Genomic DNA, 193,021 nt, shown 5'->3' on the forward strand with positions numbered 1-193,021 from the left:
GGTTGCTGCCCTCGATCGCCTTCGCGATGACGTCGCCGATCCCGGTATCGACAAGGACCTGCTTGAAACCACCACCCGCGCCGACGATCAGCAAGATGCCCGCGATGGGCGGCAGTGCGGTTTCGAGTGACTTCGCGATCGCCGAGCGGTCCATACGTCCGCCCCGGCCGAGCAGCAGAATTCCGAAGATCACTGCCAGACCCAGTGCGATTGCTGGGGTTCCGAGGAAGTCCAGCACCGACTTGGCGGGCGATTTCGAGTCGGCAGCGACGACATCCGCAATCGCCTTACCCAGCATCAAGATCACAGGAATCAGCACCGCGAGCAAGGCGGCGCCGAACGACGGCCGGTGCTCGCGAGATTTCGCCGAGTCGGTGATGAACAATTCCGGAACAGGCACGTCGACCCAACGAGCGGCAATCTTGCCGAACAGCGGGCCTGCGACGATCACAGTCGGAATGGCAACCAGCACGCCGAGACCCAACGTGAGTCCGAGGTTGGCGTTCAACGCGGTCACCGCAACCAGCGGACCGGGATGCGGCGGAACCAGCCCGTGCATCACGGACAGGCCTGCCAGCGTCGGAATCGCGACTCGAATCAAGGGCAGGCCCGATCGGCGGGCGACAAGGATGATCACCGGCATCAGCAACACCAGCCCGATCTCGAAGAACATCGGGAGCCCGATCACCGCACCCACCAGCGCCATGGTCCATGGCAGCACCGCCGGACTGGATCGGCCGACAAGCGTGTCGACGATGCGATCCGCACCACCGGAGTCGGCGAGCAACTTGCCGAACATCGCTCCGAAACCGACCAGGACGCCCACACCGGCCATCGTGGAGCCGAAGCCCTTGGTGAAGCTGTCGACGGACGGCTGCGCGCCGAGCCCTGCCGCGAGCCCCACTCCGATGGCACCGATCACCAGGGCCAGGAACGGGTGGATCTTGAGCCAGGTGATCAACGCGATGATGACGGCGACGCCGCCGAGGGCCGCGGCGATGAGCTGCGTGTCGTGTGGCGCGTTGTCTGCTGCGGCGAGGAACAGTGTTGGACTCATTGCGTTGCTTTCTTCCGTGTGGCGTCTATGACCTACGTCACTCTGACGGATAAACACTATGAATACAACCCATCAGGCATAATTAGTAGTACTTATTTCCACACTGCGTTCAGCTTGACGTACATATCCGCAGGTAGATGAGAGGATCAGTCCATGGATGCCGACAGCTACCAGCAGCTGCACGACTCGCTGGTGGACCGCGTCGGCGCCGACATCGTCGCGGGCCGCATTCCCGCGGATACCCGGATTGTCGCCGACGAGATGGTGCAGCAGTACGGCGTGTCGCGGACGGTGGTGCGCGAGGCCGTTCGGGTACTCGAATCGATGGGACTGGTCGCTGTTCGTCGGCGAGTCGGCATCACCGTGCAGCCGCGTGATTCTTGGAATCCGTTGGATCCCAAGATTATTCGGTGGCAATTGGCGGGACCGGGTCGATTCGAGCAGCTCCGTGCGCTCAGCGAACTCCGGTCGGGCATCGAGCCTGTTGCGGCACGGCTCGCGGCCGAACACGCCACCGCCGAGCAGTGCGGCCAACTGACGGCGGCGGTGATCGGTATGTCGTCGACTGCTCGCGCCGCCGACACCGACGCATACCTGACGCACGACTCCGATTTCCACGCGACCTTGCTCGCGGCGTCCGGCAATCCGCTGCTCCGTGGGATGTCGGAGATCGTCATCGAAGTGTTGGCCGGTCGGACTCGACATTCGCTGATGCCGCATGTCGCCGAGCCGGAAGCCATCCGACTGCACGGAGTGGTGGCGTCGGCAATCCAGTCCCGCGACGGCGTCGAGGCCGAGCGGGCGATGCGCGAGATCGTCACCGAATCCGCCACCGCCGTAGCGTCGATGCGTGAAGACTAGTTCGACAGATAGGCGCGCAGCACCCGCTCGACTTCGGTGATCTGCGCGACCGGCACGTGCTCGTCGCGCTTGTGCGCCAGGTTCGGATCGCCGGGCCCGTAATTGACGGCAGGAATTCCGAGCGCCGCGAAGCGCGACACGTCCGTCCAGCCGTACTTCGCACGCACCTCGCCTCCTGCCGCGGCGATCAGCTTTGCTGCTGCCGGCGCACTGAGCCCGGGCAACGCGCCGGGGGCGCTGTCGGTTACCTCGAGCCCGATGTCCAGGCCGTCGAACACGGATCGGACGTGCTCGGTGGCATCAGGTACAGATCGATCCGGCGCGAAGCGGAAGTTGACGTCAACCGACGCCGCGTCCGGAATGACGTTGCCCGCGACACCGCCATCGATCCGCACTGCCGAGAGGCCCTCGCGATAAACACAGCCGTCGATGTCGACCGATCGTGCCTCGTACTTCGACAGTCGATCCAGCACGGCCGCGAACTTGTGAATCGCATTGTCGCCCAACCACGATCGCGCGGAGTGCGCCCGCGTTCCCGCGGTGGTCAACCGAACACGCAGCGTCCCTTGACAACCCGCCTCGATGAACCCGCCGGAGGGTTCACCCAGGACCGCAACGTCGCCGACGAGCCACTCGGGTAGCTCGCGTTCGATGCGACCGAGGCCGTTGAACTCGGCGGCGATCTCTTCGCAGTCGTAGAAGATCAGCGTCAGATCGTGCACGGGGTCGGCAATGGTCGCTGCGAGATGCAAGAACACCGCGTCGCCGGACTTCATGTCGACAGTCCCGCAGCCGTGCAGGATGTTGCCCTCGCGTCTGCTCGGGACGTTGTCCGCTATCGGCACGGTGTCGAGATGCCCGGCAAGGATCACACGCCTGGGCAACCCGCGGTCCGTGCGCGCCAGGACGCAATTGCCGTTGCGCACTATCTCGAAGCCCGAGGTCTGGTGGCGCAGTGCACTTTCCACCGCGTCGGCGATCGCGGACTCGTCGTGCGACACACTGGGTACGTCGACCAGCGCGGCCGTCAAGTCGATCGGGTCGGCGTGCAGATCGAGGGAAGTCACGCCGTTCAGGTTACGGCGCTGCGGTGCGGGCCGCCGGGTCGAAGCCGCCGGGGATCTCGTAGATGTTGCCGTCGAAACCGGCGCGGAACAGTCGCCCAGCGGAGAAACCGCCGGTGCCGCGGCCGTAGGTGACCACGCTCGACACGAACAGGCCGCTCGCGAGCGTGCACACCTGACCGGGGCCGTCGACGCGAAGGATTTCGCCGCTCACGTCGGTGGGAACGATCGGGCGGTTACGCGAATCGAGGGTCAGACCGTCGGCAGCCTTCAGTACGTCGCCGCCGCCGAACGAGACGACGTTCTCCGGTGCGCCCGGATTCGCGATCGGGATCCGACTGATGCCCGGATTCGCGAACGTCTGCGCGACGTAGAGGTAGGCGCCATCCGACGTGAGGGCCGCACCGTTAGCGCTCGGGATAGAAGACCAATTCGGTTGCACCGCACCGTTCGGCGCGACGCGGCCTACCAAGTTGCCGAAATCGTTGGTGGCGTAGATGGATCCGTCCTTGGCAACGGCAACACCGTTGGCTGCGCTGAGCCCCGATGCGAACGGTGTTACCGCGCCGGTGTTCACGTCGACGCGCGCCAAGGTGCCCGGACGTGCGACGTCGCCGACCAGAACGGACGGTCCGCTGTACCCGACGATCAGAGAGCCGTCCGGCTGCCATGCCAGGGCGCCCGCCGAATTGCCTGTTGGCACGGACGCCACCTGAACCGGGCGCGCTCCTGGAGCGTCGATGCGGAAGATGCGGCCTGCGGCAGCGTCGGTCGTGTAGAGCCGACCTGCGGGATCGACCGTCACGCCCTCGAGAACAGCGCCGGGCACGCTGCCGACGAGCACGGGTGCCTGTCCTGCGCCTGGGCACACCGGTGCGGCCGCTGCCTGCGGTGCCGCAAGAACGGAGAACGTGGTGGCGGCGAGTACCGCGACCGCGCCTGCACCGATAGTGCGTCGAATTGCTGCGCCGAACATGGACATCACCCTCCCGAGAGCCCCAACTGCTTACGGCGGCTCATCATTCCACGCATGCACCCCCTGGAGAGGCGATTTCGCTGCCAGTACCCTTGTCTGCGTGAGCGCACAGGGAGCATCAGCAGTCGGAATTGCCAACGTGACCTCGGACGGGACGGTTCTCGATACCTGGTATCCCGCCCCGGAACTCGGCGACAACGCCGAGACGGGGACTACCCGGCTGGATGGCAACGACATTCCCGAGGATCTGCGCGCACTGGTCGGCCCCGACGAGGCCCGTGGCGTCGACGTGGTCGCCGTTCGCACCACCATCGCGGACCTGTCGCAGGCTCCCACCGACGCCCATGACGTCTACCTTCGTCTGCACCTGCTTTCGCACAGGCTCGTCCAGCCACACGGCTTGAGCCTGGACGGCCAGTTCGGACTGCTCAGCAACGTGGTGTGGACCAACCACGGTCCGGCCGCGGTGGAGGGCTTCGAATCGGTCCGTGCCAAGCTGCGCGCTCTTGGTCCGGTCACCGTCTACAGCATCGACAAGTTCCCGCGCATGGTCGACTACGTGGTGCCGTCCGGCGTTCGCATCGGTGATGCCGACCGCGTCCGTCTCGGTGCCCATCTCGCGAGCGGGACCACGGTCATGCACGAGGGCTTCGTCAACTTCAATGCGGGCACACTCGGCAATGCGATGGTCGAGGGCCGCATCTCCGGTGGTGTGGTCATCGGCAACGACAGTGACGTCGGCGGCGGCGCCTCGACCATGGGCACACTGTCCGGTGGCGGCAAGCAGATCATCTCGGTCGGCGAGCGGTGCCTGCTCGGCGCCAACTCCGGTCTCGGCATTCCGCTCGGCGACGACTGCGTGCTCGAGGCGGGTCTCTACCTGACGGCGGGAACGAAGGTGACCGGTCCCGATGGCACCGTCATCAAGGCACTCGAGTTGGCGGGTAATTCGAACCTGCTCTTCCGTCGCAACTCGGTTTCCGGCGCCGTCGAGGTTGTTCCGTGGAAGGGCACCGGCGTCGAGCTGAACTCGGTCTTGCACAAGAACGACTAACCGGCGACGAGGCTCTTACCGAACTCGTGTGGGAACGTCGCTTCCCGCTGTTGGAACGACAGGATCGCTGGATTGCGGATTTTGCCGTCCTGAATTTCGATGGCGCGGTCGATCGTCGGTTCGGTCTTCCACTTCGCCGGCCCCGACAGCACCGTGCGCAAGTGCGGCAGTAGTGCTCCGCTGATCTCCCACGTCGCCGAATTCCAGAGGTACGACGGGCTGTGATCAACGGCGTAGTACGTGATGTTGTCGCCGACGACGAAGCTCGGGTCGTCGAACGTGGTCGGTCGCGCCCAGCTGAAGCCCATGCCTTCGTCGCAGGACACATCGATGATCAGGCTGCCCGGCAAGAACCCGCCGAGGTCCTTCTCGTTCAGGAAGGTCCACGGCGATTCGGTGTCCTGCAGAACGCAGTTGACGACGATGTCGTTCTCCGCCAGATACGGAGCTAACGGGATGCGACCGTCGTTGGTCACCGCGCAGGTGAGCGTCGGATCGTCGTCGTCATGATCGAGATGCACGATCTCGACTGAGTGGATCGGCGATCCGACTGCAGCGACGTCTCGGTTGGTGAGAACGCGAACGTCATCGATACCGTGTGCGTTCAACGCGGTCACAGCACCTCGGGCCGTCGCGCCGAAGCCGATGACGGTGGCACGCAGTCGACGACCGTAATTGCCTGTGGATCCGATCAATTCGAGTGCGTGCAGCACCGAGCAGTAACCCGCAAGCTCGTTGTTCTTGTGGAACACGTGCAGCAGAAATCCGCCGTCGCGGGCCCAGTGATTCATCGCTTCGAACGCGATGAGGGTCTGCCTGCGGTCGATTGCCTGCTGAGTGAGCGCAGCGTCCTGCACGCAATGCGGCCAGCCCCATACGATTTGCCCGTCACGCAACTCGGCCAGATCGTCGGCGTGAACCTTCGGAAGCAAGACCACATCACAGTCGGCGATCAGCTCCGATTTCGCCCGGATACCGCCGACCTGGGTGGCCAATTTCTCGTCCGAAACGCCGAAAGGCAGGCCGTAGCCCTCCTCCAAGAAAATGCGGGCACGAATATCAGCATCGATTTTTTGGAAATGTGCTGGGTGAATCGGAAGTCTGTGCTCGTTCTCTTTGCGCGAATGAGCCATCACTCCCAGCGTGAGCAGTGGCTCAGAATCAGCGCTTTTTGACATTGACAGTCGTCTCGATTGCGGACGATTCGGTGCCCTTGGCTTTCTTGTCGGCACGCTTCTCTTTCAGCGACTTGCCAGACTTTTTGGAAAGGGAATTGCGCGGAGATTTGTCGGACATTATGTGTCTCTCGATTGGAAGACCTGAACGGTCCCGCTGTCATGACCGTACGCCATGCCGGGTCGCGACGGCGCCGCCGTCAGAGCGGCGCGAGCTCGTCCAGGTCGATGGAGAACTCGTCTGCGTCCGACTCCTCGCGCTCGGATTTCCGCCGTCCTCGGGATTTCGTGGTCGAACGGTTCACCGTGGTCGATATCCGTCAGTTGCGCTGGAACTGTGCATCCTGGGAAGCGACACGTGCCGTCCTGGGCCCGAATCCAGCGCTCCAACTCGGCCGTGAGTCGGTAGCTCATTGGGTTCTGGCCGAATTCGGTCCCGTACTTTTCCGCAGCGTCCGCGATCAGCTTCCAGCGGCCGTCCGTTGCCAACAGGCGGGCAAGATCGGCGTCGATCGCGCCGAATCCGTGGAGGAAGCCCGGGTGCTCACCGAGACCGAGCAGTGTGTCGAGCGATACGCCGACGTTGATAAGCGGCTTCCGTGGTGTTCCAGCGTTGGGAGTTGTCGTGCCGCAATTGTCGCGGCCACACGTGCAATTACAGGCAGCCAGTGCCGTCGGCGAGTGCGACGAGAACATCCGCCCGACGTTGAGCGTGGGTGCGGGGATCCTCGGCGCAGACCGAATTCGCCATCTCTTGCAGCCGCATCGACAACGTCTGCGCACCTGCAGCCGGTAGCAGTCCGTCGAGGAAAGCCGTCCGGATCATGGGCGGCGATCCAGCGGCGCGCGGTCTGCCGTAGGCGTGACGGGTTCTGCGTCTGCGCAGCGCCGACGAGCTTCTTCTCCAGCGCCGCAACAACATCCGGGTGGACGTTCACGATGGCGTCGACGATCACGCGCACCTGAGCCAGATCCATATCACCGATGGCGAATGCCGCCCTGGCCAGCGGGAGATCGTCGTCGAGCGCAAGGCCGATCTCGATCAGCCGGTTCACCGCACCTTCGGTCATGTGAAGTGCAGTCGCCGCCTGCGTTGCGGCGAACTCCCCCGCCGTCGGGTGCGAGATACCGACGCTGAGATCGCAGGCGACATGCGCTCGACACAGCGCAGTGAGGGCGAATACCTCTTCTGCCTGCGCTACTGCCGACGCGCGATGCTGGGCGCGCAGCTGATCGATCAGCTGCCTCGCTTCATCACTTGCCTCGGTATCGAACATAGTGTTGTACCGGATCGAGCCAGCTCACGCTAGGTTTCTTGAAGCCGAATTTGCGCTGCAGCATCAGCGATGTCGACCGGCGATGTGGTGTCGATTCGGAGAACCGGAGTCAATCCCAACGGCTCCGCCTGGTCGATCCAGCGATCCCAATCGTGCACCAGTTTGTCGCCGTGAATGGCTGGTCGATTCCTCCCAGTGAAACGCGCCAATGCGATCTCCGGCGAAACATCGCACCACACCTCGACCGCGCGATCCGCCGCAACCAATTCGATGCCGGCCTTCGCGTAGTGGAGATCTCTGGGTCTGAACCACCACGAATCGACGACGACGACACCCGACGTTGCCGCTGCCATTGCCCATGCTGTGTCCATCGCGATCGCACCGAGCGTCGGGCTATGCGGATGCCGTAGGCACGCCGCCAACGCTTCCTTGATGACGTCCTTCGAGAGAAGTTGAGCGTCCAATTCGTCGGCGAGAGCGGCTGCGAGCGTCGACTTGCCGGAACCAGGAAGGCCGTTGACCAAGACCAGCAGTTCAGGCACGACGTCAGCGTGTGAAGACGTACTTCATTGCCAACGGCTTCGTCAGCAACTTGCCGCCTGCCTTGACCCACTCGCCGACGACGCGCGGCGCATCGCGGGCGGGGTTGTAGGTGTCCTCTTGCGAGGAGAACAGGCCGCCGCCGGCGTAGATCACTCGCGAGTAGTTGGGGAAGCCGTATTCGACGCCGTCGAGTTCCAGAATGTTGTTCACCCCGAAGACCGCGGCATCGTTTGCCTCGTCGTACGCCACCCAGTCCTGCACGATGCGCATCTGCGGAAACGGTGCCATCGTTGCGACGATCCACTCGCGCACCGCTTCTCGCCCCTTCAGATCCCCGTACGCGTGCTCGAAATAGTCGACGTCTTCGGTGAACAGATCGGCGAACGGCGCCCAGTCGCGGGTTGCCGAGCAGTTGGCGACCACTGCGTCGTAGTGCTGCAGCGCATCTTCGATCTCGGCACGATCGAATCGGCCCACGGTCGACCCCCTCGTAGAATTGGAACGTGTTCTAGGTTGGCTGCGAGACTACACGGCGAAATAGGCATTGACCTCGAGCGCGGTAGAGGTTCTACGGTGGAGGCACTCGACCGAAGGAGCCTCATGTCCGACGCATTGAACGCCGATCAGATCGCATATCTCGCAACCCAGCATCTCGGCCGACTCGCGACTGTGGACAAGCGGGGAGCGCCGCAGAACAGCCCCGTCGGCTTCCGCTACAACGCTGACGGCGGGACCGTCGACATCGGCGGCTACCACCTCGGCGACACACGCAAGTTCCACAATGTCGAGACTCACGGTGAGGTGTCGCTGGTGGTCGACGACGTGGTGGCCACAGATCCGTGGACCGTTCGGATGGTCGAAATCCGCGGCACCGCGGAGGCATTGCGCGACGTCGAGCCGTTGCGCACCGGGATGTCTCGCGAGATCATTCGGATCCACCCGCGCCGAGTGATCGACTACGGACTTTCCTGACTCGACTCAGGAACGCTGAACGGCCCCGTAGAACCTGTCGACATGCACACGCAGGACCAAGCGCTGATCGGCAACCATCGCTGCGCGGTACTCGTCCCAATCAGGATGCTCCTTGCCGCCGATCGCACGGTAGAGCTCGACCAGGTCGTCGGCTGCGGCGTCGTCGGGAGCCACGGTTGTGGCACCCAACTCGGCACGCCCCTCGGCGACAGCGAAGTTCCAACCGGACGAACCGTTGACGTGCAGGCTGACCCGACCGTCACGACGCATGTTCTTGGTCTTCGCACGGGTCTCGGTGATGGACACGGAGAACACCTGCTTCGCCGGGTCGTAGAGGTAGCTGATGTTCGAAATCTGCGGTCGGCCATCGCGTTTCAGCGTGACTAGCGCCGCGATGCCGGTGGTGCCGAACAGGGACTCGAGTGCAGAATCTCCGTCTGCAGAATTACTGGCCACCACGCCGACGCTACTCGCCGAGCAGCTTCTTCTGAACCTTCCCCAACGCGTTGCGCGGCAAGGACTCGACGAAGGAGATCCGACGCGGCCGCTTGTGCGCGGACAGACCGGCAGCGACGTGGTCGATCAGGTCGGACTCCGACGCCCCGAGCCCCTCACGAAGCACAACGAACCCGACCACGACCTGCCCGAGGTCGCTGTCGGGCGCACCGATCACCGCGGCTTCGGCAACACTCGGATGGCCCAGCAGCGCTGTCTCGACCTCACCGGCACCGATGCGGTAGCCACCCGATTTGATCAGGTCTGTCGACTCCCTACCCACGATGCGATGGAAACCTTCCGGGTCGATAACGGCAACATCGCCGGTCTTGAACCAGCCGTCCTCGGTCCGCGCATCCGCGGTCGCGTCAGGTCGATCGAGGTAGCCGTCGAAGAGCATCGGTCCGCGCAATTGCAGCCCGCCGATACTCTCGCCGTCGTTGGGCACGTCGGCACCGTTCTCGTCTCGTAGGCGCGTCTCGACGCCGCGCACCGGCACACCCACCCAGCCGGGCCGTCGCTCACCAGCTGCCCTGGTGGACAACGTGATCAGCGTTTCGCTCATGCCGTATCGCTCGATGGGTGCATGGCCAGTGAGTTCGACCAACTGCTCGAAAACGGGGACCGGCAGTGGAGCGCTACCAGAAACAAGGAGTCGGGCGCCGCTGAGTGCACGCGCGGCATCGGGGTTCGCGGCAATTCGTGACCACACCGTCGGCACACCGAAGTACATCGTCCCGCCGGCGGCGGCGTAGGCATCCGGTGTCGGTTTCACCGTGTGTATCAACGGGTTTCCCACACGCAGGGGTCCGAGGACGCCGAGGATCAGCCCGTGCACATGAAACAGCGGAAGCCCGTGGACCAACACATCGCGTGCGGTCCACTGCCACGCTTCGATCAATGCGTCCAGGCCCGCCGCGATGGCACGACGACTCATCAGCACACCTTTCGGCGGGCCCGTCGTGCCGGAGGTGTACATGATGAATGCAATGTGGGACGGATCCGGCTCCGGGTAGCTGTGCCACGAACGCGCATGCAGACGGACGGGAACGACCGGTAGATCACCTCCCTGCACAACACCGCCCTCCGGAGCCTCGCCAAGCCAGGCTTGGGCGCCGGAATCACGCAGGATGTGCGCCAATTCGTCGGGTCCGGAGTCGGGCGGCACCGGCACGACGGTGACACCGGCGATCAGGCACCCGACGATCGCGAGGATCGTGGTGGCATTCGGTTTCGCCAGCACCGCAACCCGGTCCGCCCGCGCGACTCGTTCCGCCACCGATGTCGCAGCACCCAGGACATCACTGCGAGACAGGATGACGTCGCCGATCGTCACGGCGTCGGGGATATCGTCACCACGGGCGACGGTGTACGGGTTCAGGGAGTTCAGCAGCACTATCTCACCGTAGCGACACGCTCACGACTTGGTCGCCAGGGATCGCAAGAAGAATGTCAGGTTCGACGGCCGCTCTGCGAGCCTGCGCATGAAATACCCGTACCACGCGGTGCCGTACGGAACGTAGACACGCATCGTCGCACCGGTCTCGGCGAGACGCACCTGCTCCAGATCGCGAATGCCGTACAGCATTTGATACTCGACGGCGGTGGCATCGCGCGAATATGTGCCGGTAGCAGCAACTATGGCCGGATCGTGGGACGCGACCATCGGGTAGCCGTCGCCCGTCATCAGTATTTCGAGACAGCGCAGGTACGACGCGTCGACGTCGGAATTGCTCTGGAAGGCCACCGACTCCGGCTCGCGATATGCGCCCTTGCACAGCCGGATTCGGGAACCTTGTCCGCAAAGTTCTCGACAATCGTCCTCGGTGCGGTGCAGGTAGGCCTGTAGGACAGCTCCGACCCAAGGGAAGTCCTTGCGCACGGTCGCGAGGATCGCGAGCGTGGAGTCGGTGGTGGTGTGGTCCTCTGCATCGATGGTCACCCAGACGCCGGCGTCCTCCGCGGCGGCGCAGACAGTCGACGCGTTGTCCAGTGCGATTCGGTCGCCGTCGTGCGGCAGCGCTTGCCCGAGGGCCGACAGCTTCATCGAGACTTCCAGGGGCGCGGCGCCGTTGATCGGTGCGACGTCGAGTGCGCCCAGGTCTCCGATCAGCGAAAGATACTCCTGCACAGTCGCATCCGCCTGCGCGCGGTCGGTGGTGTCCTCGCCGAGGAAGTCGATGCTGATCGCGCGTCCACTCCCGACCAACCGTCGGGCGACGTCGAGGACGTCTTCGCGATTGTCGCCGGCGACGAACCGATCGACGATGCGACGCGTGACGGGCGCCTTGGTGATCGATCGCTCGAGCAGACCGGATTTCGCCGCCGCCAGGATTGCGGGCCGGAGTGGGTTCGCGAGCACGGCCGTCAGCCCTGGTGCGGGTAGCGGTAGTCGGTCGGCGGGACGAAGGTCTCCTTGATCGTCCGCGCCGATGCCCACCGCAGCAGGTTCATCGGCGAACCTGCCTTGTCGTTGGTACCCGATGCCCGGGCACCGCCGAACGGCTGTTGGCCGACGACAGCACCCGTCGGCTTGTCGTTTATGTAGAAGTTGCCTGCCGCGAACCGCAGTGCGGCCATTGCGGTTTCGACGGCGGCGCGGTCGTCGGCAATCACCGCGCCGGTCAACGCATAGGGGGACGCCGATTCCACCTCGGCCAGAATGTCTTCGAACGAACCGGGATCGTGGTCGTCGTAGACGTAGATGCTGAGGATCGGTCCGAAGTACTCGGTAGCGAACGATTCGTCCTTGGGACTCGACACCAGGAGCACGGTCGGCCGGATGAACCAGCCCTCCGCGTCGTCGTACGTTCCGCCGACGGGAATCTCTATTCCGTTTGCGCCGCGGGCACGTTCGATTGCGGCGACGTTCTTGTCATAGGCCCGTTTGTCGATGACCGCCCCACCGAAGTTGGACAGATCTGCCACATCGCCATACGTGAGTTCCGCTACCTGCGAGAGGAATTCGTCGCCCATCACCTTCCACACCGATTTCGGGACGTAGGCACGCGACGCGGCGGAACACTTCTGCCCCTGGTATTCGTAGGCGCCACGGATCAGCGCGGTCCGCAGCACAGCCGGATTCGCCGACGAGTGCGCGACGACGAAGTCCTTGCCGCCCGTCTCCCCCACCAGCCGCGGGTAGCCGTGATAGCGCTCGATGTTCGCGGCTACTTCGCGCCACAGCAACTGAAATGTCTTGGTGGAACCGGTGAAATGGATGCCTGCCAGCCGAGGATCTGCCAACACCACTTCGGACAGCTCGACACCGTCGCCGGTCACCAGGTTGATGACACCGGGTGGCAGTCCGGCCGCCTCGAGTAGTTGCAGCGTCTTGTACGCCGCCAATGTCTGCGTGGGCGAAGGCTTCCACACCACCGTGTTGCCCATCAGCGCAGGCGCGGTCGGCAGATTGCCGGCAATGGCGGTGAAGTTGAACGGCGTGATCGCGTAGACGAAACCTTCGAGCGAGCGGTACTCCAGGCGATTCCACACACCGGGCGTCGATACCGGTTGCTGGGAAAGGATGTCGCGCGCGAAGGCGACGTTGAAGCGCCAGAAGTCGATCAGCTCGCACGGTGCATCGATCTCGGCCTGCGTCGCACTCTTCGACTGCCCCAGCATCGTTGCGGCGGCGATGGTCTCGCGCCACGGGCCGGAAAGCAGATCGGCTGCACGCAGCAGCACCGCCGCACGATCGTCGAAGGAAAGAGCCCGCCATTCCGGTGCCGCCGCTGTCGCGGCCTCGATCGCGCTGTGCGCGTCGTCGTGGGTTGCGGTGGTCAGCGAACCGAGCACCAGCCCGTGCCGATGGGGCGCAACGATATTCGCTCGCTCACCGCTGCCGACTCGGTGTACTCCTCCGATCACCATCGGAACGTCGATCGGATTCTCAGCTGTCTCGGTGAGTTTCGCGCACAACCGTTCACGTTCCGGTGATCCCGGAGCATAGGTGTGGATCGGTTCGTTGATCGGCGTCGGTACCGAGGTGATGGCGTCCATGTGGCCTCCTGCCCCGCCCTTGTGGGGCGGCTCGCGGATACAGCCAGGTTAACGCCGGGGTGTGACCGAGGCCACCTATCGCAAGCGGTCGGCGGCGGCGGCGATCCGCTCGTCCGTCGCTGTCAGCGCGATGCGAACGTGCTTGCCGCCGTCGGGACCGTAGAAGTCGCCGGGAGCAACCAGAATGCCACGCTGAGCGAACCAGTCGACGGTGTCACGCGACCCTTTGCCGTTGGTTGCCCAAAGGTACAGACCGGCCTCGGAGTGATCGATGGTGAAGCCGGCACCGCGCACCGCGGCCGCGAGGGTGTCGCGCCGAACGCGGTACCGCTCGCGCTGCTGCGCTTCGTGCTCGTCGCTGTTCAGGGCGGCCGCCATCGCCGATTGCACTGGAAACGGCACCATCATGCCAGCGTGCTTGCGGACCTCGAGCAGGTCGGCGACCAGCGCAGGATCGCCGGTGACGAAGCCCGCGCGGTAGCTGGCGAGGTTGGACGTCTTGGACAACGAGTGGACGGCGAGCAGACCGGTGTGATCGCCACCGCTGACCCGCTCGTCCAGAATCGACACCGCGTCGGCATCCCAGGTGAGGCCCAGGTAGCACTCGTCGGACGCGACGACTGCACCGCGTTCACGAGCGAATTCGACCACTTTGCGCAGGTGATCGACGCCGAGGACCCGTCCGGTCGGGTTGGACGGCGAGTTCACGTAGATCAGCGACGGATCGGCAGGCCCGACCCGGGTGAGACCATCGGCGCGCAGCACCTGCGAACCGGTCAGCAGGGCACCAACCTCATAGGTGGGATAGGCCAGCTCCGGGATGACGACCAGGTCGTCTGCGCCGAGTCCGAGCAGGCGGGGCAGCCACGCGATCAGTTCCTTGGTGCCGATCACCGGCAACACAGCGCTCGGATCGATGCCTGCGATGCCGAAACGACGGGTCAGCGAGTCGACCACCGCTTGTCGCAGTTCCGGCGTTCCATGCGTGGCCGGGTAGCCCGGGACCTGCGAGGCGGCGGCGAGCGCATCCCTGATCAACGGATCGACCGGATCGACGGGTGTGCCGACCGACAGATTGACGATCCCGCCCTTGTGCGACTCGGCAAGCGCTTTCGCGGAAGCGATTGTGTCCCACGGGAAATCCGGGAGCAGGCTGGAAACCGGGCGACGACGGGCCAGGAAGGAGGCCAACCCTAGTCCTCGCTCATCGGCGGCAGCGCCTTGATGAACGGCGGGTCGAAATCGACCTTACCCAGCTTGGCTGCGCCGCCGGGCGACCCGAGATCGTCGAAGAAGTCGACGTTCGCACTGACGTATCCGCTCCACTGATCTGGGGTGTCGTCCTCGTAGAAGATCGCCTCGACCGGGCACACCGGCTCGCACGCGCCACAGTCGACACACTCGTCCGGGTGGATGTACAGCATGCGACCACCCTCATAGATGCAATCGACAGGGCATTCTTCGATGCACGCCTTGTCCAATACGTCTACGCACGGTTCAGCGATGATGTACGTCACTGCTGTTCTCTCCTCGCCTACTACAACCTGCCCGGGTACGTCAGACAGTCTGCCCTATTGCGCCTCGAGCCATTTACGGCCTGCCTCGGCTGCATGCGAGAGCGCGGTGAATTCACCGACGTACCCGGCTGCGACGCCGACAACCGGGATCATCCCCAGGTAGCGAAATATCTTGGTGGGCTTGGGTCTTCGCTCCAACTCTCCGCTCAGGCCGCGCATGGTGTGAGCGAGCCGCCACAGCGTTCGCGCCAGCGCGAGCGGTGCCCACGAGTTCTGCTCCTGATCACCCGAACCCTTCAGCGTGACTGGGGCCTCACCCTGCGGTGCTGCAGCGTTGGGGCCGGGGGTCACGTCGTCGGGGATGGTGCGCTGGCACAGCACCTGGGCGAGTAGTCGAACCTGGTCGTGGCGGTCCGTCACCCCACGCTCTCGGGCCGTCGCGATGAGGACGATCGCCTGGTTGCCGAACCCCAGCATCTTCTGCAGCGGCAGTCGCTGCGCCAGCGGTCCGAGCACGTTGGGAAAGGCCACCACCAGGTTGTTCAGCGCGCCGACGCGGCGCACCCACCATTCGCAGCGCTCATCGACGGACTTCTCGTCCCATGCCTTGGTGCCTGGAACGTCCGCCGCGTTGAACGCCCACGCGACGGCGTCCAAACCGCGATCGGCCAAGGAGCCTGCCGGGGCATCGTCCTTGGTTCGGCCCTTGATGCCCAGCGGATCGGTGCTCGACAGCACCTCCAGGACGGGATCGATGATCCCGACCACGCGAGTGAGTACGTCTACGACTTCCTGATCGCCTAGCGGTTCACTCATGCTGCTGGGTTCCCCTCTCGAAGAGCGTGCGTTGTCGTACGTTCCCGGGCGGGCCGCCCGATGCCTTCGGCGATTGCTCGCAATTCCTGGACGGTCTTTTCCGACCCGTGTTGCGAGCCGGCCATCCTGGAGATGGTTTCCTCCATCAAGGTGCCGCCCAGGTCGTTCGCACCGCCGTTGAGCATCGCCTGCGTTCCGGTGACCCCGAGCTTCACCCAGCTGGTCTGAATATTCGAGATTCGTCCGTGCAGCATGATTCGGGCGAGCGCATGGACGGCGCGGTTGTCCCTGTTCGTCGGTCCGGGGCGAGAGGCTCCGGCGAGGTAGAGCGGTGAGCTCTGATGGACGAAGGGCAAGGGCACGAATTCGGTGAATCCGCCTGTCTTGTCCTGGATTCCGCGCAGCACGCGCAAGTGACCCACCCAGTGCTTCGGATTGTCTACGTGCCCGTACATCATGGTGGAGCTGGACCGCAGTCCCACTTCGTGCGCTGTGGTGACGACGTCGATCCAGGTCGCGGTGGGCAGCTTGCCCTTGGTCAGCACCCAGCGCACCTCGTCGTCGAGGATCTCGGCGGCGGTACCCGGAATGGTGTCCAAGCCGGCTTCACGAAGCTCGATCAGCCAGTCCCGCACGCTTTGCCCACCCCGTGACGCACCGTTCACGATTTCCATCGGACTGAAGGCGTGGACGTGCATCGACGGCACCCGCTCCTTCACGGCTCGCACCAGGTCAGCGTAGCCGGTCACCGGCAGTTCGGGGTCGATTCCGCCCTGCATGCACACTTCCGTTGCACCGGCGACGTGAGCCTCCCAGGCGCGGTCGGCAACCTCTTTGGTAGACAACGTGAATGCGTCGGCGTCACCCTTCCGCTGCGCGAACGCGCAGAAGCGGCAGCCGGTGTAGCAGATGTTGGTGAAGTTGATATTTCTGTTCACCACGTAGGTGACGTTCTCCCCCACCGCGTCCTTGCGGAGCTGATCGGCCAGTGCCACTACAGCTTCCAAGCCAGGACCCTCCGCTGTCGCCAGCGCGAGATACTCGTCGTCGGTGCACCCTGCCGGGTCCTTCTCTGCAGAACGCAGGGCGGCAACAAGATCCGTGTCGACAGCGATGGGCGCAGAGAGGTTCAGCACCTGCTCGCGGACCGTGTCCCAGTCCCCGAAGGCGCTGCCGAGGTCGCTGCGCGTCTCGGTATTGCGTCCGGCGGTGTCGATTTCGGTGTTCAGGTCGGTGCGGCCCGTCGACTCCCACGACTCGTCCGGCTCCTGCCACGGCAGGCCGCTGGGCTTCGTATCGAGCTTGGCGAGCCCGGTCTCGGGGTCGGCGAGCGCGCGGACGTGAGTCGCGATGCGCGGGTCGATCCACGGCGAGCCTGCCAGCACGTATTGCGGCTGGGCAGCGGTGCGCTCGGTGAGCACATAGCCCGCGGCAGCGGTGATCTCGGCGAGCGTGTCCAGATTGGGCCACGGCCGTTCGGGATTGACGTGGTCGGGGGTCAGGGGCGAGACGCCACCCCAGTCGTCGACACCGGCTTCGACGAGCGCCTGGCATTCGTCGGCCGACACGAGATTCGGCGGCGCTTGAATACGCATGCCCGGTCCGAGAACCAACCTGGCAACGGCGATGGCGGCACGGAATTCCTCGAGACCGGCATCCGGCGTATCCCGCATCGCCGTATCGTCCTTGGCCAGGAAATTCTGCACGATCACTTCTTGGATATGACCGAACGCCTTGTGCGACTTACGAATCGCTTGGATCGACTCGGCTCGCTCGGTCAGGTTCTCCCCGATGCCCACGAGAATGCCGGTGGTGAACGGCACGTTGAGCCTGCCCGCGTCCGTCAGCGTGCGGAGGCGCACTGCCGGATCCTTGTCGGGACTCCCGTAGTGGCATTCACCCTTGTCGGTGTACAACCGGGTGGCGGTGGTCTCGAGCATCATGCCCATCGACGGCGCTACCGGCTTCAAACGCGACAGCTCTTCCCAACTGAGCACGCCCGGGTTCAGGTGTGGCAGCAGTCCGGTCTCTTCGAGTACTCGAATCGACATGGCGCGCAGGTAATCCAGCGTCGAGTCGTAGCCACGGGCATCCAGCCATTCCTTGGCCTCGGGCCACCGCGCCTCGGGGCGGTCACCGAGGGTGAACAGCGCTTCCTTGCAACCCAACTCGGCGCCCTGGCGAGCGATTTCGAGCACCTCGTCCGGTTCGAGGAACATCCCCTTACCCTCGGCCCGCAGCTTCCCCGGCACCGTGACGAACGTGCAGTAGTGGCACTTGTCGCGGCACAGGCGGGTCAGCGGAATGAACACCTTGCGGGAATACGTAATCGCTTTGGGTCGGCCTGCTGCCGCGAGTCCCGCATCACGCACGCGCGCCGCGGACGAACACAGGTCCGTCAAGTCGGCGCCGCGGGCGTGCAGCAGAACGGTCGATTCATCGACATTGAGAGTCACACCGTCCCGAGCGCGACGCAGAGCACGACGCATAGCGGAAGCGCTGGGTATCGGCGCGGGGACAGTGGGCGCAGTGGCAGGCACAGTGGGGTCCGGCAACATAGTCACCGTCCGATCATGCGCCACCATGCGTTGTGCCTGCCACCGGGTGCGACTTCGCCGCAGGTGAGCGGTTCCTTGGTGTAGAGACCAATTAACCACTCACCTGAGCCGAAGGCTCACCTACTGGCTGGCGGAGGGGAACCAATCGCCGATCGGCAGTGGTGGCAGCGCATGCACGGCCGCGACGGCGGCGTTGCAGGGGATGTCGTGGATGGCATACCCGATCACATTCGGGCGCGACGCGCACACGTAGTTGCCGAGTCTGTCGTAGTTGTAGGTGACGGTATCGGCGTAGTACTGCGACGTGACGGACAGTTTGTCCGGCGAGACCGTGCACGTTGCTTGCCCGTACGGAAGTGGATTCGGGCATGACGGCGTCGGGCTCACGCCCACAGGTGCGGCGACGGCCGTACCCGCGCCCAGCAGCGCGATCGAACTCGCGGCCGCAGCAATACCGAGAGTGCGGATCAGGGTGATCTTCATGAGCAAGCCTTTCGGTCGGTCGTGGAAGGTGAACGCGAGCGCCATTGTTGTCAGGCATGCGAATTGCCCCCATTTCCAGGGGCACAGCAACGTTCGCTTTGTCCGATCGCGGTTTTCGTGGAGCATGGCGTCATGTCACAGCAACCGAACGTGATGATGGTGGCGCCCGCGCTGCAGCCGAGCCCGAAAGCGAAGCACCTGTGGGCCATCAATGCGGCACTGTTCTGGATACTGCCGCTGATCGGCCAGATCGTGTGGGCGATCGTCGACGGCAACGCCTTCACCTGGCCACACGTGCTGGTGTTCGTCGCCTTCGTCGTGCTTGCCGGAGCACACATTCTGATCGTTCCGAGGTGGCGTTTCGCTGTGCATCGTTGGGAGATCAGCGCCGACGCGGTCTACACGCAGACCGGTTGGTTCAACCAGGAACGCCGGATCGCGCCGATCTCCCGCGTGCAGACCGTCGACACTGAGCGGGGACCGATCGATCGCATGCTCGGATTGTCGACCGTGACCGTGACGACGGCATCGTCTGCGGGGGCCGTGAAGATCACTGCACTGGATCAGGACGTGGCGGATCGGACCGTGACGTCGTTGACCGAGATCGCAGGTCGCCATCTGGGTGACGCGACATGACCCAGCTGGTACCGCCCGAGGAGTCGGGCGCCGACGCGCTGAGCGTCGAGCAGGAACTGCCCTGGCAGCGGCTCGACAAACGCATGCTGCTGGTGCACCCGGTCAACGAGTTGGTGAAGTTGCTGCCTGTGGTGCTGGTGTCGCTGATCGTCGGCACGCAGAGCGGCAATCACTTCTGGGGTCTTATTCCGCTGGCGATCATCGTCGGGTTCGCGTTGCTGCGCTGGTTCACCACCGCGTACCGGATCGGACCCGTCCACATCGAGTTGCGGACCGGGCTGCTCCAGAAGAAGTTGTTGTCGGTACCCCGGAGCAGAATTCGATCAGTCGACGTCGAAGCAAATCTGCTGCACCGCATGCTCGGGCTGTCGGTGGTGCGGATCGGTACCAGCCACCAGACAGGGCGAGGCGACGAGAAGTTCGAGCTCAACGCGCTCGACGCAAGCCTGGTGCCTGGTCTGCGAGAAGCGTTGATGACGAAACATGCGACGCCAGAGATCGAGGACATACCCGCAGATCGTTCCGTCGCGGTGGAGATCAGCCACTTCAACCCGGCTTGGGTGCGGTACGCGCCGTTCTCGTCCACGGGCGTCGTCGCCATCGCGGCCCTGGTCGGCGTCGGCTTTCAATACGGCCTCGGCGAGAAAGTGGCCGATTCCTCGGCAGTCTCGTCGGCACTCGATTCGGCGACGAAGGTCGGGATCATCGTCGCGGTACTGGTCGGGCTGGTGGTGCTGCTGATCGCCGCGAGCCTGCTCGCCTGCGTTCGGTATCTGCTCAACTACGGCAACCTGCGGGTCACCGACGACGGCAAGGTGCTCCACGTCAGTCACGGCGTGCTCAAGACCCGCCAGACCTCGTTGGACCGCGGCAGGCTGCGCGGCACCGCATTGAAGGAGCCACTGCTGCTGCGCCTGGTCGGCGGGGCGAAGGTGGACGCGATCATGACCGGCGTCAGCTCGGCGGCGCGCGAATCGTCGCTGGTGTTGCCGCAAGCTCCCGTCGCGGAGGCACATCGGATGATGAATACGGTGACGGGCGATCCGGCTCCCGTGGCGGTACCGCTGATCGGGCATGGCCCTGCGGCGACGCGACGCAGGTTCACGCGGGCGTTGCTTCCCGTGTTGCTGCTGGCGGTGATCGTCGTGGTGCTGCAGTTGGTCGGAGTGCCGATGCCGGTCCTGGTGTGGGTGGCGCTGGCGGTGCTGATCGTGGCGGCGGTCTTGCTCGGCTGGGATCGGTCTCGCGGCCTCGGCCACGCGGTGCTCCCCGGTTGGCTGATCACGCGGAGCGGTTCACTCGACCGCGATCGCGAATGCCTGCAGGCGGGCGGCATCATCGGGTGGACGGTGAAGCAGAGCTACTTTCAACGCCGAGCCGGCGTGTCGACGGTAGTCGCCGCAACGCCCGCCGGACGGCAGGGCTACTGGGTGCTGGACCTGCCGATCGAGCAGGCGTGGGAACTGGTCGAGTCGGTGACGCCAGGGGCGGGAAGTATCTGGGTGCGCAAGGTCGAGACCGATCGGGCGCTGCCGGGCTAACCTTGCGCCATGCACGACGACCGTCGGATTGTCGAAGCTCGTATCGCCCGATTCGCCGATAAGCGCCTGCCATCCGCGGTGTATCAGGCCTATTCGCCTGCGACCATCACGGCATGGACCGCGCCGGACGAACCGGTTCCGTTTACCGAGGCGGTGACAAAGAAGTTCAGCCCCATCGATATCGGCACTGCGTGGGGAAAGCCGTGGGGCACCATGTGGATTCACGCCACCGGCTCGGTGCCACCCGAATGGCTCGACAAGCAGGGCCGCCCTCCGCGCGGGACCGTCGCAGAGTTGCTCGTGGACCCCGGCTTCACCGGCGGACCCGGATTCAACGCCGAAGCCTTGGCATTTCGCCCGGACGGTTCGACGGTCAAGGCGATCTCGCCGTTCAACGCATATGTCCCGGTCGATCCCGGCGAGCCACTGGACCTCTACATCGAGGCCGCCGCCAACCCGGACATCATGAAGTCCGCATTCTCGCCGACGAACTTGGGCGACAAGACAACTGCGGGATCGGGTCCGCTGTATCGGCTGAGCCGGGTCGAGTTCGCATTGCGGAACACGATGGTCTGGGCACTGCAGCAGGACATCGCGGTTTTGACCGGCTTGATGCACGCGCTGCCCGAGGACCTCCCCCGCCGCCACGAAATTCTGCGCGCGTTGGAGCGCATGCTGGACGCGGTCGACCCGGAAGACATTCGTGGCACCGCCTCCGCAGGGCGCGCCGAGCTCCGTGAAGTTCTGGAGCGACCCGCATATGCCAGCGCGCACAACCTGATTGCCGTCGGGCACGCCCACATCGACTCCGCCTGGCTGTGGCCGATCCGCGAGACCGTTCGCAAATGCGCGCGGACCTTCTCCAACATGATCGAGCTGATGGACCGCCGTCCCGACTTCCGGTTCGCCTGCTCGTCGGCGCAGCAGTTCGCGTGGATCAAGGAGTTCTACCCCGAGCTGTTCGAGCGGATCAAAGCCAAAGTTGCTGCAGGACAGTTTGTTCCGGTCGGCGGTATGTGGGTGGAATCGGACACCAACATGCCAGGCGGCGAAGCGATGGCTAGACAGTTCGTCGCGGGGAAGCGCTTCTTTTGGGATGAGTTCGGCATCGATACGCCCGAGGCGTGGCTGCCCGACTCGTTCGGGTACTCGGCCGCGCTGCCGCAGATAGTCCGGTCGTCGGGGTCGGATTACTTTCTGACGCAGAAGATCTCCTGGAACCAGACCAACAAGATGCCGCACCACACCTTCTTGTGGGAGGGCATCGACGGAACCCGCGTATTCACGCATTTTCCGCCTGTCGACAAGTACAACTCGGATCTCAGTGGCTCCGATCTCGCTCACGCCCAAAGCAATTACCGCGAGAAGGGCGCCGGAACCGTATCCCTCGTTCCCTTCGGCTGGGGCGACGGCGGCGGCGGCCCGACACGCGAGATGCTCGCCGTCGCCGATCGGACCAAGTCTCTGGAAGGCTCCCCCACCGTCTCGCTCGGATCGCCCGTCGAGTTCTTCCATCGCGCGCAAGCCGAATATCCCAATCCGCCGGTGTGGTCCGGTGAGTTGTACCTCGAAATTCACCGCGGCACCTACACATCGCAGGCGAACACCAAGCAGGGCAATCGTCGTAGCGAGCATCTGCTGCGTGAGGCCGAACTGTGGGCGGCCACAGCAGCGGTGCGCGGCGATGTGGAGTACCCGTACGACGACCTGGAACACGTCTGGCGTCTGGTGCTGCTGCAGCAGTTCCACGACATCCTGCCCGGCAGCTCCATCGCCTGGGTGCACCAAGACGCCGAACGCAACTATGCCGCCGTGTCGAAGCGTCTCGAGGCGGTGATCGGCTCGGCGCTTACCTCCTTGGCAGGAAAGGGCCGGAAAGCGTTGACGTTCAACGCAGGTCCGTATTTCCGATCGGGTGTTGCAGCGCTCGGGGCCGGCACCGTTACCACCCCCGACAGTTCGGCTCCCAAACCCTATCGTCGCGGCTTCGTGCTCGACAACGGACTGCTGCGCGTGCAGATTTCCGCCAAGGGGCTGGTGACATCGATGGTCGATGCGGCCTCGGGTCGAGAGGCGATCGCACCCGGATCGGTCGGCAATCTGCTGCAGCTGCACCGGGATACGCCCAACGAATGGGATGCCTGGGACATCGACGAGTTCTACCGTCGTACCGTCACCGATCTCGTCGATCTGGATTCGATACTGCCGGAGGGCAACGACGTTGTCGTCACGCGCAGCTTCGGTGAATCCACGATCGTGCAACGACTTTCGCTGCCCGCCGACTCGCATGCGTTGCAGATCACCAACGAGATCGACTGGCACGAAACCGAGAAACTGCTCAAGCTGTCCTTTCCGTTGGACGTGCACGCAGATCGCAGCGCATCGGAAACCCAGTTCGGCCATGTATTTCGGCCGACGCATTCCAACACGTCATGGGATTTCGCGAAGTTCGAGATCTGCGCGCATCGCTGGGTACACGTCGCCGAAACCGGTTACGGCGTAGCGGTGACCAATGATTCGACATACGGCCACGACATCGGGAGGCAAGCACGCGATGCCGGTGGCACCACAACCACCGTGCGGCTTTCGCTGCTCCGCGCACCGCGCTTCCCCGATCCGCACACCGACCAGGGCCGCCATGTGTTGCGGGTTGCTGTTCGGCCCAACGCCACCATCGGCGATGCAGTCGAAGAGGGCTACCGGATCAACCTGACGCCGCGCACCGTCAAGGGTGCCGTCGACGCGGTGGAACCGCTGCTGCAGGTGTCCAATCCGGCAGTGGTCGTCGAAGCGGTTAAGCTCGCGGAGGATCGCAGCGGTGACGTGATCGTGCGGCTGTACGAGTCCCGCGGCGGTCGGGCTCGAACCACCATCACACCCGACTTCGACTATGCGGCAGTCGAATTCACCGACCTGCTGGAACGACCTGTCGACGGGCCGGCTGATGCCCTGGATTTCGAGCTGCGCGCCTTCCAGTTGGTGACACTGCGCTTCCGGCGTTAGTTGGTCGGTAGCCGCTCGATCGAGTTGGCAGCCAACGCCTGCTCCACGTTGACCAGTCCGTCGCGGACCACGGCGCCGTAGGCGTCGTCTCCCAACACGTCGACAACGGCGTGCGCGGACGCGAGATGCGCACGTGCGGAATCGAAGTCGCCGACGCGGCGGTAGCAGTCCGCGAGGTTCAAATGCAGCGACGGAAGAAAGCCGCGCACCGTCAGCGACGGGTGGTACGCCTGCGCGCGTGCGTCGGTGAGTTCGCCGGCGGCAGTCAGCGCCCTCTTGTCCCAGTCGAGCGCATCCTCAGGCGAGTCCTGCAGGTCGGCCAGATAGTGCGCGAGGGTGACGCGATGCAGCGGATCGCCGTCGTCGCCGATGTGCTCCCACAACGCAGCGAGCCGATCGCGGCCGCCCTCCTTGTCGGACACCGCTGCGGTGATATCGGCCATCATCGGATCAGACATGTTCCCTTCCTTTCGGCTCTGCCGAACTGCGCCGTGGCATCACCAGTGTTGTGAAATCGCCGTCTGTCGCGGATCGGACGACGACAGGTCGATCGGGTGCGCTGATGTCCAGCATCACGTCGGGGCCGATTCCGGCTGTCAGGGCTCGGCCGAGGGTTTCGGTATCGAAGTGGATCCGGGTGGAACCGTCGGCGGTGAGATCCAACGTGAGAGTTGCCCGACCTTGCATCGACGCCAGCAGTTCCGCGACAGGGCGCACGATTCGGTAGACGGGTTCGGCCAGCCCGGCGAACACCACTCGGTAGTCCGGGAATTCGCCCTCGATGACGCGACACGGTTGCCCGTCGACGTGCACGTCGGTGCCGATGGCGATGGTGACGACCTCTCGCTCACCGATCGCGGCGACCAGGTCGGCGGTACCGACAACTGCGGCCGCAGAGCCGCTGCTGTTCCGGGAGGGCAACGTGCGCGTCGACAGCCGGTATCGATCCGTCGCGGTGAGAATCAGTGCACCATCGCATATTTCGACGAAGACTCCGGCCAGAATCGGAAACGCCGGATCGGTGCCGATGGCGGCCGCCACCTGCACCACCGCCCGCGCCAACTCGACGCCGGAGACCGATACCGCCGCATCGACGGCCAGCAACCCGATCGCTCGCTCCGCGAGGTCCTTGGTACGCGCCAACCGGCTCTCCTCGTCGCTGACATGGGCAACGACCAGTTGCTGAGCCTCGCCGGTATCGGCGTTCAGCACTCTCTTCACGTCGGCAAGTGGCAGCCCCATGTCGCGGAGGTGGCGAATCAGGATCGCCGCACGGACCTGAGCTGCGCTGTAGTACCGATAGCCGCTCGTCGAATCCGTCTCGACAGGAGTCAGCACCCCGCTGTCGCCGTAGAACCGCAACGCACTCGGCGTCATCCCGCTCAGCTGGGCGAACACCCCCACTGTCATCAACTCGTCTGCCACGCTCCCCATCATCGGGGTTCAGGTAACTGGAAGGTCAACCCGCGCCGAGCATAGGGTCGAGAGATGCGCGATCTGGCCGCCCTCGATACCGCGGTATCGCAATGCCACGCATGCCCGCGATTGGTTGCGTGGCGTGAGCAGGTGGCACGGGAGAAGCGGGCATCGTTTCGAGGCGAGACCTATTGGGGTCGAGCGGTTCCCGGGTTCGGTCCTGCTGACGCCCGCATGCTCATCGTCGGCCTGGCCCCCGCCGCGCACGGCGCCAATCGAACCGGTCGAATGTTCACCGGCGATCGCAGCGGCGACTTCCTCTACGCCGCACTGCATGCCGTCGGATTGGCGAACCAGCCGACCGCAACGCACATCGGCGACGGCCTGCAATTACGTGGAACCCGCATCACCGCACCGGTGCACTGCGCCCCGCCGGACAACAAACCCACACCCGCAGAACGCGATCGCTGCCGCACCTGGCTGGACGCCGAACTCGACTTGCTGAAACCCACGCTGCGTTCGATCGTGGTGCTCGGCGGATTCGGGTGGCAGGCGTTGTTGCCGACACTCGCCGAGTCAGGCTGGGCGATTCCCAAGCCGCGACCGAAGTTCGGTCACGGGGCGCACGTCGAACTGCCTGGGCCGCAACCGATTCACCTGTTCGGCAGCTATCACGTGAGCCAGCAGAACACGTTCACCGGACGGCTCACCCCCGCCATGCTCGAGGACGTTCTACGAACAGCTGCTACCGAAGCAGGGCTCAGCTGACTCCGGAAAGTTACGCTGCCCCAATCCTGTTCAACGCTCCGGTGAACAACACCCAGCCTGCGGGTGCAACGCCAAGGACCAGCAGCAATATTGTCGGCCACGACGCAAGCAGCATCACGTCACCACCCGGACCGCCGAAGAGGGCAACCATGAAACCCAGCCCCCAGGCCACCAACGGCAGGCTCGCTTCGCCCGTCCGATCGGTGACCGTTCGCGCCCCGACGACGAGCAGGACGTTGACCAGTGCGGCGACCACGGCGCTCAGCGGGAACGGCCAGCTACCGATGTAGGTGGGGAGAAAGAGTACTTCCAGGGCAACGGTCAGCAGGCCGTCGAAGATCAGCAGAGCAAGGACGACCCATTTGATACTCGAGGTCACGGCACCGGCGGGTATCCGAGCATTGTCAACAGATTGCTCTGCAGGTCGGCGAACCCGTGGAGCACGCTGATGTACAGGTCGTGCTGTGCCTGACCAGATCCTCGCATCGAATCGACGAATGCCGCGATCAGGTTTTGCAGATCCCAGTTGTACATCGTTTTCCTTCCAGATCATTGCCATCTGGAGTGTATTACCCGAGACCCGCGAACAGGTCGTGTTCGCGCCCGTCCGGTCCGACAGGTCCCGACTCGCCCCGAACCAACACGAAATGTTCCTCCGTCAGGATCGGCTGGGCGATGTTGTTCGACAGCGCGTACACGGTGCCACCGGGCGCGACCGTGACCTGGGTGGCGTGGGCGGCCAAGGCAGCCCTCTTCGCATCTATCACCGGCGCAATGTCCACCACTGTGGTCACCGATTCGTCTGCCACGCTGGGCAATTCGCCGGGCTCGGGCAACCGCCAGCCGGCCGGAACGGTGCCGATGCGTGCAAGACCCGCGAGCAAGGCGGCCTGTTCCGTCACCGTCCAGTAGAACTTGGCCGGATCCCATGGTTCTCCCGCTTCCGGGAACTGCGCAGATCCCGCGGCGTCGACGGCCGCGGTGATGAAGCGATGTACCTGAATGTGATCCGGATGCCCATAGCCGCCGACAGGGTCGTAACCGACAACGACCTGTGGACGCAGTTCTCGGATCAGTGCGACCAGCGCACCGACCGCCTCGTCGGGTTCGGCGTTGACGAAGGCCCGCGGGTTCGAGGCGGACGGCGTGCCCACCATGCCGGAATCCCGCCACCGACCTGCCCCAACCAAGAATCGCGGTGCTGCGACGCCGAGCGCGGTCAACGCGCGCGTCAGCTCCAGAATTCGGTAGCCGCCGAGTTGATCGGCTCGATCGGCGACCAGATGAGCCCATTCGTCGCCGATCACCTCGCCCTCTTCACCGAGGGAGCAGGTCAGCACCACCACGTCGACGCCCTCGCGGACGTAGCGGGCGATGGTCCCGCCGGTGGTGATGGTCTCGTCGTCGGGATGCGCGTGGACCAGAAGTAGCCGTCGAGCGCTCACGGCGTGCGTGACCAGCCCGCCGCATCACCGAAGATGCCGGCCTGGATGGCGCCGGTCAGCGAGACGCCGCCCACCTCAGGTCCGGCAGCGACGACGGTGCTGTCCTGCAGGATCGGCAGAACGGTGGCCAACTGCCAGAGCTTGGGCTCCGCGGTGCTCAGCACGGTCGCGAAATCCGCCGTGCCGCGCAACAGCGCGTCGATGTCGGGCTGGAGCGACGGATCGCAGATGCCGGACAGGTTGCTCGGGGCGCGCATCGACGGTGACGCATTCGCCTCGGGCGTCGGCGATGTCGCCGCTGTCGTCGACGCAGCGCCGGTGGTGCCACGCCGGGAATCCGCTGCCGCGGGCGGCGGGCAGCCGAAACGCGAGGCCATGGCGGTCGCAGGATCGGATCCCGCGCGCGACCAGCCGACTATCGCGTCGACGTTGCCGTCGACCAGGTCGGCGCCGTAGAGGTCGTCGGCCTTGCGCTCCAACACCGACGACGCGACACCCGCGCTGCGCAGTTGATCGGAGATGGTGTTGGCGACGGCGATCGCGGTGTCGTCGTTCTCCGGTGCCCCGATCCGCACAGCCAACCGCTTGCCGTTCTTGGTAATCGGATTCACCGGGTTCGGTGCCGTCGGCGGAGCGGCATTCGGATCCGGATCGGCGGGTCGCTGATACCCGGCCTCGGCGAGCAGCGCATAGACCCGATCGCTCGTCAGCCGGGGCGGCGCCGTCGGCGCGTAGCCGGGATCCGATGGCGACAACACCTGCGCGCGAGCAGGATCCACGTTCGATCCGGTTTCGGCACCGACCATGGCGAGCAGGTCGGGATCGAGCATGTTGAGGATGCCGGTGCGCACGCGCGCATCGCCGAAATCGCCGACCCTCCCGTTGAGCGCGAACTGCAGCACTCGCGGTTGCGGGGCAACCCCGGTGCGTACGTTGGGAATTGCGGCGAGTTGACCCTTCAGGGCGGTGCCACCGTGTACTTCGGTAACCTGCGCGTCGTTGGAACGCATCGAATCCGCAAGCTGCGCAGCGGTTCCGCCGCGTCGCATCAAGATCTGGTCGGGCTTGGCGGGCTGATCCCAGAACCTGTCGTTGCGCTCCAGCAAAATCTCGTCACGGCCGCGGTCTATCGACTTGATGTGAAAACGCGCGCCGGACACCGGGATGTTCTCGGCGAGACCACGTGCGAACCCACCCGGCGAATCCTTCACCAGATGCGACGGCAGCAAGTCGGTGAACAGCTCCCGCCAAGCCGGATACGGCGCGTTCATGGTCACGGTGACGGTCTTGCCGCCGCCGGACGAGCCCACGTCCTGAATCAGGTTGTAGCCGGCCGGATCCACAACGCCGGGCTCGCTGATCATCTGCTGCCAGAGGTACCGGAAATCTTCGGCAGCGATAGGAGCGCCGTCGGACCACTGAGCCTCGTTGCGCAGCTGATAGGTGATGGTGAACGGATCCTGGTTGGTGATGTCCGCGGACACCACCATCGAGTTGTCCGGAATCCAGTCCGTGCCGCCGGGGCGCACCGGAGACGGCACCGGACGGAACGGGCTGGGCAACACCATCGAGCTCACCGCCGAGTTGGCGGGCGACTGATCGGCGAGCAGATGCGGGTTGAACCCCACTCCGATGTCGTCGATCGCGACCACCACCGCGTTGCGCGTCGGCTCGGCGGGCGTGGGTTTGGGGCTGTCCGTGCTTTCGATCGGCGGCGGCGGGTCGGCGGTGCACCCGCCGACGGCCAGTGCCAGCACCGACGCCGCAACCAAGGATTTCACCAATCCCGCGTGACGGCCCCGACCAGCTAGCACCACACCTCCCTCAAAGCCCGAGTCCGCCGAACTTTACAGCGCAGCCTTGTCCCGAGCCTTGCGACGCGACAGCTCACGGGCACGATCGTTCGCGCTGAGCGTCACCTTGCGCACGCGGACGACCTCGGGCGTGACCTCCACGCACTCGTCGCCGGCACAGAACTCCATCGCGCTCTCCAGATCGAGCTGCAGCGGCTTCGCCAGCGTCTCCATCACGTCGGCCGTCGCGCTACGCATGTTGGTGAGCTTCTTCTCGCGAGTCACGTTGATGTCGAGATCCTCTGCGCGAGGGTTGATTCCGACGACCATGCCCTCGTAGGTGTCGGCACCAGGCTCGACGAAGAACTGACCACGATCGGCGAGCTGGATCATCGCGAACGGCGTCACGCTGCCCGCGCGGTCCGAGACCAGCGAACCGGTGTGGCGCGCCCGAATCTCGCCGGCCCACGGTGCGTAACCGTGGAAAACGGCATTGGCGATGCCGGTGCCGCGCGTGTCGGTGAGGAAGTCCGTGCGGAAGCCGATCAGGCCACGCGAGGGAACGATGAACTCCATGCGCACCCAGCCCGCGGCGTGGTTGCTCATCTGGACCATCTTGCCCTTGCGGGCGGCGAGGAGCTGAGTGATGGCACCGAGGTATTCGTCGGGGGCGTCGATGGTCAGCTCTTCGTACGGCTCGTGGACCTTGCCGTCGACCTGGCGGGTGACCACCTGCGGCTTGCCGACGGTGAGCTCGAAGCCCTCACGACGCATCTGCTCGACGAGGATCGCGAGCGCGAGCTCACCACGACCCTGCACCTCCCATGCGTCCGGACGGCCGATGTCGACGACCTTGAGCGACACGTTGCCGACCAGTTCGGTATCGAGGCGCGTCTTCACCATGCGAGCAGTGAGCTTGTGGCCGGATACTCGACCGACGAGCGGCGAGCTGTTGGTGCCGATCGTGACCGAGATGGCCGGCTGGTCGACGGTGATCACCGGCAGTGCGACCGGGTTCTCGGGATCGGCGAGCGTGTCACCGATCATGATCTCCGGGATACCGGCGACGGCGACGATGTCGCCGGCAACCGCGGACTCGCCGGGCTGACGCTCGACACCGACGGTCTGCAGCAGCTCGGTGATCTTGACCTGCTTGACGCCGTCCCCGTGCATCCACGCCACGGTCTGACCCTTGCGGAGCTCACCGTTGTGGATGCGGACCAGCGCGAGGCGGCCGAGGAACGCGGATGCGTCGAGGTTGGTGACGTGGGCCTGCAGGGGCGCGTCGACGCTGCCCTTCGGCGCCGGAACGTTGTTGAGCAGCACGTCGAACAACGCGTCGAGGTTCTCGGCGTCGGGTGCATGGCCGTTTTCCGGCTGCTCCTTCGATGCCTTGCCCTCACGGCCCGACGCGTAAAGCACAGGAAGATCGAGTGCCAGCTCGGCGGCTTCGGCGGCCTCGTCGTCGAGGTCGGATGCCAAGTCGAGCAGCAGGTCGTGGCTTTCGGACACGACTTCTTCGATCCGCGCGTCGGGACGGTCGGTCTTGTTGACCACCAAGATCACCGGCAGCGACGCGGACAGCGCCTTGCGGAGGACGAAGCGGGTCTGCGGCAGGGGTCCCTCGGATGCGTCCACGAGCAGGACGACACCGTCGACCATGGACAGTCCGCGCTCCACCTCGCCACCGAAGTCGGCGTGGCCCGGAGTATCGATCACGTTGATGACCGTGACGTCACCGTTCTCGTGATGACGATGGACCGCCGTGTTCTTGGCGAGAATGGTGATGCCCTTTTCCTTCTCCAGGTCACCTGAGTCCATCACGCGGTCGACGAGCTCGGCCCGCTCGGCGAACGCGCCGGACTGGCGAAGCATTGCGTCGACAAGGGTGGTCTTGCCATGGTCGACGTGCGCGACAATGGCGACGTTGCGAAATGTGGTGCGCGACACGCTGTGGTCTCCTGGGCTGATTCGGCCGCGCGGAAAAGATCACGCGACTATCGGGCTGCCGCCATACGCATCGTTAATCGACATATGCGCTGCATGCACTGGGTTCGGGCATTGCGGCCACGATCAGACTACCGCCCCGAAGGCCTCGGGCCTTCCCACAGGCGGAATTGAGGGTACGCTAACCTGTGTTCCGCCGGACGATTCTTCGTGCCCGGAAGAACCCGTCGGACTAGTGCAAGGAGGCCGTGCCGCGCATGGGCAAGGTGAAGGCAAAGAAGGTTTCGAGCCTCAAACCGAAGAAGAAGTGTTGTCGTAGCAAGACCCGGTGCATGAAGTGCCCGGTCGTCATCATGCGGATGAAGAAGGCCGAAACCGACGGCGTCACGGGCAAGGATCTACAGAAGGCACTGAAGAAGGCACGCGCAGCGTAGCCACCAGATCCGCAAGCCACACCCGATCGTTCGGTACCAGATCGACACTCGGCAATTCGTCTGCCGTTACCCAGCGCAATGCCGAATGTTCCAGTGGGCGCGGCGTTCCCGACACCAGTGTCGCGGCGTAGGCGCGCAGCACCAGGCCGCCTGCCAGCGGTACATCGTCGCCTATTCGCCCGCCTGCGGTGACCGTCACATCGAGCTCTTCGAGCAATTCGCGTCGCAGTGCTTCGGCCGGCGTCTCCCCCGGGTCGACCTTCCCGCCCGGCAGCTCCCACAGACCCGCGAGCTCGACCGGTTTGGTGCGCTGCGCCAGCAGGAGAGTGCCGTCCACGACGATCGCCGCAGCGACCACTTCTCGGGCCGGTTCCATGGCACCATCATGAGGTATGGCACTGCTCACAGATTCCGAACTTTCCGACGGCCTCGCCGACTTGCCCGACTGGACGCGCTCCGGTGACAGCATCAGCCGCGCGATAGAGGCGCCCACGTTTCCCGACGCCATCGAGCTGGTTCGCAAGGTGGCCGACGAGGCAGAGACGGCTCAGCACCACCCTGACATCGATATTCGTTGGCGCACGGTGACATTCGTGCTGTCGACCCACTCCGACGGCGGTCTCACCGCAAAGGATCTGGCGCTGGCTGCGACGATCGATCGGCTCGCCGCGGGTTGACCCCGCGACCGACGTAGATCACCCAGAGATAGAAACCGAGTACGCCGACCACGTACACGGTGCCGAGCCACGCCAACAGGCCTGGACGCGAGATCAACCAGATGGAGTCCTGGAAGAAACTCAGGATCCACGGCACCCCGACCAGCGTGGTGAGCAACCAATAGCCGGCCAGAATCTTGGTACCGAGCCGATCGCGATGCGGACCGTGCAGCAACCAGATCGCCATCGGGACCACCCACACCCAGTGGTGCGACCACGAGATCGGCGAAATCAGCAGCCCCAACAGCTGCACGATGACCAGCGTGCCCAACCTGTCGTCGTGATCGAGCGTCCGCCAGGCCAGCACCGCGAGCGCGGCGAAGATCAGCACGGCGGCGATCAGCAACGGCCCGTTTTCGACGTCATGGCCGACGATTCGACTCAGCGCCCCGCGCAGCGACTGATTCCACACCGATCCGACCGGCCCGATGCGGCTCGCGTCGCCGAGCAGATGCTCGAAATATTCGCGCGCCTGCGAACCGATGATCAGATAACTGATGCCGACGGTGCCTGCGAAGACCACGGCGGACGCGAGTGCGGCCGCGAACCGTCGTCGCGCAAGGAAGTAGAGCCCGGTGATCGCAGGCGTGAGCTTGATCCCCGCGATGAAGCCGACCAGAAATCCTGACAGCCACCAACGCGCACTACGGACCGCCACCATCGCGCCCAGGACCAGGAAGACGTTGACCTGGCCGTAGTCGAGCGTGGTTCGCACCGGCTCCGTCCACGTGCCGAACGCGGTCCACACCATGGCGATCGACCGCCAGCGCGTCGGGTCCTGCTTCACAACGGGTCCGAGCAGCAACTCGAGGCTGATTTTCACGACCGCATACAGGGCCGCAACGGTGAGCAACTGCCACACGATCCCGACCAGCGTGAACGGCAGGTAGTGCAGCGGCAGGAACACCAACGCCGCAAACGGCGGGTAGGTGAAGGGAAGCGGGAAGTCGGGCGTTTCCTTCGAGTACGTGTAGCTGTAGAGATCGCCGCGCAGCAACGATGCCGATCCGTCGACGTAGACGTGCAGGTCCACCAGATTCATGCCGTTGGCGGTCGACAACGACCACACCATTCGAGCACCGACCGCCACCAGGAGCAGCAGAGGCGCGAGTCGTGTGAGCCGACTCACTACCGATGACTGCTGCTTCACTGTCTCGCGCTCTCCCGTTGCTTGGTGTACGCGGGGCGGACCCGGACGTCGCGAAGAGCCTAACCGTCTCTGACATGCCGCTGGTCATACCCTCGCCGCTGGGGTAACAGTTGTATCAATTTTCACATTGATCACTTCTGTAACACGCTATGGTCAGCACACCTGCCCTACTGGGCCGCCGTTTCCACGGATGCGGCACGATAGCTCTCGATTTGGACATCGGCTGGCTGTACAACGCCGAGGCGCTGTACATAGAGTGACGTCTCGAGTCGGTAACGGCCGGACCTGCTTGACGAACGAAAGATGGGGACACTGTGCTTCGCACCCGAGGAACGCGCAAAGTTGTAACGGCACTTGCGATCGCAGCCGCTGCCGCAATCGTTGCGCCGACTACGGCCGCCGCCGACCAGGCCCCCACTCCGCCACCGGCTGTCCCGCAGGGCATTCCGGTCGACGCACTCGCTTCGCTGGCGCCCGCGATCATCGGCGCCGTTGCCGGTCCGGCGGACATCGCCGACGGCCCGCAGGCATCCCTGCTCGATCAGGCCAAGCAGATCCTGGCGACTGCCGACCTGCCGCCGCAGATCAAGACCACACTCGAAAGCGTCATCACGTTCCTGGACGGCAGCGGCGGCGGTGGCCCCGCATTGCCGAAGAACGGCCCCACGATCGCGCAGTTCCTGTACCCGACGATCGGTAAGGGCTGCATCTCCGACACCGCCGACTCGGTCGGTACCGCGCTGGCAGTTCCCGGCCCCGGCAAGTTGCCGCCCCCCGGACCGGGCGCAGGCCAGGCCGGCTTCGTCTTCACCGCGCTCGGCACCAAGCCCGCGACGCCCGATCAGGCCAACCCGATGACGGTGACCTGGTTGAACCTCGACAATCGTCGTTCGGCGACTCAGAACCTCACCGATGCAGCGAAGATCAACCCGGACGGCCCGGCCACACTGTCGGCCATCGCAGACACCGGCCCCGGCCGCGTGGTTGCCGTGGTGTCCGGTTCGCTGACCACCGCCGCAGCGGATGCCGCACCGCGCACCTGCACATTCCTGCCGACGGTCGGGATGTTCGCAGTCGCATGACGGCGACCGTCTCATTCGGCGGTCGGTACCTCGAAACGTTGCAATCCTGTCGTCAGGAATGACACGAACGCGTCTTCGAGTTCAGGCAGCTCGGCGGTGCGACCGTCGGCGACATAGCGGTAGAACAGTTCCAGACACCCGCCGACGAGCGCCAGATAGGTGTTGTCGGTTGCGGGTGGGCTACCACTCATCCGATGCCAGCTGCGCATGGTGGCCGCGAGAGTATCCAAGTACTCGTTCCGCAATCGAACTGCGGCCGGCCCTGCTCCGGGCAACTCCAGCGTCCACGCCCTGGTGAATTCGGGCTCGCTCGCCGCAACCCGCAGATACTCGCGCATCGCCGCCCTGACCACAGCCGACCAGTCGTGCGACGCCGCGCCATCGGCGGCGGTGACGACCTGCCGAAGCACACTGTCGCGGCCCGCGCCGACGGCAGCGAGGAAACACGCTTCCTTGGTAGGAAACTGCTCGTAGAACGCCGCGCGCGCCACCCGCGCGCGGGTGACTATGTCGGCGACCGTCGTCGCGGAGTAGCCGACTTCGGCGATCGCTGAGATCGCAGCCCGCAACAGTCGTGGACGTTGCGCCTCTCGGACCTGTTCTCGATCGAGCCTGCCGCGCCCGCGCGGTAAACCCGGCGCATCCGCCGGAAACGTCCCCGCCAGATCGTTGCCCATGCCAACTCACCTTCCGCCGCGCTCTCGCACCCATCTTGGACGATCCGGACGACCTTCTTGCCGCCGGGTCCTTGACAGCGAGAGGGCGCGCTGACACAGTTCTAACAAAGAAACGTATACGTTCTTTTATAAATTTCTTCCGAGCGAGGGAGCTCTGATGGCCGTGGAAAGTACCGCCGACAAGACCAAGCCGCGCCAGGCGACAATCCAGTTGCGGGATCTGCCGCGACCACCGATTCATTCCGCTGTCGGATTCGCGGCTTTCTGGGCTGATCCGGAGTTCGCGCGCAAGCAGTTCGACGTTCGCGGGGATCGGATGGTGGTCGATCTGCCGTTATTGCCGACAATGCTCTTCACCGCGGTTCCCGAGGACGCGAAAGCGGTCTTCACCCAGGTCGACAGCGGGTTGCGCCTCGGTGAGGCGCTGCGTCGGCTCGCACCGCACGAGATGCTCTTCGGCCGCGAAATGATCGACTGGTGGAACGGGGCCAATCACGCCAAGCTGCGCAAGAAAGTGGCGCCGGCTTTCAACGGAGCCGCCCTGCGCGGTTACGAGGAAGCGATGGTCGACGCCGCGAAGCGACGCGTGGACGAGTGGCCTGTCGGGGAGCCGGTCCGCTTCACGCGACAGATGAAAACGCTCGCGCGCGACGTGATCATGTCGGTCGTGTTCGGTGTGACCGAGGGCGATCGGCGGGACCGACTGGAACAGGCATTGATCGACCTCGACCGGGCGATCGCCTCCAACGGAATGCGCACCCGGTACGTAGCCGCGATTCTCAGCGGCGGCCGGTGGCCCCGCTACACCGCGATGCGAGAGATCAGCGCCCGCATCGACGCGGTGACTTTGGAAGAAATCGCCTTCCGGCGGGCGAACCCCAGCCCGGTCCAGCGAAAGGACTGCCTGGCGATCTTCCTCGAACTGGCGGAAGACGACCCGGAGAACCTGCTCTCCGATCAGATGATCGCGGTGTTTCAGCGAATGTTGCTCATCGCCGGCTACGAAACGACAGCGGTCACTCTCGCCTGGGTCGCGGAGCGGCTTGTTCGCCACCCCGAGGTGATGGCCACCCTCGACCAGAGCTTGGCAGCCGGTGCTGACGACTACCTCGACGCCGTCATCACCGAGACCATGCGGATACGGCCTGCCCTCCCTGTGACGATGCGCTACGCCGAGAAAGACGTCGACATCAACGGCTTACGCGTGCCGAAGGGCACCATCGTGATGCTTTACATCAACGCGATCCAGAAACGCGAGGAGTTCTACCCGAATCCGGACGAGTTCGATCCCGACCGGTTCCTCGGGGTCCGACCCGACCCCCACCGATGGTTGCCCTTCGGCGGCGGTGCCCATCGCTGCCTCGCCGCGAACTTCGCGATGTTCGAATCACGAGTCCTGCTGCGCACGATCCTCACGCACCGCCGACTGCTACCCGACGCCGGCGCCGGTGAACGCCAAGATCAACATCGCAACATCCTGCTCACCCCGCATCGAGGAGCAACCGTCACCTTGGCGCATCGCTGAGAGAGGGCGGTCGCGTCCATCGGTGACGACGAGTCGCGATTTCCGGCCATCGACTCGGTTGGGCTGTGGTAGACCGAGGAATGGCCGTCAACAGCCGATCGAAAAAGTCCGCGCATTCGCACAGGTCGATATTGTCGATTCGCTCCGAAGGTTCGATCCTGTCCATCGGATCCGCCTATTCGGTGCTCTCCATCGGCAGTGTCGGATCGGTGCTGTCCATCGGCTCGGTGGGATCCTTCGGGTCAGCCCTGTCGTCCGCGTCGTTCGCCAGTCTGGGATCCGCGTTCTCCGGAAGGTCGCGCTGGTCGCTGCTGTCGTGGCAGGGCGAAAAGACCGCGCCGCAGCCCCGTCCGGCGCTGTACGTCGTGCCGGACGAGGCCGAGCCCGACGAAGCCGGGATGTATCACGTCCAGACGTGACGGTGCGCTAGAGCGAGCCGTTGCCCGATGAGCCGGACGAGACGGCGCTGTACACCCAGCCGGTCGCGGCGTAGAAGAGATTGATCAGCAGGTCCATGTCGGTTCTCCTTCACCACTGCCCGTAGTCGGGCTTCAAGATCACGTTCAGATCGACACCGACGCCGTCGACGCTGTGCTGATCGATCTGGTGCTGATGCAGGTTCGCGTCCGGGTGGACGTAGCCCTCCGGCGTGCCCCAATCGTGTTGCCAGAAGAACGAACCCAGGCCCGCGAGCCGAGCCAGGTTGATCGTTCCTGAGTTCGCGTAGACACCCAGATTGGTATCGCCGACCACGCCCTGCCAGCCGAGGAGGTAGGGGGCGATCATGGTGGCGAACTCGATCGTGGTCGGATTGTCGTCGATGGATGCGTAGATCGGCTTGTTGTCCGGCCCGCCCGCAGCGCGGTGCAGTTCCAGCCCGCGAGCGGCGTGCTTCTTGCCCGCCTCCAGCCCACCGCGCCAGTCGGCGGTCGGCCCCTTGCCGTACTGGTAGCAGGAGACCACGGACAGACCGGCGGCCTGCAGTGCTTCCGCCTCACCCGCGAGCATCGGTTTTCCGGTCATCCATTCCGCGCCCTTGCGGCGGTCCGAAACGTACCGAATGGCGCCGGCGTATCCGGCGTCCTTGATCGCAGCTGCCGATGGAACGCCACCCGCGTAGTCGATCAGCGTCCCGAGATCCGAATCTGCTTGCGCAACAACCGACCTGGAGCCGATCGCACTCAAGCCCAACGCGCACGAGCCTGCCGCCGCGTACCTGAACAAGCTTCGCCGGGATACCTGCACGTGCAACCTCGCATCGCTGTCGGTTGGTCGACACACCGGCGCGCCTTCCCCAAGGCAGTGCCACTCGCCGGTATCGTCGTTTGTTTACATATTTCATCACATTCACTCTGGTGTCGCTAGCCGCTTGCGTAACACCAGTCACTTCAGTGTGATTTCGACGGCCCAATACGGAGGGACGTAACAAACCAGGCATACCTCGCGGTATCCACTCCGATCACAGTCGTGACGAGTCCTGGGGGCCCACATGCCGTATGCCGTATTTGCACTGCTCACTCTGGTGCTCTGGATCTACTGTCTGGTCGACGTGATCACGTGCCCCGAATCCGAAGTGCGCAATCTGCCCAAGATCATGTGGCTGCTGATCGTCCTGTTCGTCCCGACCATCGGCTCGATCATCTGGCTGGTCGCGGGTCGGCCGGAAGGTGCTCGACGCGCCTTCTCCGGACCCGCCGCAGCAGCGGGCTACACCGAATACGACCGCCCCGGACGTCACATCGCACAACGCCCCGAGGACGACGAAGAGTTTCTGCGGCGCTGCCGTGAACGGGCCGAGCAACAGCGTCGTGAGGCGAAGCGTCAGCGCGAGGCCGACGAAAGTTGACCGCTAGGCGCTGGCGATGCGCGCAGCGACATCCACCGTTCGCGAAGAGCGGTCTCTGGTCTGATTGTTGACCTCCGCGGCGACCTGCTCGCGAATCTGCTTCTTCACGCCGCCGATCAACCCCAGCACCGACGCGCTCAGCCCCTTGGACTTCAGCTCCACGTCGACGTCGTCCGGATCCACCTGGGCAACGTCGACCACGATCTGCAGCGGCTCGGCGGCGCGAGCGGTCAGCACCAACGGAATCGCAATATCGGCCTTGTAGTTGTTGTCGCGGGCAATCGAGATGACCAGATCGAGGTCGAGGGGAACGGTCAGGTCGAACTCGACCGGGTTGTCCGACCGAGGGTCGGTACGCGGCGCGCGAACGGCGCCGTCGGCGCTCACCGACGCCATGTCTCCCGGCCCGGTTTTGAGTGGACCGATCTCGATTTTGCGACCTGCGAGATCCTTCGCACCTTCGGAAATGCGAGCTTGCGTCACCGCATGCTGGAAGAACCGAGTGCCGAACTCCTCGTAGGTGATCCAGTCGAAGGTGGTGTTGGTGGAGCGCTGTTCACCGTTGTCGTCGATTCTCGCTCCGATATCGAACACTCGGCCGCGTACGGACGCGGGATCGGACAGCATCGCGTTCAACCGGTTGGCAACCTCGAAGCGCACGATCCGCCCGATCGGTTCGAGCAACCATTCCCACGCCGCGCCCAACGCTTCGGCACGGACCACCAACTTCACGTCGTCGTGCGTCACCTTCGGAATGTCGATGACGATCAGCAACGGCGCCGCGGCCCGCGCGGACAGCTCGAGGTTTATCTCCACGCTGGCTTCGATGCGGACCTGCTGACCGAAGCGCAGCGACAACACCAGCGACGCCGGAACCATCAGATCGAACCGGACGTCGTCACCGTCACGCCGCGAGATCGTCGGCTTCCCGATAGTGCCCTCGGCGACGATCCCCGCGATGCCACCGGGCCCGATCTTGGACGGCCCGATCTTCATGCCCTTACCGGCCATACCGGCGACCGCTGCCGCGATGCGGTCGGTAGTCACCGCTTCGACGAAGAACCGTCGACCGAAATCCTCGTAGCTGATCCAGGTCAGCTCACTCGGTTGATCCTCGACGACGTTCGATTCGGTCATGGTCGGCCACGGCCCCTTTACCCTGCGACGATGCAAGCGGCTCTACCATACGCGGCGCCCACCGCCAGCCCGCCGAAAGCGCACTTGCTGTCGCAAACATCGAGTGGAATCGCAACAAGTGCGCACTCGACGAATGACGGAGGACCTCGGAAGCAGTTGAGCCCGGATCAGCCCTTCAACAGTGCCCGCGACATGACGACCCGCTGAATCTGATTGGTGCCCTCGTAGATCTGCGTGATCTTGGCGTCGCGCATCATGCGCTCGACCGGGAAGTCGGTGGTGTAGCCGGCGCCACCGAAGAGCTGAACGGCGTCGGTGGTGACCTCCATGGCCACGTCGGAGGCGAAGCACTTGGCCGCCGCCGAGATGAAGCCCAAGTTCTTCTCGCCACGCTCTGCGCGTGCGGCCGACGTGTAGACCATCAGGCGCGCTGCCTCGATCTTCATCGCCATATCGGCGAGCATGAACTGCACCGCCTGGTTGTCGGCGATCGCTTTGCCGAACTGCTTGCGGTCCTTCGTGTATGCCAGGGCGGCATCGAATGCACCCTGGGCAAGGCCGACTGCCTGCGCGCCGATGGTCGGGCGCGTGTGGTCGAGGGTTTCCAGCGCGGTCTTGAAGCCGGTGCCGGGATCGCCGATGATGCGGTCGCCCGGGATCTTGCAGTTCTCGAAGGCGAGCTCGGCGGTCGGCGAACCCTTGATGCCGAGCTTGTGCTCGTAGCCGGTGACCGAGAAGCCGGGATCGTCCTTGTGGACGATGAACGAGCTGATGCCGTTGGCACCCTTGTCGGGATCGGTCACGGCCATCACCGTGTACCAGGTGGACTTACCGCCGTTGGTGATCCAACACTTGGAGCCGTTGAGGATCCAGTCGTCGCCGTCCTGCTTCGCACGGGTCCGCATGGCGGCCGCGTCGGAGCCCGCCTCCCGCTCGGACAGCGCGTACGACGCCATCAGACCGTCGTTGGCGAGCGTCGGAAGGACCTGCTTCTTGAGCTCTTCGGAGCCCTTGAGGATCAGGCCCATGGTGCCGAGCTTGTTGACCGCCGGAATCAGCGAGGACGAGCCGCACACGCGGGCGACTTCCTCGATCACGATGCAGGTGGCAACCGAGTCCGCACCCTGGCCGTCGTAGGCCTCGGGGACGTGGACCGCGTTGAAGCCGGATGCGTTGAGAGCGGTGAGTGCCTCTTCCGGAAAACGTGACTCGCCGTCGACGTCCTTTGCGTACGGCGCGATCTCCTTCTCCGACAGCGCGCGGATCGCGGACCTCAGCTCGTCGTGCTCCTCTGCCAGCTTGAACAGATCGAAATCCGGGTTTCCAGCCATCAACAGCTCCCTCGAATGTAGGAAAGATTGCGCGGCACTGAGTGCCATCCAATCGGACTATACCGCACGAAACTTCGTCGTTCAGTGCCAATGTTGGACACTGAGTGCCAGTTCACTCGATGTCCATGTCACTGCGCGTCCAGTTTCCGCTGTACCAACTCGGCAACGCGCCGCGACGACATGTCTCTCGGAAAGACCGCTACCACCATGTTGTCGTCGGAGGCGGTACGCCAACCATGACCGATACTGCCCAACACGTCTCGCAACTCGCGTGTCGTCGTCCGGCTGCCATCGCGCGCCATCCGGCGCAGCAGGTAGTTGTGGGTGGCCGTCACCGTCGCCGCGAACTGAACGAGAACAAGATCGGGCTCATCGGGAAGAGATCGACGCAGATAGTCGGTGAACAGGCGCTCGTAGCGAAAGATCGTCACGATCTCGCGGTCGCGCAACGCGGGAACCTCGTGCACGACGCCGTAGCGGCGCTGTGTGATGTCCCGCCAGTTCGAGAAGCCATCGAAGATCAGCACCGCGGCTTCGCGAACGGCATCCCACGGATCGTCGTGCTCGCCCGCGAGAAAATCGGCCGCTTGCGACAAGAGAATTTCGTGATCGGCGAAAACGACGTCTTCCTTCGCGCGGAACTGTCGAAAGAAGGTGCGTCTCGAGATTCCCGCCGCCTCGGCGATCTCGTCGACGGATGTCGCCTCGTACCCCTTCTCCGCGAACAGCCGGAGCGCCTCCGCAACGACGACGAGCCGAAAGCGGGCGGACGCGTCGGTGGGCACGGTCAGCCCAGCAGCTTGTTGCGCAGCGCCGCGTCCTTCTCCAGCACCATGGTTTCCAGGCCCGCCTGGAACTGCTCCATTCGCGCGCGAAGGGCGTCGTCGGACGAGCCGAGAATTCGTGCGGCGAGCAGCCCTGCGTTGCGAGCCCCGCCGATCGATACCGTCGCGACCGGAACACCCGCGGGCATCTGCACGATCGACAGCAGCGAATCCATGCCGTCCAGGTACTCGAGCGGAACCGGAACCCCGATCACCGGCAGTGGTGTTGCCGACGCGACCATGCCGGGCAGGTGGGCAGCACCACCGGCACCGGCGATGATGACCCGCAGGCCGCGCCCGGCGGCGTCGCGGGCGTAGTCGAGCATCCGCTGCGGCGTGCGGTGCGCCGAGACGACGCCGACCTCGAACCGAATTTCGAACTCCGCCAACGCTTCCGCAGCGGCTTCCATCGTCGGCCAGTCGGAGTCGCTGCCCATGATCAGGCCTACCTGCACTGCGGTCCCAGAAACGTCGGTCCCAGAAACGTCGGTCCCAGAAACGTCGGTCATGAATGTATGTCCCATCCGTCGGTCCATTCGGCGTGTGACAACCAATGGGCCGCACGCTCGGCTTTTTCGCGCACCACTGCGACGTCGTCGCCGAGCACGTTGACATGCCCGATCTTGCGCGCGGGGCGTTCGCCCTTGCCGTACAGGTGCACCTTGGCATCGGGCATTCGGGCAAACAGGTGATGGACTCGCTCGTCCATGCTCATCGTCGGCGCATGTGGAGCGCCGAGCACGTTCGCCATCACCGTGACCGGGGCAAGGGGCGACGTGTCGCCGAGCGGGTAGTCGAGCACGGCCCGCAGATGCTGCTCGAACTGCGACGTTCGCGCGCCGTCCATTCCCCAGTGACCGGAGTTGTGCGGGCGCATCGCAAGCTCGTTGATCAAGATCTCGCCCGTGGTCGTCTCGAACAGCTCGACCGCCATCGCCCCGACCACACCCAGTTCGCCTGCCAGCCGCAGCGCCAGATTCTCGGCCTCTGCCGATACGTCTTCGGACAGATCCGGCGCGGGAGCAATCACGACAGCGCACTGGCCGTCGCGTTGGACCGTCTCGACGACCGGCCACGCCGCACCCTGCCCGAACGGTGACCGCGCCACCATCGCAGACAACTCGCGTCGCAGCGCAACCTTGACTTCGACGACCAGCGGCACGTCCTTGGCCAGCTGCTCCTCGACGATCTTCTCGGCTTCCCACTGGTCGGCAGGCATCCAGACACCACGACCGTCGTAGCCACCGCGAATCGCCTTCACCACCACCGGCCAGCCGTGATCGTCTGCGAAACGGGTGACGTCACCCAGCTCGGTGACCTCGGCATAGGGCGGGATGGGCAGGCCGAGTTGCTCCAACTTGCGCCGCATCGCCAATTTGTCCTGCGCGAAGATCAACGCTTCCGGTGGCGGAGCTACGTTCACGCCTTCGGCGACCAAGATGTCGAGGTGCTCGGTGGGCACGTGCTCGTGATCGAAGGTGAACGCATTGGACCCGACTGCCGCTCGACGCAGCGCATCCAGATCCGTATGCGATCCGATCACCACATCGCGGCACACCTGAGCAGCCGGCTCGTCGGCACCGGCGGACAGCACTCGCAGACTTTGGCCGAGCGCGATCGCGGCCTGATGCGTCATCCGTGCGAGCTGCCCGCCGCCGACCATCGTGACCACCGGCATCGATGCATCCAACTCGCGTGGTGTGCTGGGGCGGGGCGCCGACCCGTCGAGTTTTTCGAGATCCGCAGCTGAAGTTCCATCCACGGCTGACAATGTTGTCATGTTCGGTCGACCACGACGGTTGCACGTGTGAAGTTCCGTATGGATTGACCCCAATATGCGCGTCGAGTCGGCAACAGTTCGTTGCCTTTCGTACACTTCTTCGTTGTGTCCCTAGTCGATAACGCGGTAGGTCGCGTTCCCCAGCCCTACCGGGACATGCTGCTTCGGCACAGCGAGTTGATCAAATTTGCAATCGTCGGCGGAACCACCATGGTTTTCGATTTGGCGATCTTCTACTCCCTGAGCCTGACGGTTCTCGAAGAGAAGCCGGTGGTCGCCAAGATCATCTCGGGCGTGCTCGCAACGATCCTCAGCTACATCCTCAATCGCGAGTGGGCATTCCGGAATCGTGGCGGTCGGGAACGCCACCACGAGGCGCTGCTGTTCTTCGCGATCAGCGGAATCGGTGTGCTGCTTGCCGCCGCACCGTTGTGGATCGCGAACAACATCTTCGACATCCGCGAGACGACGGAGAGCCTGACGACGCGGCTGATCGTCGATTTCGTCCTGAACTACATCATCGGCAACCTGCTGCAGATGGTCTTCCGGTTCTGGGCGCTGCGCCGATTCGCGTTCCCGGACGAAGACGTGAACGCGGTCGATTACGACGAGGCCGAGGAAGAGTTCGGCCACTCGTAGCTAGCGCGGTTCACCCACGGTCGGCAGCGCCGGAACGGTTGCTCGTGCCGATGCCAGGAACAGTGCGAACAATGCGGGACGCCGGCGCTGCAACTCCAGCCGTCCGCCATCGGCCTCGACCAGTGCACGCGCGAGCGCAAGGCCGACGCCGGTAGATCCGGCACCGGAGAAGCCGCGGTCGAAGATGTGCGGAGCGAGGTCGTTGCTCACGCCTGCGCCCTCGTCGGCCACTTCCACACAGACACTCGGTTGATCGCCGAGACCGTGCGCCATGCGCACCGTCACCGTGCAGGCGCCGTCGCCGTGCACGAGCGCGTTGTCGACGAGTACCGATACCGCCTCACGCAGACGTGAACCGGTGATCGGGGCGCGCAGCGACGCATCACCACCCAGCACCAGGCTGCGACCCGCATCCACGAACGGACGTTGCCAATCGGCGACCACGCCCGACAACTCCGCGACGACCGGCACCGGTCGCCCACCGGCCGCACCGTCGATGCGCGACGACCGAACCAGGTCGTCGATCGCGACGGTCAGCCGATCCACCTGGGCCATTGCTTCTTCGGCTTCGTCGACCACCGCGGGATCGTCGTGGACGGAGAGCTCGTCCAGTCGTAGGCGGACGGCGGTGAGCCTGCTGCGGAGCTGATGGGACACATCTGCGACCAACGTCCGCTCGCGCTGCAGTCGACCGGAGATTTCGACGGTCGCCGAGTCCAGAACATCGGACACCCGGTCCAGTTCGGCGATGCCGTGCCTGCGCGGATCGGGCCGGAAGTCGCCCTCGGCAAGCCGAGCCGCACGGGCTGCGACATCCCGCAGCGGGTCGGCGAGGCGTCGCGCGGTCACGACGGCGACTCCGGTACCCGCAGCCATCGAAGCCAGCACGACCAGCGCGACCGTCGCGACGGCCTGTCGCTGCAACACTCGCATCTCGTCGGACGGCACTTCCAGTCGCAACGACCCCGATGTGCCCATCGACAGCGATTCGACCAGCGGGTTCCGGACGGATTCGCTGCCGATGTCGATACGGGACGCGCTGTCCACGGGGGTCGGATAGACCACGACAAGCTTGCCGCCGTTGGGGATCAGCAGACGTACGGCGCTTGCGTCGAGCGGTCCGTCGACCAGCCCCTCGTCACCCTCCTGCGAGATGATCTCCGCTGCCATCCGATCGAGACGGGTCTGCAGGTCGTTGCGGGTGATGTCTTCGACCCACAACCAGGCCGTGTACATCAAGGGCAGGCCGAGGACCAGTGTGGTCAACAGAACCACCGCGAGGACCGACAGCAGAATTCGGCGGCGCATGCGTTGGCGAAGCTAGTCGGTGTTCAGCCGGAATCCGACACCGCGCACCGTCGCGATGCGCCGTTCCGCCACCGACCCCTCGTCGCCGATCTTTCGGCGCAACCAGGACATGTGCATGTCGAGGGTCTTCGATCCGCGCAGCTCGGCATCGCCCCACACCTCGCGCAGGATGGTGTCTCGCGAGACCACCTGCCCAGCACGGTCGATGAGTACCTTGAGCAGCTCGTACTCCTTGTTCGCGAGACCGATCTCGCTGCCGTTGACAAGAACGCGTCTCGCCGCGGGCTCGAGCCGAATGCCGCCGACCTCCACCACTGCGTCCTCGGAGCCGGTGCTGCGACGCAGCAGCGCACGCACGCGGGCCATCAGCTCGGCGAGACGGAACGGCTTGCCGACGTAATCGTCGGCGCCTGCGTCGAGCCCGACCACGAAATCGACCTCGTCGGTCCGTGCCGTCAGCATGAGGACAGCCAGGTCGGAGCGGTGCGCGCGCACCTGGCGGCACACCTCCAGGCCGTCCATCCCGGGCAGACCGAGATCGAGAATCAGCAGGTCGTGGCTGCCTTCGAGAGCTGATTTGAGGGCAGCTGGGCCGGAATGCTCGATCGTTACGGAGTATCCCTCCCTGCCGAGAGCACGGGAAAGCGGAGCGGCGATGGCCTCGTCATCTTCGGCCAGGAGTACGGCAGTCACGAATTCAGCGTACGGACCTGCCGCGATGCCCGTCGGGATCGTCGGGATCTTGCCCGAATTCGTCGCCTCGATCGCGGTCACGGTCGAGATCCATCGCATCGAACACCTGGTGATAGAGCAGCGAGTGGACCCGCTCCACCTGCGGCACCTCGTCGAACTCCAGCGGATCCTCCGATGCCGACCCGATGATCAGGGTGCCGGTACCCAGCATGCGGTCGAACAGTCCGTGCCGAAACTGAACGTTGGAGATCCGCCCCATCGGAATGTCGATGCCGGTGTGGGTGAGCACACCTTTGCGAATAAGGACTCGCCGATCCGTCACGATGAAATGTGTTGCCTTCCAACGGATCAGCGGAACCAGGCAGCGCCACGCGACCACGATCGCCCACAGCACCGCCACCGCGATCAGCAGAATCGATCGACTGTTCCCGTCGATCCGTGCCTGCACGACGCCGAGTAGAAAGCCTGCAATCGCAGTCGCGACGATGAAGACGAGTGCGGGGACGAACAGCATCTTCCAGTGCGGATGCCGATGCAGCAGCAGCTCTTCGTCGTCCGCGAGAGCATCTTCCGGATATCCCATTTCTTGTCGAACCCTGTCTATGCCGGTCGCAGGTGGGTCACGTCGCCGGCCGAAACCGAACGGACGCCGGCACCGGTGTCGATCGAAAGCCTGCCTTGGGCATCGACATCGGTCGCGGTGCCGGTGACCGCCTCGCCGCCGGGCAGGTCCGCGCGAACCGACGCGCCGATCGTCGAGCAGCGTTCGCGGTAGACCGCGGCCAAGTCGGCGGTGGACCACCCCACCCTCTCCCATGCGGTCAGCCGCGCTGCCAGTTCTCGAAGCAGGGCGCGAACCAAGGTGGTGCGGTCGGTGATGTCGGCCCCCGCGAGCAGCAAGGACGTCGCCTCCGGCGCGGGCAGCTCGTCTTCGCGCAGACTCACGTTGAGGCCGATCCCGATCACCACGACGGGCTCCGGTGCGGTCTCCCCCACCTCGGCGAGGATGCCTGCCACCTTCTTGCCGTCGATCTGAACATCGTTGGGCCACTTCAGCTTTGCGTCGACCTTTGCTGCCGCACGCAAAGCGTCTACGGCGGCGATGCCGGTCAGCAACGGCAACCACCCCAAATCGGCGGGCGGTATTCCGGGTAGCCGCAGCAGCACCGACATCGAGATCTGCGCCTGTGGCGGACTGATCCAGGTGCGGGAATGCCTGCCGCGGCCGGTCTCCTGGAACTCCGCGATCAACACGCTCCGATCGGCGTCGCGGTCGCCTGCGCGCGCCAACAAGTCGGCGTTGGTGGAACCCGTGCTGTCGACGACGTCGAGAGCGGAAAAATACTCGAGCCCTCGCCGCAACTCGGCGGCGTTGAGCGGAGGTCGGCTGAGATCGCTGAACATACGAGTAGCGTACGGCCGCTTCGGCTTTCTACTGACGAGTAGCTCCCCTCGCCATTTGTCACGGAGTTTCCGCTCGTTAGGCTGTCTCTTCATGACCAGTGTTGCGTCGTCGACTCCGACCGAGAAGACATCTGCCCCAGACATCCACACCACCGCAGGAAAGCTCGCGGACCTGCGGAATCGTCTGGACGAAGCCAAGCTGCCCACCGGCGAAGCCGCCGTGGAGAAGGTGCACGCGAAGGGCAAACTGACCGCCCGCGAGCGCATCACCGCACTGCTCGACGAAGGTTCGTTCGTCGAACTCGATGCACTCGCGCGCCACCGCAGTGTGAACTTCGGCTTGGCCGAGAACCGGCCGCTCGGCGACGGTGTGGTCACCGGCTACGGCACCATCGACGGTCGCGACGTCTGCGTCTTCAGCCAGGACGTCACGGTCTTCGGCGGCAGCCTCGGCGAGGTGTACGGCGAGAAGATCGTGAAGGTCATGGACCTCGCACTCCGCACCGGTCGACCGCTGATCGGGATCAACGAGGGTGCCGGTGCACGCATCCAGGAAGGCGTGGTCTCGCTCGGCCTCTACGGCGAGATCTTCCACCGCAACGTGCAGGCATCCGGTGTCATCCCGCAGATCTCGCTGATCATGGGCGCCGCCGCGGGTGGGCACGTCTACTCCCCCGCACTCACCGACTTCACCGTGATGGTCGACCAGACGTCGCAGATGTTCGTCACGGGACCCGACGTGATCAAGTCGGTGACCGGCGAAGAGGTCACGATGGAGGATCTCGGCGGAGCACACACGCACATGGTGAAGTCCGGTGTCGCGCACTACGTTGCGTCCGGCGAGCAGGATGCCCTCGACTACGTCAAGGATCTGCTGAGCTACCTGCCGAGCAACAACCGCGGCGAAGCACCCCGCATGATCCCGACCGATCCGATCGACGGCTCGTTCGAGGACTCGCTGACGGCCGAGGACATCGAACTCGACACGCTGATCCCGGACTCCTCGAATCAGCCGTACGACATGCACGAAGTCATTCGACGCATCCTCGACGACGACGAATTCCTCGAGGTGCAGGCCGAACGCGCGATGAACATCGTCGTCGGCTTCGGTCGTGTCGACGGCCGCAGCGTCGGCATCGTCGCAAACCAGCCGATGCAGTTCGCGGGCTGTCTCGACATCGACGCCTCCGAGAAGGCCGCGCGTTTCGTCCGTACCTGCGATGCGTTCAACGTCCCGATCATCACCCTCGTCGACGTGCCGGGGTTCCTGCCCGGTACCGATCAGGAATACAACGGCATCATCCGCCGCGGAGCCAAGCTGCTCTACGCCTACGGAGAGGCGACGGTCGGCAAGATCACCGTCATCACGCGCAAGGCATACGGCGGCGCGTACGACGTGATGGGCTCCAAGCACATGGGCGCCGACGTGAACCTGGCCTGGCCGACCGCGCAGATCGCCGTGATGGGCGCTTCCGGCGCTGTCGGATTCGTCTACCGCAAGCAGTTGCTCGACGCCGCAAAGAACGGTGAAGACGTCGATGCCTTGCGCTTGAAGCTCCAGACCGAGTACGAAGACACGCTGGTGAACCCGTACGTCGCCGCTGAGCGCGGCTATGTCGACGCGGTCATCCCGCCGTCGCACACACGTGGTCAGATCGTCGCCGCACTGCGTTTGTTGGAACGCAAGATGGTGACGTTGCCGCCGAAGAAGCACGGAAACATCCCGCTGTGAGCGGCGGAGCGAGCCATGACACTGTGAGCCATGAAGCTGTGAATACCGAAGAGACCAAGCCTGCCGAGCCGGCTTTCTCGGTCGTGAAGGGATCGCCCACCGACGACGAGGTGGCAGCGCTGGTCGCCGTGCTGAGCGCGGCGGCCGCCGACGCAGCGCAGACGCCCGAGTCGACGCGTCCACCCGAGCTGTGGGGAGCGCCGGTGTCGATGCATCGAGGCGACTCGCCGTTCTCGCCGTACTCGTTCGTCCACCTGTCGGTTCCGCGCGCTTGACCCGACTGGTTCTCGCCTCGGCATCGCCCGCCCGACTGTCCGTGCTGCGGTCGGCAGGAGTGGAACCCGTCGTTCGGGTGTCGAACGTCGACGAGGACGCTGTCGCCGCGACGCTGCCCGCCGACACCTCCCCCGCAGATGTCGTGATCGCGCTCGCCCAGGCGAAGGCGCAATCGGTGGCGTCGGAACTGACCGCGGGATTGGACGGCGTGTGCTGGCTCGACGGCGCCGACGCGTTGGACTGCGTGATCGTCGGCTGCGATTCGATGCTGCACATCGACGGCGAATTGCAGGGCAAGCCACACTCCGTCGACGTAGCGCGCGAGCGCTGGTCGCAAATGGCGGGTCGTAGTGGTGACCTGCTGACGGGGCACAGCGTGCTGCGATTGATCGACGGCAAGATCACCGCACGCTCGGGCGCCACCAGCACGACCACTGTGCATTTCGGAACGCCTGCCGCCGCCGATCTGGAGGCCTATCTGGCAACCGGCGAACCGTTGCAGGTTGCGGGCGCGTTCACCCTCGACGGACTCGGCGGCTGGTTCGTGGAGAAGATCGACGGTGATCCGTCGAGCGTCATCGGGATCGGACTGCCGCTGGTCCGCAAGCTGCTCAACGATGTCGGTGTCGGTGTGGCCCAGCTGTGGTCGGCCTGATCAGGCGCGAGCCAACCGGGCGAGGCAGACGTCGGGTTCGACGAATGGATGCAGACTCGCGTTGATCTCGCCGCGGGCGCCCGCCCTGTCCAGCATCTCCCGGAGCAGGCCGAGGTGTACACCGCACACCACGTCCGGATTGGTACGGGCCAGAGCGCGCAACGGGCACGCGGTGAGTCGGATCGACACCGGCGTGCCGTCGTTTTCCGCATCGGCATTCGTCCGCTCGGGCACCGGCGCGAACCCCAACTGCGACTGCGCCGTCGTGACTGCCCGCTTCGCGTCGTCGAGTGTGTCGACCGACTGCACGGAATCGTCGATCTTGGCGGCCCACGCTCGCCCTGCGGTGACGGCCGCATCGAGACGGTGAGTCCTGTCGACGCCGAGCTGATCCGCGAGCACCCTGGCCAACTCCTGATAGCCGGCCGAACGCTGCACCACGGAGTACCCGGTCGACGGCCGTCCCCGGCCCTGCGGTGCCAGCTGTACCGGCCGGACAGCCGAGTTCTTGGTCAGCACCTCGAGATGAAAACGGACAGTCGTCACGTGCTGCCCGGTCCGTTCGGACAGCGTGCGTGCGTCGAGCGGACGATCGGCGTCGCGCAGTATCTTCAGTAGCCGACGGCGCGGCCATGACTCCAACATGTGAAATCCCCCTGTTTCCCCGTACTCGACCTTAACCGACCGAGTGTTCCGTTATCGAAGAACTACCATCGGGTAGACCGTGCCGTGACGCACTGGTTGCCGACTGCCGAGAAGCCGCTTGTTCGAGAAGGAGCCCCCGCCGTGCCCGTTGCGTCCGATCCGAATCCCGCTTTCGCGAAGTACGCCCACCCCGATCGGCTGGTATCGACGGAATGGTTGTCGTCGAAGATCGGTGACCGCGGCGTGAAGATCGTCGAGTCCGACGAAGACGTGCTGCTCTACGACGTCGGCCACATCCCTGGCGCCGTCAAGGTCGACTGGCATGTCGATCTGAACGATCCGGTGACTCGCGACTACATCGACGGCAAGCAGTTCGCACAGCTGATGAGCCGCAAGGGAATTGGGCGCGAGGACACCGTCGTCATCTACGGCGACAAGAGCAATTGGTGGGCCGCGTACGCGTTGTGGGTGTTCACGTTGTTCGGACACAAGGACGTGCGACTCCTCGACGGCGGTCGTGACGCGTGGCTGTCCGAGGCGCGTGAGACGACCCTGGACGTGCCGAACGACGCACCGACCGATTACCCGGTCGTCGAGCGTGACGACGCCGCCATTCGCGCGTTCAAGGACGATGTGCTCGGTCATCTGGGCAAGGGCCCGCTGATCGACGTTCGGTCGCCGCAGGAGTACACGGGCGAGCGCACCCACATGCCCGACTACCCGGAGGAGGGTGCGCTGCGCGGCGGCCACATCCCCACTGCGGCAAGCATTCCCTGGGCAAAAGCCGCGGCACCCGACGGTCGGTTCAAGTCGTTGGCGGAGTTGCAGGAGGTCTACGGCGACTTCAATGCCGGCGACGATGTCATCGCGTACTGCCGCATCGGCGAACGCTCCAGCCACACCTGGTTCGTCCTGACCCACCTGCTGGGCTTCGACAAGGTCCGCAACTACGACGGGTCGTGGACGGAATGGGGGAACACCGTTCGGGTCCCGATCGCCAAGGGCGACGAACCAGGCGAGGTTGCCGCACAGTGACAGGTCTGCCTGCTGCACTGGCGGAGATAGTCGACGACTTCGCCGCCGTCGACGGTCAGGACAAGCTGCAATTGCTGCTCGAGTTCAGCCGCGAACTCCCTCCGCTGCCCGCGGAATTGGCCGAGGACGCCATGGAACCGGTCCCGGAATGCCAGTCGCCGCTGTTCCTGTCGGTCGATGCCGCCGATCCAGCCAAGGTTCGGCTGTACTTCAGTGCGCCGCCGGAGGCGCCGACCACCCGCGGTTTCGCGTCGATCCTGGCTCAGGGACTCGATGGGTTGAGTGCGCAGGAGATATTGGACGTGCCCGACGACTTCTACGTGAACCTGGGGTTGGCCGATGCGGTCAGTCCACTTCGGCTGCGCGGGATCTCGGCGATGCTGGCCAGAATCAAACGGCACCTGCGATAACCGGAACGCTACTGATCAGTAGCGATTCGGATGGGTGCCGCGCATACTCCGGTCCATGTCGATCCGGTTACAGTGTCAGACGGATTGTTGCTTAGGCTCCGATAGAGCGACAGTAAGACGATCGGCTGACCTCGGCCGATGAGATGCGAACACAGGAGGCTCAGTGCCCAGTCATGCCAGCGCGCAGATCACCAAGGTCCTCGTAGCGAACCGTGGAGAGATCGCGGTTCGTGTGATCAGGGCGGCGGCGGATGCCGGGCTCGCCAGCGTGGCGGTGTACGCGGAGCCGGACGCCGATGCCCCGCACGTACACCTTGCCGACGAGGCGTTCGCGTTGGGTGGCCAGACGTCGGCGGAGTCGTATCTGGTGTTCGACAAGATCCTCGACGCGGCGAAGAAGTCCGGCGCCGACGCGATCCACCCCGGCTACGGGTTCCTCTCGGAGAACGCCGACTTCGCGCAAGCCGTGATCGATGCCGGCCTGATCTGGATCGGACCGTCGCCGCAGTCGATCCGCGATCTGGGTGACAAGGTCACCGCCCGCCACATCGCCGAAAAGGCGAAGGCTCCGATGGCGGCAGGCACCAGGGATCCGGTGAAGAACGCCGACGAGGTCGTCGCGTTCGCCAAGGAATACGGCGTTCCGGTCGCGATCAAGGCAGCGTTCGGCGGCGGTGGTCGCGGTATGAAGGTCGCGCAGACCATCGAAGAGATCCCCGAGTTGTTCGAATCCGCCACCCGCGAGGCCGTCGCCGCGTTCGGTCGTGGCGAGTGTTTCGTCGAGCAGTACCTGGACAAGGCCCGCCACGTCGAGGCCCAGGTCATCGCCGATCAGCACGGCAACGTCATTGTCGCCGGTACCCGCGACTGCTCGCTGCAACGCCGGTTCCAGAAGTTGGTCGAGGAGGCCCCGGCCCCCTTCCTGACCGACGAGCAGCGCGCGAAGATTCACGCCTCGGCGAAGGCGATCTGCAAGGAAGCGCACTACTACGGTGCGGGCACCGTCGAATACCTGGTCCAGGGCGACACGGTGTCGTTCCTCGAGGTCAACACCCGCCTGCAGGTCGAGCACCCCGTCACCGAGGAAACCTCCGGTATCGATCTGGTGCGTCAGCAGTTCGCGATCGCGAACGGCGAAAAGCTGGCGATCACCGAGGACCCGACCCCGCGCGGGCACTCCTTCGAGTTCCGCATCAACGGTGAAGACGCCGGCCGTGGCTTCCTGCCTGCACCCGGACCGGTCATCAAGTTCGACGCGCCGTCCGGCCCCGGCGTCCGCGTCGATTCCGGTGTGGTCTCCGGATCCGTGATCGGTGGCCAGTTCGATTCGATGCTCGCGAAGCTGATCGTCACCGGCGCCACCCGACAGGAAGCGTTGGAGCGGTCGCGTCGGGCGTTGGCAGAATTCACCATCGAAGGTCTCGCAACGGTCATCCCGTTCCACCGTGCGGTCATCGAGGATCCGGCGTTCGTCGGTGACGAGAACGGGTTCGACATCTACACCAAGTGGATCGAAACCGATTGGGTCAACACGGTGGAGCCGTTCACCGCCGGTGAACCTGCCGAGGACGACGGTCTGCCGCGGCAGAAGGTGGTCGTCGAGGTCGGCGGTCGTCGCGTCGAGGTGTCACTGCCCGGCCAGTTCAGCCTCGGCACCGGTGGTGGCGGCAACGGTGTGGTGCGCAAGAAGCCGACCCCTCGCAAGCGTGGCGGTGCAGGTGGCGGCGCAGCCTCCGGTGATGCCGTGACCGCCCCGATGCAGGGCACCGTCGTCAAGGTCGCTGTCGAAGAAGGCCAGGAAGTCGCAGCCGGTGATCTGATCGTCGTACTCGAAGCCATGAAGATGGAAAACCCGGTCAACGCCCACAAGGCCGGTGTGGTCACCGGCCTGACGGTGCAGGCCGGCGCTGCCATCACTCAGGGAACGGTCCTCGCCGAGCTCAAGTAGCGGCTCACGGTTCGCCGACTACCGCGCCGATGATGCGCGCGGCGTCGGCGAACCGATCCGGACTCTCGCCCGCGTAGTTCAGACGCACGTAGGGTCCTGACGCCTCGGCCGGAAACCACTCGGTGCCCGGCGCGATGATCAGGCCTCGCAATTCGCATGCCGCGACGACGCGATCGACGACGCTGCCGTCGGGCAGCCTCGCCCAGAGGTTCAGTCCCCCAGCAGGAACGGTATTCACTGTCACCGCAGGTGCGTGTTCGCGTACGGCAGCGAGCAGGATGTCGCGTCGGGACCGCAATTGTGCGCGAACGCTGCGTAGGTGTGCGCTCCATCCCGGCTGGGTCACGACGTCCAAGGCGGCGGCCTGCAATAGTCCGCTGACGTACATGGATTCGGCAGCGCGGTCCGCGAGGATTCGTTCGCGTGCCGGACCGCGGACGATGACGGCGGCAACCCGCACCGCGGGCGAGACGCTCTTGGTCAGCGACCGCAGGTAGATCACGTGCCCGTCGTCGTCGAGTGCCGCAATGGGTCGCGGATCGGCGTCGATCGCAAGGTCGTGCGCCCAGTCGTCCTCGATCAGGAACGCACCGTGCTTGCGAACGATGTCGAGGATCGCCTGACCCGTGGCAGGCGGCCATTGAGTGCCGGTCGGATTCGCGAAGGTGGGTTGTGCGTAGAACGCACGAGCCCCCGTGCGCGCGAAAGCGCGTTCCACCTCGTCGGGGTCGGGGCCGTCCGGTCCGACGGGAATCGGAACGAGTACCACACCGGTTTGCGCCGCCGCGAGTATCGCTCCCCAGTAGGTCGGCGACTCGATCAACACCGGCCGTCCCGCCCCGACGACAGCACGGAAGATCGAACTCAGCCCACTTTGACTGCCCGCGATGATCAAGGCGTCGCGGGCTGCCGCTGGAGTCACACCTGCCGGTGCGACGGCGGCCAACTCACTTGCAAACCATTCCTGCAGGCCGGGCATGCCCGCCGCAGGTGAGCGGGTCGTCGCGGCATCCGACTTCGCGACCCGCGCCAGCGATTGCCGAACGAGGCGCTCCGGCAACAGGTCTCGCGCCGGATAACCGGAATGCAGACCGATCGCATCCGGTGCGACGATTCGCTGAGTCGACGACATGGCACCCATCCGCGACAGCGGGGCACCGAGCGGCGCGGTCTGCCAGCCGTAGTCCACCGGCTTAGCCGTGCGCACAGCGCGGACGAACGTGCCGACGCCGGGACGTGACTCCACCAACCCTGATGTCGAGAGCTGTCGCATCGCCTTCTGCACCGTCACCGGACTCGCACCGTACTGCGCAACCAGAGCTCGGTTCGAGGGCACCCGCGCCCCTGGCGCAGCCGTAGCGATCCATTGGCGCAGTCCGGCGACGATCCGTTCGGTGCTATCGTCGTACATGAGAGAACAGAGTAGCGTTATCGCCTCGCAAGCAACACCGTTATCCATACGCGCCGGACTCGGTTGGGGTTTGTTGGGCACCCTCGCGTTCTCGTTCACCGTTCCGTTCACCCGCGTGGCCGTCGACGGACTCTCGCCGCTGTTCATCGGCTCGGGCCGGGCAGTGGTCGCCGCTGCGTTGGCGGCCGTGGCGCTTGCCGTGACACACCAACTCCGACCGACGACGAATCAGTGGCTGCGGTTGGGTGTGGTCGCAGGTGGTGTGGTGATCGGGTTCCCGTTTCTGACGTCGTTCGCCTTGGCCACTGCGCCGGCAAGTCACGGTGCCGTCGTCATCGGCCTGCTGCCTGCAGCGACCGCAGTGACCGCGGTAGTTCGCGGGAAGGAAATCCCCGCGCGGTCGTTCTGGGTGTTCGCCGGTCTCGGCGCACTCGCCGCCGTCGCCTTCGCCTCGTTGCAGAACGGCGGCTTGGGCGAGCTGCACTGGTCGGATCTACTGCTGTTCGGCGCGGTCGTCGCGGCGGCGATCGGTTACGCCGAAGGCGGTTTGCTCGCAAGAGAGCTCGGCGCATGGCAGACCGTGTCGTGGGCGCTGGTCCTTGCCGCACCGTTGATGATCGCGTTGGCTGGCTTCTCTGTGATCACTCGACCGCCCTCCGCCAGCGGCACCGAGTGGTTGGCATTCGCCTACCTCGCGGTGGTGAGCATGTACCTCGGCTTCTTCGCCTGGTACCGCGGTCTCGCGATCGGCCCGATGGCTCAGGTGAGTCAGGTCCAGCTCGCCCAACCGGTGCTCACGATTGCGTGGGCATGGCTGATCCTGCGCGAACAGATCGGCTGGACAACGGTTTTCGGCGGAGTCGCCGTCATCGCCTGCGCCGCCCTCGCCGTCCGCACCCGCCTTCGGGAGGCTGCTACTTCAGAAGTCCAATCACCGGAGCAAAAGATTCCATCGCGTCTTCGAGCACCGTGACGTAGCTGAATCCGAAGCGGTCGCGTCGTTCCCGCAGCCGCTCGGCCATGACTGTCGGCGACCCGACCAGGACCGTCGGAATATCGTCGACCGCGGCTGCCGCCTCCGCAGTGACGAACGGCGTGATCTCGTCGACCAGGGCAGCGCGATCTGCTTCGCCAGCAACCTTCTGAATCAGGACGTTCAGCTCGACAGAATCCGTGCGCCCCGCCAGCAGCGTACGGACGTACCGAACCCGCTCGTCGACGTCGTTGCCGCTGCCCAGCGTCGGCGATCCGCCGTCCTTGCCCGCGGCGGCACCGGTGAAGCCGATGACGTCGGCGTGCCGGGCGGCCAACGCCAGCACCCGATCGCCACGGCCGGCCAGCAGCAGCGGTGGCCCCGGTTGCTGCAGCGGCGAGGGCTGGAAATCGGGGTCGGCGAAGGCTTTCGTCAGCACTTCGACTGTGTGTTCCAAATGGTCGACGCGGGCGCGCGCCGCGGGAAACGGCATCTCGGCGGCGTCGAATTCGGCTTTGACGTAGCCGGCACCGAGCCCGATCTCGAGCCTGCCGTCTGTGAAGCGGTCCGTGGTCGTGAGATCGCGAGCCAGGAGCAGCGGGTTGTAGAACGCGGTGTTGAGCACGAAGGTGTTCAGTCGCACTCGCTCGGTTGCCTCGGCAGCGAGCACCAGCGACGGAAACGGCGCGGGCAGGCCGAGATGATCGGCTACACCGATCACGTCGTATCCGAGCTCTTCGGCCCGTCGAGCCCGCCCGACCCATTCGTCGCGCGATGACGGGGCAAGCATGTTGACGCCGAAGCGAAATGGACGTTGCGAAGGAATAGTCACGCCACCACGCTAGCCAGCAGCACCGACAAGTGGGCGAACGGCACTTTCGTTGCGTTGGGCCGAACGAGCGTGCCGTTCACTCCACGGGAAAGGGGGCGGATTCGGCGGATATCATTACCCGAGTGAACTTGTTGCGGAAGGCTCGGCTCGACAGCTTTGTGGTCGGCATCGTTGCCGTCGCCGCGTTGGCGAGTCTCTTCCCTGCGACCGGCGTCGGCGAGACCATCCTGAACTGGGCCACCAAGATCGCGATCGCGCTGCTGTTCCTGATCTACGGTGCCCGACTCGCGCCGCGTGAGGCCTGGGAAGGCGTCAAGCACTGGCGCCTGCATTCGGTGGTGCTTGCCTCGACGTATTTGTTGTTCCCGCTGATCGGGCTGGCATTGCGATTCCTCGCGCCGAGCGTCCTCAGCGACGACCTCTATACCGGCGTGCTCTACCTGTGCCTGGTCCCGTCGACCGTGCAGTCGTCGATCGCGTTCACATCCATCGCCAAGGGCAACGTTGCGGGTGCCGTGGTGAGCGCGTCGTTCTCCAACATCGTCGGCGTTTTCGTGACGCCGATCCTGGTGATACTGCTCGTGCATACGACCGGCGACACCAGGGTCGACGCGTCCTCGATCCTGAACATCGTCGCCCAACTCCTCGTGCCGTTCCTGATCGGGCAGTTGATCAGGCCCCTCGTCATCGGGTGGCTGACCCGAAATGCCAAGCCCACCAAGATCGTCGACCGCGGATCGATCCTGCTGGTCGTCTATTCGGCATTCAGCGAGAGCATGAATCAGCATGTGTGGTCGTCGATCTCGTTGTGGCGCATAGTCGCCGTCGCCGTGGTGTGTGCCGCCATCCTTGCGGTTGTGCTGGTGGCGACCACGATGGTCGGCAAGGCGTTGAAGTTCCCGATTGCCGACCGCATCGTGATCGTCTTCTGCGGCTCCAAGAAGAGTCTAGCGAGCGGCCTGCCGATGGCGTCGGTGTTGTTCGCCGGTCACCCGATCGGGCTGATCGTGCTGCCGCTGTTGCTCTTTCACCAGATTCAGCTGATCGTGTGCGCAATCCTCGCACCCCGATATGCCCGACGACGCGACGAGTTAGTCGCTACCTGACACGATCGCGTTCGCATACCGCTGACCGATCAGCCGCAGGTGCTCGATCAGCTTGGGCGGACCGGTGACGCGAAAGTCCAAACCGAGCATGCCGATGTAGACGGCGACCACCTCGAGACTGTCCGCTCCCGTGACGAGAACGCAGGTGGACTCGTCGATCGACTCGACGATGCCGACGGCGGCATGAATGCGCGAGAGGACTTCTTCGGCGGAGGCGAGCACTGTGATCCGGGCATGCACCTTCCATCCCGTGGACGCGACGGTACGCAGGACGAAGGTGGTGTAGTCCTCGCCGGGCAGCGGCTGCGGCCGGTAGCGGCGGCCGGTCGGCATACGCAAGTCGATCCAATCGACGCGGTAGGTGCGCCATTGCCCCTGCTCGTCACGCCCGACGAGATACCAGTACCGAACCCAACTCACCAGTCGATACGGCTCGACCAGAATCGGCAACGGATCGGCCTCACCGTCGGGCACCAGGTAGCCGAATCGCAGGTAGTGCTCGTCGCGAATCGCGGCGGCGATGGCGGACAGCACCTCGGGTGCGATCTCGGGATCCTCGACGTTGCTGTCGGTGTTGTCCGGCCCCTTCGACATGGTCGATCCGATCGCGTTGACCTGCCTGCGAAGTCGGTGCGGGAGCACCTGTTCCAGCTTGGCGAGTGCGCGGGCGCTGCTCTCCGCCATGCCGCTCACGCCTGCGCCGGTTTTCAATCCGACAGCGACGGCGACCGCCTCTTCGTCGTCGAGCAGCAACGGTGGCAGCTTCGCACCGACGCCGAGCCGGTAGTGGCCTGCCGCACCACGGGTGGCATCGACGGGATAACCGAGCTCGCGCAGACGATCGATGTCGTTGCGAATCGTCCGTGTACTCACGCCGAGTCGCTCCGCCAATTCGGAGCCGGGCCACTCCGGTCGTGACTGCATCAAGGCAAGCAACGAGAGCAATCGAGACGACGTTTCGCGCACGTGGAAAATCATCCCACACATTAGGAATCTATCGTTCCTATATGCGTTCTACCGTTCTTTTATGACCACAAACAAGAACGACTCGACCATTCGCCCCTTCACCGTCTCCGTCGCCCAGGCCGACCTCGACGACCTGCGTGCCCGGCTCGCCAACACTCGCCTCCCCAAAGCCGCACCCGGCGACGACTGGGAACTCGGCACCCCCAACAGCTACCTCGCCGACATGGTCGACACCTGGCAACACGAATTCGACTGGCGCGCACAGGAAGCCCGGATGAACGAGTTCCCGCACCACCTCACCGACATCGACGGCCAGACGATTCACTTCATCCACGTACCGTCCGCCGAGGCGAACGCCACACCGCTCCTGCTGATTCACACCTACCCAGGTTCGTTCGTCGACTTCCTCGACATGATCGGCCCGTTGACCGACCCGGTCGCTCACGGCGGCAAGGCGGAAGACGCTTTCTCCGTGGTGGTTCCGTCGATTCCGGGCTTCGGTTTCAGCACGCTCGACGAGCGTGGTTGGACCATGGCTCGCGTGGCACGCGCGTTCGACACACTGATGCGCAGGCTCGGGTACTCGTCGTACGGCTCGCACGGCAGTGACGGCGGCGCGATGATCTCCCGCGAGCTGGGCCTGTTGAACCCGGAAGGATTTCTCGGTCTGCATGTGCTGCAGCTGTTCTCGTTCCCGTCCGGCGATCCGACGGAGTTCGAGAAGTTCACTCCGAAGGACTACGCCGCGCTGGAGCACATGCAGTGGTTCCAGTCGGTCGGCGGATACAACGCCATCAACTCGACGCGCCCGCAGACAGTATCCGTCGGCATCTCCGATTCGCCGGTCGGCCAGCTGGCGTGGAACGAACTGTTCAACAACTTCGGCAACGGCACCAGCCTGGTCAGCAAGGAACAGATCCTGACCGAGGTGTCGCTGTACTGGTTCACCAATTCGTCTGCAGCAGCGGGGCGCTACCACTACGAGGAAGCCCATGCAGTCACCGAACCCGCGATCAACTCGGCCCGCACCGGTGTGGCCGTCTTCGCCGACGACTTCAAGTCGATCCGGTCCCTGGCCGATCGAGACAACGACAACATCGTGGCATGGAGCGAATTCGACAAGGGCGGCCACTTCGCTTCGCTCGAACGCCCCGACGACGTGACCGCCGACCTGCGAAAGTTCTTCGCGTAGCGCCCGTTACGGCTTGACCAGGATCTTCACGTTCTCCTCTTTGTTGTTCACCAGTTCGTCGAAGCCCTTCTTCACGATGTCGTCGAGGTCGATCCGTCCAGTGATGAACTGGTACGGATCGACCTTGCCGTCTGCGATCATCGCGATGGTGGCCGGATGGTCGTCGGCATAGGCCAGGCTGCCGAGCACGTTGACCTCACGGAAAACCAAGTCGTTCATCGCAACTGCCGCCTCGTGGCCCCAGATGGCGACGTTGACACAGGTGCCGCCCGCTCTGGTCGACTGAATCGCCGACTTCAACACCGCGTCGATTCCCGCGCACTCGAACGACACATCGGCACCGCGGCCGCCGGTCGCCTCCAGCACCTGTTCGACGACGTTGCCCTCCGTCGGGTCGATCACATGATCGGCTCCGGCGATGGGCGCCTTGGCCTTTCGGACATCGGCAGGCTCGACGACGATGATCTGCTCGACGCCCGCGGCCCGCAGCGCCGCCGTCGTCACCAGCCCGATCGGACCCGCCCCGAACACCAGCGCCGAATGACTCGGCTGCGCCTTCGACAACCGCACGGCGTGGTAGGCGACAGCCAGCGGCTCCACCAGCGCACCGACGTCGGTACCCAGCTCACCGAGCTTGTGGATCCATTTTCGCTCGGCGACGACGTACTGCGAGAACCCGCCGCCGTAACCGGACAGACCGACGAAACCCAAGGTCTGACAGACGTTGTACCTACCCTGCGTGCACGCGTCGCATCTGCCGCAGATGATGTACGGCTCGACCACCACACGCTCACCGACCCGGACGTCGTCGACTCCCGCCCCCACCTCGGCAACCACTCCGGCGAACTCGTGGCCGAGGGTGATCGGCACCGTCTCGCCGGTGATCGGATGGGGCGCGTCGGCAGGCGGCGCGAAGATCGGGCCGTCGAGATACTCGTGCAGATCGGTGCCGCAGATGCCGCACCACTCCACCTCCACCTTGACGGTGCCGGGCCGCGTTGCCGGCTCGGGGATGTCGTCGATCCGGATGTCGTGCGGACCGTAGAAACGTGCTGCCTTCATGCTCAACTCCTGCCTTCATGCACAACTGCTGGCTGGATGCTCGGCTACGACAGGTGATGGACTTCCTGAAGTCCGTAGACCGGCGTGGGAATCCCCTCGTACCTGGCCTTCAGCTGCAGCGCGAGGTAGAGCGAATAGTGCCGCGACTGATGGAGATTGCCGCCGTGGAACCACAACGCCTCCTGCTGCGTCGGCTTCCACATGTTTCGCTGCTCGCCCTCCCACGGGCCGGGATCCTTGGTGGTATCGGACCCCAGGCCCCAACATTTTCCGACCTTGTCCGCGATCTCTTGCCCCATCAGATCGGCGGCCCAACCGTTCATCGAGCCGTATCCGGTGGCGTAGACGACCACGTCGGCGGGCAACTCGGTGCCGTCGTCGAGGATCACACTGTTCTCGGTGAGTTCTCGAATTCCGCCGTGCGCCAATTTGATATCGCCGTTCGCGACCAGATCCGCCGCACCGACGTCGATGTAGTAGCCCGACCCGCGGCGCAGGTACTTCATGAACAACCCCGACCCGTCGTCACCCCAGTCGTGCTGGAAGCCTGCCTTCTCGAGACGGTCGTAGAACTCGGCGTCGCGTTCGCGGATCGCGTCGTACACCGGGATCTGGAACTCGTGCATGATCCGGTACGGCAGCGACGCGAACGTGAGATCCGCTTTCTGCGTTGTCATTCCGGCCGCGAGGGCGCGTTCGGAATAGAGGTCACCGAGACCGAGATCCATCAACGACGCCGATTTCACGATGTGCGTGGACGAGCGCTGCACCATCGTCACATCCGCGCCGACCTCCCACAGCGCGCCGCAGATGTCGTGCGACGAGTTGTTGGCGCCGATCACCACCACCTTCTTGTCTGCGTAGGCATCCGGCCCCGGATGTTGGCTGGAGTGGTGCTGTTCGCCGCGAAAGATGTCCTGGCCCTTGAATGTCGGCACGTTCGCCTTGCCCGACATGCCGGTCGCGAGAACCAACTGCTTCGGCCGCAGCGTCACTTCCTCGCCGTCGCGATCGACGACGACCGTCCACTCCTTCGTCGCCTCGTCGAACGCCGCGGACTTACAGGTGGTGGAGCTCCAGTAGGGCACCTCCATGACGCGCGTGTACATCTCGAGCCAGTCGGCGATCTTGTCCTTGGGCGCGAACACCGGCCAGTTCTCCGGAAACGGCATGTAGGGCAGGTGGTCGTACCAGACGGGATCGTGCAGGCACAGCGACTTGTAGCGGCTACGCCACTGATCGCCGGGCCGGGCGTACCGATCGACGACGATCGCGGGCACACCGAGTTGCCGCATCCGCGCACCGAGGGCGATACCGCCCTGCCCCCCGCCCACGATCACCACATAGGGCTGGCGGGTGTAGCCGAGCTCTTTCTCGTCGGCCTGACGCTGCTCGGACCAGGTGACGCGGTTGGGGTCGGCGCCGTGCTTGACGCCCATCGGACGATGCTCGCCCTTCCCTTCCTCGTAGCCCTTAAGCTCTCGCAACGTGGTCAGCAGCGTCCACGCCACAGTGCGATCTTCCCCCGGTCGCTCCGCTCCTGCCCGCCGATCCTCCTTCAGGCGCAGATGGCCCATCCCCCGGCCCACCGCGGTGTCGAACTCGATCCACGCCGAGGTCACGCCATCTGCTTCGTCGGGCGTCTCGGTGGTACGGAAGCCGGACGGGTCGACGTCGTCGAGCCGGGCACCCAACATGTCGGCAACGCCGTCGCGACCCTCGACCGTCTTGATGTTCCAGGTGAACGCGACCAGATCGCGCCAAAAGCTGTCGGTGGCGAACATTGCGGCCGCCGCCTCGACATCGCGTGCGGCGAGCGCTGCCTCGAATGCCGCAAGCCAACTGTCGACCCGTTCCTGCGGCAGCGTCCGCTGCAGTGTCTGTGTCATCGAAACTCCCTTATGGTGGTGTGACACAGAGCACACGCCCTTCTGGGGACCGCAACAAGGGTTGCAACGGATTGCACGAAAGAGAACACGACGGTGAGTAGCTTCAGCGCGATCAGCCCGGGCACCGACCTGCCCCGACACGCGCGTGACCTGCTACGTATGCACGACGCGGTGATCGGTGGCGGCACGCCGCCGATGCGTCCCCGCGATGTGGTTGCCCGGTCCTGGACCCGAGTGCTCGACGCCGGCCTGACTCCGGACGGCACCAATACCCGCGCACCGCTCGGCATCGACGAAGTGGAGCGACGCCGTCGCGCATCGCCGCTGTCGACAGTGATCGGCGAACTGGATCAGGTGATCGCGGCCGTCGCCGACGCGTCGCAGATGTTGCTGGTGGTCACCGACGCCGACGGCATCATTCTGTGGCGCGCCGGATCCTCGGCCGTGCGCCACGTCGCGGACAAGCTCGGCTTCGGCGAGGGCGCCGAGTGGACCGAATCCATGGTGGGCACCAACGCGATCGGCACCGCTCTCGCGGAAGCCGCACCGGTGCAACTGTTTTCGGCCGAGCATTTCGAGCAGACCCAGCATCCCTGGTACTGCACTGCCGCCCCGATCCACGATCCGCGAACGGGTGAGCTGCTGGGCATCGTCGATGTCAGCGGACCCGCGCTCACCTTGCATCCCACCATCACGGCGCTGGTGGAAACCGCTGTGCGCCTTGCCGAATCGCAGCTGTGGCGTCACCACGAGAGCAGGCTGGAACGGCTGCGCGCCGCATCCGCACCGCTGCTCGCCTCGATCAAGGGACCACTGCTGATCGTCGACGAACACGGCTGGGTCGCCCATACGTCCGGCGTGGCTGTTCGCGACCGGATCGCGGCTCCACGCAGCGACCGCGCACTGACGATTCCCGGGCTCGGCCTGTGCCTCCCGGAGCAGATCACCGACGGTTGGTTGGTGCGGCCCTCCGGTCACGAGACGCGGTTTCGCATCGTCCTCGACCTCACGGCAGCGCCTGCGGTGGAGGTGACCGGCTCCGAGAGCTCGTGGCGCAGCAGCCTCACCTCGCGCCACGCCGAGATCTTGCAACTGCTGGATCACAGCGGCAGGACCGGGTTGACCGCTGCCGCGTTGAGCCAGGCGATCTACGGCGATCCCGACCACGTCGTCACCGTGCGCGCCGAAGTGTCGCGGCTGCGTCGAGCGCTCGGATCGGTGGTCGAGACCAAGCCGTACCGGCTGGCGTCGTCGGTCGAGCTGACGATTCACCGAACAGAGCACTGACGCTAGGCTCGAATGATGGCGGAACCACCCGAGATTCGAATCGGCACGCTCGATCGAGAGCAAGCGCTGCATCTACTCGGCGAGCATTTCAGCGCAGGCAGGCTGAGTGTCGCCGAGTTCGACGAGCGCAGCGGCCAGATCACCACGGCAGCGACTCGTGGCGAGCTGGATCGCGTGTTCGACGACTTGCCTGCGAGCACCGCCCAGAACTTCGGCCGCGCACCGGCCGAACCGAAACCGACGCCGGTCGAGCGACACGGATTCCACCCCGACTGGACCGGTCGCATCATCGCCGTCATCCCAATTCTCGCCGTCATACTGTTCTTCGTCACCGGTAGCTGGCTGTGGTTCCTCGCCATCCCGGCTGCAGGAGTCCTGTTGTTCGGCACCAATCACGAACGGCACGGGCGCCGGGACCGGCGCGACCGGCGTCGCGGTCGCAACTAGTGGAGCCCGTCGAGGTGAACGCGGGCGCCTGGTACCTCCGGGCACTGCGCAGCGACGACCGCGTCGACGACACGCCCGCACTCGCCGAAGGTGGCATCACCGATCCGTACTACGTTGCGACCCGCACCGTGCAGTGGACCACCGATCGGCACTATTCCTGGGCGGTCTGTCAGCCCAACACCGGTGAACTGCTCGCCGAAGTAGGCATCACTCCCGGGAACGACGGCACCGCCGCACTCACCGGATGGGCGCGCAGCGATCACGACGACGCACTGGCAACCGCATCCGATGCCGTCCGCAGATTCGCGGAAGGTGCACTGGGAGTTACGGTTACACCACCGAGCTGAGGACCCGATCGAGCGCGTCGACCGCAGCATCCAACTCGTCCGTCGTGACCGTCAGTGCCGCCCGGAAGCGAATACCCCGTGCGCCCGTTCCCAGGATCAGCACATGCTCACGCTCGCGCAACGCGGTCACGACTTCGTCGCGAAGGGTGGCCGATTCCAGCGTCACGGCACACATCAACCCGCGGCCGCGAGGTTCCGTGACGGACGGATGCCGCGATGCCAACCACTCGAGCCTGTGTAGTAGGTACTCCCCCAGATCGTGTGCTCGCTCGATCAACCCGTCGCTCTCGATCACCTCGAGGATGCGACGCGACCGGACCATGTCGGTCAAGTTGCCGCCCCACGTCGAGTTGATCCGTGAACTCACGGCGAACACGTTCTCGGGCACCTCGTCGACCCGACCGCCTGCCATCACGCCACACACCTGGGTCTTCTTACCGAACGCGACGACGTCGGGTTCCAGACCGAGTTGCTGGAATGCCCACGCGGTGCCCGTCAGGCCGACCCCGGTCTGCACCTCGTCGAGGACGAACAGTGCGTCGTTGTCGTGACACAGACGCTGCATTGCCTGCAGGAACTGCGGACGGAAGTGGTGATCGCCACCCTCGCCTTGGATCGGCTCGGCGATGAAGCACGCGATGTCGTCCGGGTTGTCCGCGAAAGCTCGTCGCGCCTGCTCCAGCGCGTGCGCTTCCGCGGCGTCGACGTCGCGGCCGTCGGCAAGGTACGGGGAGTCGATGCGAGGCCAGTCGAACTTCGGAAACCGAGCCACCTTGTTGGGATCGGTGTTGGTCAACGACATCGTATAGCCACTGCGCCCATGGAACGCCTCGGTCAGATGCAACACCTTCGTGCCCAGTTCGGGATCGTGTCCGTGCGCCTCGTTGAACCGTGACTTCCAGTCGAACGCCACCTTCAGCGCGTTCTCCACCGCGAGCGCGCCGCCATCGACGAAAAACAAGTGCGGCAGTCGACGGTCGCCGAGCACTCGCGCGAACGTGTCGACGAACCGCGCCATCGGCACCGTGTAGATGTCGGAGTTGCTCGGCTTGTTGGCTGCTACCTGCGCGAGTTCCCGCGCGAACGCCGGATCGTCGGCGACGGCGGGGTGGTTCATTCCCAGCGCCGACGACGCGAAGAAACCGAACATGTCCAGGTAGCCGGTGCCGTCACGCTGATCCACCAAGGTGAGACCGCGCGATCGTTCCAGATCCAGGACCAGATCGAAACCGTCCGCCAGCATGTGCGCGCGAAGGACGTCGCGAACGGTGTCGGCGGTGATGTCGGGCCTGATTCGAGGTGGAAGTACTGTGGTCATGTCAACAGGCTACGACACAAATTAACGGTTTGCCACGTTCTTTCCAGGAAGAATTACACTCAAGCCGACTATCTGTCGTAAAATGTTTGCAAGATGATGGTGCTACGGGTGTTCACGTTGGCTGTCGACCTGATCTCGTGGAGCAGCTGTTCCAGGTGGCGCGGCGACGCGACGCGCACGAGGAGGACATAGCTCTCCTCACCCGCCACCGAATGACAGGACTCGATGGCGGTGATGTGTTGCAACCGTGCGGGTGCGTCGTCGGGCTGCGAAGGATCGAGAGGAGTGATGGCAACGAATGCCGAGAGCAACTGACCCAGCGCTTCCGGATCTACGTTCGCGGTATAGCTGCGAATCACACCGCGAGCCTCCAGCCGCCGAACACGTGACTGCACAGCGGAGACGGACAAACTCGCCTTCTCGGCGAGATTCGACAACGTTGCTCGACCGTCGGCCACCAGTTCCCGAATCAGCAGTCGATCGATATCGTCGAGGGCGAGCTTGGCAGCCTCCGCTCGCCCCGTCGACCCCGCTGTTTGCTTCGAAATTTCCACCACCAGCGAAGGCTAGCTCAGAGGTGGGACTCCAATGACTGAAATATGGGAGCTACGCTCCCGCTTCGCTTCGGCGCTCTCGCTGATGTACGGCCGCGAAGTACCCGAATACACCACATTGGTGTCGGTCGCCGAGCAAGTCAACGCCGATGTGGCGGCCCGCGATCCGCATGCCGATCGGCTCGGCAGCCTTGCCCGCGTGACCGCGGAGCGCCACGGCGCCATCCGGGTGGGCACACCTGCCGAGCTGCGAGATGTCGCCACCGTCTTCGCAGCCTTCGGCATGTATCCGGTGGGTTTCTACGACCTGCGCGACGCACCGGTGCCGGTTCCCGTGGTCTCGACGGCGTTTCGTCCGATCGACGCCGATCAACTGGCGCGTAACCCGTTCCGGGTGTTCACCTCGATGCTCGCGGTCCACGATCGGCGGTTCTTCGACGCCGAGCTGGCGCAGCGACTGCACCGGTTCCTCGATCGACGCACACTGTTTGCACCGGAGTTGCTCGACCTCGCCAGGCAGGCCGCGGCAGACTGCGGTCTGGACGAGCCGGAGGCGACACGCCTGATCAGCTTGGCGACGGCCGTCTTCGCACTCTCGGACGATCCGATCGACGCGGCCTGGTACGAGGAGCTGAGCCAGGTCTCCGCTGTCGCCGCGGATATCGGCGGCGTCTCCAGCACCCACATCAATCATCTGACGCCGCGCGTGCTCGACATCGACGAGCTCTACCGCCGCATGTCCGAACGCGGCATCACCATGATCGACGAGATTCAAGGGCCACCCGCGTGGTCGGGACCCGACGTCCTGCTGCGGCAGACATCGTTTCGGGCGCTTGCCGAGCCGCGCAGGTTCCTCGCCGCGGACGGGACCAGCTACGACGGTGCCTTGCGCGTGCGCTTCGGCGAGGTGGAGGCACGCGGAATCGCGCTCACGCCGGCAGGCCGGGAACACTACGACGCGCTGATGGATCGCAATGCGCCCGCCGCCGACTGGGATCGCGAGTTCCCGAACACGGAGGCGCAGCTCGAGTCGGACGGACTCGCCTACTTCGAATACCGGGTGGACGAGGGCGCGATGGTGGGCGATCCGATCGTCTACGAAGATTTTCTGCCCCGGTCGGCGGCAGGCATATTCGCCTCGAATCTGGCGGACGTCAATCTCGCGAACGACACAGCGCTGGGCATTTCCGCAGCGGATTCGGGGTACCAGAACTACGACATCGCGTGGCTGTCCAATGCCATCGGTGTCGATGTGCACGATCCATACGACCTGTATCGGACGCAGCAGGAAAGGTCGCGAGCACACGCGCTCGCGCAATTGGGAAGGAGCGGAAATGTCGACACTCGAGGGGCGCGCTGACGAAGCCCTACGCAGGATCGGCGTCCACTTGGACGATCCGGCGGACGGCACGCTGGTCGCTCGAACGCCGATCACCGGCGAGGAGATCGGCCGGTTGCGCCCCAGCACCGCCGACGAGGTCGACGCTGCACTGACATCGGCGCACAAGGCGTTCCAGAGCTGGCGCTCGGTTCCAGCACCCGTTCGCGGCGGCGTGGTTCGGCAACTGGGAATTCTGTTGACCCAGCACAAGGACGATCTCGCGGAGTTGGTCACGCTGGAAGCGGGCAAGATCCCCAGCGAGGCACTCGGCGAAGTGCAGGAAATGATCGACATCTGCGAGTTCGCTGTCGGGCTGTCCCGCCAGCTCTACGGCAAGACGATGGCATCGGAGCGGCCCGGCCACCGGCTGATGGAGACGTGGCACCCCCTCGGCGTGGTCGGCGTCATCTCGGCCTTCAACTTCCCGGTCGCCGTGTGGTCGTGGAACACGGCAATCGCCCTGGTGTGCGGCGACACGGTGGTGTGGAAGCCCTCCGAAGCGACACCGCTTACCGCAATCGCGTGCGATGCCCTGCTGAAGCGTGCGTGCATCGATGTCGGCGCGGATCCAGAGATTCATCAGCTGATCCAGGGACCGGCCGCAGTCGGCGAACAACTGGTGTCCGATTCGCGGGTCGCCCTGCTCAGCGCGACCGGTTCGGTGCGGATGGGACGAACGGTCGCACCCGTCGTCGCCGCCCGATTCGGACGCGTTCTCCTGGAACTCGGTGGCAACAACGGTGCGATCGTCGCGCCGTCGGCGGATCTGGATCTCGCGGTGCGCGGCATCGTCTTCTCCGCGGCGGGCACCGCGGGCCAGCGCTGTACCAGCCTGCGCCGGGTGATCGTCCACGAGTCGATTGCGGACGAGTTGGTCCGCCGCATCGCGGACGCCTACGGCCAACTCGAGGTGGGCGATCCGTTCGACGACGGCGTGCTGGTGGGACCGTTGATCAACGAAGCATCCTTCACCGCGATGGCCACGGCCATCGACAAGGCTCGCGCCGACGGCGGTGAAGTGGTGTGCGGCGGCGACAGGGTTGGCGATGGCGAATCGTATTACGCCTCCCCCGCGATCGTCCGGATGCCGGAGCAGACGTCGGTGGTGCGCGACGAGACCTTTGCGCCGATTCTCTACGTGCTGACCTATTCCACCTTCGACGAGGCGATCGAACTGCACAACGCTGTGCCGCAGGGGCTTTCGTCGGCGATCTTCACCACAGACCAGCGCGAGGCCGAGAGCTTCCTCGGACCGGAGGGCTCCGACTGCGGTATCGCCAACGTCAACATCGGCACGTCGGGCGCCGAGATCGGCGGCGCGTTCGGTGGCGAGAAAGAGACCGGCGGCGGGCGTGAATCCGGTTCGGACGCATGGCAGACCTACATGCGACGCGCCACCAACACGGTCAACTACTCCGACCAGCTTCCGCTGGCGCAAGGAGTCGACTTCGGTTAGTGCGGCTCCGGCCCGAAACTGGTCGATCGCAGGGTCCACGCGCCGCGGTGGTGCAGCCGGGTGATGCACAACGGCGCTATGTCCATGCGCCAGAACGCATCCGGCGGGGCGTCCAAGGTGACGATCACCGCGGCGCGGACCACCGCGGGGTGGGTTACGGCGATGGTCTCGGTCTCCGTATCGGCAACTCGATCGAGCCAGGTCCGCACTCGTTCGATCACGTCGACGATCGACTCGCCGCCGTGCCCGGCGAAGGTCGGATCGGACAGCCACGTGGCGACGTCGTCCGGTGGCAGATCTTGCATCGACAGCCCGCGCCACGAGCCGTGGTCCACGTCGGCCAGCGCCGAATCCGTTGTGGCACCCAGTAACCCGAGCGCTTCAGCTGTCTGGATGGTCCGCAATTCCGGCGCGGTGACGATCCGAGCCGCCGCCATTCGTGCGGCTTTGCGACATTCGCGTCTACCGACCTCGTTGAGCGATTCGTCGATCGGAAATCGAACGAGGCGTAGGGCATCGGTGGCCGCGTGACTCACCAGCGACAGGCGGACGACGGAACTCATCCGTCAGACCCTACTGCTCGATCGAGACTTCCTTGACGCGCTGTGCGTACTCCGCCCGGGCACCACGATCGACGCCCACGAGCGCGCGATCTCCGCCGGCGGCACGCCGCACCAGGTTCAGCACCCGTTCCGGAGTCACGGCAAGGCCGAGGTCGAGCGCCGAAAGATAGCCCGGGACCGGCACTTCGGCCCGACGCGACTTGCAGGTTTCCAGAATGGCCGCGGCGATGTCTTCCGGGTCGACCGTCGGCATGCCGTGCCCGAGCTGCAGTCCCGACGTGAGCCCGGTACGCACTGCCGACGGCAGCACGCCCGAGACACTCACCCCGTGCGGCGCGAACTCCAGGCGCGTTGCCTGGGTGAGCCCGACCGCGCCGAACTTGCTGGCGTTGTAGATCGCAAGCCCCGGTATCGGCAGCTTTCCCGCAAGCGAGCACACGTTCACCACATGGCCGAAACCACGATCGATCATGGCGGGCACCACGGCTCGCATCCCGTGCACAAGGCCGAGCACGTTGATGCCCATCGTCGCGTCGATGACATCGTCGGATTCCTCCAGGAACGACGCGATGGGCATGATCCCCGCGTTGTTGACGAGTACATCGACTCGCCCCAGATCGGCGACCACTTTGTCCCACGACACCCGAGAGCGGACGTCCAAGGTGTATGCGGTTGCAGCAGAACCGATCTCGGTTGCGGCCTGGTCGACAGCAGTTCGATCCACATCGGCGAGAGCGACGCGGGCGCCCGTGGCAGCGAACGCCGCCGCGGTTGCCTTGCCGATGCCGCGACCGGCGCCGGTGATCAAGACAGTCGCGGACGCGAGGTCGATCCGGGGATAGTTGTTGCCGAGAACGTTCATCAGTGCACCGTTTCCATCGTCTCGTAGGCTGCGGCGTCGAATACGCCGAGCCGGTCCCGCATCCGGTCCGTGGACCACGGCCAGTTGAAACTGTTACGCCCGTTCACATCCAGGAAATAGCTCTGGCAGCCGCCCGCGTTGTACACGGTGCCCTGCAGGGCTTCTTGGACCTCTGCGTTGAACGCTTCCTGCACTTCGCGCCGGGGCGACATCGGGGACCAGTCGTTGGCACGCGCGTAGTCGACGGCTTTCGCGAGATAGTCGAGTTGGGCCTCGAGGATCATGAACGCAGAAGTGTGACCGGTTCCCAACGCGGGCCCGAGCAGCACGAAGGCATTGGGAAAGCCTGCGATCGCAGTGCCGAGATACGCCTTGGGGCTGCCTTTCCAATGGTCGTCGAGGCTTCGACCCTGCCCGTCGAAGACGGTAGCGCCGATGGGCATGTCCAGAACGTGGAATCCGGTGCCGAAGATGATGGCATCGACTTCGCGACGTTGGCCGTCGGCCCCGATCACGGTATTGCCGTCGACCCGTGCAACCGCATTCGGGTGCACCTCGACATTCGGCTTCGTCAACGCCGGGTAGTAGGTATTCGACATCAGGAGGCGCTTGCAACCGAGCGTGTAGTCGGGTGTCAACGCCTTGCGCAGCTTGGGATCTCGGACCGTGGCGAGCAGATGCGCGCGCCCGATCTGCTGAACCGTTCGCAGCAGCCACGGATTCCGGAACCCGAATCCGAGCCCTTCCATGATCGAGTATTCGATCGCTCGCAGAGCCTTGTGCGCGCCGGGGATGCTTCGCATCACCCACTTCTCGGCCCCCGGTACCGGATGATCCGGTTTCGGCAGCACCCATTGCGCGGTTCGCTGATACAGGTGGAGCCGGCCGACCTTCGGTTGGATCGCAGGAACGAACTGCACGGCGGACGCACCGGTTCCGACAACGGCGACGCGCTTGCCGCGCAGGTCGAAATCGTGGTTCCACTGCGAAGAATGAAAGACCTCGCCCGGGAAGGTGTTCAGCCCGGGGATATCAGGAGTCAGGGGCTCGTTCCACGGACCGGCGGCCGCGATCACGGCGTTGGCAGTGAAGGTTCCCTTCGTTGTGTCGATGGTCCATCGCGAGGCCGTCGGGTTCCACTGCGACCGCAGCACCTCGGTGCCGAAACTCACGCGCTCCGGAACCCTGTGCGCAGCAGCGGTTTTCTCGATGTAAGCCCGAATCTCGGCCTGTCCGGCGAATAGGCGGGACCAGTCGGGGTTGGGTGCGAACGAGAACGAATAGAGGCCGGACGGTACGTCGCACGCGCATCCCGGATAAGTGTTGTCCCGCCAGGTTCCGCCGAGTTCGGTGCCTCTGTCCAGAATCGCGACATCGGTCACGCCGATCCGATCCAGCGCGATCGCGGCGCCGATCCCGGAGATTCCCGCACCGACGACGACGATCTCGTAGTGCCCGGGCGCGATCATGCGAGGGCTCCTGCCACGCGTCGAACAGCGACGCGGGTGCTGCGCAGCGAATGTTCGAGGGTCGCGAGTCGGCGACGGTCGTCCATGAAGTTGGGCCCCATGACGGCCAGGTCGGCATCGGTGGCGTCGATTCGCACGACGCGGGTGCCCGACTTCTCGAGTGCCGCCACCTCGCCGTCGAGTCCGGTACTCATGTGGCCACGGAGCAATCGTTCGATCCTGGCCGGACCGCTGGCGGGAATTCTCGACGCAGAAGCCATGGGAGCCAACACGATCACCTCGTCCAGGTGCAGCGGCAACGCGAGGTCGACCGACGCGGTGGAGGCAACTCCGCCGTCCACGTAGCGGCGGCCCGCAATGTCGACCGGCGGGAACCAACCGGGAATCCCCCACGACGCGCGTAATGCTTGCGAGATGGTCGCCTGCGGGGCACCGGGCGAGCCGAACGCAACTCGCCGACCGCTGTCGTAGTCCATCGCCACCAGCCAGGTCGCAGGATGCGATACCCATTCACTGCCCGGGTTCAGCTGTGTTGCAAGACGATCCAACCACGCGGCGTCACCGGACCCGATGGGGAGGAGCCCGGCAGCCGATCGCACACCGGCCAGCTTGGCGGCCAGTCGCGGTGATCCCGGCCAAGGCTTCGGCAGGGGCGGAAAGCGTCCGGGCGCATCCGCAAGGTGGCCGACGAGAGCGGGTTCCGTTGCGGTGCCGAGTTGCATGGCCAGAATCTCTTCGACTCGGATGCCACTACCCAACATGGTTACCAATTCGGCTCCTGCCGAGGTTCCGATCAGCAGATCGGCCTCACGGGGATCCCATCCGAGCTCGTCCTCGAGATTGCTCAGCGCTGCCACTGTCCAGGCCGCACCCAGGGTGCCACCGCATCCGATCACGAGTCCGCGCCGCGGTTGTCTGTTACTCGAATCCATAGACAGATGCTAACAGTATTCAGATACTATTGGTATCCCGAATACGCAGAGAGCAGCAACGGTGGTTCGCCTGACCCGACCGGAAAGCCAAGCCCGCACCCATGCCGACCTCGTTGCGACCGCACGGGACCTGTTCTTGACGGACGGGTTCGCCAATACCTCGTTGGAGCGAGTCGCGGAGACTGCGGGCTACTCCAAGGGCGCGGTGTACTCGAACTTCGCCAACAAGAATCAGCTGTGCCTCGAGGCTCTGGAGCTGATTCGGACCACGAAGATCGGCGAAGTCGCAGGGCTGCTCGGAACGTCGGAAACGCTTGATGGCCGACTGTCGGCATTTCAGGAGTGGGCGGAGAAGACCCTGGGCGATGTCGGCTGGACCATGCTCGAATTCGAGTTCATGGTCGCGTCGCGCGACGATCCCGACATGCGTGCATCGCTTGTCGCCAGCCTGTCCACCGTCCGCGGCGTCGTCGCGACCATGCTCACGTCCCTTGCCGATTCACTCGATCTCACGCTCCCGCTACCCGCTGACGACGCTGCGAGCAGCCTGCTCAGTCTCGGCATCGGCCTCGGCATCCAGCGCGCGGTGGATCCCACGATCTCCGCACAGCTGGTCACCGACGGTCTGCGCATGTTTCTGACGCTGGCGGGAGCCCCGACATCCGTTGTCTGAGTATGCGGTCGCGGTGGTGAGATAGGCGGGTGACGTACGGGTACCTGCTCGCCGGTGTGATCGTGCTTCTCGGCCTCACCACGGCGACCATGACGTGGGGCGGCGTCGACGCGCGATTCATGCCGTGGTGGGCGATCGTCCGGGCCGCAGGGCAGTTGACGCTGATCAGTCTCGCGTTGCGAGGCGTCCTGGTGCATCCTGCTCTGGTCGCCGTCGCTCTTTCGGTCATGTTCGCGGCGGCGGTCTGGACAGCAGGGCGCAGGCTCCACGATCTGCCCGGTGCGGCGACAGGGGTCGTCGTAGCGTGCGGGCTTGGCGCGGGCATTACCCTCACGATCGCATTTCTGCTGTCGATGTTGCAGTTCGACAGCCGCTACGTAGTGGCCCTCGGTGGCATCGTCATCGGATCCACCATGACGGCCGGCACGCTGGCCGGACGAAATTTTCGCCGAGCTGCGATCGCCCAACGTCCGGAGATCGAGGGCTGGCTGGCGATCGGTGCATCGCCGAGCCAGTCAGTGGCCGATGTCGGACGGGAGGCCGCCCACGACGCATTGGTGCCGGTCATCGATCAAACGCGCACCACCGGACTGGTCACATTGCCCGGCGCGTTCGTCGGCGCGTTGATGGGTGGGGCGTCCCCGGTGGATGCGGGCCGATTCCAGTTGGTGGTGCTGGTGACGCTGATAACGGCGCAGACCATCACATCGGTGGTGTTGGTGCGCATCCTGGGACGCTCGCCGGTCCTGCCCGTGTCGGTGGCGCGGGGCAGTATGAACGGATGAAGTTCTCCGCCCCGACGCAGCAGTGGTTCGACGGCGCATTCGCTGCGCCGACGTCCGCGCAGCTCGGGGCATGGGATGCGATCTCCGCAGGCAAGCACACGCTGGTGGTGGCACCTACCGGTTCGGGCAAAACCCTGTCTGCGTTCCTGTGGGCGATCGACCAGCTCGCGGTCCGCACCGAAGCCAGCGCGGGCACCAAGGTCCTCTACATTTCACCGCTCAAGGCGCTGGCGGTCGACGTGGAGCGCAACCTGCGTTCACCTCTGGTCGGCATCACGCAGACCGCGAAACGGCTCGGGCTGGAGCCACCGGAGATCTCCGTCGGAGTTCGCTCCGGCGATACCAGTCCAGCGGACCGTCGTTTGCTTGTTCGTAAGCCACCGGACATCCTGATCACCACTCCGGAGTCGCTCTTCCTGATGCTGACGTCGTCGGCACGAGAGTCGCTCGTCGACGTCGACACGGTGATCATCGACGAAGTGCACGCCGTAGCAGGCACGAAGCGCGGCAGCCACCTGGCACTGTCCCTGGAACGACTCGACAACCAGCTGACCAAGCCGGCCCAGCGAATCGGATTGTCCGCGACAGTCCGTCCGCACGAGGAAGTCGGCAGATTCCTCACCGGCACCGCACCGATCACCATCGTCGCCCCACCCGCGCCCAAGACGTTCGACCTGTCGGTCCGCGTTCCCGTCGAGGACATGACGAACCTGGGCGACGAGGAATCGGCGGGATCCATCTGGCCGCACGTGGACGCACAGATCGTCGATCTTGTTCTCGAGCACAAGTCGTCCATCGTGTTCGCGAACTCGCGGCGGCTGGCTGAACGGCTGACCGCGCGGCTCAACGAGGTCTACACCGAACGCCTGGGCGAGGGTGTCGCGACGGAGCACCAGATGCCATCGCAACTCGGTACGCCCCGCGAGGTCAATCACGGAGCCGAGCCGCTGTTGGCCCGTGCGCATCACGGTTCGGTGAGCAAGGATCAGCGCGCGATCATCGAGGACGATCTCAAGAGTGGCCGTTTGCGGTGCGTCGTCGCGACCAGCAGCCTGGAACTCGGAATCGACATGGGCGCAGTAGATCTGGTGGTCCAGGTCGAGGCGCCACCGTCGGTGGCGAGCGGGCTGCAACGTGTCGGGCGCGCCGGTCACCAGGTCGGCGAGATATCTCGTGGCGTGCTGTTCCCCAAGCATCGCACCGATGTGATCCATTGTGCCGTCACATCGATGCGGATGACGGCGGGCGAGATCGAAGCGCTGCAGGTGCTCACCAATCCGCTCGACATCCTGGCCCAGCAGACGGTCGCCGCTTCCGCGCTGGAACCGATCGATGCCGACGAGTGGTTCGATACCGTCCGTCGCACAGGCAGTTTCGCGACGCTGCCCCGGTCGGCATACGAGTCCACCCTCGATCTACTGGCCGGCCGTTACCCATCCGACGAGTTCGCCGAGCTGCGGCCACGGCTCGTATGGGATCGCGACGCAGGCACGCTGACCGGTCGGCCTGGATCGCAGCGTCTCGCCGTCACCTCTGGCGGTGCGATCCCCGATCGCGGCCTGTTCGCCGTCTTCATGGTGGGCGGCCGTGACACTGGTCGCTCCGCAGGCTCCGCTCCTGGGTCCCGGGTCGGCGAACTAGACGAAGAAATGGTCTACGAATCTCGCGTCGGCGACGTGTTCGCCCTCGGCGCCACCAGCTGGCGAATCGAGGAGATCACTCACGACCGCGTTCTGGTCAGCCCGGCGTATGGGATACCTGGCAGGCTGCCGTTCTGGCACGGTGACGGGCTCGGCCGCCCAGCCGAACTGGGCGAGGCACTCGGCGCGTTTCTGCGCACGGAGCGCAACGCCATGGAAGCGCGTTGTGTCGACGCCGGACTCGACGTCAATGCCACCACCAACCTGCTGGCGTTGGTCGACGAACAGAAACAGTCGACCGGACAGGTCCCCAACGACAAAACCCTTGTGGTGGAACGGTTCCGCGACGAGTTGGGCGATTGGCGGCTGGTGCTGCATTCGCCTTACGGGCAACCCGTGCATGCACCGTGGGCGCTGGCCATCGGCGCGCGGCTCCAGCAGCGGTTCGGTATCGATTCCTCCCCCACCGCCTCCGACGACGGCATCATCGTCCGACTTCCCGACACCGAAGACCAGCCGCCGGGTGCCGAACTGTTCGTCTTCACCCACGACGAGATCGACGACATCGTCACCGAGCAGGTCGGCAATTCGGCGCTGTTCGCCTCCCGATTTCGCGAGTGCGCGGCGCGCGCACTGCTGTTGCCGCGGCGCAACCCCGGTAAGCGGGCACCCCTGTGGCAACAGCGGCAGCGTTCGGCACAGTTGCTCGACGTCGCTCGCAAATACCCCACGTTTCCGATCCTGTTGGAGACCGTGCGCGAGTGTCTGCAGGACGTCTACGACCTGCCCGCGCTTCGAGATCTGTTCGGCCGCATAGGGCGTCGGCAGATTCGGCTGATCGAGGTGGAGACCGCGACGCCGTCGCCGTTCGCGAATGCACTGCTCTTCGACTACGTCGGCGCGTTCATGTACGAGGGCGACAGCCCACTCGCGGAACGCCGTGCGGCCGCGTTGTCACTGGATTCGACGCTGCTCGCCGAGCTGCTCGGGCGAGTGGAGTTGCGCGAACTGCTCGACGCCACGGTCATCGCCGACACCGAGGCGGAGCTGCAGCGTCTGGCCCCGGACCGGCAAGCGCGTGACGTCGAAGGCGTTGCCGACCTCTTGCGGCTGCTCGGGCCGATGACCGCCGCCGAGGTGGCCGCACGATCCACCGGTCCGGCCGCCGACTGGTTGGCTGAGCTCGCCGACGCGCGTCGCGCGCTGGAGGTGTCGTTCGCCGGTAGCGACTGGTGGATTGCCATCGAAGACGCCAGCCGCATGCGCGATGCGCTCGGCGTCCCGCTGCCGATCGGAACGCCGACCGCATTCGTCGAACCTGTCGCCGATCCACTGGGTGATCTGATCGCTCGGTACGCGCGCACACATGGCCCGTTCACCACCGCCGATGCGGCAGGCCGCTTCTCGATCGGTACGGCCGTTGCGGGAACGGTTCTCCGCAAGCTCGCACTGGAGAAGCGCGTCGTCGAAGGCGAATTCCGGCCCGGTGCAACAGGTTCCGAATGGTGCGATACCGAGGTGCTACGACGCCTGCGTAGGCGGTCGCTCGCGGCGGCACGCCAGGATGTGGAGCCCGTCAGCACGGCAGCACTCGGCCGATTCCTGCCCAGCTGGCAGCATGTCGGCGGCACGCTCCGCGGGATCGACGGCGTCGCCGTCGTGATCGAACAGCTTGCCGGAGTGCCGATTCCGGCGTCGGCATGGGAATCGCTCGTCCTGTCGTCGCGGGTGTCGGACTACTCACCCGCGATGCTCGACGAACTGATGTCCACCGGTGAGGTGGTGTGGGCGGGCCACGGCCAGATCACCGCGAAGGACGGCTGGGTGTGTCTGTCGCCCGCCGATCAGGCGCCGTACACGCTGCCGCCGGCCATCGACATCGATCTCACCGAATTGCAGACGCACATCCTCGCCACCCTGAGCGGCGGCGGAGCGTATTTCTTCCGGCAACTCTCCGACGCGATCGGCGCCGCCAACGGCACCGTCGACGACACTGCCCTGTCGACCGCACTGTGGGAATTGGTATGGGCGGGGCTGATCGGGAACGACACGTTCGCGCCGTTACGGGCATTGATGTCCGGAACCAGTCGCACGAGCACCAGCCACCGCGCGCCCCGACGGATGCCGCGATCGCGAACCTATCGAGTCGCGCGTCCGACGCTGCCGACCCGAACCGGGCCGCCGACGGCTGCTGGGCGATGGTCGTTGCTACCGGAACCGGAGCCGGATCCCACGGTTCGAGCGCACGCCACCGCCGACCAACTGCTCGAACGCTACGGCGTGGTTACCAGGGGATCGGTGGTGAGCGAGGGCGTTCCGGGCGGCTTCGCGTTGATGTACAAGGTCTTGACGACGTTCGAGGACACCGGTCGTGCGCGGCGCGGGTACTTCGTCAACACCCTCGGCGGCGCACAGTTCTCCAACTCCGACGTCGTCGATCGGCTGCGCGCCGAGTACGACCGGCAGACATCGCGTGCTGCCGTCGCGCTCGCCGCTGCCGACCCGGCCAACCCGTACGGTGCCGCGCTGCCCTGGCCACCCGGTGTCGACGGCACCGGGCATCGTCCGGGCCGTAAAGCCGGTGCTCTCGTCGTGCTGGTCGACGGCGAGCTGGTGCTCTACATCGAGCGGGGCGGTAAAACCGTGCTCACGTTCACCAGCGACGACGAGCAGCTGTCGGCCGCCGCCGGAGCGCTGGCCGCTCTGGTGAAGCAACGAAAGGTCGACCGCGTGGTGATCGAAGTGGTCAACGGCGAATCGATTCACGGCCATGCCCTCTCACCCACCCTCGTCGACGCCGGCTTCGCGGCCACGCCGCGGGGCTTGCGCCTGCGAAGTACGTGAGCTTCACCGATGCCCGAGGGTGACACCGTCTTTCATGCGGCCGAACGGCTGCGCACCGCATTGGTCGGTAAACCGTTGACCCGGTGCGATATTCGCGTTCCGCGCTTCGCAACAGTCGACCTCAGCGGGCGTGCGGTGGACCAGGTGGTGCCGCGCGGCAAGCATCTGTTCATCCGGGTCGGCGATGCCTCGATCCACACCCATCTCAAGATGGAAGGCATCTGGCAAGTGCTCCCACGAGGCGGGCGCTGGCGTCGACCGGCATTCAAGGCGCGAATCGTCCTCGCCAACGACACGTCCGAGGCAGTCGGGTTCGAGATGGGCGTCGTCGAGGTGTTGTCGGCACAGGAGGCCGAGCGTGCGGTGGCGCACCTTGGCCCTGACCTGCTCGGTCCGGATTGGGATGCGAACGAGGCCGTCGAGCGTCTGGCTCGGCACGCCGACATCCCGATCAGCGTCGCCCTGCTCGACCAACGCAATCTCGCGGGTGTCGGAAACGTCTTCGCGAGTGAGACGTGCTTTCAGGCGCGTGTCGACCCACGCACCCACGTGTCCGAGGTTGCGAATCTGGCCGAAGTGGTCGACGTGGCGCACAAACTGCTAACCCTGGCCGCCGCGAAGCCGCCTAGGCAGGAGTTGGTCTACGGCAAGGCCGGGCGGCCGTGTCCACGCTGCGCAACACCGATCATCAGAATCCAGCACGGAGTGGGCGTGTCCGCGGAACGCAACGTCTACCTGTGCCCGCGCTGCCAGTCCGGTCAGCCGACGACTACGACGTAGTCTCAGCGGTACCGCCTACGACGTAGTCGTCAGCGGTACCGGCTCCAGGATGTGGCTCCTCGATTCTGGTGCCGCAACGCGCAATTCGTCTGCCGACTGGTCGTCGGGCTGAGTCTGGGACCGAACCTCGGCGTCCACTCGTGCGTTGTACGTGGAGATCTCGCGCTCGATGTCCGCTTCGTCCCAACCGAGAATCGGTGCGACCAACCGCGCCACCTGCTCCGCGCATCGAGTACCTCGGTGGGCGTACTCGATGGATATTCGGGTTCGCCGAGCCAGTATGTCCTCGAGATGGAGCGCACCCTCTGCAGTCGCCGCGTAGACCACTTCCATCTGCAGGTAGGACGGTGCGTCGGTGAGCGGTTGCAGTAGCTCCGGCTGAGTCTTCGCCAACTCCACCACTTCGTCGATAAGCGAACCGTAGCGATCCAGCAGGTGCTTCACACGGTACGGATGCAGGCCGTAGATCTCGCCGAGATGCAGGGTTTGGTTGACCAGCGCGAAGTAGCCCTCCGCGCCGATCAGCGGCACCTTCCCGGTGATCGACGGCGACACGCGTGCCGGAATGTCTTCGGCCGCAAGGTCTACGGCGTCTTCAGCCATCACGCGGTAGGTGGTGTACTTGCCGCCTGCGATCGCAACCAGACCGGGCGCAACGCGCGCGACGGCGTGCTCGCGCGAGAGCTTCGACGTTTCGTCGCTCTCCCCCGCCAGCAGCGGCCGCAACCCGGCGTACACGCCGTCGATGTCGTCGTGGGTCAGCGGTGTGACAAGGACGTCGTTGACCGTGTCGAGGATGTAGTCGATGTCCGCCTTGGTGGCGGCGGGGTGAGCGAGGTCGAGATTCCAGTCGGTATCGGTGGTGCCGATGATCCAGTGCGTACCCCAGGGAATGACGAAGAGAACCGAGCTTGCGGTGCGCAGGATGATGGCGGCCTCGCTGACGATCCGATCGCGCGGCACCACGATATGCACGCCTTTCGACGCCCGAACCCGGAAGCGACCGCGCTGGTGCGACAGCGCCTGAATTTCGTCGGTCCACACCCCGGTCGCGTTGATCACGACGTTGCTGCGGATCTCGGTGGTGTTGCCGGTCTCCGAATCCTGCACTCGGACACCGGAAACCCGGTCGGCTTCGCGGAGAAACCCGACCACCTGTGTCGAAGTCCGCACCACGGCGCCGTAGAAGGCCGCCGTCCGCGCAACGGACATGGTGTGCCGGGCGTCGTCGACCACGGTGTCGTAGTAGCGAATTCCACCGATCAAGGAGTTGCGCTTCATGCCCGGTGCAAGGCGTAATGCACCCGCTCGTGTCAGATGTTTCTGCGCCGGAACCGATTTCGCGCCGCCGAGCTGGTCGTAGAGCAGCATGCCCGCCGCAATGTACGGGCGCTCCCAGCCGCGATGGGTCAACGGGCACAAGAATTGTTGCGGGCGCACCAGGTGTGGGGCGAGCGTGGTCAGCGACAGCTCGCGCTCGCGCAAGGCTTCTCTGACCAGTCCGAACTCGAGCTGCTCGAGATAGCGCAGGCCGCCGTGGAACATCTTCGACGATCGGCTGGACGTGCCCGACGCGAAATCGCGTGCTTCGACGAGGGCCACCTTGAGCCCGCGGGTCGCGGCGTCGAGCGCAACTCCTGCACCGACGACCCCGCCACCGATCACCACGACGTCGAACTGCTCGGACTTCAGCTGATCCCAGGCCCGGTCACGCTGCTCCGGCCCCAAAAACTGTGACCCTGGCTGTTTCGTCAAAGCGCCAGCTCCTGTCAGTTGTCTACGGGTGCGGTTCCAGGCTAGTAGGTTCATGTCGGAGGCGAGCGAGGCGACGGGAGATCTGCACGGTGACCAGCCAGTACATTGCCGCGATCGATCAGGGCACCACGTCGAGCCGGTGCATGATCTTCGATCACGACGGCCGCGTCGTCGGCACCGGCCAACGGGAGCACGAGCAGATTCTCCCCAGGGCAGGCTGGGTGGAACACGATGCCGAAACCCTGTGGCGCAACACCAGTGCCGTGATCGGCGAGGCGCTGGAGGCGACCGGGCTGGGAGCTGCCGACATCGCTGCTGTCGGCATCACCAATCAGCGCGAAACCACTGTCGTCTGGGATCGAAAAACCGGAAAGCCCGTGTACAACGCGATCGTCTGGCAGGACACCCGGACCGACCGAATCTGCGAAGAATTGGCGGGCGAACACGGCGCGTCGCGCTACCAGAAAACCACCGGGTTGCCACTGTCCACCTACTTCGCAGGTCCCAAGGCCCGATGGATCCTCGACAACGTCGAGGGTGCTCGGCAGCGGGCCGAAGCCGGCGAGCTCTGCTTCGGCACCGTCGACAGCTGGGTGCTGTGGAACCTGACAGGTGGAAAGGCACACGTCACCGACGTCACCAACGCATCACGAACCATGTTGATGGATCTCCGGACGCTGCAGTGGGACAAGCAGATCTGCGCCGACTTCGGCATTCCGACGTCCATGCTTCCGGAGATCCGGAGTAGCTCGGAGGTCTACGGCGAGATCGTGGACGGCCCGCTTGCCGGCGTCTCCGTCGCAGGCATCCTCGGCGACCAGCAGGCCGCAACCTTCGGCCAGGCGTGCCTCTCCCCCGGTGAGGCCAAAAACACCTACGGCACAGGTAATTTCCTGTTGCTCAACACCGGGACGACGCCGGTGGCGAGCGAGCACGGGCTGCTCACCACCGTCTGCTATCGCATCGGCGAGGCCGACGCCGTGTACGCGCTGGAGGGGTCTGTTGCCGTCACCGGATCGCTGGTGCAGTGGCTACGCGACAATCTGGGCCTCATCTCCGATGCGGACGAGGTCGAGCCGCTCGCGTTGACAGTCGAGGACAACGGCGGCGCCTACTTCGTCCCCGCCTTCTCCGGGCTGTTCGCACCGCGGTGGCGCCCGGACGCGCGCGGAGCGATCGTGGGCCTGACGCGCTTCGTCAACAAAGGCCACCTCGCCCGAGCCGCCTTGGAGGCCACAGCTTTTCAGACGCGCGAGGTGATCGAGGCGATGAACGCCGACTCCGACGTCGACCTCACCACGCTCAAGGTGGACGGCGGCATGGTCGTCAACGAGACGCTGATGCAATTCCAGTCCGACATCCTCGATGTCCCCGTCGTGCGGCCTGTGGTCAACGAGACGACTGCGCTGGGAGCGGCTTACGCAGCCGGACTTGCGGTGGGCTATTGGGCGAGCGAAGACGACATCCGCAACAACTGGGCCGAAGACAAGCGTTGGCAACCACAGATGGCGGCGCAGGAACGAGCCCGACGTTTCGGCGAGTGGAACAAGGCCGTCGAACGCACCTACGACTGGGCGTCGACGGATTCTGGTTCGACGTAGCGTTTCAGCGCTGCGAGTCGCTCGATCCAGAACTCGGCGTCCATCGAGTGCGAGACAGCGACGCGTGTCGATCCGTCGACGTCGCTGAGACGGATTGTCACGTCACCTTTGCGATCGCTCCACGACGCCCGGAGCAGCTCAGCGGGAACGACCGCAACCACCTCGCCGCCGTCGCGACTCCATTCGTGGCACAGGTAGCCACCTTCATAGACATCCATCGTGAGCGCCGGCCACCAATCCGAGCGCGCTCGAAAGTTCGTCAGCGCGCGCCACACCGCCGGCCTGTCAGCGGCGATCTCGATCGCGTGCTCCGCCGAAGGCGCCTCGGTTGTGCTGAGTGCGCGCAACTTCTCCAGATCGGCGATCGACACCAGCGCTGCCCCTGGCCTGCCGTTGCGAGTCAGGATGATTCGCTCGCTGCCGTAGGACACACGCGAACACAGTTGGGCCAGCTCGGCCCTCGCTTTGACGAAGGGAACGGTTGTCGAGACGATCGGTGTGCTGGTCATGGACGGACGCTAGCGGCGCCCCCCGACATGTCCTCGGCCGTTGCCTGCGCACCTCTCTCCAGGGTCTCTCCACTCGTCACCTCGAAATCGGTACCGATTGTGCAATCGGTACCGATTTTCGGCACGCGACCGGCTACTTCCAGACCGAACAGCGACCAAAACTACTTGCAATAAGTAACGTTGTCACAATTGCGTCCGAAGTCCCATGCAGCAACGACGACGCACAACAAGGGGGAAGTAAACATGTCCGCACGCACGAAGTTCGCCGCCCGGACCATGGTCATCGGCGCGGTGGCTGCTGCATCAGCAATTGCGGCGAGCGCGACCGCAGCAGCCGCGACGCCCGTTCCGCTGTCACCGATCTACACGATCGGGCACGGCGCTCCGAGCGGTCCCGGCATCTGCGCCGGATCGATAGACGCGACCGCGTATGCGGACACGCCGTCCGAGTACGGCACCAACTCCGTCTCGCTGATAACGCACTTCTTCAGCCTCACACCGATCTGCCTGATCGAGGGAACGCTGACGTGGCACAACCTCGATACCGGCGCCACCGGAACCAAAGGCTGGGCGCTTTCCGGCCATGACGGCCCCGGCGCACCGACCGCGGTTTATTTCACGCCTGGCGCAGGCAAGGTCGATATCCAGATCACCACGACCACACCGAATATCCCGAGTCGCGGTCAGTTCACCGCGACCTGACCGGGGCCGGGCAGCAGGTCGATGTCGCCTGCGTGCATCGCTTCACCGCACTGCGCGCACCGCAGATCGACCTTGCTGATCTCGCCGCAGGCGTTGTGGCGATAGAGCACCGGTGGCCCCGCGTCGCCTGCCGTCCATTTGTCGCCCCAACCCGCCATCACCATCAGCAGGTCGACCAACTCGGTGCCCTTCTGCGTGAGGTGATAGTCGTAGCGCGGCCTCGCGTCGTAGGGACGGCGTTCCAGCACACCTTCGTCGACCAGGTGGTTCAGCCGCTCGGTGAGAACCTTGCGGGAGATGCCGAGATCAGCTTGCAGTTGGTCGAATCGGTTGAGCCCCACCCATACGTCACGCAGAACCAGTGGCGACCACTGTTCACCGATCACGTCGAGCGTGCGCGCTATCGAGCAGACCATGTCGCCGAAGTTCGTCCGTTGCATGAGGTCGAGTCTAGCAATTGGGGTTCCTTTACGGAACTTCGCATGTTAGGTTCAGCGTCTCTTGAAGGAACCCATTGGAGGACCCATGAACGTCGACTCGACAATCCGCACAGTTCTCGACGGCACACCGATCGCCCATCTCGCTAGCCTGCTGCCGGACGGTGCGCCGCATTCGGTACCGATGTGGATAGGTACGCACGGTGACCGGATCGCAGTACTCACCGGCCCGGACAGCCGAAAGGCCCGCAATCTGCGCAACGATCCTCGCGTCGCGATCTCGCTGACGCCACCGGACAATCCGTTCGAACCGATCGTCGTACGCGGTCGAGTCGTCGAGTGGATCGATGGTGAGCCGGGCTGGGAAATCATCGACCGGATCGCAACCAAATACATCGGAAATGCTTACCCCCGCGACAACGAGCGAGTCGTAGCACTCATCGAACCCGACCACCAATCCGCCGGTTCATGAACGCAAGCGAGCGCCGTGGGCGCAGGCTAGACGTGCTACCGCCTCTTCCAGAACCGAGCCTTCAGAAGTCGTGAAGCACAGCCGCATCGCGTTCTTGTAATCGTTGCCGACTGCGAAAGCCGAACCGGGAACGAAGGCGACGCCCTCGTCCAGTGCTGCAGCGAGCAACGTCTCCGTGTCGGTGCCGTCGCGGAAGTCGAGCCAGCAGAACATTCCGCCGTCGACGTCGGTCGATGCGACGGCGTCACCGAACTCTTTCTGCACTGCACGAGAAAGGGTTTCGGATCGCTCGCGGTAGGCGCTGCGCACATCGCCGAGGTGTGATTCGAGCCAGTCGTCGTCGGCAAGCAGGGTCGCCGCGATGCGCTGGGTCAACGCGGAACCGCACAGGTCGACGCCCTGTTTGATCAATTCGACTGCCCGACAGACATGTTCGGGCGCCTGCAACCAACCGGTGCGCAAGGCGGGGGCAAGAATCTTGGACGCGCTGGACAGCCTGATCACCCGATCGGAGTGTGCAGCGACAGGCAGCGGCGGCGCGTTGTGGAACCAGATCTCGCCGTACGGATCGTCCTCGATCACCCAGAAGCCGTAGCGGTCAGCCAGTTCCGCGAGGCGGACCCGCCGTTGCGTCGACAGCGAGACGCTTCCCGGATTGTGGAAGTTGCTGACGGTATGGACCACTGTCGGACGGACGCCCGATTCCAGGAGCGCGGAGAGCGCATCGACCGACATGCCGTCGTCGTCGAGCGGCACAGCCTCGATCTGCGCTTCGGCGGTGCGAAACACCTGCAGCGCACCGGTATACGCCGGATCCTCCACGATCACCAACGCCCCGGGGTCGAGGAGCACCTGCGCCAGCAAGCTCAGCGCCTGCTGCGAGCCATGCGTGACAACGATTTCCGACGCGGCGATGGCCCGGCCGAGTCGCTTCGACTCGCGGACGGCGAGAACATCCCGCAGCCCAGCCCATCCTGATGTCTCGGTGTACTGCACCGAACTGGGATCGACGAGTGCGGCGTCGGCGGCGGCCCGAATCCGATCGCGCGGAATCAAGTCCGGGTCGGGCAACCCACCCGCGAGGCTGATGATGTCGGCGCGGGCGGTGATGGTCAGCAGATCGCGAATTGCCGAGCTCTGCAGCCCGTTCAATCGACGGGCCAATGGCGGTGCGTGCATGGCCAACTATCGCACGGCCGTAACCAAAGAATGAAACGTGTTTCTCACATGATGAGAAGGCTGCTAGTCGAGATCGTCGTGTCGCATCAGCTGACGTGCGGCCTCGGTCACCGAACCCGTCAACGACGGGTAGACCGAGAACGTCTGCGCCAGATCGTTGACCGTCAGGTTGTTCTGTACTGCGATCGCGATGGGCAGGATCAGCTCGGATGCGATCGGCGCGACCACGACGCCGCCGATCACCACGCCCGTCGCAGGCCGACAGAAGATCTTGACGAAACCTCGTCGCAGACTCGACATCTTGGCGCGCGGGTTCGTGTTCAAGGGCAGCATCACTGTGCGAGCAGGCACCTCGCCGTCATCGATCGACGCCTGGCTCACACCCACCGTCGCGATCTCCGGGCGGGTGAACACCGCCGACGCGACGGTCTTGAGCTTGATCGGGCTGACCCCCTCGCCCAGTGCGTGATACATCGCGATGCGCCCTTGCATCGCGGCAACCGACGCCAGCGGCAGCAAGCCCGTGCAGTCACCCGCCGCATAGATGCCGGAAACTGTGGTCCGGGAAACCCTGTCCACCTGCAAGAATCCGCTGCGGTCGAGTTCGATGCCCACCTTGTCCAGTCCGAGGCCTGCGGTGTTGGGCGTGGAACCGACAGTCATCAACGCGTGCGATCCCTCGACCGTCTGGCCGTCCGACAACGTGACGACGATGCCGTCACCAGACCGCTTGACCGAGTCGGCTCGGGCGTGTTTCACCAGCTGTACGCCGCGCTCGGCGAACGCGTCCTCCAGGACCAGCGCCGCGTCGGCATCCTCGTGCGGCAGCACCCGGTCTCGACTGGACACCAGCACCACCTCGACACCCATCTCGGTGTATGCCGAGACGAACTCCGCACCGGTGACACCGGAGCCGACCACCACCAGCTTGGTCGGCAATTCGTCGAGGTCGTAGAGCTGGCGCCAGTTCAGGATCCGGTCGCCGTCGGGCTCGGCACCGGGGAGGACGCGGGGGCTGGCGCCGGTGGCGATGAGCACCACGTCGGCGTCGAGGATCCGCTCTTCGCCGTCGGCCAACGTCGCGCGCAGTTGATGCGCGGCCATGCCGAGCACGGGGTCGGCAAGCTCCGCCTTGCCGGACAACAACTGCACGCCCACCGTCTGCAGGCGGGCACGGATATCCGACGACTGCGCCTGCGCCAGGCTCTTGACGCGCGAATGGATCTGCGGCAGCGAGATGAGTGCCTGCTCGGGATCGAGGTTGATGCCGAGATCGTTCGCGCGACGCAGGTCGGTACGCACACCGGTGGACGCGATGAACGTCTTCGACGGCACGCAGTCGAACAGCACGCACGCACCACCGATGCCGTCCGAGTCGACGAGAGTCACCGTGCCCCCGTGCTGCGCTGCCACCAGCGCCGCCTCGTAGCCCGCTGGTCCACCACCAACGATCACGATCCGGGTCATCGGTCCTCCTCTTCGCTCATTCTTTCGGATGTACCAGTCTGGGATCCCAATTCGGGTCCTACGCTATTCGAGGAGGCCGGGCCGTGCACCGCAAGGTTCCCCTTCGCGTTAGGCTGGCCGCCGTGCCGATTTATGCCGCTTACGGGTCGAACATGGATCCCGAGCAGATGCTCGAGCGATGCCCACACTCGCCGATGTCGGGAACCGGCTGGCTGGACGGTTGGCGGCTGACCTTCAGCGGCGGGGACATCGGCTGGGAGGGTGCGCTGGCGACTGTCGTCGAAGAACCCGGATCCAAGGTGTTCGTCGTTCTCTACGACGTCTCGGTCGAAGACGAGCAGCGCCTCGATCGGTGGGAGGGCTCCGAACTGGGCATCCACCGCAAGATCCGGTTGCGTGTCCGAACCGACGGTGCCCCGGTTCTCGCGTGGCTGTACACGCTCGACGCCTACGAGGGCGGTCTACCGTCGGCTCGCTACCTCGGCGTCATGGCCGATGCGGCCGAAGTTGCCGGTGCGCCTGCCGAATACGTACGCGACCTACGAACCCGGAACAGCCGAAACGTCGGCCCCGGCACCTTCGGCTGACGCCAGCACCAGGTTCGCCATCACCCGAACGCCGACCGCAAGCGCGCGTTCGTCCAGATCGAACATCGGCTGATGAATGTCGCGTTGTGCGCCGTCGCCGGACCACACACCGAGTCGTGCCATCGCTCCGGGCACTTCTTCGAGGTACCACGAAAAGTCCTCGCCACCACCGGATTGCTGCGTGTCCGCCAGCGCATCAGGACCCAACGTGCGGATGGCGTCTTCGAAGATCCGCGTCGAATGCTCGTCGTTGACCACAGGTGGGACGCCCCGGCGATAGTTGAGCTCGTATCGCACGCCGGTGGGGGCCAACAAGCCGTGCACGATCTCGCGAACCAGCGGCTCCAGCAGACCCCAGGTGTCGTGGTCGCCGGTCCGCACCGTTCCGGTCAGCATCCCCGTCTGCGGGATGGCGTTCGCCGCCTTACCCGCGCTGACCGCGCCCCACACCATGACGGTGCTGGTCCGTGGATCGATTCGACGGCTCAGCATGCCGGGCAGACCGGTGATCACCGTTCCGATGGCGTAGACCAGGTCGGTGGTCAGGTGCGGTCGCGACGTGTGCCCACCCGGTGAGTCGAGCACCAATTCGACGGTGTCGGCCGCCGAGGTGATCGCGCCGACTCTGATGCCGATGCGCCCCACCTCGAGTCGAGGGTCGCAATGCAGGGCGAAAATTCGCGAGACGCCGTCCATGGCACCGGTTGCGACGACATCGATCGCACCACCCGGCATGACTTCCTCGGCAGGTTGGAAGACGAACCGAACGCCGACCGGCAACGACGGCTGTTCCGCGAGGGCCAGCGCGGTCGCAAGAAGAATCGTGGTGTGCGCGTCGTGGCCGCAGGCGTGCGAGACGCCGGGCACCGTGGACGTGTAGGTGGCTCCGGTGAACTCTTGCAGCGGCAATGCATCCATGTCTGCGCGCAGGCCGACCCGTGGGCCTTCGGGGCCGATGTCGCAGGTCAATCCGGTTCCATTGGGCAGAACCTTCGGCGACAGACCGGCCGCCGTCAGCTTCGCAGCGACGAACTCGGTAGTGGCGTACTCGTTGCGCGCGAGCTCAGGGTTGGCGTGAATATGCCTACGCCACTTGACGATATCGTCGGCGTGCGCGGCGAGCCACGGCTCGACGAAGTCGTTCATCGCCGACGCTCCACACCGTCGAGCAGGCGATCGCGCTGCGCGGCGTCGGTTGCAGCACGCGCTGCGGTTCGAGCGAGCGCGATAGCTCCGTCGACGACGGCCCGATCGGCGGAGGCGTTCACGCTCGCGGCGGCAAACGCCGGTTGATGCGTGACAGAGCCTTCCGAATCGATACCGATGACGGGGTGAATTCCGGGGAGCACGTTGGTGACGTTACCCATGTCCGTACTGCCCAGCGGACGTGATCCTTCCAATTCGCGTGCAACCGGTTCCCGGCCCATCGCGATCACCTCTGCCCGATAGGACTCGGTCAGCCAGGAATCCGGTGTCAGCTCGGTGTACGTGGGCGACACGGTTCGGATTTCGTGGGTGCAACCGGTCGCCAACGCACCCGCCGCGAAACAGGCGGACGCGCGCTCGGTGAGATCGGCCAGCGAGGCCGCCGTGGTCGCGCGCAGGTAGTACAGCATTTCGGCGCTGGCAGGGACGATGTTCGGTGCCGTTCCGCCGTCGCTGACGAATCCGTGCATCTGCTGGCCGGGTGCCAGATGCTGGCGCAGCAATCCGAGGCCTACCTGCGCGACGGTTGCCGCATCGGCGGCGTTGCGCCCGTATTCCGGTGCCGCCGACGCGTGCGCGGCCCGTCCGGTGAAGGTGATGCCGATGTCGGCCAACGCCAGCGAGCTGGCGCCGACGATGTCGAACGGCCCTGGATGCACCATCAGCGCAGCTGCGACACCGTCGAAAGCACCACGTTCGAGCATCAGCACCTTGCCGCCGCCACTCTCCTCGGCAGGTGTGCCGATCACCCGCACGGTGATGCCGAGCTCATCGGCGAACTCGGCGAGAGCCAGCCCCGTGCCGACGGCGGACGCGGCAATGATGTTGTGCCCGCAGGCATGCCCGATGCCGGGCAGCGCGTCGTACTCGGCGCAGACGGCGAGCACCAACTCGCCGCTGCCGTAGGTCGCATCGAACGCCGTCGGCAGGTCGGCGATACCGACCTCGACGCCGAATCCCTTCTGCGCCAACCGTTCGACGATCTTCGCGACGCTGGCGGTCTCCTCGAAGGCAAGCTCCGGCTCGGCGTGGAGGGAATGCGACAGAGCGATCAAATCGGGCGTGGCCGCCCTGACCACCGAGTCCACATCCGGAATGTCCACGCCGGTCATGGGTCAGCCCTGCGCGAAGGCGAGATTCGACTCGTCGGTCTTCACGGCCAGACCGGCGAGGGCGTCGGCGTGGATGGCGCGCTTGATGCCTGCAAGGTTCTGCCCCTGGGTGCCCACCAACTCCGCTGCCCGCGCGACCGCGGTGGACAACACGGCGTCCTCGTCGGCGACGGCGTCGACGATCCCCGCGGCCAGCGCGTCGGCCGCACCCCATCGACGACCCGTCGTCATGGACGCGACGGCGTTCTGGTTGCCGAGCCGGTTGGTGATCAGCGCCGACATACCGACGGTGAACGGCATGTTGAGGTTGATCTCGGGGAGGCAGTAGAAACCACGGTCGGCGCGCATCACCCGGAAATCGTGCGAGGTCGCCAACATGGCGCCCGCACCGAACGCGTGGCCGTTCACCGCGGCAACGGTGGCCGCCGGGAAGGTGAGCAATCGCGTGAAAAGGGTGTGCACCCGGTCGAGATAGCCGTGCATCTGGTCGAAATTGCCGAACAGCCAGTCGGTATCGAGACCGTTGCTGAAGAACTTGCCCGTCGACGTCGTCACCAGCGCCTTGGGGCCACTGTGGGCCTCTACTTCGTCCAACTTGGCGTGGACCTCGTCGATGAAGTCGGGATGAAAGCGGTTTTCACTGTCGGTCTCACCTTGCGTACCGAGGTAGAGAACGAAGACGTCGCCGTTGCGATCGAGGAATGGCATACGGGAAGAGTAACTAGTGTCCTTGTCATGCAAGCGACCCAGGCAGCCGCCGACATTGCCGATCACACCGGAGTTTCCGAGCACCGAGTCGCAGTGATTCTCGGATCGGGGTGGCAGGAGGCCGCGACCCAGTTCGGGCAGCCGCGGGCAAAGATCCCGATGGCCGAATTACCCGGGTTCGCGACGCCGACCGCCGAGGGCCACGGTGGGACGATTCTGTCGGTCGAAGTCGCAGGTACCCATGCGTTGTTGATGATGGGCCGCAATCATCTCTACGAGGGCTACGAGCCCAGCCAGGTCGTCCATCCTGTGCGCACCGCTGTCGCCGCCGGGGCCGAGGTGGTGATCCTCACCAACGCCGCCGGTGGCATCGGCGCCGGCCTGCAGGTCGGCGATGCTGTGCTGATCAGCGATCACATCAACCTGACGGCACGCACGCCGCTGATCGGGGCACGATTCGTGAACATGGTGGACGCCTACGACCCCGAATTGCGCGACATCGCGCGCATCGTCGATCCGTCCCTGACCGACGGCGTCTATGCCGGACTCATCGGACCGCAGTACGAGACGCCCGCCGAGATCGCCATGCTGCGTGCGATGGGTGCGGATCTGGTCGGGATGTCCACGGTGCTCGAGACCATCGCCGCCCGCTCGCTCGGTGTTCGCGTGCTCGGACTGTCGTTGGTCACCAACCTGGCTGCAGGCGTCACAGGAGAGGCGCTGAGCCACGAGGAGGTTCTGGCAGAGGGCAAGGCGGCTGGACCACGGATCGGCGCCCTGCTGCGCGATGTGGTGGCGCGGCTGTGAGCCCGTTGCGGTTCGGCACCGCGGGCATTCGGGGGCCGATCGGCGATGGCCCCGACGACATGAACGTCGACGTCGTCGTTCGGACCACTGCCGGGCTCGCCGCCTGGCTGCGCGAGCGTTGCCTGGGCGGCGGCGTGGTCGTCGTCGGGCACGACGCGCGCCACGGTTCCGCCGAATTCGCGAAGGCTGCCACGGAAGTACTTGCCGGCGCGGGCTTCTCGGTCACCGCACTGCCGAGACCGCTGCCGACGCCGGTGACCGCATTCGCAGTACGTGCGTTGGATGCCGTTGCGGGCGTGCAGATCACGGCGTCGCACAACCCGGCGACCGACAACGGCTACAAGGTCTACCTCTCCGGTGGCGCACAACTGATAGCGCCCGCGGACCGCGAAATCGAGCAATTCATCGATCGCGTTCCTGCGCTCGAGATGCTGCCGCGTGCCGTCGTCGAACCGGTGGGTGACGACCTGACGCAGCGCTACATCGACCGCGTCGCCTCGCTCCCCCACGGATCGCTACGAGGCCTGCGTATCGCCTTGACCGCGTTGCACGGAGTCGGCGGGGATACCGCTGTCGCTGCCCTGCGCGCAGCGGGCTTCACCGACATCCACACGGTTGCTTCACAATTCGATCCCGACCCCGACTTTCCGACCGTCCCGTTCCCCAACCCCGAGGAACCCGGAGCCACGGACGCAGTGCTGTCACTCGCAGCCGACGTGAAGGCCGACCTCGCCATCGCGTTGGATCCCGATGCCGATCGGTGCGCACTCGGCGTGCCGACCGACGACGGCTGGCGCATGCTGCGAGGCGACGAAACCGGGCCGCTGCTCGGCGATCACGTGCTGTCCCGTGCGAAGCCGGACTCGCTGGTCGCCAGCTCGGTCGTGTCGTCGCGGCTGCTCGCCAAGGTTGCCGCAGCACGCGGTGCCCGGCATGCGGAGACCCTCACCGGCTTCAAATGGCTTGTCCGCGCGGGCGACGGGCTGGTCTACGCCTACGAGGAGGCGATCGGACACTGCGTCGATCCGAACGTGGTGCGCGACAAGGACGGCATCTCCGCCGCGGTGCTCGCCGCCGATCTGACGGCAGGCCTGAAAGCCCAGGGCCGCAGCCTGCTCGACGTGCTCGACGACTACGCGGTGGCATTCGGCCTGCACGCGGGCGATCAGGTGTCGCGGCGCGTCCACGATCTGACCGAGATCGAGGCCACCATGACGCAGTTGCGCTCGTGGCCCCCGGAATCGCTTGCGGGCGAGGCGGTCACGATGACGGATCTACTCGATCGACGCGGGCAGTCCCGCACCGATGCGGTGATCTTCGAGACCGAGCACAGCCGAATCGTCATCCGTCCGTCCGGCACCGAGCCGAAGCTCAAGTGCTACCTGGAAGTGGTCGAACCTGTTTCCGATCACACCGACCTCCCGCGCGCTCGCGCTGCGGCCGAGCAGCGACTCGTCGAGCTCCGCGAGTTCTGCAGCGAGCTGTAGCGAGCTACCGCGGCCCGAACTGCCGATCACCCGCGTCGCCGAGCCCGGGCACGATGAAGGCGTCGTCGTTGAGGCCGTCGTCGACGGTTGCGGCGACGAGTCGCACCGGGAGGCCCGAATCGGCAAGGGCACGAATGCCTTCCGGCACCGCGACCACGCAGACGGCGGTGACGTCGGTAGCACCGCGGGCGACCAGCAATTCGATGGTGTGCTTCATCGAACCACCGGTGGCCAGCATCGGATCGAGGACGTAGACAGGTACGCCCGCCAGGTCGTCGGGGAGGGATTCCATGTACGGCACCGGCTGATGGGTCTGCTCGTCGCGGGCCATCCCTACGAAGCCGACGCGCGATTGCGGGATCAGCGCACTGGCCTGCTCCACCATGCCGAGGCCGGCGCGCAGCACCGGAACCAACAGCGGCGGCGTCGCGATGCGGACGCCTCTGGCCACCGCAACCGGCGTCTGGACGTCGAACTCTTCGATCGGCGCGTCGCGAATGGCCTCGTAGATCAACATGCGGGTGAGTTCGCGAAGGGCGTTGCGGAACGTGGCGTTGTCCGACCGTTCGTCGCGCATCGTGGTGAGCAGCGCGGCGGCGAGTGGATGTTCGACAACGTGGGTGTCCATGGGGGAAAGAATAAATGGCAGGGCCCGGATGGAACCGTTTCACCCCGATGAGCGTCGAACAATCTGACGGCACAAATCGACTTGGGGGCGATCGCATGAGTGGGTTCTCCGCGGAGATCGCCGCCATCCATGCCTATGGGGGAACGGCAGCGACGATGGCGAGCGAGCTGGCAGCGGCAGGTGCCGGCACCGCTGCGGCGGGCCCGGTGCTGCTCGGGCCGGTATTCGGGCTGATCGGCGGCGATTTCGTCGCCGCGTTCGGCACCGCACATGCCGCTCATGTGAATTCGATGGGCGCGTTGTCCGGTGTGCTCGGCAGCATGAGCGAGGCGGCGGTGGCGTCGGCGCTGTCCTACGACTCGACCGACGGCGCCAACGCCGCGAGTCTGGGCGCGGCGGGAATCGGGGTGTCGGCGTGATCGCTGTCGAGGCCCTGGCACAGCCCATCATCGAACTGTTGAAGAGCTTCGGCAGCGGGACGATGCCCGCGGACGGCCCCGCCGATGCCCTGCGCATGTCGTCGGCCGCAATCGACTCGGTGCATTCGCTCGGACGCGCCGGGATCAGCGATCTGGGTGGCGCATGGGCGGGTGACGCCGCTGATGCCGCGGTGGCGAAGGCACAGCAGGCGCAAGGGTCCGCCGTGGCGATCGCCGACCGCGGCACCGCCATCGCGGACGTGGTCCACCAGGCGTCGGAAGACGTCAAGGCCGGAATGGTCGAGTTGGAGGGCATTCTGCAGTCGTTCATCTCGATTGCGGTTGCCGCCGGGCCTGCGCTGGCAACGCCGCCAGGCCAGTTGATGATCATCGCAGCGGCACTCGACCACTTGAGTCGCGCGCTGGCCGTCGTTGCGAAAGTACGCGGCCAGCTCAGCGCGCACACGGCGGCGATGACCGGGCTGGTTGCACCGTCCGACACGCCTGACCAGGCACGACCGGCCGCGACACATGCGGCGGGCGTCGGCCCATCGGTCGATCCCGTTGGGGCCCTGCATGATGTGGGATCGAAGTTCGGCAGCGCATTCGGCCAATCGGCGGGACAACCCTCCTTCGCCGGCCTGATGCCGAGCGGCGGGGGTGGCGGGTCGCCCGGCCGATCCGCGCCGCCGACATCGGGCTCCAGCACGGGATCGGGTTCCAGCTCAGGATCGGGAAAGTTCGACGGGAAGGGAGTGGAGATCACATTGCCTGACGGCAGTACAGCAACAGCACCCAACGAAGAGGCGGCCACCGCGGTGCGCGCCGCGTTGAGTCAGCAGGGTGTCCCCTACGTCTGGGGTGGTACGTCGCCCGGGCAGGGGCTCGACTGCAGCGGTCTCACCCAGTACGCGTATCACGAAGCAGGCCTGGACATCCCACGTCTGGCACAGGATCAGAGCGTCGGAACGCCGGTGGCCGCGGGCAACGTGATGCCCGGCGATCTGGCGGTGTGGGACGGGCACGTCGCCATGGTGATCGGCAACGGCCAACTGGTGGAGGCCGGTGATCCGGTGGAGGTCGGGCCGATCCGCACCAGCAACAGCGGCATGGCGTTCCACGGCTTCTTCAGGCCTTCGGTATGACCGGGCCAGGCATGACCGGGCCAGGCATGACCGGGCCGGACATGACGGGGCCGCGCATGACCGGGCCAGAGCAGCCCGCCAACGTGACCATGGTGACCAGCACCAATCGTGCGGGCACCATTTCGGTCCGCGCGACCGATCAAGGCCTGCCCGTCGACGTGCGCATCGACAAGCGGGAGTTGCGCTTCGGCGCCCAAGCCTTGGCGGACGAGGTATTGCGCCTGTGCCAGCGGGCGGCGGTCGAAGCTCGCGCTCGCAGACGCGACGAGCTCGCCGCCGCGGGCGTCCCACCCGACGTGCTCGATCGTCTCGGCCTGCCGACGCGCGACGTCGCCGACGCGCGGTACGACGCCGACGAAGAACAAGACACTGCCCCTACCAGCTGGATGCGACCGATATGAGCGGAGACGACATGGACGCACTCGTCGAGGCGGCCAACGCAAAGCTCGAGCACCTGGAGACGTCGCTCGGTGCCCTACAACAGATCCGTGCGCGATTCGCCACCAAGGACGGCGCGGTGACCGCCGAGGTCGACGGCAACGGCGCGCTGACCGGGCTCTGGCTCGACGAGTCGATCTCCGAGATGTCGGCCAAAGACGTGAGCAAGCTGATCACCTGGGCCAGCCATCAGGCTGCCCAGTTGACGGGTGTGGAACGGGGAAAGATTCTCGAAAGCCTCAATTCGACCTTCCGAGCGCCGTGAACGCGGGCCGAATAGTGCCGGCGGAACTCTGTCGATAGGCTTCCGGCCATGGCAGCTGGTGACATCGTTCCGATCGAGCTCGGACTGACCGACGGCGATCTGGTGACCCTGTGGGCACCTCGCTGGCGTGAAGGCGACGACGAATGGGAGGCGTTCCTCGGACACGAGGACGACCTGTACGGCTTCGAATCGATCGCCGAGCTCGCGGCTTTCATTCGCACCGACGATGACAACGACCTGGTGGAGCACCCATCGTGGAACGTCGTGTCGGCACTGTCGGCAGCCGAATTGGAGCCGGACGAGAACTTCTGCTTCGACCTGGTCGGCGTGCCGGAGCTGGCGGCGAGCGATCCCGATGCGGACACCGTCACCGAGCTCGAGGACACCCTCAATATGGTTCGCAACATCGGCGAGGTGTGCGAGCTGGACAAGGTGATCCGCTTCTTCAGCAACAATCCGATTCTCGGTGCCCTGCCCGGCGGCGTGAACGCCTTCGGCGGCCGCGAGGGCGAGGCACTGTGGGATCAGATCGGTTCGGCCATTTCGAAGGACTGGGATCAGGTGCTGGACGCGATCGACACGATCGTGAAGACGCCGGACGTCGACAAGTCGGCGATCGCCGTTGCCGAGGCCGAGCTGCTCGCGGCCGGTGAGAACACCGTCGATGCCGACGACGTCGCCGACGAGTCCGATGACGACGAAGACCACGATGCGGACGAGACCGCCGTCGGTGCCGCGGGCGCTGCCGCGGTCGGCGCGGATGCCGACGACGAGGACGATCTCGATGACGAGGAGGACGATTCCTTCTGGCACGCAGTGGGAATCGACCCGATCAAGATCATCACCAGTGCGCAGACGTACTACACGCTGCGCTGCTACCTCGACGACGATCCGATCTTCCTCGGGACCAAGGGTGCGATCACGGTCTTCACCTCGGAGCGGGCGTTGGCGCGCTACCTAGCCGACAACCACGACCACGACCTGTCGAAGGTCAGCACGTACTCCGATGTGCAGACGGCCGCGGTCGACGGTTCGCTCGAGGTCGAGGTGACGGACGAGAACGTCTACGTGCTCACCGGATTGGCCGACGATCTGGCCTCCGGCCCGGACGCCATCGATGCCGAACAGCTCGACCTCGCCGTCGAATTGTTCACCGACGCAGCCGATTACGCCGACGACGATTCGGTGGAGCAGGCGTTGGCCCCCTCCGCCCCGCTGGGCTGGTACGTGTCCTTCGCCTTGAACCCCGATCCGACGCGCATGGCCCCTAGCCCGCCCTTCGACACCGAGGCCGACGCATGGCGTGCCCTGGACCGCGAATTCGAGGCGCGCCTCCAGCCGCGCTGACGCGCCGTGCGTGAAATTGGGTGCCCCAGCACTGAATTTCACTCACAGCGGCGTCAGCCGAGCAGGACCGCGAAACCCGGCTTGATGACGTCGTCGATGATCTGCAGCCGCTCGGGGAACGAGATGAACGACGACTTCATCGCGTTGATCGTGAATCGCTCGAGATCGCTCCAGCCGTAGCCGAATGCCTCGACCAGCGCCAGCATTTCGGCGCTCATCGAGGTGTCGCCCATCAGCCGATTGTCGGTGTTCACGGTGACGCGGAACCGGAGCCGGGCAAGCAGATCGAACGGGTGCTCGGCGACGCTCGGCACCGCACCGGTCTGGACGTTCGAACTCGGGCACAGCTCCAGCGGAATCCGCTTGTCGCGAACGTAATTCGCGAGCAGTCCCAGCGTCGGCGTCCCGTCCGGCCCGACCACGATGTCGTCGGCGATACGCACGCCGTGACCCAACCTATCGGTTCCGCAGAACGCGATGGCCTCGTGGATCGACGGCAGTCCGAACGCCTCACCGGCGTGAATGGTGAAGTGCGCGTTCTGCGTTCGCATGTATTCGAAGGCATCCAGATGCCTGCTGGGTGGGTAGCCCGCCTCGGCTCCTGCGATGTCGAAGCCCACTACTCCCCGATCGCGAAACCGCACTGTCAGCTCGGCGATCTCGCGAGAGCGGGCCGCATGTCGCATAGCCGTGAGCAGGCACACGATTCTGATCGGCTTGCCCGCCGCCGTGGCGTTGTCGGCACCTTCTTCGAACCCCGCCAGCGTGTGCTCGACCACCTCGTCGAGCGTGAGTCCCGCATCCAGATGTTGTTCCGGCGCGAAGCGCACCTCGGCGTAGACCACACCGTCGGCCGCCAGATCTTCGGCGCATTCCCTCGCGACTCGACTCAGCCCGTCCGGCGTCTGCATGACCGCAACGGTGTGCGCGAACGTCTCCAGGTAGCGCTCCAGCGAGCCGCTGTCCGCCGCTTCGTGAAACCAGGTGCCGAGTGCGACCGGGTTGTCGGCGGGCAGCTCGTCGTAGCCGCAGTCAGCGGCCAATTCCAGCACCGTAGACGGGCGGAGGCCGCCGTCCAGGTGATCGTGCAGCAAGGCTTTCGGTGCCTGCCTGATGTTTTCTTCAGTCAACGCTGACGGCCCCGGATACGACATACCTCGACGGTAGCGCGTGCGGTCCAGAAAATGGGCTCAGCAGATCCGATCCAGGATCAGCGAACCGTGTTGCGACGCCACCACATCGGGACCGATCGCCCAACCCCCGTCCAGCGCGGCGGTGGCGTCCGCGAATGCGGCGGGCGTATCGGTGTGCAGCGTCAGCACCGGCTGTCCGACAGTCAGCCGGTCGCCGGGCTTGGCATGCATTTCGACGCCGGCCCCTGCCTGCACCGGATCGCCCTGCCGCGCCCGACCTGCTCCCAACCGCCACGCCGCGAGGCCGACAGCCATCGCATCCAACCTGGTCAGCACGCCGCTCGACCTCGCGGTCAGTGTCTCGCAATGCTGCGCGGTGGGCAAGGATGCGGTGGGATCGCCGCCTTGAGCCGCGATCATCGCCCGCCATCGGTCCATGGCAGAACCGTCGGCCAACCGATCGGCTGGGTCGATGTCGTGGATTCCGGCCGCTGCCAACATCTCCCGAGCCAACGCGAGCGTGAGGTCCACGACATCGGTAGGGCCGCCGCCCGCAAGCACCTCGACCGATTCGGCCACCTCCAGCGCATTGCCCGCTGTCCTACCGAGCGGGGTGTCCATCGCCGTGAGCAGCGCGACCGTCGGCAGGCCTGCGTCGTGGCCGAGTTCCACCATGGCAGTGGCCAGTTCTCGTGCGTCGTCGATGGACTTCATGAACGCACCGGCGCCGACCTTGACGTCGAGGACCAGCGCCCCGGTGCCCTCGGCGATCTTCTTGCTCATGATCGAACTGGCGATCAGCGCAACGGATTCGACGGTGCCCGTGACGTCGCGCAGCGCGTAGAGCCGCTTGTCCGCTGGCGCCAGATCGGCACCCGCCGCACACACGACCGCGCCGATCGCGGGGTCCGCCAGGATTCGCCGCATGCTGTCGCCGTCGAGATCGGCCTGCCAGCCCGGGATCGATTCCAGCTTGTCCAAAGTGCCGCCGGTGTGCCCGAGACCACGGCCGGACAGCTGCGGAACCACGGCACCGCAGGCCGCGACCAGCGGTGCCAACGGGAGCGTGATCTTGTCCCCCACACCACCGGTCGAATGCTTGTCGACGCTGGGTCGCGGCAGATCGGTGAAGTTCATCCGCGTGCCCGAGGCGATCATCGCCGTGGTCCACCGGCTGGTCTCGGCACGATTCAGGCCGCGAAACACGATCGCCATGGCAAGGGCCGACATCTGTTCGTCGGCGACGGTCCCCTTGGTGAAGCCGTCGATCACCCAGTCGATCTGCTGATCCGAGAGCACGTGTCCGTCGCGCTTGGCCGCGATGATCGACGCTGCGTCGGGCATCAGCGCGCCTCGGCGATCCGCGCGAGGTCGTCGGGGCCGAAGGCATCGGGAAGCAACTCGGCGAGCGAGCGGGGACCGGACGCGGTGTCGACAGTCAATTCGGGACCGCCGTGCTCGAACAACAGTTGCCTGCATCGGCCGCACGGCATCAAGATTGCGCCGCGAGCATCGCAGCACGTGAATGCGACCAATCGTCCACCGCCGCCGGAATGGAGGTTACCCACCAGTACGCATTCGGCACACAGCCCTAAACCGTATGAGACATTCTCCACATTGCATCCGACGACAATTCGGCCGTCATCGACTAGCGCCGCCGCACCGACAGGGAACCGAGAATAGGGCGCGTAAGCACGCTGCGAAGTCTCGTATGCACTGTCCCGCAATAATTTCCAGTCTGTTTCCACCATGTGACACACCCCTGTCCGGCGTCCGCATTCGTTGCTACTACCTGATCGGCACCGCTCGACAACAATTGGAAAGGCAAACCTAAGAACGCTTTTCCGGCGCCAACGAACGGTAAGTCGAACTAGTTCCCCCTCACAGGGAGGTTTACAGTTCAACACGAGTCGGTCCGTGTACTCGGCGGGCCGGAGATTCGACGAGTTCACCAGTCACGTTGGAGGCGTAGCACTCGATGAGTAGCACGACGGAAACCGCTCCGGCAAAGGAGCCAACGCGGTCCCTGTATCGGGGTGACCCGGGCATGTGGTCCTGGGTATTGCATCGGATCACCGGGGTCACCGTTTTCTTCTTCCTCTTCGTCCATGTGCTGGATACCGCACTGGTACGGGTGAGTCCCGATGCGTACGACCACGTCGTCGCCACCTACAAGAATCCGCTCGTCGGGCTGATGGAACTCGGCCTCACCGCGGCCGTCCTCTACCACGGTCTCAACGGTATTCGCGTGATGCTGGTGGACTTCTGGTCAAAGGGACCCAAGTACCAGCGGCAGATGCTGTGGGTGATCCTCGCGATCTGGTTCGTCGTGATGATCCCCGGCGCAGGCCGAATCTTCTACCACATGTTTGTGAGCTGACGGCGATGACTACCGAAGCACAGAATCATTCGGGGCGCTCCGCGGGCTCCGCGCCCGTCCTGGGAACGTCCTACGACCGCCCCGCCAGCCTGGACAACCCGCGCTCGCCGCGGCGTGCGTCGCGCGGCAACTTCGAGCTCTACGCATGGCTGTTCATGCGTTTCTCCGGCCTGGCGCTGATCGTCCTCGTCCTGGGCCACCTGTTCATCATGCTGATGCTCGACGACGGCGTGCACCGCATCAACTTCGCCTTCGTGGCAGGCCGCTGGTCCAGCCCGTTCTGGCAGTTCTGGGATCTGACCATGCTGTGGCTAGCTCAGCTGCATGGCGGCAACGGCCTGCGCACCATCATCTCGGACTACGCACGCAAGGACTCGACGCGGTTCTGGCTGAACACCGTCCTGGTGCTGTCGATGATCCTGATCATGGGCCTCGGCACCTACGTCATCTTCACCTTCGATCCCAATATCGGCAACGCGGTCGCTGGGGGGAATTGAGCACATGTCAGACCCGAGAGTCAACGAGCACAGGTACGACGTCGTCATCATCGGAGCGGGCGGCGCAGGCATGCGCGCTGCCATCGAGGCCGGGCCTCGAGTACGCACCGCTGTCTTGACCAAGCTGTACCCCACGCGTAGTCACACTGGCGCAGCACAGGGCGGCATGTGTGCCGCCCTGGCGAACGTCGAGGAAGACAACTGGGAGTGGCACACCTTCGACACTGTGAAGGGCGGCGACTGCCTGGTGGACCAGGACGCCGCCGAGATCATGGCGAAGGAAGCCATCGACGCGGTGCTCGATCTGGAGAAGATGGGCCTGCCGTTCAACCGCACGCCCGAGGGCAAGATCGACCAGCGTCGGTTCGGTGGCCACACCCGCGATCACGGCAAGGCGCCCGTTCGTCGTGCGTGTTACGCCGCCGACCGCACCGGCCACATGATTCTGCAGACGCTCTACCAGAACTGCGTCAAGCACGACGTGCAGTTCTTCAACGAGTTCTACGTACTCGACATCTCCATCACCGACACCGACAGGGGCCCAACGGCGACCGGTGTTGTTGCTTACGAGCTCGCGACAGGCGAACTGCACGTCTTCCACGCGAAGTCGATCATCTTTGCCACCGGCGGCTCGGGTCGCATGTACAAGACCACCTCCAATGCGCACACCCTCACCGGTGACGGCATGGCGATCGTGTTCCGTAAGGGCTTCCCGCTCGAGGACATGGAGTTCCACCAGTTCCATCCGACAGGTCTTGCGGGACTGGGCATTCTGATCTCCGAAGCCGTCCGCGGCGAGGGCGGAATCCTGCGCAACGCCGACGGTGAACGCTTCATGGAGCGCTACGCCCCCACGATCAAGGACCTCGCGCCCCGCGACATCGTCGCTCGATCGATGGTGCTCGAGGTGCTCGAAGGCCGTGGCGCAGGCCCGAACAAGGACTACGTCTACATCGACGTGACCCACCTCGGTGCCGACGTCCTCGAGGAGAAGCTCCCCGACATCACCGAGTTCGCGCGCACCTACCTTGGCGTCGACCCGGTCACCGAGCTGGTCCCGGTGTTCCCGACCTGCCACTACGTCATGGGCGGCATCCCCACCCGCATTCGCGGAGAAGTGCTGCGCGACAACGACAACGTGGTCTTCGGCCTCTACGCCGCAGGCGAGTGCGCCTGCGTGTCGGTGCACGGCGCGAACCGCCTCGGCACCAACTCGCTGCTCGACATCAACGTGTTCGGTCGTCGGGCCGGCATCGCCGCCGCCGACTACGCCGAGCGCCACGACCATGTCGAGCTGCCGGAAGCGCCGGAAGCCATGGTGCAGAGCTGGTTGGCACGGATCCTGTCCGGTGAGGGCCACGAGCGCGTCGCCGACATCCGCACCGAGCTGCAGAAGACGATGGACAACAACGCATCCGTCTTCCGCACCGAGGACACGCTGAAGCAGGCGCTGACCGACGTGCAGGCGCTCAAGGAGCGCTACGACCGGATCACGGTGCACGACAAGGGCAAGCGCTACAACAGCGACCTGCTCGAAGCGCTGGAGCTGGGCTTCCTGCTGGAGCTGGCCGAGGTGACCGTCGTCGGTGCGCTCAACCGCAAGGAATCGCGCGGTGGCCACGCTCGCGAGGACTACCCCAACCGCGACGACACGAACTACATGCGCCACACCATGGCCTACAAGGAGATTGCAGCGGGCGGGTCGTCCGAGCTCATTTCCGACATCCGCCTGGACTACAAGCCGGTGGTGCAGACCCGCTACGAGCCGATGGAGCGTAAGTACTGATGTCTACTCCCGTTGTGGAACGCACCACGGATGCCGAGGCACCGGTGCCCGAGGGCTCGGTGATGATCACGCTGAAGATCGCGCGATTCAATCCCGAGGACGACAAGGGTGCGCACTGGGATTCGTTCCAGGTGCCCTGTCTGCCGACGGACCGCATGCTCAACCTGTTGCTCTACGTGAAGTCCTACCTCGACGGCACGCTCACCTTCCGGCGTTCCTGCGCACACGGTGTGTGCGGTTCGGATGCCATGCGGATCAACGGTGTGAACCGGTTGGCCTGCAAGGTGCTGATGCGCGACATGCTGCCGAAGGACTCGTCGAAGGCGCTCGAAGTCACCATCGAGCCAATTCGCGGGTTACCGGTGGAGAAGGACCTGATCGTCGACATGGAGCCGTTCTTCGACGCGTTCCGTGCGGTCAAGCCGTACCTCATGACGACGGGCAACGCGCCGACTCGTGAGCGCATCCAGTCGGCTGCGGATCGGCACCGTTTCGACGACACCACCAAGTGCATCCTGTGCGCCTGCTGCACCACGTCGTGCCCGGTCTACTGGAACGACGGCAGCTACTTCGGTCCGGCCGCGATCGTGAACGCGCACCGCTTCATCTTCGACAGCCGTGACGAGGGCGCGTCCGAGCGGCTCGACATCCTCAACGACGTCGAAGGCGTGTGGCGCTGCCGCACCACCTTCAACTGCACCGACGCCTGCCCCCGTGGCATCGAGGTCACCAAGGCGATTCAGGAAGTCAAGCGCGCACTGCTTTTCGCCCGCTGAGCGGGGTTTTCGTCCGAAAGGGCGCTGCGATGTCACACATCGCGGCGCCCTTTCGTCATCTCTGTGTACGCGAAAACGAACGCACAGAAGGACACTCACCATGGACGCACGACTCGATCTCTTCGGCAATCCGGTACTCGCGAAGGCCTTCAAAGGCTTCAACACGGCAGGCGCGGTCGTCAACGGCTCCAGTCTGCCCACCACGATCCAGGAGTTGGTCAAGCTGCGTGCCAGCCAGATCAACGGCTGCGGCTTCTGCACCGACATGCACACGAAAGATGCGACGGCACAAGGCGAAACGGCTCAGCGGCTGCATTTGGTCGCGGCCTGGCGCGAAGCGACGGTGTTCACCGAGCCCGAGCGAGCAGCGCTGGAACTCGCCGAGGAAGGCACCCGCATCGCCGATGCCGCAGGCGGTGTCAGCGACGACGTGTGGGACAGGGCGCGCAAGCATTTCGACGACGAGCAGCTTGGCGCTTTGATCGCCACTATCGCGCTCATCAACACCTACAACCGGTTCAACGTCATCGTGCAGACGCCGGCAGGCAGCTACCAACCCGGCCAGTTCCACTAGCTCCCACTGTCGGTGGCGCCTGGCAGACTTCGGGTCATGCCCCGCCATGTCGATGTCGCCGAGCGCCGGTCTCGTCTTGCTCGACGCCACCGGCTGCTGCCAGGCGATGCGACCGACGACGTCGCGGCAATCGCCGACAGCCTGATCGGGTTGCATTCCAGCGACCCGGTCACGGTCTATCTGTCGGCGATGGCCCGCATGCGCACTCCGTCGACCGCGACGGTGGAGCAGGCGCTCTACGACGACCGCACAGTGGTCCGGCATCACGCGATGCGCCGGACCCTGTGGGTCGCCACCCCAGACGTCGTCCGGCTCATGCACGCGGCGGCGACGCGAAAGCTGATCGGTCCGGAGCATCGGCGGACCGCAAAGCTGCTTGCCGAGAACGGAATTGCCGATCCCGATGCCTGGCTGGAGAAGGCTCGCGTCGAGACGCTCACGGCACTGCACGAGCACGGCCCACTGACCGCGCGCAGTCTGGGGATCAAAGCGCCGACGTTGATGCACAAGATCGTGATGGCGCCGGGCAAGAAATACAGCGCCTCCGTCTCGGCGCACACCCGCGTGCTGCTGAGCCTCGGATTCGAGGGCCGGATCGTCCGTACGCGACCGACGGGAACGTGGATCAACGGCGCGTACACCTATGCAGCGGCGGACACCTGGTTGGAGAACGGCTTCGGCGAACTCGGTGAACGCGAGTCCGCCCGCGAGCTTGCGCTGCGCTGGTTGCACGCCTTCGGACCGGCCACCGCCGTCGATCTGCAATGGTGGATGGGCTGGACGGTCGCGCTCACCAAGAACGCGCTGACCGATTGCGGCGCAGTCGAAGTCGCACTGGATGGCGGGGTCGGTTACGTCGCACCCGGCGACGAGGATCCGGTGCAGCCCGCCGAGCCGTGGGTGGCGCTGCTGCCCGGTCTCGATCCGACGACGATGGGTTGGAAGCAACGCGACTGGTACCTCCCCGAGGACTGCGCCTCCACCTTCGACCACATGGGCAACGCCGGCCCGACGATCTGGGCGAACGGGCGGGTGGTCGGTGCGTGGGTACAGACGCCGGACGGCGAGATCCGGACTCGCTTGCTGGTCGATGTGCCGCGCAAACAGAAAGGCGAAATTGCCCGTCGCGCAAACGATCTGAAGGATCTGCTCGACGACACCCGGTTCACTGTTCGGTTCCCCAGCCCGGCGTCGGCAGCGCTACTTGTGTGACGGTTTCAGCTGGCCCGCGGGTCGGTAGTACAGCGCGTCGCTGGTGTCGTCGACGATCACGTCGATGTGATCGCCGACCGCGATGTAGTCGCTGACGTTGATTCGCCGGTTGGAACCGACCTTGTCACGCACCGATCGCGCGGGGATCAGGCCACGCCGGCCGTCCGGACCGACGGCGAGCGCATAGCGCGGCCCGGTTCTGGTGACCCGGGCGGTGATGCGCAGCGGATCGGCACCGACCTCGACGGGCTCGGACGGCTCGGTCAGGTTGTCCAACTCCACGGCAAGACGATCGGCCATGCCGTCGACTCGTGCCAGCAACTCGGCCATCTCGCTGGCGTAGTCACGGTGAAAGTCCGTCGGCTTCAAGGCTTCACCGGGTTTGTACATATCCTCGTGCGTCAATTCGCCCCAGGCGTCCTGTAGCCGGGTTTTCACCTGCACCTCGACCTTGATGGTCAGATCGCCCTGATGCGAGGCCACCGGAACCAGGAGCACGGCGTGATAGGCCCGGTAGCCGCTGGGCTTGGGCTCCTTCACATAATCGGCGGGCGGTTTCGCGAACCTGATCGAGCAATCCGGCAGATGACAGGCGGTGTCGAGCGCGTCGGTGAACGCGGCCAGATCGCGCGGGCTCTTGCAGAGCACCTTGATGCCGACGTAGTCGTTGAGGGCCTGTTCCACGTCGTCCACCGTGGTCGGCGGCTCGCACTCGCCGGCAGCGATCTTGCGTTTGATCTTGCCCGCGGCCCGCCCGCGATCCTTGATCCGCGTCGTATCCGCGTTCAGCCGGTCACGGTCGAGGTTGTCGAGGATCTCGTCGGAGATGGTGTCGAGGAAACTCTGGGCAGACACCAGCGCCGCATCCCACGCGCGCTTGCGTTCGGCGTACAGCGCATCGATCAGTTCGTCGATGTTGTCCGATTCGGGATCCTCCATGGCGTGAGCGTACCGATCACCCACCCCCGCGCCGCTATTCTCCGATCGGCGGCAAGGTGACGACCTGACCCGCGTACGCAAGTCCGGCGCCGAACCCCATGATCAACGCGACGTCGCCCGGCTTGGCCTGGCCCGACCGAATGACCTCCTCGATCGCGAGGGGAATCGACGCGGCTGACGTGTTACCGGTTTCGATGATGTCCTTCGCGACGACGATCCGCTCCGGCATCTTCAGCACCTTGGTGAGCGCATCGGTGATACGGATGTTCGCCTGGTGCGGGATGAAGACGTCCAGGTCTTCCATCGTCAGACCGGCATTCGCGACGGCTTCGCGGCACGCCTTCTCCAAGAAGGTCGCGGCCCAGCGGAACACTGCCGTTCCCCGCATACGAATGTAGGGCCGAACCGAGGTGCCTCCGCTCGCCTCTGCCGCAGCGACCTCGTCGAAGTAGGTGCCGAAGTCCTTGTCTTGCCAGATGGCTTCCCACTGGCTGCCGTCGGAGCCCCACGCGACAGGACCGATGCCCTCGGTGTCCGACGGTCCGATCACAGCAGCGCCCGCACCGTCGGCGAAGATGAACGCGGTGGTGCGGTCCTTCGGGTCCAGCAGATCGCTGAGGCGCTCCACGCCGACCACCAGCATGTACTCGGCCGTGCCCGCCCGAATCATGTCCGAGCCGAGGGCCAGGATGTGGCAGAAGCCGGAGCAGCCCGCCGAAACGTCGAACCCGGGCACGTCCAGGATGCCGAGCTGGGTCGCGACCTGCGCGCCCGCGGCGGGCCCGAGGACCAACCGCGAAGACGTGGAGACGATCACTCCGCCGATCTGATCGGGACGGACACCGCTGGCCTCGATGGCCTTACGACTTGCCTCGACGCTCATCCCGATGATGGTCTCGTCGTCGCCCGCGAACCGACGCGACTTGATACCGGATCGCGTCTGGATCCACTCGTCGCTGGATTCGATCGCGTCGATGATCTCGGAGTTCGGCACCACACGCTTCGGCCGGTAGGCGCCGAGACCGAAGATCTTGGTGTGCTGAGCACCCTGCAACGTCCCAATTGGACCGGGCATCGAATTCTCCTCGAGTTGAATCAGTTGCCCGTAACTTACGCTGCCGTATGAACGGTCGGTACAGCCCCTACGGCCGAATTGTCCCGTCAGCCGCGAGACGTGCTTTCCTTGGTCGCTTGACCTAGAGGCAGACCCGCCTCCAGGTACTCGAGGGCCGTGACCGCGCGGGGTATATCACCGGGAACTTTGTCGATCACGGCGAGGACGGCACCGATGATCGCGCCGGCAAGGGTGCGGATTTCGATGTCGTCCTCGGCGCGCCCAACACGCTTCGCCATGACCTCCGAGACCATGTCGATGGTGCGCACCAACTCCTGCATCATGGCCAACCGCAGTTCCGGGACCGTGTACATGAGCTCCTGCCGATCTCGCTCGACCTCGAAGTCCTCCTTCGACATCTGCGCGAACACGGTCTCGGACGCGATCTTGAACGCCCTGATCAGCGGCACGTCCGGCGGCTGCGCCTCGATTGCCGCCATCATCACCGGGTCCAGGTCATCGACGATGACCAGCTGCTCCTTGGTGGGGAAATACCGGAAGAAGGTGCTCGGCGAGACGTCGGCTGCGGCGGCGATCTGGTCGATCGTCGTCTCGGGATAGCCCTGTTCGCGAAACAGCCGGAACGCCTCGGAGCGGATCAGCGCTCTGGTGCGCACCTTCTTCCGTTCCCGCAGTCCTGCGGATGGCTCAACCGACATACACCGATTGTTGCGCATCGTCGTCGGCATCCTGGGGACCTCCCGCCCGACCTGGAGCGCCCAGGTTCTTCAAGACCGCCGCCAGCACCATCGCAACGGCACAGATCGCCGCGCACACCACCAACATCAGGCCCATGCCGGACGTGAACGCACTCTGCACGTGCTCGAGCGTGCCGGGATCATGACGGGTCACGGCCGCTCCCGCGTTGACGCCGTCGCGGATCGGATCGACATCCAGCGATCCCAGCTGCGACCGATACCGCGTCGCGAGCACCGTTCCCAGCACGGCAACACCGATGGTGCCGCCCGCCTGCCGCAGCGCCTGAATCAGACCGGAGCCGGATCCGGAGCGCTCCTGCGACAACGCGTTGAGCGCCACGCCCATCGCGGCGGGCATCACCAGTCCCATGCCTGCGCCGACCAGAGCGATCCACGTGGCGGTGAACCAGTACGCGGTGCCGACGGCCGTGAATGCACCGGCACCCAGACCGGCTGCCAGCAGTGCGAATCCGAACACCAGCACCGGCCGTGGACCGGCCTTGCGCAGGATCGGATCGCCGAGTCGCGTTCCGACAAGCAGCCCACCGATCAGCGGCAGCAGCCGGAGCCCGCTACCCAATGCGTCGACACCCAGCACCGCCTGAAAGTACTGCGGAACCGTGAAGAACAGGCCGAACATGCCGAAGTTCACCAATGTCGAAAATATTGTGCCCCAACGGAAACCAGTGTCGGCGAAGAGCGACACGTCGATCAGTGGGTGCGCGACGCGCCGCTCCCACAGTGCGAACAACACGAAAGCGACGAGCGCGATTGCCACGGCAATCCAGGCGGTCGAGTCGCCCCAGCCGACGCGGCCCGTCTCGATGAAGCCATAGGTGATGCCGACCAGCCCGACGGACGAGAGGGCCGCACCGAGGTAGTCGATCGGGTTGGTCGCCGAACTCCGCGACTCCGGTACCAGCGTGGCAACCGCGACGGCACCGACGATCACCAGCGGCACGTTGATCAGGAACACCGAACCCCACCAGAAGTGGTTGAGCAGCCAGCCGCCAAGGATCGGACCGAGCGGCAGCCCGATCGCGGTGGACGTGACCCAGATGGTGAGCGCTCGCCCCCGTTCGGCAGCGTCCGGGAACAGCACGGGCAAGACGGCCATGGACAGCGGCATCATCACCGCCGCCCCCAGACCGAGCACAGCGCGAGCCGCGATCAGCTGGCCCGATGTCGCCGCGTAGCTGCATGCGAGCGATGCAAGCCCGAACACCAGCAGAGCGACGATCAGCAATTTCTTGCGTCCGTACCGATCGCCCAGCACACCGGCAGGCAGCAACGCCGCCGCAAGCACCAGCGTGTACGCCGAGCTGAACCACTGCAGATGGGCGTTGTCCGCACCCAAGTCGGTGGCGAGTGTCGGCAGCGCCACGGTCAGCACCGTGGTGTCCAGGCCGATCGTCAACATCGCGACGGCCAGCGCTCCCAGCGCCAACCACCGCCGCACTCCGGAATCGTTCATGACATCTCCAACCTTTTGGGTGTTTATGTATTTTGATAGTAACTACCTTTTGGCGTTCGATGTCAATACCTGATTCGGGTGCTGCGGCGCGGCTCTTGGCCGTTGCCCTGCCCGTCGCTTACGCTGCCTTTCCGATGAGCTCCCGTCTTCTCGCTGTCGCTGCTGCAGTCCTGATCGGACTGATGAGCGCTCCCATTGCCACCGCACAACCGACATCGGGGACAAGCGGGACATCGAGCCCCGCAACGTCGACGCCGTTCATGACCCCGGACACCGACAACTGCCCAAGCAAAACGACGCCGCCCAAGGCGATCGACAGCTCCGAGGTCCCCGCTCCGGGCGAATCGGCACCGGCACCGCTGCCGGTCCCCGACCCCGCGGTCGGCGGCGGCAAGCTCGGTGAGTGCGGAGTGATCACGTCCGACGGAGCTCCTGCCCTACCGAAGGAAATTTCGGCCACATCGTGGGTGTTGTCGGACCTCGATACCGGTCAGGTGCTCGCAGCGAAGGACCCGCACGGCCGCTACCGCCCGGCGAGCACGATCAAGATCCTGTTGTCGATCGTCGCGTTGCGTGAGCTGGATATGAACAAGGTCGTCATCGGCACCCAGGAAGACGCCGATGCCGACGGAACGCGCGTCGGACTCGGACCGGGCGGGCAATATTCGAACATTCAGCTGATGCACGCACTGGTGATGGCATCCGGAAACGATGCGGCACACGCGATTTCCACCCAGCTGGGCGGTGAGGCAGCCACGGTCCAGAAGATGAACGACGAGGCGAAGTCGTTGGGTGCCGACGACACGCGCGCGGCAACCCCCGCCGGGCTCGACGGCCCCGGCATGTCGACATCCGCCTACGACCTGTCGCTGTTCTTTCGCGAGGCGTTGAAGAACCCGACGTTCGCGGATCTGATCCACACCGAGCAATACGAGTTGCCCGGGTATCCGGGGCAGCCGCCCAAGGACGACGCCCCCACCACGACCAGCAGTCCTGGCAACTCTGCAGCGTCGACCACCAGCAATGCGACACCGACCACGCTGCCAGGCCTGGAGATCGCGAACGACAACCAGCTGCTCTACGACTACGACGGCGCGCTCGGCGGCAAGACCGGATACACCGACGATGCCCGACAGACGTTCGTCGCGGGCGCGTCGCGCAACGGTCGCCGACTCGCGATCACGCTGATGAAGGGCGACGTACTGCCGATCCGTCCGTGGGAACAAGCTGCGCGCCTGCTGGATTGGGGCTTCGCACTCCCCCGCGACGAGTCGGTCGGCACCCTGGTGGATCCGGGTGCGGCAACCGCGACGGCGGTCCCGACGGTGGCGGCTCCGCCGAACGCCGGTGCAGCGACGTTGGCCGCGCCTGCCGGCGACGTGAAGGCGGAATCGCCGTTCGATCGATTCCTGGCAGATCACGGTCGTGCGATCGTGTTGATCGTCGGGTCACTGCTGGTGCTCGGTTTGATCGCGTGGGCGATCAAGATCAGCGGTAACAACCGCGGACGGCACAATCACCGCTAGCGACGGCGTCGTTGCGCCTTCTTGCGCGGTTGCTCTTTCTTGGCCTGCTCCTTGTTGGACTGGGCTTTCTTGGCAGGCCTTTTCGGCTTCTTTTCGGGCTGTGTGGCCTGCGATCGCGAACTGTGCGCGGAGCGGCCGCGCACGATTCCGATGAACTCCTCGACCTGCTCCGACAATGCGTCCGTGCGCCACGCCAACGCAATTCGCGTCGGATCGGCATCGGTGACGGTGCGGAAGACCAGATCCTTGCGAGCATGCAAGCGGGCAATCGAATGCGGAACGATCACCACGCCCACGCCTGCGGCCACCAATTCGATTGCACCGGTGACGTTATCGAGGTCGGAGGCGTCGTGGATCTGCTCGTCCGCGAGATCGGCCATGGCGACCTGGTCGAACGCGGACACCGGATGTTCCTTGGGCACAACGACAACGGGGACTTCTTCGTAGAGCGGAATTGCGCTGAGCCCGTCCGCGTCGATGGGAAATCGCACGAAGGCGATGTCCGCGTCGGCGCTCAGTACCGCGGTCTGATCGATGGCGGCAATGGGATCGACGTCCAACGCGATCGCCGGAAACCGCTCGTCCCAGATGCGCGTCCACTTGGAGACGGTGACGCCGGAGACGAAGGCGATTCGCAGTCGTTTCGGTGCAGCGGCCGCCTCGGCGAGGAAGCGTGTGCGCTCGTCGTCCTCGGCGATGATCGCGCTGGCCCTCGCCCGCAGCTCACGTCCGTCGTCGGTGAGTTCGGTCGGTTGCGATCCGGGGACGAACAACTTGACGCCCAGCTGCGTTTCGAGATCGATCACAGCGTTGCTCAGCTTCTGCCGAGCGATGTTCAGCGACTTGGCCGCCCTGGCGAAGTGCAGCTCGTCGGCGACCGCGACGAACCACCGCAACTGCGCAACGTCGAGTCGGGCCAGGGAAGGGTCGTCCATCAGTGCAGGGTATTGCACCCGATAGTCTTGGTCGGTGAGCCCGGACAAGAAGCAGCAGACGATGAAGCCGCTGACGGCGGCCAACAAACTCGGCATCTATCTCCCCGCGGCGCCAGAGGAGTTCCGAAATTCCTCCATCACCCGAGCCGAGCTCGACGAACTGCGCGCAACCCCGCCCGAATGGCTGGAGGAATTGCGCCGCACCGGCCCGTTCCCGCGTGACGTTGTCGCGCACAAGCTCGGCATCTCCAACACCGGTCTCGCACGCAACGACATCTCGGACTCGTTGACCTCGGCGCAGATCGATGCGTTCATCGCCGATCCGCCGGAGTGGTTGATCCGCGAACGCAGGAGCTACGACGCCGTGCAGGCGGACAACGAGCGCATCAAGATCAAGCGGGAAGAGCATCGCGCCAAGACGAACAGGCCGCAGAAGGATCGCCGGTAGCGCTATCGCGCAGACAGATCGATTCCTCGATCGGCGGCTAACTGCTGGAGCTTTTCCGCCTCGTCGACCGGGATGCAGACGTATGCGTGGAGTCCGTCCTCGTCGCGTCGCAGTACATAGTTGTCGGTGCCATCGGTGAGCAGATTGCCCTCGCTGTCGTAGAACAGCCAACGCACGCGCACCAGAAATATCGTGGCGGCCAATTGGCTGTGGCTCAGGCACTCATGCCCGACCGAAGCCAAGCCGAGCCGCTGGTACAGCGGGTACGACTGTGCGAGTCCTGTAGCCATATCGTCACGGGAGTCGAGGGTGCCGAGCCTGTTGTCGGAGCAGCGATACGGTGGGTAGATGGCTGAGAAGGTCTCGATCAGCAAGGTGATTGCGTTTCGCCTCGCCGCCAACGGGCTGACCGAACGAGCCGATGCGGACGGTCTGATCTCGGCGGCAGGTCGGTGCGGAGTTCAGAACAGCCCACCCGGATCGGCGCTGCTCGCACTGCACGCGCGGGTACGCGACGTCACCTCGGATCGCGTGACCGCGGCGGTTGCCGACGACAAGACACTGCTGCAGACGTGGTCGGTTCGCGGTGCACCCTTCTACTTTCCGACGGCCGATGCGGCGGTGTTCACGACTGGCGTGCTGCCGACGACCGAGGCGGCGATGCGTCGCTTCGTGCGCGGCGCGGAACAGTCCATCGACAGGCTCGACATGCCGCTGACGGACGTGGTCGAACTGTGCGCGACCGACATCGTCGACGTCCTCGCTGGTCAGCGGCTCGCGATCGATCGACTCGGCGAACAACTCGCCGACCGGGTGTCGCGCCGATTGACCGCAAAGCAGCGCCGGATCTGGAACGAAGAAGGTCCGCATGCCGCGGGGCAACCGATCGGCCAGGCCGTGGTGCATTTCTGTCTACGCATCCTCACCCTGCAACAGGTGGTGTGTTTTGCGCCGCGCGACGGAAACACCGCACCGTTCGTCCTGGTCGACGAATGGCTCGATCAGCCCATCCCTGACACCGAACCGCAGGACGCTCGCGCGGAACTCGTGCGTCGGTACCTGCATTGCTACGGCCCATCGACCAAGGCCGACTTCGCCGCGTGGCTGGGGGTGCGCGCAGGCGACGCCACACCGTGGTGGGACTCGGTGACCTCCGAATTGACCGAGGTCGAATTCGACGGCACCGCATGGATTCTCACCACCGACGTCGACGAACTACGATCGTCGCCGCAAGCGAAAGGGGTACGGCTGCTCCCGCCGCGTGACCCCTACACCCAGTTGCGCGACCGCGAGACGATCGTCGACAAGCGCTTCCGCCGCGACGTCTGGAAAACGGTGGGTGAACCCGGCGCAGTCCTCGCCGACGGCACCATCGTCGGAGTGTGGCGGCCGCGCAAAAAAGGAACCACGTTGACGCTGACCGTCTCGACCTTCACCTCGCTGTCGAGCCGCCACCGCACAGCGCTGCGCGCGGAAGCCGAAGGCATTGCACCGCTGCGAAGCGCATCCTCCGTGGCAGTCGAATTCGAAACCTTCTGAGCATGAGTGCTATTCACGCGATCATCGGCGGATTCAGCCTCGCGAAACCCTCCTGCCGGTAGTACGGAAAATGCGGATACGGCGCAGGCCTGCTGCTCACCTGGTCCAGTCGGGCAATCTGCTCGGGGGTGAGTTGCCAACCGACCGCACCCAGATTCTGTTGCAGCTGTTTGGCATTGCGCGCGCCGACGATCACAGACGATACGGTCGGACGGCTCAGCAGCCAGTTCAGCGCAATCTGTGGGACGGTCCGCTCCGTTTCGATCGCTATCTGGTCCAGCACGTCGACCACGTCGTAGAGCAGGTCGTCGTCCACCGGTGGCCCGAACTCGGCGGTGCGGTGCAACCGACTGCCCGCGGGTAGCTCGGCGCCGCGGCGGATCTTGCCGGTCAAGCGGCCCCAGCCCAGCGGACTCCATACCAAGGCACCGATGCCTTCGCTAGCACCGAGCGGCATCAGATCCCATTCGTAATCGCGGCCGATCAGCGAGTAGTACACCTGGTGGGCGACGTATCGCGGCCAGCCGTTGCGGTCCGCGCTCGCAAGCGATTTCATCAATTGCCAGCCTGCGAAGTTCGACACTCCGACATAGCGAATCTTGCCGTCTGCCACCAGTCGGTCGAGGGTCGACAGCACCTCGTCGATCGGAGCGCCCGCGTCGTAAGCGTGCAGCTGGAAGAGGTCGATGTGATCGGTGTCGAGTCGACGCAGCGCCGATTCGACCGAGGTGATCAGCCTCGATCGTGACGTGCCTGCATCGTTGGGTCCGTCGCCCATGGGCAGCGCAGCCTTCGTGGAGATGAGCAGGCGGTCGCGCCTACCGCGCACCGCGGCGCCGAGAACCTGTTCGGATGCTCCGCCCGAATAGACGTCCGCTGTATCGAACAAGGTGACGCCGGCGTCGAGACAGATGTCCACCATCCTTCTCGCCTCGTCGACGTCGACGCTCCCCCATGCACCGAACAGTTCGCCACTGCCGCCGAAGGTTCCGGCGCCGAAGCTCAATTGCGGGACCAGCAGCCCCGAGTCACCCAGTCGCTTGTATTCCATGTCGCGCTCCTAAACGGTTCAATGTTCCCGTTAGCGACGGTAGCACCGAATCAGCTCTAATGGAATTTTAGTTCCGTTAGAGTGTCACCATGAGCGAACCGATCGGTCGACCCGGTGGCCGAACCGCGCGCGTCCGCACTGCCGTGCTCGAAGCGACGGGCGACGCGCTGGCGCGAAACGGCTTGCACGGCTTGGATCTCGCTGACATCGCCGCGCAAGCGGGCGTCGGCAAGACCACCGTCTATCGGCGCTGGGGATCCGGCCCGGCGTTGGTCGCCGACCTGTTGGTCGACATGGCCGAGCAATCCTCGCCCCGCGTCGAGACCGGATCATTGCTCGGCGATCTCGAGGCCAACGCCCGACTGGTTCGCAAGACCCTCGACGATCCTCGACAGGGCCCGCTGTTCGCCGCCATCATCGCTGCCGCCACCTGCGATCAGCGCACTGCCGAAGCGCTGCAACACTTCTACGACGTCCGCATCGACGAATGGACACCGTGCGTGGAGCAGGCGATCGAGCGCGGCGAAGTCCCCGCGGGGACGGATTCGGTCGCTGTGATTCGGGCGGTCTCGGCTCCGCTCTATTACCACCTACTGACGCGAACCGACCAGATCAGCGAACACGTCGCCGACACGGCTGCTGCCGCAGCCGAAACCGCTGCGAAGGCAGGAGTGTTCGCGATCGACTGAACCGTCACCGAGGCCCATGTTTCAATGGCGTGTGTCGACAACTCGGATCGCAGCTGTCGCCGCGTTGCTGATCGGCGGATTCGCAGCGACCAGCGTCGCGATATCGAATCGCGATCCACTCGCCGAGCTGTTCGGCGGCTCGGAGTTCGGCTACGCGGCCTCGGCGGCCGCCGGGGCGTGTGCGGCGATGCTGGTTGCATTGTTCGTCCGACGCCGGCGAGTGGTAACTGCCTTTGCCGTGCTGGGGATTGGATCGATCGGACTGATCTCTGCATTACCGGGCATCGATGATGCAGTGTCTTACATCCGAGGTATCGGATCAGGATTGTTACTCGGGGCGTTGGCCGCACTGTGCGGGAGCGCCCACCGTGTTCGGCAGGCGGCCTTGGCGACTGGCACCATCGCCGGCCTGCTGCTGGCAGATCCCATCCGGAACTACTTGCGAAATGGTTCGGGCCCGAGGCGATACGCCGATTACCTTCCAGATGCAGCGGACCCGACCGATTGGTTCATGCTCGTGCTGTGCGGTGCAACCCTGCTCGCGCTGGTAATCGCTTTGTGGTGCAGTGCATTCGAGACGAATGCGCGCGAAGTGCCGATCGTCGACCCCGTCCGCGTGATAGTTGTGGGCATCGCGCTCCCCGCCTGCTGCTTGGCGCTGCATGTGCTCTTCAGCCATTCCGTCGGAAGCATCGAGACGACGGGTCTGCACCATTGGTCGCTCGGCCTCGCAATCGTTCCCGTGGTGGCGATCGGCGCACTATGGCTGCCGAAGCGTCACGGCATGGTTCTGCTTGCTGTGCTCGCTGTCGTTGCCGCATCCGCGAATTCAGGTTCGGCGTGGTCGGACGGGTGGCCCACCCTGCTGATGTCGGGTGCGCTCGTGGCGGCGGGGACGATCGTCGGCCACCGCTGGCCGCACCCGGTGATCGGCACCGCCGGACTCGCAGTGGTAGCCGCATCAGGATTGCTCGACCGAACCCCCTTGGACGGCGTGCATTCCGCTGCGCAGCTGTTCGCACTACCTTTCGCGGCCGCGTTCACCGTGGTGGCATGCCTTCCGTCTAGCGCTCCGGTCACTGCGATTGCGTTGGCAACACCGGGCGCGTTCACGGTACCGTTGATCACCGAGTTCGGCTGGACGGCCTACTCACCGCTGACCTCGTCCGGATGGACTGCCTATTCATGGTCGGACGCCTGGCAGTGGTACTCGACCGGCGCCTACGTCGCAGCGGTCGTCATCGCAGGTGTCACCCTCGCATGGTTGCAGCGTCGACCGCCCGTGACTACTTCCGCCGCCTGAACCCTGAAATCCCCAGCGCAGCAACAGCACCTGCGGCGACCAAACCGATACCACCTGCGACGGACGGTCCGCTGTGCACCTGCACCCGGGGCGTGATGATCGCCGAATCCGGTGCCGGGACATGCGCCATCGCCTCGTTCTCTTTCGACGTCGCAGCCCATGCGGTTGCGAACAAGATGATGCGAGAAGTGAAGAAGCTGAACACCATCAGGCCGATGATCGGGCCGAACGCCACACCCGCTGGGCTGGACAGCACCGACTTCAGATAGAACGTCGCGATCTGTTTGAACACCTCGAAGATCACCGCAGCCAGCAAGGCTGCACGAGCTGCACTGCGTAGCGTGACCGGCTCGCGTGGGAGACGGGCGATGACCCAGACGAACACCGCCCACGATGCAAGTATCGCCAGCAGGATCGAGACCACGCGAAGCAGAATCCCCACACCGGGCGCATTGTCGAGATGCACCAAACCCAGCAACTTCTTCCCGACCGGACCCGCGCTCACCGCGGACAAGCCGAGCGATACCACCAACGCCAAACCCAGCCCGATCAGTGCGCCGAGGTCCGCGATCTTCGTCTTGATGAAGTTGCTCTTCTCGTGCTGCTGATCCCACTGCTCGGTCAGCGCCGCCCGAAGGTTCGCCATCCAGCCAAGCCCCGCGTACAGCCCGCCGACCAGCCCGATCACGCCGACGCTGGTTCGCGAGGTGATCGCCTGGTTCATCAGGTCGTTGAGCTGACCGCCCATCGAACCCGGCACGTTCTCGGTGATGTGATCGCGCGCCTGACTCAGCAGGTCCGGGTTGCGCGACAACACGAAACCCGCGATCGAAAAAGCGACCATCAACAGCGGAAACAGTGCCAGCACAGTGAAGTACGTGATGCCCGCAGCGAGGTAGTCGCCCTTTTGACCCTGATATCGACTGCCTGCGCGGACCAGATGGTCCAACCACGGTCGAGCGTCACGCTGCTGCTGCAGCATTGCCTTGAAATCCGGGATGGCCGATCACCCTTTCGGTGTAATTGCCGCCTGCGTCCCCTCGGCGGGTGTAATTGCCGCCTGCGTCCCCTCGGCGGGTGGCAGAAACCCCACTCGGTCGTATACCTGCGCCACGGTTCGCGACGCTATCTCACGTGCACGGTCCGCACCCGCCGAAAGGATTCGATCCAGTTCGGTCGGATCCGCGAGGTAATCATCCACGGCGGCGCGCAACGGGGTGACGAATTCGACGAGCGCGTCGGCAACATCGCCTTTCAGGTCGCCATATCCCTTGCCCTGATATCGCTCTTCCAACGACACGATCGGATCGCCGGTCAACGAACTCAGGATCACCAGCAGGTTGCTGATACCGGGCTTGGCCGCCTGATCGAACCGGATCTCGCGTTCGGTGTCGGTCACCGCCGAGCGGATCTTCTTCGCCGACACCTTCGGATCGTCGAGCAGGTTGATCAGACCGGCATCGCTGGAAGCCGACTTGCTCATCTTCGACGTGGGATCCTGCAGGTCGAAGATCTTGGCGGTCCCCTTGATGATGTGCGGCTCGGGCACCACAAAGACATTCCCCCTCGCTTCGCTCGACCCCACCGGCTTCTTGAACCGAGTATTGAAGCGCTGCGCCAGATTTCGCGTCAGCTCCAGGTGCTGGCGCTGATCCTCGCCGACCGGAACCAGCTGTGGGCGGTAGAGCAGAATGTCCGCCGCCATCAGTACCGGGTAGGTGAACAGACCCACCGTCGTGGAGTCGGTGCCCTGCTTGAGCGACTTGTCCTTGAACTGCGTCATCCGGCTTGCTTCACCGAAACCGGTGATGCACTGCAGAACCCACGTCAGCTGCGCGTGCTCCGGCACTTGGCTTTGCACGAACAACGTTGAACGCTCGGGGTCGATACCCAGTGCGAGTAGCTGCGCGACAGCGACCATCGTGCGGCGCCGCAGTTGCTTCGGATCCTGCGCAACGGTGATCGCGTGCATGTCCGGGATGAAGTACAGCGCATCGAAGTCGTCCTGCAGCATCACCCAATCGCGCACCGCGCCCAGGTAATTGCCCAGGTGGAAGGAATCGGCGGTCGGTTGGATTCCGGACAGCACTCGCTGTTTGCGATCGGCTGCCGGGGTGTCGGAGCTGGACATGGAAACGATCTTTCCATGTCCAGCAATTGCTTATCGCGGACCGTCAGCCTGCAACGCCGGGCATGCTGCTCAATCCACGACGCAGGTTGCGACGCTCTCCGGCCGCGAGCACGTTGTAGCTCGGCGTGCTGGCCCCACGCAGCATCGGCCGCAGCAGCGGCGGTGTGAACGGGAGCGGGCGCCGATGCAGGGCGCGACTGCCCTCCACCGTTGCCCGGAACGCGGCGGCGTCGGCGAAGGTCCACCGCAATCCGTACAGATCGCGGATCCGGCGCGGGAGGCTGCCCTGCACCAACAGCCCCAGCGTGCGCGCCGTCAGATCGGACGGCAGCGGATAGCGCGGAGCTTCGGCACCGGCGAGGTAGGTGCCTACCAGCTGCGCCTCGTCGGTGAGATGCAACTCGTCCGAGGCAAGGTAGGCGTCGAAGTACGACCGGAACTCGTGGTAGGTCGACGGCGCCGCATCGCGTGGCATACCGAAAAGCGTTGCCCAGGTGACAAAGTCGAGCCACAGATCAGCGCGTTCCGCGTCCGTCATTCGGCGGACCAGCAGGTCGTACATGGTTTCGGCGGAATCGAATGCGAATGCCATCGTCATGAACATCAAATGCGGGTCGTGTGCGCTGTAGGGCGATCCGGCCGGGTGGGTGCCTGCGTCCTCCGGCAATGCACCGACGACTGTGGCATGGCGCTTCCGAGTGAAGTCGAGAGCCTTGTCTGCCTCGTCCCTACTGCCGAGAAACACTGCCTCGAACATGCGCCCGGTCAGCGACAGGCGGGTGTACGGCGAGGTGCGGTGAGCGGTGTGTTCGGCGGTGCCGACGTAGAGCAGCGGATTGCACGCACCGATCACCAGCGCGCGTTCGCCGTAGGTGATCCCGACTATCCGCGTGCTCATGACGCGAACCGCCATCGAATTCTCGGCGAAGTATCCGGACATGGAGAGCCTCCTCGATCATCTGGCAAGATCGTCCCCCAGAATTTTGAATCTGGCAAGGGATCTCCCCTGAATTGCCGTATGCCAGAATCGGTGCATGGGTTCCACGCGCGCGTACGGCGGTGTTTCTGCTGAACAGCGCCGTGATCGGCGGCGCGCTGCGCTGCTGGACGCCGCCCTCCAGATAGTCGGAGAAGGTGGTTTCGCACGACTGACGGTCGCAGGCCTGTGTGCTGCCGCCGGACTCAACGAGCGTTACTTCTACGAAAATTTCACCGGCCTCGACGACGTTGCGGTCCAGGTATTCGAACGCGTCGTCGCCGAACTCGGAGCGCACATCCTCGATGCCGTGACGGCTGCACCCGACGACAGCCGGGCAAAATCACGCGCCGCGGTCGCAGCGGCAGTCGACATCCTGCTCGACGATCCGCGCAAGAGTCGGGTGGTGTTCGTGGAGACCCTCACGCACCCGACCCTCGGCACACGCCGCACCGAGTTCATGCGAACCTTTGTCGCGCTGATGCTGGGCGAGGCCCACCGCTTCTACGGGCCGGAGACCTCGCGGCGGGTAGGCACGCAGGCCGAGTTCGCGGCGTGGCACCTGGTCGGCGGGCTGTTCGAGACCATGAATGGTTGGATCTCCGGCGAACTGCGCATCACCCGCGCGGAACTGATCGATCGCTCGGCCGAGATGTTCGTACTCGTAGGCGACCACTTGGCCGAGAGTTAAAGATTCAGCGTTAAAGATTCAGCGCGACGGCGCCCGACGGCGTGTGTTTCGCGAACGCCGCGTCCGCCGTGTGCAGGACGACGCGAAAGGTAGCCGGGTCGGTGCGATCGGCCCAGTTTTCGGCGTAGAAAGACATGGCGTCGGCGAACCACGACAGCTGATCCGGGTCGTCCGCCAACAACTGATCGGCATCGCGAACGACCACCACGTAACCCGGTGCCGCACCGACGAATTCGTCGAGATCGCGCATCACCTCGTCGAAGGCATCCTTGTTTGCGCCGAAGTAGTACGGAAATTGGAAGGCTGCGGCGAATTCGTCGAAGAGCGCATCGACCGTGCGCATCTTGCTGCCGCGCACCTCGCGAACCACGTATCCAGCCTCGGGCAACGAATAGCGCAATCCGCTGGCAGCACCGTGATCGGCCTCGAGTACACCGATCACGGCGTTGCCGGCCATGAACTGTTCGACCGTCATCAGCGCATCCTCGTGAAGGTTTTGTAGTGATCGCCGGTGTACCAGGCCGATCCGTCGCTGCCGGTGATTATCCGTTGGGCGTCACGCGACTGACCGCGTTTCTTCGGATTGACGTCCCACTCTTGGTATTTGACGGCTTTGCCCGCCGAGTCCTTCGCGGGCAGGTTGTGCTCCCTGTTCTGCCAGGTGGTGCCGCCGTTGGTGCCGGGAGCGTTCGCCGACTCGGGCCAGCTACCGTCGTCGATCTTCGACAGGGTTGCCGTCGCAGCCGCGGGAACGGATCCCGATTTGGCGATCGACGTGCTGCCGCCACTGCCCGACGAACCGCCGTGCAACGACAGGAAACCCGCGACGGCCAGCACCACGACCAGCAGCGCGAGTGCCGCATAGGCACCGAGAGACTTACGGCCCCTCATCGATACTGCACCGTGACGGGCGCGTGGTCGGACCAGCGCTGGTCGTAGGCGTCGGCCCGCTCGACGCGCGCGTGCTTGGCACGAGCCGCCAAATCCGCTGTGGCCATGTGATAGTCGATGCGCCAACCCGCGTCGTTGTCGAACGCCCGCCCACGATAGGACCACCACGCGTACGGGCCCGGCACGTCCGGATGCAGCTGGCGCACCACGTCGGTGAACGGTCCGTCAGCCCCGATCAGACCGTCCAACCATTCGCGTTCTTCCGGGAGGAAACCCGACGACTTACGGTTGGTCTTCCAGTTCTTCAAGTCCAGCTCGGTGTGGGCGATGTTCCAGTCGCCGCAGACCAGCAGATCACGCCCAGGCCTGTTCGCCGCATCGGCCAGATACGGGCCGAACGACGCCATGAAGCGGTCCTTCTCGTCCTGCTTCGGCGTGCCGACGTCACCCGACGGCACGTACACGCTGGCGAGGGTCAGTTCGTCGAAATCGGCTTCGAGGTAGCGCCCGGAGTCGGCGAACTCGTCGTCACCGAACCCGATCCGTACCGCATGTGCCGGCCTGCGCGACAGGATCGCGACGCCGCTGCGCCCCTTCGCGATCGGCTGTGCGGACGCGAGATGCCACCCGGCATCGAGCGCGGGCGCGAGGACAGCTGCGGTTTCGGCGTCCGTTGCTCGCGTTTCCTGCAATGCGACGGCGTCGGCTTCGGTGGCCGTGAGCCAGTCGAGCAGACCCTTCCGCGCGGCGGCACGGATTCCGTTGACGTTGACGGTGGAGATGATGTGCGGCACCCGAGAACCGTATCGGAGATTCCACGACGCTGATTCGGGGTACATTCCCCGAAGGAGTAACTGTCGAAGAGAGGCAAACTCATGACAACCGGTCGGCGTCGCCCGGTCGAACCGACCGTGGGTCTGCACATGGGTTCCGGGGAGCCGGTGTTGCTCATTCAGCCGTTTCTGCTGTCGCCGCACGTGTGGGAGCGCACCGCCGAAAAGCTCGCCGAATCGTTCGAAGTGTTCGCGCCCGCACTCGCGGGTCATTGGGGTGGAGCGCCGATCGACGGCTGGAACGTCACTGCCTCCACTCTCGCCGACGACATCGAACGACAGCTCGACGAACTCGGCTGGAACACCTGCCACATCGTCGGCAATTCGCTCGGCGGGTGGGTCGGCTTCGAGCTGGAACGACGCGGTCGTGCACGGACGCTGACCGCGGTTGCGCCGGCCGGGGGGTGGCGCGAATTGACCGTTGCCCATCTGTCCGTCGGCCTGAAATTCTTGTCGTTCGGGCCGCTGATCGGCCTCGGTCGGGTGCTGGGCGACGTCGCCGTTCGCAATCGTGCGATGCATCGGCTGCTGCTGCCGCTGGTTGCCAAGAATCCGTCGGCGATCAGTCGGCACGACGCCGAAGCAACGTTGACCGCAGCGATCAACTGTCCGGCCTACCTGCCCACGCTCTGGAGCGGGCTCCGTGGCGGCGGCGTGACCGGCCTCGGTGACGTCACCGTGCCGGTACGACTACTGCTGTGCGACCACGACTGGATCATCCCGATGCGCCGCTACGGCAGCATTTTCCTCGACGAGCTACCCGCGGACGCCGACAGAATCACCGTTCACGGTGTCGGCCATGTTCCGATGCTCGAGGATCCTGATCGCATCGCGATGCTGATCGCCGAGCACGTTCGCGCCCACCGGACTCAGCTGCGCGCTGTCTGACCTGATTCGTTGCGATTCCTCCCGGAATCCGCGAGTAAATCCACACTTTCGGCCTTCAAACGCTCGCGCCAGACGGCGAACGTCAGCACGAACAATCCTGCGACCGCCAGGATCGCGCCCGCTGCTGCCGGTGCTGTGTAGCCCAGTCCGGCTGCGATCACCAGGCCACCGATCCACGCGCCCGCCGCGTTCGCGATGTTCAAGGCAGCGTGGTTGAGCGCGGCCGCCAGGGTCTGGGCGTCGGCGGCTACGTCCATCAGCCGTGTCTGCAAGCCGGGGACCAGCGCAGATCCGGCTGCACCGATCAGGAACACACCGAGCGCGGCGGTGTACGGGTTGTGCGCGGCGACTACGAACAGTGCGAGAACGCCCGCCATCGCGGCAAGCAACACGAACAGCCCGGGGACCAATGCCTTGTCGGCGACGACGCCGCCGACCAGGTTGCCGACCACCATGCCGATGCCGTAGATCATCAGCACCAAGGGCACCCACGCCACCGACAGGCCCGCGACATCCGTCAGAGTCGTCGATACGTAGGTGTAGACCGCGAACATGCCGCCGAAGCCCACGGTGCCGACGGCGAGCGTCAACCACACCTGTGACCGTTTCAGCGCGCCGAGCTCGGTCATCGGATTGGTCATCTTGACACCGTGTAGCTCGGGCACCCACCGCAGCAGGCCGACGATGGTCACGAGGCCGATCACCGTCACGATGCCGAATGCCGTCCGCCAACCGAAGTTCTGTCCCACCCACGCGGCAACGGGAACACCGATCACGTTCGCGACGCTCAGCCCCATCATCACCATCGAGACGGCCTTCGCACGCTGTCCGGCAGGCACCAGAGATGCGGCGGCAAGTGATGCGACGCCGAAATACGCGCCGTGCGGCAGACCTGCGACGAACCGCGAGGCCATCAGCCAGCCATAGGACGGCGCAAAGATGGTCGCCGCGTTGCCGACGGTGAACGCGACCATCAAACCGATCAGCAGCGCCTTACGCGGCACCCGTGCGGTCAAGGCAGCGATCACCGGCCCACCGACCACGACGCCCAACGCATACATCGAAATAACATGGCCCGCAACGGGTTCCGAAACGCCGATTCCCGTTGCGATGTCGGGCAGCAATCCCATGGACACGAATTCGGTGGTACCGATTCCAAACCCGCCGATGGCCAGCGCGAACAGCGCGGCTTTGTTCCACCGTGGCGGCAACGGCACCGGTGCAGCCGATGAGGACGGCGTAGGTACGGCTGTCGACAGGGTTGAGGTCACGCTTCACGGCAACAAGGCACGGCCCGGACGTGTTCCTTGTCCGGCTCGTGAAATGTGTCACCGATCGACTACTTCAATTCCTTGGCGAGGTTCTCGTCGAGTGCGCCGAGGAACTCCTCGGTGGTCAGGTAGCCCTGATCGCCGCCCACCAACAGCGCGAGATCCTTCGTCATCTGCCCGCCTTCGACGGTCCTGATGACCACGTCTTCGAGCGCGTGCCCGAACGCGATGACATCGGGGGTGTTGTCCAACTTGCCGCGATGTTCGAGGCCGCGCGTCCAGGCGAAGATCGAGGCGATGGGGTTGGTGGACGTCGGCTTGCCCTGCTGATGCTGGCGGTAGTGCCGGGTTACGGTGCCGTGCGCCGCCTCGGCTTCGGCGATCTTGCCGTCCGGCGTCAGCAGCACCGACGTCATCAGGCCGAGGGAGCCGAAGCCCTGCGCCACCGTGTCCGACTGCACATCGCCGTCGTAGTTCTTGCACGCCCAGACGTAGCCGCCCTCCCATTTCATCGACGACGCCACCATGTCGTCGATCAAACGGTGCTCGTAGGTGAGTCCGGCGGCGTCGAATTCGGCTTTGAACTCGGTCTCGAAGATCTCCTGGAAGGTGTCTTTGAACATGCCGTCGTAGGCCTTGAGGATGGTGTTCTTGGTCGACATGTAGACCGGATAGTTCTGCTGCAGACCGTAATTGAACGACGCCCGAGCGAAATCGATGATCGACTGCTTGAAGTTGTACATCCCGAGCACCACGCCGCCGTCGTCGGGCATCTTCACCACCTCGTGCACGATCGGCTCGCTGCCGTCCTGCGGAGTGAACGTCAGGGTGACGGTGCCTGCCTCGAAGACCTTGAAGTCGGTTGCGCGGTACTGGTCGCCGAACGCGTGCCTGCCGATGATGATCGGCTTGGTCCAGCCCGGAACCAGCCGGGGAACATTGGAGATGATGATCGGTGCACGGAAGATGGTGCCGCCGAGGATGTTTCGGATGGTGCCGTTGGGAGAACGCCACATCTTCTTCAGACCGAACTCTTCGACGCGAGCCTCGTCGGGGGTGATGGTGGCGCATTTGACGCCGACGCCGTACTTCTTGATCGCGTTGGCTGCGTCGACGGTCACCTGATCGTCGGTCTGGTCGCGATGTTCGATGCCGAGGTCGTAGTACTCGAGGTTCACGTCCAGGTAGGGGTGGATCAGCTTGTCCTTGATGAACTGCCAGATGATGCGCGTCATCTCGTCGCCATCGAGTTCGACGACGGTGCCTTCTACCTTGATTTTGGACATGGCTGCTACGCGTCCTCCTGAGAAGGTCTACGACTACCTCACAACGTATACGGCGCCGGGCGGCGGCGACACGACACTCACGAACGGTTAATATTCTCGCCAGGTCATGAGTACCAGCGCGAAGCCCCGGCTCGCTGGTCGGCAACCCTCCAACCGCGGTGGGGTGCCCCGGGTGATGACCAGGTTGTTCGTGGCAAGTGCGAACGGCAAGCGCGCGTACGAGGAGGCCCACATGTGTTGTTGTCGGCGATAGGTCCCAACACCCTTCCTTACCCACCCCGCCGGTCCTCGGTACGAGCACGCTCCCGACCGGACCGACGGGTACACCTCTTTCCTGGAGAATCCGATGACTGAAGCAACCGCACCCGAAGACGTCACTGCCAACTGGGCCTTCGAGACCAAGCAGGTCCATGTCGGCCAAACGCCGGACGCAACCACCAACGCCCGTGCGTTGCCGATCTACCAGACCACGTCGTTCACCTTCGACAACACCGATCACGCCGCGGCGCTGTTCGGGCTGGCCGAGCCGGGCAACATCTACACCCGGATCATGAACCCGACACAGGACGCCGTCGAGCAGCGGATCGCATCGCTGGAAGGCGGTGTTGCCGCACTGCTGCTGGCATCCGGACAGGCTGCGACGACGTTCGCGCTGCTGAACATCGCTGGTGCGGGCGATCACATCGTGTCCAGCCCGCGGCTCTACGGCGGCACGTACAACCTGTTCCACTACTCGCTGCCCAAGCTCGGCATCGAGGTCTCCTTCGTCGAGGATCCCGACGATCTGGAGCAGTGGAAGGCCGCCGTCCGCCCGAACACCAAGGCGTTCTTCGGCGAAACCATCTCCAACCCGAAGAACGACGTGTTCGATCTGCCCGGTGTCTCGGAGGTCGCGCACGCTGCGGGTATTCCGCTGATCGTCGACAACACGGTTGCGACGCCGTACCTGATCCAGCCGCTGAGCCACGGCGCCGACATCGTCATCCACTCGGCCACCAAGTACCTCGGCGGCCACGGGTCGGCGATCGCAGGCGTGATCGTCGACGGCGGCACGTTCGACTGGACGCAGGGCCGGTTCCCCGGCTTCACGACCCCGGACCCCAGCTACCACGGCGTCGTGTTCGCCGACCTCGGCGCGCCTGCCTACGCGCTGAAGGCTCGCGTGCAGTTGCTGCGCGACCTCGGCTCGGCGATCTCGCCGTTCAACGCGTTCCTGATCAGCCAAGGTCTGGAAACGCTGAGCCTGCGTGTCGAGCGGCATGTCGCAAACGCCAAGAGGGTAGCCGAATTCGTCCAGGGCAACGAGGCTGTCACGTCCGTCGCCTACGCCGGTCTGCCCTCGTCGGCGTGGTACGAACGCGGGCAGCAGTTGGCGCCGAAGGGAGCGGGCGCGATCGTGGCTTTCGAGCTTGCCGGTGGCGTCGATGCGGGCAAGAAGTTCGTCGACGCGCTGACCCTCCACAGCCATGTGGCTAACATCGGAGACGTGCGTTCACTCGTGATTCACCCCGCATCGACCACACATTCGCAGCTCACGCCCGAGGAGCAGTTGGCCTCCGGAGTCACTCCGGGCCTGGTCAGGTTGGCAGTTGGCATCGAGGGAATCGACGATATTCTCGCTGATCTCACTGTCGGATTCGCAGCGGCGACGTCTTGAGTTCTAGTTCTGCGCCGTCCGGCTCAGCCACCACAGCCGCTCGTCCGGAGTTGGGATTCCCACCTCCGGACGGGCGGTTGGGCAGTGTCTCCATCGGAGACCTGACGCTCGAAAACGGGGCGGTGATCCCCGACGTTCGGCTCGCCGTCCAGCGCTGGGGTGAGCTCTCCCCCACCAAGAACAACGTCATTCTGGTCGAGCATGCGTTGACCGGCGATTCGCACGTGAGCGGCCCCGCCAACGACCAGCACCCGTCACCCGGGTGGTGGGACGGGATGATCGGCCCCGGCGCACCCGTCGACACCGACGAATGGTGCGTCGTCGCGACCAACGTGCTAGGCGGGTGCCGCGGCACCACCGGACCCGGATCGCTGGCGGCCGACGGCACGCCGTGGGGTTCACGGTTCCCGAACATCTCCATTCGCGATCAGGTTGCCGCCGAGATCGCGTTCGCCGACGTCATGGGTATCCAACGACTCGCGGCCGTGGTCGGTGGATCGATGGGCGGCATGCGGGTGCTCGAGTGGATGGTCACCGAGCCCGATCGGCTTGCGGCAGCACTCGTCCTGGCTGTCGGTGCGCGGGCAACCGCAGACCAGATCGGCACGCAGACAACGCAGATCGAAGCGATCCGGTCGGACCCCGACTGGCAGGGCGGCAACTATCACGGCACCGGACGCTCGCCGCGGGCCGGATTGCGCATCGCACGCCGTATCGCACACCTCACGTACCGGACCGAGTTCGAACTCGACCATCGTTTCGAGAACTTCGCCCAGGGCGACGAGGACCCGCGCGACGGCGGCCGCTACGCCGTGCAGAGCTACCTGGAGCATCAGGCGGACAAGCTGGTGGCCCGCTTCGATCCGGCCACCTACGTCTTGCTGACCGAGGCGATGAATCGACACGACGTCGGTCGCGGTCGCGGAGGCATCGAGGCCGCGCTGAAGGCTACGCCCGTGCCCTGCGTGGTCGGCGGTGTGGATTCCGATCGGCTCTACCCGCTGCGAACGCAGCAGGAGATTGCCGACCTGCTACCCGGCTGTCGAGGATTAGAGATCGTCGAATCGAAGGACGGTCACGACGGATTCCTCACGGAGGCAACGGCTGTCGCCGAGTTGCTGGCCGAGACGATGGAATTGGCGAGGCTGGGGATCGAGCTCTAGCCTGCGCTAGCCGGTGCCGAGCGGGTCGATGGAGAAGGCCAGCCACACGATCGCGGTCCCCACGACGAACAACGCTCCGGCATCGAGCCGCTTGCTTCGCACATGGAGCAGGCCCACCTGATCGTCGGGCAGCACGAACCGGAACGCACCGGCGAGCAGCGTCGCCACACCGAAGACGATGGCGCCGCGACGCCACCGATCCGACAGCACCAGCACCACGGCCGCAACGATCACGGCGACCACAACCACCATCGGCAGATGGCACCGCACGAAGCGGGTCAGCCGTTGGGTCTGGGTGAGGTCGGCGGTCATGCGGCTAACCTTGCCGGCTGTTCTGCAACGACTCCGCGCGCTCGACAACGTTCGACAGCAGGAACGCGCGGGTCAGAGGTCCGACTCCGCCCGGGTTGGGCGAAAGGAATCCGGCAACGTCCTTGACGTCGGCTGCCAGGTCGCCCACGCGACCGTCTGGCCCCTTGCTGGCGCCGACGTCGACAACGGCCGCACCGGGACGAATCATGTCGGCTGTGATCAGACCAGGCGAACCCGCGGCGGCGACGACGATGTCCGCGCGGCGCACCTCTGCTGCCAGATCCTTGGTTCCGGTGTGGCACAGCGTCACCGTCGAGTTCTCGCTGCGGCGAGTGAGGATGAGACCGAGAGGGCGGCCGACGGTGACGCCACGGCCGACGATCACGACGTGTGCGCCGGCGAGCGGAACGTCGTACTTGCGGAGCAGGTGGACGACGCCGCGCGGCGTGCACGGCAGGGTCGACTCCTGACCGAGGACGAGCCGGCCCAGGTTCACCGGGTGCAGGCCGTCGGCGTCTTTGGCGGGGTCGATGCGCTCGAGGATCGCGTTCTCGTCGAGATGTTTCGGCAACGGCAATTGCACGATGTAGCCGGTGCATGCGGGGTCGGCGTTCAGCTCGTCGATGACGGCGTTCAGCTCGTCCTGCGTGACGTCCTCAGGCAAATCTCGACGGATCGAGTTGATGCCGACTTTCGCGCAATCGCTGTGCTTGAGCCGCACGTAAGTTTCGGAACCCGGATCGGAACCGACCAACACGGTCGCGAGACCAGGGACTATGCCCTTCGCCGTCAGTGCCGCCACGCGTTCGGTGAGGTCGGCGAAAATCTCGTCACGGGTGGCCTTGCCGTCCAGGAGCGTCGCAGTCGCAGGATGGGTCGTCGCAGGTTGTGTCACGGCGCCATTCTCGCAGACTCGCCTACTCCACGGTCAGACCGTTGGCGCGCGCGTACGCAACGGCTTGGGTCAGCTCGACGCGGGCCGTGCCGAGCGTGGCATTGGTCCACAGGGCCGGATCGATGTGCGCGCCGCGAAGGTCGGCGCCGTCGAGCTTGAGGCTCTGGGTGCGCGCACCGAGCAGGTCCGCGGAGCACAAGGTCGCCTTGCGAAGATCGGCACCGACGAGGTTGGTCTCGCGAAAGCGGCAGTCGGACAAATCGACGCCACGAAGGTCGATCCCGCCGAGAGCGGTCAGCGAGAAATCGACGTCGTCGAACGTGATCGGCCGCATCCGGCATTCCTCGAACACCGAGCCGAGCAGCGTCGAGTTACGAAACACGCTGTGCCACAACGTGGTTCTACGGAACGTGCACGAGCGAAACGCAGAATTGGAGTGCTGCGACTCGCCCAGATCGGCGCCGGTGAAGTCGCAATCGGTGAACAGCACGCGCTCGGTATGCAGGCCGTTCATATCGGCATCGCGGAACGAGCAGCCCGTGTAGTGCTGATCGTGCCACCGTTCGCCACCGAATCGGCCGTCGGAAAAATCTTCGCCGGTGAGTTCCTGGAAGTCGATGGTGGACATGGTTCCATTGTCCTCGCGAGCACTGACACCTGCCACCGCTCTCCCATCTACAAACGGTCGGGTGATTGCTCACGCACCCCTGTTCCCGCTGGGTCTCACGACCATCCTGGCAACGAACGGATTCCGGGTGTGCGGGTCGAAGAGCAAGTGCGCGAGATGGAAAGCTGGTCCGGTGTTCCGACTGATGTTCCACGAGCCCAAGATCCCGCCCAATACCGGCAATGCGATCAGGCTGTCCGCGATTACCGGCTCCGAGCTGCACCTGGTCGGCCCGCTGGGCTTCGACATGTCCGAGCCGAAACTCAAGCGCGCCGGCCTCGACTACCACGATTTGGCGTCGGTCACCGTGCACGACGACCTCGACGCCGCATGGACAGCGCTGCAACCCGAGCGGGTCTACGCGTTCACCGCACACGCGACCACATCGTTCGCCGACATCGCCTATCAACCCGGCGACGTGCTGCTGTTCGGCCCCGAGCCGACCGGCCTCTCCGACGAGGTGCTCGCCGACTCGCACATCACCGAACAGCTCAGAATCCCGATGCTTGCCGGACGCCGCTCACTGAACCTGGCAAACGCTGCATCCATCGCGCTCTACGAGGCGTGGCGCCAGCACGGCTATGCAGGTAGCAACTAGCGGTCGAGTTCATCAGTGAAGGATTTTGGTCGGATATCGATCAAAATCCTTCACAACCAGGACAGCTAGCTCCGACGCCTGCGAATCACCCGCAGGCTCAGCCACACCACGCCACCGATGATCGCGAGGAATGCGATCCACGGCAGGGCAGAGCCGATCCAGACGATTGCACCGCCGATCCACGAGATCAGCGAATGCCAGCCGGAGACAATGCCGTCCCAGAAATTGTCGGGACTCGAGCTCGGCGTCGCGTCTTCGGTGGTGAACTGAATTGTCAACGTGGACAAGTCGATCTGGTCATCGAGGCGTCGCTGCTGCGAGGTGAGACTGTCCAGCTCGCCCTGCCGATCCGAGACGGCTTTCTCCGCCTCGATCAGGTCAGCGGTGTTGGTCGCCGACGCGATCAATGCGCGGAGGCGATCTACCGACGTTTGCAGTGCCTTGATGCGCGCATCCAGGTCGTCGACTTGCATGGTGACGTCGTTCTTGCTGAGGCTGACGCTGGTCACCTTGCCGATGTCGCGGAGGTCGTCGATGAATTGATCGGTCTTGTCGGCGGGCACCCGGACGGTGAGCGAGCTGCTGGGCGTCGTGTTGTCGGTGCCAGGCTGCTCGTTGCGATCGTCGACGCGACCCTGCAGCGATTCCACCTTCGTCGTCGCCTTGTGCGCGGCATCGATCGGGTCCGACGCGGTCACGTTGACGCTGCCGGTGACCACCTCTTTGCGATCGGCCTGATCCGGGGCCTGCGTACGACTGTCGGACTGAAAGCTCTTCGGCGCCGGCGATGCGGCCTCCGACATCGGGCTGCCCGGCGCGACGGCAACAGCGGGCGCTGAACCACCTGCGGACGGTCCGGAGTCGGAATCGCAGCCGATCAACGTGACCGCGAAGACCGCAACGATCGTCGCCAACATCGCGCCGCGTCTGCGGTATTTCGAGACCGAATGCTCCGTCATGTTCGAAGGGTAACCGGACAATCCGCTCGCTCGTCATCGAAAATCTCTCGATTTGGACGCGATACGCAGATCCATCCGTTGCAGCCGATCCGCTACGACCGTGACCGCGCCCTCCGCGTTCTGCACTTTTCCACGGATCAGCAGGGCGGGCGCCGACTGTGCGAGCTTGCGGTACTTAGCCCACAACCCGACGGAGCACACCACGTTCACCATCCCCGTCTCGTCCTCGAGGTTGATGAAGGTGACACCCGCAGCCGTCGCAGGCCGTTGCCGATGCGTCACCGCTCCCCCGACCAACACCCGATCACCGTCCGGCATCGTCAGCAGGCGATCCGCAGGCACCACTCCCAACGCATCGAGTTGCGGCCGAAGGAACTGCGTCGGATAGGTGCCGGGCGACACACCCGTTGCCCACACATCGGCTGCCGCCATTTCCAGGTCGCTCATCCCGGGCAAGGCAGGCGCCTGCGTCGACGCCCCGATGCCGGGCAACCGATCCGGGCGCTCCCCCGCCGCCGCCCCGGCAGCCCACAATGCTTCTCGACGTGAGGTACCCAGGCATCCCAAAGCACCGGCGGTGGCGAGTGATTCGGACTGCGCGACGCTGAGCGCCACCCGACCGGTCAGATCGAGGAACGACGCGAACGCACCACCCGATTCCCGTGCTGCCACTATCTTTTCGGCCAACTCCGTGCCGATGTGCCGAACCGCAGCGAGCCCAAGCCGAATCTGCAGACCGGCATCTTCGAGCGTCGCCTCGGCAAGGCTCGCGTTGATGTCCGGGCCGTGCACGATCACGTCGTGTCGGCGCGCATCCGCCACCAGCGATTGCGGCGAATAGAACCCCATCGGCTGCGCTCGGAGCAATCCTGCACAGAAGGCCGCGGGATGGTGCAGCTTGAACCAGGACGAGTAGAACACCAGCGCCGCGAAACTCTGCGAATGACTCTCCGGGAAGCCGAAATTGGCGAAGGCATAGAGCTTCTCGTAGATCCGATCGGCAACGCTGTCGGGTATGCCGTGCTTCGTGCGCATACCCTCGTAGAGCCGCCCCTTGAGTCGATCCATTCGCTCCGGCGATCGCTTCGATCCCATCGCTCGTCGTAGTTGATCTGCCTCTGCTGCCGAAAATCCTGCGACGTCGATCGCCATCTGCATCAACTGCTCCTGAAACAGCGGCACGCCCTTGGTGCGTTTCAGCGAGTTCTCCAGCGACGGGTGGTCGTAGGTGATCGGCTCCAACCCGTTGTGGCGCCGGATGTACGGGTGCACCGAGCCGCCTTGGATCGGACCCGGCCTGATCAGCGCCACCTCCACAACCAGGTCGTAGAACGTGCGCGGCTTGAGCCTGGGCAGCGTCGCCATCTGCGCGCGCGACTCCACCTGGAACACCCCCACCGAATCGGCGCGCTGCAACATTTCGTACACAGCGGTTTCGGTGAGATCGAGTTGAGCGAGATCCACCTCGATGCCTTTGTGCTCGGCAACCAGATCGATCATGTAGTGCAGGGCGGAGAGCATGCCGAGACCGAGCATGTCGAACTTCACCAATCCCACTGCGGCACAGTCGTCTTTGTCCCACTGCAGCACGCTGCGGTTCTCCATCCGCGCCCACTCCACCGGGCATACGTCGGCGATGGGGCGGTCGCAGATCACCATGCCGCCGGAGTGAATTCCCAGATGTCGCGGAAACCCCTCGATCTCTTCGGCCAACTCCAGCACCTCGGCCGGAATGTCCGTCCCCACCTCTTTGCCGATGCCCGTCCAGCGGCTGACCTGCTTGCTCCACGCATCCTGCTGACCTTGCGAAAACCCCAGCGCCCGAGAGACATCGCGCACCGACGACTTGCCTCGGTAGGTGATGACGTTGGCCACCTGAGCCGCATACGCACGCCCGTACTTCTGATAGACGTGCTGGATCGCTTCTTCGCGGCGATCGGACTCGATGTCGACATCGATGTCCGGCGGGCCGTCGCGTTCTGTGGAGAGAAATCGCTCGAACAGCAACTGGTTGGTGACCGGGTCGACATTCGTGATGCCGATGGCGTAGCAGACAGCGGAGTTGGCAGCCGATCCTCTACCCTGACACAGGATGTCGTTGTTCTTGCAGAAGGACACGATGTCGTGCACGACCAGGAAATAGCCGGGAAACCCCAGCTCGGCAATGACTTTCAGCTCGTGCTCGATCTGCCGGTACGCATCCGGACGCTGCTCGGGAGTGCCGTAGCGGCGCGCGGCGCCCGCCGTTGCGAGTTCGCGCAGCCAGCTGTTCTCGGTGTGCCCGGCAGGAACGTCGAACGGCGGCAGCTGCGGCGCGATCAGCCGAAGATCGAAGGCGCATTCGAGCCCCAGATCCGCGGCGGCTTGCACCACACCTGGATGATCGGCGAACAGCGTTGCCATCTCCTCGCCGGAGCGAAGATGCGCACCGCCCCTCGGTGCCAGCCAACCCGATGCCTCGTCCAGACTCTGCCGCGCCCTGATCGCCGCCATCGCCATCGCCAGCCGACGACCCGCCGGTGCCGCGAAATGCGCACCGGTCGTGGCGATTGCCGAAACTCCCTGCTGTGCAGCAAGGCTCGCGAGTATTGCATTGCGCTCGTCGTCTTCCGGAATCCCGTGGTGGGTGAGTTCGACGGTCACCCGATCCGTGCCGAATCGGTCGACCAGCGCACCCAGCGCCGACCCGGCAGCGGCCTCTCCTGCGCGGTCGAGAGCGCGTCGAACATGCCCCTTCCGGCACCCCGTCAGAATCTGCCAATGCCCGCCGGCGGCCTCGGTGAGCCGATCGAGGTCGTAGCTGAGCTTGCCCTTCTCACCACCGACCAGATGTGCTGTCGCAATCTCACGGGACAGCCTGCGATAACCCTCCTGCCCTCGTGCCAGTACCAGCAGATGCGTGCCCTCCGGATCGGGCGAACCGGTACGGGAATCCGTTGTGTCGAGCGACAACTCGGATCCGAACACCGTCTTCATCCCCAGTTCCTTGGCGGCTTCGGCGAACCGAACGACGCCGTAGAAGCCGTCGTGATCGGTGATCGCGATTGCCTCCAGCCCCAACCGGACCGCCTCTTCCACCAGCGTCTCCGGGTGACTCGCGCCGTCGAGGAAGCTGTACGCGGAGTGCGCATGCAGTTCGGCGTAAGGGACGGTATGCCCGGCCGAGTCGATCCGCCCGCCCTCGTACTTCCCGCGCTTTCGCGACCACGCAGGACTGTCACCGCCGTCTCCGGGATACATCGCCTCCGGCGGATTGCGCCCTGGTCTGCCCGAGAGCACACGTTCCAGCTCGGACCAGGTGGGTGGGCCGTTGTGCCAGCCCATTACGCCACCTCCGGGCGCGGGGTGAATGTCACTACCATGAATCGAACATACATTCGGGTACCGACACCACTTCGAATCATGCTGTCGATAACCCGTGCTCGAACGGTGTCCGCTGGTATCTGATGTGTCGACCGAACTACTACAGGACTCAATTATGTTCGCCCTGCGACACACCTTCAGGTTGGGCATCGCTGCGGCGATGGCCTCAGCCGGCCTCTTTCTACCCGCAACAGCGCATGCCGACGACGCGGTTCCGTTGAACGGACTGTTTGCGGTGGCGCCCGGCACCTGCTCGGGTGGCGCCGTGACCGGCAGTTTCTTCCGGATGATCCTTCCGGCGGGCGACTCGAACGGACCGTTTCTCTCCAACAGCGACTCCGGTTGCAGTGACCAGACGGTGACGCCGCTTGCCCCAGGCACCGACGGCGGGCTGGTCAGCGGCAGCTACCAACCGCAGCCTGCACAGGCCTTCGACGCGACGGGTAACGCGATTTCGGGCAGCGTCACCCAACCCGTTCGCTTCTACGGCGTCGGATTCGCGACGGCGACCAACCAGGTCGATCCGCAGACCGGATCGAGCGCTGCCGCCCCGCAGCTGTACGCGACGGGCAACTCGTTGAGCGGGGACCTCAGCAGTCTCGGCGTCACCTGGAACAACCAGGTCTTCAACCAGGGTGCTCCGAAGCCTGGCGGCGACCTTCCCGGCAAGACCCGTGCACTGAGTGGCTCGATCGACCCGGCGACCGGAAGTTTCGTCGTCGAGTGGACCAGTCAGATCGTCGGCGGACCGTTCAACAACTTCACCGGACTGTGGCATCTGGCGGGCCAGTATCGCGGAGGAACATCGCTGCAGGCACCTGCTCCAGTAGCGCCCGCGGTGCAGGCACCGCCCGCACTGGCCGCCCCCGCCGTCGCACCTGGGGCGCCCGCTCCCGCCGCACCTGTGGCGCCGGGTGCACCACAACCCTCCCCAGCGGCAACTGCTGTCGCTACGCCTGTGGCCACCCCGGCACAAACCAACGCAGATCCGACCAACGCAGATCCGGCACTGACTGCACGGACGCTGGAACTGCCGCGGACCGATCATCCGCCAAGGTGGGCCGTACCTGTGCTGGTACTGCTCGGACTGTTCGGCGTCGCACTGTTCTTCAATGCCGAACGCATTGCGGGCAAGAAGAAGTCGTGAGCGGCGCATCTCTCCCGGCGTACTCGGACTACGTCTCCGAACACAATCTCGCGAGTGAGCGGGGGCCTGCGCCGCGCCGTCGCTGGCCCTACCTGCTCGCGGCGGCGACAGGTCTCGTTCTGATCGTCGCTCCGATCGCGCTCGGCATGTTCACCCGTGCGGCGCAAGGGCAGTTGATGCTCTCGTCGTTCGCGCCGTACATGTCGCAAGAGCAGATCACCAGCTTCCGCAACGACCTGACGGTGATCTCGGCTGCCCGCGCAAACGTGACGTCGTTGCAGAGCACCGGCCAAGCGCCTGCCGGTAGATACCAGTACGTCGACGGGTTCGTGCGCGACTACCCCGCGATCGACGCCGACCTGAACACCACGCTCGACGCTGTGCAAGCCAATCTTGGCAATTACCAACGGCTCACGGCACTGCCACCGTTCGGATCGATCCCGTGGCTGTTCGTCCTACCGGGCGCGGTACTTCTGGGTGCCGGCGTGCTCGGGGCACGTAAAGCGCTGCACGGCACACCATCACCGATCGCACGAGGTGTCATCGGACTAACAGGTATCGCGCTGATCGCTGCACCACTCGCTCTGGGCCTGTTCGCCGATGCACCCGCAGGATCACAACTGGTCGACGGATTTACCCCCGTACTCACTCGCGACCACGTTCGACAATTGCAGGGCTACTTCGTGACACTCGTCGGCGGTCAGGGCGAGCTCGACAGCCGCTACACCAAAGCCGTACGAGTCGAACATCCAGAAGCAGACCTGTCGGCGATCGATGCCCTCGCGTCTCGATGGCAGCCGATGACGTCGGAGTTCGCGGGCTTCGTCGGAGCCATGAGCGACAACGTCGAGAACTTCGACGGCGTTGTTGCACTTCGTGATTCGACGCGGCCGCTCGGATTCGACGCATTCCACGGCATCGGCTGGTTCTTCGTCGTATCAGGCGTTTTGGCGCTCGCCGCCGCCTACCCAGGAGGTAAGAAATGAAGTTCACGCGCATCATCGGTGCTGCCGTCGTGGCGACTGCGCTGCTCGCAGGCGCAGGATGTTCTGCGGACTCCGATGCGGCTACCACCCCAGCAGGCCCGCAACCGCTCGTCGGTCTGTTCCGCATTACCGCGGGCACCGTTGACGGACAGAATGTTTCGGGCAGTTGGTTCCGGATGGTCCAACCCGGCGGCACACCCGCTGCCGGGCCGTACATGCCAAACGGCGATTCACCGGTACCGGGCGGTGGTGCCACGCTGTTGGAGCCCGGCACCGAAGGCGGACTACGGGTCGGCGGCTACCAGTCGGAGCCGCAACCCGGATTCGCAGACGGCAATTCGTTGGCGGCCTCGATCATGAAGCCCACCAAGTTCTTCGGCGTGGAGTTCGCTACCTCCACCAATGCGATAGACCCGCAAACACAGAACCCCGCGGCCGCACCGTCCGTAACCGACGAGGGCGGCAAACTCACAGCCGACCTATCTGCGTGGGCGGCGTCGTGGAACAACCAGGAATTCAATCAGGGTGCCCCCAAGCCGCCGCAGCGGACCGGCGCACAGGTGGCCGGTGCCGCACAGGTGAAGCAGGCCTGGGATTGGGTCAGCAAGACCTGGCTGAAGTTGCCGGAGAAGACCGAGAGTGAAGGTCCGCCCGCCACAGGCACTTACGACGCCGATGCCAAGAAGTACACGCTCGAGTGGACCAGCTTGATCGTCGGTGGCCCGTTCAACGGATTCACCGGCGTCTGGCACCTCGAAGGCACCTTCGAACCTGGCGACGCCGCACCCGCATCCGTTCGCTGACAACACATCTGGAGACCATTGCTATGACGTACTCGACATCCATCCCCCGAGCGGGACTTGCCACGGCGATCCGTGTGCTGGCCGCGTTCGCGGTGATCGGCAGCTCGGTTGCAGTGACCGCGTTGACCGTTCGTGAAGGAGACAGCGTGGCGGTCGTGGTGCCGCAGGCAGCGGTAGCGCCCCGCCCGGCCGCTCCTGCCGTTGCACCGTCGGCAGCTGCGCCGTCGGCAGCGGTGCCAGCACCAGTAGCACCTGCGCGCGGTGGCGCAGCACCTGCCGCATCTGTCCCGTTGGCACCGGCTGCACCGGCGAAATCAGCGGCACCAGGTACCGCCATCGCAATAACCCCCGGCGGTAGCGCGGCGCCGGCCGCACCCGCGCTGGCCTTGACGCCCGGCACGGGACCGAGCGCATCGCAGCCGATCGCGCCCGGCGGCACCGCGAATGCGAGTCCCTTTGCCTCCCAACCGACAAAGCCTCAACCAACCTGCCCGCTCGGCTGGCCCGCTCCCGCCAAACAAGGCGGGCTGGCATCGCTGATCGGTCTCGCGCCGCTGGCCGGTGCCTTCTCGTCGGAGGCCTTCGCGCTCGGCCCGGTGTATCAGCCGCTACTACAGCTGGTGGGCCCGGTGCTTGCCGAGATCGAGCCGGTGATCACGCAGAATGCACCGTTGATCGCGCCGATCATCCAGCAGGCGCAGGGCATCACAGCCGTTGTACTGGAGGCGATCCTGCCGTATTACGGGCCATACCGGCAGCAGTTGCTCGACGCCGAAGGTGAGCTAGCCAAGCAGCTCACACCGATTCTGGATCGCGTGTACAACAGCGAGGCAGCATCGTGCTTGGTCGCATGGGAGGGACAGATCATCGATCAGGCACACGGCGGCAGGATCACGGTCGCGTCGCTGGCGCATCCCGGCACAGTCGTCGAACTGGGGCCGAAGTAGGGCACTGTTGCGCGCGGGCATGATCGGCGACCTCGGCTCATGCCAAGCCGATTCTCGTCATATGGCATCGTGACCATGTGCGACGGTGCGGGGGCGAGTGGTGCAGCCGGTTCGCCGGTTGTGGCCGCGTCAGGGGTAACCCCTGGCTTGTCAGTATCAGCCGGACGCACCGTCCGACGCACGACCGCACGCTTCGCGTGCCTGAGTGCGCCGCAGACGACAGTTATCGGTCGCCCCTCGCCGTCGCACGCATGACCGACCAACGCGCGCTGCCGCCCGTCATGGCTCGCCACCTCGCGGAGGTCGCGGACGCGGGGCCTTGGACGAAATACGCACTCACGCAGCGCTTCGAGGAAGCCGGCGCGCGCGACGCAGTGTCGATCGCGCATAGGCTGTTCGACCTCATGCCCAGCCCGCCTATCGAGGGCGCCGAGAGCGTGTACCGGTTGTTGGTCGAGCTTCCGCGCATCGATCGACCTGCTCCAATCGCACCGCGCGTTCTGTGGAAATTCGGTGTGCCGCAGTGGTCGCAGACCGCGGCCGTTGCCGAGGCCGTCGGACTCACTCCCACCGAGCTCGACTGGTTTGCCGATCGCGGTGGCTGGTTGCGCACCAAAGCGCCTCCACTGCAGCACTATCGGTACCGCACCCGAGGTGATCGGCTACTCGAAGCGCCCAAGGAGCGGTTGCGCGAAGTGCAGCGCAAGATCTTGCGGGCGGTACTCGACAGCGTTCCCACCCACCCGGCGGCGCACGGATTCGTCGTCGGCCGCAGCGTGCACACCTTCGCAGCCCCACATGCGGGACGCGAGGCGGTTGTCCGAATCGACCTGCGCGCATTCTTTTCCACGATCACGCAGGCACGGGTGCGCGCGGTGTTCGGTGCGCTGGGCTATCCCGATCACGTGGCGCGGGTGCTCGCGGGACTCTGCACAACGGCCACGCCGGCGAAAGTTCTTGCACCACTGCCCTTCGAATCCGCAACCCGACTCCGCACTCCGCATCTGCCGCAAGGCGCACCGACGTCACCTGCGCTCGCCAACCTGGTGTGCCATCGCCTCGATCGCAGGTTGACCGGGTTGGCTCGCTCGCATCGAGCCGCCTACTCCCGTTACGCCGACGACCTTGCATTCTCCGGCTCGGAACTGGCAGTCGATCGTCTGGTGCATGCCGTCGGACTGATCGTGGCGGATGAAGGCTTTACCGTGCACCCTCGTAAGACACGAATCATGCGGGCACATCGCCAACAGCATCTAGCAGGCCTCGTCGTCAACGATCGTCCGCAAGCAGCACGTTCCGACTACGACGACCTGCGCGCACTGCTCTTCAATTGCGTTCGCTACGGATCACATTCGCAGAACAGGGACGACTTGCCACACTTTCGCGAGCATGTCTACGGCCGAATTGGGTGGATCGGCGAATCGAATGAAACCCGGAAACGCACCCTGCTTTCCTTGGCTGATCGGGTGGACTGGGCTTGAACGCACAACGGCTCCGCACCGGTGCTGCCGGTGCGGAGCCGTTCTGTGTGATTGCGCGTCCGGCTAAGCCATGATCGGCGAGCCGCGGTTGTTGGCGGGTAAGGGTTCTCGGAATCGGTCGCGTTTGACGGGTGGGATGAACCAGGGGTGTCGATCTTCACCGATGAACACGTCCCAGCCGCTGTGGTGGATCATTCGGTGATGAAACCGGCAGAGCAGCACCAAATTGTCGAGGTCGGTAGGTCCGCCATCTGCCCAGTGCTTGACATGATGTCCGTCGCACCAGGACGGTGGCCGTCCGCAGCCGGGAAAGGCGCAGCCGTGATCCCGAGCTACCAACGCGCGCCGCAGCTTTCGGGAAATGACTTTGGTTGTTCTGCCGAGGTCGATCGGGGTGCCGTTCTCGTCCAACAAGATCGGTGAGAGGGTGCAGTCGCAGGCCAGGCGGCGAACCGTGTCGACAGACAAGGGTCCCATCCACGGCGTCCACCCGACATCCGTCGCGGCGAACATCTCTTGGTAGGCACCCCGATCCGGTTCGGGCTTCTCGACCAAATCGTGGGCGTTGATGTGAACGTGCAGGTGCGGGCGTTCGCCACCTTCATCAGGCCCGCAGGCGGAGTCGTGGTAGCGGCGCAGCACCTCGGTCAAGGCATCGGCGCGGCGTTGGGCCGGGGTGCGTCGGTCGGGTTCGGCATCAGTATCGGGTCGTGGTTTCGACAACGGGGACAGGGCGGAGAGCAGCATCTCCCCGGTTTCGGCATCGACATCACCTTTGAGAATCACCCGACCATTGATCGTGGTGGAGGCGAAGAACTCGTTGCGATCGACATCCTCTGCAGGTGGCGGGTCATCGGCTTCGAAGACTCGCTTCAGACGGGCGATCGCACCTCGTAAAACCTTGGTATCTCGGTCTTTCGCGGCGTCGAGCAGAAAGTCCAGAGCAGCGGGCGCGGCCTCGGCGGGCATGCCCGCGGGTGGGCGTTCCATGAAGGAGATGATCATCGCAGCATGATCTGCGGAGATCTCCTGGGCTTCGTATGCGGCGCGGACGTCGGGGTTGCGGCGCAAGGCAGCTGCAACGCGTTCGATCTTGATGCCTCGCGATTGTTCAGCGCAGTAGTGCTTGCCAACCACGCTGCGGGACCTGTGTAGCCGAAGGGAACGGCGCCACGATCTTCTATGTCGCTGACCATCCGGAAGCGCAGAGCTTCGAGATCGTGGATCACCGAGCAGACGTCGAGGAGCGACGACGCCAATGCGTCGTTGGTCAGCTGCCACGTCTCATGGCCAACCGACTTCAGCTCTTTGAGAATCTCCCCTAACCCCATACCCGAAAGTGTATCGAGACCCACCGACATGAAACTCCTGAAACCTATGGGGCTCAAGGGAAGTGCGCTCCACACTGTGAGTGAAGTTCGGTGCCCTGACACCCAACTTCACGCACGGGCGGCGAAGCCGCCTACAGTTCTCGCACCGATTCGACGACAACGGCTTCACCCGGTTTCAGAACCGCACCACAACTGGCAGGGCGCGGCGCCAACGGCTCGGTGGTGACCTTCACCGCCCACCGACGGCCATCGCGATGCACCACCACCGGATCGGCTGACGATTCGATCACGGTCAAGTCATCCGCGCCTGCCAAAACCGTCTGGCGAACAGCGACTTCGGCGGCTTGACCTACCGCGCTGTAGCAACTGCGACCACGAAGCCCGTCGATCGACACCTCACCACCGTGCGCTGCCTTCACGACATCTCCGGAGCGCTCGATATCGAGTCTTCCGTAGGTGTAACCACTGGGCAGCAAGATCATCGACGGTGCGAACCGATGCCCACCGGTGTGCGAGCACTCCCACACCGCAGCCGGAAAGCGTTGTGCCAGCGCCGCTGCGATCGGTCTACCCAATCGCGCACAGCACTGATCACGCTTTCCGTGCACGCAAACCAGGACAGGCGGCGCCTCGACAGCCGCGCCGATGCCGGGCGCGGGACCGCCCAATCTGCCGAGGTCGATCTCCAACAACTGATCCAGACTCGTGATCGTCATGCGCTCACACCACGACTGGCTGGGCCGCGAATTGGCAAGCAGCACAGTTCGATGCGTGATCGGCACGGTCCGCCCCACCCTGCGAATCAGCATCAGCCGAACATCCGCGGCCGCGGTTCGACGAGCGAGTTCGATCGACAGATTTCGACCCAACACAGCGTCATCGAGTACGTCTCGGCCCCACGCACCTGGATGCTCGACGCACAGCCACCCCTTCACGTGCGCAGCGGTTCCGGGTAGCGGTTCGTCGACAGCCGACAGCGCAGAACAGGTCAGGTTCTCGATTGTCATCTATTGGAACTTCTTGCCGTCTGCGAACATCTGCACGAACTTCGCGATGCGCCGTGCTCGCGTCTCCGGCTTGATCGCATCGTTGAGCTGGTAGTAGACCTGGAAGCGATTCTGACTGTCCAGGGTCTCGAAGAACTCGGCGGCAGCGGGATTCTTCGCCAGTTCGTCGAGGAAGTCCTGCGGCGTCTTGGCATCCTTCGGACCGTCGTACGCCCGATCCCAGCGGCCGTCGGCCTTGGCTCTGTCGACCTGCGCCTGCCCGGCTGGATGCAACAAACCCTGCGCAGCCAACTCGGCGATCTTGCCGACGTTGCGTTTGGACCAGGGGCTACGCGCCCGACGCGGCGTGAATCCCTGCAGGTAGAAGTTCGCGTCGAGTCCCTTGGTCTGTCCGTCGATCCAACCGAAACAGAGCGCTTGGTCCAGCGCCTGGGCGTAATCGATGGACGTCTCGCCCGATGCCTTCTTGGCGAATTTCAGCCAAACCCCTTGTTCCAAGCCATGATTGACTTCTAGCCACTCACGGAATGCCGCGCCGTCGGGGAAGTACTCGATGGATCGGTCCGCAGCAGCCATGTACTCACTCTAGAATCCGAGGTCGTGACTGGCGAGCGTGAGGATCCCCGGGGTGAGCCCGGTGCAATCATTCGGCCGGACCTCGCAGCTCCACTGATCGACGTCAGCAGGCATCATCCGCGGGAATCGCTGCAGCCCTACGTCGAGTATCTCTGGGTAGTGCGCTGGACCGTGACGTCACAACATCGACAGCAGGTGCTACCTCAGCCCAAGATCCACTTGGCAGCCGAAGATGGACGGCTGCTGGTCAACGGAATCAACCGCGACCCGTTCTTCCGCACGTTCGACACCTCTGCGCAGGCAATCGGAGTCGCTTTTCGGCCTGCTGGTTTTCGCCCGTTTCTCCGATCCAGCGTCGGCGCGTTGGAAGGCAAAGTGGTGCCCGCGGGTGTGCTGTGGCCGGAGGACGACGCACCCGTCGCTGCTCGAATCCTTGCCGAAGCCGACGCCTCGGTGATGGTGCGCGGCATCGAGGACTACCTGGACCGATTGACTCCCGAACCCGACCCGCTTGTCGACGAGATCGCCGGCATCGTCGAGCGGATCGAACACGATACCGCTGTTCATCGCGTGGATCAGGTGGCATCGATCGCCGGTGTGAGCGCTCGGACGCTGCAGCGGATGTTCACCGAATACGTTGGCATAGGCCCGAAATGGGTGATCCAGCGCCGACGGCTACTCGACGCGGCCGAACGCGCACACGACGGTGCACCGGTGAACTGGGCCGAACTGGCCGACCGATTGGGCTTCAGTGATCAAGCACATCTGATCCGCGCTTTCACGGCAACAGTGGGTATGCCACCTGCGGCCTACTCGCGCGCGACGGCCGGGTGGCGACCGCGCGGATAGCTCGGGCCTACGGCGCCGACAGGAACGGCAGCACGATGTCGGCGAAATCGGCGTACTTGTCACGGTGGATGCTGTGACCGGATTTGAACTTCACCGTTCGGCAGTTCGGGATGGCGGCGACCACGGCCTCGAGCTTGATCGGATCGACCATGCCTCCCGGACCGCCGACAAGGATCAGCGTCTCTGCGGTGATGTCGCCGAGCCGATCCCACCACTGCGGATTTGCCTGCCGGAACTGTGTGAGGGCGGACGACGTCATCGACCGGTCGTAGGCGATGACCGCACGGGGGTGGCGAATCAAGCTGGTCGTGGCATGCCAGAGCTCCGGAACGCTCGGGAATCGGCTGGTCAACGGGGTCACCGGATCGCTCGGCCGACGGGGCAGCGGGCATTCTTCGATGACCAACCGACGGACCAGCTCGGGTCGAGTCTGCGCGACGACGGACGTCGCATAGCCACCCAACGAATGTCCGACCAGATCCACCCGGTCCAGCTCCAGGTGGTCGCAGAGGTGGCGTAAGTCGTCGGCGAACTCGTCGAACAGGTAAGAGCCGGTATGCCCACTGCGCCCATGCCCACGCAGATCCAAGGTGATCACGCCACGACCGCGCTGGACCAGATCGTTCGCGAATCTGTCCCAGGTGTGGCTGTCGCCGCCCATGCCGTGCACCAGCACGACGGGAATCCGATCCTGGGGCTCCGAGTACCGGTAGGCGATGTCTGTTCCTTCGAGCAAAACCCGTTCCGCAGTCATCTCCACAAGAGGTCAGCCTAGTCATTCGTAGACCCCCTCCACGCTCCAGCTCTGGTCGTGGCACAGCAGCAACAGCGCCTTCGACTGCTGACGATCCGGCTCCGACCAATTCGCCAGCAGCACCTGTGCGCGCGCAGCGACGTGCGCCGACGCCGGATCCCACCACCGCTCGTCCACCAGCCACGGCCCTGCCCACCCACGCAACTGCCACGATCTGGTCCCCCACCGCAAGGCAGCAGGCTCGGAACTGAATACACCTCGTTCGGTGACCGACACTGGGTCGCCCGCACCGTTTTCCAGCGCAACCTCAGGCCTGTCGTCCAACACCGACGACGGTGCTGGTTCCGGTAGCCGGCCCGGCCAGGGTGCCGCCGGATCGAATTCCGGCACCAACTCGTCGCCGAGCGGAACGAAGGTGATGCGCTCGGCAGGCCCGCGCCCGCCACTGAGCACCCCGATCTGCACAGCTTCGCCGCCGAGCAAACCCTGCACCCGGATCAATGCACGCCGAGCTCGCTCGTCTTCGTCACCGACTCCGCCCCATAGCCCCAACTGCAACGCACCGGCTGCCACCACCTCCACCGGCTCGAGCCGGAGCACGACAACGCCTGCCGTCGGCCGTGCCTCGCTGCGACCGGTCAACCAGCCGTCCAGCTGCCAGCGCACCCGGTCTGCGGTGCCCTCGGGTGTCAACGGTTCGGCACATCGCCAGGTCCGCGACAGGTGTTCGCCGTTGCCGGTGCTGGCCTGCACCAGCAGCCTGGTGCAGGCGACCGATGCCGCAGCCAGCTTCACGTGCAACTGCTCGGCCAACGCCCGGCCGGCGAAGGCGGCAGCATCCACCCTGTCGATCGGCGGATCGCACTGTTGCTCCACGTCCAGATCCGGAGGCAACGCCCGGGCCGACGGCGGCCGCTCCGGCTCACCGCGTGCACTGCGATGCGCCAGCACCGCATCCGTACCGAACCGCGATGCCACGTCGACAGGCGAGAGGGTCGCAAAATCTCCGATGGTACGTAAACCCAAGCGGTGCAACAGATCCACCAGATCGGCACGATCGGGTGCGGCAAGGCTCGGCTCGGCGGCGAGCTCGGCCACCGGCAGCGGCGCAAGGAACTGCGCACCACCGCCACGGGTAACCACGGTTGCCCGCCGAGCAGCGATGACAGCCGTCGACAGCTCGTCGGCGATGCCGATCTGACATTCCACGCCCGCTGCCGATGACTCGTCGATCAGCCGTTCCGCCGCTGCGTGTTCGGACCCGAAGTACCTGCTGACCCCACGTGCCGAGAGCACCAACAGCCCTGGCCGCAGCACCTCGACGCCAGGAGCTATCGCATCGATCGCCGCGGCAACCGGCTCGAACAGCCGGGCATCACGATCCTGATCCGCCACAGTGACGTGCAGGTGCGGACAGCGAGCCTGCGCCTCGCGCCGTTTCAGACCACGCCGAACACCCTCTCCGCGCGCCGTCGCCGAGCACGCGATGACGCGGTTGGCCGAGGTGACGGCAACAGGATGCGTCGCGGGCAGATCGGCGCTCGCCGCTGCAGCGACAGCGGGCCAATCGGGACACCACAGGGCCAACACACGCGCACTCACAGCGACACCGCCCTCATGGCGACACATCTCATAACGACACCGCCGCGGGCAGAGCAGGGATCGCTGCGGTGTTTCCGGGTCGCTCCGCAGGCTCCGCTCCCACCTCCGGCACCCATTCGATTCGACCGTCCACCGACTGCAGATCCAATCGAGCCGTCGCAGGACCGAACGCTCTGCCCTGCGCTTGCACGACCAGCCGCATCGACCGGACCCGCCCCGTGCCACGGCCGAGCCCGTCGTAGCCGATCACCCTGGCGTCGAGGCGCAACTCGGCGCCTGACCAATGCCCGTCGGCGACGATCAGAATCGATCCTTTGCTCCGAGCTCGCGCAATCACCGCCCGCGCACGCGATGGGTTCACCGAGTTGCCGCCGAGGCTGAGCACCACCACATCCATGCCGTCCAGCAACACAGCAGCCACCTCGACCGGATCCGGACCAGGATCAGGGATCACGGCGATGCGTCCGAGCTGCGCACCCATCTCCGCTGCCGCAAGCAGACCGAGCCGCGGCCTGCCGATCACCACTGCATGCGCGCCCGCCCCGGTCGTCGACGCGAGCAGTCCGAGCAACAGTGAATCGGCACCCGACAGCGTCACCACGCTCCCCCTGCTCAGGCCACGCCTGGGCAGTAGATCAGCGAGTGCGGGCGGAACGTCGAGCACCCCTCGCGAGTCGTGTTCCTCGCCGAGAGGGACGTGTTCCGTCACCGATTCGCCGCGGGCAGGAACTGCCGCCATCCGGCGTCGAAGCTGCTCCAACCGCTCCTGTCGGGACAACCCGGCAAGCTCGGTGAAAGCCACTGGAACAGGCACCGCGAACCCCCATATCGGACTGAACACACCACGGGGAAGTCGCGGTTATCGAACAGATATTCGAACCGTTTCCAGTAAAGCCCCTCCCACCGACAAACGTCAAGCCCGCAGGTAGAGCCACGGAAAGGAGGGTTGCCAGCCCAACGCAGACCGGTTGTCCACTAACCTCGTGGACGTGACCGAACACTCAGGACCGGGCGTCGGACCGGACTTTCTGGTCGCCGGCCGCTATCGACTGCAATCCAAGCTGGGCGGCGGCGGAATGGGCGCCGTCTGGTTGGCTCGCGACACGCTGCTCGACCGTGACGTCGCGATCAAACAGATCGTGTCCACCACCGGCCTCACCACAGCGGAGGCGGAGGAGTTACGCCGGCGCGCCATTCGTGAGGGTCGCATCGCGGCGAAACTCTCCCACAACCACGCCATCGGTATGTACGACGTGACCGTCGAAGGTGGCGAGCCCTGGTTGGTGATGGAATACCTACCGTCGCGCAGTCTTGCCCAGGTACTCAACCTCACCGACGCCTTGCCCCCGCTCGAAGTTGCGCAGATCGGCGCACAGGTTGCCGACGCACTTTCCACCGCGCACGCGGCAGGAATCGTGCATCGTGACATCAAGCCAGGCAACATTCTGGTGGCCGATCGCGGACGCAACGTTGGCATGGTCAAGATCAGCGATTTCGGCATCTCCCGCGCCAAAGGCGAACACGAGAGCGATCGCGCAGGCGTCATCACCGGCACCCCCGCCTACTTCGCACCCGAAGTCGCCCGCGGCAACGATCCCACCGAGAAAAGCGACGTATTCTCCCTCGGCGCAACGCTGTACACGATCACCGAAGGCCAACCTCCGTTCGGGATCAACGAAGACTCACTGGAACTGCTGCATCGCGTCGCGAAGGCCGAAATCATTGCGCCACAACGCAGTGGGCCGATCACCGACGCACTGCTGCACATGCTGGAGCCCGACCCCGCGAAGCGTCCGACGATGACGGAGGCGCGCGACGCGCTCGCGGTTGTCGCAGCAGGTCAGGGCGGCAGTATCGAGTACCTGCTCGGCGCCCCCGTGCAAGCGGTCAACGGCGGTATTCCGCCGTGGGCACAGCGCTCCGCGAGTTATCTTCCACCGCATGCCAATCGGCTCTCCGGGCGCACCCAGAGCGGGCTTCCGGCAATGCCGCAGAACACCCCGTTGCGCGCCGTTCGAAGTCCACGAATCCCTAAGCGCACCGAGACGCGCAGGCCTGAATTCGGGCGGCCGGAACCGCAGCATGCCCCTCTCACGACGAAAACCCCCGGCAAGAACTTGCTTCCGCTCGCCATCGCGTTGGGCATGCTACTGGTGCTGATCTTGGTGATCGCTCTGGTCATCGGCCTGGCGTAGCCAGCACCACACCTGCACACAACGCCGGGTCGTCCGAGAACGGTAGGTGGCCGCAACCGCGCAGCGCGATGTGCCGTGCGAACGGATACTGTTCGCGCGCAACGACACTTTGCTTACGCGGCGGCAGAATCGCATCGCGAGTTCCCCACGCGATGGTTACCGGGATGTCCTTCAACGCACCCGGATCGCGAGACTCGCCGCGCAGATCGTAATGGTCGAAACCCTCACGTGCCTGCGTGAACATGGTTGCCCCGACCAGACCGTCGACCGCCAGCTGGGCAGAGTCAGGGTCGAGCTTCCACGGCTTTCCGAAGAACAACGGGAACAACGCCGTACGTCCTGCGGCGGAACGAGTACCGAAAGCGGCAACAGCAGGCAGCCGTCCGGCAACGACCCGCATCGACGAGATCGCGGACCTGGCCCAATTCCGCTCGGCGGGTGTCCAGAAGCCCACCGGCGAAAACGCGGTGACCTGACTCGCGACACCACGCCTACCCAGTTCCAGAGCGATGCCGCCACCCATCGAATTGCCGACCACGTGCGGATGTTCGATCCCCAAGCCTGCGAATACGTCGGTCAGCCATGTCGCGAAACCGTCGACCGTCGATGTCACCGTCGGATCGCTCGGCGAATCACCGAAACCGGGAAGATCGATCGCAACGGTCTCGTGAGTTCGCGCCAGCTCGTCGAGGATCGGTTCGAAAACCTGCCAACGGCTACCGATTCCGTGCAAGAGAACGATCGGCGAGCCCGAACCGCGGCGATCGTAAGAGATCCCCGCATCGGGTCGTCTGGATGAAGTCATCTGCTGCCTACTCTTTCGTCCGTCGATTTCCGTCTTCTCAACGACGTGCGAAGCGGGCGGGCTCGGTGCCCGGCACCTGCGCAACTCTGCCGCGAGCCACCAGGTGCCGCAGGTGCGCGGCCGCCTCCGACAGCGCCATGCTCCGCGCGAGTGGCGCGAAGGCGGACCACGGTCGGTACCACTTCATCCGTTCGGCTACCTGCCACACCGTGATCTCGTCGTCGCCGAACGCATCGTAGAGATGGTCCAAGCGCTCCTCGTGGTGCTCGATCAATTCCTTTGCGCGACCAGGCAAGTCGGGCATCGGCAACCCGTGCGCCCCCAGTCCGCGAGTGATCCCCATCGACTGGACGCGATCGAGCGAGGCCAGGAACTCGGCGAGCGCGTCGCGTTCCTCCAACGGATAGGTGAAGTTGCCGACGTGCGGGGTGGTCTTCTGCAGTACGTGGTCGCCGGTGAACATCACATCGGCATCCTCGAGGTAGAAGCACGCGTGCCCGGGCGTATGGCCAGGCGTGAACGCCACCCGCAGCGCGCGACCGGCCAACTCGATCGTTTCACCCTCTGCGAGCGTCCGGTCTGGCGCCGATTCGGGGCCGACAGGGGCGTCGAGTTCGAGTGCCGCGAACGCGTCCAGAGCATCCTGGGGCGCACCCGCGTTGCCGAGATTCTCCACCTGCTCGGCGATCCACGCAGCATCGCGCGGCATCACCATGTGCCGGAACCATTCGTGGTCGTCTTCATGCATCGCGATCCAGGCTCCCGATGCGTCACGCACCCGGCCGCAGAGCCCGGTGTGGTCGGGATGGAAATGCGAGAGGACCACGCCCTCGACCTCCGAGATGGAGTGACCAACCGACGCCAACCCGCTGGTCAGGCCCTCCCAGCCCTCGTCGGCGTCCCACCCGGCATCGACCAGCACGATTCCGCCGGGCGACTCCATCGCGTACACGAGGGTGCTGCCGAGCGGATTGTGCGACATCGGGACCGTGATCTGAAAAATGCCATCACCGATTGCCAACGCGTCGGACATGTCACCACCACCTCGTAAATCAAGACAAAGGTTTGTTCTTCATCTCTACCCGACAGTTGCCGTCACCCGGAGACCAGGTCTATTTCAACGTTGAAACAAGTTGTCGGCAGCCCACTTCGTGAGCTCGCGTAGAGCAGGTAGCAACGCCTGACCAGCCGGTGTCAACGAATACGTGACGGCGAGCGGCGGGCCTGGGTCGACGGTGCGCACGACCAATCCCGCCTTCGACAGTTCGGCCAGACGCTCGGCCAGCACGGAATCACTGATGCCACCGACGGCGCGGCGAAGTTCCGCGAAGCCGGAAGGGCCGGCAAATAGCGTCCCCAGAATCAGGCCGTTCCAACGCTTTCCGAGAAAGTCGAAGGCGCGAGCGAGGGCGGCTCCGCACACGAAGTCGTCGTGCTCGGTGGACATGGTCTACATGCTACTCTCACGCTAGTAGCTTTGTTTTTGAAAGCCGCAAACGAAATGGGAGCAATCATGTTTCTGGTTACCGCGATCGTGTCTGTCGTGCTCGCCGCCGCACTGGCGATGTCCGCAGGGGCAAAGCTGACACGCAAGGCCGATGTCATTGCATCGATGCACACGGTCGAAGTTCCCGACGACAAAATTCCGCTGCTCGCCTACGTGGAAATCGCCGGTGCGGTCGGTTTGATCGTCGGCCTGTTCTGGTGGCCGATCGGTGTACTCGCCGCCTTGGGCGTCATTGCGTACTTCGTCGGCGCTGTCGGAGCACACCTGCGGGTCAGCGATCGTCAGATCGCGCCCGCTGCAGTCTTGCTGATCGTCGCGTTCGTGACGCTGGTCGTTCGGATCGCGTCCGCGTAACGGATCTAATCGATCCGGCGCCGGTGTGCCCAGCGGGTCAACGCATTTCGATTCGACTGCTGCGTTTTGCGGAGCACGTTGGAGGCATGGGTTTCCACCGTCTTCACTGAAATCACCAAATCCTCGGCGATTTCGCGATAGGTGTAACCGCGAGCCAGCAGCCGGAGCACTTCCAACTCGCGCGGCGTCAGTGAATCCAACTCCGGGTCCAATGGCGGCTCCGGCGCAGCCGACTTGCCGGTGAACGAGTCCAACACGAAGCCGGCAAGTCGTGGACTGAACACGGCATCTCCACCGGCAACGCGTCGAACACCATCTGCCAGTTCGGATCCCGAGATCGTCTTGGTGACGTACCCGCGCGCACCCGCTCTGATCACGGCGATCACGTCTTCGGCGGCATCGGAGACACTCAACGCCAAACACACAGGGCCCGAGTCGATTCGCGTCAACACGGCCACGCCGCCGCCGTCGGGCATGTGTACGTCGAGCAGCACCACATCAGGTTTGGTCGTATCGATTCCGGCAACGGCGTCGGCGACACCGCCCGCCTCCCCCACCACGTCGATGTCCGGCTCACGCCCGAGTTCCGCACGCACGCCGGAACGAAACACGGCATGGTCGTCGACAAGGAACACTCGGTAGCGCGCTGCGCCGACAGCTTCAGAGGCGTCGGTCACCTGGGTTGCTCCTCCGGGGTCTGAGTTCGTCGGGTGGTAGCGGCATTTGCGCCCCACTCTAGATCAGGAGCATCGGCTTTCGGAACGGCCGCACCGGTCTGTGCATGCACCGATGCACCGCTGCGCGGCATCCGAATTCGAATCTCGGTCCCCTTGCCAACCGTCGACCGAACATCGACGTCACCGCCGCGTCGTTCGATCCGACCACGGATCGAACGGGCAAGACCCTGACGATCGGGCGAGACGGTGGTCAGGTCGAAGCCCTTGCCTCGGTCGCGGACGAACACGCTGACCTGATCGGCTTCCGCTTCGGCGAACAGATCGATCTCGGCGACGCCGGAATGCTTGGCAGCGTTGACCATCGCCTCCCGTGATGCGCCGAGCACAGCGGTGAAATGCTCCTTCGGCAAATCGCCGTCGTCGTCACCCATCGAGGCATCACCGACCGTCACCGGCGTGACCTTCACCCCGTGCTGATCCTCCACCTCGCCCGCGATCGTCCGTAGCGCCGCCGCGAGACTCGAATGCGCTGCCTCACCCCCGCTGAACAACCACTTACGCAGCTCGCGCTCTTGACCGCGCGCCAAACGCAGTACCTCGGTGGGACTTTCGGATTGCTTCTGGATGAGGGCGAGCGTCTGCAACACCGAATCGTGCAGGTGCGAGGCGATTTCTTCGCGTTCGTCGTTACGGATGCGTGCCGCTCGTTCTTCGTTCAGCGCGCGAAGTGTGCGCAGCCACAACGGAACTGTGAGCAGACCTGCACCGATCAGCGTCACGAAGACGGCGAGAAGTGCGGGACCGAGCGAGTTCAGGTCCACGCGCGCGAGGATGACCACCGCGAGCCCGACCACGATCAGCGTTGCGCCACCGACAATTCGGGACCAGGTGAGTACCGACGGACGCTGCGGCAATCCGATGACCGAACGCGGACCGTCGGAGTCGAATTCGCGCCACACCAACGCCGCACCGACGGCCACGATGATGATCGGCCCGATGATCTGGCCGATGGTGCCGGAGACCACCCACGACAACGCGGCTGCCAAACCGAGTCCCATGACCGCGAGGCCGTACGCACGCCGGCGCTCTTCCCGACTCGGCCGCTCGGTGTCCGTGCCGCTCGGCGTGAACACCCACAGCATTCCGTAGGCGACGATGCCCGCCCCCAAGGCGGCAAGCAGCACGAACGCGATGCGAACCTTGAAGACATCGACGCCAAGGTGGTCGGCGAGCCCGCCTGCTACTCCGCCCACGATCCGGCCACCCGAGCGGCGAACGAGCCGGTCGGGTGCAGGTTCTGGTCCTGTGATCAGGCGGGTGGCAGGATGCACTCTTCCGATAGTGCCCGATTCTGCGCGCGAGGACATCGGGGATCGCCCTGATATGTACGGTCGATCGGGGTTCGAGATACCGGAAAGATCAGGGTTACCCCCGATGCGCAGGAACTTGGCCGACGCCACGATGGGTGCATGAGCAAAACGACCTTTCCCGAACAGCTTCAGGACATGTGGCGCACCAGACCTGTTCGGCTACCCGACAAAGGGCCGCTGGCGGGTGTGGCAGCAGGCATCGGATACCGGTACGGCGTGGACCCGGTACTGATTCGGGTTGCGCTGGTCGTGTCGACCATCTTCGGCGGTGCAGGCATCGTCCTCTACCTCGCAGGCTGGCTGCTGCTGAACCAGTCCGGCGACAAGGCGTCGGCGGTGGAATCGCTGTTCGGTCGCGGGCAGAGCTCCGAGTCGCAGACCAAGACGATCGTGCTGCTGGTCGCATTCGCGATAGCGATATCGACGGTCGGGCCGATCGGACTGGGTCTCGGTGGCGCAGGCATTGTCAGCATGGTGCTGATGCTCGGTGGCCTGTGGCTGCTGCATCAACGGCAGCCGCTGGCGCCACCCCTGCCGATCGGAAGCTACGGCTCGGCATCGGGCTACCCGGGAACCGGTTATCCCGCAACGCCGTTCACCGCACCGACGCAGGTCGACGTGGCCGAGCCCCGGTACACTTCCCCGTATTCGCCGTACACCCGACTCCCGGAAAGCTACGTTCCCGATCCGCCGAAGGAGACGAAGTCGGCCGCTCCTGCGGCGGCCCCCGAAAGCGCGGCTGCCACTCCGAAGACTGAGACCGTTTCGCCTGCGCCGCCTGCCTGGGATCCGCTCGGCGTAGCGCCGTTCGCCTGGGATCTGCCCGAGCCCGCCGCGGCCTTCACATCACCGGTGCGAATTCCTCAGCATCGACCGCGGTCCCGATTGACCACGGTGACAATAGGATTCGCCATCATCGCCGCAGCAGGGGCGGCCGCGCTCGCCGTCACCGGAGTCGACTGGTTCACCCCGGGCAGGATCGGCGCCATCGGATTGGGCGTGGTCGGACTCGGTCTGCTGATCGGTGCGTTCCTCCGCCGCGGCTACGGGCTCTTGGTGGTGACCGGACCGCTGGTCGGATTCGTGGTGATCGCTTCGCTGATCGGTCCGATCGACTTCGACGGCTCCGCGCTCGGTGAAAAGTCTTGGCAGCCAAAGGGTGTTGCCGACCTGCAGTCGTCGTACTCGGTGCTGCTCGGTTCCGGCACGCTCGATCTGACCACGTTGAACCTGACCGAGGACAAGACCGTGAAACTCGATTCGCAACTCGGCAGCATCGAAGTGAAACTGCCGAACAATCTGGATGTTCGCAAGGAAAGTTCGGTGATCGCCGGCGAAACCACCGGCCTACCCGACGGTCTGGACACCGGTGCCGACGGCGCCAAAGGACCGGTACTGACGCTCGATATCACCAGCCGACTCGGAAGTGTGGATGTGCACCGTGGCAAGTAACTTCGATACAGACGAGACCGATACCCGCAACGGAAAGCGTCAGCCCTCCGCCGTCCTCCTGCTCACGGGCCTACTCACCCTGGCAGTGAGCGGCTGGGCCCTCATCGGCCCATCGGCACTGAGCGGATTCGACACGAACATGGGTTGGGTGCTGGTCCTGATCGCCGTAGTGGCCGGAGCAGTGCTCGTGTTCAGCCCGAGCAAGAAGAGGCGCTGACGCCGCTACTCCCATTCGATGGTGCCCGGCGGCTTGCTGGTGACATCGAGCACGACCCGGTTCACCTCCGCTACCTCGTTGGTGATCCGGGTCGAAATGCGTTCCAGCACTTCGTAAGGCAGGCGAGTCCAGTCGGCGGTCATCGCGTCTTCACTGGATACCGGACGCAGCACGATCGGGTGGCCGTACGTGCGACCGTCACCCTGGACACCCACGCTGCGAACGTCGGCGAGCAACACCACCGGGCACTGCCAGATCTGCTTGTCGAGGCCGGCAGCGGTCAGCTCTTCGCGGGCAATCGCGTCGGCCTGGCGCAGCGTCGTGAGCCGATCGGGCGTCACCTCGCCGACGATACGAATGGCCAGACCCGGACCGGGGAACGGCTGACGACCCACGATCTCCTCGGGGAGCCCAAGCTCACGACCGACCGCACGCACCTCGTCCTTGAACAGCAGCCGCAGGGGCTCTACCAGCGAGAACTTCAGGTCGTCGGGCAGGCCGCCGACGTTGTGGTGGCTCTTGATGTTCGCGGTGCCGGCGCCGCCACCGGATTCGACGACATCGGGGTACAGGGTGCCCTGGACCAGGAAATCGACAGGAGTGGAGCCCGCTGAACGAGCGTTGGCACCGTCCGCCGTCGCGACTTGGGCAACGGCACCTTCGAAGCTGCGGATGAACTCGCGACCGATGATCTTGCGCTTCTTCTCCGGATCGGTGACGCCCGACAGCTCGCGCATGAACGTGTCGATGGCGTCGACGGTCACCAGCTTGGCGCCGGTCGCGGCAACGAAGTCCTGCTGCACCTGCTCACGTTCACCGGCACGCAGCAGGCCATGATCGACGAAGACGCAGGTCAACCGGTCGCCGATCGCACGCTGCACCAGTGCAGCGGCAACCGCACTGTCGACACCGCCGGACAGACCGCAGATCGCGTGGCCGTCGCCGATCTGCTCGCGCACCCGCTCCACCAGCGAGTCGGCGATGTTGGCCGCGGTCCAATCGCCGGGGATTCCGGCGACCTCGTGCAGAAATCGGCTGAGCACCTGCTGGCCGTGCGGTGAATGCTGCACCTCGGGGTGGTACTGGACGCCGGCAAGTCGTCGTTCCCGGTTCTCGAACGCGGCCACCGGGGCACCCGCGGAGGTACCGGTGACGACGAAGCCGTCGGGCGCATCCGTCACGGCGTCGCCGTGGCTCATCCACACCTGCTGACGTGTGGGCAGCGAGTCGTGCAGGACTCCCCCGTCGACGCTCAGCTCGGTGCGGCCGTATTCGCGAGTTCCGGTGTGCGCGACCGTGCCGCCGAGTGCTTGGGCCATCGCCTGGAAGCCGTAGCAGATGCCGAATACCGGCACGTCGAGGTCGAACAGTCGTGCGTCCAGGCTCGGTGCGCCGTCGGCGTACACACTGGACGGCCCGCCGGACAGCACCACGGCCGCCGGATTCCTGGCCGCGATCTCCTCGACCGTCGCCGTGTGTGGCACCACCTCGGAGTAGACGTTCGCCTCTCGGACCCGACGCGCGATCAGCTGCGCGTACTGCGCGCCGAAATCGATGACGATTACGGGCCGGACATTCGACGGCTGGGTATCTGGCACCGGGTCAGTCTAGTGGGGGCCGAATCGGGCTCCGACTAGGCCGTACTTGTGGCTCCACTGCGGATCTCGACGATAGGCAACACCAGCGCGGCGGGGGCGTGTGCAGGCACCACCGGGTTGACCGGAGCGATCGGATCGATGCGCAGATAGCCGGTGCCCTGCGCGGGACGCAGGTCGATCTCGCCCTTGTTCGGCCACAGCGACGCCGCCCGCTCGGCTTGAGCCGAGATGGTCAACGACGGGTTCACACCGAGGTTGGCCGATACCGCCGACCCGTCGACGATGCTCATCGTCGGGTAGCCGTACACCCGGTGGTACGGGTCGACGACGCCCTGGGAGGCATCGGATCCAATCGCGCAGCCACCGAGGAAGTGTGCGGTCATCGGGATGTTTGCGATGTCGCTCCACGCGCCACCGGGCATGCCGTCGATCTTCTCGGCGATACGACGGGTCGCCTCGTTGCCCGACGGAATCCACGTCGGGTTCGGCTGGCCGTGGCCCTGCTTGCTGGTCATGGCACGTCGGCCAAGCTTGGTTTTCTTGGTGAAGGTGGTGATGGAGTTGTCCAGGTTCTGCATGACGAGCACGATGATCGTCCGCTCGCTCCAACGGTGCGGGTGCAGAGCTTTGAGCTGGCTCGGATCGTCCTTGAGCGACTTGACCAGCTTGCGCCAGCGCGGCGAGTCCTCGCCGCCGTCGGTGAGCAGCGTCTGCAACATGCCCATCGAGTTCGAGCCCTTGCCGTACCGGACCGGTTCGACGTGGGTGTCGGAGCTGGGGTGGAACGACGACGTGATCGCGACACCGTTCGTCAGATCCATTGTCGGATCCACCTTCTTGCGCGCAGCGCCGAGAATGGATTCCGAGTTGGTGCGGGTCAGCATGCCGAGACGATCCGACAACTTCGGCAGTGCCCCACTGTCTTTCATCTTGAACAGCAGGTTCTGCGTTCCCCACGTTCCAGCGGCGAGCACCACGTTAGCCGCCGTGTAGGTCTTGACGTTGCGGCGCTTGCTCGGTCCGCTGCGCCGCGTCGCGACATCCCAGGTGCCGTCGGAGTTCTCGGTGAGTCCGGACACCGTCGTCATCGGGAAGATCTGTGCCCCAGCCTTTTCCGCGAGACCCAGGTAATTCTTGAGCAGCGTGTTCTTGGCACCGTGCCGACAGCCCGTCATGCATTCGCCGCACTCGATGCAACCGGTGCGATCCGGGCCGACACCACCGAAGTAGGGATCCTTCACCGTCTTGCCCGGCTCGCCGAAGAACACGCCGACGGGGGTCTGGATGAACGTGTCGCCCACACCCATGTCCTCGGCGACCGACTTCACGATGTTGTCGGCAGGGGTCATGTGCGGGTTGCGGACGACTCCGAGCATCTTCTGCGCCTGCTCGTAGTACGGGCTCAGTTCGTCGTGCCAGTCGGTGATGTGCGACCACTGCTTGTCCTGGAAGAACGGCGCCGACGGCTTGTAGAGGGTGTTCGCATAGTTCAGGGAGCCACCACCCACGCCTGCACCGGCGAGAATCACGCAGTCCTTGAGCAGGTGCACCCGCTGGATACCGAACAGACCCAGGTTGGGTGCCCATAGGAACTTGCGGAGCCGCCAACTGGTCTTGGCGAAATCGGAGTCGGCGTAGCGCTTTCCCGCTTCGAGGATGCCGACGGTGTAGCCCTTTTCGATCAATCGCAGCGCAGTGACGCTGCCTCCGAATCCGGATCCGACGATCAGAACGTCGAAATCGGTTGCACGCTTCGTTGCCATGCGGTCCTCCTCGAACGGTATTACTCGCAAGTATTCACCGACCGGGGTGTGATAGCGAACACAGGGTCACCTAACTGTAACCCGTCGTACCGTTCACCCTGTTTTCCAGCGCGGGTGAACGTTCCATTCGTTCGATCGAGCGCAACGAGAGTGCCGTTCACCCGGTTGATGGGTCAGGCGCGAACGGTGAGGCCGACTTTCTGGAATTCCTTGAGGTCGGAGTAGCCGGCTTTGGCCATCGAGCGGCGGAGGCCGCCTACCAGGTTCAACGAACCGAAGGGATCGTTGGACGGGCCTGTCAGCACCTGCTCCATACTCGGCCGTTCGCCGAAGGCGACGGGAAGCAGTGCACCTCGCGGCAACGACGGATGCGCTGCCGCGGACGGCCAGTACCAACCGCCGCCGGGCGCTTCTGCCGCCACTGCCAACGGGGCACCGAGGACGGCCGCGTCGGCGCCGCAGGCGATCGCCTTCGCCAGGTTGCCGGAGGTGGAGATGTCGCCGTCGGCGATGACGTGCACGTAGCGCCCGCCGGTTTCGTCGAGGTAGTCGCGACGAGCCGCTGCCGCATCCGCGATCGCCGTCGCCATCGGAACACCGATGCCGAGCACCTCGCCCGACGTGGTTGCGCCCTCGCATGAGCCGTAGCCGACGATCACGCCAGCCGCACCGGTGCGCATCAGGTGCAACGCCGTGCGATGGTCGCTGACGCCACCCGCGACGACGGGGACGTCGAGGTCGGCGATGAAGGTCTTCAGGTTGAGCGGGTCTTCGGCACCTTGAACCACATGCTCGGCGGAGATGATCGTGCCGTGGATCACCAGCAGGTCGATGCCCGCTTGCAGCAGCACGGGCGTCAGCGACAACGCGTTCTGCGGGCTGACCCGAACGGCCGTGGTGACACCCGAATCCTTGACCTGGGCAATCGCGGCACCGAGCAGCTCCGGCTGGATCGGCGCGCTGTGCAGCTCTTGGAGCAGCGTGATAGGCGCGTCCAGGTCGTCGTCGGACTCGGCAACCGCGACGAGCTGGTCGATCTTGGATTCGACATCGGCATGGCGAGCCCACAGCCCTTCGCCGTTGAGCACGCCGAGACCACCGAACTTGCCGAGAGCGATCGCCGAGGCCGGCGACATCAACGCATCGGTGGGATGAGCGAGGATCGGGATGTCGAATCGGTAGGCGTCGAGCTGCCACGACGTCGACACCTGCTTCGACGACCGAGTCCGGCGCGACGGCACGATGTCGACGTCGTCCAACTCGTAGGTACGCCGAGCTGTCCGGCCCATGCCGATCTCAACGAGGTCGCGCACGCTAAGTCCGCCTCTCTGCAAAACAAGTCAAGCCCAATAGTCATGGGCGATCGATCCCGACGAAACGCTGCCGCGGTCAGCGGACAGTGTAGTTGGGCGCCTCGACGGTCATGGTGATGTCGTGCGGGTGGCTCTCCTTGAGCCCCGCAGCGGTGATCTGCACGAACTGCGCGTTCTGCAGGTGTTCGATGCTGGTGGAACCGGTGTAACCCATCGCCGCCCGCAGCCCGCCGGTGAGCTGGTGGATCACCTGACTCAGCGGACCACGGAACGGCACCCGGCCTTCGATACCCTCCGGGACCAGCTTGTCCTCGGCGAGCACGTCGTCCTGGAAGTAGCGGTCCTTCGAATACGACTTGTTCTGCGCCCCGCCCTGCCCACGACCCTGCATCGCGCCGAGGGAACCCATACCGCGATAGCTCTTGAACTGCTTGCCGCCGACCAGAATCAGCTCGCCCGGCGACTCTGCAGTGCCAGCCAGCAGCGAACCGAGCATCGCGGTGGATGCACCGGCCGCAAGCGCCTTGGCGATGTCACCGGAGAACTGCAGACCACCGTCGGCGATCACCGGGACACCCGCGGGCTTGCACACGGCCACAGCCTCGAGGATCGCGGTGATCTGCGGGGCACCCACACCGGCGACGACGCGCGTCGTGCAGATGGAACCCGGTCCGACACCGACCTTCACCGCATCCGCGCCGGCAGCAACCAGCGCCGCGGCACCGGATCGGGTCGCAATGTTTCCGCCCACTACCTGAACGCGATCGCCGACCTCGGCCTTGACCTTTGCCACCATCTCCAGCACCTGCACCTGATGGCCGTGCGCCGTATCGACGATCAGCACGTCCACGCCTGCGTCCGTCAACGACATGGCACGCGACCAGGCGTCCTGGCCGACACCGACAGCGGCACCGACGAGCAGACGGCCGTCGCGATCCTTGGTGGCATCCGGATGCTGTTCGGTCTTGACGAAGTCCTTGACGGTGATCAGCCCGGTGAGCTTGCCCTGGCCGTCGACGATCGGCAGCTTCTCGATCTTGTGGCGTCGGAGCAGACCGAGCGCAGCTTCGGCGGTGACACCCTCACGCGCGGTGATCAACGGCGCCTTGGTCATCACCTCGACCACCTTGCGGCTCTGATCGACCTCGAACCGCATGTCGCGGTTGGTGATAATGCCCACAAGGCTGCCGGTTTCGTCCGTAACGGGCAGTCCGGAGATGCGGAAGCGAGCACACAGCGCGTCGACCTCGGCGAGTGTGTCGTTGGGCTTGCACGTCACCGGGTCCGTGACCATGCCTGCTTCGGAGCGCTTGACCGTCTCCACCTGCGCGGCCTGATCGGCAGCGGACAGGTTGCGGTGCAGCACGCCCATGCCACCGGCGCGGGCCATCGCGATAGCCATGCGCGCTTCGGTGACCGTATCCATCGCCGAACTCACCAGCGGTACCCGCAGGCGGATCTCCCTGGTCAACTGGCTGGAGGTGTCAACAGCACTGGGAATCAGGTCCGATGCCGCAGGCAGGAGAAGTACGTCGTCGAACGTGAGGCCGAGCATCGCGATCTTGTTGGGATCGTCGCCTCCGGTGTGCACCGGAACCGCCGTCCGCTGCGTTGCACCGTTCTGCACCCGGATGTCCGGACCGGCAAGACTACTCATACGGATCGGGCCTTCCTGACGCTTGTACAACTGCGAGGACATCGAAACAGCCCGCACGATCGGGAACCGAGCTGTGCAGAATGCCGTTGTCATTGTTGAGCGGAAAGGACCTGCGCCCGGCCGCGCTACCAATGGTATCGGCTGCCGAACCCGGCGTGTCGCGTGGACGGCTGGCGCAGACGCATGGGTTCTGCGTACCGTTGAGATGTGCGAGACCAATTGCCCCCAGGCCTGCCGCCGGATCCGTTTGCCGGTGACCCCGCCGATCCTTCGGCCGCGCTAGACGAAATCGAGCCAGGACAACCGCTCGATCCGCACGAGCGTCTGGCCGTCGAAGAGGATCTGGCCGACCTCGCGGTGTACGAGGCGCTGCTGGGTCACCGCGGGATCCGCGGACTGGTCGTGTGCTGCGAAGACTGCAAACAGGATCACTACCACGACTGGGACATGCTGCGTGCAAACCTGCTGCAGCTCCTTGTCGACGGCACGGTGCGCCCGCACGAGCCCGCCTACGATCCGATCCCCGAGGCCTATGTGACCTGGGACTACTGCCGTGGTTACGCCGACGCTTCCATGAACGAGGCGTTGCACGGCGACGGCTACGACGCCTGACACCCCAAACAGATACGACGAAGGCCCGGCGAGTTTCTCGTCGGGCCTTCGTCGTAGTAGCTGACGCCACGATCAGCTGGTCGGGACCGCTGCCGTAGTCGTTGTCTCGGGAGCAGGCTGTGCAGGCGGAGCGAAGTCCTTGTTCACAGTCGGTTCCGGCGTGGGCTGGGGACTCGGCGTCACGACGTCGGGAGCAGGCTTGTCTACCACCGGCGGCGTCGTCTCGGGAGCCAACAGGATCGACGGCGGTGCCGGCGTGGTGGTCGTCGTCTGCGGACCCGGCAACCATGGCGACGGAATCAAGGACTGGACTTCCGGCGGAATCGGGAACGGCAGCGGCCCGACGGGAGGGGGCTGTGCGGCCGTCACCGGCGGCGCGGACGGAGCAACAGTGGTGGCATCCGCCGTCGTCGTGGCCGACGCCGTTGTCGATCCGGTGATCGACGGCGGCGTTGTCTGAGTCGTAGTCGCAGCACCCTTCTTCTGCAACTCCGCGTTCAACCGTTGCCACCACGCCACGAGATCCTGGCGAGCGGCATCGTCCTTGACGTCACCGGCTCGCGACGACGCGCGATCCAGATGAGCCTTGGCTTCGGTGGTATTGCCCGCAGCGATCAGCTGTTCGGCTTCCTGCAGGTCGGATGTGGTGTCGCTGTTGGCCATCGTGGAATTGGCCTGGTCGCTGAACACGACCTCTTTCACCTTCCACAGCGGATCGCCTGGTTGCGCGTTGTACGACACGGCGGTCATCGCTCCGACGATCAGCGCGATCGCCGCGGCGGCGCCGGCAATCGGTCGCACGAGACGAAGCTTGTGTCCACCGGAAAGCCGGGCGTCACGTGCACTGATCTCCTGCTGAACCGCGGCGAAGATCTCGTCCATGTCGGGCGCTGCCGGGAGCGGCGGGGCTGTGATCTCGGCACGCCAGTTGGCGAGCAACGTGGCGACCTGATACTCGTCGGTGCTGTCCGTCGCGACCGGTCCGTCGCTGGCGATCGCATCGATCAATGCGTCGTCACGCCGGACAGCTGCGATATCCACCGGTGTGCCGTCGCCGGCCGTATCAGCGTAGGGATCGACATGCTCCGATCCAGCGCCGAACCTGCGCTTGCTCTCCCTAGCCATACATTTCACCCGCTTTCGCAACTTGCGTCTTCAATTTCGCGATCGCCCTGTGCTGGGCAACCCGTATAGCTCCCGCGGTACTGCCGACGGCGGATGCCGTCTCCTCGGCTGACAAACCCACCACCAAACGAAGGATCAGAATCTCTCGGTGCTTCTCCGGCAGCGTGGAGAGCAGATCGTTCATCTGCCTGCTCGCTTCGGAGTCGAGAGCCAACTGCTCCGGTCCGTTTTCTGTGGATATGACATCTGGTACTTCGGCCATGGGGTCCGCCTTGTTACGCCCGGCGTTTCTGTGGGCGTCGGCGACCTTGTGTGATGCGATCCCGTAGACGAAAGCCATGAAGGGCCTGCCCTGATCTTGATAACGCGGCAGGGCGGTCATCACGGCTAGACACACCTCCTGCGCCACGTCGTCCGCAGAGAGTTGTCCACGCTCGGCGGATCCGACCCTCGCCCTGCAGTAACGGACGACAAGCGGTCGGATAATTTCCAGGACCCGGCTCAAAGCAGCTCTGTCGCCCTGCGCTGCGGCAGCAACGGCGGAGTCGAGCTCTTCACCTGCTTGAGTCATCGTCAGAGGATCCCCGGCGTTACAAGTGGCACTGCCCCCCATCGGGCGTGCTTCCACCCGCGGGCAGAACGATTCAACAATAGCTACCTATCAGTCACGATCGAATACCAACACCATCAGGCACAATTGTGGGCTTGCGGAATCGGCCGCCACGCCGTTCGATCACGCGGGCACACGTGAGCGCGACAGTTCCGGCGTCGGTGCCCGGAGCTATCCCGTCCAGCAGCATCGCCGCCGCCCATTGCAACGGCACCAGCCCGCGCTCTTCGCACCGTTTCAGCACGTCAGCACCCATTTCTCGGGCGGCATCGAGGTCACCTGATACACACCGCGCGGCGGCAACAAGCAGGTCGGATTTGATCGCGTGCCGAGTGGACGGGCACTCCCCTGCAAGGAGTGCGCCGGTCTGCGCATATTGCAGGGCGCGGTCGGGCGCGCCCGATGCCATTGCGAGCTCGGCGCTGACCCACTGAAACCGCAACCGCTGGCGCCAGGATCGGGTCCGCAACAGTGATGAATCGCACAATTCGGCCGCGCAACGCTCGAGTAGCCGACCGGACACCGCCAGCCGCCCCTGCCCCAGCGCATCGGCGGCCAACCCGGTCATCGCATCGCACCGCGCGAGGACCGACTCCGGTTTTCCACCGTCCAGACAGCCGAGCGCCGCGCCGTCGTAACCGGCTGCCGGTCGATGTCCGCCCAACTGCCGCAGCAACGATCCCTCGGTACTGAAGGTCAGCGACGCGATCGTCGGCGTCGCGTCTGGAAAGAGTCGCGTCCGACGAAGTTCGGCGCGGGCCCGTGCGTAGTAGCCACGCCCGCCGAGTGCGACCGCCCGGTGCCACGAGTCGAGCGCGTTGTCCGGCTGTGGCAGATCGGGTCCGCCGGCACCGAAGGCCGCAGACTCGAGCGTCACGGAAGCGGTAGTCGGCACCCGGCAACCCTAGAGCGGCACCCGCCCTATCGAAACACTGGATTTCCAACGCCCGAAATTTGTTTCGTTCGCGTAAATCCAGGGAGCCCCCGATGTCCCTTTCACGTCAATCACAGTCGTATCTCGGGACGAAATACGTCGGAACAACATCCGCAATAACTGGCAGCGCGGGAGCGCCGGCTCGTCTCCGCCGCACGCGCCTCACGCAACCGCAGCCGAGCCAAAGAACCGCCACATCGAGCCTGACCTGGCATGACAACCCAAATCCGGCTGCGCGACAGCATGTTCCGTCCTTCACAACCTGAACACCGCCACCCCGGGACAATCACAAACGACGCCGAATGTAAACGGCCTTTCGGTTAATTCTTGGTGCTGCCTTTATGGAAATTCCCACCGGGCATAACTATTGACTCCATTTCGATATGCGCCCTAATGTTGCTCATCGTCGAACAAGCACATCGCATCGGCTTTTCGACGACAGCTTTCCAGGCCCAGCACGCTCGACTAACTGCGAGCTCGCACCCAAGGAGTTCACATGCCTGCGCCGACTCACCTTCCCGGCCCCAATGCCGATATCTGGGACTGGCAGATGCGAGGACTTTGCCGAGGCGTCGATTCATCCGTGTTCTTTCATCCCGATGGCGAGCGCGGCCGCGCACGCGCCCAGCGCGAAGTTCGGGCCAAAGAAATCTGCAAACAGTGCCCTGTGCTCGCACAGTGCCGCACCCATGCGTTGAGCGTCAGCGAGCCCTACGGAATCTGGGGCGGTATGTCCGAAACCGAGCGCGAGCTCTACGCTCGCCGCGGACGCCGTCGCATCGCCGTTTGATCGTTCGCGGGGTGCGAGAAATACCGGATTTTCGGAACTTCTCAATCCTCTCGAGTTCAACCAATCCAACGAGGTAGATGCTCCGAATGCCTTCCTGACAGTGCTTGTACACATTCCAGGAAGGCAGTTCCCATGAGGATCAGCGCATCGCGGATTATCGCCATTGCCGCAGTAGCGTCCATCTCGCTTCTCGGTACAGCAGCGTGTTCGTCCGACGACAGCTCCGACTCCAGCTCGTCCACGAGCGCAGCGGCAGCGGCCACGAGCGCGTCGTCCGATTCGGCCTCCGCGTCCGCCCCCAGCGGAACTGCCGATCCGGCTGCCGACCTCGTCGGCCCCGGCTGTGCCGACTACGCCAAGGCCAACCCGTCGGGCGGCGGCTCGGTCGCAGGCATGGCTCAGGATCCGGTTGCGGTCGCCGCAAGCAACAACCCGCTCCTCAAGACCCTGGTGCAGGCCGTCTCAGGTCAGCTCAACCCCAAGGTCAACTTGGTCGACACCCTCAACGGCGGCCAATTCACGGTCTTCGCTCCGGTCGACGACGCGTTCGCCAAGATCGATCCGGCAACCATCGACACCTTGAAGACCGATGACGCACTGCTCACCAAGATCCTGACCTATCACGTGGTTCCGGGTCGTATCGCTCCCAACGCGATCGCCGGCCAGCACCCGACAGTCGAGGGCGGCACCGTCAACGTGACCGGTTCCGGCAACGACCTCAAGGTCAACGACGCCAACGTCATCTGCGGCGGCGTGACCACGGCAAACGCAACGGTGTACCTCATCGACTCCGTTCTGATGCCTCCGGCCTGATCCCCCCTCAGGCCGGTATCGCGGCCGACCCGGGATCCCGGGTCGGCCGCGACCTCCGCCCTTTTGACAGAGCAACGAACGACCACACAGGCACCAGATCATCCATATGAACGGAAGGGGACGGGTAATGGGCGCTACGGTATTCCTTGATGATGCTGATTGGACAGTCCTGACCGCCCCGGGAACGCCGCGTTCGGGACCAAGACACTCCCGGGCCGATGCGTCCTGCCCCGCCGACATCAGCCGCGTCGTGTCGACGCGTGATGCCGAAGCAGCCGGCTTGGCCGACCTGCTCACTCGTTCTGCGACCGGCGACCAAAACGCGTTCGCCGAGCTCTACGACCAGACCTCGTCTCGTGTCTACGGGATGGTGTTGCGAGTGTTGCGCGATCCCGGCTTCGCCGAAGAGACCACACAGGAGGTCTACCTCCAGGTCTGGAAGACGGCACCCACTTTCGATCCCAACAAGGGCTCGGCGTTGTCCTGGCTGATGACACTGGCGCACCGCAGGGCGGTCGACCGGGTGCGATCGGAACAGTCGAACTCCGACCGCGAAGTCGTGTACGAAACTCGCAACCATGTCGGCGAGTTCGATCAGGTGACAGAAGAAGTGTGGCGTCGATTCGAGCAGCAGGCTGTTTTGGACTGCCTCGATTCGCTCACCGACACGCAGCGCGAATCCGTCGCGCTCGCGTATTACGGCGGACGCACCTACCGCGAGGTGGCCACCCACCTCGGCGCGGCTGTGCCCACCGTCAAATCCCGGATCCGTGACGGCCTGAGCCGTCTTCGAGGATGTTTGGGGGTCGCGTGATGAACGACGACCAGATCGACCTTGCTCACGGCTACGCACTCGGCATCCTCGATGCCGACGAGCAGCAGGCCGTCCAACGACTCCGCGCCAGTTCTGCCACCGAGGTCAACCGAGACTTCGAAGACCTGGTTCGGCAGACCAGGGAGACGCTCACGGCGATCAGCTTCGCCACGATCGTCACTCCCCCGGCCGCTCTGCGTGAACGACTGCTGACCCAGATCGCGTCGGGCCGACCGGACGACGCCGAGCAAACGGTCCAGTTCCAACGCATCGATCCGACTGCTTTCCACGAGCAAGAACCCCAGCCCTTCCCGGATTCGCAGTCTTTCCAGGACCCGCAGCCGCACCGCGTATTGCCACCGAGCGACACCGACAACCGAACCAACGGCGCTGCCTACTTCGACACCGCCGGGCCGGCCTCGTTCGATACGGCCGGGCCGGCCTCGTTCGATACGGCCGGGCCGGCCTCCTTCGATACCGCCGGGCCGGTTTCGATGGATCGGTATCGCGAAGCCAAGAAGAAGCAGCCGCGGTGGAAGCTCGCCGCCGGTTCGATGGCGGCTGCAATCGCGTTGCTGGCGGGCGGTGTGTTCATCGGCAGCCAGTTCACCGGATCGACGTCGACATCGACTGCCGACCAGGTGATCGCGGCCGGCGACGTCCGCGCAGCCAACTTCCCGGTTGCGGCAGGCGGTAACGCGACTGCGGTCTTCTCCAAGTCGAAGGACGCGGCAATCCTGTTGATGGACAACGTCGCACCGCCTACCGACGGCAAGGTGTTCCAGATGTGGTTCATCACCGGCAACAACGCACCGGTGTCGGCAGGCATCCTCGATGCGGCACAGGTGTCACCTGCGTCGTCGACGGTGGTGAAGGGATTGGGCAACGCGAGCAAGCTCGCGCTGACGGTCGAACCGAGCGGTGGCTCGGCTCAACCGACCACCACGCCGTTCATCGCACTCGATCTCGCCTGAGTCATAGAACGAGCGAAGGGCCTCCGGACAGTGTCCGGAGGCCCTTCGTCTGTGTAGCTGGAATCAGTGGTTGTGGCCGTGACCGTGTCCGGCCTCGCCCTCGTCCTCTTCCGGCTTCTCGACGACAGCGGTCTCGGTGGTGAGTACCATCCGGGCCACCGAGGCAGCGTTGACGACGGCGGAGCGTGTCACCTTCACCGGATCGACGATGCCGTCTGCCAGCAGGTCGCCGTAGGTCAGCGTCGCGGCGTTGAAGCCGAGCTTGCCGTCCGCTGCGACCTTGTTGGTCACCACGGAGCCTTCGGCACCTGCGTTGGTCGCGATCCAGAACAGCGGCGCGGACAGCGCAGCGCGGACGACCTCGATGCCGAGCGCCACGTCACCCTTGTTTGCTGCCGCAAGGGCGACCAGATCGTTGCCTGCGTGCACCAACGCCGAGCCACCGCCGGGGACGATGCCCTCGTCGACAGCGGCCTTGGCGGCGTTGACAGCGTCTTCGACGCGGTACTTGCGCTCCTTGAGGGCCGTCTCGGTTGCTGCGCCGACCTTGATGACCGCAACGCCGCCGCCGAGCTTGGCGAGGCGCTCCTCGAGCTTCTCGCGATCCCAGTCGGAATCGGAGTTCTCGATCTCTCGACGCAATTGGCCGACACGGGCTTCGATGTCGGCTTTGGTGCCCGCACCGTCGACGATGGTGGTGTCGTCCTTGGTGACGACGACGCGTCGGGCGCTGCCCAGCACGTCCAGGCCCGCTTCGCGCAGTGTGATGCCCACATCGGGATTCACCACGGTGCCGGCGGTGGCGACGGCGAGGTCGTCGAGGAACGCCTTGCGACGATCGCCGAAGAACGGCGCCTTGACCGCAACTGCCTTCACGGTCTTGCGGATCGAGTTGACCACCAAGGTGGACAGCGCTTCGCCTTCGATGTCCTCGGCGATGATCAGCACTGGCTTGCCGCTCTCGGCAATCTTCTCCAGCAGCGGCAGGAAGTCCGGCAGCGAGCCGATCTTCTCGCGGTGCAGCAGAATGAGCGCGTCTTCGAGGACGGCCTGCTGGGTATCGACGTCGGTGACGAAGTAGGGCGAGAGGAAGCCCTTGTCGAACTGCACACCTTCGGTGACGACCAGCTCGGTGTCGGTGGTCGAGGATTCCTCGACGGTGACGACGCCGTCCTTGCCGACTACGGTGAGCGCCTTGCCGACCATGTCGCCGAGCACCTCGTCACGCGAGGACACGGTGGCGACCTGCGCGATGGCCTTCTCACCCTCGACGGGCGTGGCGGCGGCGAGCAGCGACTCGGAGATCTTGTCGGCGGCCAAGGCAATGCCCTGGCCCAGTGCCATCGGGTTGGCACCGGCGGCGATGTTGCGCAGTCCGGCCCGAATCAGGGCCTGCGCCAACACAGTTGCCGTGGTGGTGCCGTCGCCCGCGACGTCGTTGGTCTTGGTGGCGACGCTCTTGACCAGCTGCGCGCCGAGGTTCTCGAACGGGTCGTCGAGGTCGATCTCACGCGCGATGGTGACACCGTCGTTGGTGACCGTCGGGCCACCGAACGCCTTCGCCAACACGACGTGGCGGCCGCGCGGTCCGAGTGTCACTCGAACGGCGTCGGCCAACTGGTCGACACCGCGCTCGAGCGCCCGGCGAGCTTCCTCGTCGAACGAAATAAGTTTGGACATTCTTTTTCGCTACTCCTGTATCGGAATGAACGCAGTGCGCCCCGGGGTCCAGGTTCGGACGCCGGGGCGCGCTGCGTTGGTCAGCTTGCGAGCCGACTTACTTGGTAACGACTGCCAGCACGTCGCGGGCGGACAGGATCAGGTACTCCTCGCCGCCGTACTTGATCTCGGTGCCGCCGTACTTGCTGTAGATGACAGTGTCGCCTTCTTTGACGTCGACCGGGATGCGGTCGCCCTTTTCGGAAACACGGCCCTCGCCCACGGCGATGACGGTGCCCTCCTGGGGCTTCTCCTTGGCCGTGTCGGGGATGACCAGGCCGGAGGCAGTCGTCGTCTCGGCCTCGTTGGCCTGGACGAGGATCTTGTCCTCGAGCGGCTTGATGTTCACGCTCGCCACAGTGAGCCCTCCACTTTCAGGGGTTCTTTTGCCCGAGGCTGTTCCCCGGGCGTTCGGATTTCGATCACGATGATGACCCTTCGCAAGCACCGTCGTCGCGGGTGCCGGAGCCTGCTCCGTGTCAACTAGCACTCTATACATGAGAGTGCCAGCCCTCAAGGGTGGGACCGAGTCGGTTTTGCACGACCGTGACCTGACGGGCGATTCGTACACACCCGCTCACCACTGTCGATGCAAATGAGTTTCCAATGTGACGTTGGTTTCTGTAACGTTCAGATAACGGAGAATGACAGTATGGTCGAGTAGAGAGCTTTCGCGGCGTATTAAGCGCGGCTCGATCGCAACGAGACAGCGGGAGGTGGACGATGCGAACTGCACTAGGTGTTTCAGCCGGCAGCGAAGTCGTATGCTCGGCGCTGCTCACAACTGCTCAGAACGGCGCCCAGTCGACCGAGTATCGCGTCATCACGACGGACGACCAGGCCAATACCGATCTCGGCGACCTGGTGGCGTCCTCGATCGAACTGATGACCACGCAGGTTTCACGCGAAGCGGTGCACCCCAAGGGCATCGCCGTCGCGTACCGAACCAAGGAACAGACTCAATCGATCCGCTCGGCGGTGGGCAGCCAGCGACGCGACCTGCAATTGGTCCCAGAATCAGCTGCTGCGTTGGCTTATCTGCGCAACACCGGCGAGGTGGCCCAGTACGGCACCATCGCGCTCGTCGACCTCGGCGCCCGCGGCCTCACTGTCACCACGATCGACCAGGTGGACGGCACGGTCCTGGACTCGGAGCGCACCACCGACGTCAGCGGCAACGCGATGGACGAACTGGTCTACGAGCATCTGCTTGCCGAGCACTACGCAGGCGAGCGGGGTGTCCGCACCAACCGCGGCCAGCTCACCGGTCGGGCTCGTGCGGCGAAAGAACATCTGTCCACCAACGACGCGGTCACCATCGACCACGTAGCCGGACGACCCCTGCAGCTGACCCGCGAAGACTTCGAGGCCCTGATCGCCGGAGTGGTCGACGAGGCTGTCATCTTCACGACCGGCATCTTCGACCGCACCCCGGAACGCCGACCGGAAACGGTCGCCGTGATCGGCGGCGGCGCGAACATTCCGTTCGTCAAGAACCGGCTGCAGGGTGCGCTCGACATTCCAGTGCTCGGACCGCGTGAACCCGAAGCCGTGATCGCCAAAGGCGCAGCGCTGCTGGCCGATTCGGCCGGTCCGCTGAGCTACCCGGTGGTCAGCCTGGCCGCCGAGGCGCCCGTCGGCACCTTCACCAAGGTCGCAGGCGCGCTGATCGGTGCGTTCGTAGTCGTCGGCCTGATCGTCGGTTACGGCGTGCAAGCGCTGACGCCCTCCGACAACGATCGCGTCGATCCCGCGGGCACCAGCAATCAGCAAGCCACGAATTCGCTGGTCACCAACGCACCGACCACCACGCAGGCGCCGGTGGCACCGCACCCGCAGACCGCATCCGGCTTCCCGACGTACGAGTACCCCGCTGCCGAGCCCACCCAGACCGGGCTCCCGAGCGAGCTCGGACCGTGGCCGACCGTCACCAACCCGGCGCCAGTCGGTACGACGACGACGGCACCCGGAACAACGACGACGACGCGGACACCTGCGCCGACGTTGCGACCGGACCCCAATCTGCCGCCCGTACAGTGGCCCGAGTTGGAGAAGTGGTTGCCGTTCACCACTACCCCACCGCCGACCACAACGCCGGACACCACCGAGCAGCTTTCGCCGAGCCAGCCACCGTCGTCGTCGACGGACCAGAACAGCTCGTCGTCGGCCCCGAGCACGGATACGCGCACGGAAACCTCGGATCCGTCGGCACAGTCGCAGCCGCGCTCACAGTCGCCGGAGGCCGCCGTCCCGACCAACGGTCAGCTGCCGAACACCGGGTCGTCGGGCAACAACTGATCAGGCTGTGACCTGCCTGGTCAGACTGTGACCTGACTGGTCGCAACCGACAGTCCCGGATCCGATGCCACCGTCAGCAACGACGGCTGTGCACCGCCCGCGATCAGATGCGCCCCCAGCGAGGCGATCATCACGCCGTTGTCGGTGCACAGGCGCGGCTTCGGGATGCGCAGCGTCAGGCCCGCGTCCGCGCACCGCTCCTCCGCCATCGACCTGATGCGAGAATTCGCGGTCGCACCCCCGCCGAGCACCAGGGTGTCGACGCCCAGATCGGTTGCTGCGCGCACCGCCTTCATCGTCAGCACATCGGCAACGGCTTCCTGGAAGCTGGCGGCGATATCCGGAATCGACAGCGGCTCGCCTGCGCGTTCCTTCGATTCGACATAGCGGGCGACCGCGGTCTTGAGCCCGGAGAACGAAAAGTCGTAGCGACCGTCGCGGGGACCCGTCATGCCGCGCGGAAAGGCGATGGCCTTCGGATTGCCTTCTTGCGCAGCGACATCCAGTGCGGGACCGCCGGGAAACCCGAGACCGAGCAGGCGCGCGACCTTGTCGAACGCCTCCCCCGCCGCGTCGTCGACCGTGCTACCGAGTTCCACGATCGGCTCGGCCAGGTCATGCACATGCAGCAGGTGCGTATGCCCGCCGGACACCAGCAACGCAACGCACGGCGGCATCGGGCCGTGTTCGAGCGTGTCGACGGCCACGTGACCGCCCAGATGATTCACCGCGTAGAACGGCACGTCCCAGGCCGCCGCGTAAGCCTTGGCGGCGGCGACGCCGACCAGCAGCGCCCCGGCGAGCCCTGGTCCGATGGTCACCGCGAGGGCGTCGGGTTTCGCGATACCGGCCGCATCGAGCGCGCGTCGCATCGTCGGCACGATCGCCTCCAGATGGGCACGCGACGCGACCTCCGGTACGACGCCACCGAACCTGGCGTGCTGATCGACGCTCGAGGCGACCTCGTCGGCGAGCTGCTTGCAGGTTCGGGTGGTGCCGTTCCACTCGACGATGCCGACTCCTGTTTCGTCGCAGGAGCTTTCGATTCCCATCACGATCATGATGTGTATCCCTCGGCAGGTGGTCGTCGCATGGTGTAGGCGTCGGCGCCGCTGGGCTGGTAATAGCGCACCCGGGTGCCGACGATCTCGAAGTCGCGTGTCAGATAGAGAGTGATGGCCGCCGTATTGTCAGTGCGGACTTCGAGAAACACCGGTCCGCCGTGCTCGTCGGTAAACGACAGCAGCCGATCCAGCAGCAATCGACCCGCACCGAGCCGTTGATGGGCAGGATCGACGCCGATCGTGTGCACCTCCGATTCGCGACCGATCGAACCGCCCAACAACGCGACCCCCGCGTAGCCGATCATCTCGTCGTCAGCATTGCGTGCAGTCAGGTAGCGATTGTGTTCGCCGGCAAGTTCCGACCGAAATGCGTTGGCGCTCCACGGATCGTCGCCGGGGAACAGTAGGTTCTCCAGCTCCACGCACCGCTCGACATCGGCAATCGTCATCGCAACGATCGAGATCGTCATCGGGCCCGTGCTGCCTGCTCCACCGCGTCCGGGCGTCGAAGATAGAGCGGCACAATCGGTTCCGGTGCGGCACCGGACAGAATCGCAGCGGCGAGCGGCAGTACCAGGCCCAGTGCCGACGGGCTCTCCACCGGCTCGACGGGCACGTCGAACAGGTCGACGTGCGACGGCGACCCGGCAATCACTGCGGCACTTCCCACTTCGAGTGCGCTGGGCTTCTCCACGCCGGGACCGTCGAAGCGAACGCCGTCGCGATAGCGGGCCCAGTACACCTCTCGGCGGCGAGCGTCGGTGACCACTAACAGTTCCCGGTCCGGACCCACCTGATGCGCGATGGCGTCGAGACTGCAGATCCCGTAGACGGGGATGTGCAGCGCATCGGCGAATCCCGCGGCCGTCGCCATGCCGACCCGCAGTCCGGTGAACGGGCCCGGACCGACACCCACCACGACTGCGTCGAGATCGGCTGGCACCGAACCCGACTCGGCAAGGCATTCCATGATGTGCGGAGTCAGCAGCTCGGCGTGAGCACGAGCATCGACGGTGAGCCGAGTGGCGAGCACGCGGTGACCCGAATCGTCCAGCGCAACCAGGCCTGCTGTGACCGCGGGTGTCGACGTGTCGACGGCAAGGACCAGCATGATCGCCAACGATACCCGCTGCTATCCGACCCATTCCCAGGTGACGGTGCGTACATCGGATTCCGGCTCGCGGCGCATCCGGACCATCAGGTAGCGCGCGGTGAGGTGCTCCACAAGGCCTTCGCCCCACTCGACCACCACGACAGCACTGTCCAGGTCGGTGTCCAGGTCCAGCGCGTCGAGTTCGTCGAGCGCCCGCGGACCGGTACCGAGGCGATAGGCGTCCACATGCACCATCGGCACGGGGGCGTGACCGGAACGCTCCCCAGCCTTGTGCTCGCGGGCGATGATGAAGGTCGGGGACGTCACCCGCCCCCGCACCCCGAGCCCCGCGGCGATTCCTCTGGTCAGAGCCGTTTTACCCGCCCCCAGCGGACCGTCGAGGATCACCATGTCGCCGGCCTGCAACTCGTCGGCCAGCGCGCGCCCGAAATCTTCGGTGTCTTCCGTCGTGGGCAGTTCCCGCTCAGCCAATGCCTTCGCTTTCCGCCATCGCGTGTCGAAACCGTTCGAGGGCGACTCTACTGCCCGCGTAACCATGGCTCCTATCTATCGGTACAGCTCCGCAACGGCGCGGACGTAACCGACAAGGACCGACCATGATCACCATCCATCGACGTGCCACCCGTCTATTCACCGAATTCGCAGTCGTCGCAACCCTGGCAGCGATACCGCTGGCAGCTCCGGTTGCTGCGATTGCGAGCGCAGCGGACGCGCAGTCCGTTGCCTACGATTCGCCGGACACGGACGATGCGATGCAGTGCGATTTCGGTATGCACCAAGGAAATCAGTGCGAGCAGGAGTCGCACATCCACAAATTCCGCGTGCAGCGGCAAAGCGATCGACACACGACCTACGAGCGGCCGGCTTCCACCGGCACCGGTCGATTTGCCTGAGACCCACCAGCTCTGTTGCCCGACAACACGATCGGCACCACCGACAGTCGAGGTGTCCCCGTGAGAACCGAATACGATCACGTCGTACGAGCGCTCGATGCGTTGCCGGACAGGCAGCGCAGGGCGCTCGTTTCGGCGTTCTATACAGGCCTGTCCGCGACGGAGATCGCCCTGGTGCTCGGTGAACAGGAAGCCGCCGTCATTTCCCTGCTGCACAACGCTACGTGGCGCCTGCGGGACCGACTCGACGAACGAGACAGCCGCCACCGCCGGTAGCACCGGCGATGGCGGCTAGGTCGCGGTAGGTCAGTCGGATTCGCGCGGTGCACCCTCGGCGGAACCGTCACGCTGCAATTCTTCGCCCTGCAATTCCTTCATCTCGCTGGTGAAGATCCGTAAGGACTGTCCAAGCCCCCGTGCAGCGCCCGGCAGTCGCTTGGAGCCGAACACCACGACGAGAACGACGATCACGATCGCCCAATGCCACGGGCTCATCGCACCCATGTCGGCCTCCCGCCTCTGATACGCACCCTGATCAGCACCGATGCCGCACACAACACGATGGCAACGACCTCTGCGACGACGCTGAGCGCTGCCTTGGGCGCCGGGTCCCACCCGATCTCGGTGAACCCGAAAATCCCGACCGTGCGCGACATCACGAACGCCCCGAGCGCACCGACACCGAGTGCCGCAGCGGCAAGCCGTAATACGAACGACCCGCCCACCAGCAGCAGCACAGCGATCGCGAACGACGCCGCGGCCTGAATCAGAAACGAGGGCCCGATCATGTGGATGTAGCGGTATCCGCCTCGGTAGAGGTCGAAGTGGATGTAGCCGCTGACCGCGACGGCCGCACTGATTCCGATGCGCAACACCAGATCCGGCCATGCGCGGTTCACAGCAGAGCCTGATCTTTGATGGCGAGCACCTGCTGGCCCTTCATGTAGCTGACCTCTCGAATCCCCAGTGCGGCATGCAATTTCCCCGCAGGCAAGGTGACAGGCTTCGGAACTGTCACGCCTGGCTCACCGGGTTTCGGCAACGCGTAGGCGGTGGTGGTGCCGCTGTAGAAGGTGATGTTGCCGTCCGTCTTGGTGAACAGCTGATGGACGTGTCCGTTGAGGCAGGTGACCGATGCGAATCGGCGCAGATAGCTCAGGGCCTGCGTCGAATCGTCTGTGCCCCAACCCCATTGCGGGTACATCGCGAACAACGGGATATGGCTGAACACGATGATCGGAGTGTCGCTCGACAGGCCGGCGACGTCCTTGCGCATCCAGTCGAGCTGATCTTGACCGAGATGACCGAGCAGAGTCATGTGCAGCGTGTTCACCAGCGCGATCACATGCACTCCGGCCACGTCGAAGCTGTACCAACCGTCGCCGCGAGAGCCTTTGCCGAACGCATCCCGGTACCGCTGCCCGCCGTCGTCGGTGGAATCGTGCTCACCGGGCACCGTGAACACATGCGGAGTGTTGAGGCTTTTCATCATCTGCTTCGCCTGATCGAACTGTTCCGGCGTCGCCAGGTGCGTGAGATCGCCTGTGTGGATGACGAAGTCGGGGGTGTAGCCCAGCGAGTTGACCTGGCTGATCGCCTCGCCGAAGGTGTCGACCACGTTGGTGTTCGCTGCGCCTTGGAAGCCGATGTGGCTGTCGCTGACCTGCGCGAACCGCAGCGTCGGGCGATCGGTGGCAGCCGAGCTGATCGGCGTTCCGCCGACATGGGACAGCACCTCGCCGCCGACCACGGTCAATCCGACCGCCGCACCGAACCACGCTGTGTGCCGCATCAACTGCCTGCGGGACATGGTGTGCGGATCGCGCGGATCGGTGTGCTCGTCGTCGTACGCGCTCATGGTGTCACCACGACGGTTGCGTGCATGAACGGGTGGATGGAGCAGATGTAGTCGAAGTTGCCCGCCTTGGTGAACGTGAAGCTGTAGGTGGCCCCCGCGCCCATCCCGGGTGAATGGAAGCTGCCGTCACCACTGGCAACGGTGTGCGGCTCTTCGTCTTTGTTTGTCCACGTCACCGTCGTTCCGACGGGCACGGTGAGCGACGCAGGCGCAAACGCGAAGTCGTCGATGTTCACGGCGTTCGCCGATGTCGGTGCGACCGGCGGTGCCGCAGGCGCCGACATGTCGGACATCCCCGGCATGCCTGTCATGGCGATCGCGGGCGCTTGCCCGCCCGGCATGCCGGGAGTCTCTGCGCCGGAGGCGAATACGAACGAGGGTGTGCTCGCTGCGGTATCGGACCCCGTTGTCCCGCAAGCACTCATGGTCAACATTGCCGCTGCGGCACACGTGGCCGCAGCCACTGCGTGCCGCCGTCCAAGGTAGATGCTCATCGATCCAAGTCCTTCGATCTCGGTGGGCCCTCCCCGCGGACGCGGGTCGGTCACCAACAGATAGCGAGGGGGGTTACATGAGCCCGAAAGCGTTGTCCGCCTGCGGTTCCACGATCAACGCGGCACGCGCGTAGGCCACAGCCGCGTGCGCACATGCATCAGGGCCCGCGTCGTCACCGAGCAGCTCGAGCAGCCTGCCCTTCGCCCGATACCACGCGGCTCTCGACTCGACGGTCGCATCGGCACCGGGGCGCCGATGCGCGAGCCGAGACAGCTCGATGACTGCATTCATGGTGGTACCGCCGTTCGTCGGTGAGAAGATCCTTCACCAACAGATAGCGACGTGAGTTACAGGGCCTCAGGCGGGTTCTGTCGGCGCGAAAACCTCTATCGCACCGCCATTCTCGCGGATCTGCAGATTCGGCAGCGGCGCAGGCGCGATCGGCAGTTGATGCTCGGCGACGTACCCCGCAGTCGTGAACGAGGTCGAGTGGCACGGGCAGCGCAACTTGTCCGCCGGGGCATCCAGCCACAGTTTGCAACCCTGATGCGTGCAGACTCCGGACACGGCGGCCGGCTTGCCGTCGACGCGTCGAACGAACCCGCTGATCGTGCCGACATCGAACGCCACCGTGGCGCCGTCGGGCACATCGGCGCTGGCCGCGACGGCCCGCCACGCACCCTTGGTCGGCTCCAGCGTTGCCGGTGATGCGACTTCCTGCGTCGGCTCGCCGGTCGCCCCACCGACGAAGGCGCGGTCGACGACGGCACCGACGGCGGCGGCCGCAGCCGCAACGGACGTCCCGATCAAAACTTGCCGCCGCCGTGGCGAACGGTGGTCGGCGCCTTCGTGATCGGACGTCGGCTCGTCGAGTTCGGCAGCAAGGCGCTGGTGCAGGTCTGCGAGGAACGATTCACTCGGGGTATCGGCGCCCATCCGTGCGGAGCGCAGCGCGATGGCGGCGCGCATCTGCTCGGCGTCGGCCTCGTCGGGGCGGAACGACTTCGGTCGTCGCCCGGCCAGCAGGTCGTCGACGTAGCGGCGAACATCTTTGCCGGTCATCGTGCGCCTCCTTCGCTGAACTGTGCCGCCATCTGTAGTGCCCGATGCTGCAGCACTTTCGCATTCGCGACGCTGACGCCCAGATCGGTAGCCGAGTCGCGGACGGACAGTCCCTGCATGAACCGTAGCTCGAGAATCCGTCTGTATCGGTCCGGTAGTCGATCCAGGACCGAGCGGGCCCGGCTGATCGCCAGCGCGTTCTCGGTCACGTCGTCGACGGGGGTCTCGGCGAAATCGTCGTCGATGGTCGTGATTTCGCGTCCCATCCGGACCCGCCAGTAGCCTGCCAGCACCGTGCGCGCCGTTGCACGCAGGTAGGCGCGCACCTCGGGAACGGTCGCCGACATTCGCAACGGGCCGAGCGCCGCCAAGAACACCTCGGCGGTGAGATCCTCTGCGTCCGCCCTGTTTCCGACCTTCGAGAACATCAGGCCGTATACCCAGGCAGCGTTGTCTCGATACACCGACTCCCAGCCGTTGTACCCGTCACCCGACACGAGTCGCAGCTCTCGCGTCGGGGCCGGATCTTCGACCGCTTCGTGTCGACGCCCGGATTCCGACCGTCCCCTCATGTCCTGCCCTCCGAGTCCGCCACCTACCGGTCCGAAACAGACGCATGGCCGCGCCTACAGGTAGATAGCGAGGGGGGTTACACGGCCACGGTGTGTAACCCCGCTGCGTATCCATCGGTGACAGCTCGACGACGCCTCGTCGAGACCGCATCGCTTGGAGGGACATCATGAGCAACCTCATATCGCGCACGTACGCAACATCATTGGCAGCGGCAGCATTGACTGCCGGCGCCGTTCTGCTGCCGGGCACCGCTGCGGCAGCAACAATTCAGCTTGCCGCTGCCGGGCCCGATTGTCTATGGGCAGGCGGATCCCATCCGCAGGGCCAGACGGTGATCGCAGGCGGCTGGACATTCACGTGTGCAGGAGGTCAGTGGGCCATCGGCGACAGCGTGAATCAGGTCAGCTCGGTTCCCGATCCGGGCACCGGTGCACCCGCAAGCGGGTTCAGCCCAGGAGCGATGCAACCCGGCGGCACCTACGACGCCTACTGCTCCGGCGATCAGTACGTCAACGCAGGTCGTTTCGCCTTTCGCTCGGACGGCTCGTCCTGGCTCCCGTACCCCGGCCCAGTCAACGTCTGGAACGCCGAAGCAGGCACCGGTCCCGCCGTAACGCCTGCGGACGGCGAATGCCGCGACGGCTCGATCATCTAGCCGACGCTGTGTCCATCTAGCCGACACTGTGGTTCTGCGCATCGACGGATCGCTGGACAAGGCGGTCGATGGCATCGTTGACCAGATCAGGGAACTCCAGATGGACCATGTGACCTGCGCCGTCGACTCGCACCAGTTCACTGTGCGGCAGCTCCGTCGCCAACCGTTGCGCGCCCGAGAAGGGGACGACCACGTCGCCGCTGCCCGACAACACCAACACCGGGATATCGGCAAGTACGGGGAGCGCCGCCAGCTCGTCGTGCACCTCCAGCGTCCTGAGGAAGCTGCCGATGGTGCCGACTGGAGTCTGGTCGATCATCGTGTTCGTGAAGTGGACCAACGTGGGGCTGACCCGCGTTCGGAATGACGACGCGTGCAGGATCGGCCAGATCACCGTCTTCGCCGCAACTCGACTGTGCTCGAGCAGGCGCGGAGTCGATCGTGCGGCGAAGGCGAAGCCGTCGAGCAAGGGATTGCGCAGGTTGCGGCCCAGTCCCTCGCTGGCAAGCCCGGCCGCCGTCGAAGACACCAACCCGATCCCGGCCACCCGTTGCCGAAACAGGTCAGGCCGCTGCCGAGCCGCCGACAAGACCGCCATGCCGCCCATCGAATGGCCGATCAGCACGATCCGACCGTGCGGCACGAGCGCGTCGATCACCGTGCCGATATCGCGACCGAGCTGCTCGATAGTGCAACTTTCGGTGCTGGGCGTTCCGGATCGGCCGTGCCCGCGCAGGTCGACGAACACCATGCGAACCGACGATCCCCACCGATCGTGCAGATCACGGCGTTGCAGGTGAAACGACGTCATCCGATTGCTGAAGCCGTGGACGAACAGCACCGTGGTGGGGGCATCGCGAGGTCCCGCCTCACGAACCGCCAGCATCACGCCGTCGTCGGCACGTACCTCGGTGCCACGATCGGAGTCGATCAGGCCGAAATCCTCACCCTCGTAGGGGTCGGCTGTCCGGTTTCGCATCGCCTTCCGGACAGCGAATGCTCCCGCCAACCCACTGACGGTCGCGGCGCTGATCACGCCGCCGAGCAGCGCTGGATGCTTCACAGCTCACCACCGATGTAGCGACGCACGATCCGGCCACGAGGCGACGTAACCACCTCGTAGTGAATGGTGCCGAGTAGATCGGCCCAATCCTGAGCGCGTGGCTCGCCGCGATCACCCGGTCCGAACAGCACTGCGGTGTCACCTTCGGAAACGCCTGCCCCGTCCGGTCCAAGGTCGACCAGCACCTGATCCATGCAGACGCGACCGACGCTGGAATGCCGTGCACCGCCGAGCAATACGTCGAATCTGCCGCCGAGAGCACGGGAAACTCCGTCCGCGTAGCCGACGGGAAGCAACGCCAGCATCGTGTCGCGGGGGGCAATCCATTCGTGCCCGTAGGACACACCTTCGCCGCGGGCGACGTCCTTCACGAGCGCAACCCGCGTTTGCAGCGTCATCGCGGGCCGCAACCCGAAGTCGCCGAGCTCGGGAATCGGCGTCAACCCGTATACGGCGATTCCGGGCCTGATCATGTCGAAGTGAAGATCCGGCCTGGTGAGGGTCGCGGCCGAATTGGACAGGTGGAGCAATTCGGGAATCAGGTTGCGCGCCTTGGCAGCAGCGACGGCGTCGAGAAACCGCTGGCGCTGGATATCGATCATGGGATGGTGCGGCTCGTCGGCCTGTGCGAGGTGGGAGAAGATGCCGCGCAAGCGAACCGAGCCGGCGCGTGCCAGATCCACCAGGTCGTCGAGCAGCCGCGGGTACTCCGTGGGCGACGCACCGTTCCGGTTGAGGCCGGAATCCACCTTGATCGACACCGTCGCGGGTGTTCCTGCCGCTTTCGCGGCGGCCGCGACGGCGGCAAGGTGGCGCGTCGAGGACACCCCGATCTCGACGTCCGCACGGATCGCCGCGGCGAAATCGACGTCCGAGGTGTTCAGCCAGCACAGAATCGGCGCTTCGATGCCTGCGGCGCGCAACTCGACAGCTTCGGCGACGGTCGTGACGCCGACCTCGCGAGCACCGGCAGCGAGCGCGGTCTGCGCAACCCGGAAAGCGCCGTGGTTGTAGCCGTCTGCCTTCACGACGACCATGACCGCCGCATCGCCCGCGTGTTCGGCCAGAACCCGGGTGTTGTGCGCAATGGCGTCGAGATCGACGACCGCTTCGGCCTGTGGAGCGGGGATCGGGCTGGTCACAGCTGTCGATACTGCCATCGCAACGGCGGCTGCGATCACATCGGCTGCGAGATCACAGCCTTCGACTGCTCTCGTAAGACCCGAATTGCCGCCCTGATCTGCGCTGACAGGGGGCCGGCCGAGATGGGGGCGCCGCACGACGAATCGGCGACAGCGGCAAGATTCGCCGCCAATGCGTGTGCTTTCGAACCCATGGCCGCCGCCGCCGCGGGCTCGATCCCGGCCGCGAGCAGCGCCCCGATCACACCCGCGAGGACGTCACCCGCGCCGGCAGTGGCCGCCCACGACCCACCGGCCTCGTTGACGAACACCGTGGAATCCGGCGCGGCGATCACCGTGGCGCGGCCCTTCAACAGGACCGTCACCTCCCAGTCCTGCGCGAGCGCGCGGACCGCGTCCACTCGGTCGGCGCCGGGCGGGCTGCCGGTCAGTCGCTCGAACTCGCCCGCGTGCGGTGTCAGCAGCGTGGGTGCCGTGCGTCCGCGGGCAAGATCCGGGTCGGCGGCAAGCATGGTGAGACCGTCGGCATCGACGAGGACCGGAAGGTCGGTGGCGAGGACGTCGGTGAGCGTGTCGTATGCGGTGTCGTCGGTGCCCACACCGGGCCCGATCACCCAGGCCTGCACCCGCCCGGATTCTCGAACAGATTGCGCGGCAACCACTTCGGGTGTGTGGGCCAGCACATCCGACGCACCCGTGCCTGCATAGCGCACCATGCCCGACGTGGCCGCGACCGCCGCACCGGTGCACAACACGGCCGCACCAGGGTAAGTCGCGCTGCCTGCGCAGATCCCGACGACGCCTTGGGTGTACTTGTCGTCTGCGGGGCCCGGGACGGGCCACGATGCACCGACATCGGCGGCGTCGAATGCACTGAGCTCGGCATCACCGAGGCGTAAACCGATGGGTACCAACTCGATTCGCCCGCAGCGCGGCGCGGCCAACACATGAACGGGCTTGCGGACGCCGAACGTCACGGTCACCGCGGCGGTTACAGCGGGCCCGTCGACGGCACCGGTATCGGGATCGACGCCGCTGGGCAGGTCGACGGCGATGATCGGAACATGCACGGCGGCAACAAGATCGGCTGCGGCGGGCCGCAGCGGTCCACGTCCGGAGATGCCGACGATTCCGTCGACGACCAGGTCGGGATCGCCGATCGTGTCGACGATCCGTCCGCCCGCGCTACGTAGCGCGGCAAGGCCTTCGACGTGTGCGCGGGCCGGATCGAGGAGAACGGCCGAGACCGCGACACCCCGGCGGCGCAACATCGACCCCGCCCACAGCGCGTCGCCGCCGTTGTCACCGGAACCCACCAGCAGCGTCACGCCACGACCGACGACACCACCGGTGCGCTCACGCAGTTCGGCAGCAACCACCGTTGCGAGGCCGTAAGCCGCGCGTTGCATCGGGACACCGTGGGGCAACGCTGCGATCAGCGCCGCTTCCGCGGCGCGGACTTGATCGGATGTGTAGTAGCTGCGCATCGCTTCCTACCCTCCTGGCAGACCCCCGCACGACCGATGGCGAAAGACTACGCTGTGCGCCATGACCACACCCGCGCGTGCAAGATCGACTCATTTCGGCCGAACCCGACTGGTCGTTGCGGGAATCGCTGTGGCTGCGGCACTTTCGGCGTGCGGGTCCAGCGACTCGTCCGGCGTCGCCGCCATCTCGACGACACCCGCGCCCGGCGCGCCGACCACCGCACAGGTACAGAGCGGCGATGTAGCGGTGAAGGTCAAGGGCATGGCTTTCACGCCCGCAACCATCACGGTGACAGCCGGAACCAAGGTCACCTGGACCTTCGACGACGGCGGTATCCCGCACACCGTGACCGGACTGAAGGACGCCGCAATGGGCATCAACAGCCCGATCCTCAAGGAAGGCGACTACAGCTACACCTTCGACAAGCCAGGCACCTACAACTACATCTGCAGCATCCACCCGGACATGAAGGGCACCGTCACAGTGCGCTGATGCGCAGGTGAGCGTTTAGTTGGTCCAGAGACCAACAAACCACTCACCTGCGGCGAAGCCGCCCTATTCGACCGTGACCGACTTCGCCAAGTTGCGCGGCTTGTCCACGTCGTAGCCTCTGGCCTGCGCAATCTCCGCCGCGAAGATCTGCAGCGGCACCGTCGAGAGCAGCGGCTGAAGCAGAGTCGGCGCTGCCGGTATCTCGATCAGATCGTCCGCGAACGGCCGCACCGTGTCATCGCCCTCCTCGGCGATCACGATGGTGCGGGCACCACGAGCCTGAATCTCGCGAATGTTGCTGAGCAGCTTCGAATGCAGCATCGCGCGGCCCTTCGGCGACGGCATCACCACGATCACCGGCAAACCGTCCTCGATCAGCGCGATCGGACCGTGCTTCAGCTCCCCCGCCGCAAAGCCCTCGGCGTGCATGTACGCCAGTTCCTTGAGCTTCAGCGCGCCCTCGAGCGCGACCGGGTAGCCGACATGGCGACCCAGGAACAACACCGTGGACGACTGTGCGAGGTCACGCGCGATCGCGCGTACTGCGGGAGCCGTCTCCAACACCCGCTGCACCAGCGCGGGCATCGACTCGAGGTCCGAGAACTCGTGTGCCACCTCGTCCGGGTACTTGGTGCCGCGTGCCTGCGCCAACGCCAGCCCGACCAGGTAGTTGGCCGTCACCTGGGCGAGGAACGCCTTGGTGGACGCGACGCCGATCTCCGGTCCCGCCCGGGTGTAGAGGACGGCGTCGGCTTCGCGCGGAATCTGCGAGCCGTTGGTGTTGCAGACTGCGAGCACGCGCGCCTTCTGGTCTTTTGCGTGCCGAACAGCCTCGAGGGTGTCCGCCGTTTCGCCCGACTGCGAGATCGCGACCACCAGCGTCGACCGGTCCAACACCGGGTCGCGGTAGCGGAACTCACTGGCCAGCTCCACCTCGACAGGCAGCCGGGTCCAGTGCTCGATCGCGTACTTGGCGAGCAGGCCGGAGTGATAGGCGCTGCCGCAGGCGACGACGAACACCTTGTCGACGTCGCGAAGGTCCTGTTCGGAGAGCCGCTGTTCGTCGAGCACGATCTTGCCGTCGGCGAAATGCCCGAGCAGCGTATCGGCGACCGCTTGCGGCTGCTCTTCGATCTCCTTGAGCATGAAGTAGTCGTGGCCACCCTTTTCGGCGGCGGCGAGGTCCCAATCGATAGTGAAGGGACGACCGGGAGCGTCGGTGCCGTCGAAGTGCATGATCTTGTGGCCCTCGGCGGTGATCACCACCACCTGGTCCTGACCGAGTTCGACGGCGTTGCGGGTGTGCTCGATGAATGCGGCGACGTCCGAGCCCAGGAAGGTCTCACCGCGACCGACGCCGATCACCAGCGGCGTGGACCGGCGTGCAGCCACGATGGTGTCCGGATGATCGGAATGCGTGAAGACCAGCGTGAACGCACCCTCGAGGCGGTTCAGCACCTTCAGGGCGCTCGCCACGAAGTCACCCTTGGTGTCGCCCGCGGCATAGGCGCGCGAGACCAGGTGCACGGCAGCTTCGGTGTCGGTATCGCTGTGGAACTCGACGCCTGCGTGCTCCAACTCGGCGCGCAACGGCGCGAAATTCTCGATGATGCCGTTGTGAACGACCGCGATCTTGCCCGTGACGTCCAGGTGCGGGTGTGCGTTGCGGTCGGTAGGTCGGCCGTGGGTTGCCCACCGGGTGTGACCCATTCCGGTGGAACCGACGAAGCGTTCGGTGCCGGTTTCTTCGAGTTCGGCCTCCAGATTCGCCAGCCGACCTGCCTTACGTTCGACAGCGAGCCCGCCCTCACCGTCGAGAATCGCGATGCCAGCGGAGTCGTACCCGCGGTACTCCATTCGGCGCAGCGCTTCGACCACGACGCCGAGAGCCTCGCGATGGCCGACGTAACCAACGATTCCACACATGGTTGAAGAGAATACGTGGGTCGGCGGCAACATCGAACCGCGCGAGCGCGACGCCACAATGCCGGTGGCTGTTTCCCTTATCGGATAACGTCATCGTCGTGTCGGATTCTGTGAAGTCTCTTATGACCGAACTCGCCAATCGCGGACCGCACCGCGTGTTGCGTGGCGACCTCGCCTTCGCAGGTCAACCCGGTGCCGTCTATACGCCGGCGGAGGGATTCAGCCTGCCCGGAGTGGCCTTCGGCCACGGTTGGATGGCGAACGTCGACCACTACCGCGCACTGTTGGAGCACCTCGCGTCCTGGGGCATCGTCGTTGCCGCGCCCAACAGCGAGCGCGGACCCGTTCCCTCGCACCTCGGCCTTGCCACCGACCTCCTGACCGCCCTCGACATCTGCACAGGTGTCCGTCTCGGCCTAGGCCAGATCAGCGTGAATCCTGCTCGACTCGGGCTGGTCGGGCACGGTATGGGAGCGGGTGCGGCTGTCATCGCGGCATCGCAGCGCCCTGCCATCGCCGCCGTTGCAGCGCTTTTCCCCGCCCCGACCGCGCCCACGGCCGAGTCGTGCGCGCCTACCATCACAGTCCCTGGACTGATCCTCGCGGGCGCGACAGACATCGACGCCATCGATTCCAACGCCACGTCATTGGCGACGGCGTGGGGTGGCACCGCCGTCCTGCGATCGATCGACAAGGCCAGCGGGCCTGGACTTGCCGAAGGTCGACGTGTTCTGAGCACGCTCGGCGCGGGTAAGGCCGAGCCCAAGACGCAGAAGACCGTGCGGGCATTGCTCACCGGTTTCCTGCTCGCCACTCTGACCGACGACAAGCGGTACGCCAGCTTCGTCGAAGCGGATGCGGCGATCCCGAAGACGCAGATCGTTGACCCGAACGCCGTCGTGGAACCGCCGAAGAAGAAGTCACCCGTCGGTCAGATCAGCCAACTCTTGGGTCGATAGAACGTCTCGGCTTCTTCGTCGGGGTCTTTTTCCTCGGGGTCGGCGGCCTGCGTAATCGGCTCGGCAGGAGGTTCGGCGCGCGCCTCGGCAGCGAGTTCCGCCGATCTGGCAGCTAGCCGTGCTTTGGCAGCGGCCAGCCGGTCGTCGAGGCGATCCGTATTCGCACGGTGATCGGCTGCGATGCGCTCGATTTCGTCTTTCCAGCTCATGTCACAGCGGTCCGGCCTCGGCGAGTTCTGCCCCGGTCTCCGGCGGATCGGTCTCGTCGGGACCTGCTTCTGCTAGCACGCCGTCACCTGATCGATTCGATTTGGGAGCCGAACGCAGTGCGGGTGTCGCCATACCGGCGTCGGGCTGTAGGTCGGCGGGCGGTTCGTCGTCAGGCGGCGTCGACGGCTGAACTTGTTCGCAGGTGGAATCGGCGAGTTCATGCGGCGCGGGAGCCGGCTCTAGGGCCGGGGCCGCGGGTTCCGGGTCTACAGCTTCCGGGGTCGCGTCGATTCCGTCGATCACCGGCGTGCCATCCGAGCCGACGGCCAGCTCGAACGACCGAACCCCGCCGGCAGAGTCACCCACCTGCAAGGTGAGATCCGAATCGGGCTGTTGCTCGATTCGGAGGTGATGCCCGTTCACATCGAAGTCCGATTGTTGTTGCACGGCAGCCTGATCCGTGTCCGGCGCCGGCTGATCCTCGACCAGCGGCTGCAATCGCTCCAGTAATCCGTCGACGGCATCGCTCGCCGCACCGACGACGGCGTTGCCCAGCAGGGTCGCGACCTTCGCGACGCCATCGACCAGATGGCCGACCTTGTCGAGGTCGAATTGCGGACTCGCGTCGTGCGGCGCCGTGGTGCCGGGGTTCGGTGCAGGCTGGTCACCGACGGCGGCCATCGAGCCGGTGAGTTGGCTGTACACGTCGCGCACCGCACGATCGGCGGCGGTGCACATCTCTTCGAAATGCGTCAGGTGCTCCTGGACGTGCGGGACGAAGACTTCGGCCAACCAGGTCGCGCAACGCTGCGCCACCTGCTCCGGCGTCGGGAGACCTGCCAGATCGGGAAAGATGTCGCTCAGGTCGTCGATGCGAAATTGCGCGCCGTCGATGATCTTGTCGATGTCGACGCCGGTCTTGCCGTCGACTTCGGGACTGTACGAGCCGACCGCGCGCGCCTTGTCGTCGATCACCGATCGCAGCGAGCGTACCGACTCGCCCATCGCATCGTGTGCGGATGCGATGCCGTCCTGGTGCTGCCGGTCGCGATCGACGTTGTCGTGCAACGACTTACGCGCTGCGTCGCCGCCGAGACCCGACCACGCCGGTTCCAGCGATCGCACGCGGGCCTGCTGCTCCGACCATTGCTCACTCGCGATTGCCAGTGAGCGACCGAGTGTCTCGACGTCGGCGGCCAATGCCGCGAGGTCGAGGCCTCGTTGCTGGTCGTAGCGGGCGCGCAGTTGCTCGGGATCGGTGTTCACGTCAGCGATCCGAGCGGCGCGCGGCAGGAACTCGTCGAAGTACCAGAGGCCGCGAGCCCCGGAATCGAGGAGGGCGTCCACCGACGCCGACTCGTTCACAGGACCTGACCCAATGCGTCGGACGATGCGCGATCTTGCACCGTGTAGCCGTCGACCGTCGCGTGCAACGCCGCGGCTGCCGCCGATCCACTGTTCGCCGACGCGGTCAGCACGCTGCCCAACGAGGCCAGCCCGGACTGCACCGCATGTCCGTGCTCCGCGTAGTCCCGGCCTGCGCAGTGCGATCCGAACTCGCCCTCCCCGACCGATCGTCCGCACTCCGCAACCACCCCCGACGACGCGTCCAGCGCGCCGGCCACGGCACGTACCGCAGCCGGATCTATCGCGAATTCACTCACGTCGCCCGCTCCCCGCTGTTGTCGATGCTCCTTGTTGTCGCTCGTTGTTGTCATTGACGCACGCGAGTCGCTGTCGGTTCCCTCGCGGCGAGAACGGCATGCAAGGCTGCGGCACCGTCGAGGAGTGCGAACGAGCGATCGGCGATGTTCACACCGCGCGCGGCGAGCCCGAGGTGCAGATCGGCGGAGCGGTGCAATTGCGGCATCAGTGCACGGAGAGTGCCGATCCGGTAGCCGGCTTTGCGTAGCTGGTGCACGATCCGGGCATCGCGAACCTGATCCGGCACGTACCGCCGGGTGCCGTTCGCGTCGCGGTGCGCCACGACCAGCCCTTCCGCTTCCCAGTGCCGCAGGGTGGACGCTCGCACGCCGAGGGCATCGGCGAGTTCGGAGATGCTCATCGCATCGTCAGGGCGGACATCGCCTATCGACTCGGTGGCGATCAGACCGGCAGCTGCCTGTGCGAGCTCGAGTTCGGTGCGCTCCTCGTGGAGTCGGGCGTGCGCAGCGTCGAGCAGAGCAAGCACCTGCGACGTCGAATCGGTATGCGCAGCACGCACGATGCGCTTGGCTTCGACGGGCCCCGCGCCGGCAGCCAATGCTCGATACGCCTGCGCGGAGCGAACGTGGATCGCGCAGTAGATGCGATAGCCCGATACGGTGCGCGACGCAGGCGGCAACACCCCGTCCTCTTCGAGATTGCGAACCTGCTGGACGGAGTATCCGGATCGGCGTGCCACATCGACCGTACGCAGATTCGTCGATTCGAGACTTTGCACCCGGTAATTCCAGCATGAGTGCGTCGAAGTCTCCACATGCACTCAGACGAAACTGAACGCGAGGTGACAACCCAGCTTGTTGGACGTGATCCGGTCCCGGAATGTCAGGCCGCGGGGCTGATCTCGACGTGGTAGCCGAGCTCTTCGAGCTGCCGTTGTAACA

The 193,021-nt window shown here is 65.1% G+C and carries 200 protein-coding genes, 1 pseudogene and 1 riboswitch (1 of these 202 cut by a window edge); of the genes and pseudogenes, 80 read left to right on the forward strand and 121 right to left on the reverse strand.

Features of this window, described 5'->3' with window-relative positions; all coding sequences use genetic code 11:
* A protein-coding gene (locus tag FOY51_RS12945) for a GntP family permease (RefSeq protein WP_149430647.1) crosses the window boundary here: on the reverse strand, positions 1-1,057 show its 5' portion. Its footprint begins 320 nt before the window's first position; only the first 1,057 of its 1,377 coding nucleotides appear in the window; the start codon lies at positions 1,055-1,057; its stop codon lies beyond the left edge, outside the window.
* A 153-nt stretch (positions 1,058-1,210) separates the two neighbouring features.
* On the opposite strand from FOY51_RS12945, the gene FOY51_RS12950 reads away from it, so the two are divergent.
* Entirely contained in the window at positions 1,211-1,918 is a 708-nt protein-coding gene (locus FOY51_RS12950; RefSeq protein WP_149430648.1) for a FadR/GntR family transcriptional regulator, read from the forward strand.
* Here the strand turns inward: FOY51_RS12950 and dapE are convergent.
* Together dapE and FOY51_RS12960 are read right to left on the reverse strand one after the other, a co-directional pair.
* Complete coding sequence (gene dapE / locus FOY51_RS12955; protein WP_149430649.1) at positions 1,915-2,985, reverse strand: succinyl-diaminopimelate desuccinylase; 1,071 nt, start codon at positions 2,983-2,985, stop codon at positions 1,915-1,917. The two genes, FOY51_RS12950 and dapE, sit on opposite strands and share 4 nt — an antisense overlap.
* Before the next feature lie 10 nt (positions 2,986-2,995).
* On the reverse strand, positions 2,996-3,958 hold the full coding sequence (locus FOY51_RS12960; protein WP_149430650.1) for an SMP-30/gluconolactonase/LRE family protein: 963 nt from the start codon (positions 3,956-3,958) through the stop codon (positions 2,996-2,998).
* 100 nt (positions 3,959-4,058) lie between these two features.
* Between FOY51_RS12960 and dapD the strand changes: the two genes are divergently transcribed.
* A complete protein-coding gene (gene dapD, locus FOY51_RS12965; RefSeq protein ID WP_149430651.1) occupies positions 4,059-5,012 on the forward strand; it encodes a 2,3,4,5-tetrahydropyridine-2,6-dicarboxylate N-succinyltransferase in 954 nt (317 codons plus the stop codon).
* Here the strand turns inward: dapD and FOY51_RS12970 are convergent.
* The 5 genes and pseudogenes from FOY51_RS12970 to FOY51_RS12985 form a co-directional block, all read right to left on the reverse strand.
* Positions 5,009-6,190 (reverse strand): N(5)-(carboxyethyl)ornithine synthase, encoded by a 1,182-nt coding sequence (locus FOY51_RS12970; RefSeq protein WP_214633096.1) that lies wholly within the window; start codon positions 6,188-6,190, stop codon positions 5,009-5,011. The two genes, dapD and FOY51_RS12970, sit on opposite strands and share 4 nt — an antisense overlap.
* Before the next feature lie 117 nt (positions 6,191-6,307).
* Positions 6,308-6,883: a hypothetical protein gene (locus FOY51_RS27190; protein ID WP_187776316.1), complete on the reverse strand. Its 576-nt coding sequence runs from the start codon at positions 6,881-6,883 to the stop codon at positions 6,308-6,310.
* Positions 6,843-7,464, reverse strand: a pseudogene (locus tag FOY51_RS27395) (DUF222 domain-containing protein). The gene FOY51_RS27190 and the pseudogene FOY51_RS27395 overlap by 41 nt, the downstream one beginning before the upstream one ends.
* A gap of 29 nt (positions 7,465-7,493) precedes the next feature.
* Positions 7,494-8,006, reverse strand: coding sequence for a P-loop nucleotide/nucleoside kinase family protein (locus FOY51_RS12980; protein WP_149430654.1), 513 nt, complete (start codon positions 8,004-8,006; stop codon positions 7,494-7,496).
* Between the two features lie 4 nt (positions 8,007-8,010).
* Complete coding sequence (locus FOY51_RS12985) at positions 8,011-8,484, reverse strand: nuclear transport factor 2 family protein (RefSeq protein WP_149430655.1); 474 nt, start codon at positions 8,482-8,484, stop codon at positions 8,011-8,013.
* Positions 8,485-8,607: 123 nt separating this feature from the next.
* Here FOY51_RS12985 and FOY51_RS12990 point away from each other — a divergent pair, with 123 nt between their 5' ends.
* Positions 8,608-8,979 (forward strand): PPOX class F420-dependent oxidoreductase, encoded by a 372-nt coding sequence (locus FOY51_RS12990; protein WP_149430656.1) that lies wholly within the window; start codon positions 8,608-8,610, stop codon positions 8,977-8,979.
* A 6-nt stretch (positions 8,980-8,985) separates the two neighbouring features.
* Here FOY51_RS12990 and FOY51_RS12995 read toward each other — a convergent pair whose 3' ends face one another.
* From FOY51_RS12995 to FOY51_RS13035, 9 genes are all read right to left on the reverse strand, one after another.
* A complete protein-coding gene (locus tag FOY51_RS12995; protein WP_149430657.1) occupies positions 8,986-9,435 on the reverse strand; it encodes a PPOX class F420-dependent oxidoreductase in 450 nt (149 codons plus the stop codon).
* Positions 9,436-9,445: 10 nt separating this feature from the next.
* Positions 9,446-10,870: an acyl-CoA synthetase gene (locus FOY51_RS13000; RefSeq protein WP_149430658.1), complete on the reverse strand. Its 1,425-nt coding sequence runs from the start codon at positions 10,868-10,870 to the stop codon at positions 9,446-9,448.
* A gap of 21 nt (positions 10,871-10,891) precedes the next feature.
* Positions 10,892-11,845: a proline dehydrogenase family protein gene (locus FOY51_RS13005; RefSeq protein ID WP_149430839.1), complete on the reverse strand. Its 954-nt coding sequence runs from the start codon at positions 11,843-11,845 to the stop codon at positions 10,892-10,894.
* Positions 11,842-13,476, reverse strand: a complete 1,635-nt coding sequence (gene pruA / locus FOY51_RS13010) for an L-glutamate gamma-semialdehyde dehydrogenase (RefSeq protein ID WP_149430659.1) — start codon at positions 13,474-13,476, stop codon at positions 11,842-11,844. Before pruA ends, FOY51_RS13005 begins: the two co-directional genes overlap by 4 nt.
* 75 nt (positions 13,477-13,551) lie before the next feature.
* The gene (dapC, locus tag FOY51_RS13015) at positions 13,552-14,667 is read right to left on the reverse strand and encodes a succinyldiaminopimelate transaminase (protein ID WP_290367888.1); all 1,116 of its coding nucleotides are present in this window, start codon (positions 14,665-14,667) and stop codon (positions 13,552-13,554) included.
* A gap of 2 nt (positions 14,668-14,669) precedes the next feature.
* Complete coding sequence (gene fdxA / locus FOY51_RS13020) at positions 14,670-14,993, reverse strand: ferredoxin (protein WP_149430660.1); 324 nt, start codon at positions 14,991-14,993, stop codon at positions 14,670-14,672.
* A gap of 54 nt (positions 14,994-15,047) precedes the next feature.
* Complete coding sequence (locus FOY51_RS13025) at positions 15,048-15,809, reverse strand: hypothetical protein (protein WP_149430661.1); 762 nt, start codon at positions 15,807-15,809, stop codon at positions 15,048-15,050.
* A complete protein-coding gene (locus FOY51_RS13030; RefSeq protein ID WP_149430841.1) occupies positions 15,806-18,367 on the reverse strand; it encodes a bifunctional FO biosynthesis protein CofGH in 2,562 nt (853 codons plus the stop codon). Before FOY51_RS13030 ends, FOY51_RS13025 begins: the two co-directional genes overlap by 4 nt.
* 120 nt (positions 18,368-18,487) lie before the next feature.
* A complete protein-coding gene (locus FOY51_RS13035) occupies positions 18,488-18,850 on the reverse strand; it encodes a hypothetical protein (RefSeq protein ID WP_149430662.1) in 363 nt (120 codons plus the stop codon).
* Positions 18,851-18,982: 132 nt separating this feature from the next.
* On the opposite strand from FOY51_RS13035, the gene FOY51_RS13040 reads away from it, so the two are divergent.
* From FOY51_RS13040 to FOY51_RS13050, 3 genes are read left to right on the forward strand one after another with little or no spacing between them, the layout of a single operon-like run.
* Complete coding sequence (locus FOY51_RS13040) at positions 18,983-19,486, forward strand: PH domain-containing protein (RefSeq protein ID WP_235916294.1); 504 nt, start codon at positions 18,983-18,985, stop codon at positions 19,484-19,486.
* The gene (locus FOY51_RS13045; RefSeq protein ID WP_149430663.1) at positions 19,483-21,027 is read left to right on the forward strand and encodes a PH domain-containing protein; all 1,545 of its coding nucleotides are present in this window, start codon (positions 19,483-19,485) and stop codon (positions 21,025-21,027) included. The genes FOY51_RS13040 and FOY51_RS13045 overlap by 4 nt, the downstream gene beginning before the upstream one ends.
* A 9-nt stretch (positions 21,028-21,036) precedes the next feature.
* Positions 21,037-24,030 carry an alpha-mannosidase gene (locus FOY51_RS13050; RefSeq protein WP_149430664.1) on the forward strand — a complete coding sequence of 998 codons (2,994 nt, stop codon included), beginning with the start codon at positions 21,037-21,039 and terminating at the stop codon, positions 24,028-24,030.
* Here the strand turns inward: FOY51_RS13050 and FOY51_RS13055 are convergent.
* Positions 24,027-24,488, reverse strand: coding sequence for a hypothetical protein (locus FOY51_RS13055; RefSeq protein ID WP_149430665.1), 462 nt, complete (start codon positions 24,486-24,488; stop codon positions 24,027-24,029). The genes FOY51_RS13050 and FOY51_RS13055 overlap by 4 nt on opposite strands.
* The gene (locus tag FOY51_RS13060; RefSeq protein WP_187776301.1) at positions 24,481-25,455 is read right to left on the reverse strand and encodes a DNA polymerase III subunit beta family protein; all 975 of its coding nucleotides are present in this window, start codon (positions 25,453-25,455) and stop codon (positions 24,481-24,483) included. Before FOY51_RS13060 ends, FOY51_RS13055 begins: the two co-directional genes overlap by 8 nt.
* A gap of 63 nt (positions 25,456-25,518) precedes the next feature.
* On the opposite strand from FOY51_RS13060, the gene FOY51_RS13065 reads away from it, so the two are divergent.
* Complete coding sequence (locus FOY51_RS13065) at positions 25,519-26,214, forward strand: uracil-DNA glycosylase (RefSeq protein ID WP_149430667.1); 696 nt, start codon at positions 25,519-25,521, stop codon at positions 26,212-26,214.
* 10 nt (positions 26,215-26,224) lie between these two features.
* Here FOY51_RS13065 and FOY51_RS13070 read toward each other — a convergent pair whose 3' ends face one another.
* The 5 genes from FOY51_RS13070 to typA all read right to left on the reverse strand — a co-directional run bounded on the left by FOY51_RS13070 (position 26,225) and on the right by typA (position 31,402).
* Positions 26,225-26,593: a hypothetical protein gene (locus FOY51_RS13070; RefSeq protein WP_235916295.1), complete on the reverse strand. Its 369-nt coding sequence runs from the start codon at positions 26,591-26,593 to the stop codon at positions 26,225-26,227.
* Positions 26,590-26,748 carry a hypothetical protein gene (locus tag FOY51_RS27205; protein ID WP_187776313.1) on the reverse strand — a complete coding sequence of 53 codons (159 nt, stop codon included), beginning with the start codon at positions 26,746-26,748 and terminating at the stop codon, positions 26,590-26,592. Before FOY51_RS27205 ends, FOY51_RS13070 begins: the two co-directional genes overlap by 4 nt.
* Before the next feature lie 35 nt (positions 26,749-26,783).
* Positions 26,784-27,659, reverse strand: coding sequence for an N-acetyl-1-D-myo-inositol-2-amino-2-deoxy-alpha-D-glucopyranoside deacetylase (gene mshB / locus FOY51_RS13075; RefSeq protein WP_149430668.1), 876 nt, complete (start codon positions 27,657-27,659; stop codon positions 26,784-26,786).
* A complete protein-coding gene (locus FOY51_RS13080) occupies positions 27,656-29,440 on the reverse strand; it encodes an ABC transporter family substrate-binding protein (protein WP_149430844.1) in 1,785 nt (594 codons plus the stop codon). Before FOY51_RS13080 ends, mshB begins: the two co-directional genes overlap by 4 nt.
* Positions 29,441-29,506: 66 nt before the next feature.
* Positions 29,507-31,402, reverse strand: a complete 1,896-nt coding sequence (gene typA, locus FOY51_RS13085) for a translational GTPase TypA (RefSeq protein ID WP_149430669.1) — start codon at positions 31,400-31,402, stop codon at positions 29,507-29,509.
* Positions 31,403-31,656: 254 nt separating this feature from the next.
* Here typA and FOY51_RS27210 point away from each other — a divergent pair, with 254 nt between their 5' ends.
* Complete coding sequence (locus FOY51_RS27210) at positions 31,657-31,833, forward strand: hypothetical protein (RefSeq protein WP_214633097.1); 177 nt, start codon at positions 31,657-31,659, stop codon at positions 31,831-31,833.
* Here FOY51_RS27210 and FOY51_RS13090 read toward each other — a convergent pair.
* The gene (locus FOY51_RS13090) at positions 31,784-32,209 is read right to left on the reverse strand and encodes a (deoxy)nucleoside triphosphate pyrophosphohydrolase (RefSeq protein WP_149430670.1); all 426 of its coding nucleotides are present in this window, start codon (positions 32,207-32,209) and stop codon (positions 31,784-31,786) included. The two genes, FOY51_RS27210 and FOY51_RS13090, sit on opposite strands and share 50 nt — an antisense overlap.
* A gap of 16 nt (positions 32,210-32,225) precedes the next feature.
* Between FOY51_RS13090 and FOY51_RS13095 the strand changes: the two genes are divergently transcribed.
* Positions 32,226-32,510, forward strand: a complete 285-nt coding sequence (locus FOY51_RS13095) for a 4a-hydroxytetrahydrobiopterin dehydratase (protein WP_149430671.1) — start codon at positions 32,226-32,228, stop codon at positions 32,508-32,510.
* Here FOY51_RS13095 and FOY51_RS13100 read toward each other — a convergent pair.
* On the reverse strand, positions 32,455-33,699 hold the full coding sequence (locus FOY51_RS13100; protein ID WP_149430672.1) for a mannosyltransferase: 1,245 nt from the start codon (positions 33,697-33,699) through the stop codon (positions 32,455-32,457). The genes FOY51_RS13095 and FOY51_RS13100 overlap by 56 nt on opposite strands.
* 314 nt (positions 33,700-34,013) lie before the next feature.
* Between FOY51_RS13100 and FOY51_RS13105 the strand changes: the two genes are divergently transcribed.
* The gene (locus FOY51_RS13105; RefSeq protein WP_149430673.1) at positions 34,014-34,781 is read left to right on the forward strand and encodes an Rv1157c family protein; all 768 of its coding nucleotides are present in this window, start codon (positions 34,014-34,016) and stop codon (positions 34,779-34,781) included.
* An 11-nt stretch (positions 34,782-34,792) separates the two neighbouring features.
* On the opposite strand, the gene FOY51_RS13110 is transcribed toward FOY51_RS13105, so the two are convergent.
* Positions 34,793-35,458 (reverse strand): TetR/AcrR family transcriptional regulator, encoded by a 666-nt coding sequence (locus FOY51_RS13110; protein ID WP_149430674.1) that lies wholly within the window; start codon positions 35,456-35,458, stop codon positions 34,793-34,795.
* A 157-nt stretch (positions 35,459-35,615) separates the two neighbouring features.
* Between FOY51_RS13110 and FOY51_RS13115 the strand changes: the two genes are divergently transcribed.
* Both FOY51_RS13115 and FOY51_RS13120 read left to right on the forward strand, forming a co-directional pair.
* Entirely contained in the window at positions 35,616-36,983 is a 1,368-nt protein-coding gene (locus FOY51_RS13115) for a cytochrome P450 (RefSeq protein ID WP_149430675.1), read from the forward strand.
* A gap of 80 nt (positions 36,984-37,063) precedes the next feature.
* Positions 37,064-37,402: a hypothetical protein gene (locus FOY51_RS13120; RefSeq protein ID WP_149430676.1), complete on the forward strand. Its 339-nt coding sequence runs from the start codon at positions 37,064-37,066 to the stop codon at positions 37,400-37,402.
* A gap of 109 nt (positions 37,403-37,511) precedes the next feature.
* On the opposite strand, the gene FOY51_RS13125 is transcribed toward FOY51_RS13120, so the two are convergent.
* Entirely contained in the window at positions 37,512-38,228 is a 717-nt protein-coding gene (locus tag FOY51_RS13125; protein WP_149430845.1) for a DUF1906 domain-containing protein, read from the reverse strand.
* Between the two features lie 244 nt (positions 38,229-38,472).
* Between FOY51_RS13125 and FOY51_RS13130 the strand changes: the two genes are divergently transcribed.
* Complete coding sequence (locus tag FOY51_RS13130) at positions 38,473-38,829, forward strand: PLD nuclease N-terminal domain-containing protein (RefSeq protein WP_149430677.1); 357 nt, start codon at positions 38,473-38,475, stop codon at positions 38,827-38,829.
* Between the two features lie 3 nt (positions 38,830-38,832).
* Here FOY51_RS13130 and FOY51_RS13135 read toward each other — a convergent pair whose 3' ends face one another.
* From FOY51_RS13135 to FOY51_RS13155, 5 genes are all read right to left on the reverse strand, one after another.
* Entirely contained in the window at positions 38,833-39,966 is a 1,134-nt protein-coding gene (locus tag FOY51_RS13135) for a hypothetical protein (protein WP_149430678.1), read from the reverse strand.
* Between the two features lie 167 nt (positions 39,967-40,133).
* On the reverse strand, positions 40,134-41,297 hold the full coding sequence (locus FOY51_RS13140) for an acyl-CoA dehydrogenase (protein ID WP_149430679.1): 1,164 nt from the start codon (positions 41,295-41,297) through the stop codon (positions 40,134-40,136).
* A gap of 128 nt (positions 41,298-41,425) precedes the next feature.
* Positions 41,426-42,082, reverse strand: coding sequence for a TetR family transcriptional regulator (locus FOY51_RS13145; protein ID WP_149430680.1), 657 nt, complete (start codon positions 42,080-42,082; stop codon positions 41,426-41,428).
* Positions 42,083-42,084: 2 nt separating this feature from the next.
* Positions 42,085-42,630 (reverse strand): 5-(carboxyamino)imidazole ribonucleotide mutase, encoded by a 546-nt coding sequence (gene purE / locus FOY51_RS13150; RefSeq protein WP_149430681.1) that lies wholly within the window; start codon positions 42,628-42,630, stop codon positions 42,085-42,087.
* Entirely contained in the window at positions 42,627-43,901 is a 1,275-nt protein-coding gene (locus tag FOY51_RS13155; protein ID WP_149430682.1) for a 5-(carboxyamino)imidazole ribonucleotide synthase, read from the reverse strand. The genes purE and FOY51_RS13155 overlap by 4 nt, the downstream gene beginning before the upstream one ends.
* A 105-nt stretch (positions 43,902-44,006) precedes the next feature.
* Between FOY51_RS13155 and FOY51_RS13160 the strand changes: the two genes are divergently transcribed.
* A complete protein-coding gene (locus FOY51_RS13160) occupies positions 44,007-44,540 on the forward strand; it encodes a GtrA family protein (RefSeq protein ID WP_149430683.1) in 534 nt (177 codons plus the stop codon).
* Here the strand turns inward: FOY51_RS13160 and FOY51_RS13165 are convergent, their stop codons facing one another.
* The 4 genes from FOY51_RS13165 to FOY51_RS13180 are packed head-to-tail and all read right to left on the reverse strand — an operon-like array spanning position 44,541 to position 47,945.
* Positions 44,541-45,848: a sensor histidine kinase gene (locus tag FOY51_RS13165; protein WP_149430684.1), complete on the reverse strand. Its 1,308-nt coding sequence runs from the start codon at positions 45,846-45,848 to the stop codon at positions 44,541-44,543.
* Between the two features lie 12 nt (positions 45,849-45,860).
* A complete protein-coding gene (locus FOY51_RS13170) occupies positions 45,861-46,541 on the reverse strand; it encodes a response regulator transcription factor (protein WP_149430685.1) in 681 nt (226 codons plus the stop codon).
* A 4-nt stretch (positions 46,542-46,545) separates the two neighbouring features.
* Positions 46,546-47,124: a PH domain-containing protein gene (locus tag FOY51_RS13175; RefSeq protein ID WP_149430686.1), complete on the reverse strand. Its 579-nt coding sequence runs from the start codon at positions 47,122-47,124 to the stop codon at positions 46,546-46,548.
* A 17-nt stretch (positions 47,125-47,141) separates the two neighbouring features.
* On the reverse strand, positions 47,142-47,945 hold the full coding sequence (locus FOY51_RS13180; protein ID WP_149430687.1) for a biotin--[acetyl-CoA-carboxylase] ligase: 804 nt from the start codon (positions 47,943-47,945) through the stop codon (positions 47,142-47,144).
* A 91-nt stretch (positions 47,946-48,036) separates the two neighbouring features.
* Between FOY51_RS13180 and FOY51_RS13185 the strand changes: the two genes are divergently transcribed.
* The 3 genes from FOY51_RS13185 to FOY51_RS13195 are packed head-to-tail and all read left to right on the forward strand — an operon-like array spanning position 48,037 to position 50,608.
* Positions 48,037-49,677 carry an acyl-CoA carboxylase subunit beta gene (locus FOY51_RS13185; protein ID WP_149430688.1) on the forward strand — a complete coding sequence of 547 codons (1,641 nt, stop codon included), beginning with the start codon at positions 48,037-48,039 and terminating at the stop codon, positions 49,675-49,677.
* Between the two features lie 38 nt (positions 49,678-49,715).
* Positions 49,716-49,952, forward strand: coding sequence for an acyl-CoA carboxylase epsilon subunit (locus FOY51_RS13190; protein WP_371830442.1), 237 nt, complete (start codon positions 49,716-49,718; stop codon positions 49,950-49,952).
* Positions 49,949-50,608 (forward strand): Maf family protein, encoded by a 660-nt coding sequence (locus tag FOY51_RS13195; protein ID WP_149430690.1) that lies wholly within the window; start codon positions 49,949-49,951, stop codon positions 50,606-50,608. The genes FOY51_RS13190 and FOY51_RS13195 overlap by 4 nt, the downstream gene beginning before the upstream one ends.
* Here the strand turns inward: FOY51_RS13195 and FOY51_RS13200 are convergent, their stop codons facing one another.
* A complete protein-coding gene (locus tag FOY51_RS13200; RefSeq protein WP_187776302.1) occupies positions 50,609-51,253 on the reverse strand; it encodes a helix-turn-helix transcriptional regulator in 645 nt (214 codons plus the stop codon).
* Positions 51,254-51,394: 141 nt separating this feature from the next.
* On the opposite strand from FOY51_RS13200, the gene FOY51_RS13205 reads away from it, so the two are divergent.
* The 3 genes from FOY51_RS13205 (at position 51,395) to FOY51_RS13215 (ending at position 54,646) form a co-directional block, all read left to right on the forward strand.
* Positions 51,395-52,288, forward strand: a complete 894-nt coding sequence (locus tag FOY51_RS13205; RefSeq protein WP_149430691.1) for a sulfurtransferase — start codon at positions 51,395-51,397, stop codon at positions 52,286-52,288.
* A complete protein-coding gene (locus FOY51_RS13210) occupies positions 52,285-52,698 on the forward strand; it encodes a SufE family protein (protein ID WP_187776303.1) in 414 nt (137 codons plus the stop codon). The genes FOY51_RS13205 and FOY51_RS13210 overlap by 4 nt, the downstream gene beginning before the upstream one ends.
* 163 nt (positions 52,699-52,861) lie before the next feature.
* A complete protein-coding gene (locus FOY51_RS13215; RefSeq protein ID WP_149430693.1) occupies positions 52,862-54,646 on the forward strand; it encodes an acetyl/propionyl/methylcrotonyl-CoA carboxylase subunit alpha in 1,785 nt (594 codons plus the stop codon).
* A gap of 4 nt (positions 54,647-54,650) precedes the next feature.
* On the opposite strand, the gene FOY51_RS13220 is transcribed toward FOY51_RS13215, so the two are convergent.
* Positions 54,651-56,057, reverse strand: coding sequence for an aminotransferase-like domain-containing protein (locus tag FOY51_RS13220; RefSeq protein ID WP_149430694.1), 1,407 nt, complete (start codon positions 56,055-56,057; stop codon positions 54,651-54,653).
* Here FOY51_RS13220 and FOY51_RS13225 point away from each other — a divergent pair.
* Positions 56,056-57,030, forward strand: a complete 975-nt coding sequence (locus FOY51_RS13225) for a DMT family transporter (protein WP_149430695.1) — start codon at positions 56,056-56,058, stop codon at positions 57,028-57,030. The genes FOY51_RS13220 and FOY51_RS13225 overlap by 2 nt on opposite strands.
* Here FOY51_RS13225 and FOY51_RS13230 read toward each other — a convergent pair.
* Positions 56,972-57,862: a TIGR03621 family F420-dependent LLM class oxidoreductase gene (locus FOY51_RS13230; protein WP_353961369.1), complete on the reverse strand. Its 891-nt coding sequence runs from the start codon at positions 57,860-57,862 to the stop codon at positions 56,972-56,974. The genes FOY51_RS13225 and FOY51_RS13230 overlap by 59 nt on opposite strands.
* Before the next feature lie 122 nt (positions 57,863-57,984).
* Here FOY51_RS13230 and FOY51_RS13235 point away from each other — a divergent pair, with 122 nt between their 5' ends.
* On the forward strand, positions 57,985-58,968 hold the full coding sequence (locus FOY51_RS13235) for a bile acid:sodium symporter family protein (protein ID WP_149430696.1): 984 nt from the start codon (positions 57,985-57,987) through the stop codon (positions 58,966-58,968).
* Here FOY51_RS13235 and FOY51_RS13240 read toward each other — a convergent pair.
* A complete protein-coding gene (locus FOY51_RS13240; RefSeq protein WP_149430697.1) occupies positions 58,954-59,934 on the reverse strand; it encodes a helix-turn-helix transcriptional regulator in 981 nt (326 codons plus the stop codon). The genes FOY51_RS13235 and FOY51_RS13240 overlap by 15 nt on opposite strands.
* A gap of 61 nt (positions 59,935-59,995) precedes the next feature.
* On the opposite strand from FOY51_RS13240, the gene FOY51_RS13245 reads away from it, so the two are divergent.
* Positions 59,996-61,126: an epoxide hydrolase family protein gene (locus FOY51_RS13245; RefSeq protein WP_149430698.1), complete on the forward strand. Its 1,131-nt coding sequence runs from the start codon at positions 59,996-59,998 to the stop codon at positions 61,124-61,126.
* Between the two features lie 6 nt (positions 61,127-61,132).
* Here FOY51_RS13245 and FOY51_RS13250 read toward each other — a convergent pair whose 3' ends face one another.
* Both FOY51_RS13250 and FOY51_RS13255 read right to left on the reverse strand, forming a co-directional pair.
* On the reverse strand, positions 61,133-62,188 hold the full coding sequence (locus FOY51_RS13250) for a 2,3-butanediol dehydrogenase (protein ID WP_149430699.1): 1,056 nt from the start codon (positions 62,186-62,188) through the stop codon (positions 61,133-61,135).
* Positions 62,189-62,232: 44 nt separating this feature from the next.
* The gene (locus tag FOY51_RS13255) at positions 62,233-64,077 is read right to left on the reverse strand and encodes a flavin-containing monooxygenase (RefSeq protein ID WP_149430700.1); all 1,845 of its coding nucleotides are present in this window, start codon (positions 64,075-64,077) and stop codon (positions 62,233-62,235) included.
* Positions 64,078-64,170: 93 nt separating this feature from the next.
* On the opposite strand from FOY51_RS13255, the gene FOY51_RS13260 reads away from it, so the two are divergent.
* Genes FOY51_RS13260 through FOY51_RS13270 form a run of 3 tightly spaced genes read left to right on the forward strand, consistent with a single transcriptional unit; the run spans position 64,171 to position 66,158 of the window.
* On the forward strand, positions 64,171-65,364 hold the full coding sequence (locus FOY51_RS13260) for a helix-turn-helix domain-containing protein (protein WP_149430701.1): 1,194 nt from the start codon (positions 64,171-64,173) through the stop codon (positions 65,362-65,364).
* Between the two features lie 15 nt (positions 65,365-65,379).
* Positions 65,380-65,811, forward strand: coding sequence for a DUF1707 SHOCT-like domain-containing protein (locus FOY51_RS13265; RefSeq protein ID WP_149430702.1), 432 nt, complete (start codon positions 65,380-65,382; stop codon positions 65,809-65,811).
* Positions 65,811-66,158: a hypothetical protein gene (locus tag FOY51_RS13270; protein WP_149430703.1), complete on the forward strand. Its 348-nt coding sequence runs from the start codon at positions 65,811-65,813 to the stop codon at positions 66,156-66,158. Before FOY51_RS13265 ends, FOY51_RS13270 begins: the two co-directional genes overlap by 1 nt.
* On the opposite strand, the gene lat is transcribed toward FOY51_RS13270, so the two are convergent.
* The gene (gene lat / locus FOY51_RS13275) at positions 66,142-67,476 is read right to left on the reverse strand and encodes an L-lysine 6-transaminase (RefSeq protein WP_149430704.1); all 1,335 of its coding nucleotides are present in this window, start codon (positions 67,474-67,476) and stop codon (positions 66,142-66,144) included. The two genes, FOY51_RS13270 and lat, sit on opposite strands and share 17 nt — an antisense overlap.
* Positions 67,477-67,544: 68 nt before the next feature.
* Complete coding sequence (locus FOY51_RS13280) at positions 67,545-68,030, reverse strand: Lrp/AsnC family transcriptional regulator (protein ID WP_290367893.1); 486 nt, start codon at positions 68,028-68,030, stop codon at positions 67,545-67,547.
* Between the two features lie 34 nt (positions 68,031-68,064).
* On the opposite strand from FOY51_RS13280, the gene hglS reads away from it, so the two are divergent.
* Complete coding sequence (hglS, locus tag FOY51_RS13285; protein ID WP_149430705.1) at positions 68,065-69,390, forward strand: 2-oxoadipate dioxygenase/decarboxylase; 1,326 nt, start codon at positions 68,065-68,067, stop codon at positions 69,388-69,390.
* Positions 69,365-70,867: an L-piperidine-6-carboxylate dehydrogenase gene (gene amaB, locus FOY51_RS13290; RefSeq protein ID WP_149430706.1), complete on the forward strand. Its 1,503-nt coding sequence runs from the start codon at positions 69,365-69,367 to the stop codon at positions 70,865-70,867. Before hglS ends, amaB begins: the two co-directional genes overlap by 26 nt.
* Here amaB and FOY51_RS13295 read toward each other — a convergent pair.
* The 4 genes from FOY51_RS13295 to FOY51_RS13310 are packed head-to-tail and all read right to left on the reverse strand — an operon-like array spanning position 70,864 to position 74,693.
* Entirely contained in the window at positions 70,864-71,430 is a 567-nt protein-coding gene (locus tag FOY51_RS13295) for a histidine phosphatase family protein (RefSeq protein WP_149430707.1), read from the reverse strand. The two genes, amaB and FOY51_RS13295, sit on opposite strands and share 4 nt — an antisense overlap.
* 10 nt (positions 71,431-71,440) lie before the next feature.
* Positions 71,441-72,292 carry an SDR family oxidoreductase gene (locus FOY51_RS13300; RefSeq protein ID WP_149430708.1) on the reverse strand — a complete coding sequence of 284 codons (852 nt, stop codon included), beginning with the start codon at positions 72,290-72,292 and terminating at the stop codon, positions 71,441-71,443.
* On the reverse strand, positions 72,292-73,761 hold the full coding sequence (locus FOY51_RS13305) for a flavin-containing monooxygenase (RefSeq protein WP_149430709.1): 1,470 nt from the start codon (positions 73,759-73,761) through the stop codon (positions 72,292-72,294). The genes FOY51_RS13300 and FOY51_RS13305 overlap by 1 nt, the downstream gene beginning before the upstream one ends.
* Positions 73,758-74,693: a patatin-like phospholipase family protein gene (locus FOY51_RS13310; protein WP_149430710.1), complete on the reverse strand. Its 936-nt coding sequence runs from the start codon at positions 74,691-74,693 to the stop codon at positions 73,758-73,760. The genes FOY51_RS13305 and FOY51_RS13310 overlap by 4 nt, the downstream gene beginning before the upstream one ends.
* 61 nt (positions 74,694-74,754) lie before the next feature.
* Between FOY51_RS13310 and FOY51_RS13315 the strand changes: the two genes are divergently transcribed.
* Genes FOY51_RS13315 through FOY51_RS13330 form a run of 4 tightly spaced genes read left to right on the forward strand, consistent with a single transcriptional unit; the run spans position 74,755 to position 81,415 of the window.
* The gene (locus tag FOY51_RS13315) at positions 74,755-75,366 is read left to right on the forward strand and encodes a TetR/AcrR family transcriptional regulator (protein ID WP_149430711.1); all 612 of its coding nucleotides are present in this window, start codon (positions 74,755-74,757) and stop codon (positions 75,364-75,366) included.
* 29 nt (positions 75,367-75,395) lie between these two features.
* Positions 75,396-76,151 (forward strand): ABC transporter permease, encoded by a 756-nt coding sequence (locus FOY51_RS13320; RefSeq protein ID WP_149430712.1) that lies wholly within the window; start codon positions 75,396-75,398, stop codon positions 76,149-76,151.
* On the forward strand, positions 76,148-80,635 hold the full coding sequence (locus FOY51_RS13325) for an ATP-dependent helicase (RefSeq protein WP_149430713.1): 4,488 nt from the start codon (positions 76,148-76,150) through the stop codon (positions 80,633-80,635). The genes FOY51_RS13320 and FOY51_RS13325 overlap by 4 nt, the downstream gene beginning before the upstream one ends.
* 9 nt (positions 80,636-80,644) lie before the next feature.
* Entirely contained in the window at positions 80,645-81,415 is a 771-nt protein-coding gene (locus FOY51_RS13330) for a DNA-formamidopyrimidine glycosylase family protein (protein ID WP_149430714.1), read from the forward strand.
* A gap of 15 nt (positions 81,416-81,430) precedes the next feature.
* Here FOY51_RS13330 and FOY51_RS13335 read toward each other — a convergent pair whose 3' ends face one another.
* The gene (locus FOY51_RS13335) at positions 81,431-83,170 is read right to left on the reverse strand and encodes a glycerol-3-phosphate dehydrogenase/oxidase (RefSeq protein WP_149430715.1); all 1,740 of its coding nucleotides are present in this window, start codon (positions 83,168-83,170) and stop codon (positions 81,431-81,433) included.
* An 89-nt stretch (positions 83,171-83,259) separates the two neighbouring features.
* Between FOY51_RS13335 and glpK the strand changes: the two genes are divergently transcribed.
* Positions 83,260-84,771 (forward strand): glycerol kinase GlpK, encoded by a 1,512-nt coding sequence (gene glpK, locus FOY51_RS13340; RefSeq protein WP_149430716.1) that lies wholly within the window; start codon positions 83,260-83,262, stop codon positions 84,769-84,771.
* On the opposite strand, the gene FOY51_RS13345 is transcribed toward glpK, so the two are convergent.
* The gene (locus tag FOY51_RS13345) at positions 84,735-85,280 is read right to left on the reverse strand and encodes a type II toxin-antitoxin system prevent-host-death family antitoxin (RefSeq protein WP_149430717.1); all 546 of its coding nucleotides are present in this window, start codon (positions 85,278-85,280) and stop codon (positions 84,735-84,737) included. The genes glpK and FOY51_RS13345 overlap by 37 nt on opposite strands.
* 243 nt (positions 85,281-85,523) lie before the next feature.
* On the opposite strand from FOY51_RS13345, the gene FOY51_RS13350 reads away from it, so the two are divergent.
* A complete protein-coding gene (locus tag FOY51_RS13350; RefSeq protein WP_149430718.1) occupies positions 85,524-85,982 on the forward strand; it encodes a hypothetical protein in 459 nt (152 codons plus the stop codon).
* Here the strand turns inward: FOY51_RS13350 and FOY51_RS13355 are convergent.
* The gene (locus tag FOY51_RS13355) at positions 85,964-86,422 is read right to left on the reverse strand and encodes a winged helix-turn-helix transcriptional regulator (protein WP_149430719.1); all 459 of its coding nucleotides are present in this window, start codon (positions 86,420-86,422) and stop codon (positions 85,964-85,966) included. The two genes, FOY51_RS13350 and FOY51_RS13355, sit on opposite strands and share 19 nt — an antisense overlap.
* Before the next feature lie 85 nt (positions 86,423-86,507).
* On the opposite strand from FOY51_RS13355, the gene FOY51_RS13360 reads away from it, so the two are divergent.
* A complete protein-coding gene (locus FOY51_RS13360; protein WP_149430720.1) occupies positions 86,508-86,891 on the forward strand; it encodes a PPOX class F420-dependent oxidoreductase in 384 nt (127 codons plus the stop codon).
* Here the strand turns inward: FOY51_RS13360 and FOY51_RS13365 are convergent.
* Both FOY51_RS13365 and FOY51_RS13370 read right to left on the reverse strand, forming a co-directional pair.
* Positions 86,886-88,070: an aminotransferase-like domain-containing protein gene (locus tag FOY51_RS13365; protein ID WP_149430721.1), complete on the reverse strand. Its 1,185-nt coding sequence runs from the start codon at positions 88,068-88,070 to the stop codon at positions 86,886-86,888. The two genes, FOY51_RS13360 and FOY51_RS13365, sit on opposite strands and share 6 nt — an antisense overlap.
* Positions 88,071-88,133: 63 nt before the next feature.
* On the reverse strand, positions 88,134-89,537 hold the full coding sequence (locus FOY51_RS13370; RefSeq protein ID WP_149430722.1) for an NAD(P)H-quinone dehydrogenase: 1,404 nt from the start codon (positions 89,535-89,537) through the stop codon (positions 88,134-88,136).
* Between the two features lie 122 nt (positions 89,538-89,659).
* On the opposite strand from FOY51_RS13370, the gene FOY51_RS13375 reads away from it, so the two are divergent.
* Positions 89,660-90,124: a gamma-glutamylcyclotransferase family protein gene (locus FOY51_RS13375; RefSeq protein ID WP_149430723.1), complete on the forward strand. Its 465-nt coding sequence runs from the start codon at positions 89,660-89,662 to the stop codon at positions 90,122-90,124.
* Here the strand turns inward: FOY51_RS13375 and FOY51_RS13380 are convergent.
* From FOY51_RS13380 to FOY51_RS13390, 3 genes are read right to left on the reverse strand one after another with little or no spacing between them, the layout of a single operon-like run.
* Positions 90,077-91,270, reverse strand: coding sequence for a M20 family metallopeptidase (locus FOY51_RS13380; RefSeq protein WP_149430724.1), 1,194 nt, complete (start codon positions 91,268-91,270; stop codon positions 90,077-90,079). The two genes, FOY51_RS13375 and FOY51_RS13380, sit on opposite strands and share 48 nt — an antisense overlap.
* Complete coding sequence (locus FOY51_RS13385; RefSeq protein WP_149430725.1) at positions 91,267-92,442, reverse strand: M20 family metallopeptidase; 1,176 nt, start codon at positions 92,440-92,442, stop codon at positions 91,267-91,269. The genes FOY51_RS13380 and FOY51_RS13385 overlap by 4 nt, the downstream gene beginning before the upstream one ends.
* Before the next feature lie 3 nt (positions 92,443-92,445).
* Positions 92,446-93,150, reverse strand: coding sequence for an enoyl-CoA hydratase/isomerase family protein (locus FOY51_RS13390; RefSeq protein ID WP_149430726.1), 705 nt, complete (start codon positions 93,148-93,150; stop codon positions 92,446-92,448).
* 27 nt (positions 93,151-93,177) lie between these two features.
* Between FOY51_RS13390 and FOY51_RS13395 the strand changes: the two genes are divergently transcribed.
* Together FOY51_RS13395 and FOY51_RS13400 are read left to right on the forward strand one after the other, a co-directional pair.
* Positions 93,178-93,957 (forward strand): purine-nucleoside phosphorylase, encoded by a 780-nt coding sequence (locus FOY51_RS13395; protein ID WP_149430727.1) that lies wholly within the window; start codon positions 93,178-93,180, stop codon positions 93,955-93,957.
* A complete protein-coding gene (locus FOY51_RS13400; RefSeq protein WP_290367889.1) occupies positions 93,954-95,444 on the forward strand; it encodes a phospho-sugar mutase in 1,491 nt (496 codons plus the stop codon). The genes FOY51_RS13395 and FOY51_RS13400 overlap by 4 nt, the downstream gene beginning before the upstream one ends.
* Before the next feature lie 4 nt (positions 95,445-95,448).
* On the opposite strand, the gene upp is transcribed toward FOY51_RS13400, so the two are convergent.
* Positions 95,449-96,072, reverse strand: coding sequence for a uracil phosphoribosyltransferase (gene upp, locus FOY51_RS13405; RefSeq protein WP_149430728.1), 624 nt, complete (start codon positions 96,070-96,072; stop codon positions 95,449-95,451).
* Between the two features lie 95 nt (positions 96,073-96,167).
* Here upp and FOY51_RS13410 point away from each other — a divergent pair, with 95 nt between their 5' ends.
* Genes FOY51_RS13410 through FOY51_RS13430 form a run of 5 tightly spaced genes read left to right on the forward strand, consistent with a single transcriptional unit; the run spans position 96,168 to position 99,686 of the window.
* Positions 96,168-96,491, forward strand: a complete 324-nt coding sequence (locus tag FOY51_RS13410; protein ID WP_149430729.1) for a type VII secretion target — start codon at positions 96,168-96,170, stop codon at positions 96,489-96,491.
* Positions 96,488-97,636, forward strand: a complete 1,149-nt coding sequence (locus FOY51_RS13415; protein WP_235916296.1) for a C40 family peptidase — start codon at positions 96,488-96,490, stop codon at positions 97,634-97,636. The genes FOY51_RS13410 and FOY51_RS13415 overlap by 4 nt, the downstream gene beginning before the upstream one ends.
* A gap of 56 nt (positions 97,637-97,692) precedes the next feature.
* Positions 97,693-98,037 (forward strand): hypothetical protein, encoded by a 345-nt coding sequence (locus FOY51_RS13420; protein ID WP_149430850.1) that lies wholly within the window; start codon positions 97,693-97,695, stop codon positions 98,035-98,037.
* 11 nt (positions 98,038-98,048) lie between these two features.
* Complete coding sequence (locus FOY51_RS13425) at positions 98,049-98,339, forward strand: YbaB/EbfC family nucleoid-associated protein (protein ID WP_235916297.1); 291 nt, start codon at positions 98,049-98,051, stop codon at positions 98,337-98,339.
* Positions 98,340-98,387: 48 nt separating this feature from the next.
* On the forward strand, positions 98,388-99,686 hold the full coding sequence (locus tag FOY51_RS13430; protein ID WP_149430731.1) for a SatS C-terminal domain-containing protein: 1,299 nt from the start codon (positions 98,388-98,390) through the stop codon (positions 99,684-99,686).
* A gap of 53 nt (positions 99,687-99,739) precedes the next feature.
* Here FOY51_RS13430 and FOY51_RS13435 read toward each other — a convergent pair whose 3' ends face one another.
* From FOY51_RS13435 to FOY51_RS13445, 3 genes are read right to left on the reverse strand one after another with little or no spacing between them, the layout of a single operon-like run.
* Positions 99,740-100,840, reverse strand: a complete 1,101-nt coding sequence (locus FOY51_RS13435) for an adenosine deaminase (RefSeq protein ID WP_149430732.1) — start codon at positions 100,838-100,840, stop codon at positions 99,740-99,742.
* Between the two features lie 36 nt (positions 100,841-100,876).
* The gene (locus tag FOY51_RS13440; protein WP_149430733.1) at positions 100,877-102,163 is read right to left on the reverse strand and encodes a thymidine phosphorylase; all 1,287 of its coding nucleotides are present in this window, start codon (positions 102,161-102,163) and stop codon (positions 100,877-100,879) included.
* On the reverse strand, positions 102,163-102,570 hold the full coding sequence (locus FOY51_RS13445; RefSeq protein ID WP_149430734.1) for a cytidine deaminase: 408 nt from the start codon (positions 102,568-102,570) through the stop codon (positions 102,163-102,165). Before FOY51_RS13445 ends, FOY51_RS13440 begins: the two co-directional genes overlap by 1 nt.
* A gap of 227 nt (positions 102,571-102,797) precedes the next feature.
* On the opposite strand from FOY51_RS13445, the gene sdhC reads away from it, so the two are divergent.
* The 6 genes from sdhC (at position 102,798) to FOY51_RS13475 (ending at position 108,044) form a co-directional block, all read left to right on the forward strand.
* A complete protein-coding gene (sdhC, locus tag FOY51_RS13450) occupies positions 102,798-103,199 on the forward strand; it encodes a succinate dehydrogenase, cytochrome b556 subunit (RefSeq protein WP_149430735.1) in 402 nt (133 codons plus the stop codon).
* A gap of 5 nt (positions 103,200-103,204) precedes the next feature.
* Positions 103,205-103,696 (forward strand): succinate dehydrogenase hydrophobic membrane anchor subunit, encoded by a 492-nt coding sequence (locus tag FOY51_RS13455; RefSeq protein ID WP_149430736.1) that lies wholly within the window; start codon positions 103,205-103,207, stop codon positions 103,694-103,696.
* Between the two features lie 4 nt (positions 103,697-103,700).
* Positions 103,701-105,482, forward strand: coding sequence for a succinate dehydrogenase flavoprotein subunit (gene sdhA, locus FOY51_RS13460; RefSeq protein ID WP_149430737.1), 1,782 nt, complete (start codon positions 103,701-103,703; stop codon positions 105,480-105,482).
* Positions 105,482-106,258 (forward strand): succinate dehydrogenase iron-sulfur subunit, encoded by a 777-nt coding sequence (locus tag FOY51_RS13465; RefSeq protein ID WP_149430738.1) that lies wholly within the window; start codon positions 105,482-105,484, stop codon positions 106,256-106,258. Before sdhA ends, FOY51_RS13465 begins: the two co-directional genes overlap by 1 nt.
* Before the next feature lie 100 nt (positions 106,259-106,358).
* On the forward strand, positions 106,359-106,832 hold the full coding sequence (locus FOY51_RS13470) for a carboxymuconolactone decarboxylase family protein (protein WP_149430739.1): 474 nt from the start codon (positions 106,359-106,361) through the stop codon (positions 106,830-106,832).
* Between the two features lie 36 nt (positions 106,833-106,868).
* Positions 106,869-108,044, forward strand: a complete 1,176-nt coding sequence (locus FOY51_RS13475; RefSeq protein WP_149430740.1) for a winged helix DNA-binding domain-containing protein — start codon at positions 106,869-106,871, stop codon at positions 108,042-108,044.
* Here FOY51_RS13475 and FOY51_RS13480 read toward each other — a convergent pair.
* The 4 genes from FOY51_RS13480 to FOY51_RS13495 all read right to left on the reverse strand — a co-directional run bounded on the left by FOY51_RS13480 (position 108,033) and on the right by FOY51_RS13495 (position 112,269).
* Positions 108,033-108,983, reverse strand: coding sequence for a GTP pyrophosphokinase (locus tag FOY51_RS13480; protein WP_149430741.1), 951 nt, complete (start codon positions 108,981-108,983; stop codon positions 108,033-108,035). The two genes, FOY51_RS13475 and FOY51_RS13480, sit on opposite strands and share 12 nt — an antisense overlap.
* Positions 108,984-109,017: 34 nt before the next feature.
* The gene (locus FOY51_RS13485; protein WP_149430742.1) at positions 109,018-110,058 is read right to left on the reverse strand and encodes a beta-ketoacyl-ACP synthase III; all 1,041 of its coding nucleotides are present in this window, start codon (positions 110,056-110,058) and stop codon (positions 109,018-109,020) included.
* A gap of 86 nt (positions 110,059-110,144) precedes the next feature.
* Positions 110,145-110,756, reverse strand: coding sequence for an acyl-CoA-like ligand-binding transcription factor (locus FOY51_RS13490; RefSeq protein ID WP_149430743.1), 612 nt, complete (start codon positions 110,754-110,756; stop codon positions 110,145-110,147).
* Complete coding sequence (locus tag FOY51_RS13495) at positions 110,746-112,269, reverse strand: DHA2 family efflux MFS transporter permease subunit (RefSeq protein ID WP_149430744.1); 1,524 nt, start codon at positions 112,267-112,269, stop codon at positions 110,746-110,748. Before FOY51_RS13495 ends, FOY51_RS13490 begins: the two co-directional genes overlap by 11 nt.
* A gap of 134 nt (positions 112,270-112,403) precedes the next feature.
* Between FOY51_RS13495 and FOY51_RS13500 the strand changes: the two genes are divergently transcribed.
* A complete protein-coding gene (locus tag FOY51_RS13500) occupies positions 112,404-113,795 on the forward strand; it encodes a D-alanyl-D-alanine carboxypeptidase family protein (protein ID WP_149430851.1) in 1,392 nt (463 codons plus the stop codon).
* On the opposite strand, the gene FOY51_RS13505 is transcribed toward FOY51_RS13500, so the two are convergent.
* A complete protein-coding gene (locus FOY51_RS13505) occupies positions 113,792-114,730 on the reverse strand; it encodes a LysR family transcriptional regulator (protein WP_149430745.1) in 939 nt (312 codons plus the stop codon). The genes FOY51_RS13500 and FOY51_RS13505 overlap by 4 nt on opposite strands.
* Before the next feature lie 34 nt (positions 114,731-114,764).
* Between FOY51_RS13505 and FOY51_RS13510 the strand changes: the two genes are divergently transcribed.
* Complete coding sequence (locus FOY51_RS13510; RefSeq protein WP_187776304.1) at positions 114,765-115,178, forward strand: DUF5997 family protein; 414 nt, start codon at positions 114,765-114,767, stop codon at positions 115,176-115,178.
* 2 nt (positions 115,179-115,180) lie between these two features.
* On the opposite strand, the gene FOY51_RS13515 is transcribed toward FOY51_RS13510, so the two are convergent.
* Positions 115,181-115,468 (reverse strand): hypothetical protein, encoded by a 288-nt coding sequence (locus FOY51_RS13515; RefSeq protein WP_149430746.1) that lies wholly within the window; start codon positions 115,466-115,468, stop codon positions 115,181-115,183.
* 58 nt (positions 115,469-115,526) lie between these two features.
* Here FOY51_RS13515 and FOY51_RS13520 point away from each other — a divergent pair, with 58 nt between their 5' ends.
* Positions 115,527-116,717 (forward strand): winged helix DNA-binding domain-containing protein, encoded by a 1,191-nt coding sequence (locus FOY51_RS13520; protein ID WP_149430747.1) that lies wholly within the window; start codon positions 115,527-115,529, stop codon positions 116,715-116,717.
* 13 nt (positions 116,718-116,730) lie between these two features.
* Here the strand turns inward: FOY51_RS13520 and FOY51_RS13525 are convergent, their stop codons facing one another.
* Positions 116,731-117,768: an aldo/keto reductase gene (locus FOY51_RS13525; protein WP_149430748.1), complete on the reverse strand. Its 1,038-nt coding sequence runs from the start codon at positions 117,766-117,768 to the stop codon at positions 116,731-116,733.
* An 89-nt stretch (positions 117,769-117,857) separates the two neighbouring features.
* On the opposite strand from FOY51_RS13525, the gene FOY51_RS13530 reads away from it, so the two are divergent.
* On the forward strand, positions 117,858-118,457 hold the full coding sequence (locus FOY51_RS13530) for a TetR/AcrR family transcriptional regulator (protein ID WP_149430749.1): 600 nt from the start codon (positions 117,858-117,860) through the stop codon (positions 118,455-118,457).
* Between the two features lie 31 nt (positions 118,458-118,488).
* Entirely contained in the window at positions 118,489-119,760 is a 1,272-nt protein-coding gene (locus FOY51_RS13535; RefSeq protein WP_149430750.1) for a hypothetical protein, read from the forward strand.
* Here FOY51_RS13535 and yhjD read toward each other — a convergent pair.
* Genes yhjD through FOY51_RS13550 form a run of 3 tightly spaced genes read right to left on the reverse strand, consistent with a single transcriptional unit; the run spans position 119,744 to position 122,831 of the window.
* The gene (yhjD, locus tag FOY51_RS13540; protein WP_149430751.1) at positions 119,744-120,742 is read right to left on the reverse strand and encodes an inner membrane protein YhjD; all 999 of its coding nucleotides are present in this window, start codon (positions 120,740-120,742) and stop codon (positions 119,744-119,746) included. The genes FOY51_RS13535 and yhjD overlap by 17 nt on opposite strands.
* Positions 120,743-120,766: 24 nt before the next feature.
* Positions 120,767-121,891: a tryptophan--tRNA ligase gene (trpS, locus tag FOY51_RS13545; protein ID WP_149430752.1), complete on the reverse strand. Its 1,125-nt coding sequence runs from the start codon at positions 121,889-121,891 to the stop codon at positions 120,767-120,769.
* Positions 121,892-121,934: 43 nt separating this feature from the next.
* Positions 121,935-122,831: an oxygenase MpaB family protein gene (locus FOY51_RS13550; RefSeq protein ID WP_149430753.1), complete on the reverse strand. Its 897-nt coding sequence runs from the start codon at positions 122,829-122,831 to the stop codon at positions 121,935-121,937.
* A gap of 94 nt (positions 122,832-122,925) precedes the next feature.
* Between FOY51_RS13550 and FOY51_RS13555 the strand changes: the two genes are divergently transcribed.
* Positions 122,926-123,558 carry a TetR/AcrR family transcriptional regulator gene (locus tag FOY51_RS13555; RefSeq protein ID WP_149430754.1) on the forward strand — a complete coding sequence of 211 codons (633 nt, stop codon included), beginning with the start codon at positions 122,926-122,928 and terminating at the stop codon, positions 123,556-123,558.
* Between the two features lie 10 nt (positions 123,559-123,568).
* Here FOY51_RS13555 and FOY51_RS13560 read toward each other — a convergent pair whose 3' ends face one another.
* Genes FOY51_RS13560 through FOY51_RS13570 form a run of 3 tightly spaced genes read right to left on the reverse strand, consistent with a single transcriptional unit; the run spans position 123,569 to position 125,243 of the window.
* Positions 123,569-124,033, reverse strand: a complete 465-nt coding sequence (locus FOY51_RS13560; RefSeq protein ID WP_149430755.1) for a barstar family protein — start codon at positions 124,031-124,033, stop codon at positions 123,569-123,571.
* Positions 124,033-124,449 carry a guanyl-specific ribonuclease gene (locus FOY51_RS13565; RefSeq protein ID WP_149430756.1) on the reverse strand — a complete coding sequence of 139 codons (417 nt, stop codon included), beginning with the start codon at positions 124,447-124,449 and terminating at the stop codon, positions 124,033-124,035. The genes FOY51_RS13560 and FOY51_RS13565 overlap by 1 nt, the downstream gene beginning before the upstream one ends.
* Positions 124,446-125,243 (reverse strand): exodeoxyribonuclease III, encoded by a 798-nt coding sequence (locus FOY51_RS13570; protein ID WP_187776305.1) that lies wholly within the window; start codon positions 125,241-125,243, stop codon positions 124,446-124,448. The genes FOY51_RS13565 and FOY51_RS13570 overlap by 4 nt, the downstream gene beginning before the upstream one ends.
* 81 nt (positions 125,244-125,324) lie before the next feature.
* Between FOY51_RS13570 and ephH the strand changes: the two genes are divergently transcribed.
* The gene (gene ephH / locus FOY51_RS13575; protein WP_149430758.1) at positions 125,325-126,170 is read left to right on the forward strand and encodes an epoxide hydrolase EphH; all 846 of its coding nucleotides are present in this window, start codon (positions 125,325-125,327) and stop codon (positions 126,168-126,170) included.
* Here ephH and FOY51_RS13580 read toward each other — a convergent pair.
* Together FOY51_RS13580 and FOY51_RS13585 are read right to left on the reverse strand one after the other, a co-directional pair.
* A complete protein-coding gene (locus FOY51_RS13580) occupies positions 126,152-127,429 on the reverse strand; it encodes an MFS transporter (RefSeq protein WP_371830447.1) in 1,278 nt (425 codons plus the stop codon). The genes ephH and FOY51_RS13580 overlap by 19 nt on opposite strands.
* A gap of 80 nt (positions 127,430-127,509) precedes the next feature.
* Positions 127,510-128,727, reverse strand: a complete 1,218-nt coding sequence (locus FOY51_RS13585) for an NADP-dependent isocitrate dehydrogenase (RefSeq protein ID WP_149430759.1) — start codon at positions 128,725-128,727, stop codon at positions 127,510-127,512.
* A gap of 102 nt (positions 128,728-128,829) precedes the next feature.
* A riboswitch (SAM riboswitch) is annotated at positions 128,830-128,946 on the forward strand.
* A 127-nt stretch (positions 128,947-129,073) separates the two neighbouring features.
* Between FOY51_RS13585 and FOY51_RS13590 the strand changes: the two genes are divergently transcribed.
* Together FOY51_RS13590 and metX are read left to right on the forward strand one after the other, a co-directional pair.
* Positions 129,074-130,384, forward strand: a complete 1,311-nt coding sequence (locus FOY51_RS13590) for a bifunctional o-acetylhomoserine/o-acetylserine sulfhydrylase (RefSeq protein WP_149430760.1) — start codon at positions 129,074-129,076, stop codon at positions 130,382-130,384.
* A 50-nt stretch (positions 130,385-130,434) separates the two neighbouring features.
* Entirely contained in the window at positions 130,435-131,547 is a 1,113-nt protein-coding gene (gene metX, locus FOY51_RS13595; RefSeq protein WP_187776314.1) for a homoserine O-acetyltransferase MetX, read from the forward strand.
* A 6-nt stretch (positions 131,548-131,553) separates the two neighbouring features.
* Here metX and FOY51_RS13600 read toward each other — a convergent pair whose 3' ends face one another.
* The 3 genes from FOY51_RS13600 to FOY51_RS13610 are packed head-to-tail and all read right to left on the reverse strand — an operon-like array spanning position 131,554 to position 133,382.
* Positions 131,554-131,859 (reverse strand): DUF3017 domain-containing protein, encoded by a 306-nt coding sequence (locus FOY51_RS13600; protein WP_149430761.1) that lies wholly within the window; start codon positions 131,857-131,859, stop codon positions 131,554-131,556.
* Between the two features lie 4 nt (positions 131,860-131,863).
* A complete protein-coding gene (locus FOY51_RS13605) occupies positions 131,864-132,754 on the reverse strand; it encodes a bifunctional methylenetetrahydrofolate dehydrogenase/methenyltetrahydrofolate cyclohydrolase (RefSeq protein WP_149430762.1) in 891 nt (296 codons plus the stop codon).
* Between the two features lie 22 nt (positions 132,755-132,776).
* On the reverse strand, positions 132,777-133,382 hold the full coding sequence (locus FOY51_RS13610) for a pentapeptide repeat-containing protein (RefSeq protein ID WP_149430763.1): 606 nt from the start codon (positions 133,380-133,382) through the stop codon (positions 132,777-132,779).
* Positions 133,383-133,554: 172 nt separating this feature from the next.
* Here FOY51_RS13610 and FOY51_RS13615 point away from each other — a divergent pair, with 172 nt between their 5' ends.
* Positions 133,555-134,019, forward strand: a complete 465-nt coding sequence (locus FOY51_RS13615; protein ID WP_149430855.1) for a tRNA (cytidine(34)-2'-O)-methyltransferase — start codon at positions 133,555-133,557, stop codon at positions 134,017-134,019.
* Between the two features lie 65 nt (positions 134,020-134,084).
* Here FOY51_RS13615 and FOY51_RS13620 read toward each other — a convergent pair whose 3' ends face one another.
* Together FOY51_RS13620 and FOY51_RS13625 are read right to left on the reverse strand one after the other, a co-directional pair.
* Positions 134,085-134,978, reverse strand: coding sequence for a DUF4349 domain-containing protein (locus FOY51_RS13620; protein WP_235916299.1), 894 nt, complete (start codon positions 134,976-134,978; stop codon positions 134,085-134,087).
* A gap of 33 nt (positions 134,979-135,011) precedes the next feature.
* Positions 135,012-138,302 (reverse strand): error-prone DNA polymerase, encoded by a 3,291-nt coding sequence (locus FOY51_RS13625; RefSeq protein ID WP_149430764.1) that lies wholly within the window; start codon positions 138,300-138,302, stop codon positions 135,012-135,014.
* A gap of 154 nt (positions 138,303-138,456) precedes the next feature.
* On the opposite strand from FOY51_RS13625, the gene FOY51_RS13630 reads away from it, so the two are divergent.
* The 5 genes from FOY51_RS13630 (at position 138,457) to FOY51_RS13650 (ending at position 143,705) form a co-directional block, all read left to right on the forward strand.
* On the forward strand, positions 138,457-139,488 hold the full coding sequence (locus FOY51_RS13630) for a hypothetical protein (RefSeq protein WP_149430765.1): 1,032 nt from the start codon (positions 138,457-138,459) through the stop codon (positions 139,486-139,488).
* On the forward strand, positions 139,485-140,474 hold the full coding sequence (locus FOY51_RS13635; RefSeq protein WP_149430766.1) for a hypothetical protein: 990 nt from the start codon (positions 139,485-139,487) through the stop codon (positions 140,472-140,474). Before FOY51_RS13630 ends, FOY51_RS13635 begins: the two co-directional genes overlap by 4 nt.
* On the forward strand, positions 140,471-141,277 hold the full coding sequence (locus FOY51_RS13640; protein WP_149430767.1) for a hypothetical protein: 807 nt from the start codon (positions 140,471-140,473) through the stop codon (positions 141,275-141,277). Before FOY51_RS13635 ends, FOY51_RS13640 begins: the two co-directional genes overlap by 4 nt.
* Before the next feature lie 23 nt (positions 141,278-141,300).
* Positions 141,301-142,224, forward strand: coding sequence for a hypothetical protein (locus tag FOY51_RS13645; protein WP_149430768.1), 924 nt, complete (start codon positions 141,301-141,303; stop codon positions 142,222-142,224).
* A gap of 251 nt (positions 142,225-142,475) precedes the next feature.
* Positions 142,476-143,705: a reverse transcriptase family protein gene (locus FOY51_RS13650; RefSeq protein ID WP_149430769.1), complete on the forward strand. Its 1,230-nt coding sequence runs from the start codon at positions 142,476-142,478 to the stop codon at positions 143,703-143,705.
* Positions 143,706-143,768: 63 nt separating this feature from the next.
* On the opposite strand, the gene FOY51_RS13655 is transcribed toward FOY51_RS13650, so the two are convergent.
* The 4 genes from FOY51_RS13655 to FOY51_RS13670 all read right to left on the reverse strand — a co-directional run bounded on the left by FOY51_RS13655 (position 143,769) and on the right by FOY51_RS13670 (position 146,619).
* Positions 143,769-144,776 carry an HNH endonuclease signature motif containing protein gene (locus FOY51_RS13655; protein ID WP_235916300.1) on the reverse strand — a complete coding sequence of 336 codons (1,008 nt, stop codon included), beginning with the start codon at positions 144,774-144,776 and terminating at the stop codon, positions 143,769-143,771.
* Entirely contained in the window at positions 144,707-145,036 is a 330-nt protein-coding gene (locus FOY51_RS13660; protein WP_149430771.1) for a hypothetical protein, read from the reverse strand. Before FOY51_RS13660 ends, FOY51_RS13655 begins: the two co-directional genes overlap by 70 nt.
* A gap of 131 nt (positions 145,037-145,167) precedes the next feature.
* A complete protein-coding gene (locus tag FOY51_RS13665) occupies positions 145,168-146,043 on the reverse strand; it encodes a ferredoxin family protein (protein WP_149430772.1) in 876 nt (291 codons plus the stop codon).
* A complete protein-coding gene (locus FOY51_RS13670) occupies positions 146,044-146,619 on the reverse strand; it encodes a YdeI/OmpD-associated family protein (protein ID WP_149430773.1) in 576 nt (191 codons plus the stop codon).
* A 24-nt stretch (positions 146,620-146,643) separates the two neighbouring features.
* On the opposite strand from FOY51_RS13670, the gene FOY51_RS13675 reads away from it, so the two are divergent.
* Positions 146,644-147,468: a helix-turn-helix domain-containing protein gene (locus FOY51_RS13675; protein ID WP_149430774.1), complete on the forward strand. Its 825-nt coding sequence runs from the start codon at positions 146,644-146,646 to the stop codon at positions 147,466-147,468.
* Positions 147,469-147,475: 7 nt separating this feature from the next.
* On the opposite strand, the gene FOY51_RS13680 is transcribed toward FOY51_RS13675, so the two are convergent.
* The 3 genes from FOY51_RS13680 to imuA' are packed head-to-tail and all read right to left on the reverse strand — an operon-like array spanning position 147,476 to position 150,563.
* A complete protein-coding gene (locus FOY51_RS13680) occupies positions 147,476-148,222 on the reverse strand; it encodes an alpha/beta fold hydrolase (protein WP_149430857.1) in 747 nt (248 codons plus the stop codon).
* 21 nt (positions 148,223-148,243) lie between these two features.
* The gene (locus FOY51_RS13685; RefSeq protein WP_149430775.1) at positions 148,244-149,851 is read right to left on the reverse strand and encodes a DNA polymerase Y family protein; all 1,608 of its coding nucleotides are present in this window, start codon (positions 149,849-149,851) and stop codon (positions 148,244-148,246) included.
* A 1-nt stretch (position 149,852) separates the two neighbouring features.
* Positions 149,853-150,563, reverse strand: a complete 711-nt coding sequence (gene imuA' / locus FOY51_RS13690; RefSeq protein ID WP_503487660.1) for a DnaE2-dependent mutagenesis accessory factor ImuA' — start codon at positions 150,561-150,563, stop codon at positions 149,853-149,855.
* A gap of 250 nt (positions 150,564-150,813) precedes the next feature.
* Between imuA' and FOY51_RS13695 the strand changes: the two genes are divergently transcribed.
* Entirely contained in the window at positions 150,814-152,019 is a 1,206-nt protein-coding gene (locus FOY51_RS13695) for a serine/threonine-protein kinase (protein ID WP_149430776.1), read from the forward strand.
* On the opposite strand, the gene FOY51_RS13700 is transcribed toward FOY51_RS13695, so the two are convergent.
* From FOY51_RS13700 to FOY51_RS13710, 3 genes are all read right to left on the reverse strand, one after another.
* Positions 152,003-152,824 carry an alpha/beta fold hydrolase gene (locus FOY51_RS13700; protein ID WP_149430777.1) on the reverse strand — a complete coding sequence of 274 codons (822 nt, stop codon included), beginning with the start codon at positions 152,822-152,824 and terminating at the stop codon, positions 152,003-152,005. The genes FOY51_RS13695 and FOY51_RS13700 overlap by 17 nt on opposite strands.
* A gap of 37 nt (positions 152,825-152,861) precedes the next feature.
* Positions 152,862-153,857 carry an MBL fold metallo-hydrolase gene (locus tag FOY51_RS13705; RefSeq protein WP_149430778.1) on the reverse strand — a complete coding sequence of 332 codons (996 nt, stop codon included), beginning with the start codon at positions 153,855-153,857 and terminating at the stop codon, positions 152,862-152,864.
* 84 nt (positions 153,858-153,941) lie between these two features.
* Positions 153,942-154,271, reverse strand: a complete 330-nt coding sequence (locus tag FOY51_RS13710) for a winged helix-turn-helix transcriptional regulator (RefSeq protein WP_149430779.1) — start codon at positions 154,269-154,271, stop codon at positions 153,942-153,944.
* A gap of 66 nt (positions 154,272-154,337) precedes the next feature.
* Between FOY51_RS13710 and FOY51_RS13715 the strand changes: the two genes are divergently transcribed.
* Complete coding sequence (locus FOY51_RS13715; RefSeq protein ID WP_149430780.1) at positions 154,338-154,685, forward strand: DoxX family protein; 348 nt, start codon at positions 154,338-154,340, stop codon at positions 154,683-154,685.
* 5 nt (positions 154,686-154,690) lie between these two features.
* Here the strand turns inward: FOY51_RS13715 and FOY51_RS13720 are convergent, their stop codons facing one another.
* Together FOY51_RS13720 and FOY51_RS13725 are read right to left on the reverse strand one after the other, a co-directional pair.
* Entirely contained in the window at positions 154,691-155,362 is a 672-nt protein-coding gene (locus FOY51_RS13720) for a response regulator (protein ID WP_149430781.1), read from the reverse strand.
* Complete coding sequence (locus FOY51_RS13725; RefSeq protein WP_371830443.1) at positions 155,359-156,693, reverse strand: ATP-binding protein; 1,335 nt, start codon at positions 156,691-156,693, stop codon at positions 155,359-155,361. The genes FOY51_RS13720 and FOY51_RS13725 overlap by 4 nt, the downstream gene beginning before the upstream one ends.
* A 138-nt stretch (positions 156,694-156,831) precedes the next feature.
* On the opposite strand from FOY51_RS13725, the gene FOY51_RS13730 reads away from it, so the two are divergent.
* Together FOY51_RS13730 and FOY51_RS13735 are read left to right on the forward strand one after the other, a co-directional pair.
* Positions 156,832-158,184 (forward strand): PspC domain-containing protein, encoded by a 1,353-nt coding sequence (locus FOY51_RS13730; protein ID WP_149430783.1) that lies wholly within the window; start codon positions 156,832-156,834, stop codon positions 158,182-158,184.
* Positions 158,174-158,401: a hypothetical protein gene (locus FOY51_RS13735; protein WP_235916303.1), complete on the forward strand. Its 228-nt coding sequence runs from the start codon at positions 158,174-158,176 to the stop codon at positions 158,399-158,401. The genes FOY51_RS13730 and FOY51_RS13735 overlap by 11 nt, the downstream gene beginning before the upstream one ends.
* Positions 158,402-158,406: 5 nt before the next feature.
* On the opposite strand, the gene guaA is transcribed toward FOY51_RS13735, so the two are convergent.
* From guaA to guaB, 4 genes are all read right to left on the reverse strand, one after another.
* Positions 158,407-159,999 carry a glutamine-hydrolyzing GMP synthase gene (gene guaA, locus FOY51_RS13740; protein WP_149430785.1) on the reverse strand — a complete coding sequence of 531 codons (1,593 nt, stop codon included), beginning with the start codon at positions 159,997-159,999 and terminating at the stop codon, positions 158,407-158,409.
* 35 nt (positions 160,000-160,034) lie between these two features.
* Positions 160,035-161,762 (reverse strand): GMC oxidoreductase, encoded by a 1,728-nt coding sequence (locus tag FOY51_RS13745; RefSeq protein ID WP_149430786.1) that lies wholly within the window; start codon positions 161,760-161,762, stop codon positions 160,035-160,037.
* Positions 161,763-161,935: 173 nt separating this feature from the next.
* Complete coding sequence (locus FOY51_RS13750) at positions 161,936-163,075, reverse strand: GuaB3 family IMP dehydrogenase-related protein (RefSeq protein ID WP_149430787.1); 1,140 nt, start codon at positions 163,073-163,075, stop codon at positions 161,936-161,938.
* A gap of 76 nt (positions 163,076-163,151) precedes the next feature.
* Entirely contained in the window at positions 163,152-164,666 is a 1,515-nt protein-coding gene (gene guaB, locus FOY51_RS13755) for an IMP dehydrogenase (protein ID WP_187776315.1), read from the reverse strand.
* A 273-nt stretch (positions 164,667-164,939) separates the two neighbouring features.
* Between guaB and FOY51_RS13760 the strand changes: the two genes are divergently transcribed.
* Positions 164,940-165,344, forward strand: a complete 405-nt coding sequence (locus FOY51_RS13760) for a DUF5319 domain-containing protein (RefSeq protein WP_149430788.1) — start codon at positions 164,940-164,942, stop codon at positions 165,342-165,344.
* 72 nt (positions 165,345-165,416) lie between these two features.
* Here FOY51_RS13760 and FOY51_RS13765 read toward each other — a convergent pair whose 3' ends face one another.
* The 3 genes from FOY51_RS13765 to FOY51_RS13775 all read right to left on the reverse strand — a co-directional run bounded on the left by FOY51_RS13765 (position 165,417) and on the right by FOY51_RS13775 (position 167,974).
* The gene (locus FOY51_RS13765; protein ID WP_149430789.1) at positions 165,417-166,469 is read right to left on the reverse strand and encodes an anti-sigma-D factor RsdA; all 1,053 of its coding nucleotides are present in this window, start codon (positions 166,467-166,469) and stop codon (positions 165,417-165,419) included.
* Positions 166,462-167,040: a sigma-70 family RNA polymerase sigma factor gene (locus FOY51_RS13770; RefSeq protein WP_149430790.1), complete on the reverse strand. Its 579-nt coding sequence runs from the start codon at positions 167,038-167,040 to the stop codon at positions 166,462-166,464. Before FOY51_RS13770 ends, FOY51_RS13765 begins: the two co-directional genes overlap by 8 nt.
* A gap of 94 nt (positions 167,041-167,134) precedes the next feature.
* On the reverse strand, positions 167,135-167,974 hold the full coding sequence (locus tag FOY51_RS13775) for a hypothetical protein (protein ID WP_149430791.1): 840 nt from the start codon (positions 167,972-167,974) through the stop codon (positions 167,135-167,137).
* Between the two features lie 535 nt (positions 167,975-168,509).
* Here FOY51_RS13775 and FOY51_RS13780 point away from each other — a divergent pair.
* The 4 genes from FOY51_RS13780 (at position 168,510) to FOY51_RS13795 (ending at position 171,404) form a co-directional block, all read left to right on the forward strand.
* On the forward strand, positions 168,510-168,803 hold the full coding sequence (locus FOY51_RS13780; RefSeq protein ID WP_149430792.1) for a WhiB family transcriptional regulator: 294 nt from the start codon (positions 168,510-168,512) through the stop codon (positions 168,801-168,803).
* A 132-nt stretch (positions 168,804-168,935) separates the two neighbouring features.
* A complete protein-coding gene (locus FOY51_RS13785) occupies positions 168,936-169,616 on the forward strand; it encodes a fasciclin domain-containing protein (protein ID WP_149430793.1) in 681 nt (226 codons plus the stop codon).
* Between the two features lie 127 nt (positions 169,617-169,743).
* A complete protein-coding gene (locus FOY51_RS13790; RefSeq protein WP_149430794.1) occupies positions 169,744-170,430 on the forward strand; it encodes a sigma-70 family RNA polymerase sigma factor in 687 nt (228 codons plus the stop codon).
* Positions 170,430-171,404, forward strand: a complete 975-nt coding sequence (locus FOY51_RS13795) for an anti-sigma factor (RefSeq protein WP_187776306.1) — start codon at positions 170,430-170,432, stop codon at positions 171,402-171,404. The genes FOY51_RS13790 and FOY51_RS13795 overlap by 1 nt, the downstream gene beginning before the upstream one ends.
* A 63-nt stretch (positions 171,405-171,467) precedes the next feature.
* Here FOY51_RS13795 and groL read toward each other — a convergent pair whose 3' ends face one another.
* Positions 171,468-173,084 carry a chaperonin GroEL gene (gene groL, locus FOY51_RS13800; RefSeq protein ID WP_149430796.1) on the reverse strand — a complete coding sequence of 539 codons (1,617 nt, stop codon included), beginning with the start codon at positions 173,082-173,084 and terminating at the stop codon, positions 171,468-171,470.
* 97 nt (positions 173,085-173,181) lie between these two features.
* Entirely contained in the window at positions 173,182-173,481 is a 300-nt protein-coding gene (gene groES, locus FOY51_RS13805) for a co-chaperone GroES (RefSeq protein WP_149430797.1), read from the reverse strand.
* Positions 173,482-173,846: 365 nt separating this feature from the next.
* Between groES and FOY51_RS13810 the strand changes: the two genes are divergently transcribed.
* Positions 173,847-175,421, forward strand: a complete 1,575-nt coding sequence (locus FOY51_RS13810) for a DUF7159 family protein (protein ID WP_149430798.1) — start codon at positions 173,847-173,849, stop codon at positions 175,419-175,421.
* A 20-nt stretch (positions 175,422-175,441) separates the two neighbouring features.
* On the opposite strand, the gene tsaD is transcribed toward FOY51_RS13810, so the two are convergent.
* From tsaD to tsaE, 4 genes are read right to left on the reverse strand one after another with little or no spacing between them, the layout of a single operon-like run.
* Positions 175,442-176,482: a tRNA (adenosine(37)-N6)-threonylcarbamoyltransferase complex transferase subunit TsaD gene (gene tsaD / locus FOY51_RS13815; protein WP_149430799.1), complete on the reverse strand. Its 1,041-nt coding sequence runs from the start codon at positions 176,480-176,482 to the stop codon at positions 175,442-175,444.
* Positions 176,479-176,955, reverse strand: coding sequence for a ribosomal protein S18-alanine N-acetyltransferase (gene rimI, locus FOY51_RS13820; protein ID WP_149430800.1), 477 nt, complete (start codon positions 176,953-176,955; stop codon positions 176,479-176,481). Before rimI ends, tsaD begins: the two co-directional genes overlap by 4 nt.
* The gene (tsaB, locus tag FOY51_RS13825; RefSeq protein WP_149430801.1) at positions 176,952-177,596 is read right to left on the reverse strand and encodes a tRNA (adenosine(37)-N6)-threonylcarbamoyltransferase complex dimerization subunit type 1 TsaB; all 645 of its coding nucleotides are present in this window, start codon (positions 177,594-177,596) and stop codon (positions 176,952-176,954) included. The genes rimI and tsaB overlap by 4 nt, the downstream gene beginning before the upstream one ends.
* A gap of 21 nt (positions 177,597-177,617) precedes the next feature.
* Positions 177,618-178,136, reverse strand: a complete 519-nt coding sequence (gene tsaE / locus FOY51_RS13830) for a tRNA (adenosine(37)-N6)-threonylcarbamoyltransferase complex ATPase subunit type 1 TsaE (RefSeq protein ID WP_149430802.1) — start codon at positions 178,134-178,136, stop codon at positions 177,618-177,620.
* A gap of 59 nt (positions 178,137-178,195) precedes the next feature.
* Here tsaE and FOY51_RS13835 point away from each other — a divergent pair, with 59 nt between their 5' ends.
* A complete protein-coding gene (locus FOY51_RS13835; protein WP_149430803.1) occupies positions 178,196-178,492 on the forward strand; it encodes a hypothetical protein in 297 nt (98 codons plus the stop codon).
* A 60-nt stretch (positions 178,493-178,552) separates the two neighbouring features.
* Entirely contained in the window at positions 178,553-178,768 is a 216-nt protein-coding gene (locus FOY51_RS13840; RefSeq protein WP_187776307.1) for an RNA polymerase sigma factor, read from the forward strand.
* Positions 178,769-178,798: 30 nt separating this feature from the next.
* On the opposite strand, the gene tatA is transcribed toward FOY51_RS13840, so the two are convergent.
* From tatA to FOY51_RS13875, 7 genes are all read right to left on the reverse strand, one after another.
* Positions 178,799-178,996 carry a Sec-independent protein translocase subunit TatA gene (gene tatA / locus FOY51_RS13845; RefSeq protein WP_149430805.1) on the reverse strand — a complete coding sequence of 66 codons (198 nt, stop codon included), beginning with the start codon at positions 178,994-178,996 and terminating at the stop codon, positions 178,799-178,801.
* Positions 178,984-179,391, reverse strand: coding sequence for a hypothetical protein (locus FOY51_RS27215; RefSeq protein ID WP_187776308.1), 408 nt, complete (start codon positions 179,389-179,391; stop codon positions 178,984-178,986). The genes tatA and FOY51_RS27215 overlap by 13 nt, the downstream gene beginning before the upstream one ends.
* Positions 179,388-180,350, reverse strand: coding sequence for a metallophosphoesterase family protein (locus FOY51_RS13855; RefSeq protein ID WP_235916305.1), 963 nt, complete (start codon positions 180,348-180,350; stop codon positions 179,388-179,390). Before FOY51_RS13855 ends, FOY51_RS27215 begins: the two co-directional genes overlap by 4 nt.
* The gene (locus FOY51_RS27585; protein WP_235916306.1) at positions 180,347-180,844 is read right to left on the reverse strand and encodes a cupredoxin domain-containing protein; all 498 of its coding nucleotides are present in this window, start codon (positions 180,842-180,844) and stop codon (positions 180,347-180,349) included. The genes FOY51_RS13855 and FOY51_RS27585 overlap by 4 nt, the downstream gene beginning before the upstream one ends.
* A gap of 73 nt (positions 180,845-180,917) precedes the next feature.
* Positions 180,918-181,136, reverse strand: coding sequence for a hypothetical protein (locus FOY51_RS13865; protein WP_149430806.1), 219 nt, complete (start codon positions 181,134-181,136; stop codon positions 180,918-180,920).
* A 66-nt stretch (positions 181,137-181,202) separates the two neighbouring features.
* A complete protein-coding gene (locus tag FOY51_RS13870) occupies positions 181,203-181,907 on the reverse strand; it encodes a Rieske (2Fe-2S) protein (RefSeq protein WP_149430807.1) in 705 nt (234 codons plus the stop codon).
* Positions 181,904-182,479 (reverse strand): RNA polymerase sigma factor, encoded by a 576-nt coding sequence (locus FOY51_RS13875; RefSeq protein ID WP_149430808.1) that lies wholly within the window; start codon positions 182,477-182,479, stop codon positions 181,904-181,906. Before FOY51_RS13875 ends, FOY51_RS13870 begins: the two co-directional genes overlap by 4 nt.
* Before the next feature lie 167 nt (positions 182,480-182,646).
* Here FOY51_RS13875 and FOY51_RS13880 point away from each other — a divergent pair, with 167 nt between their 5' ends.
* The gene (locus FOY51_RS13880) at positions 182,647-183,135 is read left to right on the forward strand and encodes a hypothetical protein (protein ID WP_149430809.1); all 489 of its coding nucleotides are present in this window, start codon (positions 182,647-182,649) and stop codon (positions 183,133-183,135) included.
* Between the two features lie 16 nt (positions 183,136-183,151).
* Here the strand turns inward: FOY51_RS13880 and FOY51_RS13885 are convergent, their stop codons facing one another.
* From FOY51_RS13885 to FOY51_RS13895, 3 genes are read right to left on the reverse strand one after another with little or no spacing between them, the layout of a single operon-like run.
* Positions 183,152-184,198 (reverse strand): alpha/beta fold hydrolase, encoded by a 1,047-nt coding sequence (locus tag FOY51_RS13885; protein WP_235916307.1) that lies wholly within the window; start codon positions 184,196-184,198, stop codon positions 183,152-183,154.
* A complete protein-coding gene (gene alr / locus FOY51_RS13890; RefSeq protein WP_149430810.1) occupies positions 184,195-185,358 on the reverse strand; it encodes an alanine racemase in 1,164 nt (387 codons plus the stop codon). Before alr ends, FOY51_RS13885 begins: the two co-directional genes overlap by 4 nt.
* Positions 185,359-185,375: 17 nt before the next feature.
* Positions 185,376-186,827, reverse strand: a complete 1,452-nt coding sequence (locus FOY51_RS13895; RefSeq protein WP_149430811.1) for an NAD(P)H-hydrate dehydratase — start codon at positions 186,825-186,827, stop codon at positions 185,376-185,378.
* Positions 186,828-186,888: 61 nt separating this feature from the next.
* On the opposite strand from FOY51_RS13895, the gene FOY51_RS13900 reads away from it, so the two are divergent.
* A complete protein-coding gene (locus tag FOY51_RS13900; RefSeq protein ID WP_149430812.1) occupies positions 186,889-187,320 on the forward strand; it encodes a cupredoxin domain-containing protein in 432 nt (143 codons plus the stop codon).
* A gap of 63 nt (positions 187,321-187,383) precedes the next feature.
* Here the strand turns inward: FOY51_RS13900 and glmS are convergent, their stop codons facing one another.
* Positions 187,384-189,246: a glutamine--fructose-6-phosphate transaminase (isomerizing) gene (gene glmS / locus FOY51_RS13905; protein ID WP_149430813.1), complete on the reverse strand. Its 1,863-nt coding sequence runs from the start codon at positions 189,244-189,246 to the stop codon at positions 187,384-187,386.
* Positions 189,247-189,344: 98 nt separating this feature from the next.
* Between glmS and FOY51_RS13910 the strand changes: the two genes are divergently transcribed.
* On the forward strand, positions 189,345-190,205 hold the full coding sequence (locus FOY51_RS13910) for a dienelactone hydrolase family protein (RefSeq protein WP_149430814.1): 861 nt from the start codon (positions 189,345-189,347) through the stop codon (positions 190,203-190,205).
* Here FOY51_RS13910 and FOY51_RS13915 read toward each other — a convergent pair.
* From FOY51_RS13915 to FOY51_RS13930, 4 genes are read right to left on the reverse strand one after another with little or no spacing between them, the layout of a single operon-like run.
* Positions 190,178-190,414, reverse strand: coding sequence for a hypothetical protein (locus tag FOY51_RS13915; protein ID WP_149430815.1), 237 nt, complete (start codon positions 190,412-190,414; stop codon positions 190,178-190,180). The two genes, FOY51_RS13910 and FOY51_RS13915, sit on opposite strands and share 28 nt — an antisense overlap.
* Before the next feature lies 1 nt (position 190,415).
* Positions 190,416-191,762, reverse strand: coding sequence for a hypothetical protein (locus tag FOY51_RS13920; RefSeq protein WP_187776309.1), 1,347 nt, complete (start codon positions 191,760-191,762; stop codon positions 190,416-190,418).
* A gap of 14 nt (positions 191,763-191,776) precedes the next feature.
* A complete protein-coding gene (locus FOY51_RS13925) occupies positions 191,777-192,133 on the reverse strand; it encodes a hypothetical protein (protein ID WP_149430817.1) in 357 nt (118 codons plus the stop codon).
* Entirely contained in the window at positions 192,130-192,858 is a 729-nt protein-coding gene (locus tag FOY51_RS13930) for a MerR family DNA-binding transcriptional regulator (RefSeq protein ID WP_149430818.1), read from the reverse strand. The genes FOY51_RS13925 and FOY51_RS13930 overlap by 4 nt, the downstream gene beginning before the upstream one ends.
* Positions 192,859-193,021: the final 163 nt, after the last annotated feature.

It is taken from the genome of Antrihabitans cavernicola (genome assembly GCF_008297975.1).
Lineage (GTDB): Bacteria > Actinomycetota > Actinomycetes > Mycobacteriales > Mycobacteriaceae > Antrihabitans > Antrihabitans cavernicola.

What these genes read in the sequence shown, in the direction of transcription:
- rimI (WP_149430800.1), bottom strand. Translation starts at nt 176,955, where the DNA reads ATGACGATCTCGATCGTTGCGATGACGATTGCCGATGTCGAGCGGTGC.
- FOY51_RS13875 (WP_149430808.1), bottom strand. Translation starts at nt 182,479, where the DNA reads ATGAGGGGACGGTCGGAATCCGGGCGTCGACACGAAGCGGTCGAAGAT.
- FOY51_RS13495 (WP_149430744.1), bottom strand. Translation starts at nt 112,269, where the DNA reads ATGAACGATTCCGGAGTGCGGCGGTGGTTGGCGCTGGGAGCGCTGGCC.
- FOY51_RS13610 (WP_149430763.1), bottom strand. Translation starts at nt 133,382, where the DNA reads ATGTCCACCATCGACTTCCAGGAACTCACCGGCGAAGATTTTTCCGAC.
- FOY51_RS13065 (WP_149430667.1), top strand. Translation starts at nt 25,519, where the DNA reads ATGCGCGATCTGGCCGCCCTCGATACCGCGGTATCGCAATGCCACGCA.
- FOY51_RS13650 (WP_149430769.1), top strand. Translation starts at nt 142,476, where the DNA reads ATGACCGACCAACGCGCGCTGCCGCCCGTCATGGCTCGCCACCTCGCG.
- FOY51_RS13915 (WP_149430815.1), bottom strand. Translation starts at nt 190,414, where the DNA reads ATGAGCTGGAAAGACGAAATCGAGCGCATCGCAGCCGATCACCGTGCG.
- FOY51_RS13590 (WP_149430760.1), top strand. Translation starts at nt 129,074, where the DNA reads ATGACTGAAGCAACCGCACCCGAAGACGTCACTGCCAACTGGGCCTTC.
- FOY51_RS13480 (WP_149430741.1), bottom strand. Translation starts at nt 108,983, where the DNA reads ATGGAGGATCCCGAATCGGACAACATCGACGAACTGATCGATGCGCTG.
- FOY51_RS13055 (WP_149430665.1), bottom strand. Translation starts at nt 24,488, where the DNA reads ATGTCTGATCCGATGATGGCCGATATCACCGCAGCGGTGTCCGACAAG.
- sdhC (WP_149430735.1), top strand. Translation starts at nt 102,798, where the DNA reads ATGAGTAGCACGACGGAAACCGCTCCGGCAAAGGAGCCAACGCGGTCC.
- FOY51_RS13660 (WP_149430771.1), bottom strand. Translation starts at nt 145,036, where the DNA reads ATGGGGTTAGGGGAGATTCTCAAAGAGCTGAAGTCGGTTGGCCATGAG.
- FOY51_RS13680 (WP_149430857.1), bottom strand. Translation starts at nt 148,222, where the DNA reads ATGACTGCGGAACGGGTTTTGCTCGAAGGAACAGACATCGCCTACCGG.
- FOY51_RS13360 (WP_149430720.1), top strand. Translation starts at nt 86,508, where the DNA reads ATGAACGTCGACTCGACAATCCGCACAGTTCTCGACGGCACACCGATC.
- tsaD (WP_149430799.1), bottom strand. Translation starts at nt 176,482, where the DNA reads ATGATCGTGATGGGAATCGAAAGCTCCTGCGACGAAACAGGAGTCGGC.
- FOY51_RS13135 (WP_149430678.1), bottom strand. Translation starts at nt 39,966, where the DNA reads ATGACCGAATCGAACGTCGTCGAGGATCAACCGAGTGAGCTGACCTGG.
- FOY51_RS13430 (WP_149430731.1), top strand. Translation starts at nt 98,388, where the DNA reads ATGGCAGCTGGTGACATCGTTCCGATCGAGCTCGGACTGACCGACGGC.
- FOY51_RS13745 (WP_149430786.1), bottom strand. Translation starts at nt 161,762, where the DNA reads ATGGCAACGAAGCGTGCAACCGATTTCGACGTTCTGATCGTCGGATCC.
- FOY51_RS13130 (WP_149430677.1), top strand. Translation starts at nt 38,473, where the DNA reads ATGCCGTATGCCGTATTTGCACTGCTCACTCTGGTGCTCTGGATCTAC.
- FOY51_RS13435 (WP_149430732.1), bottom strand. Translation starts at nt 100,840, where the DNA reads ATGTCGTATCCGGGGCCGTCAGCGTTGACTGAAGAAAACATCAGGCAG.
- FOY51_RS13370 (WP_149430722.1), bottom strand. Translation starts at nt 89,537, where the DNA reads ATGACCCGGATCGTGATCGTTGGTGGTGGACCAGCGGGCTACGAGGCG.
- FOY51_RS13620 (WP_235916299.1), bottom strand. Translation starts at nt 134,978, where the DNA reads ATGACGGAGCATTCGGTCTCGAAATACCGCAGACGCGGCGCGATGTTG.
- FOY51_RS13560 (WP_149430755.1), bottom strand. Translation starts at nt 124,033, where the DNA reads ATGACGGTCGAACAGTTCATGGCCGGCAACGCCGTGATCGGTGTACTC.
- FOY51_RS13035 (WP_149430662.1), bottom strand. Translation starts at nt 18,850, where the DNA reads ATGAAGATCACCCTGATCCGCACTCTCGGTATTGCTGCGGCCGCGAGT.
- alr (WP_149430810.1), bottom strand. Translation starts at nt 185,358, where the DNA reads ATGGCAGTATCGACAGCTGTGACCAGCCCGATCCCCGCTCCACAGGCC.
- FOY51_RS13785 (WP_149430793.1), top strand. Translation starts at nt 168,936, where the DNA reads ATGAGGATCAGCGCATCGCGGATTATCGCCATTGCCGCAGTAGCGTCC.
- pruA (WP_149430659.1), bottom strand. Translation starts at nt 13,476, where the DNA reads ATGGACGCCATCACCTCGGTACCGACGCCGATCAACGAACCGATCCAC.
- FOY51_RS13630 (WP_149430765.1), top strand. Translation starts at nt 138,457, where the DNA reads ATGTTCGCCCTGCGACACACCTTCAGGTTGGGCATCGCTGCGGCGATG.
- FOY51_RS13180 (WP_149430687.1), bottom strand. Translation starts at nt 47,945, where the DNA reads ATGTTCAGCGATCTCAGCCGACCTCCGCTCAACGCCGCCGAGTTGCGG.
- FOY51_RS13550 (WP_149430753.1), bottom strand. Translation starts at nt 122,831, where the DNA reads ATGTCCGGATACTTCGCCGAGAATTCGATGGCGGTTCGCGTCATGAGC.
- FOY51_RS13330 (WP_149430714.1), top strand. Translation starts at nt 80,645, where the DNA reads ATGCCCGAGGGTGACACCGTCTTTCATGCGGCCGAACGGCTGCGCACC.
- FOY51_RS13790 (WP_149430794.1), top strand. Translation starts at nt 169,744, where the DNA reads ATGGGCGCTACGGTATTCCTTGATGATGCTGATTGGACAGTCCTGACC.
- FOY51_RS12970 (WP_214633096.1), bottom strand. Translation starts at nt 6,190, where the DNA reads ATGTCAAAAAGCGCTGATTCTGAGCCACTGCTCACGCTGGGAGTGATG.
- FOY51_RS13640 (WP_149430767.1), top strand. Translation starts at nt 140,471, where the DNA reads ATGAAGTTCACGCGCATCATCGGTGCTGCCGTCGTGGCGACTGCGCTG.
- FOY51_RS13245 (WP_149430698.1), top strand. Translation starts at nt 59,996, where the DNA reads ATGACCACAAACAAGAACGACTCGACCATTCGCCCCTTCACCGTCTCC.
- trpS (WP_149430752.1), bottom strand. Translation starts at nt 121,891, where the DNA reads ATGTCCAGCTCCGACACCCCGGCAGCCGATCGCAAACAGCGAGTGCTG.
- FOY51_RS13625 (WP_149430764.1), bottom strand. Translation starts at nt 138,302, where the DNA reads ATGGGCTGGCACAACGGCCCACCCACCTGGTCCGAGCTGGAACGTGTG.
- FOY51_RS13715 (WP_149430780.1), top strand. Translation starts at nt 154,338, where the DNA reads ATGTTTCTGGTTACCGCGATCGTGTCTGTCGTGCTCGCCGCCGCACTG.
- FOY51_RS13385 (WP_149430725.1), bottom strand. Translation starts at nt 92,442, where the DNA reads ATGACCGGCGTGGACATTCCGGATGTGGACTCGGTGGTCAGGGCGGCC.
- tatA (WP_149430805.1), bottom strand. Translation starts at nt 178,996, where the DNA reads ATGGGTGCGATGAGCCCGTGGCATTGGGCGATCGTGATCGTCGTTCTC.
- FOY51_RS13555 (WP_149430754.1), top strand. Translation starts at nt 122,926, where the DNA reads ATGGGTTCCACGCGCGCGTACGGCGGTGTTTCTGCTGAACAGCGCCGT.
- FOY51_RS13300 (WP_149430708.1), bottom strand. Translation starts at nt 72,292, where the DNA reads ATGAACGTTCTCGGCAACAACTATCCCCGGATCGACCTCGCGTCCGCG.
- FOY51_RS13030 (WP_149430841.1), bottom strand. Translation starts at nt 18,367, where the DNA reads ATGTTGCCGGACCCCACTGTGCCTGCCACTGCGCCCACTGTCCCCGCG.
- FOY51_RS13325 (WP_149430713.1), top strand. Translation starts at nt 76,148, where the DNA reads ATGAAGTTCTCCGCCCCGACGCAGCAGTGGTTCGACGGCGCATTCGCT.
- FOY51_RS13155 (WP_149430682.1), bottom strand. Translation starts at nt 43,901, where the DNA reads ATGACAACATTGTCAGCCGTGGATGGAACTTCAGCTGCGGATCTCGAA.
- tsaE (WP_149430802.1), bottom strand. Translation starts at nt 178,136, where the DNA reads ATGGTTACGCGGGCAGTAGAGTCGCCCTCGAACGGTTTCGACACGCGA.
- FOY51_RS13365 (WP_149430721.1), bottom strand. Translation starts at nt 88,070, where the DNA reads ATGCACGCACCGCCATTGGCCCGTCGATTGAACGGGCTGCAGAGCTCG.
- FOY51_RS13185 (WP_149430688.1), top strand. Translation starts at nt 48,037, where the DNA reads ATGACCAGTGTTGCGTCGTCGACTCCGACCGAGAAGACATCTGCCCCA.
- FOY51_RS13255 (WP_149430700.1), bottom strand. Translation starts at nt 64,077, where the DNA reads ATGACACAGACACTGCAGCGGACGCTGCCGCAGGAACGGGTCGACAGT.
- FOY51_RS13500 (WP_149430851.1), top strand. Translation starts at nt 112,404, where the DNA reads ATGAGCTCCCGTCTTCTCGCTGTCGCTGCTGCAGTCCTGATCGGACTG.
- FOY51_RS13225 (WP_149430695.1), top strand. Translation starts at nt 56,056, where the DNA reads ATGAGAGAACAGAGTAGCGTTATCGCCTCGCAAGCAACACCGTTATCC.
- FOY51_RS13665 (WP_149430772.1), bottom strand. Translation starts at nt 146,043, where the DNA reads ATGACAATCGAGAACCTGACCTGTTCTGCGCTGTCGGCTGTCGACGAA.
- FOY51_RS13525 (WP_149430748.1), bottom strand. Translation starts at nt 117,768, where the DNA reads ATGGAATACAAGCGACTGGGTGACTCGGGGCTGCTGGTCCCGCAATTG.
- FOY51_RS13175 (WP_149430686.1), bottom strand. Translation starts at nt 47,124, where the DNA reads ATGGGATATCCGGAAGATGCTCTCGCGGACGACGAAGAGCTGCTGCTG.
- FOY51_RS13140 (WP_149430679.1), bottom strand. Translation starts at nt 41,297, where the DNA reads ATGGCTGGAAACCCGGATTTCGATCTGTTCAAGCTGGCAGAGGAGCAC.
- FOY51_RS13050 (WP_149430664.1), top strand. Translation starts at nt 21,037, where the DNA reads ATGCACGACGACCGTCGGATTGTCGAAGCTCGTATCGCCCGATTCGCC.
- FOY51_RS13310 (WP_149430710.1), bottom strand. Translation starts at nt 74,693, where the DNA reads ATGGATTCGAGTAACAGACAACCGCGGCGCGGACTCGTGATCGGATGC.
- FOY51_RS13470 (WP_149430739.1), top strand. Translation starts at nt 106,359, where the DNA reads ATGGACGCACGACTCGATCTCTTCGGCAATCCGGTACTCGCGAAGGCC.
- FOY51_RS27585 (WP_235916306.1), bottom strand. Translation starts at nt 180,844, where the DNA reads ATGAGCATCTACCTTGGACGGCGGCACGCAGTGGCTGCGGCCACGTGT.
- hglS (WP_149430705.1), top strand. Translation starts at nt 68,065, where the DNA reads ATGACTGAAATATGGGAGCTACGCTCCCGCTTCGCTTCGGCGCTCTCG.
- FOY51_RS13515 (WP_149430746.1), bottom strand. Translation starts at nt 115,468, where the DNA reads ATGGCTACAGGACTCGCACAGTCGTACCCGCTGTACCAGCGGCTCGGC.
- FOY51_RS13900 (WP_149430812.1), top strand. Translation starts at nt 186,889, where the DNA reads ATGACCACACCCGCGCGTGCAAGATCGACTCATTTCGGCCGAACCCGA.
- FOY51_RS13265 (WP_149430702.1), top strand. Translation starts at nt 65,380, where the DNA reads ATGGCGGAACCACCCGAGATTCGAATCGGCACGCTCGATCGAGAGCAA.
- FOY51_RS13895 (WP_149430811.1), bottom strand. Translation starts at nt 186,827, where the DNA reads ATGCGCAGCTACTACACATCCGATCAAGTCCGCGCCGCGGAAGCGGCG.
- tsaB (WP_149430801.1), bottom strand. Translation starts at nt 177,596, where the DNA reads ATGCTGGTCCTTGCCGTCGACACGTCGACACCCGCGGTCACAGCAGGC.
- FOY51_RS13670 (WP_149430773.1), bottom strand. Translation starts at nt 146,619, where the DNA reads ATGGCTGCTGCGGACCGATCCATCGAGTACTTCCCCGACGGCGCGGCA.
- FOY51_RS13395 (WP_149430727.1), top strand. Translation starts at nt 93,178, where the DNA reads ATGCAAGCGACCCAGGCAGCCGCCGACATTGCCGATCACACCGGAGTT.
- FOY51_RS13250 (WP_149430699.1), bottom strand. Translation starts at nt 62,188, where the DNA reads ATGAAGGCAGCACGTTTCTACGGTCCGCACGACATCCGGATCGACGAC.
- FOY51_RS13220 (WP_149430694.1), bottom strand. Translation starts at nt 56,057, where the DNA reads ATGTACGACGATAGCACCGAACGGATCGTCGCCGGACTGCGCCAATGG.
- FOY51_RS13600 (WP_149430761.1), bottom strand. Translation starts at nt 131,859, where the DNA reads ATGACCGCCGACCTCACCCAGACCCAACGGCTGACCCGCTTCGTGCGG.
- FOY51_RS13585 (WP_149430759.1), bottom strand. Translation starts at nt 128,727, where the DNA reads ATGTCCAAAATCAAGGTAGAAGGCACCGTCGTCGAACTCGATGGCGAC.
- FOY51_RS13040 (WP_235916294.1), top strand. Translation starts at nt 18,983, where the DNA reads ATGTCACAGCAACCGAACGTGATGATGGTGGCGCCCGCGCTGCAGCCG.
- FOY51_RS27210 (WP_214633097.1), top strand. Translation starts at nt 31,657, where the DNA reads ATGGGCAAGGTGAAGGCAAAGAAGGTTTCGAGCCTCAAACCGAAGAAG.
- FOY51_RS13445 (WP_149430734.1), bottom strand. Translation starts at nt 102,570, where the DNA reads ATGGTGGAAACAGACTGGAAATTATTGCGGGACAGTGCATACGAGACT.
- FOY51_RS13795 (WP_187776306.1), top strand. Translation starts at nt 170,430, where the DNA reads ATGAACGACGACCAGATCGACCTTGCTCACGGCTACGCACTCGGCATC.
- FOY51_RS13115 (WP_149430675.1), top strand. Translation starts at nt 35,616, where the DNA reads ATGGCCGTGGAAAGTACCGCCGACAAGACCAAGCCGCGCCAGGCGACA.
- FOY51_RS13865 (WP_149430806.1), bottom strand. Translation starts at nt 181,136, where the DNA reads ATGAATGCAGTCATCGAGCTGTCTCGGCTCGCGCATCGGCGCCCCGGT.
- FOY51_RS13855 (WP_235916305.1), bottom strand. Translation starts at nt 180,350, where the DNA reads ATGAGCGCGTACGACGACGAGCACACCGATCCGCGCGATCCGCACACC.
- FOY51_RS12990 (WP_149430656.1), top strand. Translation starts at nt 8,608, where the DNA reads ATGTCCGACGCATTGAACGCCGATCAGATCGCATATCTCGCAACCCAG.
- FOY51_RS13490 (WP_149430743.1), bottom strand. Translation starts at nt 110,756, where the DNA reads ATGTCGGTTGAGCCATCCGCAGGACTGCGGGAACGGAAGAAGGTGCGC.
- FOY51_RS13925 (WP_149430817.1), bottom strand. Translation starts at nt 192,133, where the DNA reads ATGACAACAACGAGCGACAACAAGGAGCATCGACAACAGCGGGGAGCG.
- amaB (WP_149430706.1), top strand. Translation starts at nt 69,365, where the DNA reads ATGTCGACACTCGAGGGGCGCGCTGACGAAGCCCTACGCAGGATCGGC.
- FOY51_RS13505 (WP_149430745.1), bottom strand. Translation starts at nt 114,730, where the DNA reads ATGGACGACCCTTCCCTGGCCCGACTCGACGTTGCGCAGTTGCGGTGG.
- FOY51_RS13465 (WP_149430738.1), top strand. Translation starts at nt 105,482, where the DNA reads ATGTCTACTCCCGTTGTGGAACGCACCACGGATGCCGAGGCACCGGTG.
- FOY51_RS13095 (WP_149430671.1), top strand. Translation starts at nt 32,226, where the DNA reads ATGGCACTGCTCACAGATTCCGAACTTTCCGACGGCCTCGCCGACTTG.
- FOY51_RS13440 (WP_149430733.1), bottom strand. Translation starts at nt 102,163, where the DNA reads ATGCCCGACGCAGCGTCGATCATCGCGGCCAAGCGCGACGGACACGTG.
- FOY51_RS12960 (WP_149430650.1), bottom strand. Translation starts at nt 3,958, where the DNA reads ATGTTCGGCGCAGCAATTCGACGCACTATCGGTGCAGGCGCGGTCGCG.
- FOY51_RS13835 (WP_149430803.1), top strand. Translation starts at nt 178,196, where the DNA reads ATGATCACCATCCATCGACGTGCCACCCGTCTATTCACCGAATTCGCA.
- FOY51_RS13200 (WP_187776302.1), bottom strand. Translation starts at nt 51,253, where the DNA reads ATGTTGGAGTCATGGCCGCGCCGTCGGCTACTGAAGATACTGCGCGAC.
- FOY51_RS13765 (WP_149430789.1), bottom strand. Translation starts at nt 166,469, where the DNA reads ATGGCTAGGGAGAGCAAGCGCAGGTTCGGCGCTGGATCGGAGCATGTC.
- FOY51_RS13780 (WP_149430792.1), top strand. Translation starts at nt 168,510, where the DNA reads ATGCCTGCGCCGACTCACCTTCCCGGCCCCAATGCCGATATCTGGGAC.
- FOY51_RS13420 (WP_149430850.1), top strand. Translation starts at nt 97,693, where the DNA reads ATGACCGGGCCAGAGCAGCCCGCCAACGTGACCATGGTGACCAGCACC.
- FOY51_RS13880 (WP_149430809.1), top strand. Translation starts at nt 182,647, where the DNA reads ATGAGCAACCTCATATCGCGCACGTACGCAACATCATTGGCAGCGGCA.
- lat (WP_149430704.1), bottom strand. Translation starts at nt 67,476, where the DNA reads ATGACCACAGTACTTCCACCTCGAATCAGGCCCGACATCACCGCCGAC.
- purE (WP_149430681.1), bottom strand. Translation starts at nt 42,630, where the DNA reads ATGACCGACGTTTCTGGGACCGACGTTTCTGGGACCGACGTTTCTGGG.
- ephH (WP_149430758.1), top strand. Translation starts at nt 125,325, where the DNA reads ATGACAACCGGTCGGCGTCGCCCGGTCGAACCGACCGTGGGTCTGCAC.
- FOY51_RS13475 (WP_149430740.1), top strand. Translation starts at nt 106,869, where the DNA reads ATGCCCCGCCATGTCGATGTCGCCGAGCGCCGGTCTCGTCTTGCTCGA.
- FOY51_RS13700 (WP_149430777.1), bottom strand. Translation starts at nt 152,824, where the DNA reads ATGACTTCATCCAGACGACCCGATGCGGGGATCTCTTACGATCGCCGC.
- FOY51_RS13710 (WP_149430779.1), bottom strand. Translation starts at nt 154,271, where the DNA reads ATGTCCACCGAGCACGACGACTTCGTGTGCGGAGCCGCCCTCGCTCGC.
- FOY51_RS13350 (WP_149430718.1), top strand. Translation starts at nt 85,524, where the DNA reads ATGTCCGCACGCACGAAGTTCGCCGCCCGGACCATGGTCATCGGCGCG.
- FOY51_RS13705 (WP_149430778.1), bottom strand. Translation starts at nt 153,857, where the DNA reads ATGTCCGACGCGTTGGCAATCGGTGATGGCATTTTTCAGATCACGGTC.
- FOY51_RS13165 (WP_149430684.1), bottom strand. Translation starts at nt 45,848, where the DNA reads ATGCGCCGCCGAATTCTGCTGTCGGTCCTCGCGGTGGTTCTGTTGACC.
- FOY51_RS13305 (WP_149430709.1), bottom strand. Translation starts at nt 73,761, where the DNA reads ATGATCGCGCCCGGGCACTACGAGATCGTCGTCGTCGGTGCGGGAATC.
- sdhA (WP_149430737.1), top strand. Translation starts at nt 103,701, where the DNA reads ATGTCAGACCCGAGAGTCAACGAGCACAGGTACGACGTCGTCATCATC.
- upp (WP_149430728.1), bottom strand. Translation starts at nt 96,072, where the DNA reads ATGGACACCCACGTTGTCGAACATCCACTCGCCGCCGCGCTGCTCACC.
- FOY51_RS13380 (WP_149430724.1), bottom strand. Translation starts at nt 91,270, where the DNA reads ATGAACGACTTCGTCGAGCCGTGGCTCGCCGCGCACGCCGACGATATC.
- FOY51_RS27190 (WP_187776316.1), bottom strand. Translation starts at nt 6,883, where the DNA reads ATGTTCTCGTCGCACTCGCCGACGGCACTGGCTGCCTGTAATTGCACG.
- FOY51_RS13565 (WP_149430756.1), bottom strand. Translation starts at nt 124,449, where the DNA reads ATGAGGGGCCGTAAGTCTCTCGGTGCCTATGCGGCACTCGCGCTGCTG.
- FOY51_RS13090 (WP_149430670.1), bottom strand. Translation starts at nt 32,209, where the DNA reads ATGGAACCGGCCCGAGAAGTGGTCGCTGCGGCGATCGTCGTGGACGGC.
- imuA' (WP_503487660.1), bottom strand. Translation starts at nt 150,563, where the DNA reads ATGGCGGCAGTTCCTGCCCGCGGCGAATCGGTGACGGAACACGTCCCT.
- FOY51_RS13520 (WP_149430747.1), top strand. Translation starts at nt 115,527, where the DNA reads ATGGCTGAGAAGGTCTCGATCAGCAAGGTGATTGCGTTTCGCCTCGCC.
- FOY51_RS13530 (WP_149430749.1), top strand. Translation starts at nt 117,858, where the DNA reads ATGAGCGAACCGATCGGTCGACCCGGTGGCCGAACCGCGCGCGTCCGC.
- FOY51_RS13390 (WP_149430726.1), bottom strand. Translation starts at nt 93,150, where the DNA reads ATGCCATTCCTCGATCGCAACGGCGACGTCTTCGTTCTCTACCTCGGT.
- FOY51_RS13045 (WP_149430663.1), top strand. Translation starts at nt 19,483, where the DNA reads ATGACCCAGCTGGTACCGCCCGAGGAGTCGGGCGCCGACGCGCTGAGC.
- FOY51_RS27205 (WP_187776313.1), bottom strand. Translation starts at nt 26,748, where the DNA reads ATGTACAACTGGGATCTGCAAAACCTGATCGCGGCATTCGTCGATTCG.
- FOY51_RS12950 (WP_149430648.1), top strand. Translation starts at nt 1,211, where the DNA reads ATGGATGCCGACAGCTACCAGCAGCTGCACGACTCGCTGGTGGACCGC.
- FOY51_RS13770 (WP_149430790.1), bottom strand. Translation starts at nt 167,040, where the DNA reads ATGACTCAAGCAGGTGAAGAGCTCGACTCCGCCGTTGCTGCCGCAGCG.
- FOY51_RS13120 (WP_149430676.1), top strand. Translation starts at nt 37,064, where the DNA reads ATGGCCGTCAACAGCCGATCGAAAAAGTCCGCGCATTCGCACAGGTCG.
- FOY51_RS13025 (WP_149430661.1), bottom strand. Translation starts at nt 15,809, where the DNA reads ATGAGTGAACCGCTAGGCGATCAGGAAGTCGTAGACGTACTCACTCGC.
- FOY51_RS13455 (WP_149430736.1), top strand. Translation starts at nt 103,205, where the DNA reads ATGACTACCGAAGCACAGAATCATTCGGGGCGCTCCGCGGGCTCCGCG.
- FOY51_RS13730 (WP_149430783.1), top strand. Translation starts at nt 156,832, where the DNA reads ATGAGCAAAACGACCTTTCCCGAACAGCTTCAGGACATGTGGCGCACC.
- FOY51_RS13295 (WP_149430707.1), bottom strand. Translation starts at nt 71,430, where the DNA reads ATGAGTTCCGTCGTCCGCCTGTCGCTGGTGAGTCACGCGGCCACCGAT.
- FOY51_RS13410 (WP_149430729.1), top strand. Translation starts at nt 96,168, where the DNA reads ATGAGTGGGTTCTCCGCGGAGATCGCCGCCATCCATGCCTATGGGGGA.
- FOY51_RS13110 (WP_149430674.1), bottom strand. Translation starts at nt 35,458, where the DNA reads ATGGGCAACGATCTGGCGGGGACGTTTCCGGCGGATGCGCCGGGTTTA.
- glmS (WP_149430813.1), bottom strand. Translation starts at nt 189,246, where the DNA reads ATGTGTGGAATCGTTGGTTACGTCGGCCATCGCGAGGCTCTCGGCGTC.
- FOY51_RS13810 (WP_149430798.1), top strand. Translation starts at nt 173,847, where the DNA reads ATGCGAACTGCACTAGGTGTTTCAGCCGGCAGCGAAGTCGTATGCTCG.
- FOY51_RS13645 (WP_149430768.1), top strand. Translation starts at nt 141,301, where the DNA reads ATGACGTACTCGACATCCATCCCCCGAGCGGGACTTGCCACGGCGATC.
- yhjD (WP_149430751.1), bottom strand. Translation starts at nt 120,742, where the DNA reads ATGCTGCAGCAGCAGCGTGACGCTCGACCGTGGTTGGACCATCTGGTC.
- groL (WP_149430796.1), bottom strand. Translation starts at nt 173,084, where the DNA reads ATGTCCAAACTTATTTCGTTCGACGAGGAAGCTCGCCGGGCGCTCGAG.
- FOY51_RS13870 (WP_149430807.1), bottom strand. Translation starts at nt 181,907, where the DNA reads ATGACCGGCAAAGATGTTCGCCGCTACGTCGACGACCTGCTGGCCGGG.
- FOY51_RS13485 (WP_149430742.1), bottom strand. Translation starts at nt 110,058, where the DNA reads ATGCCCGGTCCAATTGGGACGTTGCAGGGTGCTCAGCACACCAAGATC.
- FOY51_RS13685 (WP_149430775.1), bottom strand. Translation starts at nt 149,851, where the DNA reads ATGTGTCGCCATGAGGGCGGTGTCGCTGTGAGTGCGCGTGTGTTGGCC.
- FOY51_RS13355 (WP_149430719.1), bottom strand. Translation starts at nt 86,422, where the DNA reads ATGCAACGGACGAACTTCGGCGACATGGTCTGCTCGATAGCGCGCACG.
- FOY51_RS13345 (WP_149430717.1), bottom strand. Translation starts at nt 85,280, where the DNA reads ATGACCAGCACACCGATCGTCTCGACAACCGTTCCCTTCGTCAAAGCG.
- FOY51_RS13425 (WP_235916297.1), top strand. Translation starts at nt 98,049, where the DNA reads ATGGACGCACTCGTCGAGGCGGCCAACGCAAAGCTCGAGCACCTGGAG.